This window comes from Mycolicibacterium mageritense, assembly GCF_010727475.1.
Lineage (GTDB): Bacteria > Actinomycetota > Actinomycetes > Mycobacteriales > Mycobacteriaceae > Mycobacterium > Mycobacterium mageritense.
On record NZ_AP022567.1, the window covers coordinates 6,474,020 to 6,702,037 of the forward strand.

General features: G+C 65.6%; 223 protein-coding genes, 4 tRNA genes and 4 pseudogenes (2 of these 231 only partly in view). 114 read left to right on the forward strand and 117 right to left on the reverse strand.

The window, feature by feature from the left end; translation table 11 throughout:
- From G6N67_RS31165 to G6N67_RS31185, 5 genes are all read right to left on the reverse strand, one after another.
- A protein-coding gene (locus tag G6N67_RS31165) for an ABC transporter permease (RefSeq protein WP_036442011.1) crosses the window boundary here: on the reverse strand, positions 1-9 show its beginning. 837 nt of this gene lie to the left of the window's left edge; the window shows 9 of its 846 coding nt (coding positions 1-9); it begins with the start codon at positions 7-9; its stop codon lies off the left edge, out of view.
- Positions 6-881: an ABC transporter permease gene (locus G6N67_RS31170; protein WP_036442014.1), complete on the reverse strand. Its 876-nt coding sequence runs from the start codon at positions 879-881 to the stop codon at positions 6-8. Before G6N67_RS31170 ends, G6N67_RS31165 begins: the two co-directional genes overlap by 4 nt.
- Positions 882-886: 5 nt before the next feature.
- Entirely contained in the window at positions 887-2,083 is a 1,197-nt protein-coding gene (locus tag G6N67_RS31175; RefSeq protein WP_036442016.1) for a polyamine ABC transporter substrate-binding protein, read from the reverse strand.
- Positions 2,084-2,142: 59 nt separating this feature from the next.
- Positions 2,143-3,264, reverse strand: coding sequence for an ABC transporter ATP-binding protein (locus G6N67_RS31180; RefSeq protein ID WP_036442018.1), 1,122 nt, complete (start codon positions 3,262-3,264; stop codon positions 2,143-2,145).
- 345 nt (positions 3,265-3,609) lie between these two features.
- Positions 3,610-5,088, reverse strand: a complete 1,479-nt coding sequence (locus tag G6N67_RS31185) for an MFS transporter (protein ID WP_036442020.1) — start codon at positions 5,086-5,088, stop codon at positions 3,610-3,612.
- Positions 5,089-5,172: 84 nt separating this feature from the next.
- Here G6N67_RS31185 and G6N67_RS31190 point away from each other — a divergent pair, with 84 nt between their 5' ends.
- A complete protein-coding gene (locus G6N67_RS31190) occupies positions 5,173-6,567 on the forward strand; it encodes a purine-cytosine permease family protein (RefSeq protein ID WP_036442022.1) in 1,395 nt (464 codons plus the stop codon).
- A 6-nt stretch (positions 6,568-6,573) separates the two neighbouring features.
- On the opposite strand, the gene G6N67_RS31195 is transcribed toward G6N67_RS31190, so the two are convergent.
- On the reverse strand, positions 6,574-7,419 hold the full coding sequence (locus tag G6N67_RS31195) for an alpha/beta fold hydrolase (protein WP_036442023.1): 846 nt from the start codon (positions 7,417-7,419) through the stop codon (positions 6,574-6,576).
- 213 nt (positions 7,420-7,632) lie between these two features.
- Between G6N67_RS31195 and G6N67_RS31200 the strand changes: the two genes are divergently transcribed.
- Together G6N67_RS31200 and G6N67_RS31205 are read left to right on the forward strand one after the other, a co-directional pair.
- Entirely contained in the window at positions 7,633-8,280 is a 648-nt protein-coding gene (locus tag G6N67_RS31200; protein WP_036442025.1) for a LysM peptidoglycan-binding domain-containing protein, read from the forward strand.
- A 151-nt stretch (positions 8,281-8,431) separates the two neighbouring features.
- Positions 8,432-8,818: a hypothetical protein gene (locus tag G6N67_RS31205; protein ID WP_036442027.1), complete on the forward strand. Its 387-nt coding sequence runs from the start codon at positions 8,432-8,434 to the stop codon at positions 8,816-8,818.
- A 60-nt stretch (positions 8,819-8,878) separates the two neighbouring features.
- Here the strand turns inward: G6N67_RS31205 and G6N67_RS31210 are convergent, their stop codons facing one another.
- Entirely contained in the window at positions 8,879-9,196 is a 318-nt protein-coding gene (locus G6N67_RS31210; protein ID WP_036442338.1) for a hypothetical protein, read from the reverse strand.
- Between the two features lie 280 nt (positions 9,197-9,476).
- On the opposite strand from G6N67_RS31210, the gene G6N67_RS31215 reads away from it, so the two are divergent.
- Positions 9,477-10,622 (forward strand): adenylate/guanylate cyclase domain-containing protein, encoded by a 1,146-nt coding sequence (locus G6N67_RS31215; RefSeq protein WP_081812836.1) that lies wholly within the window; start codon positions 9,477-9,479, stop codon positions 10,620-10,622.
- A 205-nt stretch (positions 10,623-10,827) separates the two neighbouring features.
- Entirely contained in the window at positions 10,828-11,661 is an 834-nt protein-coding gene (locus G6N67_RS31220; protein ID WP_036442029.1) for an ESX-1 system-associated protein, read from the forward strand.
- A gap of 169 nt (positions 11,662-11,830) precedes the next feature.
- On the opposite strand, the gene G6N67_RS31225 is transcribed toward G6N67_RS31220, so the two are convergent.
- From G6N67_RS31225 to G6N67_RS31245, 5 genes are all read right to left on the reverse strand, one after another.
- A complete protein-coding gene (locus tag G6N67_RS31225; protein ID WP_036442031.1) occupies positions 11,831-12,490 on the reverse strand; it encodes a cation efflux transmembrane domain-containing protein in 660 nt (219 codons plus the stop codon).
- Positions 12,490-12,813, reverse strand: a complete 324-nt coding sequence (locus G6N67_RS31230; protein WP_036442033.1) for an ArsR/SmtB family transcription factor — start codon at positions 12,811-12,813, stop codon at positions 12,490-12,492. Before G6N67_RS31230 ends, G6N67_RS31225 begins: the two co-directional genes overlap by 1 nt.
- Positions 12,814-12,915: 102 nt before the next feature.
- Positions 12,916-13,203, reverse strand: coding sequence for a hypothetical protein (locus G6N67_RS31235; protein WP_081812837.1), 288 nt, complete (start codon positions 13,201-13,203; stop codon positions 12,916-12,918).
- Between the two features lie 82 nt (positions 13,204-13,285).
- Positions 13,286-15,526 (reverse strand): catalase/peroxidase HPI, encoded by a 2,241-nt coding sequence (gene katG, locus G6N67_RS31240; RefSeq protein WP_036442035.1) that lies wholly within the window; start codon positions 15,524-15,526, stop codon positions 13,286-13,288.
- A 38-nt stretch (positions 15,527-15,564) separates the two neighbouring features.
- On the reverse strand, positions 15,565-16,002 hold the full coding sequence (locus G6N67_RS31245) for a Fur family transcriptional regulator (protein WP_036442344.1): 438 nt from the start codon (positions 16,000-16,002) through the stop codon (positions 15,565-15,567).
- 176 nt (positions 16,003-16,178) lie between these two features.
- Between G6N67_RS31245 and G6N67_RS31250 the strand changes: the two genes are divergently transcribed.
- Entirely contained in the window at positions 16,179-16,547 is a 369-nt protein-coding gene (locus G6N67_RS31250) for a SpoIIAA family protein (protein WP_036442037.1), read from the forward strand.
- A gap of 3 nt (positions 16,548-16,550) precedes the next feature.
- Here G6N67_RS31250 and G6N67_RS31255 read toward each other — a convergent pair whose 3' ends face one another.
- A complete protein-coding gene (locus tag G6N67_RS31255) occupies positions 16,551-16,892 on the reverse strand; it encodes a cupin domain-containing protein (RefSeq protein WP_036442345.1) in 342 nt (113 codons plus the stop codon).
- A 70-nt stretch (positions 16,893-16,962) separates the two neighbouring features.
- On the opposite strand from G6N67_RS31255, the gene G6N67_RS31260 reads away from it, so the two are divergent.
- The gene (locus tag G6N67_RS31260; RefSeq protein WP_036442039.1) at positions 16,963-17,934 is read left to right on the forward strand and encodes a helix-turn-helix domain-containing protein; all 972 of its coding nucleotides are present in this window, start codon (positions 16,963-16,965) and stop codon (positions 17,932-17,934) included.
- A 100-nt stretch (positions 17,935-18,034) separates the two neighbouring features.
- Positions 18,035-18,727: a GAF and ANTAR domain-containing protein gene (locus tag G6N67_RS31265; protein ID WP_036442041.1), complete on the forward strand. Its 693-nt coding sequence runs from the start codon at positions 18,035-18,037 to the stop codon at positions 18,725-18,727.
- 20 nt (positions 18,728-18,747) lie between these two features.
- On the opposite strand, the gene qcrB is transcribed toward G6N67_RS31265, so the two are convergent.
- Complete coding sequence (gene qcrB, locus G6N67_RS31270) at positions 18,748-20,391, reverse strand: cytochrome bc1 complex cytochrome b subunit (RefSeq protein WP_036442043.1); 1,644 nt, start codon at positions 20,389-20,391, stop codon at positions 18,748-18,750.
- Between the two features lie 86 nt (positions 20,392-20,477).
- Between qcrB and pdxR the strand changes: the two genes are divergently transcribed.
- Together pdxR and G6N67_RS31280 are read left to right on the forward strand one after the other, a co-directional pair.
- The gene (gene pdxR / locus G6N67_RS31275) at positions 20,478-21,881 is read left to right on the forward strand and encodes a MocR-like pyridoxine biosynthesis transcription factor PdxR (RefSeq protein ID WP_036442045.1); all 1,404 of its coding nucleotides are present in this window, start codon (positions 20,478-20,480) and stop codon (positions 21,879-21,881) included.
- Positions 21,882-22,015: 134 nt separating this feature from the next.
- Positions 22,016-22,831, forward strand: a complete 816-nt coding sequence (locus tag G6N67_RS31280) for a carbon-nitrogen hydrolase family protein (RefSeq protein WP_051579275.1) — start codon at positions 22,016-22,018, stop codon at positions 22,829-22,831.
- Between the two features lie 4 nt (positions 22,832-22,835).
- Here G6N67_RS31280 and G6N67_RS31285 read toward each other — a convergent pair whose 3' ends face one another.
- The 3 genes from G6N67_RS31285 to G6N67_RS31295 all read right to left on the reverse strand — a co-directional run bounded on the left by G6N67_RS31285 (position 22,836) and on the right by G6N67_RS31295 (position 26,059).
- On the reverse strand, positions 22,836-23,603 hold the full coding sequence (locus G6N67_RS31285) for an IclR family transcriptional regulator (protein WP_036442047.1): 768 nt from the start codon (positions 23,601-23,603) through the stop codon (positions 22,836-22,838).
- A 107-nt stretch (positions 23,604-23,710) separates the two neighbouring features.
- Positions 23,711-24,430 carry an aspartate/glutamate racemase family protein gene (locus G6N67_RS31290; RefSeq protein ID WP_036442049.1) on the reverse strand — a complete coding sequence of 240 codons (720 nt, stop codon included), beginning with the start codon at positions 24,428-24,430 and terminating at the stop codon, positions 23,711-23,713.
- A gap of 39 nt (positions 24,431-24,469) precedes the next feature.
- Positions 24,470-26,059 (reverse strand): NCS1 family nucleobase:cation symporter-1, encoded by a 1,590-nt coding sequence (locus G6N67_RS31295; RefSeq protein WP_229481542.1) that lies wholly within the window; start codon positions 26,057-26,059, stop codon positions 24,470-24,472.
- A 381-nt stretch (positions 26,060-26,440) separates the two neighbouring features.
- Here G6N67_RS31295 and G6N67_RS31300 point away from each other — a divergent pair, with 381 nt between their 5' ends.
- The 11 genes from G6N67_RS31300 to G6N67_RS31350 are packed head-to-tail and all read left to right on the forward strand — an operon-like array spanning position 26,441 to position 37,352.
- Positions 26,441-26,848 (forward strand): allophanate hydrolase-related protein, encoded by a 408-nt coding sequence (locus G6N67_RS31300; RefSeq protein ID WP_036442051.1) that lies wholly within the window; start codon positions 26,441-26,443, stop codon positions 26,846-26,848.
- A 41-nt stretch (positions 26,849-26,889) separates the two neighbouring features.
- Positions 26,890-27,711: a hydroxypyruvate isomerase family protein gene (locus tag G6N67_RS31305; RefSeq protein ID WP_036442053.1), complete on the forward strand. Its 822-nt coding sequence runs from the start codon at positions 26,890-26,892 to the stop codon at positions 27,709-27,711.
- A gap of 37 nt (positions 27,712-27,748) precedes the next feature.
- Positions 27,749-28,633: a 2-hydroxy-3-oxopropionate reductase gene (locus tag G6N67_RS31310; protein WP_036442055.1), complete on the forward strand. Its 885-nt coding sequence runs from the start codon at positions 27,749-27,751 to the stop codon at positions 28,631-28,633.
- Positions 28,634-28,666: 33 nt separating this feature from the next.
- Positions 28,667-30,472 (forward strand): glyoxylate carboligase, encoded by a 1,806-nt coding sequence (gcl, locus tag G6N67_RS31315; RefSeq protein WP_036442057.1) that lies wholly within the window; start codon positions 28,667-28,669, stop codon positions 30,470-30,472.
- Positions 30,473-30,478: 6 nt separating this feature from the next.
- Positions 30,479-31,627 carry a glycerate kinase gene (locus G6N67_RS31320; RefSeq protein ID WP_036442059.1) on the forward strand — a complete coding sequence of 383 codons (1,149 nt, stop codon included), beginning with the start codon at positions 30,479-30,481 and terminating at the stop codon, positions 31,625-31,627.
- Entirely contained in the window at positions 31,624-32,700 is a 1,077-nt protein-coding gene (gene alc / locus G6N67_RS31325) for an allantoicase (protein WP_036442061.1), read from the forward strand. The genes G6N67_RS31320 and alc overlap by 4 nt, the downstream gene beginning before the upstream one ends.
- Positions 32,693-34,036: an allantoinase AllB gene (gene allB / locus G6N67_RS31330; RefSeq protein WP_081812838.1), complete on the forward strand. Its 1,344-nt coding sequence runs from the start codon at positions 32,693-32,695 to the stop codon at positions 34,034-34,036. Before alc ends, allB begins: the two co-directional genes overlap by 8 nt.
- Positions 34,037-34,042: 6 nt before the next feature.
- On the forward strand, positions 34,043-34,540 hold the full coding sequence (gene uraD / locus G6N67_RS31335; RefSeq protein WP_036442070.1) for a 2-oxo-4-hydroxy-4-carboxy-5-ureidoimidazoline decarboxylase: 498 nt from the start codon (positions 34,043-34,045) through the stop codon (positions 34,538-34,540).
- Positions 34,537-34,866, forward strand: a complete 330-nt coding sequence (gene uraH / locus G6N67_RS31340; RefSeq protein ID WP_036442072.1) for a hydroxyisourate hydrolase — start codon at positions 34,537-34,539, stop codon at positions 34,864-34,866. The genes uraD and uraH overlap by 4 nt, the downstream gene beginning before the upstream one ends.
- A gap of 42 nt (positions 34,867-34,908) precedes the next feature.
- Positions 34,909-35,790 carry a factor-independent urate hydroxylase gene (gene pucL / locus G6N67_RS31345; protein ID WP_036442074.1) on the forward strand — a complete coding sequence of 294 codons (882 nt, stop codon included), beginning with the start codon at positions 34,909-34,911 and terminating at the stop codon, positions 35,788-35,790.
- 11 nt (positions 35,791-35,801) lie between these two features.
- Positions 35,802-37,352 (forward strand): nucleobase:cation symporter-2 family protein, encoded by a 1,551-nt coding sequence (locus G6N67_RS31350; protein ID WP_036442076.1) that lies wholly within the window; start codon positions 35,802-35,804, stop codon positions 37,350-37,352.
- A gap of 110 nt (positions 37,353-37,462) precedes the next feature.
- On the opposite strand, the gene G6N67_RS31355 is transcribed toward G6N67_RS31350, so the two are convergent.
- Positions 37,463-38,209, reverse strand: coding sequence for an alpha/beta fold hydrolase (locus G6N67_RS31355; RefSeq protein WP_036442353.1), 747 nt, complete (start codon positions 38,207-38,209; stop codon positions 37,463-37,465).
- Between the two features lie 214 nt (positions 38,210-38,423).
- Here G6N67_RS31355 and G6N67_RS31360 point away from each other — a divergent pair, with 214 nt between their 5' ends.
- Positions 38,424-39,725, forward strand: coding sequence for a TrpB-like pyridoxal phosphate-dependent enzyme (locus G6N67_RS31360; protein ID WP_036442078.1), 1,302 nt, complete (start codon positions 38,424-38,426; stop codon positions 39,723-39,725).
- Positions 39,726-39,741: 16 nt separating this feature from the next.
- Here G6N67_RS31360 and G6N67_RS31365 read toward each other — a convergent pair whose 3' ends face one another.
- Positions 39,742-41,595: a serine/threonine-protein kinase gene (locus tag G6N67_RS31365; RefSeq protein WP_036442080.1), complete on the reverse strand. Its 1,854-nt coding sequence runs from the start codon at positions 41,593-41,595 to the stop codon at positions 39,742-39,744.
- A gap of 119 nt (positions 41,596-41,714) precedes the next feature.
- Here G6N67_RS31365 and G6N67_RS31370 point away from each other — a divergent pair, with 119 nt between their 5' ends.
- Together G6N67_RS31370 and G6N67_RS31375 are read left to right on the forward strand one after the other, a co-directional pair.
- Positions 41,715-42,104, forward strand: a complete 390-nt coding sequence (locus tag G6N67_RS31370) for a TA system antitoxin ParD family protein (RefSeq protein WP_036442083.1) — start codon at positions 41,715-41,717, stop codon at positions 42,102-42,104.
- A 28-nt stretch (positions 42,105-42,132) separates the two neighbouring features.
- Positions 42,133-42,711 (forward strand): ATPase, encoded by a 579-nt coding sequence (locus G6N67_RS31375; protein WP_036442085.1) that lies wholly within the window; start codon positions 42,133-42,135, stop codon positions 42,709-42,711.
- On the opposite strand, the gene G6N67_RS31380 is transcribed toward G6N67_RS31375, so the two are convergent.
- Entirely contained in the window at positions 42,627-44,108 is a 1,482-nt protein-coding gene (locus tag G6N67_RS31380; RefSeq protein WP_081812839.1) for a purine-cytosine permease family protein, read from the reverse strand. The two genes, G6N67_RS31375 and G6N67_RS31380, sit on opposite strands and share 85 nt — an antisense overlap.
- A gap of 173 nt (positions 44,109-44,281) precedes the next feature.
- On the opposite strand from G6N67_RS31380, the gene G6N67_RS31385 reads away from it, so the two are divergent.
- Entirely contained in the window at positions 44,282-45,952 is a 1,671-nt protein-coding gene (locus G6N67_RS31385; protein WP_230021754.1) for a biotin carboxylase, read from the forward strand.
- A gap of 93 nt (positions 45,953-46,045) precedes the next feature.
- The gene (locus tag G6N67_RS31390; protein ID WP_036442087.1) at positions 46,046-47,554 is read left to right on the forward strand and encodes a PucR family transcriptional regulator; all 1,509 of its coding nucleotides are present in this window, start codon (positions 46,046-46,048) and stop codon (positions 47,552-47,554) included.
- An 85-nt stretch (positions 47,555-47,639) separates the two neighbouring features.
- On the opposite strand, the gene G6N67_RS31395 is transcribed toward G6N67_RS31390, so the two are convergent.
- A complete protein-coding gene (locus tag G6N67_RS31395) occupies positions 47,640-48,032 on the reverse strand; it encodes a DoxX family protein (protein WP_230021756.1) in 393 nt (130 codons plus the stop codon).
- A gap of 167 nt (positions 48,033-48,199) precedes the next feature.
- On the opposite strand from G6N67_RS31395, the gene G6N67_RS31400 reads away from it, so the two are divergent.
- The 3 genes from G6N67_RS31400 (at position 48,200) to G6N67_RS31410 (ending at position 49,522) form a co-directional block, all read left to right on the forward strand.
- Positions 48,200-48,568, forward strand: a complete 369-nt coding sequence (locus G6N67_RS31400) for a heat shock protein transcriptional repressor HspR (protein WP_036442091.1) — start codon at positions 48,200-48,202, stop codon at positions 48,566-48,568.
- Positions 48,569-48,636: 68 nt separating this feature from the next.
- Positions 48,637-49,074, forward strand: a complete 438-nt coding sequence (locus G6N67_RS31405; protein ID WP_131524859.1) for a hypothetical protein — start codon at positions 48,637-48,639, stop codon at positions 49,072-49,074.
- 70 nt (positions 49,075-49,144) lie between these two features.
- Positions 49,145-49,522, forward strand: coding sequence for a nuclear transport factor 2 family protein (locus G6N67_RS31410; RefSeq protein WP_036442359.1), 378 nt, complete (start codon positions 49,145-49,147; stop codon positions 49,520-49,522).
- A 6-nt stretch (positions 49,523-49,528) separates the two neighbouring features.
- Here the strand turns inward: G6N67_RS31410 and G6N67_RS31415 are convergent, their stop codons facing one another.
- The 3 genes from G6N67_RS31415 to G6N67_RS31425 form a co-directional block, all read right to left on the reverse strand.
- Positions 49,529-49,900, reverse strand: coding sequence for a J domain-containing protein (locus G6N67_RS31415; RefSeq protein ID WP_073912021.1), 372 nt, complete (start codon positions 49,898-49,900; stop codon positions 49,529-49,531).
- A 726-nt stretch (positions 49,901-50,626) separates the two neighbouring features.
- Complete coding sequence (locus G6N67_RS31420) at positions 50,627-51,046, reverse strand: Hsp20/alpha crystallin family protein (RefSeq protein ID WP_036442095.1); 420 nt, start codon at positions 51,044-51,046, stop codon at positions 50,627-50,629.
- Between the two features lie 136 nt (positions 51,047-51,182).
- A complete protein-coding gene (locus tag G6N67_RS31425; protein WP_051579276.1) occupies positions 51,183-51,671 on the reverse strand; it encodes a DUF1942 domain-containing protein in 489 nt (162 codons plus the stop codon).
- Positions 51,672-51,800: 129 nt separating this feature from the next.
- On the opposite strand from G6N67_RS31425, the gene G6N67_RS31430 reads away from it, so the two are divergent.
- Together G6N67_RS31430 and G6N67_RS31435 are read left to right on the forward strand one after the other, a co-directional pair.
- Positions 51,801-52,667: an SDR family NAD(P)-dependent oxidoreductase gene (locus G6N67_RS31430; protein WP_036442097.1), complete on the forward strand. Its 867-nt coding sequence runs from the start codon at positions 51,801-51,803 to the stop codon at positions 52,665-52,667.
- A 19-nt stretch (positions 52,668-52,686) separates the two neighbouring features.
- A complete protein-coding gene (locus tag G6N67_RS31435) occupies positions 52,687-53,157 on the forward strand; it encodes a MerR family transcriptional regulator (protein WP_036442100.1) in 471 nt (156 codons plus the stop codon).
- 80 nt (positions 53,158-53,237) lie between these two features.
- Here the strand turns inward: G6N67_RS31435 and G6N67_RS31440 are convergent, their stop codons facing one another.
- The 4 genes from G6N67_RS31440 to G6N67_RS31455 all read right to left on the reverse strand — a co-directional run bounded on the left by G6N67_RS31440 (position 53,238) and on the right by G6N67_RS31455 (position 56,783).
- Positions 53,238-53,912, reverse strand: coding sequence for a cutinase family protein (locus G6N67_RS31440; RefSeq protein ID WP_036442102.1), 675 nt, complete (start codon positions 53,910-53,912; stop codon positions 53,238-53,240).
- Positions 53,913-54,035: 123 nt separating this feature from the next.
- Entirely contained in the window at positions 54,036-54,467 is a 432-nt protein-coding gene (locus tag G6N67_RS31445; RefSeq protein ID WP_163642353.1) for an STAS domain-containing protein, read from the reverse strand.
- 295 nt (positions 54,468-54,762) lie between these two features.
- A complete protein-coding gene (locus G6N67_RS31450; protein ID WP_036442104.1) occupies positions 54,763-56,241 on the reverse strand; it encodes an FAD-dependent monooxygenase in 1,479 nt (492 codons plus the stop codon).
- Positions 56,238-56,783 carry an ester cyclase gene (locus G6N67_RS31455; RefSeq protein WP_036442106.1) on the reverse strand — a complete coding sequence of 182 codons (546 nt, stop codon included), beginning with the start codon at positions 56,781-56,783 and terminating at the stop codon, positions 56,238-56,240. The genes G6N67_RS31450 and G6N67_RS31455 overlap by 4 nt, the downstream gene beginning before the upstream one ends.
- Before the next feature lie 93 nt (positions 56,784-56,876).
- Here G6N67_RS31455 and G6N67_RS31460 point away from each other — a divergent pair, with 93 nt between their 5' ends.
- The gene (locus G6N67_RS31460; RefSeq protein WP_036442366.1) at positions 56,877-57,515 is read left to right on the forward strand and encodes a TetR/AcrR family transcriptional regulator; all 639 of its coding nucleotides are present in this window, start codon (positions 56,877-56,879) and stop codon (positions 57,513-57,515) included.
- Positions 57,516-58,410: 895 nt separating this feature from the next.
- Here the strand turns inward: G6N67_RS31460 and G6N67_RS31465 are convergent.
- Entirely contained in the window at positions 58,411-58,785 is a 375-nt protein-coding gene (locus G6N67_RS31465; protein ID WP_036442108.1) for a hypothetical protein, read from the reverse strand.
- Positions 58,786-59,049: 264 nt separating this feature from the next.
- Here G6N67_RS31465 and G6N67_RS31470 point away from each other — a divergent pair, with 264 nt between their 5' ends.
- The 3 genes and pseudogenes from G6N67_RS31470 (at position 59,050) to G6N67_RS31480 (ending at position 62,062) form a co-directional block, all read left to right on the forward strand.
- Positions 59,050-59,634 (forward strand): helix-turn-helix domain-containing protein, encoded by a 585-nt coding sequence (locus tag G6N67_RS31470; RefSeq protein ID WP_163642355.1) that lies wholly within the window; start codon positions 59,050-59,052, stop codon positions 59,632-59,634.
- A 123-nt stretch (positions 59,635-59,757) separates the two neighbouring features.
- Positions 59,758-61,250, forward strand: a pseudogene (locus G6N67_RS31475) (DDE-type integrase/transposase/recombinase).
- Complete coding sequence (locus G6N67_RS31480) at positions 61,247-62,062, forward strand: ExeA family protein (protein WP_016343888.1); 816 nt, start codon at positions 61,247-61,249, stop codon at positions 62,060-62,062. The pseudogene G6N67_RS31475 and the gene G6N67_RS31480 overlap by 4 nt, the downstream one beginning before the upstream one ends.
- 32 nt (positions 62,063-62,094) lie before the next feature.
- Here the strand turns inward: G6N67_RS31480 and G6N67_RS31485 are convergent, their stop codons facing one another.
- On the reverse strand, positions 62,095-62,856 hold the full coding sequence (locus tag G6N67_RS31485; protein ID WP_163642357.1) for a hypothetical protein: 762 nt from the start codon (positions 62,854-62,856) through the stop codon (positions 62,095-62,097).
- 166 nt (positions 62,857-63,022) lie between these two features.
- Here G6N67_RS31485 and G6N67_RS31490 point away from each other — a divergent pair, with 166 nt between their 5' ends.
- Positions 63,023-63,196, forward strand: coding sequence for a hypothetical protein (locus G6N67_RS31490; protein ID WP_163642359.1), 174 nt, complete (start codon positions 63,023-63,025; stop codon positions 63,194-63,196).
- Between the two features lie 122 nt (positions 63,197-63,318).
- Here the strand turns inward: G6N67_RS31490 and G6N67_RS31495 are convergent, their stop codons facing one another.
- The 4 genes from G6N67_RS31495 to G6N67_RS31510 form a co-directional block, all read right to left on the reverse strand.
- Positions 63,319-63,747 (reverse strand): GNAT family N-acetyltransferase, encoded by a 429-nt coding sequence (locus G6N67_RS31495; RefSeq protein WP_036442112.1) that lies wholly within the window; start codon positions 63,745-63,747, stop codon positions 63,319-63,321.
- Positions 63,748-63,962: 215 nt separating this feature from the next.
- On the reverse strand, positions 63,963-64,874 hold the full coding sequence (locus tag G6N67_RS31500) for a phosphotransferase family protein (RefSeq protein WP_081812843.1): 912 nt from the start codon (positions 64,872-64,874) through the stop codon (positions 63,963-63,965).
- A complete protein-coding gene (locus G6N67_RS31505) occupies positions 64,864-65,688 on the reverse strand; it encodes a TauD/TfdA family dioxygenase (RefSeq protein ID WP_036442116.1) in 825 nt (274 codons plus the stop codon). Before G6N67_RS31505 ends, G6N67_RS31500 begins: the two co-directional genes overlap by 11 nt.
- A complete protein-coding gene (locus tag G6N67_RS31510) occupies positions 65,685-67,538 on the reverse strand; it encodes a RiPP maturation radical SAM C-methyltransferase (RefSeq protein ID WP_081812845.1) in 1,854 nt (617 codons plus the stop codon). The genes G6N67_RS31505 and G6N67_RS31510 overlap by 4 nt, the downstream gene beginning before the upstream one ends.
- Positions 67,539-67,908: 370 nt before the next feature.
- On the opposite strand from G6N67_RS31510, the gene G6N67_RS31515 reads away from it, so the two are divergent.
- A protein-coding gene (locus G6N67_RS31515; protein ID WP_110798722.1) for an IS3 family transposase occupies positions 67,909-69,026 on the forward strand; the annotation gives its coding sequence in 2 pieces (ribosomal slippage) (positions 67,909-68,176 and positions 68,176-69,026; 1,119 coding nt in all).
- Positions 69,027-69,213: 187 nt separating this feature from the next.
- Here G6N67_RS31515 and G6N67_RS31520 read toward each other — a convergent pair.
- From G6N67_RS31520 to G6N67_RS31530, 3 genes are all read right to left on the reverse strand, one after another.
- Complete coding sequence (locus tag G6N67_RS31520) at positions 69,214-72,396, reverse strand: DEAD/DEAH box helicase (protein WP_036442122.1); 3,183 nt, start codon at positions 72,394-72,396, stop codon at positions 69,214-69,216.
- 183 nt (positions 72,397-72,579) lie between these two features.
- A complete protein-coding gene (locus tag G6N67_RS31525) occupies positions 72,580-73,635 on the reverse strand; it encodes a DUF3800 domain-containing protein (RefSeq protein WP_131524861.1) in 1,056 nt (351 codons plus the stop codon).
- 18 nt (positions 73,636-73,653) lie between these two features.
- Complete coding sequence (locus G6N67_RS31530) at positions 73,654-74,793, reverse strand: type II toxin-antitoxin system HicA family toxin (protein ID WP_036442126.1); 1,140 nt, start codon at positions 74,791-74,793, stop codon at positions 73,654-73,656.
- Positions 74,794-74,959: 166 nt separating this feature from the next.
- On the opposite strand from G6N67_RS31530, the gene drmD reads away from it, so the two are divergent.
- The 6 genes from drmD (at position 74,960) to G6N67_RS31560 (ending at position 90,466) form a co-directional block, all read left to right on the forward strand.
- A complete protein-coding gene (gene drmD / locus G6N67_RS31535; RefSeq protein WP_235684076.1) occupies positions 74,960-78,439 on the forward strand; it encodes a DISARM system SNF2-like helicase DrmD in 3,480 nt (1,159 codons plus the stop codon).
- On the forward strand, positions 78,439-82,512 hold the full coding sequence (locus tag G6N67_RS31540) for an Eco57I restriction-modification methylase domain-containing protein (protein ID WP_036442128.1): 4,074 nt from the start codon (positions 78,439-78,441) through the stop codon (positions 82,510-82,512). Before drmD ends, G6N67_RS31540 begins: the two co-directional genes overlap by 1 nt.
- On the forward strand, positions 82,512-86,225 hold the full coding sequence (gene drmA, locus G6N67_RS31545) for a DISARM system helicase DrmA (RefSeq protein ID WP_036442130.1): 3,714 nt from the start codon (positions 82,512-82,514) through the stop codon (positions 86,223-86,225). The genes G6N67_RS31540 and drmA overlap by 1 nt, the downstream gene beginning before the upstream one ends.
- The gene (gene drmB, locus G6N67_RS31550) at positions 86,225-88,276 is read left to right on the forward strand and encodes an MrfA Zn-binding domain-containing protein (RefSeq protein ID WP_036442132.1); all 2,052 of its coding nucleotides are present in this window, start codon (positions 86,225-86,227) and stop codon (positions 88,274-88,276) included. Before drmA ends, drmB begins: the two co-directional genes overlap by 1 nt.
- Positions 88,266-88,970, forward strand: coding sequence for a DISARM system phospholipase D-like protein DrmC (gene drmC / locus G6N67_RS31555; RefSeq protein ID WP_036442134.1), 705 nt, complete (start codon positions 88,266-88,268; stop codon positions 88,968-88,970). Before drmB ends, drmC begins: the two co-directional genes overlap by 11 nt.
- A gap of 260 nt (positions 88,971-89,230) precedes the next feature.
- A complete protein-coding gene (locus G6N67_RS31560) occupies positions 89,231-90,466 on the forward strand; it encodes an AbiH family protein (RefSeq protein ID WP_131524863.1) in 1,236 nt (411 codons plus the stop codon).
- Between the two features lie 92 nt (positions 90,467-90,558).
- On the opposite strand, the gene G6N67_RS31565 is transcribed toward G6N67_RS31560, so the two are convergent.
- The 6 genes from G6N67_RS31565 to G6N67_RS31590 form a co-directional block, all read right to left on the reverse strand.
- Positions 90,559-90,729 (reverse strand): type II toxin-antitoxin system Phd/YefM family antitoxin, encoded by a 171-nt coding sequence (locus G6N67_RS31565; RefSeq protein ID WP_163642365.1) that lies wholly within the window; start codon positions 90,727-90,729, stop codon positions 90,559-90,561.
- On the reverse strand, positions 90,726-91,001 hold the full coding sequence (locus G6N67_RS31570; protein ID WP_036442139.1) for a hypothetical protein: 276 nt from the start codon (positions 90,999-91,001) through the stop codon (positions 90,726-90,728). Before G6N67_RS31570 ends, G6N67_RS31565 begins: the two co-directional genes overlap by 4 nt.
- A 43-nt stretch (positions 91,002-91,044) precedes the next feature.
- A complete protein-coding gene (locus G6N67_RS31575) occupies positions 91,045-91,317 on the reverse strand; it encodes a hypothetical protein (RefSeq protein ID WP_131524867.1) in 273 nt (90 codons plus the stop codon).
- 707 nt (positions 91,318-92,024) lie between these two features.
- Positions 92,025-93,023: a TniB family NTP-binding protein gene (locus tag G6N67_RS31580; RefSeq protein ID WP_036442141.1), complete on the reverse strand. Its 999-nt coding sequence runs from the start codon at positions 93,021-93,023 to the stop codon at positions 92,025-92,027.
- 3 nt (positions 93,024-93,026) lie between these two features.
- On the reverse strand, positions 93,027-95,090 hold the full coding sequence (locus G6N67_RS31585; RefSeq protein ID WP_081812847.1) for a Mu transposase C-terminal domain-containing protein: 2,064 nt from the start codon (positions 95,088-95,090) through the stop codon (positions 93,027-93,029).
- The gene (locus G6N67_RS31590) at positions 95,087-95,869 is read right to left on the reverse strand and encodes a TnsA-like heteromeric transposase endonuclease subunit (RefSeq protein WP_081812848.1); all 783 of its coding nucleotides are present in this window, start codon (positions 95,867-95,869) and stop codon (positions 95,087-95,089) included. The genes G6N67_RS31585 and G6N67_RS31590 overlap by 4 nt, the downstream gene beginning before the upstream one ends.
- Before the next feature lie 808 nt (positions 95,870-96,677).
- Between G6N67_RS31590 and G6N67_RS31595 the strand changes: the two genes are divergently transcribed.
- From G6N67_RS31595 to G6N67_RS31615, 5 genes and pseudogenes are all read left to right on the forward strand, one after another.
- On the forward strand, positions 96,678-96,980 hold the full coding sequence (locus G6N67_RS31595) for an amidohydrolase family protein (RefSeq protein WP_051579281.1): 303 nt from the start codon (positions 96,678-96,680) through the stop codon (positions 96,978-96,980).
- 176 nt (positions 96,981-97,156) lie between these two features.
- A pseudogene (locus G6N67_RS31600) lies at positions 97,157-97,745 on the forward strand (helix-turn-helix domain-containing protein).
- Between the two features lie 123 nt (positions 97,746-97,868).
- A pseudogene (locus tag G6N67_RS31605) lies at positions 97,869-99,358 on the forward strand (DDE-type integrase/transposase/recombinase).
- A pseudogene (locus G6N67_RS31610) lies at positions 99,355-100,168 on the forward strand (ExeA family protein). Before G6N67_RS31605 ends, G6N67_RS31610 begins: the two co-directional pseudogenes overlap by 4 nt.
- A gap of 249 nt (positions 100,169-100,417) precedes the next feature.
- Positions 100,418-101,116 carry a hypothetical protein gene (locus G6N67_RS31615; protein WP_131524841.1) on the forward strand — a complete coding sequence of 233 codons (699 nt, stop codon included), beginning with the start codon at positions 100,418-100,420 and terminating at the stop codon, positions 101,114-101,116.
- A 31-nt stretch (positions 101,117-101,147) separates the two neighbouring features.
- Here the strand turns inward: G6N67_RS31615 and G6N67_RS31620 are convergent, their stop codons facing one another.
- Both G6N67_RS31620 and G6N67_RS31625 read right to left on the reverse strand, forming a co-directional pair.
- On the reverse strand, positions 101,148-101,447 hold the full coding sequence (locus G6N67_RS31620) for a hypothetical protein (RefSeq protein ID WP_036440877.1): 300 nt from the start codon (positions 101,445-101,447) through the stop codon (positions 101,148-101,150).
- 57 nt (positions 101,448-101,504) lie between these two features.
- Positions 101,505-102,635, reverse strand: a complete 1,131-nt coding sequence (locus G6N67_RS31625) for a tyrosine-type recombinase/integrase (RefSeq protein ID WP_081812799.1) — start codon at positions 102,633-102,635, stop codon at positions 101,505-101,507.
- Between the two features lie 691 nt (positions 102,636-103,326).
- Here G6N67_RS31625 and G6N67_RS31630 point away from each other — a divergent pair.
- Complete coding sequence (locus G6N67_RS31630; RefSeq protein ID WP_131524839.1) at positions 103,327-103,728, forward strand: hypothetical protein; 402 nt, start codon at positions 103,327-103,329, stop codon at positions 103,726-103,728.
- 170 nt (positions 103,729-103,898) lie between these two features.
- On the opposite strand, the gene G6N67_RS31635 is transcribed toward G6N67_RS31630, so the two are convergent.
- Entirely contained in the window at positions 103,899-104,474 is a 576-nt protein-coding gene (locus G6N67_RS31635) for a hypothetical protein (protein ID WP_036440873.1), read from the reverse strand.
- 652 nt (positions 104,475-105,126) lie between these two features.
- Between G6N67_RS31635 and G6N67_RS31640 the strand changes: the two genes are divergently transcribed.
- Together G6N67_RS31640 and G6N67_RS39340 are read left to right on the forward strand one after the other, a co-directional pair.
- Positions 105,127-105,678, forward strand: a complete 552-nt coding sequence (locus tag G6N67_RS31640; RefSeq protein WP_036440372.1) for a YaeQ family protein — start codon at positions 105,127-105,129, stop codon at positions 105,676-105,678.
- A 471-nt stretch (positions 105,679-106,149) separates the two neighbouring features.
- Entirely contained in the window at positions 106,150-106,908 is a 759-nt protein-coding gene (locus tag G6N67_RS39340; protein ID WP_230022354.1) for an SRPBCC family protein, read from the forward strand.
- A gap of 122 nt (positions 106,909-107,030) precedes the next feature.
- On the opposite strand, the gene G6N67_RS31650 is transcribed toward G6N67_RS39340, so the two are convergent.
- The 5 genes from G6N67_RS31650 to G6N67_RS31670 all read right to left on the reverse strand — a co-directional run bounded on the left by G6N67_RS31650 (position 107,031) and on the right by G6N67_RS31670 (position 112,217).
- Positions 107,031-107,864, reverse strand: coding sequence for a DUF1932 domain-containing protein (locus tag G6N67_RS31650; RefSeq protein WP_036440369.1), 834 nt, complete (start codon positions 107,862-107,864; stop codon positions 107,031-107,033).
- A gap of 78 nt (positions 107,865-107,942) precedes the next feature.
- Positions 107,943-108,884 carry a S66 peptidase family protein gene (locus tag G6N67_RS31655; RefSeq protein ID WP_051579202.1) on the reverse strand — a complete coding sequence of 314 codons (942 nt, stop codon included), beginning with the start codon at positions 108,882-108,884 and terminating at the stop codon, positions 107,943-107,945.
- Between the two features lie 61 nt (positions 108,885-108,945).
- The gene (locus tag G6N67_RS31660; protein WP_036440366.1) at positions 108,946-109,524 is read right to left on the reverse strand and encodes a hypothetical protein; all 579 of its coding nucleotides are present in this window, start codon (positions 109,522-109,524) and stop codon (positions 108,946-108,948) included.
- The gene (locus tag G6N67_RS31665) at positions 109,521-111,524 is read right to left on the reverse strand and encodes a hypothetical protein (protein WP_131524838.1); all 2,004 of its coding nucleotides are present in this window, start codon (positions 111,522-111,524) and stop codon (positions 109,521-109,523) included. The genes G6N67_RS31660 and G6N67_RS31665 overlap by 4 nt, the downstream gene beginning before the upstream one ends.
- A 471-nt stretch (positions 111,525-111,995) precedes the next feature.
- Complete coding sequence (locus G6N67_RS31670; RefSeq protein WP_036440359.1) at positions 111,996-112,217, reverse strand: hypothetical protein; 222 nt, start codon at positions 112,215-112,217, stop codon at positions 111,996-111,998.
- Positions 112,218-112,468: 251 nt separating this feature from the next.
- Here G6N67_RS31670 and G6N67_RS31675 point away from each other — a divergent pair, with 251 nt between their 5' ends.
- Positions 112,469-113,302: an LLM class flavin-dependent oxidoreductase gene (locus tag G6N67_RS31675; RefSeq protein WP_163642367.1), complete on the forward strand. Its 834-nt coding sequence runs from the start codon at positions 112,469-112,471 to the stop codon at positions 113,300-113,302.
- Here G6N67_RS31675 and G6N67_RS31680 read toward each other — a convergent pair.
- From G6N67_RS31680 to G6N67_RS31690, 3 genes are all read right to left on the reverse strand, one after another.
- A complete protein-coding gene (locus G6N67_RS31680) occupies positions 113,289-113,840 on the reverse strand; it encodes a TetR/AcrR family transcriptional regulator (protein ID WP_036440354.1) in 552 nt (183 codons plus the stop codon). The two genes, G6N67_RS31675 and G6N67_RS31680, sit on opposite strands and share 14 nt — an antisense overlap.
- Before the next feature lie 122 nt (positions 113,841-113,962).
- On the reverse strand, positions 113,963-114,802 hold the full coding sequence (locus tag G6N67_RS31685; RefSeq protein WP_036440351.1) for an alpha/beta fold hydrolase: 840 nt from the start codon (positions 114,800-114,802) through the stop codon (positions 113,963-113,965).
- Positions 114,803-115,157: 355 nt separating this feature from the next.
- Positions 115,158-116,306 carry an SGNH/GDSL hydrolase family protein gene (locus G6N67_RS31690; protein WP_036440865.1) on the reverse strand — a complete coding sequence of 383 codons (1,149 nt, stop codon included), beginning with the start codon at positions 116,304-116,306 and terminating at the stop codon, positions 115,158-115,160.
- Between the two features lie 158 nt (positions 116,307-116,464).
- Between G6N67_RS31690 and G6N67_RS31695 the strand changes: the two genes are divergently transcribed.
- Entirely contained in the window at positions 116,465-117,274 is an 810-nt protein-coding gene (locus G6N67_RS31695) for an LLM class F420-dependent oxidoreductase (protein ID WP_036440347.1), read from the forward strand.
- Between the two features lie 343 nt (positions 117,275-117,617).
- On the opposite strand, the gene G6N67_RS31700 is transcribed toward G6N67_RS31695, so the two are convergent.
- Entirely contained in the window at positions 117,618-118,190 is a 573-nt protein-coding gene (locus G6N67_RS31700; RefSeq protein ID WP_036440344.1) for a TetR/AcrR family transcriptional regulator, read from the reverse strand.
- 74 nt (positions 118,191-118,264) lie between these two features.
- Between G6N67_RS31700 and G6N67_RS31705 the strand changes: the two genes are divergently transcribed.
- The 3 genes from G6N67_RS31705 to G6N67_RS31710 all read left to right on the forward strand — a co-directional run bounded on the left by G6N67_RS31705 (position 118,265) and on the right by G6N67_RS31710 (position 120,100).
- Positions 118,265-119,230: an NADP-dependent oxidoreductase gene (locus G6N67_RS31705; protein ID WP_051579230.1), complete on the forward strand. Its 966-nt coding sequence runs from the start codon at positions 118,265-118,267 to the stop codon at positions 119,228-119,230.
- A 228-nt stretch (positions 119,231-119,458) separates the two neighbouring features.
- The gene (locus tag G6N67_RS39750; protein WP_341271405.1) at positions 119,459-119,608 is read left to right on the forward strand and encodes an aromatic-ring hydroxylase C-terminal domain-containing protein; all 150 of its coding nucleotides are present in this window, start codon (positions 119,459-119,461) and stop codon (positions 119,606-119,608) included.
- Positions 119,609-119,653: 45 nt separating this feature from the next.
- Positions 119,654-120,100, forward strand: coding sequence for a nuclear transport factor 2 family protein (locus G6N67_RS31710; RefSeq protein WP_051579201.1), 447 nt, complete (start codon positions 119,654-119,656; stop codon positions 120,098-120,100).
- A gap of 23 nt (positions 120,101-120,123) precedes the next feature.
- On the opposite strand, the gene G6N67_RS31715 is transcribed toward G6N67_RS31710, so the two are convergent.
- A complete protein-coding gene (locus G6N67_RS31715; RefSeq protein WP_051579200.1) occupies positions 120,124-121,233 on the reverse strand; it encodes an oxygenase MpaB family protein in 1,110 nt (369 codons plus the stop codon).
- 472 nt (positions 121,234-121,705) lie between these two features.
- Positions 121,706-122,272, reverse strand: coding sequence for a TetR/AcrR family transcriptional regulator (locus G6N67_RS31720; RefSeq protein ID WP_036440338.1), 567 nt, complete (start codon positions 122,270-122,272; stop codon positions 121,706-121,708).
- A 95-nt stretch (positions 122,273-122,367) separates the two neighbouring features.
- Here G6N67_RS31720 and G6N67_RS31725 point away from each other — a divergent pair, with 95 nt between their 5' ends.
- The 5 genes from G6N67_RS31725 (at position 122,368) to G6N67_RS31740 (ending at position 127,425) form a co-directional block, all read left to right on the forward strand.
- Positions 122,368-123,222 carry an alpha/beta hydrolase gene (locus tag G6N67_RS31725; RefSeq protein WP_036440336.1) on the forward strand — a complete coding sequence of 285 codons (855 nt, stop codon included), beginning with the start codon at positions 122,368-122,370 and terminating at the stop codon, positions 123,220-123,222.
- A gap of 56 nt (positions 123,223-123,278) precedes the next feature.
- Positions 123,279-123,437 carry a hypothetical protein gene (locus G6N67_RS38860; RefSeq protein ID WP_110798664.1) on the forward strand — a complete coding sequence of 53 codons (159 nt, stop codon included), beginning with the start codon at positions 123,279-123,281 and terminating at the stop codon, positions 123,435-123,437.
- Between the two features lie 153 nt (positions 123,438-123,590).
- A complete protein-coding gene (locus tag G6N67_RS31730; RefSeq protein WP_036440333.1) occupies positions 123,591-125,276 on the forward strand; it encodes a GMC family oxidoreductase in 1,686 nt (561 codons plus the stop codon).
- A 204-nt stretch (positions 125,277-125,480) separates the two neighbouring features.
- Positions 125,481-126,641 carry an NAD(P)/FAD-dependent oxidoreductase gene (locus G6N67_RS31735; protein ID WP_163642369.1) on the forward strand — a complete coding sequence of 387 codons (1,161 nt, stop codon included), beginning with the start codon at positions 125,481-125,483 and terminating at the stop codon, positions 126,639-126,641.
- Between the two features lie 358 nt (positions 126,642-126,999).
- Entirely contained in the window at positions 127,000-127,425 is a 426-nt protein-coding gene (locus G6N67_RS31740) for a pyridoxamine 5'-phosphate oxidase family protein (protein WP_036440326.1), read from the forward strand.
- A 42-nt stretch (positions 127,426-127,467) separates the two neighbouring features.
- On the opposite strand, the gene G6N67_RS31745 is transcribed toward G6N67_RS31740, so the two are convergent.
- From G6N67_RS31745 to G6N67_RS31755, 3 genes are all read right to left on the reverse strand, one after another.
- Positions 127,468-128,073, reverse strand: coding sequence for an LGFP repeat-containing protein (locus G6N67_RS31745; protein ID WP_036440324.1), 606 nt, complete (start codon positions 128,071-128,073; stop codon positions 127,468-127,470).
- Positions 128,074-128,200: 127 nt separating this feature from the next.
- Complete coding sequence (locus G6N67_RS31750; protein WP_036440321.1) at positions 128,201-128,629, reverse strand: cellulose-binding domain-containing protein; 429 nt, start codon at positions 128,627-128,629, stop codon at positions 128,201-128,203.
- Between the two features lie 177 nt (positions 128,630-128,806).
- On the reverse strand, positions 128,807-129,706 hold the full coding sequence (locus tag G6N67_RS31755; RefSeq protein WP_036440318.1) for a LysR family transcriptional regulator: 900 nt from the start codon (positions 129,704-129,706) through the stop codon (positions 128,807-128,809).
- 101 nt (positions 129,707-129,807) lie between these two features.
- Here G6N67_RS31755 and G6N67_RS31760 point away from each other — a divergent pair, with 101 nt between their 5' ends.
- Positions 129,808-130,170, forward strand: a complete 363-nt coding sequence (locus G6N67_RS31760) for a YybH family protein (protein WP_197747941.1) — start codon at positions 129,808-129,810, stop codon at positions 130,168-130,170.
- Between the two features lie 324 nt (positions 130,171-130,494).
- Complete coding sequence (locus tag G6N67_RS31765; RefSeq protein WP_036440853.1) at positions 130,495-131,334, forward strand: alpha/beta fold hydrolase; 840 nt, start codon at positions 130,495-130,497, stop codon at positions 131,332-131,334.
- Between the two features lie 359 nt (positions 131,335-131,693).
- On the opposite strand, the gene G6N67_RS31770 is transcribed toward G6N67_RS31765, so the two are convergent.
- Positions 131,694-132,965, reverse strand: coding sequence for an MFS transporter (locus G6N67_RS31770; protein ID WP_308289842.1), 1,272 nt, complete (start codon positions 132,963-132,965; stop codon positions 131,694-131,696).
- Between G6N67_RS31770 and G6N67_RS31775 the strand changes: the two genes are divergently transcribed.
- Positions 132,870-134,042: an ArsR/SmtB family transcription factor gene (locus tag G6N67_RS31775; RefSeq protein ID WP_197747943.1), complete on the forward strand. Its 1,173-nt coding sequence runs from the start codon at positions 132,870-132,872 to the stop codon at positions 134,040-134,042. The genes G6N67_RS31770 and G6N67_RS31775 overlap by 96 nt on opposite strands.
- Here G6N67_RS31775 and G6N67_RS31780 read toward each other — a convergent pair.
- A complete protein-coding gene (locus tag G6N67_RS31780) occupies positions 133,954-135,150 on the reverse strand; it encodes a DUF480 domain-containing protein (RefSeq protein WP_036440311.1) in 1,197 nt (398 codons plus the stop codon). The two genes, G6N67_RS31775 and G6N67_RS31780, sit on opposite strands and share 89 nt — an antisense overlap.
- An 89-nt stretch (positions 135,151-135,239) precedes the next feature.
- Here G6N67_RS31780 and G6N67_RS31785 point away from each other — a divergent pair, with 89 nt between their 5' ends.
- Complete coding sequence (locus G6N67_RS31785; RefSeq protein ID WP_036440309.1) at positions 135,240-135,641, forward strand: type II toxin-antitoxin system VapC family toxin; 402 nt, start codon at positions 135,240-135,242, stop codon at positions 135,639-135,641.
- A gap of 135 nt (positions 135,642-135,776) precedes the next feature.
- The gene (locus G6N67_RS31790) at positions 135,777-136,061 is read left to right on the forward strand and encodes a DUF1905 domain-containing protein (protein WP_036440848.1); all 285 of its coding nucleotides are present in this window, start codon (positions 135,777-135,779) and stop codon (positions 136,059-136,061) included.
- Positions 136,062-136,082: 21 nt separating this feature from the next.
- Here the strand turns inward: G6N67_RS31790 and G6N67_RS31795 are convergent, their stop codons facing one another.
- Entirely contained in the window at positions 136,083-136,727 is a 645-nt protein-coding gene (locus tag G6N67_RS31795) for a TetR/AcrR family transcriptional regulator (protein ID WP_036440845.1), read from the reverse strand.
- Between the two features lie 85 nt (positions 136,728-136,812).
- On the opposite strand from G6N67_RS31795, the gene G6N67_RS31800 reads away from it, so the two are divergent.
- Together G6N67_RS31800 and G6N67_RS31805 are read left to right on the forward strand one after the other, a co-directional pair.
- Complete coding sequence (locus tag G6N67_RS31800) at positions 136,813-137,781, forward strand: zinc-binding dehydrogenase (RefSeq protein ID WP_036440306.1); 969 nt, start codon at positions 136,813-136,815, stop codon at positions 137,779-137,781.
- Between the two features lie 88 nt (positions 137,782-137,869).
- A complete protein-coding gene (locus tag G6N67_RS31805) occupies positions 137,870-138,736 on the forward strand; it encodes an efflux RND transporter periplasmic adaptor subunit (protein WP_036440303.1) in 867 nt (288 codons plus the stop codon).
- A gap of 19 nt (positions 138,737-138,755) precedes the next feature.
- On the opposite strand, the gene G6N67_RS31810 is transcribed toward G6N67_RS31805, so the two are convergent.
- The 3 genes from G6N67_RS31810 to G6N67_RS31820 all read right to left on the reverse strand — a co-directional run bounded on the left by G6N67_RS31810 (position 138,756) and on the right by G6N67_RS31820 (position 141,380).
- Positions 138,756-139,337 carry a TetR/AcrR family transcriptional regulator gene (locus G6N67_RS31810; protein ID WP_036440300.1) on the reverse strand — a complete coding sequence of 194 codons (582 nt, stop codon included), beginning with the start codon at positions 139,335-139,337 and terminating at the stop codon, positions 138,756-138,758.
- A 9-nt stretch (positions 139,338-139,346) separates the two neighbouring features.
- On the reverse strand, positions 139,347-140,408 hold the full coding sequence (locus G6N67_RS31815; RefSeq protein ID WP_036440842.1) for an alcohol dehydrogenase catalytic domain-containing protein: 1,062 nt from the start codon (positions 140,406-140,408) through the stop codon (positions 139,347-139,349).
- Positions 140,409-140,486: 78 nt separating this feature from the next.
- Positions 140,487-141,380, reverse strand: a complete 894-nt coding sequence (locus G6N67_RS31820; RefSeq protein WP_036440297.1) for a phenylalanine 4-monooxygenase — start codon at positions 141,378-141,380, stop codon at positions 140,487-140,489.
- A 226-nt stretch (positions 141,381-141,606) separates the two neighbouring features.
- On the opposite strand from G6N67_RS31820, the gene G6N67_RS31825 reads away from it, so the two are divergent.
- From G6N67_RS31825 to G6N67_RS31835, 3 genes are all read left to right on the forward strand, one after another.
- Positions 141,607-141,948 (forward strand): ArsR/SmtB family transcription factor, encoded by a 342-nt coding sequence (locus tag G6N67_RS31825; RefSeq protein ID WP_036440294.1) that lies wholly within the window; start codon positions 141,607-141,609, stop codon positions 141,946-141,948.
- Positions 141,945-142,415, forward strand: a complete 471-nt coding sequence (locus G6N67_RS31830) for an SRPBCC domain-containing protein (RefSeq protein ID WP_036440291.1) — start codon at positions 141,945-141,947, stop codon at positions 142,413-142,415. Before G6N67_RS31825 ends, G6N67_RS31830 begins: the two co-directional genes overlap by 4 nt.
- Before the next feature lie 355 nt (positions 142,416-142,770).
- Positions 142,771-143,838: an acyltransferase family protein gene (locus tag G6N67_RS31835; RefSeq protein ID WP_051579197.1), complete on the forward strand. Its 1,068-nt coding sequence runs from the start codon at positions 142,771-142,773 to the stop codon at positions 143,836-143,838.
- A 61-nt stretch (positions 143,839-143,899) separates the two neighbouring features.
- Here G6N67_RS31835 and G6N67_RS31840 read toward each other — a convergent pair whose 3' ends face one another.
- Positions 143,900-144,637: a dienelactone hydrolase family protein gene (locus tag G6N67_RS31840; RefSeq protein ID WP_036440288.1), complete on the reverse strand. Its 738-nt coding sequence runs from the start codon at positions 144,635-144,637 to the stop codon at positions 143,900-143,902.
- Positions 144,638-145,041: 404 nt separating this feature from the next.
- Here G6N67_RS31840 and G6N67_RS31845 point away from each other — a divergent pair, with 404 nt between their 5' ends.
- Positions 145,042-145,539 carry a DinB family protein gene (locus tag G6N67_RS31845; protein WP_036440286.1) on the forward strand — a complete coding sequence of 166 codons (498 nt, stop codon included), beginning with the start codon at positions 145,042-145,044 and terminating at the stop codon, positions 145,537-145,539.
- Here the strand turns inward: G6N67_RS31845 and G6N67_RS31850 are convergent, their stop codons facing one another.
- Positions 145,540-146,040 (reverse strand): GNAT family N-acetyltransferase, encoded by a 501-nt coding sequence (locus tag G6N67_RS31850; protein WP_163642372.1) that lies wholly within the window; start codon positions 146,038-146,040, stop codon positions 145,540-145,542.
- Positions 146,041-146,183: 143 nt separating this feature from the next.
- Here G6N67_RS31850 and G6N67_RS31855 point away from each other — a divergent pair, with 143 nt between their 5' ends.
- Positions 146,184-147,389, forward strand: a complete 1,206-nt coding sequence (locus G6N67_RS31855; RefSeq protein WP_036440283.1) for an NAD(P)/FAD-dependent oxidoreductase — start codon at positions 146,184-146,186, stop codon at positions 147,387-147,389.
- 77 nt (positions 147,390-147,466) lie between these two features.
- Positions 147,467-148,381, forward strand: coding sequence for an MBL fold metallo-hydrolase (locus G6N67_RS31860; protein WP_036440280.1), 915 nt, complete (start codon positions 147,467-147,469; stop codon positions 148,379-148,381).
- Between the two features lie 148 nt (positions 148,382-148,529).
- Here the strand turns inward: G6N67_RS31860 and G6N67_RS31865 are convergent, their stop codons facing one another.
- The gene (locus G6N67_RS31865; RefSeq protein ID WP_036440277.1) at positions 148,530-149,381 is read right to left on the reverse strand and encodes a phosphotransferase; all 852 of its coding nucleotides are present in this window, start codon (positions 149,379-149,381) and stop codon (positions 148,530-148,532) included.
- 477 nt (positions 149,382-149,858) lie between these two features.
- On the opposite strand from G6N67_RS31865, the gene G6N67_RS31870 reads away from it, so the two are divergent.
- Positions 149,859-150,203, forward strand: coding sequence for a hypothetical protein (locus tag G6N67_RS31870; protein WP_036440274.1), 345 nt, complete (start codon positions 149,859-149,861; stop codon positions 150,201-150,203).
- A 26-nt stretch (positions 150,204-150,229) separates the two neighbouring features.
- Here G6N67_RS31870 and G6N67_RS39345 read toward each other — a convergent pair whose 3' ends face one another.
- From G6N67_RS39345 to G6N67_RS31890, 4 genes are all read right to left on the reverse strand, one after another.
- Positions 150,230-150,694: a cupin domain-containing protein gene (locus tag G6N67_RS39345; protein WP_036440271.1), complete on the reverse strand. Its 465-nt coding sequence runs from the start codon at positions 150,692-150,694 to the stop codon at positions 150,230-150,232.
- Positions 150,691-151,620, reverse strand: coding sequence for an NADP-dependent oxidoreductase (locus tag G6N67_RS31880; RefSeq protein WP_036440269.1), 930 nt, complete (start codon positions 151,618-151,620; stop codon positions 150,691-150,693). The genes G6N67_RS39345 and G6N67_RS31880 overlap by 4 nt, the downstream gene beginning before the upstream one ends.
- Before the next feature lie 102 nt (positions 151,621-151,722).
- Positions 151,723-152,589, reverse strand: coding sequence for an RNA polymerase sigma factor SigJ (gene sigJ, locus G6N67_RS31885; protein ID WP_036440266.1), 867 nt, complete (start codon positions 152,587-152,589; stop codon positions 151,723-151,725).
- A gap of 90 nt (positions 152,590-152,679) precedes the next feature.
- Positions 152,680-153,930 (reverse strand): S1C family serine protease, encoded by a 1,251-nt coding sequence (locus tag G6N67_RS31890; RefSeq protein WP_407663379.1) that lies wholly within the window; start codon positions 153,928-153,930, stop codon positions 152,680-152,682.
- A 464-nt stretch (positions 153,931-154,394) separates the two neighbouring features.
- Between G6N67_RS31890 and arr the strand changes: the two genes are divergently transcribed.
- Complete coding sequence (gene arr / locus G6N67_RS31895; protein WP_036440263.1) at positions 154,395-154,814, forward strand: NAD(+)--rifampin ADP-ribosyltransferase; 420 nt, start codon at positions 154,395-154,397, stop codon at positions 154,812-154,814.
- An 8-nt stretch (positions 154,815-154,822) separates the two neighbouring features.
- Here the strand turns inward: arr and G6N67_RS31900 are convergent, their stop codons facing one another.
- Both G6N67_RS31900 and G6N67_RS31905 read right to left on the reverse strand, forming a co-directional pair.
- A complete protein-coding gene (locus G6N67_RS31900) occupies positions 154,823-155,659 on the reverse strand; it encodes a DMT family transporter (protein WP_110798661.1) in 837 nt (278 codons plus the stop codon).
- 2 nt (positions 155,660-155,661) lie between these two features.
- On the reverse strand, positions 155,662-156,171 hold the full coding sequence (locus G6N67_RS31905) for a MarR family winged helix-turn-helix transcriptional regulator (protein WP_197747944.1): 510 nt from the start codon (positions 156,169-156,171) through the stop codon (positions 155,662-155,664).
- 94 nt (positions 156,172-156,265) lie between these two features.
- Between G6N67_RS31905 and G6N67_RS31910 the strand changes: the two genes are divergently transcribed.
- Both G6N67_RS31910 and G6N67_RS31915 read left to right on the forward strand, forming a co-directional pair.
- Positions 156,266-156,904 carry an FKBP-type peptidyl-prolyl cis-trans isomerase gene (locus G6N67_RS31910; protein WP_179976768.1) on the forward strand — a complete coding sequence of 213 codons (639 nt, stop codon included), beginning with the start codon at positions 156,266-156,268 and terminating at the stop codon, positions 156,902-156,904.
- A gap of 30 nt (positions 156,905-156,934) precedes the next feature.
- Positions 156,935-157,540, forward strand: a complete 606-nt coding sequence (locus G6N67_RS31915) for a class I SAM-dependent methyltransferase (protein WP_036440254.1) — start codon at positions 156,935-156,937, stop codon at positions 157,538-157,540.
- A gap of 33 nt (positions 157,541-157,573) precedes the next feature.
- Here G6N67_RS31915 and G6N67_RS31920 read toward each other — a convergent pair whose 3' ends face one another.
- Both G6N67_RS31920 and G6N67_RS31925 read right to left on the reverse strand, forming a co-directional pair.
- A complete protein-coding gene (locus G6N67_RS31920) occupies positions 157,574-157,984 on the reverse strand; it encodes a transglycosylase family protein (RefSeq protein WP_036440828.1) in 411 nt (136 codons plus the stop codon).
- Between the two features lie 371 nt (positions 157,985-158,355).
- Positions 158,356-159,585 (reverse strand): transposase, encoded by a 1,230-nt coding sequence (locus tag G6N67_RS31925; protein WP_036434004.1) that lies wholly within the window; start codon positions 159,583-159,585, stop codon positions 158,356-158,358.
- 103 nt (positions 159,586-159,688) lie between these two features.
- Here G6N67_RS31925 and G6N67_RS31930 point away from each other — a divergent pair, with 103 nt between their 5' ends.
- Entirely contained in the window at positions 159,689-159,859 is a 171-nt protein-coding gene (locus G6N67_RS31930; RefSeq protein ID WP_163642374.1) for a hypothetical protein, read from the forward strand.
- An 87-nt stretch (positions 159,860-159,946) separates the two neighbouring features.
- Here G6N67_RS31930 and G6N67_RS31935 read toward each other — a convergent pair whose 3' ends face one another.
- Together G6N67_RS31935 and G6N67_RS31940 are read right to left on the reverse strand one after the other, a co-directional pair.
- Positions 159,947-160,429, reverse strand: coding sequence for a DinB family protein (locus tag G6N67_RS31935; protein ID WP_051579195.1), 483 nt, complete (start codon positions 160,427-160,429; stop codon positions 159,947-159,949).
- A gap of 80 nt (positions 160,430-160,509) precedes the next feature.
- On the reverse strand, positions 160,510-161,787 hold the full coding sequence (locus tag G6N67_RS31940) for an MFS transporter (protein WP_051579194.1): 1,278 nt from the start codon (positions 161,785-161,787) through the stop codon (positions 160,510-160,512).
- A 123-nt stretch (positions 161,788-161,910) separates the two neighbouring features.
- On the opposite strand from G6N67_RS31940, the gene G6N67_RS31945 reads away from it, so the two are divergent.
- From G6N67_RS31945 to G6N67_RS31955, 3 genes are all read left to right on the forward strand, one after another.
- Positions 161,911-162,303, forward strand: a complete 393-nt coding sequence (locus tag G6N67_RS31945) for a winged helix-turn-helix transcriptional regulator (RefSeq protein ID WP_081812796.1) — start codon at positions 161,911-161,913, stop codon at positions 162,301-162,303.
- The gene (locus G6N67_RS31950; RefSeq protein WP_165572188.1) at positions 162,303-162,785 is read left to right on the forward strand and encodes a GNAT family N-acetyltransferase; all 483 of its coding nucleotides are present in this window, start codon (positions 162,303-162,305) and stop codon (positions 162,783-162,785) included. Before G6N67_RS31945 ends, G6N67_RS31950 begins: the two co-directional genes overlap by 1 nt.
- A 148-nt stretch (positions 162,786-162,933) precedes the next feature.
- Positions 162,934-163,719 carry a bestrophin-like domain gene (locus G6N67_RS31955; protein ID WP_036440242.1) on the forward strand — a complete coding sequence of 262 codons (786 nt, stop codon included), beginning with the start codon at positions 162,934-162,936 and terminating at the stop codon, positions 163,717-163,719.
- Positions 163,720-163,725: 6 nt separating this feature from the next.
- Here G6N67_RS31955 and G6N67_RS31960 read toward each other — a convergent pair whose 3' ends face one another.
- Positions 163,726-164,328 carry a hypothetical protein gene (locus tag G6N67_RS31960; protein ID WP_036440239.1) on the reverse strand — a complete coding sequence of 201 codons (603 nt, stop codon included), beginning with the start codon at positions 164,326-164,328 and terminating at the stop codon, positions 163,726-163,728.
- A 175-nt stretch (positions 164,329-164,503) separates the two neighbouring features.
- On the opposite strand from G6N67_RS31960, the gene G6N67_RS31965 reads away from it, so the two are divergent.
- Positions 164,504-164,731, forward strand: coding sequence for a hypothetical protein (locus G6N67_RS31965; RefSeq protein ID WP_036440235.1), 228 nt, complete (start codon positions 164,504-164,506; stop codon positions 164,729-164,731).
- Between the two features lie 36 nt (positions 164,732-164,767).
- Here G6N67_RS31965 and G6N67_RS31970 read toward each other — a convergent pair.
- The 6 genes from G6N67_RS31970 to G6N67_RS31995 form a co-directional block, all read right to left on the reverse strand.
- A tRNA-Ile gene (locus tag G6N67_RS31970) sits at positions 164,768-164,841 on the reverse strand.
- A 33-nt stretch (positions 164,842-164,874) separates the two neighbouring features.
- Positions 164,875-164,950, reverse strand: a tRNA-Arg gene (locus G6N67_RS31975).
- 58 nt (positions 164,951-165,008) lie between these two features.
- A tRNA-Asn gene (locus G6N67_RS31980) sits at positions 165,009-165,080 on the reverse strand.
- A 44-nt stretch (positions 165,081-165,124) separates the two neighbouring features.
- The gene (locus tag G6N67_RS31985) at positions 165,125-165,604 is read right to left on the reverse strand and encodes an HNH endonuclease (RefSeq protein ID WP_036440232.1); all 480 of its coding nucleotides are present in this window, start codon (positions 165,602-165,604) and stop codon (positions 165,125-165,127) included.
- Positions 165,605-165,655: 51 nt separating this feature from the next.
- Positions 165,656-165,731, reverse strand: a tRNA-Lys gene (locus G6N67_RS31990).
- Between the two features lie 413 nt (positions 165,732-166,144).
- Entirely contained in the window at positions 166,145-167,071 is a 927-nt protein-coding gene (locus G6N67_RS31995) for an extracellular catalytic domain type 1 short-chain-length polyhydroxyalkanoate depolymerase (RefSeq protein WP_051579193.1), read from the reverse strand.
- Between the two features lie 127 nt (positions 167,072-167,198).
- On the opposite strand from G6N67_RS31995, the gene G6N67_RS32000 reads away from it, so the two are divergent.
- On the forward strand, positions 167,199-167,576 hold the full coding sequence (locus tag G6N67_RS32000) for an Hsp15 family ribosome-associated heat shock protein (RefSeq protein ID WP_036440230.1): 378 nt from the start codon (positions 167,199-167,201) through the stop codon (positions 167,574-167,576).
- A gap of 18 nt (positions 167,577-167,594) precedes the next feature.
- Here G6N67_RS32000 and G6N67_RS32005 read toward each other — a convergent pair whose 3' ends face one another.
- The 3 genes from G6N67_RS32005 to G6N67_RS32015 form a co-directional block, all read right to left on the reverse strand.
- Entirely contained in the window at positions 167,595-169,172 is a 1,578-nt protein-coding gene (locus G6N67_RS32005) for a threonine/serine exporter family protein (protein ID WP_036440227.1), read from the reverse strand.
- Positions 169,173-169,251: 79 nt separating this feature from the next.
- Positions 169,252-169,776 (reverse strand): putative immunity protein, encoded by a 525-nt coding sequence (locus G6N67_RS32010; RefSeq protein WP_036440224.1) that lies wholly within the window; start codon positions 169,774-169,776, stop codon positions 169,252-169,254.
- Positions 169,777-169,785: 9 nt separating this feature from the next.
- Positions 169,786-170,430, reverse strand: a complete 645-nt coding sequence (locus tag G6N67_RS32015) for a dihydrofolate reductase family protein (RefSeq protein ID WP_036440222.1) — start codon at positions 170,428-170,430, stop codon at positions 169,786-169,788.
- Positions 170,431-170,584: 154 nt separating this feature from the next.
- Between G6N67_RS32015 and G6N67_RS32020 the strand changes: the two genes are divergently transcribed.
- Positions 170,585-172,099, forward strand: a complete 1,515-nt coding sequence (locus tag G6N67_RS32020) for a PLL family lectin (protein WP_036440219.1) — start codon at positions 170,585-170,587, stop codon at positions 172,097-172,099.
- A 30-nt stretch (positions 172,100-172,129) separates the two neighbouring features.
- Here G6N67_RS32020 and G6N67_RS32025 read toward each other — a convergent pair whose 3' ends face one another.
- The 3 genes from G6N67_RS32025 to G6N67_RS32035 form a co-directional block, all read right to left on the reverse strand.
- A complete protein-coding gene (locus tag G6N67_RS32025; protein ID WP_036440216.1) occupies positions 172,130-173,947 on the reverse strand; it encodes a fatty acyl-AMP ligase in 1,818 nt (605 codons plus the stop codon).
- A gap of 169 nt (positions 173,948-174,116) precedes the next feature.
- Positions 174,117-174,554 (reverse strand): SRPBCC family protein, encoded by a 438-nt coding sequence (locus G6N67_RS32030; RefSeq protein WP_036440213.1) that lies wholly within the window; start codon positions 174,552-174,554, stop codon positions 174,117-174,119.
- Positions 174,551-174,883: an ArsR/SmtB family transcription factor gene (locus tag G6N67_RS32035; protein WP_036440210.1), complete on the reverse strand. Its 333-nt coding sequence runs from the start codon at positions 174,881-174,883 to the stop codon at positions 174,551-174,553. Before G6N67_RS32035 ends, G6N67_RS32030 begins: the two co-directional genes overlap by 4 nt.
- Before the next feature lie 99 nt (positions 174,884-174,982).
- Here G6N67_RS32035 and G6N67_RS32040 point away from each other — a divergent pair, with 99 nt between their 5' ends.
- The 5 genes from G6N67_RS32040 (at position 174,983) to G6N67_RS32060 (ending at position 179,805) form a co-directional block, all read left to right on the forward strand.
- Positions 174,983-175,750, forward strand: a complete 768-nt coding sequence (locus G6N67_RS32040) for a DUF899 domain-containing protein (protein WP_036440818.1) — start codon at positions 174,983-174,985, stop codon at positions 175,748-175,750.
- A gap of 135 nt (positions 175,751-175,885) precedes the next feature.
- Positions 175,886-177,169, forward strand: a complete 1,284-nt coding sequence (locus G6N67_RS32045) for a GTP cyclohydrolase II (protein ID WP_036440816.1) — start codon at positions 175,886-175,888, stop codon at positions 177,167-177,169.
- Positions 177,166-178,389 (forward strand): URC4/urg3 family protein, encoded by a 1,224-nt coding sequence (locus G6N67_RS32050; protein ID WP_036440207.1) that lies wholly within the window; start codon positions 177,166-177,168, stop codon positions 178,387-178,389. The genes G6N67_RS32045 and G6N67_RS32050 overlap by 4 nt, the downstream gene beginning before the upstream one ends.
- A gap of 11 nt (positions 178,390-178,400) precedes the next feature.
- Complete coding sequence (upp, locus tag G6N67_RS32055) at positions 178,401-179,042, forward strand: uracil phosphoribosyltransferase (protein ID WP_036440204.1); 642 nt, start codon at positions 178,401-178,403, stop codon at positions 179,040-179,042.
- Between the two features lie 34 nt (positions 179,043-179,076).
- Entirely contained in the window at positions 179,077-179,805 is a 729-nt protein-coding gene (locus G6N67_RS32060; RefSeq protein WP_036440200.1) for a CPBP family intramembrane glutamic endopeptidase, read from the forward strand.
- 5 nt (positions 179,806-179,810) lie between these two features.
- Here the strand turns inward: G6N67_RS32060 and G6N67_RS32065 are convergent, their stop codons facing one another.
- The 3 genes from G6N67_RS32065 to ripD all read right to left on the reverse strand — a co-directional run bounded on the left by G6N67_RS32065 (position 179,811) and on the right by ripD (position 182,402).
- The gene (locus G6N67_RS32065) at positions 179,811-180,593 is read right to left on the reverse strand and encodes a hypothetical protein (protein ID WP_036440814.1); all 783 of its coding nucleotides are present in this window, start codon (positions 180,591-180,593) and stop codon (positions 179,811-179,813) included.
- Positions 180,594-180,650: 57 nt separating this feature from the next.
- Positions 180,651-181,709 carry a M48 family metallopeptidase gene (locus tag G6N67_RS32070; protein ID WP_036440197.1) on the reverse strand — a complete coding sequence of 353 codons (1,059 nt, stop codon included), beginning with the start codon at positions 181,707-181,709 and terminating at the stop codon, positions 180,651-180,653.
- A gap of 69 nt (positions 181,710-181,778) precedes the next feature.
- On the reverse strand, positions 181,779-182,402 hold the full coding sequence (gene ripD / locus G6N67_RS32075; RefSeq protein WP_163642376.1) for an NlpC/P60 family peptidoglycan-binding protein RipD: 624 nt from the start codon (positions 182,400-182,402) through the stop codon (positions 181,779-181,781).
- A gap of 243 nt (positions 182,403-182,645) precedes the next feature.
- Between ripD and tenA the strand changes: the two genes are divergently transcribed.
- Positions 182,646-183,329 (forward strand): thiaminase II, encoded by a 684-nt coding sequence (gene tenA / locus G6N67_RS32080; RefSeq protein ID WP_036440194.1) that lies wholly within the window; start codon positions 182,646-182,648, stop codon positions 183,327-183,329.
- Between the two features lie 75 nt (positions 183,330-183,404).
- Here the strand turns inward: tenA and tpx are convergent, their stop codons facing one another.
- Entirely contained in the window at positions 183,405-183,899 is a 495-nt protein-coding gene (gene tpx / locus G6N67_RS32085) for a thiol peroxidase (RefSeq protein ID WP_036440192.1), read from the reverse strand.
- Positions 183,900-183,965: 66 nt separating this feature from the next.
- On the reverse strand, positions 183,966-184,928 hold the full coding sequence (locus G6N67_RS32090; protein WP_036440189.1) for an enolase C-terminal domain-like protein: 963 nt from the start codon (positions 184,926-184,928) through the stop codon (positions 183,966-183,968).
- 100 nt (positions 184,929-185,028) lie between these two features.
- Here G6N67_RS32090 and G6N67_RS32095 point away from each other — a divergent pair, with 100 nt between their 5' ends.
- Positions 185,029-185,277: a hypothetical protein gene (locus tag G6N67_RS32095; protein ID WP_036440186.1), complete on the forward strand. Its 249-nt coding sequence runs from the start codon at positions 185,029-185,031 to the stop codon at positions 185,275-185,277.
- Positions 185,278-185,325: 48 nt separating this feature from the next.
- Entirely contained in the window at positions 185,326-185,991 is a 666-nt protein-coding gene (locus G6N67_RS32100) for an MOSC domain-containing protein (RefSeq protein WP_036440183.1), read from the forward strand.
- Positions 185,992-185,997: 6 nt separating this feature from the next.
- On the opposite strand, the gene G6N67_RS32105 is transcribed toward G6N67_RS32100, so the two are convergent.
- Positions 185,998-186,528, reverse strand: coding sequence for a cupin domain-containing protein (locus tag G6N67_RS32105; protein WP_036440180.1), 531 nt, complete (start codon positions 186,526-186,528; stop codon positions 185,998-186,000).
- A 118-nt stretch (positions 186,529-186,646) separates the two neighbouring features.
- Between G6N67_RS32105 and G6N67_RS32110 the strand changes: the two genes are divergently transcribed.
- On the forward strand, positions 186,647-187,627 hold the full coding sequence (locus G6N67_RS32110; protein WP_036440177.1) for a GlxA family transcriptional regulator: 981 nt from the start codon (positions 186,647-186,649) through the stop codon (positions 187,625-187,627).
- Here the strand turns inward: G6N67_RS32110 and G6N67_RS32115 are convergent.
- On the reverse strand, positions 187,603-188,310 hold the full coding sequence (locus tag G6N67_RS32115) for an Rv0518 family GDSL lipase (protein WP_036440174.1): 708 nt from the start codon (positions 188,308-188,310) through the stop codon (positions 187,603-187,605). The genes G6N67_RS32110 and G6N67_RS32115 overlap by 25 nt on opposite strands.
- Before the next feature lie 164 nt (positions 188,311-188,474).
- Positions 188,475-189,686 carry an acyltransferase family protein gene (locus tag G6N67_RS32120; protein ID WP_036440171.1) on the reverse strand — a complete coding sequence of 404 codons (1,212 nt, stop codon included), beginning with the start codon at positions 189,684-189,686 and terminating at the stop codon, positions 188,475-188,477.
- A gap of 379 nt (positions 189,687-190,065) precedes the next feature.
- Between G6N67_RS32120 and G6N67_RS32125 the strand changes: the two genes are divergently transcribed.
- Entirely contained in the window at positions 190,066-190,383 is a 318-nt protein-coding gene (locus tag G6N67_RS32125; RefSeq protein WP_036440168.1) for a hypothetical protein, read from the forward strand.
- A gap of 4 nt (positions 190,384-190,387) precedes the next feature.
- On the opposite strand, the gene G6N67_RS32130 is transcribed toward G6N67_RS32125, so the two are convergent.
- Entirely contained in the window at positions 190,388-190,966 is a 579-nt protein-coding gene (locus tag G6N67_RS32130) for an Rv1352/Rv1906c domain-containing protein (RefSeq protein ID WP_036440165.1), read from the reverse strand.
- Positions 190,967-191,031: 65 nt separating this feature from the next.
- On the opposite strand from G6N67_RS32130, the gene G6N67_RS32135 reads away from it, so the two are divergent.
- The 5 genes from G6N67_RS32135 (at position 191,032) to G6N67_RS32155 (ending at position 196,875) form a co-directional block, all read left to right on the forward strand.
- A complete protein-coding gene (locus G6N67_RS32135; RefSeq protein WP_036440812.1) occupies positions 191,032-192,162 on the forward strand; it encodes an alkaline phosphatase family protein in 1,131 nt (376 codons plus the stop codon).
- A gap of 48 nt (positions 192,163-192,210) precedes the next feature.
- Entirely contained in the window at positions 192,211-192,549 is a 339-nt protein-coding gene (locus G6N67_RS32140; RefSeq protein ID WP_036440162.1) for a DUF732 domain-containing protein, read from the forward strand.
- Positions 192,550-192,595: 46 nt separating this feature from the next.
- Positions 192,596-193,057 (forward strand): DUF5078 domain-containing protein, encoded by a 462-nt coding sequence (locus G6N67_RS32145; protein ID WP_179976769.1) that lies wholly within the window; start codon positions 192,596-192,598, stop codon positions 193,055-193,057.
- A 441-nt stretch (positions 193,058-193,498) separates the two neighbouring features.
- On the forward strand, positions 193,499-193,972 hold the full coding sequence (locus G6N67_RS32150; protein ID WP_051579192.1) for an MmpS family transport accessory protein: 474 nt from the start codon (positions 193,499-193,501) through the stop codon (positions 193,970-193,972).
- Positions 193,969-196,875 (forward strand): MMPL/RND family transporter, encoded by a 2,907-nt coding sequence (locus G6N67_RS32155; protein ID WP_036440154.1) that lies wholly within the window; start codon positions 193,969-193,971, stop codon positions 196,873-196,875. The genes G6N67_RS32150 and G6N67_RS32155 overlap by 4 nt, the downstream gene beginning before the upstream one ends.
- A gap of 18 nt (positions 196,876-196,893) precedes the next feature.
- Here the strand turns inward: G6N67_RS32155 and G6N67_RS32160 are convergent, their stop codons facing one another.
- Positions 196,894-197,658, reverse strand: coding sequence for an ArsR/SmtB family transcription factor (locus G6N67_RS32160; protein ID WP_036440152.1), 765 nt, complete (start codon positions 197,656-197,658; stop codon positions 196,894-196,896).
- A 538-nt stretch (positions 197,659-198,196) separates the two neighbouring features.
- Here G6N67_RS32160 and G6N67_RS32165 point away from each other — a divergent pair.
- Both G6N67_RS32165 and yaaA read left to right on the forward strand, forming a co-directional pair.
- Positions 198,197-198,841: a C40 family peptidase gene (locus G6N67_RS32165; RefSeq protein ID WP_163642378.1), complete on the forward strand. Its 645-nt coding sequence runs from the start codon at positions 198,197-198,199 to the stop codon at positions 198,839-198,841.
- A 62-nt stretch (positions 198,842-198,903) separates the two neighbouring features.
- Positions 198,904-199,650 (forward strand): peroxide stress protein YaaA, encoded by a 747-nt coding sequence (gene yaaA / locus G6N67_RS32170; protein WP_036440149.1) that lies wholly within the window; start codon positions 198,904-198,906, stop codon positions 199,648-199,650.
- Positions 199,651-199,653: 3 nt separating this feature from the next.
- Here yaaA and G6N67_RS32175 read toward each other — a convergent pair whose 3' ends face one another.
- The 5 genes from G6N67_RS32175 to G6N67_RS32195 are packed head-to-tail and all read right to left on the reverse strand — an operon-like array spanning position 199,654 to position 204,210.
- Positions 199,654-200,571, reverse strand: a complete 918-nt coding sequence (locus tag G6N67_RS32175; protein WP_036440146.1) for a TauD/TfdA dioxygenase family protein — start codon at positions 200,569-200,571, stop codon at positions 199,654-199,656.
- A 15-nt stretch (positions 200,572-200,586) separates the two neighbouring features.
- Complete coding sequence (locus G6N67_RS32180) at positions 200,587-201,660, reverse strand: PhnD/SsuA/transferrin family substrate-binding protein (RefSeq protein ID WP_230021414.1); 1,074 nt, start codon at positions 201,658-201,660, stop codon at positions 200,587-200,589.
- A 38-nt stretch (positions 201,661-201,698) separates the two neighbouring features.
- Positions 201,699-202,409: an ABC transporter ATP-binding protein gene (locus G6N67_RS32185; protein ID WP_197747996.1), complete on the reverse strand. Its 711-nt coding sequence runs from the start codon at positions 202,407-202,409 to the stop codon at positions 201,699-201,701.
- Entirely contained in the window at positions 202,402-203,265 is an 864-nt protein-coding gene (locus tag G6N67_RS32190; protein ID WP_051579191.1) for an ABC transporter permease, read from the reverse strand. Before G6N67_RS32190 ends, G6N67_RS32185 begins: the two co-directional genes overlap by 8 nt.
- Before the next feature lie 3 nt (positions 203,266-203,268).
- Positions 203,269-204,210, reverse strand: coding sequence for a TauD/TfdA dioxygenase family protein (locus G6N67_RS32195; RefSeq protein WP_036440139.1), 942 nt, complete (start codon positions 204,208-204,210; stop codon positions 203,269-203,271).
- A 521-nt stretch (positions 204,211-204,731) separates the two neighbouring features.
- Between G6N67_RS32195 and G6N67_RS32200 the strand changes: the two genes are divergently transcribed.
- Positions 204,732-205,277 (forward strand): hypothetical protein, encoded by a 546-nt coding sequence (locus tag G6N67_RS32200; protein WP_229478739.1) that lies wholly within the window; start codon positions 204,732-204,734, stop codon positions 205,275-205,277.
- Positions 205,278-205,283: 6 nt separating this feature from the next.
- Here the strand turns inward: G6N67_RS32200 and G6N67_RS32205 are convergent, their stop codons facing one another.
- Positions 205,284-205,814 (reverse strand): LGFP repeat-containing protein, encoded by a 531-nt coding sequence (locus G6N67_RS32205; RefSeq protein ID WP_230021417.1) that lies wholly within the window; start codon positions 205,812-205,814, stop codon positions 205,284-205,286.
- A 427-nt stretch (positions 205,815-206,241) separates the two neighbouring features.
- On the opposite strand from G6N67_RS32205, the gene G6N67_RS32210 reads away from it, so the two are divergent.
- The 4 genes from G6N67_RS32210 (at position 206,242) to G6N67_RS32225 (ending at position 210,240) form a co-directional block, all read left to right on the forward strand.
- On the forward strand, positions 206,242-207,633 hold the full coding sequence (locus G6N67_RS32210) for a pyridoxal phosphate-dependent decarboxylase family protein (protein ID WP_036440133.1): 1,392 nt from the start codon (positions 206,242-206,244) through the stop codon (positions 207,631-207,633).
- Positions 207,634-207,728: 95 nt separating this feature from the next.
- The gene (locus tag G6N67_RS32215; RefSeq protein ID WP_036440130.1) at positions 207,729-208,622 is read left to right on the forward strand and encodes a fructose bisphosphate aldolase; all 894 of its coding nucleotides are present in this window, start codon (positions 207,729-207,731) and stop codon (positions 208,620-208,622) included.
- Positions 208,623-208,632: 10 nt separating this feature from the next.
- A complete protein-coding gene (locus tag G6N67_RS32220; RefSeq protein ID WP_036440127.1) occupies positions 208,633-209,547 on the forward strand; it encodes an alpha/beta fold hydrolase in 915 nt (304 codons plus the stop codon).
- Between the two features lie 45 nt (positions 209,548-209,592).
- Positions 209,593-210,240 (forward strand): MBL fold metallo-hydrolase, encoded by a 648-nt coding sequence (locus tag G6N67_RS32225; RefSeq protein ID WP_036440124.1) that lies wholly within the window; start codon positions 209,593-209,595, stop codon positions 210,238-210,240.
- Between the two features lie 15 nt (positions 210,241-210,255).
- On the opposite strand, the gene G6N67_RS32230 is transcribed toward G6N67_RS32225, so the two are convergent.
- The 6 genes from G6N67_RS32230 to G6N67_RS32255 form a co-directional block, all read right to left on the reverse strand.
- On the reverse strand, positions 210,256-211,599 hold the full coding sequence (locus G6N67_RS32230) for a pyridoxal phosphate-dependent decarboxylase family protein (protein WP_036440794.1): 1,344 nt from the start codon (positions 211,597-211,599) through the stop codon (positions 210,256-210,258).
- A gap of 127 nt (positions 211,600-211,726) precedes the next feature.
- Entirely contained in the window at positions 211,727-212,992 is a 1,266-nt protein-coding gene (locus G6N67_RS32235) for a competence/damage-inducible protein A (RefSeq protein WP_036440121.1), read from the reverse strand.
- Positions 212,993-213,025: 33 nt separating this feature from the next.
- Positions 213,026-214,234, reverse strand: coding sequence for an enhanced intracellular survival protein Eis (locus tag G6N67_RS32240; protein WP_036440791.1), 1,209 nt, complete (start codon positions 214,232-214,234; stop codon positions 213,026-213,028).
- 66 nt (positions 214,235-214,300) lie between these two features.
- Entirely contained in the window at positions 214,301-214,525 is a 225-nt protein-coding gene (locus G6N67_RS32245) for a hypothetical protein (RefSeq protein ID WP_036440119.1), read from the reverse strand.
- Positions 214,526-214,534: 9 nt separating this feature from the next.
- On the reverse strand, positions 214,535-217,270 hold the full coding sequence (locus G6N67_RS32250; protein ID WP_179976770.1) for a glycoside hydrolase family 2 protein: 2,736 nt from the start codon (positions 217,268-217,270) through the stop codon (positions 214,535-214,537).
- A 169-nt stretch (positions 217,271-217,439) separates the two neighbouring features.
- Positions 217,440-218,177, reverse strand: a complete 738-nt coding sequence (locus G6N67_RS32255) for a glucose 1-dehydrogenase (RefSeq protein WP_036440117.1) — start codon at positions 218,175-218,177, stop codon at positions 217,440-217,442.
- A 78-nt stretch (positions 218,178-218,255) separates the two neighbouring features.
- Here G6N67_RS32255 and G6N67_RS32260 point away from each other — a divergent pair, with 78 nt between their 5' ends.
- On the forward strand, positions 218,256-219,329 hold the full coding sequence (locus G6N67_RS32260; protein ID WP_036440114.1) for an NAD(P)H-dependent amine dehydrogenase family protein: 1,074 nt from the start codon (positions 218,256-218,258) through the stop codon (positions 219,327-219,329).
- Here the strand turns inward: G6N67_RS32260 and G6N67_RS32265 are convergent.
- Positions 219,326-220,669 (reverse strand): LLM class flavin-dependent oxidoreductase, encoded by a 1,344-nt coding sequence (locus G6N67_RS32265; protein ID WP_163642381.1) that lies wholly within the window; start codon positions 220,667-220,669, stop codon positions 219,326-219,328. The genes G6N67_RS32260 and G6N67_RS32265 overlap by 4 nt on opposite strands.
- Positions 220,670-220,717: 48 nt before the next feature.
- Positions 220,718-221,467 (reverse strand): HAD family hydrolase, encoded by a 750-nt coding sequence (locus G6N67_RS32270; RefSeq protein WP_036440109.1) that lies wholly within the window; start codon positions 221,465-221,467, stop codon positions 220,718-220,720.
- 56 nt (positions 221,468-221,523) lie between these two features.
- Here G6N67_RS32270 and G6N67_RS32275 point away from each other — a divergent pair, with 56 nt between their 5' ends.
- The 5 genes from G6N67_RS32275 (at position 221,524) to G6N67_RS32295 (ending at position 227,098) form a co-directional block, all read left to right on the forward strand.
- Positions 221,524-221,889: a VOC family protein gene (locus G6N67_RS32275; protein WP_036440107.1), complete on the forward strand. Its 366-nt coding sequence runs from the start codon at positions 221,524-221,526 to the stop codon at positions 221,887-221,889.
- A 103-nt stretch (positions 221,890-221,992) separates the two neighbouring features.
- Positions 221,993-223,123 (forward strand): nitronate monooxygenase, encoded by a 1,131-nt coding sequence (locus G6N67_RS32280; RefSeq protein WP_036440104.1) that lies wholly within the window; start codon positions 221,993-221,995, stop codon positions 223,121-223,123.
- Positions 223,124-223,221: 98 nt separating this feature from the next.
- Entirely contained in the window at positions 223,222-224,157 is a 936-nt protein-coding gene (locus G6N67_RS32285; RefSeq protein ID WP_036440101.1) for a type IV toxin-antitoxin system AbiEi family antitoxin domain-containing protein, read from the forward strand.
- A gap of 125 nt (positions 224,158-224,282) precedes the next feature.
- Complete coding sequence (locus tag G6N67_RS32290; protein ID WP_036440784.1) at positions 224,283-224,852, forward strand: TetR/AcrR family transcriptional regulator; 570 nt, start codon at positions 224,283-224,285, stop codon at positions 224,850-224,852.
- On the forward strand, positions 224,849-227,098 hold the full coding sequence (locus G6N67_RS32295; RefSeq protein ID WP_036440097.1) for a molybdopterin oxidoreductase family protein: 2,250 nt from the start codon (positions 224,849-224,851) through the stop codon (positions 227,096-227,098). The genes G6N67_RS32290 and G6N67_RS32295 overlap by 4 nt, the downstream gene beginning before the upstream one ends.
- Positions 227,099-227,102: 4 nt before the next feature.
- On the opposite strand, the gene G6N67_RS32300 is transcribed toward G6N67_RS32295, so the two are convergent.
- On the reverse strand, positions 227,103-227,699 hold the full coding sequence (locus tag G6N67_RS32300; protein WP_306666483.1) for a hypothetical protein: 597 nt from the start codon (positions 227,697-227,699) through the stop codon (positions 227,103-227,105).
- A gap of 204 nt (positions 227,700-227,903) precedes the next feature.
- Here G6N67_RS32300 and G6N67_RS32305 point away from each other — a divergent pair, with 204 nt between their 5' ends.
- Positions 227,904-228,018 carry the beginning of a cytochrome P450 gene (locus tag G6N67_RS32305; protein ID WP_051579190.1) on the forward strand. Its footprint extends 1,166 nt past the window's final position, so 115 of the gene's 1,281 nt are visible here — the first part of the coding sequence; it begins with the start codon at positions 227,904-227,906; its stop codon lies beyond the right edge, outside the window.

The window sequence follows — 228,018 nt, forward strand, 5'->3', positions numbered from 1 at the left end:
CGCCGTCATACCAAGTCCTCTGTGCCGAGCGCCCGGGTGTAGAGCAGCACCCCGACCAGGATGATCGCCATCAGCACCATGCTGAGTGCGGCCGCCGCTGGATAATCCTTGACCACCAGGAACTGCTTCTGGATCACGTTGCCGATCATCGTGGTCTGCGTGCTCCCGAGATAGTCGGCGTTGATGAAGTCACCCGCGGCGGGGATGAACACCAGCATGCTGCCCGCCAGCACACCCGGCATCGACAGCGGCAGAATCACTTTCGTGAAGCTGCGGGTGTTCGACGAGTACAGATCCTTGGACGCCTCGATCAGCCGCGGGTCGATCTTCTCCAGGCTCACGTACAGCGGCAGGATCATGAAGATGATCCAGTTGTAGGTGAGGCCGCCGATCACGGCCCAACTCGTCGAGAGCAGCCGCCCTTCGCTCGGCAGCACACCGATCGACCCGAGCAGGCTGACCACCACACCGTCGTCGGCGAGAATCGTCTTCCAGGCGATCGTGCGGATCAGAAAGGTGACGAAGAACGGCAGGATCACCAGGCCCAGAATCAGATTCTTGAACCGGCCCGCCTTGAACGCGATGACGTAGGCCAACGGGAAGGCGAGCAGCGCGCACAGCACCGTCGCCACGAGTGCGTATCCGAACGTGCGCAGGATCTGATCCTGGTACTCGCTGAACGCATGCACGTAATTGCCGAAGTTCCAGTCGAATTCCAGCGTCGGCAGATACACCGAGCCGCCGGACGTCGACAGCGAAGTACGCGCCAACGAGATGAACGGCACCACGAAGAAGATCCCGAGGTACACCAACGCCGGCAGGATCATCAGGTACGGCGCGATCTTGCTCCGTTGCCGGCTGCTGGTGGCTACACCCGCCATCGGCGTCAGCCTCCGGTCACAGCGGCGTAGAGGCTGTTGAACTCTTGCGTCTGCTCATCGGTGAGCGCGGCCCACGACTTGAGCTTGGCGGCCATGTCGGCGGGCGGGTTGATCAGCGGGTTGCTGGCCAGCTTCGGGTCGATCTTGGCGAGCTCGTCGGTCATGTCCGACAACACCGGGACGAACTGGGTGAAGGCGATGAGCTTGGCGTAGTTCGCGCGGTCGTAGACGTAGTCGATCCAGGCCTCGGCAGCCTTCTGGTTCTGCGTGGTGTACGGGATCACCATGGTGTCGATGAACCAGTCACCGCCGGACTCGGGCACGATGAACTTCAGGTCAGGGTTGTCGGCCTGCAGCTGCACCACGTCACCCGAATATGCCTGGGCGACAGCGATGTTGCCGGCCGCGAGATCGTCGGCATAGTCGTTGCCGGTGAACCGGCGGATCTGGCCCTTGTCCTTCTGCTCCCGAACGAAGTCGACGGCCTTCTTGACGGAGTCGGTGGTCGGATCCTCGACGGAATTGCCCTGCCACTGCATGATCATGCCGAGCCCGTCCTGCACATCGGACAACAGGCTGACCCGCCCCTTGAATGCCGGATCCCACAGATCGTCGATCTTGGTGATGTCGCGTCCGGTGGCCGCCCGGTTGTAGGCAAGCCCCACCATGCCGGTCATGTACGGCGCGGTGAACTTGCGGCCCGGGTCGGCCTTCGAGTTGAGCAGATCCTCGCGCAGGTTCTTCTTGTTGGGGACGCGAGACTCACTGATCTCGTTGAGCCACTTGAGTCCGGCGAGGCGGACCGCCATGAACTCGGTGGGCACGACGAGGTCCGCTCCGATGTCCTGCTTGCGCGAGAGCGGTTCCTTGACCTTCGCGAACCACTGCTCGTTGTCGTTGAAATCCTCTTTGTAGTCCACCGTGAGACCCGTCGCGGTCTGGAACGCCGCGACGAACCCGTCGGCCATGTAGAGCGGCCAGTTGGACACGCGCAGTGTGCCGGTGGCGGGCGACCCGTCGTCGGGCGCGGCCGACGACGTCGCTGTCGAGCCGCCCTCGCCACCCGAACCACACGCGGCGAGGATGGACGGCCCCAGGGCCAGCGCGGCGGCGGCTGCGGCGCCGCCACCGAGGAATCGGCGCCGCGACGTGCGGTTCGCGGTGAGCCGGGCGAAGAGGTCGAGATCAGACTGGGCGGGCATGGGCGACAGGCCTTTCGTCGATGAAGGGGGGAGTGGCGAGGGTGGCTGTTGCCGATGTTCTAGGAGTCGTCGAGCATCTCTTCGAGGTCTTCGGTGGTCGGGATGTCGGCGGCGGGCAGTACCCGCGACGCATCTGGCGACCAGCTCACGTGGACCTGATCACCCGGCCGCAGCAGCGGCAGATCCTGCTCCGGGCCGACGTGGGCGATGACGGTCGAATCATCAGGCGCGGCAAGTGACAGCCGGAGCACCGGACCTTGGAAGGTCAGATCTTTCACGGTCGCGGGCACGGTGGCCACGTCGCCGGTGGGAGCTTCCATGCTGACCCGGACCCGCTCGGGCCGGACCATCAGGGTGGCATGCCCACCGGACTCGATCGTGGTGTCGCCGGGCTTGGCCTTGAGCGTGGCGCCCAGCACTTCGACCTCGACGTAGTCCCGATTCGTGCGGCCGGTCTGACGTCCGGGCCAGAGGTTGGCCTGCCCGATGAAGCTGGCCACGAAAACCGTCGCGGGACGGTCGTAGATCTCGGTCGGACTGCCGATCTGTTCGACGTTGCCTGCGTTCATCACCGCGATCCGGTCGCTCATCGTGAGCGCCTCTTCCTGATCGTGGGTGACGTAGATGAACGTGATCCCGACCTCGCGCTGGATGCGCTTGAGTTCGAACTGCATCGCGTGGCGCAGTTTGAGGTCTAGCGCGCCGAGGGGTTCGTCGAGCAGCAGGGCGCTGGGGTAGTTGACCAGCGCGCGGGCGAGCGCCACCCGCTGCTGCTGACCACCGGACAGCTGACCGGGCTTGCGTTTCGCGAAGTCGGTCAGTCGCACGATCTCCAGCAACTCGTCGACGCTGCGCTTGATCTCCGCCTTGTCCTTCTTCGCGCTGCGTGGACCGTAGGCGACGTTGTCCCACACCGTCATGTGCGGAAACAGTGCGTAGTGCTGGAAGACCGTGTTGACGTTGCGCTTGTGGGGCGGAACGCGGGAGACGTCGACGCCCTCGAGGCGGATCGCGCCTTCGGTCGGGCTCTCGAAGCCGGCGATCATGCGCAGCGTGGTGGTCTTGCCGCAGCCTGACGGTCCGAGCATCGAGAAAAATTCCCCCGACGCGATGGAGAAGTCTGCGTCGGCGACGGCCACGTAGTCGGCGAACCGCTTCGTGACGTGGTCGATTTCAATCACCGGGCTGCCACTTGGGCGTGGCGTCCCGTCCTGTCCCGTCACTTGGTCGACGGCGGTGGTATCTGAACCGGTCAGCGGGGTTCCTCCTCGGGTACAGCCGTGTGCGCTGTGGGTAAAACAATCGCTGATCCAGCCGCCCTTCGCAAGCGATTCCGCAACGATTTAACATTTCTACAATGGATTCCTTCGTCGAAACGGCCTACAAGCACGCGATTCCGCTGCGAAGGCCTCCATCGGCCACGCCATGCGGCTCCGGCCCGGCGGCGTGGTTCCGGGCGGTCCGCTGCTCGAATTTTCCCAGCCCGCCGCCGGTCACGGCAGGGGAATGACCGACTCGCTCAGCCGTCAGCCCCACTCATGGTTCATCTCGAGCGCACCCGAACGCGCCTCGGCTGTGTCGCGGTGCCGATCCGGTGCGCGTGACACCGCGATCAGCGCCATCGCGAGCGCGGCCGTCCCCGCTCCCGCGAGGAAGATCGTCACGAAGCTGCTTTCCGCGGGGATCACAGCGTGCCCGAGCAGCAGCGCCACCAGTGCCGCGGCAACCGAACTCCCGATGGTCCGCGCGATCGCGTTCATGCTGGTGGCGACGCCCGTCTGACCCGCGTCCACCTCGCTGACCACGAGCGCGGGCAGCGCACCGTAGCCCAGGCTGATGTACGCGTTCGCCAGCACCGACGCGACGATCACCTGCCAAACCCGGTCGTGCGCGACGGCCAGCATCACGAAGCCGACGATTCCCGCCATGGACGCCACCGCAAGCACGCGCCTTGCCCCGAAGCGGTCGATGAACCGGCCGCTGACCAAGGCCACGACGAAACCGGCCAACGCACCGGGAAGCAGGAAGTACACGCTGGCCTGCAGCACGGTGGCGCCGAAGCCGTATCCCGCGTGTTCCCGTGACATCTGGACAAACTGCGTCAGACCGAGGAACGCGAAGTACAGCCCCATGCCGACGAAGACGGTCGCGAGGTTGGTCAGCAGGACCGGTCGCCTGGCGAGCATCTCGGTCGAGACGAGCGGATGGTCGACGCGGCGTTCCCAGCACCACCACCCGACCAGAATCGCCGCGCCGCCGCCGAGACAACCGAGCGTCGCCGGCGCGGTCCAGCCCCACGAAGTGCCCTGGGTGACCGCCAGCAGCACCGCCGAGAGCCCTCCGGCCAGGCCCAGTGCGCCAAGCCAGTCGATCGCGCCGGTGGTGGCGGGCCGGCGGTCCGGAACCACCAGTGCCGCAACGACAATGACGACGACGGTGAACGCGGTGGTGAGCCAGAAAACCCGGTGATATCCGGCATCGCCCGACATAAGCACGCCGGTGACCACCAGGCCGGTGCCACCGCCGAAGCCCAGGGTGCCGGACAACACCGCCATCGCACCGACCATCCGGTCCTCGGGCAGCTCGTCACGCAGGATCGCGATGCTGATCGGGTAGAGCGCATACGAGGCGCCCTGTAGGACGCGCGCGACGATGAGCAACGCGACCGACGCCGTGGTGGCGGCCAACACCGATCCGGCGAGGACCACCGCGAGGACGCCGAGCAACACCCACTTCTTGCTGTACAGGTCGGCGAGCCTGCCGATCAGCGGCGTGGCCGCCGCGGCCGCCAGCAGGTTCGCGGTCACGGCCCAGCTCACCGCGACCAACGACGTGTGCAGTTGCGCGGCAATGACTCCCAGGACCGGGACGACCGCGGTCTGCAGCACCGCGACGGTGAGCACCACCAGGCTCAGGCCCGCGATGACTACGGCGGGACGACGCGTCGAAGCGGCTGCGGCCACCGACCGAGGCTCTTCGGTCCTGGCCACATCCCCTCCGATCATTAGCTCGTCTTCGCGATTTTTCGATTATGGACCCATCGGCCTCGCGCCGAAGCTCTGGGTTCAGTCGCGTGATCGAATGAGCCCATGCCTTCCGGATCACGTGCGCTCACCGCACCGGCCTTCAGCGGACGACGACCGAGCGGCGCGGGCGACCTGTCCGTGGAAACGCACGGCATCGCGCCGATCGGCACCGATCAGCGTTACGGCCGGCCGGCGCGGTTGTTCACGGTGTGGTTCGCGCCTCAGGTCAACATGACCGGAGTCTTCACCGGAACCCTGGCGATCACGTTGGGCCTCGGGTTCTGGCTCGGACTGCTGGCCATGCTGATCGGCACCGTGCTCGGGTCGCTGGTCGTGGCCTATCTCTCGACGTGGGGACCGCGCACCGGCGCCGGGCAGCTGCCCAATTCGCGGATGGCCTTCGGCGATTTCGTGGTCGTGCCCGGAGTGCTGCAGTGGGTGTCGTCGATCGCGTGGGACGCCCTGGTCGGCCTGTTCGGCGGCGAAGCGCTGGCCGTGCTCCTCGACATCCCGTTCTGGGTTGCCGTGCTGATCGTGCTCGCGATCCAAGGAGCGGTCGGGTTCTTCGGTTACGAGGTGATCCATCGCTTGCAGGCCGTGCTCACGGTGATCCTGCTGCTGACATTCGTGGTGTTCGCCGTCAAGCTCGTGAGCGGCCACGACGTGGTCACCCCTGCCACCGTATCCGGCGGCGACCTGCTCGGAGCCTTCGTCTTCGAGGTCACGATCGCGCTGAGCCTGGCGGTGTCGTGGGCGAGCTACGCGGCTGACTTCAGCAGGTATCTGCCGTCGGACTCGTCGCGGACCCAGGTCTTCGGCTACACCTTGGCCGGCATCGTGCTGGCGTACGCGTTCGTTCAGGGCATCGGGATCGCCGCGGCGGCCACCATCGGTGAGCACACCGCACAAGGCGTGCACGCCGTGATGGGCGGCGGAGTACTCGGCGGGGTGGCGATGTTGGTGATCGCGCTCGCGGCCATCGGCTCCGGCGTGATGAACGACTACAGCGGTTCCCTCGCGCTGCAGACCATAGGCGTGCGGGTCCGCCGGCCGGTGTCGGCGGTCATCGTCACGGTGCTGGCGTTCGCGCTGATCCTGTGGCTGCATGCCGCGGACACCGCGAGCCGCTTCACCGATGTCCTGTTACTGGTCAGCTACTGGATTCCGGCCTTCGCAGCCGTGGTGATCATCGACTGGGCGCTGCGCATCGGTGGCCGCGCCACCCTCGACCCGGCCGCCGAGCCCACGAAGCGCTCCGACGCCCTGGCCGCAGTGGTCGTCTTCATGATCGCCTACGGCGTCGCCGTGCCGTTCATGAACACCACGCTGATCCAGGGCTGGGTGGCCACCGCGTGGCACGGCGCCGACATCGCGTACTTCGTGAATTTCGTTGTGGCACTGGTGCTTTACGGCGGGTACAGGCTTCTGGCCAGGACAGGAAGCCGAGGATCTTCGTGACGGACCTCAGATCGGGTGGGCCGCAAACCACTCCAGAATGAGATCGGCGACGACGTCAGGCTTCTCCTCCGGCAGCCAATGCGACACCCCGTGCAACGTCTCGAACCGGTACGGCCCTGTCACATACCGGGCGGTGTCGAGCGCGGGCTTCTCGGTCACCGCGACATCGCGGTCACTCCACACATACAGCGTGGGCACCGTGATCTTCTCTCCGGCCGCGCGCAGATCCGACAGCGGCATGGCGCGATACCAGTTGAGGGCCGCCGTCAGGGCGCCAGGTTGTGTCATCGCCCGGGTGTCGCGCTCGGCGATCTCGGCGGACTGGCCACTGCGGACGAGCGTTTCGATCATCGAAGCGCCACTGCCGTCGCGCCCCAGCATCAGGCGTTCCGGAAGCCAGGGGAGTTGATTGACGGCCATGTACCACGAAGCGCGTCCCTGCCTGCTCGTCGGGATCGCCCGCAGGAACGCCCCCGGGTGTGGCACCGACAGCGGAACCACTGAGGCGAGCCGACCGGGATACCGTGCGGCGACGGCCCACGCGACCGCGGCGCCCCAATCGTGTCCGACCAGGTGGACCCGGTCCGCTCCGCTGGCGTCGATGAGCGCCACGGCGTCGTCCGCGAGGTCGGTCAAGCGGTAGTCACGGCGCCGACGCGGCCGCGCACCGGGCGAATAGCCCCGCTGGTTGGGCGCCAGGCAGCGGAAACCCGCTGCGGTCAGGCGCTCGATGATCGGATCCCAACTGTGGTTCTGCTGCGGAAAGCCGTGCAGCAGAACCACGACCGGACCATCCGCGGGGCCTTCGTCGAGGACGTCGAAAACCAGGTCACCGTGACGGTACTGCTCCATTGGCACCTCGCTCGGGAGATCTCGCGTTCGAGACCCGCACGCGTCACCGCGGGCCGTCCGGTTCAGCATTGCCGCAATACGGTCGCCGAGCAACACACCCCGGTCTAGCCGGCCCGCAATTTCAGGTAGTTCGCTACGCGCGACGCCTGGCCCCTCGCGATTCGACACTGGACTGTCACTCGGCCCCGAGTTGTCAGGAAGGAACTCACAGGAATGAAGAACTACACCGTTGCGCAGGGGGACACGCTGTTCGGCATTGCCCGACGCGAGTACGGCGACGGCGGTCTCTTCCCCGTGATTGCACGGCAGAACCACATCAGCAATCCCGACCTGATCGGGGCGGGCGAGCAGCTGCAGATCCCGTACGTCACGTACCGGCATCTGGTCACCGCGGACGACACGACCGCCACACGCCGTCAGCTGACACAGCAGTACTACGGGACCGACGATCCGGTGATCCAACTGATCTGGGAAGTCGCCAGCGGGGTCGCGCAACGCGAGATCCACCGCGGCACATGGTTGCTGATTCCCGATCTGGCCGACGTGGACCACCACACCGTGGTCGCGGGGGAGAGCTTCGCGAGTCTGGCCGCCCGCTGGTACGGGGACGACCGCCTGGCACGGGTGATCGCCAATGCCAACCAGCTGGATCCGGCGACCGATCCTGCACCCGGCCAGGTCTTGATCGTGCCGCGCATGAACCGGCGGAGCACGGTCGCCGGTGACACCCTCGAATCGCTGTGTCGGGACGAGTACGGCGACACGGACATCGACACCCGCATGAGTGTCACGGCCGCGGCAAACTACATCGCTCAACCGCACACGCTGTGCGCCAACCAGGTGGTGTACTTCCCGTCATAGCCGGCCGGATCTCCCCGCCGCGGCCGGACCCGCTTGGCGGCAAGCACAGTCGGCGGTGTTGCCGACACGTTTGCGGAGGGGCTGCCGGCGCCGGCGACGCGTGCCGTCGATATAGCTGACAGCGTGGCCGCGGTGCGGCACAGTTACCGGTATGAGCAGCCAAAAGCTTCCCAAACCCAGCGACCTCAAATCGGCCGCTCAGGCCGCGGTGGAGACGGCCCAGTCCGCGGTGGAAACCGCACAGGCAGTGGCGAGCGGCGCGATGCGGATCCCGCCGGCCTCGGCTCAACTCGCCGCCCAGTTGCCCGATCTGTTGGAGAACCTCGCTGTCGCAACCGAACGGCTCAACACCACGATCGACCGGACCGAACGGTATATGGCCATGGCCGACCCGATGTTTCGGACCTTGGACCGGCTCCTGCCGCAGCTGGAATCGTTGATCAACACCGGCAACGATGTGTTCCGGATGCTCACCAGCCTCCCGGGCATCTCGACGCTGAACCGGCTCGCGGGCCGGGGCCAGGAACCCCGCGACTGACGGTCGGCCCGCTGCGGGGCAGGCCACGGTCCGGCGACCCGCCCCGCACTGAGGTGCGGTTTACAGCGGGATCCAGGTTCCGAGGAACCAGAAGCCCCAGCCGCGCCCGTCGGCCGCGGGCATCGGAGTCACCTGCTGGCCGTTCCAGTTGAACGGTCGATGGTCCTGGCGGCCCTGGTCAACGCCGCGATTCTGCCAATCGGCCGGGCCCGCGGGGCCGCGGTTGTCGTCTCGGTGGTCACCACACTGCGGGGTGCCGGGTCGATCGCATCCCGGTCCGGGATCGGCTGCCGCGGTACCGAGTCCGATTCCGAGCAGCCCGGACACCCCGATTCCGGCAGCCATGATCGACACGCCTACGGTTCGTTTGAAAGACATTGCCTCACTCCATTTCTCGTCCATGCGGCGACCGGCGCCACACGAGAAGAAGCTAACGACGAGCGATGTGTCGGCCCTATGTCACCGATGGGCGCCAGCTGTGTATGCAGTAACGGTCCGAAAACCGGTCAATCTCAGCATGATTGCGTCCGCACTTTCCCGGCGAGCAGTCGCGGAGGTACCGCAAATCACGCGTTTTGGGGTACCGCGGCGTCTGTTCGCGGGAGTCGGCGACGCCGTTCCGCGCCGCGCGCGACGTCGGCCGAATAGGGTTGACAGCATGGCAGCAAACGGCGATGAGCCGTGTGCCCGACGAGCAGACGACGTCGAATTCGAGACGTACGGTCTGCTCGACGGCCTCGACAGCGCGGCGCGCCGAGAACGTGCCGAGCTGATCGCATGGCTGATCGAGGAAGGCTTCAGCCTTGAGCACATCCGGGCCTCTGTCGCGGCACCGCTCATGCTGCCGGCGTACCGGGTGCTCGGCGACGACGGGCAGCTGGTCTCCGCGCGGGATATCTGCGAGTTGACCGGCATGAACCTCGAAGTGGTGCAACACCTGCATCGCGCTGTCGGCTTGCCGAGGATCGACGATCCGGACGCCAGAGTGCTGCCACGTGCCGACGCCGAGTCGATACGGCACGCCAAATTGTTCCTCGACCTGGGGTACGCGCCGCAGGACGCGGTCGCCGTCCTACGTGTGCTCGTGGAGAGCCTCGGGCACGCCGCTGCGATGATGCGCGAAGCGGCCCTCAAAACGCTGCTGCACCCAGGGGCTTCCGAGATCGAACTGGCCCAAGCCTCGGAACGGCTTGCCGTGCGCGCGGCACCCATGATCGGTCCGATGATGGACGATCTCCTCCGGCTGGAACTGCGCCATTCGTTCGAGATCGAAGCGGTCACCGCCGCTGAGCGCGCCGCGGGAACCCTGCCCGGGGCGCGCCCGGTCAGCGTCGCGTTCGCCGACCTGGCGGGGTTCACCCAACTCGGCGAGGCGCTGCCGGCAGAAGATCTGGAACGGCTGGCCAGCCGGCTCGCCGAACTCGCACACGATGTCGCGAGCGCACCCGTCCGGTTCGTGAAGTCGATCGGCGATGCCGTGATGTTCGTATCCGCAGAGGCGGCGCCACTGCTGACCGCGGTGCTCGATCTCACTGCCGCCGTGACCGCAAATGACTTGCCGCCCTTGCGGATCGGTGTGGCTTCGGGCTTCGCTGTCACTCGCGCGGGGGACTGGTTCGGCAGCCCGGTCAATCTGGCCAGCCGGGTGACCGGCGCCGCGTCTCCCGGAACCGTTCTGGTCGACGAATCGACACGGGACGCCGTCACCAACCCTGGCGATTTCACCTGGCATCCGATGGGGGCGCGCAAGCTCAAGGGAGTGCGCGCCGAGGTCAAGCTTTTCCGCGTCGAACACCTCGGCTGACCATCCGCCGGCACTCGGCGGCACGCTCTAGTGGCGGACGTGCAGCGAAAGTTGTTCTTTGCCAGTCGGTCACGAGGCAAGTATATGGCGCCGGTGCGCGGCTAACACCTGGGTCTGGCTTGCATGTTGGCTACCGCGACAGTGGGGTTGCAGTGCCTTGACCGATGTTGTACCAATTTTCAGGGCACTTGGGGGAAGGACCACGATGAGCAGCTCCACACCCGACACCGCGGGCGGCCACTGGTTGACCGCGAGCGAGGTCGCACGTGCATCACAGTTGCGCGAAGATCTCGTAGAGCGTTTTCTCCCGGCCGCCGAGCCCCCGGAAGCCCTCTACAGCGGCGATCTCGTTGCCGTCGCGCGCTTCGTCAAACAGCTCACCGACCTCGGAACCCCCGCGCCTGCGATCGAAGTCGCGGTCGCGGAACTGAGATCCCGTCCCGACGCCGCATTCAAGGTCGCCCTCGGAACAGGCAGGCACCGAGCACCTTTCGACATGAAGCGGCGCAAGGTGTGGCTGTCGGTCGGGGCAAGCGTGGTCGCCGCGCTCGTGGTGGCAGGTATCACGAGCACGGTCTTCACCGGGGACGATCAGAAAGCCGAGACGGCAGCCCCGGCGCCGAGGCCCGAACCCGTTCCGGCAGACGTGATCGCACCCGCGGTCATGAACATCGCCACGATCCCGACCAGACCAGATCCGGTTTGTGCACAATGGGAGCGTGCTTCGGCCTCCTACGGGGCCAAGCTGCAAGCCTGGGTCAAGACCGATCCGCGCATCCCAGCATCCAGGTGGTCTCCGAAACAGCGGGCCGTGACCCTCGCTGTCATTCCGGTGATGCGCGACGAAGCCACGGGCCTGCGCAAACTGGCAGACAAAGCAGAGTACCCCTTGCTCGCCGAATTGCTGCGCGGGCAGGCCAAATACGAGGATGCGTACGCCGACCGGTTGCCCAACTTCAAACCGGGCGACCAAGCGCTGTGGAAGGCCGCGAGCTCGTTGAGCGGCACCGTGAAAGCGATTTGCTCAGCCGCAAAGTGAGCAAAAGCGCCATCGCGAAGCCCATCACCCACACTGACGGATGGCCCCGTTGCTCGGTGAGCTGGAACCCAGGCGCCTGGGCGCGCGAGGTGGCACTACCCGACGACACGAACCTCACGTTGCATCGTGGTAGGAACCGCGAACACGGCGTGCACCAATAACCTGGGCGTCATCGGCATGGTGATGTGTCCTTGCTTGCGGCGCAGCAGGTTTGGCCACGCCAGGCCTCACGTCCCTCGTTGACTGCGACTGCGGCCAGCAGCAGGGCGGCGATCGGGTCCGCCCATGCCCAGCCGAAGAGGGTGTTGAGCACCAACCCGGCCAGCACGACCGCCGAAAGGTACGTGCACAGCAGGGTCTGCTTCGAGTCGGCGACCACTGACCGAGAGCCGAGCTCGCGTCCGGCGCGGCGCTGTGCGACCGAGAGCATCGGCATGATCGCGAGACTCGCTGCGGTCAAGGCAATGCCGACCGGGGAGTGTCGCACCTCGCCGGCCCCTGCCAGCGAGCGGATCGATTCGACCGTGACGTAGGCGGCCAGTGCGAAGAACGAGAACGCGATGATGCGCAGCGCGGTTCGCTCGCGGGCCTCGGGATCGGATCCGGAGAACTGCCAGGCGACTGCGGCCGCTGACGAGACCTCGATCGCCGAATCCAGGCCGAAGCCGATCAGCGCAGTCGACGAAACTCGCGCGCCTTCGCCGATCGCAACGATCGCCTCGACCACGTTGTATGTGATGGTGGCGGCAACCAGCCAGCGAATCCGCCGCTGCAGCACGGTACGCCGGTGCAGCGTCAGGACAACCGATGGACCGGCCGGGGAGACCATCAGCAGCAGCCATCGTCGACGGGACAGAGCTTGTCCTCCGCTGCCAGCACCACCAGGAGCAGATCATCGAGCGCATGCGCGAGGTTCGAGTCGGCGAGCTCATATCGGGTGCGCCGGCCTTCGGGCACCGACACGACCAAGCCGCAACCACGAAGGCAGGAAAGATGATTCGACATGCTCTGACGGGAAACCCCGACCGACTCGGCCAATTCCGCCGGATAGCGGGGAGCATCCTTGAGCGCCAACAGGATTTTCGACCTGGTCTGATCCGACAGGGCGTGACCGAACCGGGCCAACACCGCGCCATGCGTCAGCGTTTCCATGAGCGTGACTGTACATCGATTTGTGTATTCAGAAAAGGATGAACCATGCGCATAGACAACGTCCGCCACCGCGAACGGTGACGGACGTCGGGTCCAAAAGCGTCAGTACGTCGGGATGAACACTCCGTTCTTCCAGACGCCCCAGTGCTGCCAGCCGTCATCCCATACCTGCGGGTTGCCCATCGCCCACGCCGGCGGCGGGGGAGCCGGCGGCGCCCATGCCGGTGGCTGGCCGGGATTCGGCCCAGGAGGCGGCATGGGCGGTGCCGGCTGGCTGGGTGCGGGAATTGGCGGCGGGGCGGCGCTTGCGGTGACGGCACTCAACCCCACTGCGCCTGCCGCAATGGCACCGGCGGCGGCAGCGCTTGCCAGGATCTTGGTCAGTTTCATGCTCTCCAACTCCAATCTGAGTTCGAATTGCACCGACCCATTGGCTAACCCGCATCGCCGAGCCGTAAACCCGTCGGTTCCGTCACTTGAGATCGAACCGGTCGTTGTTCATGACCTTGTCCCACGCGCGCACGAAGTCTCTGACGAACCGATCCTCGGCATCCGATTGCGCGTATACCTCGGCGAGCGCGCGTAGTACCGAATGAGAGCCGAACACAAGGTCGTTCGCGGTGGCCGTCCATTTCGGCGTCCCTGAGGCCCGGTCGTGACCCTCGTAGACGTTCTCCGTGGTTTCCGACGCCTTCCACTCGATGCCCATGTCGACCACGGTGCGGAAGAAATCGGTGGTCAACGTGCCGGGCCGGTCGGTGAACACCCCGTGCTTGCTGCCGCCGTGATTGGCGCCGATGGCTCGCAGACCCCCGATCAGGACCGTCAACTCAGGCGCCGTCACCCCAAGGAAGTAGGCGCGCTCCAGCAACAGCTTCTCCAGCGGCGTCTTCTCTCCCGGGCGGACATAGTTGCGGAAGCCGTCGGCCCGCGGTTCGAGCACCGCGAAGGACTCGACGTCGGTGTTCTCCTGCGTGGCGTCGGTGCGGCCCGGCGTGAACGGCACCTTGACGTCATGTCCGGCGTCGCCCGCGGCCTTCTCGACCGCGGCCGCACCGGCCAGCACGATCAGATCGGCCAGCGAGATCTTCTTTCCACCCGAGGCGGATGCGTTGAAGTCCTGCTGGATCTGCTCCAGCGCGGGCAGCGCCTTCGCCAGCTCCGCAGGTTCGTTGACTTCCCAGTTCTTCTGTGGCTCAAGGCGAATCCGGGCGCCGTTGGCGCCACCACGCTTGTCCGTGTTGCGGTAACTTGCCGCTGCCGCCCAGGCCGTCTTGACCAGTTGCGGCACCGACAGACCCGACTCGAGAACCTGGCGCTTGAGGGCCGCTATGTCACGGTCATCGACCAAGTCGTGATCGACCGGCGGTACCGGATCCTGCCAGAGCTGCGGCTCGGCCACCCAGGGCCCGAGGTAGCGCGAGATCGGCCCCATGTCGCGGTGCAGCAGCTTGTACCACGCCTTCGCGAACGCATCGGCGAGCTCGTCGGGGTGGTCGAGCCAGCGCCTCGTGATGGGTCCGTAGATGGGATCCACGCGCATCGAGATATCGGTGACCAGCATCGTCGGGGCCCGACCGGGCCCGTCGAACGGATCCGGGATGGTGCCCGCTCCGGCGCCGTCCTTGGCGGTGAACTGCCATGCGCCTGCTGGACTCTTGGTGAGTTCCCACTCGTAGCCGTACAAGGTTTCCAAGAAGCTGTTGTCCCACGCGGTCGGGGTCGGCGTCCAGACCACCTCCAGCCCGCTGGTGATGGCGTCCTTGCCTTTGCCGGTGCCATAGGAACTCTTCCAGCCGAGACCCTGCTGCTCGATCGGCGCCGCCTCCGGCTCAGGCCCGACGAGGTCGGCGTCGCCTGCCCCATGCGTCTTCCCGAATGTGTGGCCGCCGACGATCAACGCAGCTGTCTCCTCGTCGTTCATCGCCATTCGACCGAACGTCTCGCGGATGTCGTGTGCCGCCGCGACGGGATCCGGCTGCCCCTCTGGCCCTTCGGGATTGACGTAGATCAGCCCCATCGTGGTGGCGCCGTACGGTTGCGCGAGCTCGCGCCGGCCCGCGTAGCGTTTGTCGGTGCCCAGCCAGGTGTCCTCTTCGCCGAACAGGATCTCCTCGGGCTCCCACACGTCGGGTCTGCCGAACCCGAATCCGAAGGTCTTGAACCCCATCGACTCGAGAGCCACATTGCCTGCGAACACCAGCAGGTCGGCCCACGAGATCTTGTTCCCGTACTTCTGTTTGACAGGCCAGAGCAGCCGACGGGCCTTGTCCAGATTGGCGTTGTCCGGCCAGCTGTTGAGCGGCGCGAAGCGTTGCATGCCCTGCCCACCGCCACCGCGGCCGTCGAAGATGCGATAGGTGCCTGCCGCATGCCAACTCATTCGGATGAACAGGCCGCCATAGTGTCCGTAGTCGGCCGGCCACCAATCCTGTGACTGCGTCATCAGGGCCAGCAGGTCTGCCTTGAGCGCATCGACGTCCAGCTTGGCGAACTCTGCGGCATAGTCGAAGTCGGCACCCAGCGGGTTGGCCTGTTCCGAGTGCGGATGCAGTCGTGACACGTCGATCTGATCCGGCCACCAATCCTGGTTTGTCAGGGGCGCATGGGCTTTGGGAGTGGGCGAGGCGATCGCAGGGTTTTCGCTCTCACTGCGGCTGGCTGTCGCTTCGTTCGGGTAGGGCGGGCGGCTGTCGGACGTATCGGATGACATGGCAATCCTTCCGGTTGTGATGGACGATCGGGCTGAGATCAGGGACTGGCCGCAACACAATCGGCGCAGAAACCCCAATAGATGACTTCGGCCTCATCGAGTACAAAGCCGTCGAGGGCCGCGTCGTCGGACGGAGTCAGACAAGGCGCGGCGCCGACGGCGCAGTCGACATCGGCTATGGCCCCGCAACCGCGGCATACGACGTGATGGTGGTTGTCTCCCACCCGGGACTCGTAGCGCGCCGACGAGCCGGAGGGTTGGATGCGCCGGATCAGGTGCGCCGTGGTGAGGGCATGAAGAACGTCGTAGATGGCTTGGCGGGAAACATTGGGCAGGGTGTCGCGTACCGCCGAGAAAATCGTTTCGGTGTCGGCGTGCGGATGCGCCACCAATGCCTCCAGAACCGCCACGCGGGGCTGCGTCACCCGCAGATCGGCATCGCGCAGCTGCTCCCTGAAGTGTGCCGAATGCGGCACAGCACCACCTTCACGGTGGGAATTGGACTCGGTCAAGATTCGCGAACGCGCGCGCATGGCGAGCGGGTACCCGGCCTGCCCGATCTCAACCATCGAATCGATACCACGTCTCGCCGCGGTGTCGGTCGCGGCTGTGGCACATTGGACTCAGATCGCCATGCCACCGAGGAGACCACATGATCGAGGTTCTGCCCGACGTGCCACCGGGGGTCGCAGGCATCCGCGTATCGGGCCGCGTCGGCGGCGACGATCTGCGGGCCTTCAAGCCGCGGATGGACGAGCTCCTCGAGTCCGGAGAGATCAGACTCGTCGAGGTCATCGCAGACGATTACGAGGGCTTCGGCCCTGGTGGCATGGCCGAGGATCTGAAGCTCGGTCTCGGCGCCCTGGCGAAGCATCACTCGGCGTTCAAACGCATCGCGGTGGTGTCGGACAAATCGTGGGTCGCCCATGCGCTGCATGCGTTCGCCTGGATGGTGCCCGGTGAGCTGGCCGTGTTCGGACTCGATGAACTCGACCGGGCCAAGCAGTGGGCGGCCGGCTGACGGTCAGCCCTCGGGGTAGAAGACGAAGAGCACGCATCCGGTGCGGCTCTGCGGAACGTGCCACGACCCTGCAGGCGCGTGGATGAACGTGCCCGCCGGATAGTCGCGGGCGCCGTCGTTGAACGTACCCGAGACGACATAGACCTCTTCCGGACCGGGTTCGTGCACATCGATGCCTTCCCAGCATGCGCCCGGATCGATCTCGACCACCTGCGCGGACGCTCCGTTGTCACCAACCCACAACGGACGCAGGCGAATCCCGGGAAAGAGCGCACGGCTCGGCGCCGTCGCCAACTCCGACCAGGTGTAACCGGGCGTTTCGGGCCCCTCGAGTGTCTCGGACATGCCTCCATGTTCGGCACCGGCGGTCGGGGCGACCAGTGTCAGGAATGACACTAATCGGTACAATTTAGCCATGGTTCCCGGCTCGGCGCCACACCGCGTGGTGGCGCTCGTCCTGCCACCTCAGGGGCTGTTCGAGTTGGGTTGTGTCGTCGAAGTTTTCGGCGTCCGACGGCCTTCCCTTCCAGCCCGTTACGACCTGACCATCTGTGCCGAAGAGCCCGGGGAAGTGGCGACCAGCGCGGGCATCGGTTTGACGGCCGCTGCCGGCCTGTCGGCCATCGATACTGCCGACACCGTCATCGTCCCCGGCTGGCGTAGTCCGGATGCGCCCCCGCAGGCGGTCAGCGACGCCCTGCGGCGCGCGCACAGCCGTGGCTGTCGGCTCGTCACGCTCTGCGCCGGCGCGTTCGTGCTGGCACACGCCGGATTGCTGGACAGCAGAAGGGCAACGACGCACTGGGCCAGGACAGCCGAGCTGCAATCCCGGTTCCCCGAGGTGCTTGTCGAACCCGATGTGCTGTACGTCGACAACGGCGACATTGCGACGAGCGCCGGCGCGGGCGCCGCGATCGACCTGTGTCTGCATCTGGTGCGTACGGACGCGGGCGCGGCCTACGCGGCTCGCGTGGCCCGTCACATGGTGATGCCGCCGCACCGGGAGGGCGGTCAGGCGCAGTACGCACTGCCGGCCGCATCCCCGGCGCCCCAACCGTCCCTCGCGGCACTGCTCGACTGGATCAGCACGCGACTCGACGAACCGATCACCTTGGAACTCATGGCAAGCCAACTGCATGTGTCGCCGCGAACACTGGCACGTCGGTTCGCCGAGCAACTGGGCACGAGTCCGGGCCAATGGCTTCTGATGCAACGGATCAACGCTGCGCGGACACTACTCGAGGAGACCGACCTGTCCGTGGCTGCCATTGCATCGCGAGTGGGCCTGGCGTCCGATACCAACCTCCGCCGCAGATTTCAGTCGGCTGTGCACACCACACCTGCGGCGTACCGCCGGGCGTTTCGGCAGGGCAGGGCGGCGAGTTGACCAACGGTCGCCCGGCGCTTACCGAACGAACATTTGGGTAACCCACGGTGGAAGCGCGATCATCCCGAGGCCGCTGAGCACACCCGAGGGAGGTGCATTCATGAGCGAGAAAACCGACCAAGATCTGGCCGGACGTATGGCGGAGCTCGCACGTGAAGTGGCTACGCCGACGAGCATCGATGTGGTTCTCAAACGGGTCACCGCCACGGCAGTCGAGCTCATCGACGGAGCGGATGTGGCGGGGGTCTTGTTGATCAGGGGCCGAAACTTCGAATCCCACGCCATCACCTCCGAGTTGGCGGAGCAACTCGATCGACTGCAGGAGGAACTGCAAGAGGGTCCGTGTTACGAAGCGGCAGTCGATGAACTCGTCGTACGCACCGATGACTTTCGGACGGAAACCCGGTGGCCGGCCTACAGCAGGATGGTCGTGGACATCGGAGTGCTCAGCGGGCTGTCGTTCAAGCTCTACACCAGTTCACGTACCGCAGGAGCACTGAACCTTTTCGCCTTTCGCCCCAACGCTTTCAGCCCCGACGACGAAGCGATCGGCTCGGTGTTGGCCGCGCACGCGGCCGTGGCGATCCTCGCGAGCCGCCACGACGAGAATCTGCAGTCCGCGATCGCATCCCGCGATGTCATCGGCCAGGCCAAGGGCATCCTCATGGAGCGTTTTCACGTGGACGCCGTGCAGGCCTTCGAACTCCTGCGGGAACTTTCGCAGACCAGCAACGTTCGGTTGGCCGATATCGCACGCCGGGTGGTGGACTCGAGCCGGCAGGAGCGTCAGTAGCCCGGTACGCGAGCGGCGCGTCAGTGGTGGCCGTTGGTGTCCCCGTCGGTGTCGTGGATACGGTCCTGGTGTTCTTTGAGGGCCGTGAGGGCGCGGTGCTCGGAGGCGTGGGCGGCCTCGGTGAGGGCGTCGTGTTCGACGGTGGGGTCGGCGAACAGGAAGCTGCCGGTGCCGGGGGCGCCGCCGGAGCCGAGCTTGTTCATGCGCTTGGGCAGTGGTGCGCCCTGGTATTCCAGGGGGATGGGGTGGCCGTGGTCGTCGACCGGTCCCAGCGGTTGGTGCAGCTCGACGTAGGCACCGTGGGGCAGGCGTTTGATGATGCCGGTTTCGATGCCGTGTTCGAGTACGGCGCGGTCGCTGCGTTGCAGGGAGATGGCCCAGCGGTAGGCGATGTAGTAGACGATGCCGGGTAGGACGACCATGCCGATGCGGCCGATCCAGGTGGTCGCGTTGAGCGAGATGTGGAATTTCAGGGCGATGATGTCGTTCATCGCGGCCAGGGTGAGCACCATGTAGAAGGCGATGGCCATGGCGCCGATCGCGGTGCGTACCGGCACATCCCGCGGCCGCTGCAGCAGGTTGTGGTGCGCATCGTCACCGGTCACCTTGCGTTCGATGAAGGGATAGAGGATGAGCAAGATGAACACCAATCCCATGATGAGCGCGACCCACACCGCAGCCGGAACAGTGTGGCCCAGCGGGTAGAACTCCCAGGCGGGCCAGATACGTGCCAGGCCTTCGGTCCACATCATGTAGAAGTCGGGCTGGCTGCCCGCGGACACCTGGGAAGGCTTGTAGGGGCCCAGGTTCCAGATCGGGTTGATGGTCAGCAGACCACCCATCAAGCCGAGCACGCCGGTGATGAGGGCGAAGAACGCACCCGACTTCACCGCGAACACCGGCATGACGCGCACGCCCACCACGTTGGTCTCAGTACGGCCCGGGCCGGGGAACTGCGTGTGCTTGCCGAACCACAGCAAGGTGAGATGGATGGCCACCAACGCCAGGATGACCGCGGGAATCAACAACACGTGCAACGCGTACAAGCGGGGGATGAGAGCCTCGCCGGGGAAGTCCCCGCCGAAAAGCGCCCAGTGCAACCAGGTTCCGATGACCGGCAGCCCGAGGGTGATCGAGGACAACGCGGCGCGCAGGCCGATACCCGACAGCAGGTCGTCGGGCAGCGAGTAGCCGAAGTAGCCCTCGAACATCGCCAAGATCAACAACATTGCGCCGGTGATCCAGCTCGCCTCCCGTGGGCGGCGGAACGCGCCCGTGAAGAACACCCGCGCGAGGTGCACCATGATCGCCGCCGCGAACATCAGCGCCGCCCAGTGGTGGATCTGCCGGACGAACAGGCCGCCGCGGACCTCGAAGCTGATGTCGAGCGCGGACTCGTAGGCCCGCGACATCTGCACACCCCGAAGCGGTTGGTACACACCGTCATAGGTGACGTGCGCCATCGACGGATCGAAGAACAACGTCAGGTATACCCCGGTGATCAGCAGCACGACGAAGCTGTACATCGCGATCTCGCCCAGCAGGAAGGACCAGTGCATGGGGAACACCTTGTTCAGCTGCCGGCGCACCGCCGCCGACGGGTGATACCGCGCGTCGACAGCATCTCCCTGTGCCGCAACATTTTCCGTCACCGAGCTAGCCACGCGTCGCCCCTCGCCGGAATGACGGATCGACCCATTCCATACCGACACGTTAACTCCGCACTGGCGCGCGATTAAGCTCCAATTCCATGACGGTTTCGGGTACCACTTCGGGGCCGGAGCTGCTCGTCGAACTCGATCGAGCGCGCCGTGAGCCATTACACCGCCAGCTGACGGACGGACTGCGCGAGGCGATCCGCTCGGGGCGTCTCGCGGCGGGGGTGCGGTTGCCGTCCAGCCGCGTCCTGGCTTCCGACCTGGGTGTGTCGCGGCGGATGGTGGTCGACGCGTACGCCCAACTGGTGGCCGAAGGATTCCTGGTGAGCCAGACCGGCGCGGGCACCTACGTCGCCACGGTGGAAGTCGCAACCACGGCGGCACCCGAGGACGCCAGCCCGGTGGCCGACTACACAGTCGACTTCAGCCCCGGCATGCCGGACGTGCACAGCTTTCCGCGCGCCGAGTGGCTGCGCGCACTGCGTCAAGGTCTGGCCGACCTGCCGTCGAAGTCCTTCGGCTACACCGAACCGCAGGGGCTCACGATCACTCGGCAGGCGCTGGCCGACTATCTGCGCCGCACCCGTGCGGTGGACGCCGACCCCGCACGTATCGTGCTGTGCTCGGGGGCCACCCAAGCCGTCGGCCTCGTCGCCAGGGTTCTGCGGGATACCGGCGACGCATCGGCAGCGGTCGAGGATCCAGGGTTCTGGCTGCACCGACACGTCTTACGCCATCACGGGATTGACCCCGTGCCGGTACCGGTCGACGAATGCGGTCTGGTTGTCGACGCGCTCGCGGCAGGTTCGGTGTCGACGGTGCTCACCACGCCTGCGCATCAGTCACCGACGGGCGTGGTCATGACTGCGGGCAGGCGTGCGGAACTCCTCGACTGGGCGCGAGCAGGGAACCTGGTCATCGAAGACGACTACGACGCCGAATACCGCTATGAACGCCGGCCGGTGGGCGCCCTGCAGAGCCTCGCACCCGACCGCGTGATCTACGTCGGATCGGTCAGCAAGACTCTGGCGCCCGGTCTGCGGCTCGGCTGGATGGTGGTCCCCGACGACCTCGCGAAGGCCGTGAGGCGGGCAAAAGGTCTCGCCGATGTCGGCAACTCGGTCATGGACCAGGTGGCGTTCGCCCAGCTACTGCAGTCCGGTGGCTACGACCGGCACCTGCGGCAGATGCGCCGACGGTATGTGGCCCGACGAAATACCTTGCTGGCGGCCCTGGCCCGATACCTACCTCAGGTGACTGTGCTCGGCGCGGCGGCAGGGGTGCAGCTCATGGCTCAGTTTCCCGACGGATGTGACGTCGACGCCGTTGTGCGGGCCGCCGCCACCCTGGGTGTGCGGGTCGAGTCCGCGAGACCGTGTTACGTAGATCGGGAATCGGCGCCACCGACGCTGTTCCTGGGCTACGCCAACCTCACCGAAACGCAGATCGTCACCGGCATCCGGTTGCTGGCCCGGTGTTGCGGCGAGCCGAGTTGACCGCCGGTCATCTGTGAACCGTTCCACCGCATCGATATTCGTTTCTTGACGGGACATTCGGCCGCGACGGATAGTCGCTGGTGACCCCTTGGCCTGCACATTGCGGCGAGGGCCATCGACCAGGGGAGACGTTGATGTCGGGCACGTGGACTGTGGGAATCGCCCAGTGGCTGCCGCAGTGCGACGAACCGGAAAAGAACCTGCGCGACGCCCTGAGGTTCGTCGACGAGCTCGCGGGCCGTGGTTGCGAACTCGTCGTCCTGCCAGAACTGTGGCCGTGCGGATACGATCCGGCCACCTTGGCGCGAGACGCCGGGGCAGCCGCCGAACGGCTGGACGGGCCGCGAGGCCGGGCATTGTCGGCCGCCGCGCAGGCCGCAGGCGTCTGGCTGTTCGCGGGAACGGTGCCCGAGCGCGACGGCGCCTCGCTGTACAACACTGCCGTGGTGTACGGACCCGATGGGGCACTCACTGCGGCCCACCGGAAGGTCCACCTGTACACGCCCCTCGGCGAGGACGCAGTATTCGGCGCAGGAGACGAACCCACGGTCGTGGAGATCGACGGTGTCGGTGCCGTGGGGCTGAGCGTCTGCTTCGACGGCGATCATCCTGCGTACGCGCGCAGATTGCGCGACCTCGGGGCACGCATCGTGATCGAACCAGCCGCCTACGAGACTCCTGCCGAAACGTGGTGGGATGTGCTGTATCCGGCCAACGCACTGGTCAACGGGCAGTGGTGGGTGATGGCCAACCAATGCGGCGGCGAGCTGCTCGGCAAGAGCAAGGTGATTGCGCCGGACGCCACCACGGTCGCCCAGGCAGGCCGGGTAGGGCAGACCTCGGAACCGGAGCTTCTTGTCGTCACGGTCGACTTCGAACGTGGCATCAGGGACGCGGATCGCACGGCGTCCGCGCTGTGGGCGGACCAGTCGACGCCCACGCACATCTGACGGCCTACTGGGGTGGATCCCCGAACTGCGCGCCGAGATCCTTCGCGACCCGCAGCAGGAACGGCACGATGTGGTCTGCCGAGTCGATGGTGACCCGCGCGGCCGGACCCGAGACCGAAATCGCCGTCGGGATCGGTGCGTCGGGAACCGGAACCGCAAAGCAGCGCACGCCGATCTCCTGCTCGCCTTCGTCGAGCGCGTATCCACGATGTCTGCTGAGTTCGAGATCGGCGATCAAGGCGTCCGGATCGGTCAACGTGAAGGCGGTCTGCGCCGGCATGCCCGCACGCGCGACGATCTGTCGGACAGCCTCGTCCGGCAACTGCATGAGCAGCGCCTTGCCGACACCGGTGCAGTGCGTGTAGACGCGCCGACCCACCTCGGTGAACATGCGCATCGAGTGCTCAGATGGCACCTGGTACACGTACACGGCCATGGTGTCGTCGAGCAACGCCATGTTCGCCGTCTCGCCGGTGGTCTTGACCACTTCGGTCAGGTGCGGGCGCGACCAGGCACCGAGCAGTCGCGTGGCGCTCTCGCCGAGCCGAATCATCCTGGGCCCCAAGGAATACTGCCGCGACGGCAGCTGCCGCACGTACCCGCGGTTGACGAGCGTGCGCACCAACCGGTAGATGGTCGGAACCGGAAGGCCCGACGCCTCGGACAATTGACTGAGGCCGATCGAACCCCCGGCCGAGGCCATGACCTCCAGCAGGTCGAACGCGCGCTCGACCGACTGCACGCCTCCGGATGCCGCTCCTTCCCGTGCCATCGATGCCCACTCCTTCGATTCGTTCGACCCCGCACCGCCATTCTATTCCACAAAGCGGAATCAGCTGTTCGTATACCGAAGTTCAGTGGTTACGGTTGTGCAAAACCTCAGCGCGGCGGCCAGTCCTTGAAGATCTTGGGCCGCGGTGCCGCATAGGTCCGGACCTTCGACGTGCTGAGCCCGAGCCGGACCAGGGATTCCGCGATGGTCACCGCGGCGGCGACGCCATCGACCACGGGGACACCGGTCCGCTTGCGGATCTCCGTGTCGAGCCCTGCCATGCCGCCGCAGCCCAGCACGATGACCTCCGCCTTGTCCTGCGTGACGGCGTGTTCGGCCTGTTCGACGATCGCCTCGACAGCACGGTCGGGATCCTCCTCGAGTTCCAGCACCGCGAGCCCACTCGCCCGCACCGATGCGCACCGAGCGTCGAGGCCGGCCAGTTTCAGCCGGTCCTCGATCATCGGGACAGCCCGGTCCAACGTCGTCACCACGGAGTACTTGTGGCCGAGGAACATCGCGGTGCTCGCGGCCGCCTCGGTGATGTCGACCACGGGAACCTCAAGGAGTTCCTGGAGTCCTTCGCGGCCGTGTTCACCGTAACCCGCCTGCACCACTGCGTCGAAGGGTTCGGAGTAGGACCGGACGGTCTCCATGACGGCGATCGCGGCAAGGTAACTCTCGTAGTTGCCCTCCACCGAATCCGCGCCGAACAGCGGTGTCAGCGGGACGATTTCGGTGCCGGGGGAGGCCGCGGCCGCCGCCTGACGCCCGATGGACTCTGTCATCGATTCGGTGGTGTTGACGTTCACGACAAGGATGCGCATGTGCTGGCCCTTCTGAAGAGGGTTACGGCGGGGACGTGCTCAGTGCACGCTGGGAACGGCGATCGGCTCACCTGAGACATCCTCGAACGTTTGGGTCCGATCCGCCACGAGGAGATACATGACCGCGCCGATGCCTGCGCCGAAGAACCATGAGAACGGGGCGACGGCATGCAGGGCGGGGGTGAACGCGATCACCAGCGAGATCACGGCCGCGGGGACGAACGCGGCGATCGCACGTGGGTTGAATCCGTTGCGGTAGAAGTAGATTCCGTCGGGATCCTCGGTGTAGAGCGCCGGCACGTTGACCTTGGTGCGGCGCAGCAGCCAGTAGTCGGCGATGATGACGCCGAACAACGGGCCGAGCAACGCACCGAGACCGCCGAGGAAGTAGACGATCACGGCGGGGCTGTTGTAGAGATTCCAGGGCAGGATGACCAGCCCGATGACCGCACTGACCACGCCGGCGCGGGCGAAGTTCAGCTTGCGGGGGAACAGGTTGGTCAGCGCGTAGATCGGTGCCACGAAGTTTGCCATCAGGTTCACCGCGATCGTGAGCACCAGCAGGGCCAGCGATGCGGCGATCAGGAGGAACGTGTTGGGGATCGCGTGGACGATGTCGGCCGGGCTTTCGATGACGACGCCGTCGATCTTGAACTGCGCGCCTGCCATCACGATGACGAACACCCCGAAGAACAGCATGTTGATGGGAATTCCCCAGAAGTTGCCCGCGACAATCGATTTGCGGGTCTTGGAGGCCCGCGTGAAGTCGCAGAAGTTCAGCACGAACGTGGCGTAGATGGACACCCACAGCGCGCCGCCGGCGAAGATCTCCCGCCACATGGCACCACCGGTGAGCGGCGCGTCGTTCGACCAGGCGATCGCGCCGCCGGCCTTGATGAAGATCCATACCGCCAGCAGCGCCATGGTGGCCAGGATGATCGGTCCCGCGACGGCCTCATACTTCCGGATCATGTCCAGCCCGTGCTGGACGATGTAGGTCTGGACGATCCACAGCACGCCGAACGTCACCCAACCGAGCGTTGACAGACCCAGGATCGAATTGTGGTCCCACCGGTCCAGTCCAGGAACCAGGGCGATCAGCAACACGCGTAGCACCAGCGACGCCAGGTAGGTCTGGATCCCGAACCAGACGATGGCGACCCCGCCGCGAATCGCTCCCGGGATCTGAGCGCCTCGGACGCCGAACGAGATCCGGCACATCACGGGGAACGGGACGCCCGTCTTGTGGCCCATGAAACCGGAGAACGTCAGCAGCCCGAACAGCAGGACCGCACCGACTCCGAGCGCCAGCAGGATCTGCCAGCCTCCGAGCCCCAGCGCGAACAAACCGAGCGCAAACCCGTAATTGCCCAAGCTGTGTACGTCGTTGGCCCACAACGTGAAGATGTTGTAGCCGCTCCAGCGCCGTCCGGCCGCCTTGGTCGGTGCGAGATCCTGGTTGTACAGGCGCTCACTGATGTCGGGCAGGCCCGGCGTGTCGAGGGCCGACGCAGGCGGGTGATGCAGGATCGGGTCGTGATGCTCACGATGCCCGTGGTGTCCGGTACGCGGCGAAACCGCGCCGTCGCCGGCAGCAGGGTCTGCATCTAATTGGTCTGGCATCGGCATCGTGCGCTCCTCGTCGCTGGGTGAAGCCGGATCTTGCGTCAACGGAGGGGCAGGCCTCACGTTGGATCAGATTTCGCATTGTGAAATTCAGATATCGATAGACGAAAGTGTGCCGTGTGGCACCCGTCACGTCAAGACCCAGCTCGGGGTCGACGCGCTTGACGCACTCTGGTAGACCATAGACCAAGCCGATGGCTGGCCGCATCAATGCCGTCCCTACCTGCGGAGATATTCCGCCGCGAGCTCCCGCAATCGGGGCGTTCATCGGCCACCAAGGCGAATGCGGCCTTGACAGCGGGCAACCGGGCGCGCTTCACTGAGTCCACACAACGAAATGAATATTTCGCAATACGAAATCCATGACGGCAAGGAGGGCGAGACGTGGCCGAGTTGTTCTGCAACGGGGGAGCGATGCGAGGGGGCAACCTGCACCACAACGTGTCAGCACACCGGTTCCTCGGTGCTGTCCGCACCGCCCCGATTTACCGGTTCTTCTCGGTGCGCGACGAGTTCCCAGCCCTGCTGCTGACCGAGGTCGGCGGCGCGTCGGTCGAAGGCGAGCTGTACGACGTCCCGCTCGAACGAATCCGAACGGACTTCCTGCCGGAAGAACCCCCGGAGCTGGAACTGACCGTGGTCGCACTCGACGACGGCCGGTCGGTCCTCGCGGTCGGGCTGCGTCCCGGTCTGCTCGAAAGCAACGCTGACGAATTCACCGAGATCACCGAGCATGGCGGGTGGCGGCAATATCGCGGTCTGCCCGATCCCGACCGGGCCCCCGCGTCCTGAACTGTCCATGACGAACTGAACCGAGAACCGAGAGAACACAGATGGAAACCTCTGCCTACACCGTCAACTGCTCGATCCTGCTGACCGACCTGCCGCTGCTGGAGCGGCCTCAGGCGGCCCGCGACGCCGGGTTCGACGCCGTCGAATTCTGGTGGCCTTTCGACACTTCCACGCCTCGCGACACCGACGTCGACGCGTTCGCCTCGTCGATCGAGAACGCAGGCGTACAGCTGACCGGGCTCAATTTCGCCGCAGGAGACATGCCGGCAGGCGATCGCGGCCTGCTGTCCGACCCGCGCCAGGTCTCCGCGTTCCGCGACAGCGTCGACGTGGCCATCGGTATCGCAGAACGGTTGGGCACCAAGGCGTTCAACGCCCTCTACGGCAATCGGATCGACGGCATCGATCCGCAGGCCCAGGATGACGTCGCGGCAGAGAACCTCGCGCACGCAGGCAAGGCCGCCGGCCGAATCGGCGCCGTGGTGCTCGTCGAGCCGGTCAGCGGAGCACCGTTGTACCCACTCAAACTCGCGGCCGACGCCGTCGCGGTGATCGACCGGATTCACGCCGATCACGGTGTCGATTCGCTGCGGCTGCTCGCCGACCTGTACCACCTCGCGGTCAACGGCGACGATGTCGGAGCTGCCATCGACGCCTACGCGCCACGCATCGGACACGTGCAGATCGCGGACGCCCCGGGTCGGGGCGAACCCGGCACGGGAACGCTCGACATCGCCGGATACCTCCGGCAACTCGCCGGGCACGGCTATCGGGGGTACGTCGGGCTCGAATACAAGTCCACGCGCCCGGACACCTTCGACTGGCTGCCCCGCCCGCAGCGTGCGTCGCGCGCAGGCATCTGACCACACACCCATCCCTCACACGGAATCGAGCACACTCATGAGCACCATCGCATTCATCGGACTCGGAATCATGGGCAGCCCCATGGCCGTTCACCTCGCCAAGGCAGGCCACCACGTGGTCGGCTACAACCGTTCCCCGGAGAAGGCCGCCGCCCTGGTGGAAGCGGGCGGCACCGCCGCGGACTCCATCGCCAAAGCCGTTGCAGGCGCTGACGTCGTCGCGGTGATGGTGCCCGATTCGCCGGACGTGCAGGACGTGCTCGCCGGTGAGAACGGCGTATTCGAGCACGCCCCGGCCGGCGCGCTGATCATCGACTTCTCCAGCATCCGCCCGGACGTCACCGCCGAACTCGCGGCCCAGGCTGCCGAGCGGGGATTCCGCTTGATCGACGCCCCGGTCTCCGGAGGCGAGGCCGGCGCCATCAATGCGGCGCTGTCGATCATGGTCGGCGGCTCCGCGGAGGACTTCGCGGCGGCCAAACCGATTCTGGACGTCGTCGGGAAGACCGTCGTCCATGTCGGCCCGAGTGGCTCAGGGCAGACCGTGAAGGCCGCCAATCAGCTCATCGTCGCGGGAAACATTGAGCTGCTCGCCGAGGCGATCATCTTCCTCGAGGCTTACGGCGTGGACACCAAAGCGGCCGTGGAGGTGCTCGGCGGCGGCCTCGCCGGATCGGCCGTGCTCAACCAGAAGGCACAGAAAATGCTGGATCGGTCCTTCGATCCCGGCTTCCGAATCGAACTGCACCACAAGGATCTCGGCATCGTGACCGCGGCAGCCCGCGAGGCGGGCGTCGTGACCCCGCTGGGTGCCGTCGTCGCCCAGCTCATGGCCTCGGCTCGCGCGAACGGCGATGGCGGACTGGACCATTCGGCCCTGTTCCGCGGCGTCGAGCGACTGTCCGGCCGCAAACCAGAGTGAACGTCAACCATATTTCATCGAGAGAGAACTGACATGCCCCGTATGCGTGCCGTGGATGCGGCAGTGAAGATCCTGGAGCTCGAAGGTGCCACGCAGGCCTTCGGCCTCCCCGGAGCGGCGATCAACCCGTTCTACTCCGCGATGCGTGCCCACGGCGGCATCAGGCACGTGCTGGCCCGCCACGTCGAGGGCGCCTCGCACATGGCCGAGGGCTACACCCGGGCCAAGGCCGGCAACATCGGCGTGTGCATCGGCACCTCCGGACCGGCGGGCACCGACATGATCACCGGACTGTATTCGGCGATGGCGGACTCGATCCCGATCCTGGCGATCACCGGTCAAGCGCCCGTCGCGCGGCTGCACAAGGAAGATTTCCAGGCCGTCGACATCGCGGCCATCGCGGCTCCGGTCACCAAGATGGCGATGACGGTTCTCGAACCCGCGCAGGTTCCCGGCGCGTTCGCCAAGGCGTTCCACCTCATGCGGTCGGGCCGGCCCGGGCCGGTGCTGATCGACCTGCCCATCGACGTCCAGTTGGCCGAGATCGATTTCGATCCTGACACCTATGAGCCGCTCCCGGTGCACAAGCCCGCCGCGACGCGGGCACAAGCCGAGAAGGCCCTCGACATGCTCGCCGCGGCGCAGCGCCCGCTCATCGTCGCGGGCGGCGGCATCATCAACGCCGACGCCGCGGATCTCCTGGTCGAACTGGCCGAGCTGCTCGATGTGCCGGTGGTGCCGACCCTGATGGGCTGGGGTGTGATTCCCGACGATCACCCGCTGGCTGCCGGCATGGTGGGGCTGCAGACCGCACACCGATACGGCAACGCGACGATGCTCGCCTCGGACTTCGTCCTCGGCATCGGGAACCGGTGGGCCAACCGCCACACCGGCGGGCTCGACACCTACTGCAAGGGCCGCAAATTCGTGCACGTCGACATCGAGCCTACGCAGATCGGCCGAGTGTTCGCGCCCGACTACGGCATCGTGTCGGATGCCAAGGCCGCTCTGGAACAGTTCGTCGCGATCGCGCGGGAGCGCAAGGCCCGCGGCGCACTCCCGGACCGCTCGGCGTGGGTCGGAGACTGCCAGAACCGCAAGCGCACCATGCAGCGCAAGACCCACTTCGACGAGACTCCGGTGAAGCCGCAGCGCGTCTACGAGGAGATGAACCGCGTCTTCGGGCGGGACACCCGCTACGTCAGCACGATCGGCCTGTCCCAGATAGCCGGCGGCCAGTTCCTGCACGTGTACAAGCCGCGAAACTGGATCAACTGCGGCCAGGCCGGGCCCTTGGGCTGGACCATTCCGGCGACGCTCGGGGTGGTCACCGCAGACCCCGAGGCGACTGTGGTGGCACTGTCGGGCGACTACGACTTCCAGTTCATGATCGAGGAACTCGCCGTCGGCGCTCAGTTCAACCTGCCCTACATCCACGTCGTGGTGAACAACTCCTACCTGGGCCTGATCCGGCAGGCGCAGCGCGCATTCGACATGGACTACTGCGTGCAGCTCGGTTTCGACAACATCAACTCGGAGGAGACCAGTCAGCACGACACGCTGCCCGCGATGCCGAAAGGCTACGGCGTCGACCACGTCAAGGTCGCCGAGGGCCTGGGCTGCAAGGCAATCCGGGTGACCGAGCCAGGTGAGATCGCCGGTGCGCTCGAGCGGGCCGAGATCCTCGCCGGCGAGCACAAGGTGCCGGTGGTCGTCGAGGTCTTCCTGGAGCGGGTCACCAACATCGCGATGGGCACCGAGATCGACAACGTCGCGGAATTCGAGGAACTCGCCGAGACCGCCGAACACGCTCCCACGGCCCTGCTGTTGCTGGACTAGGTCATCGTGGCACGAGTACTCGTCGCGCCCGACAAATTCAAGGGCTCGTTGACGGCCGCGGAGGTCACCGACGCGCTCGCGTACGGAATCACGGCGGAAAACCCGGCCTGGCGTGTCACCGCGGCTCCGGTGGCCGACGGGGGAGACGGGACGGTCGAGGCCGCGGTCGCCGCCGGATGGGAACCGGTCACCGTCCCCACCACCGGGCCGACAGGCCGCCCATGCTCTGCCCGGTATGCCGTGCGGGGCCCGCTCGCGGTGGTCGAACTGGCCGCCGCCGTAGGCCTGACATCACTGCCACCCGGTGAGCTGGACCCGCTGGGCGCCAGCACATTCGGCCTCGGAACCGTCATGAGGCATGCGCTCGACCAAGGCGCGCGGGAGATCATCGTCGGCGTCGGCGGGAGCGCATCGACCGACGGCGGCGCCGGGATGCTGCAGGCACTCGGAGTGCGTATCGTCGACGCCGACGGCAACGAGATCGGGCCCGGCGGTGCGGAGCTGCGCCGCGCCGCCCGCGTGGACGTCAGCGGGCTGCACCCGGCGGCTCACGGTACGCGTTTCCAGCTGGCGTGCGACGTCGACAACCCGCTGCTCGGCCCGCGCGGCGCAACCGCGGTGTACGCACCGCAAAAGGGCGCGACGGCAGGGCATCTGGTGGTGCTGGAGGACGCGATGAGCCGCTGGGCACACCTGGTGCACACCGCCACCGGCAGCGACCACAGGGACACGCCCGGCGCCGGAGCGGCCGGAGGAACCGGATTCGCGGCGCTGGCCGTCCTCGGAGCCACGACCCGACCGGGGATCGAAACCGTACTGGACCTCATCGACTTCCGGCGCAAGCTCGCCGAGACCGATATCGTCATCACGGGTGAGGGATCACTGGACGCCCAGAGCCTGCACGGCAAGGCTCCCATCGGAGTGGCTGCCGCGGCCACCGCGGCCGGCCTGCCCGTTGTCGCGGTCGCCGGACGCAGCTCGCTGCACGCCGCACAACTGCGCCGCGCCGGAATTTCCCGGGCATACACGCTCGCCGAGCTCGAGCCCGACCCACACGCATCCATGGTGAATGCCGCAGAGCTGTTGCGCCGGATCGGACGCGCGATCGCAGCGTCGGCCGGCCTCGTCACCACCAGCCCACAAGGAGAACAATGAGCACCGATTTCACCTCGCTACCCGACCTCGCGTCGCGGGCCTTGGGTGGGAGTGTGTCCGCTGCGAACGACGAGCTGTTCGCGCAGCGGGAAAACCTGATCAAGCCCGAGGCACCGTTCTTCGACCCGCACGAGTTCGGCCACAAGGGCAAGGTGTACGACGGGTGGGAAACCCGCCGCCGGCGCGACGAAGGCCACGACTACGCCATCGTCCGGCTCGGCACCGCGGGGATCATCCACGGAATCATCGTCGACACGGCGTATTTCAAGGGAAACTACCCGCCGTTCGTGTCGATCGAGGCGGCGTCCATCGAGGGCTACCCGTCCATCGAGGAGGTCATGAAGGCGGACTGGCACACGATCGTCGCGAAGTCTCCGGCGCAGGGGGACACACCCAACGCCTACGAGGTGACCGACCGCCACCGGTGGACGCACGTACGCCTCTCGATCTACCCCGACGGCGGTGTCGCACGGCTTCGCGTCCACGGCGAGGTGGTACCGGATCCGCGGTTCCTCGACGGCACCGTGGATCTGCTCGCAGCGGAAAACGGTGGCCGCCTGGTGGATTGCTCGGACGCGTTCTACGCCTCGCCGGCAAACATCATCCTGCCGGGCCGCGCCAGAAACATGGGCGAGGGCTGGGAGAACTCCCGGCGGCGCGGCGGCGGCAACGACTTCGCGGTTTTCGTTCTCGCGGCGGCCGGGCACCCACGTCACGTCGAGATCGACACCAGCTACTACGTCGGCAACGCACCCGGCTGGGTGCGCCTGAGCGGAATCGACACCCGCTCGGCCGATCTCGACGACACCGGCGCCTGGGCCGAGTTGCTGGCGCGCACTGCCGTGCAGCCCGACACCCGGCACCGGTTCGTACTGGACGGCGCAGACGCAGTCACCCACCTGCGACTCGACGTCTACCCGGACGGTGGCTTGTCGAGGCTGCGACTGTTCGGCGAACTCGACGCACAGGCGCGTTCCGATGCCCGCCGAAAGTGGTGGGACGGGCTACCGGCGAGTCATCAGGCCCTGATCGCCGATCAGGCACCGAGCGTGAAGGAAGCATCCGATGTCTGACAAGTTGGACTTGGTTTTTCGTGCGCCCCGCGTGATCACCGCGGCGGGTGAGGTGGCGCGGTGCGTCGGGGTACGGGATGGCCGGATCGTCACCATCGAACCTATCGACGCCCAACTCGATGCCGAGCAGTACGTGGATCTGGGTGACGACGAAGTCCTGCTCCCCGGGCTGGTCGACACGCACGTGCACGTCAACGAACCGGGACGCACCGAATGGGAAGGGTTCGCCAGCGCGACCCGCGCGGCTGCGGCCGGAGGTGTCACCACGATCATCGACATGCCGCTCAACAGCATCCCGCCGACCGTCAACGTCGAAGCGTTGGAGGTGAAGCGGCGGGTGGCGGCCAACCAGGCCTATGTCGACGTCGGCTTCTGGGGCGGCGCGGTGCCCGGCAACGTGCCGGACCTGCGCGGCCTGCACGATGCGGGCGTGTTCGGCTTCAAGTGTTTCCTGCTGCACTCGGGCGTGGACGAGTTTCCGCCGCTCGATCCGGACGGACTCGAACTCGCGCTCAAGGAGATTGCGTCGTTCGGCGCGATGATGATCGTGCATGCCGAAGACGCGCACGCCATCGACCGCGCGGCTTCACCACGGGGCGACAACTACGCCGATTTCCTGTCGTCGCGCCCCCGCGGGGCCGAGAACCTGGCGATCGCCGAGGTGATCGAACTGTCGCGGTGGACGGGTTGCCGCGTGCACATCCTGCATCTGTCGAGTTCTGATGCGTTGCCGATGATCGCCTCGGCTCGCCGCGACGGTGTCAAACTCACCGCCGAGACCTGCCCGCACTATCTCTCGTTCGTCTCCGAAGAGATCCCCGCGGGCGCAACGCAGTTCAAGTGCTGCCCGCCCATCCGGGAAGCGGCGAACCGGGAGCTGTTGTGGCAAGGCCTGGTTGACGGCGTGATCGACTGTGTCGTGACCGACCATTCGCCGTGCACCGCCGACCTCAAGCGGTTCGACATCGGCGACTTCGGGGTCGCGTGGGGTGGCATCGCCTCGTTGCAGGTCTCGCTTTCGGCGGTCTGGTCGGAGGCCAAACGCCGCGGTCACAGCCTGGGCGACGTGGTCCGATGGATGTCGGAGAACCCGGCCCGCCAGGTCGGGCTGAACACCAAGGGCCACATCGCGCTCGGATATGCGGCCGACTTCGCGGTGTTCGCTCCCGAGGACGCGTTCATAGTCGACGTCAAGAAACTGCAACACAAGAACCCCGTCTCCGCCTATGACCGGCGCCCGCTCGCCGGGGTGGTGCGCAGTACCTGGCTGGCAGGCAAGCGGATCGATCTCGATGAGGAGCCGCGCGGACGCCTGCTCAGCAGGGGAATGGCGTAGGCGGCCATGGGAACGTCACTGCGTCGCTTCAACGAAGCGGACCCCGCAGACGCCGCCGCAGCCGTCCGGCCGTGCCTCGACGTGGATCGCTGGGTGCAGGCCGTCGTCGACGGACGACCGTACCGTGACGTCGAGGCGGCGGTCGCGGTCGCGCAATCAGCGGCCGACCCGTTCACCGATGACGAGTTGACCACCGCGCTGAGCCACCATCCCCGGATCGGGGAGCGGGCGTCGGGCTCGAGCGCAGAAGCCGGGTTCTCGCGGGCCGAGCAATCCGGGGTGTCCACCGACGCCGACGTACAGAGTCGGCTGGTCGACGGCAACCGGGCGTACGAAAAGCGGTTCGGCCACGTGTTTTTGATCCGTGCGGCAGGCCGCAGCAGTGAGGAGATCCTCGCGGCGCTGGAAGAGCGCCTGACCAACGACCCCGAGACGGAGAAGGCGGTCATGGCCGATCAGCTCCGCCAGATCGCGGTGCTGCGCCTGCAAGGAGTGTTGACATGAGCTATATCACCACCCATGTGCTCGACGCGACCGCGGGCCGGCCCGCGTCCGGCATCGCCGTCACGCTGTCGGCCGTCGCGACCGGCGAGCAGATCGCCACCGGGGTCACCGACGCCGACGGGAGGATCGCGGATCTCGGCCCCGATCGCCTCGAATCGGGCCACTACCGGGTCGATTTCAACACAGGGGACTATTTCGCCGCCCGCGGTCAGGACACGTTCTATCCGCAGGTCTCGATCACGTTCAGCGTCAGCGCAGACCAGGCGCACTACCACGTGCCGCTGCTGCTCAGCCCGTTCGCCTACTCGACCTACCGCGGCAGCTGACCGCAAACCGTCCAACCCTCACACCCTTAAGGAGCCACCGACATGAGCGACATCGTCCTCACCGCCAATCAATTCGGCAAAGCCGAGAACCGGGTCGTCCGGATCACCCGGGACACCGCGCGACACGAGATCGAGGATCTCAACGTCACGTCCCAACTGCGTGGTGATTTCGAGGCCGCACACACCGAGGGCGACAATTCCCACGTCGTGCCGACCGACACGCAGAAGAACACGATCTTCGCGTTCGCGAAGGACGGGGTCGGCTCGCCCGAGGCCTTCCTGCTGCGCCTCGGTGAGCATTTCACCGGTGAGTTCGACTGGGTGACCGGCGGGCGCTGGGCCGCCGAGCAGTACCGCTGGACCCGCATCAACGACCACGATCACGCCTTCTACCGCAGCGGCCCGGAAACCCGCACCGCAGTGCTGGTCCGCGACGGCGACACCGAAACCATGATCAGCGGCTTCTACGGCCTGACCGTGCTGAAGTCCACCGAATCAGGCTTCGTCGGCTACCCCAAGGACAAGTACACGACGCTGGCCGAGACCACCGACCGCATCCTCGCCACCGACATCGCCACCCGCTGGCGGTACAACACCACCGACCTCGACTTCAATGCGGTGTACGACGACGTCCGCTCCATCATTCTCGCCAAATTCACCGAGGGGTACTCAAAAGCACTGCAGCACACGCTGTATCAGATGGGCGAAGCCGTGATCGGGGCACACCCCGAGATCGACGAGATCAAGTTCTCGTGCCCCAACAAGCACCACTTCGTCGCCGATCTGTCCTTCGTCGGCCTGGAAAACCCCAACGAGGTGTTCTTCGCGGCCGACCGTCCCTACGGCCTCATCGAGGCCACCATCGCCCGCGCCGGAGCTCCGTCCGCCGAGGCCGCCTGGGTAGGAATCGCCGGATTCTGCTGAGGAATGTGACCATGAAACTGCACCGCAACCGCGCGGCCGACACCGGCGCCGCCGAAGTCCGGCCCGAAAACGTCCGCCCGGAGGACGAGCGCCTCGGCATCGGACGCTCGTTCGCCTACGGCGCCCAGCATGTGCTCACGATGTACGGCGGCATCATCGCGCCGCCCCTGATCGTCGGTGGGGCCGCGGGAGTGCCGGCCGCCCAGCTCGGCGTGCTCGTTGCGAGCTGCCTGTTCATCGGTGGCCTTGCGACGATTCTGCAGTCGGTCGGCATCCCGTGGTTCGGGTCGCAGCTTCCCCTGGTCCAAGGCACGTCGTTCGCCAGCGTCGCGACCTTGGTGGCGATCGTGACGCAGGGCGGCGGGCTGCCCGCCGCGTTCGGTTCGGTCATGGCCTCCGCGGCGATCGGCCTGGCGATCACGCCCTTCTTCTCCCGGATCATCCGCTTCTTCCCTCCGGTGGTGACCGGCACGGTGATCACCACGATCGGGCTCAGCCTGATGCCGGTGGCGGCCAACTGGGCGATGGGCAACAACGCCAAGTTGCCGACATACGGATCGATGGAGAACATCGCGCTGGCGGGATTCACCCTGCTCGTGGTGATCGTCCTCAGCCGGTCCAATGTGCCTGCCATTTCCCGGCTTTCGATCCTGTTCGCGATAATCGTCGGTACCTTGGTCGCCACCGCGATCGGCAAGGCCGACTTCTCGAAGGTGGCCGACGGCCCGATCGTCGCCGTCCCGGAGCCGTTCTTCTTCGGCGGGCCCGTGTTCACGCTCGCCGGCGTGGTGTCGATGACCATCGTCGTGCTCGTCATCCTCACCGAGACCACCGCCGACATCCTGGCCGTCGGTGAAATCGTCAACACCCGGGTCGACCGGCGCCGCATCGGCAACGGGCTCAGGGCCGACATGGGCGCCTCACTGATATCGCCGATCTTCAACGGATTCACCCAGAGCGCGTTCGCCCAGAACGTCGGACTGGTCGCGATCACCGGGGTCAAGAGCCGGTTCGTGGTCACCGCGGGCGGCGTCATCCTCGTGGTGCTCGGACTGCTGCCGGTCCTCGGCCGCGTCGTGGCAGCCGTGCCCTACCCGGTGCTCGGAGGGGCGGGCCTGGTGCTGTTCGGCACCGTGGCGGCCTCCGGCATCCGAACCCTGGCCCGGGTCAACTACCAGGGCAACATGAACCTCGTCATAGTCGCGACATCGGTCGGCATGGGCATGATTCCCATTGCCGCGCCGGAGTTCTGGGAGCACTTCCCGTCTTGGTTCCAGACCATCTTCCACTCGGGCATCAGCTCCGCGGCGATCACGGCCGTGCTGCTCAACCTGTTCTTCAACCACATCAGGTTCGCTCGGCAGAAGCCCGGATCCTCGGTGTTCGCCGCAGCAGACCGCTTCATCTCCTTCGATGAGGTTCAGGCGTACAGCAAGCTGCGGGAAGGCGACCACATCGAGGGCGGCCGGATCGTCGATGCGGACGGCAAGCCGCTGCCGGTCAAGCAAAGCGACGGCAAGCTGGTCGATGTCCCGATCTGCTCGGGGTCGGCCGAGCACTGAACCAGGGCCGGGCTCGGGCGCGGGCGCGCGTTGACCCTGCGCTCACGGTGCAAAAGTGCGAGTGACCACCGCCGTCACCGCAGCCCCAACGCCGGCCGGGCCTGCGCCGGCTAACCGACCTGTTCCCAGAAGCGGCTCAGAGCCTCGGCGCCGCGCGACGGATCCTGCACCATCCACCAATGCCCGAGTCCGGCGAGCACCTCGGTGCCGGCTCCAGCCCGCTCCGCCGCGCGATACCGGATCTCGTCGGAACCGATGTAGGGATCGTCGGTGGCGAGCAACGAAAGCCCTGGCCGGGCCCGCGCCTTCTCCAGCTCCCGCCCGGCGTTCGCCATCGCGGGTTGACGAGCCGAGCGGTACAGCGAGAGGATCGCCCGTCCCATCTCGGGGCCTTGTTCGGCAGCGATCGATGTCGCAATGTCAATCGGTATGCCCAGCGCGGCCATCTGCGCAGCCCGGTCCTCGACGGTGCCACCCAACATGGTGTCGACGAGTTGCTCACCTTCGTCGGGTGTCTGCCATATCTGAGCCATGTCGTGCCACACGTAATCAGGGTCGAGCACTCCGATCACGTCGGTGGCCCAGCTGCGAACGAGCTCAGGGCGGTGCATGACGACGGTCATCACATGGCCACCGCCCCAATCGTGTCCGACGAGATCGACCGGCTGATCGATCTTCTCCAACTCACCTTCCAGCCAGTCGCGATAGGCGAGGAAGGTCGCCGGGAAACCGTCGGGCAGTGGGGCGCCGAAGCCCGGCGGCGACAAGCGCACCACGTCGTCGCGCCCGAGCGCGTCGACCAGCGGACCCCAGATCGCGTCGGTCTCCGGATTGCCATGCACGAGAACCACGGTCATGACTGCCATCCTGACACCCGCTGGGCCGGAAGGTGACGGTTCGGTTCAGGCCAGCGACGACATCGTGCGGTGACGGCGCGTACGATCCGGCTGCCCGCCTCTGTGATCGCGCTTCCGGAAATGCAAATGTTTGATGCGACAACGATCGTGGCCTGCGCATGGTTGGGCGGTCCGCCGTGGCCCGGCGCGCAACGGGGCTGATTACAGTGTCGGTATGACGCTGCACGCCGACGCTGCCCATCCGGATCTGGTGACCGTCGGGGTGCCGAGCCACTGGTACAACCTGGCCGCCGAACTTGATCAGCCGATCCCGCCGCACCTGCATCCGGGCACCAAGGAACCGGTCGGGCCCGACGACCTCGTGGCGCTCTTCCCGAGCGGTCTGATCGCACAGGAGGTGTCCACGGAGGCCTACATCGCGATCCCGGAGGTGGTGCGGGACATCTACTCGATGTGGCGGCCCTCGCCGTTGATCCGGACCCGACGGTTCGAGCAGGCGCTCAACACCGGCGCCCGCATCTACGTCAAGTACGAGGGCGTCAGCCCCGTCGGCAGCCACAAGACCAATTCAGCTGTGGCACAAGCTTATTACAACAGCATCGACGGGGTCCGGAAGCTGACCACCGAGACCGGAGCCGGCCAGTGGGGCAGCGCGCTGGCGTTCGCGGGAGCACAGTTCGGCCTCGAGATCGAGGTGTGGCAGGTCCGTGCGTCCTACGATTCGAAGCCGTACCGCGGACACCTGATCCGGACCTACGGCGGCACGGTGCACCCGAGCCCGTCGAACCTCACCGAGTCGGGCCGCGCGATCCTCGCCAAGAACCCGAACACCACCGGCAGTCTCGGGATGGCGGTGAGCGAGGCCGTCGAGGTGGCCGCCGCAGATCCCGACACCCGGTATGCGCTGGGCAGCGTGCTGAACCACGTGGTGCTGCACCAGAGCGTCATCGGCCAGGAGGCCGTCGCCCAACTCGGGGCCGTCGAACCGAACGGTGCCGACGTCGTATTCGGCTGTGCCGGTGGTGGTTCCAACCTGGCCGGGCTGGCGTTTCCGTTCCTGCGCGAGAAGATTCACGGCCGGTCGAACCCGCGGGTGGTGGCCGCCGAGCCGGCTGCCTGCCCGTCGATCACCCAGGGCGAGTACCGCTACGACCACGGCGATGTGGCAGGTCTGACGCCGCTGCTCAAGATGCACACACTCGGGATGGACTTCGTGCCCGACCCGATCCACGCCGGTGGGCTGCGCTATCACGGCATGGCGCCTGCGCTCAGCCACACCGTCGAACTCGGGCTGGTCGAGGGCGTCGCCATCTCGCAGCATGACGCGTTCACCGCCGGTGTGCAGTTCGCCCGGAGCCAGGGCATCGTGCCCGCACCCGAGTCGACCCACGCGATCGCCGCCGCGGCCGCGCACGTCGCCGACGATCCGGCCGAGCAGGTCGTGGTGATCGGCCTGTCGGGCCACGGCCAACTCGACCTGCCGGCGTACGCGGAGTTTCTCGACGGGAAGTTCTGAGGCCGACGGCCCGACCTCAGCCCGCGGCCCGGAGTTCGATATCGGAGACGGTTGTGCGGCTTTGCCCGTCGAGCGTGCCCAACTTCGAGATCCACACCAACACGTTCGAGGTCTTCGTCTGGTTCTCGACCTCGATGGTGTTCTCCCCGGGCCGCAGCGGCACGTTCGGGGTCAGCTCGGTCGTATCGGACAGGCTGCTCGGATCAGCACTGTCGGACGCCCGGATCTGCACCTCTGTTCCCGTACTGGGTACGTCGACCGTGACCTCGCTCAACGCGGTCGGCTCAGGCAACTGCAGCATCAGACCGACGCCTTCCTTGAAGGCGGGGAACGGCGTGGCGTCCTGGTAGATGTCGGTGGGCCACGCCGTGGCCGGGTTTCCGTCGATGGCCAGCCCCGCCTGATCCGGGTGGTCGGGTGATCCGCCGGGGGAGAACACCGTCGCACGCTCCGGCGTCACGATCGGCCCCGGACCGGCGGGCGACGAAGAGGGGCCGACACCTCCGGTGATGAAGAAGACAGACGTCGCGACGACCACGGCGATCACGGCCAGCAACAGGATGATGCGAGCCGAGCGCGACTTCCACACGGACCTCTTGCCGGGCTGTACCTCGAATGTGTCGCGACGGCGGCGACCACGTGAACTCGCCGAGTGGTTGACCACCGCGTCGGCGAACAGCGTTCGGTCGTCCCAGAAGCCGTTGACCTCCACGACATCCCCGTCGGAGAGTTCGCCCGTGATGGAATTGCCGCGCAGCTCGACCGGGACGACGGTGTGCGCCTCGCCCGTCGAGTCATAACGCTCGACGCGGAAGAGCCACACCTCCTCGTCACGGTCGGGTCCGGCTGGAAGCTTCTGCACGGCGCGGGCCGTTCCGAGCACCGTAAGCACGGCCAATCGCCTGGTATGCGGTGAGCTGGCGGGCTCGGAATCGTCGCGGTGCGGTATTTCCAGCGGGGCGGTGTGCGGACCCGGATGGGGCGCGGTCGACTCGGGTTCCGGCTCCGCAACGGGCTCGGGCGCGGTCGGCTGATCCAGGCGCCCGCTCAAGGCTCGCGCGAAGTCCATGCACCGCGGGTAGCGCTTGTCGGGCTGTTTGGCCAACGCCTTCGCCATGGCGGCGTCGAGGTGGGCGAGGTCGGGACGACGCTGAGACAGCGGGGGCGGCGGTGTGTTGAGGTGGTGTCCGGCCAGCACGATGCGGTTGGCGTCGTCGAAAAGGGGTGCGCCGGTCAGCAGCTGATAGGCCGTGGCGGCAAGGGCGTACTGGTCGGCCCGGCCGTCGAGCGTCCTGCCGACGAGCTGCTCGGGCGCAACGTATGCGACGGTGCCGACGGCCATGTCGGTCTGCGTGATGCCGCTGACGTCGTCGGCTTCCCGGGCGATGCCGAAATCGGTCAGCAGAACGCGGCGCCGCGAGCTCGCCGTCGGCTCGGTGACCAGGATGTTCGCCGGTTTGACGTCTCGGTGCAGCAGGCGCCGTTCGTGCGCGAAATCGAGGGCTTCGGCGACGGCTGTCACGATCTCCAGAACATCCTGGTACGGCATGCCTGCCGGATGCTGCTCGACCAGGTGCTTGGCATCGGTGCCCTCCACGTAGTCCATCGAGATCCACAACCGGCCGTCGAACTCGCCACGGTCGTGCACGCCGACGATGTGTGGATGCCACAACGTCGCGGCCAACTCGGCCTCGCGGGTGAACCTGGCACGGAACTCGTCATCCCGCGTTGCATTGGTCGACAGGATCTTGAGCGCATTCAGTCGCGGCAGTCGCGGATGCTGGGCAAGGTAGACCTCTCCCATCCCACCGGCACCGAGCAGCCGCTGAATGGTGAAGCCGGCGAAGACGTCACCGGAATTGAACGGCATAGGTTGGAGCCTACAAACGAGGGCGGGAATGGCGTTATTTTTGCAGGCCACGGCATCAAATGCCGTACCCGTGTAGCAGACTGCTACACTTGTTTCAGACTGCTACAACGGAGGCCGTCATGACTGACACCGCAGACCGCGTGACTCGGTTCGCCGCTGATCTGATGGACAGCGCTGCCGCGGAAGGCGCGCGCCAGAGCCGCTCGGCCAAGCAGCAGCTCGACCACTGGGCGCGTGTCGGACGGGCCGTGTCAAGCCGGCAGAGCGCCGCACGCCGCAAGGTCGAGGCGGCCTTGGCGGGCGACACCCCGTTGCGTGATCTGACCATCGAGGAGGGCGTCGTGTTCAACGCCGAGATCTCCGCGGCCATCGAGGAGAACCTGGCGCGCGCCGATTACGGCACGACACTGGCCGCCCGTGGGGTCACCACCGTCGCGCTCGACGACAACGGCGAGATCGTGCAGTACCGCCCTGATGGCAGCACCACGGTGTTGGTGCCTCAGCGGTGATCTCTGACCCGATGCGCACTGTCGCGCGGTGAAGCGGCTCGACCTCGTCGTCGGATCCAACGGCGCGGGCAAGTCGACGTTCGTCGAACTCACGCTCGGGCCCCTGTTGCCCAACAGTCCTTTCGTCAACGCCGACGAGATCGCCAAGCGCCGCTGGCCCGAGGATCCCGCCACCCACTCTTATGAGGCCGCACGTATCGCGGCGCAAACCCGGGCCAGGCTCATCGAGCGGGGCGATTCGTTCATCGCCGAAACCGTGTTCTCCCACCCGTCCAAACTGGACCTGATCGACACCGCGAACGCGGCCGGCTACAGCGTCATCCTGCACGTCGTGATGATCCCGGAGGATCTCGCGGTGCTGCGCGTGCGACACCGCGTCGAGGCAGGTGGTCACGATGTGCCCGAAGCGAAGATTCGTGAACGCTACCAACGGCTCTGGCCGCTCGTCGCCGCCGCGGCGGCGCGCTCGGAATCGGCGGCGTTCTACGACAACAGCACCACTAAGGGCCCCCGCATCGTGGCTCAGGTCACGGGCGGTTTCGTTGTGGGGTCACCGGCCTGGCCGAATTGGACACCGGCCGCGCTGGTGTCGACGTGGCCAGGGTAGATCATCGCCGTGGGCACGTTGGTGCGTCCCCGGGACACCGCGTAATAGGCGACCGCTGTGACGGCGAGTCCCACGATCCACGAAATATCCGCTCCGCCCAGGATTTTCGTGACCGGCCCCGTGTAGAGCTTCTGCGCCAAGAACGGAATCTGCGCAACAATGCCCAGGATGTAGCAGCCGAGTGCCGGCAGGTTCCACGTGCCGTACCGGCCGGCGGGGTCGTAGAGGGCCGGGATGTCGACGTTCTCTCGGGAGATCAGGTAGTAGTCGGTGAGGTTGATGGCGCTCCACGGCGTGAAGACCATCAGCAGTACGAGGACGAAGTTCTTGAAGTTGTCCAGGAAATCGGCGCTCGCCGCCACCCCGATCAGCACCGACACCGCTGTGAAGCCGACGATGTAGGCGGCGCGTACGGCAGGCGCGATGCGGGTCTGACCGTTGAAGGCGCTGATGGTGGTCAGAATCGCCATGAAACCGCCATAGGCGTTGAGGCAGTTGACCGTAAGCTTGCCGACCACGATCACCAGATAGATCAGCACTGACAGGGCCGCAGGGCCCGCAAGCCGGCCGACGAATCCGACTTGGTCGTCCAGGAAGGCGTCACCGGCGACCGCGGCAACCAGAGCCCCGAACGTCATCGACCACTGCGATCCGATCACCGAGCCCGCGAACGTGGACCAGAAGGTGGCGCGACCGCTGGTGCTGCGCGGCAGGTAGCGCGAGTAATCCGCGACGTACGGACCGAAGGTGAGCTGCCACCCGGCGCCCAGGGCGATCGCCAGCAGGAAGGTGACCGGGCTGAACGGTTTGACGCCGACAACCGCGGCCACGTCGTATTGCGTGAACAACCGGATGGCCAGGTAGCTGAACCCGACGATGGCGATCACGGTTGCCACCCGCCCGACGACGTGGATCAACCGGTATCCGGTGACCGCGACGATGACGGTCAGCAGACCGAAGATGATGATGCCCAACGACGATTGGCCCAGATCGAGCATCGAGTTCACGGCCTGCCCAGCCAGCACGCTGCCAGTCGCCGCGAAGCCCAGGTACATGAGCACCACCATGATCAGTGGCAGCGCGGCCCCGTAGACACCGAATTGCGCTCGGCTGGAGATCATCTGGGGCAGGCCGAGACGCGGGCCTTGCGCAGAGTGCAGCGCCATCACGATGCCACCCAGGATGTTGCCGATCAGCAGACCGACGATCGCCCACAGGGCGTCCGCACCGAACACGACTGCGAGCGCGCCGTCGACGATCGCGGTGATCTGCATGTTCGCGCCGAACCACAGGGTGAATTGGCTGCGTGAGTTGCCGTGGCGCTCTGCGTCCGGGATGACATCGATGGTGCGGCGTTCGATGGCGCGCAGGGATGCGGGTGCATGGTCGTCTGTCATTGAACGCCCTCCGTCCAGCCCGGGAAGTGCAGTGATGCCCGTCACAGCTTACTGTCGATGCCGTTTTGTACACGGTTCCGGCGATCCGAGCGCCATTTCGGTAGCTGTGGGGCGAGGTGCCGGCTGCGACCATCGGGGTGCACGCAGATCGACACCGCACAGGAGACCCGTCTATGACCGAGCCCCGTCGCCGCACCGCAACCCCGCGCAAGCGGCCCGCCAAGACCGCAGCGAAGACGAAGGCCGCCGATGCCCCGACGGTCGAGAACATCACGGCTGCGCAGGCTGTGACCCCGGCACCGGCCGCCGACGACATGCGTGAAGTGAGTGTCGGCACCGACGCGGCGTTCGCGTCCTCCCCGTCGTCTGCGTCGAAACGTCGTCCACTGCGCAACATTTCGGAGATCCGGCACTTCTTCCGCACCAACGATGTCCCGGTCTACTTCATCGGCGCGACACCGTTCAACCTGCTCGGCCTGGACCGCTGGGTACGGAGGTTCTCCTACATCACCTATTACGACGCCTGGGACGGCGCCCACCCACGTGTGTTCACGCCGATCCACAAGCCCTACCAAGAGTTCGCCAGTGGCGAGGAGATCAACAACTGGCTGCTGCGCAACCCCGAGGTGCGTGCGCACATGAGCCGCGGTGTGCAGCCGGGGGTTCGACCCAAGGTGGCGATGGTGTTCTTCGACGCCGAGACCGAATCGATCTGCGCCGAGTTGGGCTACGATCTGATCCTGCCGCCGGCCGCGCTGCGGGAACACCTGGACTCCAAGATCGTGACCACCAAGCTCGGCAATGAGGCAGGCGCCCCGAGCGTGCCCAACGTGCTCACCAAGGTCAACAGCTACGAGGAACTCACCGCGGCCGCCGAAAAGGCAGGTCTCGGTGACGAACTCGTGGTGCAGACACCGTATGGTGATTCCGGCAAGACGACGTTCTTCATCTCGTCGGAGGCCGACTGGCGCAAGAACAGGGATTACGTCGTCGGCGAGGACATCAAGGTCATGCGCCGCATCAACAACCGACCGGTGGCGGTCGAGGCCGTGCTGACCCGGTGCGGCACGGTCGTCGGGCCGTTCATGACCGAGCTGACCGGCTACCCCGAACTGACGCCGTATCGCGGCGGCTGGTGCGGCAACGAGATGTACCCGGACGTGCTGTCACCCGAACGTCGCGCCAAGGCAACCGAACTCGTCCGCCGCTTGGGAGACCGGCTCAGCCAGGAAGGTTACCGCGGCTTCTTCGAGGTGGACGTGCTCGTCGACGTCGACACCGACGAGGTCTACCTCGGCGAGCTCAACCCGAGGATCAGCGGAGCATCGGCGATCACCAACGCGACCGCCGGTGCCTACGCCGACGTACCGCTGTTCCTGTTCCATCTGCTGGAGTACATGGGTGTGGAGTTCGAGCTCGACGTGGACGAGATCAACGAGCGCTGGGAGGAACTGGCGGCCGCCGACGTGTGGAGCCAGATGATCATCAAGGAGACTTCGGACATCGTCGAACTGCTCGAAGCGACGCCGCCGACCGGTCAGTACTACCTCGACTCCACCGGTGCATTGGTGTTCCGCCGGGCAGCGCTGGACTGGCACCAGCTACAGGACGAGTCCGAGGCGTTCTTCCTGCGCATCTACGGGCCCGGCGACTATCGCTGGAAGGGCGCCGACCTCGGCGTGCTGGTCACCAAGGGCCGGTTGCAGCGCGAATTGGCCCAGGGCGGTTCGGCACTCACCATTCGCGCCGGGCACCTGATCGACTCGATGCGAGCCTCCTACCGCGGCACTCCGCTTCCCGAGCCGGCCACGATCGAACCGGCGGCCGGCCTCAAGCCGCTCTGAGATACGCCATCCGCAGGAGAGCGCAGTGCCGTAGCGCCGCCGACGTTTTGTCGAAACCGTCGATACCCGATCGACGATCAGTACACTGCTGCGATGGGCGTGCCAGTGGCCTGGGTGCTCGCGCAGTCCGATCTGTCGCTGCGTCTCCTCGGCGGCAGTGCCGGTGTGCTGCGTGAGGTCACCCTGGCGCTGACCACCGAGCTGTCCGAGCCGTTCCGTTGGCTCTCCGGCGGCGAATTGGTACTCACCACCGGGATCGGGTTGCCGACTACGCGTGCCAAGCGCGCCGCCTACCTGCGCGGCCTCGACGAATGTGGGGTATCTGCACTGGGTTTCGCGACCGGACTGAGCCACGAGAAGGTGCCGGCGGATCTCATTGCCGTCGCGGACGACATCGGCATGCCGCTGCTGGAGGTGCCGTTGGCGACCCCGTTTGCGGCAGTGGTCAAGCGGATGAGCGAACGGCTTGCCGACCAACACTATGAAGCGGTCTTACGCGCATCGCGCGCCCAACCCCGGATCACCCGGGCCGCGGTGAGTGGCGGCGCATCGGCAGTGGTCGCCGAGCTCGGGCGGGCATTGTCCGCGAAAGTGCTCGTCCTTGCCCCGTCCGGCGATGTCATCGAATCCCATCCGCGATCGCTGGATCCGCGGCTTGTCGACGACGTGCGAGCCGCGGTGGCATCCGGGGGCGCAGGCGCTGTCGTCGCCGGCACCGTGATCACCTACCAGTGCATCAAGGTGACTCGCAAGACGTACGGCGTGCTTGCAGTCGTGACTGCCGCGCCGTTGTCGTCGGTGGACCAGATCCTGCTCGGCCACGCGAATTCACTTCTGGCACTGGACTTCGAGAAGCCGGCCCGTCTGCTGGAGGCCCATCGTGAACTCAATTCCAGTGTGCTAGGGCTCCTTCTGAGCGGCGAGCACGATATGGGTCCGGCACGGGCACAGCTCGCCGAGGCCGCCGATTCGCACGGACGCATCCGGGCCCTGGTGATCGACGGCGGCACGGCACCGGCGATCGAGCACGCCCGGACCGCATTGATCCCCGCCGTGGAGCGCACGGGATCGGTGCTCTTCGCGCGCGTTCACGGTTGCCAATTGGTTGCCGTGGTCCCGGGTCACCACGACGTGTCGTTCGTCCGCCGCTTCGCGGGCGATATCGACGGCTCTTCCCGAAAACTCATCAGGATCGGACTCAGCGAGGCGCTGTCGGTCGATCGGCTGGAAGAGGCCGTCGACCATGCCAAGCTGGCCGCGGCAGCCGCCGAATGCGGCGGTGTCCCACTGGAATTCGCCGCACTCGCCGGTCGTGCGTTGCTGTCGATCGATTCGACGCGCCAGGTGCTCAACGCCGTCGCCGACACCCTGCTTACACCTCTGTGCGCGTACGACCGCGACCACGGCAGCGACCTGCTGGTCTCGCTGCGTGCCTTCCTGGAAGCCAACGGTCATTGGGAAACCGCCGCGTCGGCCATCGGCGTGCACCGGCACACCCTGCGCAAGCGGATGACGTTTGTGCAGGAGCTGACCGACTGCAACCTCGACGTCGCACGCGTGCGGGCAGAACTGCTGTTGGCACTGCTGGCCTACCAATCGTGAGTTTCGGAAGGGATCTTCGCCGACCCTCCGGCCGCATGATCACCGCACAGGGACAGCCGTGGCCCCTTCGAACGCGGCTGGCCTTTCAGCCGAGGCGGTAGGCGAGCGTCACGGCCAAAGTCGCGGAGGTCAACATGAGAAAGGCCGCAGCCGGACCGAGCGCGTAGTCGCGAACGCGCAGGTGCGCGATGATGGCGCCGACGAAATACAGCACCAGGCCGGTCGATGCCGCAATCCCTCGGACGGGGATGAAGATGCCGGCGAGCAGCCCGAGCGCACCCACGCCCAGCACAGTGCCCAGCGGTGTCGTCCAGGACTGGGGTACCTGGACCGCCTTCGCAGCTGCGACGGGGATCGGATGGCGGACATAGTTCATCCAGCAGCCCACACCGGCTCCTACCGCGGTGAACAGGGTGAGGATGACGTACGACGCGTACATTGGACGACCTTCCTTGGTGTTGTACACACGTGACGACACGGCGCGATGCAATGTGACATCCCGATGGCAGATCTGACGGAGACCGCATCACATTTCGCGGTTCGCAGCGTGGCAAAATCTCTGTCTGTAGGCATAGGCTCGCCCGTAGCGGGGGTGGCAGACTTGCCGGAGGCGATTCCAGAGGCGGTCGAGGACGGAGCAACGGTGTGACCGAGAAGCAGGAGGCGGCGCGGTCGGCACGCGGCGTCTACGGCATCTCGGTGGCCGCAGAGCTATCGGGCATCGGGCCGCAGACGCTGCGTCTGTATGAGCGCTGGGGTCTGGTGAATCCATCGCGTACCGCCGGTGGAACCCGCCGCTACAGTGACGACGACATCGAGCAATTGCGCCGGATCACCGAACTGGTCGAGCAGGGCATCAACCTCGCCGGCATCGTGCAGATCCTGGATCTGCAAGACAAGAACAGCCGGCTCGAGTCGGACAATGCCGAGCTCGAACTACGCAACGCCGCGCTCGAGGCAGAGCAGCCGCGGCAGGGTGGGCCATCCCGCCCGCGGCGATCGTCACGCGCGTGAAAGTTCCGCCCAGATCGGGACTTCTCATCGGCATCGAAAAGTGGGACGGTATCTGTTGAGCCGGTTTCGTGCTTTTGCCGGAGACCTCATCGGTGTCACCGCCGCCGATGCTCAACATCACCAGGCACACGGGAGAAGCGATGAACGCGATCCTGACAGATTCTGACCGGTATTCCCTCACGACCCAGGTCGACGACGACCACAACGCATACCACCTCAGCATCGACGCCGGCCCGCGCCACATCGCGTACGCCGACGTTCGGCCCGGGTGTTCGACGGTAGAGCTCAGTATCGACGTCGCCCTCGGGGATCCCTCCCCGCGGCTACGTCGCCGCCTCATCGACGCGGTGTTCGACCTCGACGTCATGCACACACACCGAACCCTGTTGGCCACACTGCCGCTCGGCGATGTCGACCTGCTCGACTGCGTCGCCCGGCATTGCACCGACGTTCACACGAGGTCGGCTGGATGCAGCTGCCTCGTCGACGGGCTGCTGACGGACTGAACACGGTCGGCAGCGGCCCAGCCGTCGCACAGTTGTGTCGCAGGAGCCGGAAAGTGGGTACTCGTGCCGCGTGACCGGCAACTCAGTCTTTGATGCGCTAATCGACCTGGAACGGGCGGGATGGGATTCGTTGTGTGCCGGGAAGGGCTCGGACTTCTACGGCGCGACGATGCTTCCCGACGCGGTGATGGTGCTCGCCAACGGCATGGTGATGGACCGCGACACGGTGACTGCGGCATTGGCCGAGTCTCCGCCGTGGCGCACATATGACATCTACGACGCACGGCTGGTGCAGTTCGACGACGCCAACGCAGGTCTCGTCTACACCGCGAAGGCACACCGCGATGGCACGGATACGGCGTTCGTCGGTGTGATGTCGAGCATCTATCACCTCACCGGCGACGGCTGGAAGTTGGCTCTCTATCAGCAGACCCAGATCGTGGCCTGATCGCCATCATTGGCTTCGCCGGCTTGGACGCGTCACCGTGGCCGGCCCGGCCCGTAGGGACGGATCCCGAGGGCCGTATGGGCTGTCGGCAGTACCGCCGTATCGGATCGGGATGTGTACTGGCGAGGCGGCACTCGGTGTCGGCCGCCGTTCGGGGGCAGGTGTTCGGATCTCGCACCCCGCACGGTCGGTTCGACCGCGTAGCGCCGCATACGCCGCGACAACCGCGGCCAGTCGCGTCACGTCGGCAGGATCATCAGTGCCGGTATCGGGGTGCAGTGCACGCAACAGCGTGCGATAGGCATGGGCGATCTGGCCGCTGGTGGCCGTGGGCGGCACACCCAGCACCCGATACGGATCACTGTTTTCCGACGCCATCGGACACCTCCGGTAGACGAATTGAGCGGTGGCTTCCAGACAGGACAGATCCGGAAGCCACCGCGGGCCGGACGGCCCCCACCCCACGATCTGTCAGGGCCGTCCTGGCATATCGGCGGGGCGTGGCAGCCAACCACCAAACCCCACGCCCCGCCGATGCGAGTGAGAGGGGGTCGAGTAGCGGACGTGCACGCCGACCCCCAGCCGCGGGCAACAGGACACGTCATCCACAGTCGATGCCGCCTGTGGCGGCGGTATGCGCCGACCGACACGTCGTCGGCCGTAGCCACATCAGTTCATGCACTAACGTGGATGCTGCCATCCGTCGCCCGTAGGTTGGCTGCTCGTGCATCACCTCCCATGTGTCACACCGTGTTTCACTACCGCTCTCGGCGACCTCTGCCGCACCGGGGGAGAGCGCTGAGTGGGCCACACCCGTGTGGCGCGCCGACGAGCCGGCGGACACCGCCGGCTCTCGACCGCCCTTCCCGGTCGCTGCATGCGCCATTCTCTGGTGAGCACGCGCAAACTCAGCGGCACTCTCCGTGCGGCGGGTAGGTCGGCAGCAGCCGGACCGCACGAGCCGTCGTCGCCGATGAGGCGCATCCACTCGGCCTCCACAATCGCCGCCGCCTCGTCAATCACAGCAATTGGCTCGACAAGGCCGGCTGCCGTTTCACGCATGTCACACCCCCTTCCTGCTCGGAATGCCGATGTCACAACCGGTTACGGACGGATCGCTTTCTTGTCGCCATTGGTGGAGATCTCGATACGGCGCGGCTTGGCCGCTTGAGCGACCGGAATGGTCAGCCGCAGCACGCCGCCCTGGTACGCGGCCTCGATCCGTTCGGTGTCGAGGTTCTCGCCGAGGAACAGCTGCCGGCTGAACACGCCGCGCGGCCGCTCGGCCGAAACCATCTCGCGGTCAGGATCAACCTCGGGACGCTTGGCATGCACCGTCAGCACATTGCGCTCGACATCGAGAGCCAGGGAGTCCTCGTCGACGCCGGGCAGGTCGAACTCGACGATGAACTTCTCGCCCTCGCGCCAGGCATCCATGGGCATGACCGCCGGGCGTGCCGTGGTTCCCAGAACCTGCTGAGTAAGTCGATCGAGCTCGCGAAACGGGTCTGTACGCATCAACATCAGCTCAACCTCCTAACCCTTCACCCTCCTAGGGATCTATGTCAGTTGACACATATTTGTTGTAGCACTGCTATGAAGTCAGTGCAACCAAAAATTGCCGTGTCGCCTGGCCGAATGTGCGCAACGGCGCAAGCGGCTACTGCTCGGCACTCCACGTCAAGCGGTCCTGCGCGCCGTCGGTGTACACCACCGCAGTGGGAGGAGGCCCCGTGACGTCGAAGTAGATGTTGCCTGCGGTGCGCTGGCCTTCGTCCATCGGGGAGACGCCGAGGTCAGGGGCGAGCGTCTGGTCCAGCATCCGGTAATTCCGGCCGTCTGGGGTACGAGCGTTGAACGATTGCATCTCGGGGATGACCGAGCCACGGACGGCGGTGACCGCGATCGGCGCGTACCACAGCTGGCCCGTCACCGGGACATTGCCTGTCAGCGGCACACTCAGCACGTTGCTGCCACTGGGCTTCAGGTCCATGACGTTGTAGCCGGCCACAGACGCATCTGTGTCGACGAACTGCTGCTCATTGCCGAACCGTGCGCCGACAGGGCTGGCCGAAGCCGTCACATCGCCGCCGAACCCGAGTGCGACCACGAGGGCGACCGCGCCCGGCAGTGCCGCAGCTGTTTTCATCCCCTTCGCAGCCCTAGGTGTGTTCATAACCGTGGAATTCCCGGCTTGGCCTTCCTGAAACGGTCAACGGCGCGCGTGCCGAGTTTGCCTGTTGCCTTCGAGCGCGCTCGAACGTCTAGCGTCGCGGTCATGGCAACAGAGAACAGAACGTGGATCATCACCGGTGCGAGTGCGGGCCTGGGACTGGCGCTGGCGGAGGCCGCGCTGCGGGCAGGGGAGCGGGTGGTCGGAACCGCTCGGCGAATTGAGCGGTTTGCCGGGCTGACGGCTCGCCACGGGGACCGGTTCCTGGCCGTTGCCCATGACGTGCGGGACACGGCATCCGCAGTCTCCGTGGTGCAGCGCGCCGTCGATGCATTCGGACAGATCGACGTGCTGGTCAACAACGCCGGCGCCGGTCAGGTCGGCGCTGCCGAAGAGGTCACCGACGGCGAGCTGCGGGACATGCTCGACCAACATCTGTTCGGACCGGCTGCCTATGTGCGCGCTGTGCTGCCGCACATGCGCGCGAACGGCACGGGTGCGATCGTGCAGATGAGCAGCCAGGGCGGACGAATGTCGTTTCCTGCGGTCGGCAGCTATTCGGCGGGCAAGTTCGCGCTGGAAGGCTGGTCCGAGGCCCTCGCCGGCGAGGTGGCACCGTTCGGAATTCGCGTGTTGATCGTCGAGCCCAGCCGCTTCCGCACCGAGTTCAACGCGTCCGACGTTCTGAAAACCGCGAAACAGGACTCGCGTTACGACGAGGTGATCGGTGGCGTGCGGGCAAACATGGCCGACGCCGACGGAATCCAGGAAGGCGACCCGGACCGCGCCGCCAACGTTATTCGCGACATGATCGACACCGCCGACGCACCGTTGCGGTTGCCGCTGGGCGCCGAGGCGGTCCGCAACCTCACGCGGGTTTACCAGCGCGCGCTCGACGACGTAAAGACGTGGGCGGTGGTGAGCGAGTCGGCCGACTTCCCGGGCATGGCTCCGGCTGTGCGTGCGTTCTGACCGGCCTACTCTTGCCACCATGGCAACCGACGCGCTGATCGAACGGATCCTCGCCGACGGCGAGCCGACCGCGTCGGTGATCGACGCCCTCCACGAGTTGCTCGACGACACCACGATCGACGCCTCGGCGGCGCCGAAGAGCGTCGCCGAGGCTGCCGATGCGGTCGGGTTGTCCACGCATACACTGCGCTACTACGAACAGCAGGGCCTGGTGCGGCCGGCCCGCAATGCGTCCGGGTACCGCGAGTACACCGCGTTCGACCTACGGCGCCTGGTCTTTCTCACCCGAATGCGGTTGTCCGGCATGACGATGCAGGATCTCAAACGGTACATCGCGCTCGTGGAGCAAGGGCCGCGCACGATCCCGGAACGCCGGCGAATCATGCTCGACCAACGTGACCGGATCAAACGACAGATCCGGGAACTCACCCTCGCGCTCGAGACCACCGAATACAAGATCCGCGTATACGACGGTCATCCTGAGGGCTGACACCGGGCAGCGTCGCGAGTAACAGCCTCACTGCCGAAACATCACTCTGGCACAACACGATTGCCGGAACGGTCGTCCGGTCACGGTGTCGAGGGTTGGCGGTCCCATTGGCCCGGCGACGCGTTGGCTGGGGCCGGCAGGCCGAGGTGGTTGGCAGCAAAGTCGACGCCCTGGGTGATAAGCCCGTCGTAGGCATAGGTGTTGTGGACGGCGAAGTTCAGCCCGTCTGAGCAGACCGCGTCCTCAGGGGCACACACCTTGAGTGTCTTTGCCTCATATTCCGGGCCGATCACGATTGGGGGCTCGCCGAGGAAGTTCATCGCGCGGACGTTCGGCGGTGCGTATAGCACGACCGCTGCGACATGCTCGGCGACGTCCGGTGCCAGCGGCTTGGGCACGGTGGCGGGATCAACTCCGTCCGGCACCGCGGCCGAAGTGGTGAAACCCATGACCGCCGCACCCTGCGAGTAGCCCCCGAGCACCATCTTGGTGTCGGGGCAGGTAGCGGCCATGGACGTGACATGGGCGCCCGCGTCACGAATACCGTCGACCCCGGTCGTCCACTGATCGGTCGCCGGATAGTTGACGGGATACACGCCCAGAGACCTGTCGCCGACGCGCTGGCGCAGCGCGTCGACGAATGCCTGGCCCGTCGGACCGACGCCCGGTGGTTCGCCGGTGCCGCGCGCGAAAACCACCTCGACGTCGGGACACGGCTGCGCCGCCACTGGTGCGGCGCCGACGGCCCACCACATCGGTATCGCAACGAACGCGGCCGCAGTCAAAGCTCCTACATGCACGTTTCATCCTCTGCTGATTCGGAGTGATAGTCGTCCGGCCGGTCCTCATTGACGTTCGGCCACATGGTGCTTGCTTATTCATTGCCGGCTGGGATGCCCCTGCACTGATACCAGCGCCTCGGTGAGCGACGCGCTGATCGGCACCACAGTGTGCAGACCGCAATGCCGCACCGCGTGTTGGACCACATCGCCTGCCACCAATGCCCAGCGCACACCGATGCGTTCGCATCGGATGTTGATCGCATCCAGTGCCGAAATGCCTGAATTGTCAATAGATTCCAGGGCTGTGACGTCCACGACCAGCCAGTCACCGCACGCGGCACAATGGACGCGGCTGATGAAGCGGTCGGCGTTGGCAGCGTTGATTCGACCAGCGACACTGACCAGAACCCCCGTCCGGCCCCAGTGCATGGTCGCCCTGACGTCGGCGTCGCAGCGTCGTTCTCCACCCGTGCAGGGGGCTCCCGTGGCCGCGGGGACAGATCGCGGCGGAGTGGTCAAGATGGGCATCACTGACCCCAAACGACGATTCGTGCAACTGGGCACACACAGGGAATCCGGAGCACGCCCATGAGATTTTGTGGCGACGGCTGTGGACTCAACCTTGGTGATCAAGCTACTCCGACACCGCGACGGGGGCAACCAGTCACGATCGAGATCCCGTCGCGCTTCCGCCGCCTGATCACAATGCGCTTCCCGCCACCGAGGTGGACGATTGTCGGCCATCCGTGGTCACGGCACGAGAGAGATTGTGCTGCAGCATATTCTGTCACAGCGACAAAGCGCAGTGGGCCCTGGTTGAACTTCACCTCGGGACAACTACAGCAAAGGGGGAGGCGGAACCGCCGGACGCGACGGCGCTAAAGCCAGGGGAGATGGTCGACCATTGCCCCACCGGGACGCCGTCCGGGCGCACCAGCATCGCGCCCGCGCCGCGGATGCCGATTGTCCGCGCGGTCATCGCGTCGAGGGTTTGCACCGTGACCGGCGCGCTGCGCACGCCGATCTCCTGGGCGACCCGGGCCCACGGTCCGACTCGGGGTCCGGTCATCAGCGTCCATCCGGTGCCGACGAGGTCGAGGGTTGAACGGTTTGTCGGGGATCCGGGGGTATCACCCGGCAGCCATGCGTGGGTAAGCCGCCCTCCCAGGTCGGCCTGCAGTTCCGGAAGTGTCGGCCGCCGACTGCCCTTCGAGTCGGCTGACCGCGTCACATCGTGCAGCGCCGCCATCCGCTGTTCGGTGTCGTAAGTGTCGAGGAATTCGCTTGGGGCCCAGCCTCGCAGCACCCACGCGACTTTCCAGGCTGCGTGCATGCCGCCCTGTATTGCGAGGTTCAGCCCCCTGCCGCCGCGGGGTGTCACCCGGTGCGCGGCATCGCCGATGAGGACCACGCGGCCCGACCTGAATCGGTGCGCAATCTGGGCTTGTGCATTGAAAGTGCCGACGCGCTCGACGGTGACCGGAATGTCGCGGACGCCGATACCCCCGCGGATCGCCTCCAGGAGTCTGTGCTGGTTCTCACCCGGATGGTCCGCGTGGTCGAGGGGCAGCCCTGGTCCGTACACCCAGCGGTCGGGACGTCCGGCGGGCAGAAAGAGCCCTGGTATAGGTGCAGCCGTCGTGGAGTAGAGCCCGTACCGTGCGTCGCCGAGGATCGCCTGCAACGGCGCCCGTAGGACGACTTGCACCCCGCTGTAAGCGTTGGACTGCACGTCGGCGCCGATGCCGACGCGGTGCCGGGCATCGCCGTGGGCGCCGTCGGCCGCGAAAACGTACTGGGTTGATACCGAACGGATTTCACCGCCGGGGTCACACAGGCTCACCAGCAGGTCGTGCTGTCGATCAGCGAAATCGATGACCTCGGCGCCGAGGGTGAGGTCGACAGTCGGCGCAGCGCGGATATGCTGCCGGAGCACCTGCTCGACCTGGTCTTGCGCGACGACCAACGGCGCGACCGGGCTGATCATCGCGGACTGTTCCCGGGTCGGGTAACCCACTGCATGCGCGGTGCCGACGGATGCCTCGGCCAGAGTCGGGCACTCCCACAGCAGAACCTCGGCGTCATGGGATGCGACGGCGACCGCGTCGGCCAGACCCCAGCTGCGGATCAGCTCGACACTCCGCGTACTGAGCACCGTGGCGCGCGGGAGTGCCGGAGGTCCGGACCGCTTCTCCACGACCAATGTTTGGATCCCGTGCCGGGCGAGCTCGGCCGCCGCCGCGAGTCCTGCTCCGCCACCGCCGATGACGAGCACTTCGACCCGGTCCGTCGTAGCCGTCATTGCAGTGCCACGGCTGCGCGGTGCGATCGACGGGCCCGTCGCGTCGCGATCGCCATCCGGATCAGGTACGCAGGCGACGGTGGAAGCCAGCCGAGTTGGTGGGCCTGGCCAAGGTCGTCACGGTTGGCCCAATGCTCAACGATCAGACCGTCGGTAAAGCGGAACCAGTGGGTCTGGGTGACCGAGAAGCGCCGACCCGTAGACGGAAACGCCTGTGCCGGTCTGCCCTCGGAGTCGTAGGTGATGAAGGGACCGGTGTGGCGGCCGGACATCGACGTGTGGAGGACGACGAGGTCTTCGCTCGCGGCGGAGTCGTGCACCATCCAGGCCAGCTCACTGTAGGCCGAGCGCAGCCACACCGCAGTCGACAAGAACGCCAGGGGGCCGCGGCCTCGGCAGGCCAGGGGTTCGTCCGCTGCCTGCCGATTCTGCGCCTGCGGGTGCACAACGGCAACGAAGTCACCCAGGTCGCCGTCTGCCATCGCCTCTATCGATCGGATGGCGACCGCGGTCAGGTTGGGCGAATCGTCCAGGGAATCCATCGTTCCTTATTTTCAAGCGACAGGATGTCGTGTGAAACTACTATGAGGTTTGGCACTACAGCCTGTCAACCCAAATGAGTGATGATGGAACCCGTGGCAACCCGAAAGTATGAGCAGCGCCTGCGCGCCGAAACCGCCGACGAAACGCGCCGACGCGTCCTCGCGGCCGTGCATGACCACCTGACCGAGGATCCCACCCGGCAGCTGAGCTTGGACAAGGTGGCCCGGAACGCCGGCGTCGCGCGGTCCACGATCTACGGATCATTCGGCTCCAAGGCAGGGCTGCTTGACGCCTTCGCAGAGGATCTGTGGGCGCGCAGCGGCCTGGCCGCGCTGACCGAAGCGGTGGCACATTCCGACGTACGCGAACACGTCCGCGGCGGGATCGTGGCCGCAACTCGCATGTTCGCGGCCGAACGGGACGTGTATCGCGCCCTGTTCTCCATGGCGAAACTCGATCCAGGCTCAGTCGGCGCGGCGGTTGACCGGATGCAGCGCGACCGGCGCGGCGGCACGGCGCACCTGGCACAGCGTCTCGCCGACGCGGATCTACTGCGAGACGGCATATCCGTCGAAGAAGCCGCCCACATCTTGTGGATCCTCACCAGCTTCGAGAGCTTCGACACGCTAGCCACCGACCGCGGGCTCGCTCCCGATGAGATTGCCGCACTACTGAATCGCACCGTTGAATGGGCGCTGTACAACACGTCCACAGTCGAGCGTCAGAGCTAACCCGAAGGCCTACCCTATGGATAGGCGGTTGCCAACAGCCTAGGGGAGCGCACAGGAAAGGTGGGGCGGCGAAATCAAAGCTCAACTGCCGCACTACAATACGTCACAGTGACAAATGTGTTCAACGCAATGCCGCAGCAGTACGGGTGCGGATCGGCCGAATCGCATCAACGAAACATGGGGGATGACTGTCGGGCGACTCAACCCGTGACACAAGCGAGTCCGGCCCTGGGTAGCCCGAGTATCGAGCTCGGCAGATGGAAGTGACGTGACCGGGTCAGAATCATCGCGCCGTCGAACCACCAAAGACCCTGCAACGCAGGGATATTCCCGCACTCACTGCCCTCCACCAAATCGTCACTGTGACGTATATGGAGCCGCCGGCGGGTCGAGCGAGCACCGCTAGCCGAGCGCACGGCTCGCAGCAACAGGCCAGCAGTCAGAGTTATACGGCCGACCCACGGACATTCGACCGATGCTTGCGGCGGCATCAAAGCCGTTTCTGCGTCGCAGGGGCCGGTGCCCGAGTACCGGGTCAATCGACTGGAGGGGTGACAAACGGTTCGCAGCAGCGATTGACGCGACTTTGCCTGCGGGCAGGCGGGATTAAATGTCCGATCCGGAAATATCTGAGAGTGCGGGGGAACGCTGACCGGCGCACTCTCAACAGGTTGTGGACGGCATCAGGCCAGGAAATCCACGACAACGTGAGAGTGCCGGATGAAATCCAGGAAAACTTGAGAGTGCCAGGGCGGCGGTTCGTCCGGTCGATCCAGTACGGGCACGGGTTGATCTTCCGGTTCTGCGGTGCCTCTTGTATCGGGCCAGTCTGCGGCCGGAAGGCTTCCTAAAGCCGGTGTGGTGCGAACGGCTGCACTCACGGTCTCTTTCCGGTTCAGTCGCTCATGCGTGGTGGGAGCGGTGAGTCGGCGAGGCATGTGGTGACGACCTCGAATGCGCTGTCGTGATAGTCCAATTCCGCTTTGATTGGATAGATCAGGCGAAGGGTTCGCCTATCGGATGTGCTTGTTGGGTCGCTGGGGATCGTGACGCCGAGGCGGTTGTTCGGGTCGTGCACGTCGATCAGCCCGAACTCCTTGAGTTCGTGCACCGAGGTGTAGGCCTCGGGCCGTATTCCGTAGTGGCCCCATTTCGTCTTGTCGGCAATGCCGATTCCAATTCCGTCGTCGGGAGGCCGAGGGATGTCGCCGAATCTCTTGGTGGCGTCGATGATGATCAGGAGGGTCGCCAGCTCCTCGGCGGTGAGCACGAGGTGCCAGCCCGCGCGGAAGAAGCCCGCGGGGATGCTGATGACGTCGGCGGCGCCTTCCCCGGGTGTTGACCGTCTCTCAGCATGACGACCACGGGGTAGTTATTCGTCATTGAGGTTGCTGATGTGAGGCGCCGGATTCTCGTGCGGTTGCTGGTGTTGGTGTGCACCGTCAGGGTGAGGACGTACTGATGGGTCGCGCGGCACCCCGCTGAAGTCTTGGCGGGCTCGCAGGGTGCCGCGCTGTAGTGCACGGAGGCACTCGTGGTGACGGTAGAGGCTGATCTGGTTTCCGTCGAGTCCCGGCTGGCTGCCGGCGAGATCGGGTGCCCGTCCTGCGCCGACGGTGTGCTGGGCGGCTGGGGATTTGCCCGGCCCCGCCGCATCCGCGGCGTAGCTGGCGCGGTGCGTCCGCGACGGGGGCGTTGCCGGTCGTGTCTGGTGACGCATGTGCTGCTGCCGGTGATGATGTTTGCGCGTAGAGGGTATGGCGCACAGACGATTTGGAATGCGTTGGTGCAGCGAGCCGACGGCTTTGGGCATCGCCGAATCGCGGAGAATCTGAGGGTGCCAGCGACCACGGTGCGCGGATGGCTGCGCCGGGTGGCCGGGCGTGTGGAGTCAGTGCGGGCGTGGTTCATCCAGGTCGCGATGCGCACCGGAATAGACGTGCCGGTCCCGCAGGTCGGCTGCGGCTGGCGTGATCTGGTGGCCGCGATAATCACCGCCGCTGCGGCGATCGGTCAGAGGTTCGGCCCGGCGGGGGTGCTGGGCGTGGTGACGCCGCACCTGGTGATGGTGGCGGTCAGCGGCGGGCGGCTGCTGGCGCCGGACTGGTCACCGGCATGACGCGGGGTGCACGCAACACCAGTTGCCCCTGACGCGACGCGCCGTGATCGGTGATCCTCGCCAAGGAACCTGCCCGGCAACGGTTTCGGGCAGGGCCGCCGAGCATGCGAGGAGGACACTGCGGTGTCATTGGAAGAGCACAAGCGTCGGGAGCGGGCCCACGCGATCGGGTTGTTCCGCTATCAGTTGATCTGCCCTGCACTGGAGGCGGGGTTGTCGACCAAGCAGCGCGGCAGACTGGTCCGCGAGATCGCCGAGCGCCGCCATATCGACCCGTTCGGCAGTCAGGTGCAGGTGGCGCGGGCGACCTTGGATCGCTGGATCCGCCGTTACCGGGCTGGCGGCTTCGAGGCACTGGTCCCTGAGCCGCGGCGGTTGGCCACCCGCACCGATGAGCAGGTGTTGGAGCTGGCCGCCTCGCTGAAACGGGAGAACCCGGCCCGCACCGCCGCCCAGGTGGCCCGGATCCTGCGCACCGCGACCGGGTGGGCACCCTCGGAATCGACCCTGCTGCGCCACTTCCACCGCAGCGAACTGATGGGCCCGGCCACCGGCGCGGCAGGTGAGGTGTTCGGCCGGTTCGAAGCCCCCGACCCGAATGAACTGTGGGTCGGCGATGCCCTGCACGGCCCGCGGGTCGGGGACCGCAAAACCTACCTGTTCGCGTTCCTCGACGACCACTCTCGGCTGGTGGTCGGGCACCGCTTCGGGTTCGCCGAAGACACCGTGCGCCTGGCGGCGGCGTTGAAACCGGCGTTGGCCGCCCGCGGAGTTCCCGCCTCGATCTATGTCGACAACGGGTCCGCGTTCGTGGATGCGTGGTTGCTGCGGGCGTGCGCGAAACTCGGTATCCGGCTGGTGCATTCCGCGCCCGGTCGCCCGCAGGGCCGCGGCAAGATCGAACGGTTCTTCCGCACCGTGCGTGAACAGTTCCTCGTCGAGGTCACCGACACCAGCAGCGAGGACCTCGCCGCGGCCGGGTGGATCACCGCGGGGCGTTGTTGGAGCTCAACCGGCTGTTCATGGCCTGGGTCGAGACCGAATACCACCGCCGCACCCACTCCGAGACCGAAGCGCCGCCGCTGGCTCGGTGGGAGGACGGCTGGGATCGGCTCGGCGGGCTGCCGGCGTTGCCGACTGCTGCGGATTTGACTGAGGCGTTCTTGTGGTCGGAGTTCCGCACGGTGACCAAAACCGCCACGGTCTCGCTGCACTCCAACACCTACCGGGTCGACCCGGCCCTGGCCGGGCGCCGGGTGGAGTTGGTGTTCTCCCCGTTCGATCTGGAAACGATCGAGGTCCGCTACCGGGATCAGAGTTTCGGCGCCGCGATCGCTCACACCATCACCCGCCATGCCCATCCGAAAGCCCGGCCCGAGACCGTTGACTCAGGACCTGCGCCGGCGGTGACGGGGATCGACTATCTGGCGTTGACTGCCGCTGCCCATCATGAGCAGCTGCGCCAGGATGAACGTATCGGCTATCACGCCCTCTACGGCCCTCGCACTGACCGCACTATCGACGCCCCTGGCGACCATGCTCAGATTCCTGGCCAGCTCTCCATCACCGACCTCGACCCCGGCAACGCTGCTCATGAAGATGGGGTGTCGGCATGAGTATTGAACGGCTGCAATCGCATTGGGGTTTCTCCCGGATGCCGTTCGGGCGGAATCTAGCTCCGTCGATGCTGCACCGCCACCCCGGCCACAGCGAAGCGATCGCCCGCATCGGCTGGTGTGTCAATCAGTGCGCGATCGGGGTCATCACCGGTGAAGTCGGCGCCGGCAAAACCGTGGCCATCCGCGCCGCCGCGACCGCCCTGGACCCCGCCCGGCACGTCATCATCTACCTGGCCAACCCCACCATCGGAGTCCGCGGCATGCTCACCCACATCGTGGCCGCCCTCGGACACACCCCGGTCTTTCACACCGCCCGCCTCGCACCCCAGGCCGCGGACGCCCTGGCCGCTGAACACGCCGAACGCGGCCGCAACCCCGTGCTCGTCGTCGATGAAGCCCATCTGCTCGACAACCATCAGCTCGAAGCGATCCGATTGTTGACCAATCACGACATGGACTCCGGGTCACCGTTCGCCGTCGTGCTGGTCGGCCAACCCACCCTGCGGCACCGGCTACGCCTCGGTGTCCTTGCCGCGTTGGATCAGCGCATCGCCGTGCGCTACACCCTGCCCGGCATGAGTCCAGCTGACACCGCCGACTACATCAGCCATCACACCAAGATCGCCGGCCGCTCCGACACCCTGTTCGCCGAGGATGCCGTCACCCTGATTCACAACGCCTCACGCGGACACCCACGAGCGGTCAACAACCTCGCCTTGCACGCGCTGACTGCCGCGTTCGCTGCCGGTCATTCCATCGTCGGGGAGAAAGCTGCCCGCATCGCCATCAGCGAAACAGCCTCAGACTGAACCAGACTCCCACCACCGAGACCACCACTGCATCACCGCGGCGACGATCCCGTCACCGAGACCACCACAGCCCCGCTCAAAACACCGAGCGGGGCTGTTCTCATCGATCCGTCATCATCACCACCGATGACGACAACATCGTCACGCTCAATGACGGGCAACACCCCGGGCACTCGGTACCGCTTCCCCGATGCGCCTTCGTCGTTGAGCGTGAAGGCGTCGTAACGTCCGGCAGCGCCGGCCTGTCCGACGCTCACCAGGCGGTGGGCGTGGAGTGTGCGCAGGGCGCGCACCACCCGCAGGTTGAGTTCGCGGGTGTCGACGCCGCTTCCGCCGAGAGCGTTCAGCATGGCCCACGAGTCCGCGAGTGGACGGTCGAACACATTGTGGTGTCGATTGTCGACGTGCGCGCCGGGCTCGAACTCGAGATGTGCGGCGTAGATCGCGCCGAGGTAGAGCTGTTGAGCGTTGCCGGGACGGTGGATCAGCTTGGTGTTGGGAGGGCGGGTGTCCACGTCGCCTTGGCGCGTAGCCAGGACGCTTCCAGCGGTACGCGGCCCTCGGGGTGTGTCAAGCCAGATGAAGTTGGTGCGCAAACGGATTATCGGCTGCTGCCCCTGATCCAGGCTGCGGTACCGCTTCAGCGCTGCACCGATGGCGTCCGAACGCTCGATGAGCAATTTACGCCGTCGACGCCGGGCGGCCTGGGCCTTTTCCCGTCGGGACCGATGCCAGCGGTCGTTCTTCATGGCTTGCTCGACCGCTTCCTGGACCGGGCCGAGGCCGGTTCTCATCCTCTGCCCTGACCAAGCGGGTAGTTCGGCGCAGGGTATCTACTAGCGGTCATTACACAAGTATAAATGTATTTGTATACATGCCGCCAGCAGATGCCCGTCGACCCGCTAGTAGATACCCTCGGCCGGGGCGACCGTTGGCCCTGATTTCGACACTATGGGCCCCATGAAGTGCGAACACACTCCGCGCCGCCTGGAGCGCATCGTCGATCGCGGCTGGAATTACACGTTGCGGTACGTGCTGCTGTACATGGCTGTGAGTGGGAAGCACCGGCTGTTGGGCACGTGCATCGGGGCTGTAGGCATCGGGGCGGGCACGTGGATCGGCTACCGCCCCTGAATCCAGCAGTGACACCGTGGTCAGGGTTCGAGGCCGGTGTCGCGGTCGTGGGTTGGTGCGGTGCTGCAGTAGCGGAGGCGGTGACTGAGTAACTGGGTGGAGGTGCACGCACGGCCCTCGTATCAACGGGTGCCCGGCGTGCTGCGACAGTAGAGGGTGGCTTCGGAGAGTTCGCTGAACCCGAGGTGTTGATAGAAGGCGTGAGCGGGCGTGTGCGCGGTGACGGCCAACTGTGGCCGGTACGTCGGGTTCGACGCTGCGGCGACGAGGAGCTTGCCCAGTCCGCGGTGTTGCATGGTGGGTGAGACCAGTAGCCATGCGATCCAACGCTCGTCGGGCCGGGGGCGGGTGGTGATAATGGCGGCGACGAGTTCGGCTATGTCGCTGCGAATGCCGCCGCTGGCCGCTCTGTCTACTGAGCCAACAAGCTCGCCGGCCTTCAGGTGTGCGAGGTGTTCCTCGAAGGGACGCTCGGGCAGGTCGTAGAATCGCCGTTCGACCGTGTCGGGGGCGAAGCAGCGACGAAACAGTGTGGGGACGTCGTGGATCACTGCGTCAAGTGGCTGCAGTGCGGCCTGCCTGCCGGCGGTGATGGGTACGTTTGGGCCCTGAAGGATTTTGCGATGCCGGACAACGACATTGGGTATTTGCAGACAGGCCGTCTCCGGCGGGCCGGGCCGGTCGTAGATGCGTCCGGCGTTGGCCTCGTCACACAGACAAGCTACGAACTCCGATAGCGGTGACGGTGAGTCTCGGCGCATGGGGGTCATCGGCGCCTGGGGGCAGGGCTATCGGCTAGCCGCTGCAGGAATGTGCGCAGTCCGGGCAGTTCGAGTTCAGCGGCGGCAGTCGCTGCGCTGCGGCAACGGTCACGTAGCCGCACTGCTCGGTCGGCGACGATGCGAGGGGTTGGTTGGTTGGTTCGTTCCAGGTCGAGAAGTTCGCCGGTAGTGATCAGGGCCCATTGGAGTTGTGCCGCAGCCAGGGTCGGAGAGTTCAGTGCAGCGCCGGTGGTGTTGCTCCAGCGTTCGATCATGCTTTGGGCGAGGTTGGACTCGACACCCACACTCGTTCGGCATGTCGGAAAGCTCGACAGGGTCACGGCGGCCAGATCCATCATGGTGGGGCCGATATAGGCGAATTCCCAGTCCAGTAGAACCGTCTGAGCGTCACCGACGATGACGTTGTCGGGGCACAGATCGCCGATCTGCAACGACTGAATACTGGATTGCAGGATTGCGTCGACGGCATCGACCTCGGCGTCCAATGCCATCCGCTCCAGGGGTGCGGCCAGCGCCATCGTGGCCTGATGTCCGGCGCGGTAACCGCTGGGCATTTGCTTGAGGAGTGCCGATAGGGGGGCCATCTGGGCCGAGGACATTGTGGCCTCGGCGATCCGGCCCAGCTGGTCAGCCAATCGCAGCATGGCGGCTGCGCGATGTGGAATGGGTAGTTCGTGCAGCGCGTGGCCGCGAGTCTCCGCGGTGACGAGGGTCATCGTTGCGTCGTCGTGCGCGATGAGTTCCGGTACGGCCTGGGGGGCAACGACGCGCAACCATTGGAGAGCGCTGCGTTCACGGCGGTAGTGCTCGCCCGCGGCGAAGATCTTCACGTATCGGCAACCCGCCTGGTCCATTTGGCGGTGCACTACAGCTCGAGGCCGCGGTCTAGCCGACATGATCGGCGATGATGTCCAACCGCCAGCGCAACAAATATCGCGAGGTGTCGCGAAACGCAGTGCGTCCGTGGAGGCACCGCGTGTTGTCCAGTAGCAACATTTGTCCCCGATGTAGCTGCAAGGTCGCCATCGCCGCTCGTGGACTCGCGAGTATGTGCTGCAGTCGGGCTAGAGCTCGGGCCAGGGTGGGCTCCGGGGGCTCTAATCCGGTGCCCGCGCGCAACATCTCGTGTCGGTAGCGGATACGCCTCGCATTTTCAAAGAACACGGGCTGCCGGCATACGGTGTGGGTGTAGGTTCCGTCGGCGGCGAAGACGTCGGTGGCGAAGGGCGCGGGAACGCCGGCCAACGTTGCGATGTCATCGTCGCCGAGGTTCGCCGTGATGCCGTCGACGGGCATCACGAGACTCTGACCGCCTCCTAGCGCACAGGGCCGGATGCAGTACATGGCGATGTAGCGGTCGGGATCATCGGCGGCGGGCACATCCGTGTGCAGAGAGGCGGGCCCCGCTTGTCCGGCGATGTTGTTGCGCGGCGATGCCCATCCAGGTTGGCGATTGACGCCGATCGGCCACGCAACCCGCGATTGCCCCGCAATTCCGTGAGCGAGCAACCGGTACGTGGCAGCCAGCGCTTCGGTGATCTTCGCCTCCGCGACCCCGTCGTCGTCTTGGGTCAGCGCCGGCATCGAGACGACGGCTGCGTAGGGATACTCGGTGATAGCCGTGTGGGCCTCGCTGAGGCCGGAGATGATGTCATCGGTGACGATCCTGAAGTGCGGCAGCGAAATTGCGGGGTGCAAGGCGGCGCTCATTGCGGTGTGAGTCTGCGATGTTGCACGCTCAGGGCAAGCCAGGTGGTGCCGTCGTCGGCGCACAGCCCTGCCTCCCGCCATTGGTGCAGGGTCGATCGAAGGCGCTGTTCGGGCATCCTCGGCGTCATAACCTTCACGAGGGCACGGTATTGGCGGACTCGGTCGAGGTGGTTATAGAGCTCTGCCTCCGGGCCCTCCAACACCCACCGTTGACTGCCTTCGGGGTTGGTGCGTGTGACAACGGTGAAACCTGGGCCGCGCCGGTGGGTTAGTTGGTGGGTGGCGTAGTTGTGTTGCCACTGGTCGATCGCCTTGGCCAATTTCTCGCGGGCGGTGTCGAGTTCGGGAGTCTGGGTGCTGGCGTGGCGACCCTCGAACACGTAGGCGAATTGTTGTAGGTCGACCGTGCAGTCAGTGGGCAGAATCCACTGATAGATCGGTGAGGGAACTGGCTTGGGAAAATCGTAGCCTTCCCAGTCATTGAAATACGGTGCATACCTGTCGATCTCGATGGCGAAGGCGCCAGACGGGGGATTCAGATGGTTGATGGCTTCGGCGAGGCGGGTGGAGGAGTCGTAGTCGGCAACCGTTTCGAACGGTATGTGCGTCAGGATGTTGTAGAAGACTCCGATGCCGCATTCGGTAAGCCATTTGAGCGCCTGCACGTGTTGTAGGGCGGTGTTTCCCTTGCGCATCTGGTGCAACAAGTTCGTCGACAGGCTCTCAACACCAAGTTGCACGGTGGACACCCCCGCGCGGGCCAGTGCCAGGACGTCGTCGCGTCGCAAATTGTTCTTGAGGTCGACGAGAATCTCCACGTCGACCTCGCGGCGCATTGTCTCCAACCGGGGCAGCAAGTCGTGGATGTGCGCCGTGCTCATGATGGTGTCCGAGAGCACGACCGTCAACGAGCGCGTTTCCTGAACGACACGGCTGATCTCCTCAAGGGTCGCCTCAACCGATTTCGCCCTGAACTTGATACCCGAAGTGTGGATTCCGCAGAACGTGCAATGGCTGACTTCGCCCCACCAGCAACCCCGGCTACCTTCGACATAGAACATCGGTTCATCACCGAGGAGGGGTTGCGCCTCGCTGAATTGCCGGGCGAAGTCGGAGTAATTGGGAGCTCGCTCGCAGGGCGCATCCAGTTCCGATTTCGCCGCAACGACGACGGCGTCGCGGCTGCGGTAGGCGATGTTTTCGATTCCGGCCAGATCCGAATCGGTCAGAAGCGCCGAGAATAGAGGCACGATCGTGGTATCGGCTTCTCCACGGACGACAACGTCGACACACGCAGTGCCCGTCAGCAGCGCGATTCCCATGGGGTCCTCGCACTGGCTGCCGCCGAACACGACCGTGATCTGCGGCAGCGCCTCCTTGAGCAGGGTTGCCCACAGGATCGACGCGCCAGTCTGGGCGATGGTGAGGGTGAATCCAGCCACCTTGGGAGGCGCATCCAGAAGGCTGGCTACATCAGCGCGAGCCTGAGCGAGCAATTCCTCCGCCAGGATGGCGAATACCGTCCGCGGAAACGAGTGCGTGTCCAGGTGTCGCGCCAAGTCCTCGGGGAGTTCGGACTGCGGGTCCTGATGCAGGCGAAGCGCCCACCCCGCGGCCATTTCACCGATTGTGCCGTGCGTCGCGACGACGGCTGCGTCGGCGCGGCCGAGCCTACTGGCCATCCGCACGCCGAAGTCAACGTGCTGATGCCGTAGTTCATGTGGTAGCTCAGCATCGATCAGCAGGGCAGAGACCAGACACAAACCGACGGGGGCCTGACGCGGCTCCAGTGCTGGCAAGCTCCAAAGAACAATGGGAGCAGCGACCCGCTCGGGCAAATGCGCGCTCAACCGCTAGCGCTGCGGCAAGGGCTTCTGTAGCTCACGACGGATGGTCGCGGTTACGGCTCCGACCTGGCATCCTGAGTCTAGCTTCGGTACCACGGGGGTGGCCCCCACCTGGCAACCAGAATCGACGTTGGGCTCAAGGTGCGCTGCCATGTGTATTCCCCCCGGAAACTAGTTGACATTCTCGCGATCAGGATAAGTCCAAACGACAGCTTCTGCAGGCAAGTCGTGATTATTAAGCTGACGGCGATTGATCGGCTCCATGTTCGACTGGCTCCGCAGCGGTAACGTCCTGGCCTGACCCCGATCGGTTGATCCATGGCTTATGAGAGTCTTGCGGCCCACGTTGTGGGCAGGAAGGCTCGACAAGATCATGGCGACGAGGAAACGGCACAGTCCGGAGCAGATTGTGCGCAAGCTGATGGCTGCTGACCGGCTGTTGGCCGAGGGCAAGGACACCGCGGCGGTCTGCCGCGAACTGGGTGTGTCCGAGGCCACCTATCACCGGTGGCGCAACCAGTTCGGCGGCCTGAAGGCCGAGGACGCCAAACGGCTCAAGGACCTCGAACGCGAGAACGCCGCCCTCAAACGGCTGTTGGCCGACGCGGAGCTGGAGAAGGACGCGCTGCGGGAGATCGCCAAGGGAAACTTCTAGGCCCGGAACGCCGGCGGGCTGCCGTTCGTCACCTTCAGCGCGTGCTGGGGGTCAGCGAGCGGTTCGCTTGCCGCGTCACCGGGCAACACCGCGCCACCCAACGCCACGAACCCACGTCGGCGACACCAGAGGATCCCGACGCCGCCTTACGGGACTGGCTGCGCAGCTACGCCAAGAAACACCCCCGGCGGGGATTCCGGCCGGCCTACCACGACGCCCGCGGTGAAGGCTGGGTGATCAATCACAAAAAGATCCAACGGCTTTGGCGCGAGGAAGGGCTAAGGGTTCCGCAGCGGCGCAAACGAAAGCGGCACGGCACATCCACCGCCGCACCGGAGGTCGTCGCCGATGCACCCGATCGGGTGTGGGCAGTGGACTTCCAGTTCGACGTGACCACCGACGGGCGGCCGATCAAGATCGTGTCGATCATCGACGAGCACACCCGCGAATGCCTCGGCGACATGGTCGAGCGCAGCATCACTGGCGATCACCTCATCGACGAGCTCGACCGCGTGGCGGCCGAACGCGGGACCTATCCCGCGGTGCTTCGGTGCGATAACGGGCCCGAATTAGCTTGTGGTGCAATGGCCGACTGGGCCGATGGACAAGTCGGGTTGCACTTCATCCCACCCGGCGAACCCTGGCGAAACGGTTACGTCGAATCGTTCAACTCCCGCATCCGCGACGAATGCCTCAACATCAACAGCTTCTGGTCGCTGGCCCAGGCCCGCGTGGTCATCGGCGACTGGAAGCGCGACTACAACCACCACCGCCGACACTCATCGCTGGGCTACCTACCCCCAGCCCGCTATGCTGCCGCCTGTACCCACCGATGAACGACTCTCGTTCGCCGTGGACCAGTTCACGGGGTCCGGTCAGTCCCAGTGTCGAATTAGGTTCGGGGTGAAACGCGATGCCCAGCCGGGAGTCAGGTAGTTATGGACCGTCACCCGTCCGGTCCGGCCATGAGAGTGCCGGACGAAATCCAGCAAGACTTGAAAGCGCCAGATCTGTCCAGATCGGTCAGGTGGAGCAGTAGACGCCAAAAGTACCTTTGGTCACCGCTCTGACGTAGGACTCGGCGCCCGCGAGTAGTCGCATCTGCTCGTCTGTGCTCGCCGCGATGCTTAGGCCTGGTTGGGCGATGATGGTCGCGAATCTGATGAACAGCAGCGGTGCACGTTCCTGAATACGCAGCAGCGCTTCTCGATCACCGACTTCGTAGGCGGTTTGTCCTGTTCGCACCAGGTAGTTTCGCGCGCGCCGATCGATGTGGTTGATCAGTGGCATCGCGCCATGGTCTCGCCACCGAGCACCACGGGTGGCTTGACCGCATACTTCGTAGAGGTCGGCGAGACGGCCGCCAGGGTTGGATTGGGATGAGTACTTGCAGTGCACCAGTGTGACAACCAGATACCCTCCGTCGATCCGAAGGCCCACCAGATCAGCTGCCTCACCTGCGCGGTCGTCGTCGATGAGAACATCGAATGCCTGATGGTCCTGCAGGTATCGAGACATGTAGGCCTGCACGGAGTCTTGGCGACGGTTGACACCTTGGGACTCCACCGTGATATCGACTCCATCGGCAACCCACGGCAGCGGCGATAAATTGTCGCGATTGTAGGGCGGCAGCTCAGTGCGCGGTTCGAGCAGCCGATCGTCGCCGGTGATAAGTCGGTCGCCGCTGAGGAACAGCGTCGGCTTGTGGTTGTTGAACCATGTCGACAGCGGGATTGCCGATCCGCGGCTCTCGACCTCGACCTCTGCGCCGACGGCCCGGTAGTGCAGACCCGTGTCACCCACCACGGCGGTATACGGAACATCCCACAGCGGCGTTACTACCGAAAATTGGAACGGCCCAGCGGTCGAGTAATCGTCGATACGGAAGTCGACATCGGTGATTAAGAATCTCTTGCTGTCGTAGACCGCGTGCTGTGCGGTGCCGGTTCCGAGATACAGGTTCCATGGCCACTCCACAGCCAGCAACGGGTGCTGGGGACGCTCGGTCACTGCCATCGGGATGATCATCTCGCGAAATAAGGAGCGCAAATCGACTGATGCGTCGAGCAATTTGGTGCCTTGGTGCCGACACCAGTCCCGCCATTGGGAAAGTCCCGGTGCGGTACGCATCGACCAGAAGCGGCCCGACAGCGCGGCGGCGATCGTCACCCGTTCGCCGTTCTCGAACGCTTTCGCGGCGATGTGCGTGTTGGTCTTGTGGTTGCGTTCAGCCTCATTCAGTGCGGTCTCCACATCGCTGCCGACATGCATGGAGAAACGCTTGTCGCGGTCGCGTGAATCGAGCAACCCGACGTTGGTGGGTATCAGGCGATCGAGCTGCGCAAAGATGCGGAAGGTATCCATTCCACGGATCATCGTCGGCTCTTCGCCAAGTACCGCTTCGGCCAGCTGGTCATACTTGCGGTCAGTATCGGAGCCGTGGATGAACAGCAAACCGAGACTGTTGTCGAAATACATGGCAACCAAGTCGTATGAAACGGTCTGCAATCCAGGCACCTCGCCCCATCTGAGGTCGCTGACCGCTTCGATCACGAACCATGCGACGTTGTCGACCGAGCTCACGCTGATGACGCCTTCTAGGACGGTTTCGCCGTATACGTCCAGCGCTGCATCAGGATTCCATTCGGTCGCATAGGTTCGGTAAGCCACTGCGCTCATTTTCGGCTCCACCAAACCGACGGGCACCTCCGAAGGTGTCGTTGAAAAGGATTGATCGAACTCGCTAACCTCTTCAGCTCTTGCGATCGCGCGGTCGGTGACGTCGCTGAGCACCTTGTCCCAGTCGGGATCTTCCCTCAGCAGCTTCCGCAGCGGCGAGAATTGAGTCGCGGGGTCTCGGGAGACGAATACGCTGGCCGGGCCGATCGGTGTCGTAGATTGAGTTCTCGCCAGCCGGCCGACGAGCTGTATGACTGGTCCGAGGGACCTGCGGTTGTCGTGGAAGGCAGCAATTTTCAGGTTAGGCAGGTCGAATCCCTCGCCGAGCATGTCGACGCAGACGATCAGATGGCATCGACGATCGGAGAGCGCAGTGAGCGCTTCTGCCTTTCGGCGTGAGCTGAGGCCGTCATGCAATAACTGTGGTTCAGCTTCGGGCGCCATCGATTGGTACATGGCGAAGATCTCTTCGGCGCGCACTCTTGTCGCGGCGCGCGCAAGCAAGATGTGATCGAGACCTGCCTCGCGGTCCCTCGTCAGTCGGGCGATCGCTGCAGCGGCGAGGTCGCGGTCGGGGTCCCCGATGGCGACAATGGAGGCGAACTCTATGCGACTGAAGTAGCCGTCGTTCTGGGCCTCACGCAGCGGGAATCGCGAAATGACGCGCCCGGGTAGTGAGCGTCCGTCCGAGCGGAACGGTGTCGCGGTGAACAGTAAGACTGGGCGTGTATCGAACTGGCGGATGATGGCTGTCCACGTCGTCGCGGGCGCATGGTGAGCTTCGTCGACCACAAGGTGGGTGAACCCGGCGAGCAGCGCGGCACGCGCATCAGGATGGCCCGCATGTAGGGCATTGGGCGTTGCCACCACGACGTTGCATCGATCGATGAAGGTTGAAGCCTCACCAGGGTCGGCGAATCCGTGCTCGAGTCGGCCGACGCAGGGCCGCTGTGCCGTTGGCGATACGATGCCTTCACGCTGCAAAATCCCTAGCGATTCGAACTTGCCTGCGATCTGATTACGCAAAGCAGTGGAGGGTACGATCACCAACAGCTTGGGCGGGCGAGTAGCCACCATCCACGCCAGCATCGTCTCGGTTTTCCCAGTGCCGGTGGGCATTACGACGATGGCGGGCTCGCTCAAACCTGAGGACTGGTATCCGACGATTGAATGCAGTGCAGCGATCTGTGGACGCCGCAAGCTGCCAGGCTCATCGTGCGGGGTGAATCCGATTGCTTGCCTATATGTCTCAAGCACCAAATCGGGATTCAGCTGCTCGCGATTGCCGCTCCAGCTGATGCGAAACGTTGATCGATTGATGGTAGGAAGGACCGCGACGAGATGCTCTACAGGCCCGCCGATAGCGCCACGATTCGCCGGCCATCGACCGTAGCAACCATGGACACTGAGGTCGCCAGCGTCGTCAGAGACGGTTAGCTCTTCGCATTCAGGGACGAGCAGTTGACGAATTATGTTGCCGCCGATATTGATTTGCTCGGCCCAGACATTGGCTGTGCTAATTGTCATTGAGTCCACCTGGAGACGGATCGGCACTACCGCGTCTATACGCCGTCAGATTGGCGGTTCGGCCTCGGATAGTCGCTGCCGTTCTTCTGTCTTCTCGGATCCGCAGGCGTTGTGCGTACGCTCGGACAGCTTTTCGTGGCCGATGCGCTTTCCACCGGGCCGCTGTTGGGTCGAGGTCAAGTATCACCTCAACGTCCGCCCGTACAACTGGATCCAACTTGGAACGTCCGCCCACATTGAATCGGCCAGTAAGTATGGACGGATGAGCTCGGCGTCCTGATCCGAAAGTGTTCGGTCAAGAGCGCTTCGAGCTGCCCAGGCACCCACTCCTGCCACAAGATCAGCCACTTGCACGCGCGCATCGGTGTTCGAATCCAATTGCTGCAGTGAGGTGATTGGAGGCGAAATACCCATGTTCGGCCATCTGGCGGTGGATATCGCCAGTATGTCCTTGACCGCGAGAGGAATCAGCGCAGCGTATCGATCGTGAACGATCTCAATCGGGACGTGGTGCACTTGATGCCAGGCTTTGGCCGTGCTGACGATCGCGGGAACGATCGGTTCCAGCGTGCCCATGCTGGCGATCGGGCCGTCCGGCCTGTAGTCAGCGAGGTGATGCCTACCCTGCCACAGGCTTTGCATGATGGCGGTTACATTGCGACGCGAATTCCGAAGTCGAAGATCATCGATCACCTGAAGAAGCTCAGCTTCGGTCGTTTTCAGTCCCACCCGCTGTTTGCGACGAACAAACGACACGAACGCACCGAGCAGCTGTTGCCAACGGCTTTCGCCGAACGCGCGGGGCCCTTCCTGCATCAGGGTCTGCGCCATTCTGTAGGCCGCGCCAGTCGAGTAGATGTCAATGCCGTTCGCGTAGGCGTCTTCCTCGATGACCAGGTCAATGACCTTGGCTGCCGCCATGTACCACTTGTCGATTACCAGAAACTTCGCCCTGCCTGACAGCGGTCCACCGGGGCTGAACATGCTCAGGAGCGCGGAACGTCGCCGCGCATCTTGCAGCAGTTTTGTTGATTTGAGTTCGGGGCCCTGGTATTTGACAGTTTCTCGAAGATCATTGATGAACTGCGACGCGACTACCGAATCAAGATCTGTGCTTCCATGAGCGAAGACTCTTGAGGATCCCTCAATGAGATTCTCTCCGTCAGAGCCGGATTCGTCACAGGCGATCTGGATGGCTCGTTGAGTATCGGCACCGACGGATGCGATCTGTCTGTCCATTGCTCAGCCTTGCACTGCCTAGAATTCGAGATCCATCAGGCGCACACCCAACGCATGCGCGATCGATTTCAGTACGGGTGGAGAGAGTGACTCGCGGTTCGCAGGGATGGTAAGTGCTTGCTTCTCGGCATGCTTAAGTCGTATATGTGAGCCCTTTCCTCTGCCAGGATCGACTTTCCATCCTTGATTCTCAAGTCGCTGTATGGCTCTTCTGCTGCTTACGGAGGGGAGCGCACGCGTATGGCCGATCCACGGCAAGATCGGTTCCTTGCCTCTCGGCACGAGCACATGGGTGATGCGCTGGCAGTCGAACAGGCCACGGCAGAGGTGCGGGGCCAGACTCCACTCATCGGCCGCGCGCCTGGGGTCCGCAGATGCTTCATGCAGTTGGCTCATCAGCTCGCGTTGCGCCCGGTCGAACTTTCGATCGCTGAAGTACCGGGCCGCTTCGCGGTAGCTTGGCGGAAGGGTCTGAAACCACTCGGGAAGCATCGCTAGCGTCGCTTCACGCACCAGCTTGGGAACGCCTCGGCGGTACAGACTCTCCGTCTTGAACCGGCGATACATCTCGGCGCACGCAAGGGCCTCTTCGAGCACGTCGTCAGATCCTTGCTGAATGAGTGGGATGTACACCTCCTTCGAGTAGGGGAGGTAGCGCCGGGTGCGCTCGACCATTTCGAATCGGATCGCCAGCGATTCGATCTTGTGGTGGTACGCCTCGTGGAGGTAGAGCACCGACATTGCTGCACGAGACGCACCGGCGAGATTCTCGCGCACCTCGCGTTCGGGCTCGGGCAGTCGATTGACGATTGCGGCGGCAACGTCGAAGACGGCCGTCTCTCGGATGTAGATCGCGGAGCCAAGGCCGAAATAGTGGATCGGTGTATACCAGGCGAGGGCATCCAGCACATCGGGCGGTGGCACCAGGAAGCCGCTGCTCGCCCGCTGTTGGATTTCGTCGTAGGCGTTTGGTCGCCCTGGCGCCCGGTCAAGTGACGCACCCAGGTCCGAGTCTTTTGGGTGAATCTGAGTCCAGTCCGGCTCGTACGCGTCGGCGTCGTCTGGGTCGCCAGGCCACGGGCCGTCGCTGTCGAGGTCCACGAGGTCCATCTCGACGAGCGTGTCGACTACCTCATGCAGTGAGAGCGGGTCAGCCACGAGGGAATATTGCCATACTCGTTAAAAATTGCTGGCGCGCCACGGCGGCCGAAGAAATCCGACCAATGTCCGAGATCCCCGGCTACCGTGGTGATGCGTGGGGGAGACACCGCGGGAAGAAGCTGACCATCTGTCGCCTGGTCAACGCGCAACAATCCGTCGAGCGGTGCAACAAGCGGTCGATGAACACGGCATCGAATGGGCAATGCGCAACACCTGCGCCCAGCTCGAAGCTAAGTACGGCATCTCTTACGACACCATCGAGTACCTGCTCCATGACGAGTTGCCGGCGGCGTTGCCCGAGGAGCTGCTGACTTCGGGTCAGCGGAACAAGATCCGACGGGATTTCATTGCTGCGACCTCCAATACCGACCCCACCCGCAGAGACACCGCCGCAGCCGAGGTGATCAAGCGGTCCGCCGAGCACTTCGGAGTGTCCGAAGACACCATCCGCGCCGTTGTCGGTATCGACGGCGATACTGTTCGGCCAACGCCACCACCCGGAGGACCACCTGTGCCTGTAGCTGCCCCGTCCCTGCCCGAGCCCGGTCAGGTTGTTGAGGTGCGCGGTTCGACGTGGGCGGTCGCCAACGTTCAAGCCCAGGGTCTACCCCTCAGCCCAGCTGACGACGCAGCCGCGAAACTAGATCACGTCGTCGACCTGCAGTCACTCGACGAGGATCGCCTCGGTGAACAGCTGTCGGTGATCTGGGAGCTGGAGGTCGGCAAGACCGTCACCCCGCCGCAGGGCTTGCCCGAGCACATCAACCCAGAGGGCTTCGACGATCCTGTCACCTTGGCCGGCTTCATCGACGCGATGCGCTGGGGCGCGGTCACTTCAGCAGATCCGAACCGCTACCAGGCGCCGTTCTGGTCGGGGGTCACGGTGGAGGCATACCAGCTCGAACCACTGCGTCGGGCGTTGACCAGCCCGCGGACCAACCTGCTTCTGGCCGATGACGTCGGATTGGGCAAGACCATTGAGGCCGGCCTGGTCGTGCAGGAACTGTTCCTGCGGCATCGTGCCCGCACGGCAGTGATCGTGTGCCCGCCAAGCTTGGCGTTGAAGTGGCAGGACGAGATGCGGGACAAGTTCGGCCTGCAGTTCGTCATCGTCAACAGTGAACTGATGGCCGAGGTGCGCCGTACCCACGGCCTGCACGCCAACCCCTTCCAGCTGTATCCACGGGTGATCGTGTCAATGGCGTGGCTGCCGCAGGTGCGCTGCCAGCGCTTGCTGCGCGACGTCTACGCCCAGGCCAAGAACCCCAAGCTGGGCAAGCGGTTCACCTTCGACGTACTTATCGTCGATGAGGCCCACCACGTCGCTCCGTCGAGCCCCTCGGCCATCCACGGCGGACGCGGCTATTCGGTGGACACCCAACGAACCATTGCGGTGCGCCAGCTCGCCGACACGTGCGAGCACCGCCTGTTCTTGAGCGCCACGCCGCACAACGGCTACCCGGAGTCGTTTACCGCGCTCATGGAGATGATCGACCCCCGCCGGTTCTCCCGCGGCGCGCTCCTGGATTCCACCGCGCTCAAGGACGTGACGGTACGCCGCCTCAAGCGTGACCTCACGGGGAAAGGGTTCAAGGACCGCGAGGTCAAGATTCTCGACTTCACGCCCGAGGACAGCGAACAGGAGATGTTCTCGCTTCTCGATGACATCGTCACCCGCAGCGCCAAGCAGAACGGCACCAAACCTGGCGGTGACATCGTCACGATGCTGCTCAAGAAGCGGTTCCTGTCCAGCCCGTTCGCCTTCGGGATGACGATCAACCACTACCGCGACGCGCGCGCCGGACGGGGGTTACGCGCAGACGAGTACGACGACATCTTCGGAGAAGGCCAGGCCGACGAGGAAGAAGGTCTCTGGGAGCACGACGAGGCCGAGCGACTGCGCGAGTCCAAGGCCTCCGATCCACTCAGCGCCGCCGAACCCGGTCAGCTGGAGAAACTCGCCGACTGGGGCTTGAGTTACGAAAGTCGGCCCGACTCGCGCGTAGACCGACTGCTCACCTTTCTCGACGCGGTTTGCCGGCCCGACGGCACCCACTGGACCAATGAGCGGGTCGTGGTGTTCACCGAATACGCCCACACGCTCGGCTGGCTGCAACGAGTACTCACTCAGCGCGGCTACGCCGACCGGCTGGCCGTCATCGAGGGTGCAACCCCTACCGAGGACCGCGAGTACATCCGGTCGCAGTTCACTGCCGACCCGACCGAGGAACCAGTGCGGGTGCTGCTGGCCACCGATGCCGCTGGCGAGGGCATCGATCTGCAGAACCACTGCCACCGGTTGGTGAACTTCGACATCCCCTTCAACCCGTCGAGACTCGAACAGCGAATTGGCCGCATAGACCGTTACGGGCAGACCGAAACACCCGAGGTGTTTCACTTCGTACCCGACGACAACTCCTCCACCTACGCCGCCGACGCGAATTTCATGGCCCGCATCGCTCGCAAGATTGCCCAGGTCGAGGTGGACCTGGGATCTGCCAACCAGGTGATCGGTGACGAGATCCAGGAGCATTTTGCCCGCCGAAAACCCGCCAAACGCAAAGCCAAGGGCCTCGACGGCAATCAGGTGATCCAGGAAGCCTTGGCCGGCGGCATCGAACTCAACACCCGCCTCACCGAGCTGGAACGTGGCTACGACGCCTCACGTGCAGATCTGCACCTGGAACCGCAGAACCTGCGCCGCGTGGTCGACACCGCGCTTCGGATCAACCACCAGCTTCCGCTGGAACCGGTCGGCGACACCGACACCGACGCCGAGGTGTTCGCGATGCCACCGTTGAGCCCCGCCTGGCAGGACACCCTCAGAGGCTTAGCTACCCGGCTGAAACCTGATGTGCTGCGCCCGATTACATTCGATCCGACCGCGGCTGAAGGACGCGCCGACCTGGTGTACGTCCACCTGGGACATCCGATCGTGCAGAAAGCGCAACGTCTACTGCGCCGTTCGCTGTGGAGTGTGGATTCCACCCTGAACAGAGCTACCGCGGTGGTGATCGACGATATGGCTGAATCGTTCGTCGCGGCAGTGACCCGCATGGTGCTCGTCGGTCGCGGTGGAGTGCGGCTGCACGAGGAGGTCTTTCTTGTTGGCGTTCGCCTACGAGGCCGCCGTGCGATGGCCGAGGCGAAGGCCGAACACGCCCTTGATCATGCCCTGGACGGGGAGCGTCTGACGCTGGCCAGCCGCCGGGTCCGCGACGAGCTTTGTGAGATCTGGAATGCGGCGGACGCGCCGCTGCGCGCTCGGCTGGACGAGTCTATGCACGCTCGCGCCGACCGACGACACGCCCAGGTGCTGGAGCAGCTGGACAAACGCCGGGCCGCCGACATCCAGCGGGCGCGTGACATCTTCTCGGCATTCCGGACCAACCTGCGGGAATCACTAACTCTGTTGCGTAGCAAGGAATCCGAAGCTGAGACGATGTTGTGGGCCGACGAGCAGCAGAAGCAATGGCGCCGCGACATCGACTCGATGGAGCGTCGTCTCGACGAACTCGACGACGAGGAGGCCCGCGAGATCGCGGCTATCGCCGACCGCTACGCCGACGTCAAACCCCACACCACCGCTGCCGCTGTGGTGTTCGCCCTCACTCCTGAGGATGCGAAAGGAGGGTTGCGCTGATGGCGCCCCGCACACCCCGGCAACGTTCAACACCGAGTGCTTCAGAACTGCACCGCGCGTGGCTCGAACTCGTCGACACCGATGGCCCATTCCTGGCCATCGCCCCGCTCAAGCGGGTTTGGCCTCAGGGCATGCCAGCTTTGGATAACACTTGCAAAGAGGCACTGCTCAACGCCCGCAAGGACTTCGAAGCCGCATGGGAGACGGCAGACCGAGTTATCGGCGACGCCGGCACGACCGATGACGCGTACCGCATCGCCCGCGACAAATGGGTCGAAACCGTATTGCGCGATGTCGTCGGCTGGGCTGAATCCCTGTCCTGGGGACCCGTCGCCGGCGTCACCGCTCAGTCACCCAACCGTGCCGTCACCGTCGGCGTCGAGGCAGCCCTGCTGAACCCCGACGGCGATATCGGCGCCCTGGTGTCGGTGATCGACCCTGTCGACTCGTTGCGTCAGGTCCCCAGTGACCTGTGGGCGGCCACTCCGGTGGACCGAATGGAAGCGCTTTTGCGCAACAACGACATTCCGATCGGCATCGTCACCGACGGACGCTGGTGGGCGCTGGTGTGCGCACGCACGGGCGCCATGACCGCCTCCGGAATCGTCGACGCGCTCACCTGGGTGGAGGAACCGCGCACCCGCGACGCGTTCCTGACACTGACCTCGCGTCAGCACATCATCGGCGGCAAGGAAGACGAGCGGCTACCGATGCTGTTCGAAGAATCCGTGGCTGCCGCCGAAGAAATCACCGAAGCCCTCGGCGCGCAGGTGCGACGCGCGGTCGAGCTGCTCATCCAGTCGTTCTCCGAATCGGCACGCGACGCTCAACAACGCGGCGAGCCCGATCCGCTACCCGCCGACACCCACCAAAGCTATGAAGCTGCGGTGACGATCATGATGAGGATCGTGTTCCTACTGTTCGCCGAAGAACGCGGACTGCTGCCGTCGGGGGAGTTGTTCGAGCAAGGGTACGGCATTTCGCGCGAACTGGACCGGCTGCAAGCACGCGAGGCTGAGGAAAGCGAGGAGGCCCTCGATGCCACCTCGCTGACGTGGCATCGATTGCTCGCTACGAGTCAGGCGCTCTACGGTGGTGCGTCCTTCGAGAACATGCGGGTACCCGCCTACGGTGGTTCTCTCTTTGACCCCGACCGATTCCCGTTCCTGACCGCACTCACCGCGCACGGAACCTTGGCCATCTCAGTATCCGACCGAGTGATGCTGCACGCACTGCGGTCGGTCCAGCAGGCAGTCCTCAAAGGTAGCGAGGTACGCCGGATTTCTTTCCGCGACATCGACGTCGAGCAGATCGGGTACATCTACGAAGGCCTGCTGGGCTACACCGCCGTCACAGTCGGTGAGACCTATCTCGGCCTGCAAGGTACCCGCGGCGAAGAACCGGAGATCTCGCTGCCTGAGCTGGAACGGCTTGCAGCGGCTAACACTGCGCCGAAAAAGTTGGCCGAGGCAGTCCGCGCACACATCGAACGCGATCAACCCTCGGCCAAACCCAAGTCGGCTGCCGCAATCGCCAAGGACATTGGCGCCCAGACAGAACCGAGTGTGATCAGCGCCTTGGCTCAGGCGGTCGGCGACGACACCGATTTACGTGAACGCGTGTTGCCGTGGCTGGGCATCATGCGGCAGGACCTCCGAGGCCGACCATTCGTGGTACTCAATGGCGGGCTGATGGTCAAGGAAACGCCGTCCCGCAAGAACGCCGGCGCGCACTATACCCCCAAGTCGCTCGCCCGAGAGGTAGTCCTGCACGCGCTGCAGCCGCTGTGTTACTCACCCGGTCCATATCAGACTGCTGACGAATCTCAGTGGCGGCTCAAGTCTTCCGATGACTTGCTAGGTTTGAAGGTCGCTGACATCGCCTGCGGCTCAGGTGCGTTCCTTGTTTCAGCGGCTAGCTATCTGGCCGACCGGGTGGTGGAAGCGTGGACCGCTGAGGATCCCGCCAACGCCCACCGCAGTGATCTGCACCGCCGCGCAATCCGCGAGGTCGTCGCGAACTGTCTCTACGGCGCCGACATCAATGACATGGCCGTCGAGATGTGTAAGCTCTCGCTCTGGCTCGTATCGCTGGACCGCGACCTACCCTTCTCCTTCGTCGACGACAAGATCTTCCTCGGCAACTCACTGCTCGGCATCACCAGCCTGGACCAGCTCCGCAAGCTGCATATTGATCCCTCGCGCGTCCCGGCAGGGGAGATGTTCGACATCTTCGATGTTGATATCGACGCAATCATCCACAAGGCGGCGGAACTTCGACGAAAGCTTGCGTCCGAGATCGACGAGAACGATCCAGCCCGCAACAGTGCGGCAAAACGCCGCCAACTGACCCAATTGCGCGACGTGACAGCTGAATTGCGCAAGGTCGCCGACGGAATCGTCGCAGCCGGGTTGCCGCTCGGCGGGAAACCGGGCCGGATCCGCGACGAGGCATACGAAAATCTGCGCATCGCTGTTAAAGCTGCCCACCCCGAATCAGGTGAGGCTGATTCCACCATGCTCGACTCGATCATCGACGTTGGTCTCACTCCGACCGTTGCGACCGACTACCGACGTTGGCAGCCAAATCACTGGATCATCGAAGCGCCCGATGTGATGGTGGCGCGCGGCGGCTTCGACGCCATCATCGGCAACCCACCCTTCCTTGGTGGGAAGAAGATTTCTGGCGCAATGGGCTCAGATGTTCGTGAATGGCTCGTAAACGTGGTTGCTAACGGAGCCACTGGCAATGCCGACCAGGTCGCGTACTTCTTTCTGCGTGCACAATCGTTGCTCGCCCTTTGCGGGACTGTTGGGCTTATTGCCACGAACACAATCGCGCAGGGCGACACTCGGGGGGTCGGGCTCGACCAGATGGTGGCATGTGGGTTCACCATCACCCGTGCAGTCCAGAGCCAGCCATGGCCAGTAGCAAGCGCCGCCCTTGAGTACGCCGGGGTGTGGGGTTCCATCGGGCGGGTCAGAGACGAGGTGCCGCGTATCAGTGACGGCGCACCGGTTAAACGGATATCCGCTCTTCTCGAGCCCAGTGGCCGGGTCGAAGGCAACCCTGTTCGGCTTGATGCAAATGTCAATCTGGCGTTTCAAGGCTGCGTTGTTGTCGGACTGGGCTTCGTCGTTGAACCTGGGGAAGCGCAGGAATGGATTGACATGGATCTGTGTAACGCAGAAGTGCTCTTCCCCTACCTAAACGGTGAGGATCTTAACTCCCGTCCTGATTGCTCTGCGTCCCGTTGGGTGATCGACTTCAACGACGCATCACTGGCGGTGGCGTCACAATGGAAGATTCCGTTCCAACGCGTTGAGTCCCTCGTCTATCCTGAGCGCCAGAAGGTGAATAGGAAGGCCCACCGAGAACGGTGGTGGCAGTACGGCGATAAGCGGCCCGCGTTGCGAAAGGCGATTGCTGACCTCGACGAGGTACTCGCGATCGCGCGGATCAGCAAAACGGCAATGCCGGTGCGCGTTCCGACACACCAAGTCTTCAACGAAAAGGTCGTGGTGTTTGCGACCGATTCATATGCACTGCAGGCCGTGCTCTCATCGTCGCTTCACCAAACATGGTCTATCAAGTACGGGACCACGCTGCGAACGGACCTCCAGTACACGCCTTCGGATGTGTTCGAAACGTATCCACGGCCAGTGCCGACTGGTCGGCTCAAACAGATCGGTGGCGCGCTTGACGGAGAGCGCCGTCAGATCATGCTTCGCCGCGATCTCGGCTTGACCAAGCTCTACAACCTCATCAACGATCCAAGTATCACCGACAGTTCTGACCCGAATGTCGCGCGAATGCGCGCTATTCACGTCGAGCTCGACGAAGCGGTGATGGACGCGTATGACTGGTCCGACATTCAGCTCGGCCACGGCTTCCATACCTATCGGCAGATGCAGCGCTGGACGGTTAGCCCCGCGGCACGGGTGGAGATTCTCGATCGGTTGTTGGAAGAAAACCACCGCCGGGCCGCCGAGGAAGCAAAGCTGACACCGCAAACGAAAAGCAAAGGCCGTCGCGGCAAGAGCGCACCAGATGAGCAAGGGACACTGCTGTAATGACCAGCGCGACTGAGAAAGCGAAGGAACCGCCCTCGTCCTACGAGCTGACCTTCGAGCCCGACGGCTCGTCGTTCACGGTTCGACAGAACTTGGTCGACATCCTGGAGCGCGAGCTGCTCGGCCCGATCCATGGCCCCGATGAGTTGTTGCCCTTCAGCCCACGCTCCCAATACTTGGTCGGATACATTGCGCCAGTGCGGCTCACCGGCGCCACCGCCGGTAACGGTGACGCAGCCGAAGGCGCCGAGCGTGGCGATCTGGCCGAGGCTCGCGCTGACGCGAATGCCGCAGCTGAGGGACGGGGTATACCTGCTTTTGCCGCTGACGATGGTGAGGCCGATGCTGCCGATGATGATGCAGAGGACCGGGCTCCCAAGCAGGGGTTGATGATTCCTTCGTCGATGGGTCTGCGGTTTCAAGTACCGCCAGATTTGGAGGCGTTCACGGTCACGGCGTCGTGGGGAACCTACGAGTCGGTGCAGACCGACAAAGTCACCAAGGCAGGCCGTCCGATCCGCCACTTCCAACGGATTCCGGTCGAAGAGCCCCGCACCATTCGCCTAGCCGATCTCGCCGCTGGGCAGACGACGACGATCCCGTTGCGCGACACCATCTGTCTTCGGGTCGACCGCTACGACGATGCGACGTACGGACGGGTGCTCATCGAAATCGCGTTGTGCAACGACCGCGAGACGCCGATGCCGATCCCGATCGGCATGTGGATGTTCCAAACCAAGCTCCACATCGACGCCAGGGGAGCGGCGGTGTTCCTCCCGGTGTGCGATGTGCTCGAACAGGATCTGCCGGAGCACGATCCCGAGGTTCAGCGCCTGAACCTGCAATACCGCAACCGGCTTGAGTATGCGATCGGTCGGACCTGCTCGGTGGACTGGACGGTAAAAAGGGGCTCGCGCAGTGCCACCGCGGTGTGGACCACATGGCTGCCAGTCGCCGAAACCCCGCAGACCCAGGCGCGCGACGTCGAGAACGCGCTGCTGTCTATGGATGCGCTGGCGACGTCGACCGCAGAACAGGTCCGTGCCGGGCTCCAGCCACTGGTCACCGGCTACGGGGACTGGCTCGAAACCCAGGAAACAGCGACCACGCAGCTTCCGCTGCATCTGCGTGATACTGCCGACCTGGCAATGGTGGAAGCCCGCCGAGCCCACAAGCGACTGCAAGCGGGCTTGGAACACGTCGTGGCTGATCCTGAAGCGCTGCGTTGCTTTCAGTTCATGAACGCCGTGATGCGCGATCAACGCATCGCCTCCCAGGTGGCCGCGCTGCGAGCATCGGATCCTGCACTGTCCATCGCCGGTGCACAACAGAAGGTGGCGGAGGCGGGTGCGAAGGCGGCATCCTGGCGCCCCTTCCAGCTGGCGTTCATTCTGATGCAACTCGGCTCCCTAACGGACCCGACATCGCCGCTGCGCAGCGCCGCGCACTTAGCACAAGTCGAGTTGTTGTTCTTCCCGACCGGTGGCGGCAAAACCGAGGCCTATCTCGGACTGGCCGCCTACACCTTCGCGATCCGCCGTCGCCAAGGCCTCGTCGATTCCACCGACGGCCCGCTGGACGGCAGCGACGGCGTCGCCGTGCTGATGCGCTACACGCTACGGCTGCTGACGGCCCAGCAGTTCCAGCGAGCCACCGCACTGGTGTGCGCGGCCGAGCTCGCGCGTCAAGCTGACGAAACCACCTGGGGCAGTGAACCGTTCCGTATCGGGCTATGGGTCGGTACCGACGTAAGCCCTAAACGCTTCGAAGAAGCCGACGAACAGCTGACCAAGGCCAACGAATACGGGTCGCATCGGCTGACCGTGCTCCAGGTCCAGCGCTGCCCTTGGTGTGGTACCCCGATCACCGCGGCACAGGTCAAGGCTGACGCCACAGCCCGGCGGGTGTTCGTCTACTGCGGTGATGACCTCGCGCGCTGCCCGTTCTCAAAGGGCGGACAGGTCAGCGAGGGGTTGCCGATTCTGACCGTGGACGAGGAGATCTACCGGCTGACACCGGCATTCGTCATCGCCACCGTCGACAAGTTCGCCCGCCTGGCCCGTGAAGGCGAAGCCGCAGCATTATTTGGCTACGTCGGACGGCGCTGCGGTCGCCACGGCTACGTCCACCCCGACTATGCGGCGTGCAACATCTCCACCGCGCACCCGGCCGTGGCCGGATATCCCGCAGCCACCGTGCACCCGGTGAACCGGCTACGCCCCCCGGATCTGATCATCCAAGACGAACTGCACCTGATTACCGGGGCGCTGGGCACCTCCGTTGGCCTGTTCGAGGTTGCGGTGGAGACCCTGGCCTCTTGGGAACAGCCCGACGGCAAGCCAGTGCGGCCACTGATTGTCGCGTCCACGGCCACCGTCCGCAACGCGCAGGAGCAGGTGCGTGGCCTGTACGGGCGACGCCTGGAGATCTTTCCCCCCCAAGTGCTCGACGTCGCCGACACTTACTTCTCCCGTGAAATTCCGATTGCCAAGACAACGCCCGGTCGCCGCTACATCGGAGTAAGCGCGCAAGGAGTCCGGCTAGCCAGCGCCGAGATTCGCGTCTCGGAGGTATTGCTCTCCGCCGGGCAACTGCTCTTGGACCGCAGCGGCATCGCCGCGGACCCCTACCTGACGGTCGTTGGATACTTTAATGCCACCCGCGAGCTGGCGGGCATGACACGCTACATGGGCGACGACGTGCAGAATCGAATCAAGCGCCCCCGTAAAGACTCCGGATTCCCACCCCGACACGGGGCCGCGTTCGGACTTCTGAACACCGGTGAACTCACCGCCCGGATCGCGTCGTCAGAGATCGGCCGCACCCTGGACCGGTTGGGCTTGGAGTTCGACCCTGACTATGACACCACCGACGCCTTCCAGGCTCGAATGGCAGCACAGCGCGAAGGCAAGAAGGTGCTTACCCGCAAGGAGGCGCCGTTCGACGTGGTGCTGGCCACCTCGATGCTGCAGGTCGGTGTCGACGTGCAGCGGCTCGGGCTGATGCTCGTCGTCGGCCAGCCCAAGAACACCGCCGAGTACATTCAGGCGTCCTCTCGCGTCGGCCGCGACGCTTCCCGTCCTGGTTTGGTTGTGACGCTGGGCAATTGGGCTCGCCCCCGCGATCTGGCGCATTACGAACAGTTCCGCCACTACCACGAGACGTTCTACTCCCAGGTCGAAGCGTTGTCGGTGACGCCCTACTCGCCGACGTCGCTGGATCGAGGCTTGGACGGGTTGTTGGTCAGTGTGGCGCGAGTCGTGCAGGCGCCTCTCGATGACGGCCTCTCCCAAGAGCGCGGAGCCTGGCGGATCAAGGAACATCGGGACGTGGTCGAGCGCGTCGCCGAACGACTCAAAGCCCGCATCTCGGCTGCGGCGCAGGATGACGCCAGAGTGAAGTATGCCAGCGACCGGTTAATCAACCGCATCGATCGATGGGCCGATCGCGCCAACCGCGCGAGCGACATGCACCGGACGCTGGTGTACGAGCGCACTGGGGAGGGGGACAAGTACCTGCCGTTGCTGATGAGCCCCGAGAACGCCAAAGCCGGTGTCGGGTCATCGAATCAGGCGCCCTTCGTCGTCGCGAACTCGATGCGGGAAGTGCAACCGGAGATCAACATCCTAGTCAGCCCGATCCCAGAGCGGCTGTTCGCGCACGTACCCGACGGAGCACCACGATGGACCCTGCCAGTGGGGGATGAGTCCTGATGACCGACACCACGCCCGAAGAAGTGATGCTGCACGATCCAGGGGAGGCGCTCGACCCGTTGGCCGACGCAGAAGACGCAGTGGTCAAAAACCGCGCCAAGGTTGGCTCGTCACGGCCGTCGTCGCTGCTATACACCTACGGGCCGGGCGCGATCATGGATCTGCCCGGTTTCTCGGTGATGCCCGCAGGGTTGGACGACTGGGAGCCCATCTGGAAACGGCGCGAGAAGATTCCGGCGATCATCGAGCCTCGGCTCCTCAACGTGATTCGGATGCACCTTGGTCCGCAGCTCGAGGCGCTACGCCCCTATCCGTGGCAGCCGAAACAGAACTCGTTCGCCAAAGAGGGCGCCGACTTAGGCATCCCCGCACGAGTATTCCCGCAATGGCTGCGATGCACGGGCTGCGATTACCTCGGCCCGCTGACGCGGTTCAGTTACATCAACACCCATCCCTTCCGCCCAGACCTCGCGCAATTCACACATAAGGGATGCCCGGGCCGCGGCGCGCAACGCGGTGGTACGAAGACTGGGAAGCGGGAGAGCCCCGCGGTACCCGCACAGCATCTGTTGACATGCACCAACGGACACGTCGACGAGTTTCCGTACGAACTGTGGGTGCATCGCGGCCGGCGATGCCCCAAGGCGGAGCGACCGGACCTGAAGATGCGTGATGCCAACGTCGGCAAGAGCGTTGGATCGATGATCGCGTGCACGCAATGCGGGGCAACCCGCGGCATGGCAGAGGCACAGGGCTCGGTGGGCCGCGACAAGCTGCCGCAAACCTGCCGGGGACGACATCCGCACTTGAATGCTTTCGATAAAGAGTGCAACGCGCGGCCGACGCTGATCATGATGGGTGCCTCGAACCTGTGGTTCGCCTCGACGCAATCGATCATCGTCATGCCACGCACCGACGCCGAAAAGGCCGAAGCCCTCGGCGACCTCCTTCGGCTGGAACTCGGCATCGAAACCATCAAGCAGTTCGCTGGACAAGTCGACGTTGTGCGCGCGATGGCAGGTATGAAAGATATTGACCTGAGCGGTGTTTCGAATGAGAGCCTCGCGACCGCGGTTGCCGACGCGCTGACGCCGCCGGAGTCCGACGAGGAGCGCAAGAAGAAGCGCGACGACTGGGATCCCGTAGAACTCCTGATCCCCGAATGGCAATACCTGCAGAAGCCGGCGCTGTTCCCCTCTCAGAAGAACACCACGGGGCTGATGGTGACCGACATGGCCCGCAGCCCCGAGCTTCCCACACAGATCAGCCGCGTCGTCGCGGTCAACCAGATGAAGAAGGTCAATGCCTTCATCGGTTTCACCCGTCTCGATGAGATGGATCGAGTCAACGACCTGCCTGGTCGACTGGTCAAGCTCACCCGCAACGGCAAGCCGACATGGGTGCCCGCGACAGAGGACCGCGGCGAAGGAATATTCCTGCAACTCAGCCTCGATGCCATCGAAGACTGGGAGAACATCGTCTACACCACGCCGCTGTGGGCGGCGCATCAGACGGCTAACCGACGTAACTTCGCCCGACGCTTCTCTGAGACCGCCAAAGCTGTGGACCCCGACACCCGGCTACCTGCACCGCGATACTGGTTGCTGCACACCCTGTCTCACGTTCTGATCCGCGAGATGGCGATGTCGTGTGGCTACGGTGCGGCCAGCTTGACCGAGCGGATCTACGGGTGGCCGGCCTCCGCGCACCGCGAGGGTGCTGCCGGATTGTTGATCTGTACCACGGCCTCAGATAGCGAAGGCACCCTCGGCGGACTCGTCGCGCTCTCAGAGCCCTCTCGACTGCAGGGGCTGGTGATCTCGGCGCTTCGCCGGGCTGCTCGGTGCTCGTCGGACCCTGTGTGCGCCATGCGCACTCCGAGTGACCCGGAGGACTTTCTGCACGGGGCGGCTTGCCACTGCTGCACGTTCGCATCGGAGACATCGTGCGAAAGGGCGAATCGATTCCTCGACCGCCGGTTTCTGCTCACATTGCCCAGCGCGCACGGCAAGCCGGTGCCGGGGTTCTTCGGGAGCCCTGATGTCCGATGACCCGCTGAAACAACTGGGGGAGTACCTGACCGCAACCGAAGCGGAAAGCTTGGCAGTGCTCATCGACGCGGGCGAGCACACCGCACACGCACTCGCATCAGTAAGCCACGCCCGGCGCGACCGAGCCGCAAATCTGTTGAATTCAGCGGGAATTGGACACACTGAGCCTGCCATCTCGGTGGCGGTGCTCCGCGGGATCGCAGGTGCAAAGTCTGCGCACCGCGACCTCACTCCGGTCTGGACGATGCCCGGAAACGAAGCCACGACCGGACATCTGACCAATCAGTTTCACGATGTCGTCGCCGCGGCTCGTATTTCGGTGACGTGTGCGACCTATAACTTCTCATCGACATCGAGCATGTGGGACGCACTCCAGAAAGCATCCGAGGAGCCCGAGGTGGTTGTGTGTGTCTACGTCGACGCAGGCAAGGGCGACCCTGGCGGCGTCAAGGCACGGCTCCCGCGGGCAACCGTGTACCGCTCAGCCAACTTGCCGAATGGACAGCCGATCGTCAGCCATACCAAGTTCATTGTCGTCGACCATGAGATCGTTCTGCTGACAAGTGCAAACTTCTCGTACAACGCTGAGAATCGAAACATCGAGTTCGGTCTGCTGATTCACGACAGCGGCCTGGCAGCGTCGATCGAGTCAACTATGGCCAGCAAGCGGGGGAGCTTGTACGAGTTGGTGTAACGCGCCGTTCAATAGATCGGTAGCAATCGGGAACGCAATCATATTGGAAGCCAGACCTTTGCCGAGGTGGTGCACTCCGCGGGCAAGGTGTCCAACCGCCTAGCTGTGAATCGACGCGATACCGAGGGCTTTCAGCGGTCCGGGCAGCCTCGAAGCCGTCGCATCGCGCACCGAAGCTCTGCTCGCTGAAGCTCCTCGCCTGCGAGCAGCAGACCCATCTGGCAGTGTCAATATCTGGCCGCGCGGGCCCTAGAATTCCCGTGAGGAAGCCTGCGAGCACAGAACGCGGACGGCTCGAACGTGAAAGATGGGCGGGGCCAGGAGTGGGGTATCGCGAGTTTACGTCTGATGAGTACTCGAACCTGAGGCACCAGCACAACATCATGGTGCTGGTGGGCAATGGCTTCGATATACAAGTCACACGGCGCTACGAATCCCGGTTCTCTCCCCGCTATCCGGCCTTCTATCACTACCTCGCCGCTCGCGACTTCGACTCCTCAAATCTGGTGGTCCAGCAGATGGCCGCCGCCAAGGCGAAAGGTGAGGAAAACTGGAGCGACATCGAAGCGGCCATCGGGCAACTCATCGGCATTTACGGCAGCTACCAGCGGGTCCAAAACGTCTACGCGTCAACACTTGCCATCCAGGGAGCATTCTCAGAATACCTGGAACTCGTCGCACCACCTGACCTACTCGCCCGGGTCGGGAAGGACTCCGCAGAGGGCTCTTTGGCCGTGGAATCCATGGCGAAATTCGTCAGAGACGTCGCCACGATGTCCGCGAACTTCGAGTCTTTTGCCTTCCCCGGAGAGACGCAACACTACGACCTTTTCAACTTCCTATTCGTGAACTTCAACTACACGCCTCTACTCGATGACTACGCCTTTCGTGACGCTCAGCAGTTCCAGCCGCAAGCGCACACGTATGCGGACCGGAATTTCTGGTTCTGGCCCAACCCAACAGGCCATCCGAGTGGAGGCTGGAACGACAACACCAGTTGGTCCAGTTACGTCCGCAGCGAGGTCATCCATCCTCACGGACAGCAGGCAATCCCGCGGTCGCTTCTGTTCGGGATCGACGCGCCCGACAGCTTCAACCAGGGCACAGACCCCCGACGGAAACTTATGAAGCCGTACTGGGCGATGAACCGTATAGAGTACGGCCACCTATTTCCCGATACTCGACTGTTCATCATCTTTGGGTGCTCTCTTGGCGAATCGGATGGCTGGTGGTGGCGCCACGTCTGCAAGGCGCTCAGTCGCGAGCCCGTCGACGGGAAGCCACTGAGCGAGCTCATCATTTACTGGTGGAGCCCAGCTGCGAAGCCTGCCACTCGGGAAGACGTCCTCGACACCTTCTTCACTGGTATCACAGGAGATCCGAACAGCCCTGAGCGAACGAGCGTGCAGGAGCGGATCCAGATCGTGCTGTACACAGACGAGACCCAGCCCGTTTTCCTCGCCACGCCTGACATCGACGCTCAGCAAGTCAGGTGAGCCTATCGCTGGGTAGCGCGTTCCGAAGAGTCTGAAGAAATGCAGCGGATTTCCACGGTCCATCATTGATCCTCTACCGAACGGCCCATCGCTTACGCGAGGGGATCTTCGTCGGCGAATCGCCGGGCCGGAGCCAGCACGGCAACGTCGCGCCCCCGGCGAGTGATCACGAAAGTCCACCCTTGTTCGGCTTCGCTGATGAACCGGCTGAAATGTCGACGTAGTTCGGTGATGCTGATGCGCGGCAGCGAAGGATCGATCAACGTTCGGCACCAGGATCGGCGACGGCACCGAACATCTCGATCCAACTTTCGAGCTGATCGGCGGACTCGGTGAGGACGAGCGCGAGAGCCCGCGCGTTCCCAACGGTGAGTCCAGAATCAGGGTGGAACTCGAGGTAGATGTGGGGAACGTCGGCAGCAGTCTCAAAGCTGCCGTCTTCGACCTGAATCGCGCTGATGCGGACTCCAGCCGTACATCCGGCGGGGAACCGGTCGGGTGTGTAGACGACGCGGGATGCGATGCCTTCGTCCAACTCCCATTCAGTGCAGAGCGATCCGATTGGGGTAGCGGGCTCCTCATGACTTCGGCTTGACATTGCCACCACCGTCCTTCCTGTACCAATGAGACTCGCGTGAATGGTTGCTCGGCGCGACTTCGACTTCATCTGGGGGAGCGTGCAGTTCACCCAACATTGCCTGCCGGAAGGGATCCGACGCGCCACTCGGCGATAGGCCGGGAACGATGTTCTGAAGTCGAACGAGGCCCTCTGCAATGACAGTCGCGGCCGAGGAATGCCGTCCCTCCGACGCTTCGTGCCGCAGCGAGATGATGACGTCGGTCAGCGCCACCGCATTGGGGTACCAGGCCGCGGCTTGTCGTGGAAGCATGGGCGGTGCTTCCGCGGGTACACCGAGCCGTCGCCTGCGTTGCTGGGTATCAGGCGCACGAGAGACCGCCGGCCAGGCTGACCAAAGGGAGAAGCAGGTCACAGCAGCCATGAAGCCGGAGTATGTGGGGCCGCGCCCCCAGCGTCGAATGAGACTACGGTGCTGGCGGTGTGCGCGTTCGATGTCAGGACAGAGTCGGACTGAAAATTGTTGCTGGGCATCGCATTTAAGTGCAGAACTTCCTGTCCATTGCTGGTGTATGGCGCAGAGCACCTGTTCATGGCCGGCAAAGACAGTCACTGCGTGACTTCGACTTTGAGTTTGCGCGGCAGCGCAGTGTCTGCATGCAGATCGGATCCCCGCCCGCTTCGAGACGTGGCCGACCAGGTGCGGCCATCGCTTGATTGCATGCGGAGTTCGGAGTTCCGGAAGCGCCGCTACCAACCCGCGCTCCGTCAAGCCGGTCAGCTCAACGAGGTCCGCAACGAAGTGGGGCTGTCGGGAGAGCTGGGGCAGCCAGCTGGGTCGCAAGAGGTTCTGATCCGTCACGCGGCGGAGGTAGCTGTTCAGCGTCTCCGAACACATCGGAGAGACTGGCACGGGAAGTCGTTGACGGCCATGGCGGACACCCTCCGGGACTGTCGATGACTGTTCGGCACGAAGCGGCATCAGCGGGCCACTCCAGGATCTACGTCGTCGATCGCAATCGAGTCGAGCAGGTCTAACGTGATGGCTTCGGTACCGAAGTCGATGGCGTCGGTGGCTGCATCGATAATTAGATCGCTCAAGGATGCGATTGAGCCGCCGGTGCGGTGGTAGAGGTAGTCCGCATGGCGTTCGAGCATTCCTCTCTCATGCAGGGGGAGAGGAAGAATACGTTCGAAGGATGCGACGAGCTGCACCCACTCCTTATGGTCGGCGTCGTTCGAGAGTGAGTAGTTGCTCAGGTTGATGGGCCGAGTCCGTTTGCGCCACTGCTCTCCGTTCTCGCCGCTGAACAGGGGAGCGGTCTCCAACGAAATTCCTGCGAAGAGCATCGTTGCATCGAGGTTTTCGGCGAAAGTCTTGATGTTGTCGGCGACTTCGGCTCCTGCGGCACGGTCGGTGTTGAGGCGTTGGACGTCATCGAGGATGACGAACTTGGTGCCGAGGCTCTTCAGCAGTCGCGCCAGGTCCACGAGTCGCTCGTCGGCATTGCTACCGCGCAGCTCACGCGCACCGACGAAGTCGGCAAGGCGCACCCAAAGTTTGTTCGTCGTTGTAGCCGTAGCGATCGTGGTGTAGACGACGGGCAGGAAGGACAAGTCGTTTTCCCTGCCGCAGGTTCGTCGTATTTCTGCGTCAAGTCGCTTGCCGGCAGCCATCACATCGGTGGTTTTGCCGGTCCTGGGTTCCCCGGATACTCGGATACCGGGTCTGGCCACGAACTTCTTGGCTCGTGATCGGCGAAGCAGTCGTCGTGCGTGGTTGAGGATGCGGGTGAGGTCCCGGGTGGGAAACACGCGTTCCTCGTTCAGGTAGTCGATGCGGCGTTCGTTATACGCCGATCGTTCGACGGTGCCGAGAGCCTTGATCTCGTCCGCACTCAAAGAGGGTCGCTGCGAGTCCGGGGTGGGCTCGTAGGTGCAGTATTCGCGCCACTCTTCGCGGGTCGTCGGTGATGCCAAGGTTCACCACCCTTCCGACAGACGCATCGGACGCATGGGCTCAACTGGTCCGACCGGAGACTGAACAACCGGCGCCCCCGGAGTGTCGTCGCTTCGTCCGGGCGCAACGACCTCAGCGGGAGGACCGCCGCTGAGCTCTTGTCGCGCGAGGTTGGCGCGCCCGGCCGACGCTTCGGCGCGGGAAAGCGGTCGAGGTTTCGATTCCGATGGGCCGCCCAGCAATTGACGATGAATCTGCTCCGCGCGCGTGAGCACTTCTTTGTCGGTTGGCTTCTTACTCATGTCCCGACGAATCGCTTTCACCATGTCGATCCCGAATGGAATGGTCGCATAGTCGGCCAGAATCCAGCGGCACTCGATCCAGCCATTGTCTTCGACTTTTCGCTGGCCCTGTGAGTCGAAGACCAGGGATTCGTCTCGCACCCAGATCTGCATCAGGTTGGTGGGGTCGTAGCGCACCTCCCACTTGCCATTCTGTTTGGAATTCAACGATTTCGTTCGTCGCATCTGGTGAAAGCGTGGCAATTCGGAGTTGTACACGAGGTTCTTCAAGTTGACGCCGTAGCGGTTGATACGACGAAACGCGTGTGGTTTCAGGGAGATCCAATCGTCGCGTGTCATCGTCCGTACTGGAGTTGGTGCCATCTCCGACATCGCTCGGTACATGGCATTGGGAGAGAGCTGCATCCGAGGGGCCGCCGTCAGGTGAAGCCCCGAGTGGGGACGGTTCTGATATACGGTGATGACCCATTCGTCGAGCAGCGCCTGAAGTACAAACAGCGGCCACACAGTGTCCTTCTCGGGTTTTCGGCCCCGGTGGCTGACCGAGCGTCCCTTGTATCCCGGGATCCATCGGACAAAGTCGTCGCCGATGGTCTTGAGCAAGCGTTCGATATGAGGCTTGGCGGTGGGCTGGTGCGGAGCAGCGATCCGAGGGTGCACGCCCCGAAGTTCGGTTGCTCGTTCGAAGACTGGCGTGACGAAGATCTTGCCACGGTCAACTACGACACCCCGCACATCGATGATGGGCTTGTTCTCGAGTGCCCTGTCGAGATCGATCTGGGGGGATAGCCTGTCCGACAAGTAGCTTCGTGCGACGGTCATATTCTCAATCCAGCCTGGCAACATCTGTTGCGGGATACAGGAATTGGCCCAGAGTTCAATAGCATCAACGGTTTTGCAGGCGTTCGGGCGAAGAATTGCCGCGGTGATGCTCAATGTCGCGACGTCGATGCCGGCAGCCAGATCGATTCGGCATGGTTGACCATCGGGCAGCAAGGCCATTGCGTCAAGTGGTGTTGAGTCGAGCTGTACTTCTTCGCCTGGATACAAGGCGACGATTTTCGAGAACGCTCGGTCGGGGCTGTTCGCGTGACTGCGGCGCGACGTCGCATCGCCGGTGGTGTGCTCACCGCGGTCAAGTGCAGCCAGTAAGGCGTACATCGACGACCTGCACGGCACCGGCACGTTGTCGTCGCGAAGGCGACGCTCCGCGATTTCGAGGATCTGCTTCTTGGTAGGCGTCGACTTGTCTACGTAGTGCGCCTTTACCATCTCCAGGACGACGATCACACGCTCGTGCACCCCGGACAGACGGACGTGACCCGGCATGCCGCGCTGATCGATACATCCGAGCAGGCCCGCAGTGTTGAAGCGTTGCCACTTACGCCACATAGTGGTCATGGAGACCGGCCGCCCTAAAGTTCGTAGCTCGGATCTTTTATCCGAAAGTCGTTCGCGTACAGTCGCGATCGGGGTACCCGAAGAGGCCCGTCCTTGAGCCGGCTGTTCCATGGCGTGTTTGATGCCGGAGAGGTGCTCATACCAGAACTCGGCATCTCGTCGCTGTTCGTCGGTGGCGAGGTCGAGCAGTCTCTGATCGGCGATACTTGGTCCAGAGGCGTCGGGACCGACGAAGGAATCGTCGCAGAGCAACATCGCTACCGGCAAGGTCAGGTCGCTGCCGTCATCGAGACATTTGAGTCGAAGGGCCAGTCCGTCGCTGTCGCGGATATGCCAGCTCTGGCCGCGGAGTTCGATGATGTCGCCGATATGCAGTTCGATCACGAGGTGATCACCGTGGTCCAGGTCAGCGGGCGGGTCAGGTCGACGTGAATCTCTCTGTTCCAGATCATGTGGTACGTGCTGCAGATGAGATGGCTTTCGTCGAGCTCAGCTCCGTCCGAGGCGTTGACGATCAGCTCGCCGAATTGCACGCCGTTTCGCCCCGATCGATTCACGCAGATCGTGATAGCGGATCGCGCTTCTGCTGACGGCGCGAACCGCGGATGGTGGTAGGCGCATAGCAGCCGTAGGTTGCGTTCTGCAGTCTTGTCTATCGTTGTGAATTCCTCGTACTCCCAGTTCAACTCGCGACATACATCGCGGGTGCGTTGATGCTGGAGCCGATCCTTCTCGCAGAGACGATCTGCCGGCTTGACGTCGACAACGAGAGCCGATCCGTCGCGTCGTCGGATGAAAAAGTCCGGGGCGTGCCGGTGGTGCGTCTGGCCCTTCGGCCACAGCAGCCAGAACGGGTTGGAGCTGACCGCGATTGCGTCGCCGCGAAAGTCGACCGTCATCAGGGCAGTCATCTCGAACCGAGACTCAAAGCTGACATGGCCTTGTGAACGCGAGAACCAGTACTTGCCTTGATGGGAACGGCGACCCCGGTAAGCCGGGAAACTCCGAACAGGCCTGCATAGCTCAAATGACACACGCGAAACCTCAGGTGTGAGACGGGTTCGCACCCGCTGCCCGGTCTTCGGATCTTGATAAAGCACCATCGTGTAGGGCGCGTCATTGACGGGCAGTGCACCTTCCGTCGGGACCGGCGACGGGGTCATCCCCGCTCGTATCCGGCATCGGGACCCGCAGCCCGCGATGGGGTCGGAGGCCAGGATGCACAGCAGGGGTTGACATCGTGCCGGAAGCGCGCTGAAATAAGCATGTCTCCCTCTCAAGGGTGAAGTAAGCAATTAGCGGCCAAGTGCCGCACCGAAGAAGCCGGGATTCCAGCCCGGCTTTTTCAGCGTCTGGGGAATCTTGATGCCCCGTCAGCGGATCAACCTAGATTTTCTGGGCGGGTGTCACCTCCTGGTAGGCCTGGCCATTCCACTACCTCCGATGAACGCGCACGTCGGGGACGGTGCGTTGGAGCAGGCTGAAGTGCCCGCCCCATGATCGGAATGGCAACGTAAGTTGAGCACAAACTGACAGATCCGCACAAGGGTTGCAGCAACCATGGCTACCGATGACTTTGCCGGGAAAGGCTTCGTCCATCGTTCGCCTTCGAGTGAGCCGAGTTTCAATGCCAAAGCCAACCGACTGATGGCCGTTGGTGAGCGCGATGCGGATGTAATTCCACTGCTAGACACTGCATTCGCACATAACTAGAGGTCACACCCTAATGGCGCACCCACAAACGCACTGATGCAAGTAGCCGATCAGAACCCGGGGTGTTGCCTATAGTTAACACCTACGCGATGTCTCTAGCCAGCAAATTCGATGCGCGCAGAACTCGATACCATCGCTTCGCATTGGGACTAGCCAGCTGCCGCAGTTTGCTGGCAAATGTGTCCAATGCCAGCATCGCGTTCCATCGAGATCTAATTTCGTCCGAGGCCTGTCGGTGCGCCGCGCTATCTTGATCCGATGCGCTGGTTTGCCCGCCCTGATAATCACTCGCTGGAGCTGAGGGTCGCCCCGCGGCTCGCCTCGTGGAACAAGGCTGACGATCCAGATCAGATCCGATTGCAGGAGTACCTCGACGATACGGAGGCTTTGATCGCTGGCGCACGGATCAGGGGCCCGCGGGCGCTGCGCCTCGACGTCGGTTTGCCGAGTTCACGAGACCTGCTCGATGCCAGCGACCTGGATAACTACGCGTATCCGCTCGCATCGCGCCTGCGCGATGTCGACTTGGTGTCGGTGTGTGTTGACCGTCTCTCAGCATGACGACCACGGGGTAGTTATTCGTCATTGAGGTTGCTGATGTGAGGCGCCGGATTCTCGTGCGGTTGCTGGTGTTGGTGTGCACCGTCAGGGTGAGGACGTACTGATGGGTCGCGCGGCACCCCGCTGAAGTCTTGGCGGGCTCGCAGGGTGCCGCGCTGTAGTGCACGGAGGCACTCGTGGTGACGGTAGAGGCTGATCTGGTTTCCGTCGAGTCCCGGCTGGCTGCCGGCGAGATCGGGTGCCCGTCCTGCGCCGACGGTGTGCTGGGCGGCTGGGGATTTGCCCGGCCCCGCCGCATCCGCGGCGTAGCTGGCGCGGTGCGTCCGCGACGGGGGCGTTGCCGGTCGTGTCTGGTGACGCATGTGCTGCTGCCGGTGATGATGTTTGCGCGTAGAGGGTATGGCGCACAGACGATTTGGAATGCGTTGGTGCAGCGAGCCGACGGCTTTGGGCATCGCCGAATCGCGGAGAATCTGAGGGTGCCAGCGACCACGGTGCGCGGATGGCTGCGCCGGGTGGCCGGGCGTGTGGAGTCAGTGCGGGCGTGGTTCATCCAGGTCGCGATGCGCACCGGAATAGACGTGCCGGTCCCGCAGGGGTTCGGCTGCGGCTGGCGTGATCTGGTGGCCGCGATAATCACCGCCGCTGCGGCGATCGGTCAGAGGTTCGGCCCGGCGGGGGGTGCTGGGCGTGGTGACGCCGCACCTGGTGATGGTGGCGGTCAGCGGCGGGCGGCTGCTGGCGCCGGACTGGTCACCGGCATGACGCGGGGTGCACGCAACACCAGTTGCCCCTGACGCGACGCGCCGTGATCGGTGATCCTCGCCAAGGAACCTGCCCGGCAACGGTTTCGGGCAGGGCCGCCGAGCATGCGAGGAGGACACTGCGGTGTCATTGGAAGAGCACAAGCGTCGGGAGCGGGCCCACGCGATCGGGTTGTTCCGCTATCAGTTGATCTGCCCTGCACTGGAGGCGGGGTTGTCGACCAAGCAGCGCGGCAGACTGGTCCGCGAGATCGCCGAGCGCCGCCATATCGACCCGTTCGGCAGTCAGGTGCAGGTGGCGCGGGCGACCTTGGATCGCTGGATCCGCCGTTACCGGGCTGGCGGCTTCGAGGCACTGGTCCCTGAGCCGCGGCGGTTGGCCACCCGCACCGATGAGCAGGTGTTGGAGCTGGCCGCCTCGCTGAAACGGGAGAACCCGGCCCGCACCGCCGCCCAGGTGGCCCGGATCCTGCGCACCGCGACCGGGTGGGCACCCTCGGAATCGACCCTGCTGCGCCACTTCCACCGCAGCGAACTGATGGGCCCGGCCACCGGCGCGGCAGGTGAGGTGTTCGGCCGGTTCGAAGCCCCCGACCCGAATGAACTGTGGGTCGGCGATGCCCTGCACGGCCCGCGGGTCGGGGACCGCAAAACCTACCTGTTCGCGTTCCTCGACGACCACTCTCGGCTGGTGGTCGGGCACCGCTTCGGGTTCGCCGAAGACACCGTGCGCCTGGCGGCGGCGTTGAAGCCGGCGTTGGCCGCCCGCGGAGTTCCCGCCTCGATCTATGTCGACAACGGGTCCGCGTTCGTGGATGCGTGGTTGCTGCGGGCGTGCGCGAAACTCGGTATCCGGCTGGTGCATTCCGCGCCCGGTCGCCCGCAGGGCCGCGGCAAGATCGAACGGTTCTTCCGCACCGTGCGTGAACAGTTCCTCGTCGAGGTCACCGACACCAGCAGCGAGGACCTCGCCGCGGCCGGGGTGGATCACCGCGGGGCGTTGTTGGAGCTCAACCGGCTGTTCATGGCCTGGGTCGAGACCGAATACCACCGCCGCACCCACTCCGAGACCGAAGCGCCGCCGCTGGCTCGGTGGGAGGACGGCTGGGATCGGCTCGGCGGGCTGCCGGCGTTGCCGACTGCTGCGGATTTGACTGAGGCGTTCTTGTGGTCGGAGTTCCGCACGGTGACCAAAACCGCCACGGTCTCGCTGCACTCCAACACCTACCGGGTCGACCCGGCCCTGGCCGGGCGCCGGGTGGAGTTGGTGTTCTCCCCGTTCGATCTGGAAACGATCGAGGTCCGCTACCGGGATCAGAGTTTCGGCGCCGCGATCGCTCACACCATCACCCGCCATGCCCATCCGAAAGCCCGGCCCGAGACCGTTGACTCGGTGCGCCGGCGGTGACGGGGATCGACTATCTGGCGTTGACTGCCGCTGCCCATCATGAGCAGCTGCGCCAGGATGAACGTATCGGCTATCACGCCCTCTACGGCCCTCGCACTGACCGCACTATCGACGCCCCTGGCGACCATGCTCAGATTCCTGGCCAGCTCTCCATCACCGACCTCGACCCCGGCAACGCTGCTCATGAAGATGGGGTGTCGGCATGAGTATTGAACGGCTGCAATCGCATTGGGGTTTCTCCCGGATGCCGTTCGGGCGGAATCTAGCTCCGTCGATGCTGCACCGCCACCCCGGCCACAGCGAAGCGATCGCCCGCATCGGCTGGTGTGTCAATCAGTGCGCGATCGGGGTCATCACCGGTGAAGTCGGCGCCGGCAAAACCGTGGCCATCCGCGCCGCCGCGACCGCCCTGGACCCCGCCCGGCACGTCATCATCTACCTGGCCAACCCCACCATCGGAGTCCGCGGCATGCTCACCCACATCGTGGCCGCCCTCGGACACACCCCGGTCTTTCACCGCCCGCCTCGCACCCCAGGCCGCGGACGCCCTGGCCGCTGAACACGCCGAACGCGGCCGCAACCCCGTGCTCGTCGTCGATGAAGCCCATCTGCTCGACAACCATCAGCTCGAAGCGATCCGATTGTTGACCAATCACGACATGGACTCCGGGTCACCGTTCGCCGTCGTGCTGGTCGGCCAACCCACCCTGCGGCACCGGCTACGCCTCGGTGTCCTTGCCGCGTTGGATCAGCGCATCGCCGTGCGCTACACCCTGCCCGGCATGAGTCCAGCTGACACCGCCGACTACATCAGCCATCACACCAAGATCGCCGGCCGCTCCGACACCCTGTTCGCCGAGGATGCCGTCACCCTGATTCACAACGCCTCACGCGGACACCCACGAGCGGTCAACAACCTCGCCTTGCACGCGCTGACTGCCGCGTTCGCTGCCGGTCATTCCATCGTCGGGGAGAAAGCTGCCCGCATCGCCATCAGCGAAACAGCCTCAGACTGAACCAGACTCCCACCACCGAGACCACCACTGCATCACCGCGGCGACGATCCCGTCACCGAGACCACCACAGCCCCGCTCAAAACACCGAGCGGGGCTGTTCTCATCGATCCGTCATCATCACCACCGATGACGACAACATCGTCACGCTCAATGACGGGCAACACGGTGTGGTGCACGAAGCGCCATGGCGAACAGTCGTCTGTGCGGATCTGTGCCGCCCGAGAAGTTCCTGCACCCACAGCCGCCGGTGTGATCGTCGCGACCACTGCAGCTTCTTCCTCGAGCGTCGCCTACAAGGAGGCTATCCACGCCGCCGTCTCTGGCGCTGCCGTGCTACCGGATGGACCAGTTCGGCTCGAATTGTCCTTCGTGGTCGGTCCACGTCGCAATTGGCTCAACCTCTGGAAGCAGACGATCGACGCGCTCGACCCCCTGCTGGGTCGTACCCGGCCAGATCGGGCATGGCATCCCCGCGACGGCCGAATCACCGAGCTCGGCCTGCACTGCACCGTGGACCAGTACGCCGGCAACAAGGTCGCGGTGGGCATCTACGCATCGGCCGAATCCGCGAGTGTTAACGAGGACAGTTCGCTCGACGTCCCACAAAGTCCGGTTGGCGAGTTCGTCGACGTCGTGCCAGCCGATGCACTCGCCGGAGTGGATCACCGCACCCGCGCACACGAGTTCCGGGACGACGACGCTGGCTATCTGGCTTGGCTCGCCGCCAACCCGGAAGGCTTCGTCGTGAACATCGCCCGTAACTACAGCGTGTCTACCGCGCGGGTGCATCGCGCCGCGTGCCGCACTATCAGCGGTCAGAATCCGCACAACGGGCCGTGGACTGGTGCCTACGTCAAGGTGTGCGCCATTCAGTCGGCGGACGCCGAAGAGTGGGCCGCAAACGCCGTGAGAAAGCCCATCACGCCGTGCGGGACTTGCCGGCCCTGATACGTGTGACCGCCGCGGAGCGCAAGCGGGCTCACCTGAGCTCGTCGGTCTGGGGCGCAGAACGACCCCGTGCGGCCAGTCGCTCGATTCTTGTTGATGCGCTATTGAACTCGGACGCAAGCTGGGCGTAGCCAGCATCCAGGATTTGTTCGTGCATAGCCTCGGCGCCCACCCGAAGCAGAATTCGCAGTACGGCGGCATCCGAGCTGATGTCGCCCGAGCCATAGTCACTGTGGTCTACCCACTGTCGCAGGACCTCGAAAGCTGGCGATCCCCGATGGAGGAAGGGAGCGATCATCGCCTCGTCTGCGTCGCGGAGAATCAGGCTCACTCGCTTACTCATTGGGGGGGCCTTCCATAGTCGTTGGGGCGAGTCGATCGCTTCGTTTCAGCTCGTCCCATCGTCCTCCCGTTGTTCGGGCAGTAGTGAGTAGAGCTGATTTTGCGCTGCCGCACTTCGTGTTTCAATCCCCGCCGCCGTAACGTAACGCTGCGATGTCGTCATCGACTCATGTCCGAGGAGTTTCATCAGCGTGTAGACGCTGACATTCGAGGTCGCGAGCTCAGTTGCGTAGGTGTGGCGAAGGCCGTGCACCAGGGCGCCGGGTACGGGGCGCGCGTCCGGCCCTGCGCGTTTGAACGCGCGCTTGATACGTGACTGTAGAGTGCCACGCGTCATCCGCTCACCGTCCCGACCGACGAATAGCGGGGCGGAATGTGGCCAGCCCGACAATGGCGTGTTCTTCGGCGACGATGTGCGCTTCTTGCCCTGAGGAAACCGTCCGGCACGAGTATCCATGTACGTACCGATCACTTCCAGCAGGGCTGCCTCGATGGGGACGTTGCGTTCCTTGCCGCCTTTGCCTTTCACATTGATCACCGCGGAGCCATCGTCGAGCGTCCGTATGTCACCGACGTCGACCAGGCGGAGTTCTTCGGCCCGCAGTCCCGCGAGGAGTGCAGTGAGAATGACTGCGAGATCCCTTTCTTTCCAATCTGTTCGGCGAGCATCGGACTCCTGCGTGACAGCAGAGACCAGGGCTTCCACTGCAGTTCGGGGGAGCGCCTTCGGTAGCGGCTTCTTCAGTTTCGGGCGTCCAACAAGCTGCATGGGGTTGGCCGTCAACAATTCGTTCGTATAGAGGAAGGTGCACAATACATTCCACGTGGACCAGCAGCGTCGGATGGATGCCGCCTCGTGGTCGGCTGCAAACGCCGCGAACGCTGTACGCATCGAATCGCGAGTTATGTCAGCTGGACTGAGGCGGACCGGCTCACCACCGGTAAGCAGATTGGCAACGGCGACGAAGTCGCGCCGATAGGCCTTCATCGTATGCGCCGAGGGTTTACTTGCCTGCCGGTGATCCAAGAACTGCTGGAACCACTCGGGGATCTCCGCGACGGCCGGCGCGACGGCAGCAGCTTCAACAACGCCTTCGGTGACGGAGTAGCCGGGATCGGTCTCGTGCGGCACACGGTCAGCCTCGCAGATAAAAGATGGATAATCAACGTTATCCATATTATTGGGTGTTGCGGGGCTCCAGCCTGTGCGGACAGAGGGCGCTGCACCACCTGCATAACGTCACAGTGACGAATTGGACCGTTCACGCTGGACCTCGAAGGCGCGGAGTGTCCGCCGCTGTCAGGTAGTTCTGGACTGTCGATCGTGCGGTCCGGCGCTGTCAGATAGTCGTGGATACAGAGTCAACGCCATGGTTACACCGGTCGAAGATCCGCAGGTGCATGGGCAGGGACCTGGGCGGGTGTCGCTGTCAGATAGTTCTGGAACGGAGGGCGGGAAATCGGACAGCTACCAGGTATTCCCGGATTACTCCCAACTAGTTCCGGATCGGACATTAAAGCATTCACCACACGCCAGCCTCGCGTCTCACCGGCTACCGGTTACGCCGATAAGCTACATTATGTCAAGTTATGGCTGTGTCCTCCTCTCCAATAGGGTTCTTCAAGTAGCGGACTACTCGTGTCCGCGGCATGGCCCGATGCGATAGTCAAACCATTCTCGTCATGCCAACGAAGCGGAGCCTAGGATGTCGGGTCACATCAGCATCGGCACATCTATCCTCAAGCGATCCGCCGCCGTTGTCGCAGCCACCTCACTGTGCGGCGCGTCGGCGATGCTCCTCGCTCCCACTGCGAACACAGATCCGATTCCGCTAGTTCCGCTGAGCAACGGGCTCGTAATCGGGTGCATGCCATGGGACCACGGCACGCGCGTGCACTGCGTGGCATTTCCTTGGGGCTGCCCTCGGGTGCACGGCGATTACGTCGTCGACGCCCTGCACACGATGATCAGGAGCCACCAAGACGAATACCCCTTCCACTGCGTTAACGATGGTCAGGCTGCCACCTGGAACATCGACACTGACCCGAACTCGACGTTCACGTTCGGGGTCCAGGCCTGCCGCAAGAAGGACTTCGAAGGTGACTGGTGCACGCGGTATGCGGACGTCACCTACACGCCACCACAGCCAATCACGTGCCCGGCCGGCTCGCCGACTCCTACCGTTTCGGCTGGAGAAACCTGCGCTCCGAAGCCTGCCACGATCCTGACACCAATCGAGGGCCCGACGCTCGATCTGCCGCCGCGTTGACCTAGCGCTCTGCATTCGACGAGTGCTAAGCATGACGCACTCTGCGCCGCTTCACCATCCGGGGCGGCACGATAGCCGGCGCGCAACACCCGCACGCCTTCCCGCACGATCCGCACCAACGTTCGACGCGGATGAGGCGGACCCGGGGCTATCGGCGACACGGGCATCTATCACTGCATCTGGTCAAGCATGTCGGAGAACGCCGCCTTCAGGCGCAGCGCTTTTTTGATCTCATCGGAGGTCACGTAAGGGTATTCGCCGTACTCGACGAAGCTCGGCACGTGATGGGCGCGCACGAACTCGACGAATTTCTCGGGGCGCTCCCGCCAATCCAGCGGGAAGTCTTCCAGGTTCTCGAAGGTGGTGGTGATCCCGGACTGACTGAACAGCATCACCGCGTCCTCGGTGTACTTGTCGAAATCAGTGTCGAAGATGCCTTGATACTGGAAGTACAGATCCTCCCCGACCGGGATGAGTTGCCATTTCAGGTAGTGCAGCTTCAACGGGGCCAGCACCGTCGGATCGGCCGCTACCGCGGCCTCCAGCGTCCGGCCATGCTCACGGATCGCCTCCTCGCGACCTGGTATGACTTTGGCGAAGATCGTAAACCCATAGCACGCAGGGGTTCTGGGGAAGACCGGGCCATATCTGCCACGCTCCTCCTCGAAATAGCCCTCCTTAGGAATGGCCATCATCGCGGGCTTGGTCCAGTCTTGATCATTTGACACCGCTGCGGCTCCTTGCATGTTGTCGTAGCCCGATGCGCCGCCACGGTAGCACCAGGTTTCCCGGTCCACACCGTGATCGGGGTGGAAACTCCGCGCCGCGTGCGTAGCCGAACGTTAGCGGCGGCACGGGCTGCTTCGCGTCGTCGATAACGGGTCGACGGAAGGGCCGAAGCTGCTCGGTTCCTTGAGAATTCAACGATCCGGGGCCGTGGATGGTCCGTGTCGTTCTGTGGCATGCCCTGCTGTCGTGAAACGGCATCAACGGGCCCGGCTCGGTGAGTACAGTACAGCCGCGAAAGCAGGATCGGCCCTCAGAGAATCGAGGTCAGCGACATGATGGCTGTACTGCAGGACGCCATCCCGGTCGCTCTCATGCGAGTGCCTCGTGCTGTCGCACGATTCAATCGCCGCTTCACTATTGGGGAGTCCGCGGGTAATCAGCAAGACCGAGGCCTTACCCCTCGCCACACCGGCACCCCGACTGATCTATCGATTGTTCCCCTACAACGAAGCAGCGTTGGTACTGACGAAAACCCCTTGAGGCGCGGGCTAGCGGATGCAGCCGCCGAGCGGTATCACTGTCGTCGAGTGAATCAGTCGAAGCCCACTCTCCGGCGTCCCGGCTAGCGGCTCGCAGCAGCGCTTTGACCACCAGGGTGGACACTAGGGCGTGGCCCTTTCAGCAACAGTATTCAAAGTCGAACTTGGCGTTTCCGATGTCGATCACGGTTACTACTCCGATCACACGCTGACCGTCGCCCGTCATCCCAGTGAGACTGATGAGCGGATGGTGGTGCGGTTGTTGGCTTTTGGGTTGCGCGCACACCGGCTCAGCGACGTCGACGGTGAGTTGGCGTTCGGGCCGGGATTGTCCACCGCTGGCGTACCGGACTTGCGGCTCGCGGACTACACGGGCCGGATGTTGGAATGGATCAACGTCGGCCAGCCCGATGAACGCGTGTTGGGCAAGGCGGCCAGCCAGGCCGACCAGGTGCTGCTGTTTCCGTTCGCCGCCGGCGTGGCCACTTGGTGGCGCACAGTCGGCCCTAAAGTGGCTGGGCTGCCGAACCTTTCGGTGGTGCAGATACCGCACGCACCGGTGCAGCAACTGGCCCAGACTGTCGATCGACGGGTCTCGGCTCAGGTGATGGTGATCGAAGGCCAGGTGACGATGACCGTGGGCGGAGTCGACGTCACCTTCACGCCCGATCCGTTGAAGTGAGTGTTTGAGCCCACCAGCCGCCCCACTTCCTGCGTTGCGGCTAGTGACCCGCATGTCATGGATAACAGCAGTTATCCATGAGCCAACACGGGGTCGCCAGGGCGGACGGCAACCGCCGCGACGGAAGTGACAGGTTCACTGAGACGGATCAGACGAGAATTGTCACAGTCAAGTTGGCATCTTTGAAGCTCGCGGATGACAAATTGATTGAGACCCGACACGGACTACTCGTGGCCGCGGCATGGCCCGATGCGATAGTCAAACCCGGCACTCGCTGCCCGACGGCCTGCGACTGCGCGCAGTGCAAGACGTGCTGGACGAGGTGGCCGCTGCGCGCCGAACGATGAGCTCAGCATCCCTGCCCTCCAGCGACCGCATACACGATCGAGTTGCGGCGTCAGTACGACGCGCCAGTCGTCGACGTGTGGAACGCCATCACCACCCCGAGAGACAGGCCGCTGGTTGAAGCCTGTGACCGGGAATCTGCGACTCAGTGGATCGTTCGAGCTGGACGGTGGTGAGCACGGCGAGATCCTGGTCTGCCACGCGCCGCGGCGGCTGCAGGTGTCCTGGCTTTGCGGGCCGAAGGTCGATGAGTCGCCGGAGACGAGCGCGGTCGAGGTTCGTTTGTTCCCGGGCCTGCCGGGAGGCGAAGCCGACCTGGCAGCCTCAGGCGATCGGGATCACGTTACGGTGGCAGCCACCACTGCGTTCTCGGGATCCTGGAGGAAACGAGTGATGAAATACACCCTCTCGATCGAGATCGCCCTGCCCCGCCAGAAGGTGGTCGATCTGATCTCCGACCCGGCGCAGATGCCGAAGTGGCTGCGTGGCCTGGTACTGCACGAGCCGGTCAACGGGGTGCACGGACAGCTCGGCACCACCTCGCGAGTCGTGTTCCAGACGGGGAAGCGCAGGATGGAGGCGACCGAATCCATCACACGCCTGGAACCCGCAGATCTGCATGCGATCCCCAGGTCGGTCGTCGTGCGTTACGAACGCGAGATTGTCGGCAAGGGCATGTGGCAGGCCCAACGAGACCGAATCATCGACGCTGGTCCGGAATCGACGCTGTGGGAGAGCGAAAGCGAGTTCCGGTTCGACGGGTTGCTGATGCGGCTGGCGGGACGTCTCATGTCCCGCACCTTTCGCAAGCAGTCGTGGCAGCACATGCAGGACTTCAAGGCGTTCGCCGAGCGTGGGACGGACATCTCCCAAGGGACGAACTGACCTGCCACTGAGTTGGATCCGAGCAGCGATCCCTATGCGGGCAGGTGAGGTGGTGGATTCGGGCGATATCGGTCCGGCAATTCGGCGTCGACCCGCGATTATCAGGTGTTTCGCGGGGGCACTTACGCGGGCGCTTCGGGTGGTGCCACGGCGAGCATCGCGAGCACTTCTGCCACGGAAGTGTCGGTACGATCACGCACCGCAACCCACCGATCCAATGCTCGCGCTGCACCGGCTGCCATGTCGGCGGGCAGACCGGCGGCCATCAATGTGGTGGCAATCTCGAGCATTTCGGGTGCCCACCGCCACGCACGCGCCGCTGCGCCGGTGAACGCCTCAGGTTCAGCTAGCGGCCGGCCTTCCAATAGTTCTGCTTCGCGGGCCAGATGCGCACCGACTCCGTGTTGGTTGGCCAACGCATGAGCAGTCGCGGCCAACACACGCGACGCCTTCTGGTAGGAGGCGTATGCCATCTTCAGGGCTGAGGCCTGTCCCAGCCGATCGGAAATCACAACGACCTCCAGCGCGGTACCGTCAAACAGGGTCGCGACGGCCTCAGTATCACCAGAGAGGTACAACCGCGTCGTTGCCGGCCATTTCGGTGGCGGACCGATGATTCCGCCGTCGACCACCGTGGCATCAGGCAGCAACTCTGCGATCCGGTGAACACGCTCAGGTGCGATCGCGTTGGCATCGACATAGATCCCGCGGTAACCGGCGGCTTGACGCGCGATGTCTTCGGCATGCGCCGGTGGGCAAATCGACAGCACGACATCACAATCCTGTAAGGCGTCATGCAGGTCCGTGCACTCCTGCAGACCGGCGTCGGCCGCTCGCCGCCGAGTCGCCTCGCTGCGCCCCGACGATACCCACCGCACCGTCGCGCCGCCCTGCACTCCAAGACGGGCAACCTCCGCGCCCATCGCCCCAGGGTGCAACACGGTGACGACGGTCATGGCGAAATGATAGTGGCATCGAGCGGTCGGCCCGTCTGCTCAACATCCGCGCCGGGTTCCAGATACGACCGTTGGCAGTCACTCGATTGTCAGTGTGCCGGCCTTCGCGTCTAGAACTGCTGCAGCTCCTAGCGGCACGGTCGCGGGGTGGTCTCCGTGGCCCAGAGGGAGCCCTCCCAGAATCGGTACCCCGAGCCGCGAGAGGTGATCGCGGAGCAGTCCGATGATCGTTATGCCCTTGCTTGGATTGAATTTGGTGAACTGACCGACCGCGATGCCCGCAATGCCATCAAGGTGACCGCCGTTGCGCAGCATGGTGAGTTGGCGGTCCACTTGTCCGAGGTAGAGATCGACGGCTTCGATGAACAGGATGGCACCGTGGAGGTCTGGAAGTGCCCAGCCCGCCGCAGTGGCGATCATGTCAAGGTTGCCTCCGAGAACCGGACCCCGTGCCGTCCCGTTCGTGGTGAGCTGGGAAGTCGATTCCGCCTCGCGCGAGGTGATGACTGTCGGTCCGTCAGACATCAGCGCCGCGCGCAGGAACTCGCTGCTTAGACGCGGGATGTCGCCGGTCGTTTCGTCGACGCAGAGGGCCCCGTGCAGGCCGACAACCCTGCTGTGCTTCCACAAGCTCATGTGCAGGATGGTGATGTCACTGAAGCCGACGAGGAACTTCGGATCCTCGCGGGCTGCGGCAAAGTCCAGTCGATCGGCGATGCGGTAGGAGCCCTTGCCTCCCCGTGTCGCGACGATCGCCCGGACCGACGGGTCGCGCAGCGCCTTGTTCATATCGCCCAGGCGCTCATCGTCTGTTCCGGCGAGGTACCCGTACTTGTTAAAGACATTGTCGCCCAAGCTCACTTGGAGACCCCAACCTTCGAGTATCCGTTGAGTGTGAAGCACGTCCTCGGGTTTGGGCGGGCTGCCTGGTGATACCAGCCGGACCTCTTCGCCAACCTGCAACCTGGCTGGGTGTAGCACCGGCATGCGGGCGGATTCCTCAGCGGCGTTCGGTGACATCACAGCGAAGATTCTCGCGGATAGGTCGTGAACCTGAGGCGCCCGCAGATGGTGCGCAAGCCTAATCCAATGCTGTGTGCGTCCAGTCCAACTGGCCGTCGGCGCCGACACTCACGGTCCACTCGTCGTGGTGCTTCGTCGAGCTGTCGTCGGAGTGCTCCCACGTGTAGGTGATTACTGACACGCGCGTCCCGGCCCGGCCGTCCGACACGGTATGCGGCGCGGCGACCGGTGCACCTGCTGCAGTGCGGCCAGGCGTGTGGACCACGAACCTCGCCCGATCGTTGGGATCGGCGTGTTCGGCGACGAGCAGCGCCACGTCCACAGGGTCGAGTGGTGGCTGGACGGCGGCGACGTAGTCGCGCAGTCCGCGCGCCTCGTACAGCGGCAGGATACGGCCGTCCGGCAAGACGCCGAAGCAACGGACCGGACCGGCGGCGTCGACCACCGCAGTGACTCCCGCCACGATCATCAGGTCGTCGCGCGGCGCTTCTGTCGGTGCCACCGTCCACGCGCCGTGTGTCGTGCGGATCCTTACGGCGGATTGACCTACCTCGAGGTCGAGGATGGACTCCCCTTCGTCTGCAAGGTGTTCGGCGACAATGGCGGCGCCGATGCGGCCGAGGTCGACGGTGGTCACTTCCCTCCCCTAATCGCCGTGAGGATCCACTTGCCCACGTCGTCGTAGTTCGCGAACATGCCCGCCACGCCGAGTTGGGTCATCTTGTAGTTCTCGCGGACGTACGCCCTGATCGCCGCCTGATCGGCAGTCATCAGCCACTGGTAGTTCCTGGGGATGCGGTGAGCCGGCAGGTTCAGGTTCCGGAGAAACTGCTGTTGTGCGTAGAACGCCTGGTACTCCATCTGTTGAGTGGACAGAGCCTGCAAACCTCCGAGCAGGTTCTTCTCCTGCTTCCGGTGAGCCAATTCGTGCGCAAGCGTCGACGCCACCGCGACCCGCGACCGCTCTGCCTTGACGATGATGGTGTCGGTCGCGGGGTCGTAGATGCCGTTGGTGCCCGCCTTCTCGATTTCAGCGGAGAGCCGTTTTGCTTCAGCCTCGACGTTGGCGCCCTTCTTCGCGTGCTTGCGGACGAGTTCGAGGACGGCAGCCTGACGTTCCTCCGCGGTGCCCGCGTACATCAACACCTTCTCCTCCTTGAAGGCCTCGTCGGCCGCCCTGGTGTAGGCCTTCGCCAATTCGACGTCCTCGGCGAACTTCTCGCCACGGGCGAAGACCCTGCGGATGTCATCGAGGTTGGCTGCCACCTTCGCCGTCGTGTCCGCACCGTCCACGCCGCCCTTGGCCGCGGCGACGAGCTTCGTCTGAGTCTCCTCGGGAACCCCGTACTTGCGGGCGGTTTCGAGTAGCTCCTCGGTTTTCTCGGCGGTCTTGGCCGCCTTGGCCTCGGCGAGCACGCCCTTCAACGCCTTGAAGGCGGTGGCGGCCTGCTGGACGTCGGCGATCGCGGTGACGATGTCCACGGCCAGCCAGAAGATGTCGGGCGGCTCGCCCTGTGAGATCGCCTTGGCCTTGTCGAAGCTCGTCGACTGCGCGGCCGCGGTCAGGCTGTAGTCCTGATAGTGCTCGTAGGCACCGTATATTGACAGCACCATGCTTCCGGCTGCCGCGGCTGTGACGGCCGCCGCGGCCGCGACGCTGGCACCGCCCGTCGGGATGGCCGCGACAAGGCCCAGCCCGATGGCCACCGCCGCGATCAACATCTGGGTGTCACGTTCGGCGGCGGCGACGGCGGCGACCTTTTCGTCGATCACCCGGGCCTGCCAGTCCTTGACCCCGGTCTGCCGCTTTGTGATGTCCCGGAGTCGCGGCTCCTTCCAGACCGAGAAGCGTCCGCCGAGTTCCTCCCGAACCGTCGCGATGTTCTTCAGCCTGTCCTGGGCGATGTACGCAAGCTGGCCGGCCAGGCTGTCGGGTTTGCGTCCCGCCAGATCGATCAATTGGTTCAGCGCATCGGGCCCCGGCGTCACCGTGGCGAGAATCGGATAAGTCTTCTGCTTCTCGGCCGCCATGGCGTCGTACGCGCGGGCGGTGCGCAGGCCCTCTGCCTCCGAGGTCTCGAGCCGCTTCGCCAGCTCCGGAGTCAGTGTAATCTCCGGGATGGCGGCCGCAAGTGACGGGGCGGCCGTCTTGTTGAAGGCGGCGTTGGCCTCGTCTCGCGCGGCGAAATAGACCTTGGCAGCCTTGTCTGCGACCATGCGCGAGCTGATGAGATCCTGTATGGCCGTCCGCATTCCGGCTGCAGCCGCCTTGTCCATAGAGTAGCCACCGGTGCCGATGCCCAGGAACGTGTTCTCTTTGATGCCCAGGGTTTTGAGTTGCTCGTTGATCTCCTTCTCCGAGGCCGTGAGGATCTCGCGGGCTGTCGTCTTCGAGTCGTTCTCGAACGTCGTCACCAGCGACCCGGCATCGGTTTCGAGCGCGGACACCTGCGCCTTGAGCGTGGTTCTCACGCGTTGCAGCTCGTCACCGGTGACGTTCTGGTTCAGTTGGATGTTGAGGTCTTGCGAGATGTCGATGTTGATGAGCCGAAACGCCCAGTCTCTGCCCTTCGTCCAGCCGCGCGTCGTCACTTGGTCCTCGAGCGCCTTGCGTACCTGCGCGCTGTCGGTGCTCACCGGCACGCCCTCGTGTGTGACGACTACCGGACCCGTCCGCGGCGCCGCCGGGGCGGCGACAGACGCCGGGGCGGTTGCCACTTTTGTTGGCTGACGTTGCAGCGCAGCCGGGCTCGACGTTGCGGCGGATGCGAGAGTGTCGACGACGGCGTGGTTGCCAGCGCTGCGTTGCAGCTCGGCCAGCATCGCGACAGTCGGGCCGGGCGGAAGTTGGCCGGGAGCCTTCGGCGCCGGTGGCTTACGAACGGCCGGCGTCCTTGGCCATTTCGCACCACCAGCAGGATCGATCTTGTGCATGAACCCCCAACCCCGGAACGGTTCCGACGGGTCGACGGTACCGGGACGCGCTCGTCGGTGCACCTGCGCGCGGTCACCATGAAGGGCGAGCAACCTTGCCCCATTGGGCAATACGGCCATCCTAGGCCAGCCGTTCCGATACATTCCTCTGTTTACCTTGCAGCACACAAGCTTTCAGTTCGGGTCAAGCACCGCTCGCTCCCGCAGCGTCCACGCCCAACGACCAACAGCCATGCAGATGTTTCGGTCGAAGATCGACCAACGGTCTTGATGGCCGAAGCAGTTGTGCAACGTCGTGACGTATTCCGTCAGCGTGTCGATATCGTTGATTGCGGCTAGATATCGACAGGTCTTGTCGTATTCGATCAGCAAGTTGTTGTCGACTGCGTACGTCATAGAGGGTTCCCGCTCGAAGCTGGTGCCGGATACCTCGAAGCCGCGCGCCCGCAGGAAGGGTCCGCCACACCTTTGACCTCCTCGGGGGCCGGTGCGTATGGTCGGAACGGTAAGTGGGGTGACACCCCATTTCAGCGAATCGCTTGAGGAGCGCCCACATGCTCACCCCGGAACGCCTCACCGCCGTCCGTCGCACGCTGCGACCGATCGGATTCGCGATGCCGAGCATCGGACTATCAGCAGTGCCTCCTGTGCAACAACAGATCGAGGCGGCGCGTCGCCTGGAAGCGGCGGGTTACCGCAACGGCTGGGCCAACGAGGGCGTAGGCGGCAAGGACGTTTTCGTGCAGATCGCCATCCTGCTGGGCGCGACCGATCAGCTGACTTTTGGGACGTCGGTGACCCCGATGTGGGCCCGTCCCCCAATGGTCACTCACGCCGCGGCACATCAGTTGGTAGAAGCCTTCCCGGGCCGGTTCCTGCTGGGACTCGGATCAGGCTATGACTTCATGGCGCCGCTGGCGGGCCTCGTGTATCGCAAGCCATTGGCCCAGTTGCGGGAGTACGTGACGCGCATGCCGGAACCTGTTCCGCTGCTGGACGTCCCCGCGGTCGACTACCCCACCGTTGTGGGCGCCAATGGCCGGCGGTCAGTACGGCAAGCCGGCGAGATCGCCGACGGCGCATTCCCGTCGCTGGTTCCGCCACGCTATGTCGAGGAGATCCGATCGGTGCTCGGAGACGACAAGCTGATCATCGTAGGGTTGATGACATCCGTCGACGACGATGAAGAGAAGGCCAAAGGTGATGCATCGCAGAGCATTTCGCAGATCTTTGCCATGAAAGGCGTTCCGTATGGACGGGTGCTCGACAGTTTCGGCTATACCGCACAGGATCGCACCGAAGGCAGCGACCGCCTGACCGCCGACCTCACCGCCGCGGGCTCGGGAGCTACCATCGCCGCGGCGGCCAGACGATATATCGAAGCCGGCGCCGATCACGTGGTCCTGATGCCGGTGGAGGCGGACTTCAACTCCGGCGTGGACAAGCTCGAGTCGATCGCCGCCGACGTCACTGCGGTCTGATGCCCTCCAGCGCCAGGACGCGCAACCTGTGGCCGCCAGACGGATTGTGTTCGGTCGCGAGGGCCACCCCACCCACCAACGAAAGCAATTCCTCGATGGTGACGTCTTGGCGCACTGCGCCCGATGCGATAGCCCGCGCCAGGAGCGGGCCGCCATTTTGCACTAGTAACCGGTGGCACGCCTCGCACGACGTGTTCCCACGGTGGTGCAGCACGGCGGCCGCCAGTCCGCGCACTTCGGAGAAGTACTCCCCCACATCGTGTAACCAAGATGTCAAAGCTGCCGCAGGATCCCTGGCCGCGCTGTCAGCGGCGGCCCGTACACACAACGCCCGGACCGTATCGGCAAAGACCGCATCAAGCAGTTCCCATCGTGACGGGAAATGCCGATGCAGTGTCGCCGATCCGACGCCGGCCTGACGGGCAATCTCCTCCAGCGAACCGTCTACGCCGTCGCGCAGGAACACTTCCGTCGCAGCGCTGATCACACGATCACGGCTGCGCTGAGCATCGGCACGGAGGCGGCGAGGCACTGTCACAGAGGACAGCTTCGGCAAGCAGGTCCGGCACTCTCTAGATGAGCACCAGCCATCGCTTGCCCGTATGCGTGGAGTCCCATGCTGGACACGATAGATATCAAGGTCTTCGTCGGCCTCACCTTCTACATTGTCTGATGCCGGCCCGTCGACGCACGATCAAGCCATGACGCCACCTCATACATCAGTTGTTCGGGAGCATCGAACTGGATCAGGTGATTACTGCCGGGCACCTTGCGCACCGTCGAATCGGGAATCAAAGTGTGCAATCGATCCGCCCGCTCGACTGGAATCCACGCGTCCTGATCGCCCCAGACGATATGAACCGGCACAGTCATGTTCGCCAACAGCTCTTCGTTCTCACGCAGGTAGCGCTCGTCGTAGTCGACGATCTGCCGATAGAAGGCAGTCTGGCCCTCGTCGCCGCACCACGGCTGTATCAACTCGTCAAGATCACCGTCGCGCAGCCCGACATTGGTTGCATTGCCGATGTAGGCCCGAACAATTGCGCGGTGAACGTACCCCGGGAGCTGGTCGAGCAGGCCGGGATTGTCCTGCACGAACTTGAAGAACGGCGACCCGCTCGGTGGGATTGCGACGACATCGATGAGCATGAGCGAGGCATAGTCAGCACCGCCGACCAAGTGCGCACGAAGCGATACCGCACCCCCGAAATCGTGGGCGATCACGTGCGGACGGGCAATGTCCCAATGCCGCAACAACGCAGTCAATGCGTCCGCTTGAACTCCGAAGTCGACGGGCGCGCCGGGTTGCTTTGATGACTGGCCGTATCCCGGCATGTCCCACAGATAGACGGTGTATCTATCGGTCAGGGCACTCGCGATCGGTCGCCACAGCACCGAAGACCACGGCGTGCCATGGCAAAACACCACTGCCGGACCGTCTCCGGCGCTGGTCCACGCAATCTGACGCCCTTGCCACTCGTAACGCTCTGTCAGATCCATCTCTCCCTTGGTACCACTCGGCGACCGCCAGGCACAGGGCGGTGCGCTCATCTTGCGGCAGCGAATAATCGTCCCAATGTCGGCTGAGTCAACCCAGCCGACAATCAGAGTCTGTTTCCTGCCGCATCTCGGCTGATCCCGCATTCGGGATGCCAGCTTAGGGAGAATTCGGCAGAAGCGAATTTGGCGGCTACCAGTCGAATACACCGCTTTCATCCGGTGGGTCACGTCGCAGCCGGAGTGCCCTTCGGCTGCCTCGCCGGGTCGATCTGGGCGGAAGGTTCTGCCCGCCGTTTGCGTCGCTGCTCGGCTGGGGATATGGACCAGCCCCACAGCGACATTCCCGAGGACACCGCTACCCCAACGCCAATGCGACGAATCGTTCTGCGATGAGGCGATGGGTGGCGGCGTCGGGGTGCAGATTGTCGGGCAGCGGATATGCCGCCTCGTCACCAGGTCCGTACAGGTCGAGACCGTCGACGTAGGACAGGGATGGATCGTCGGTCTGACGCCGTGCCATGATCTCAGTGAGCTGTGCGCGGATGCCCTTGAGCGTGAGCCGCCGTAACCCCGCGTTCGGAACCTCCGCGTCGGCAGGGTCGCCCAGCGCGATGAAACGAATCGTGCCCGCCGCTAGCGCTTCCCCATCGAAACTTCCCGGCCCTGGCGTGGTTTCGTGAATCGGACAGTGCAGTGGGCCGATGACCACGATCGGCGTCGTCGGATGCCCGTCGCGGATGGTGTCGAGGAACCCGTGCACAGCGGGTCCGAACGCGCGTTGGCGCATCAGATCCGAGTTCACCAGGTTGATACCGATCTTCACGCTGATCAGGTCGGCGGGGTGGTCACGAATCGCCCTGGCGACGAACGGATCCAGCATGGCACTACCCGAAAAGCCCAGGTTCACCAGGTCGAGGTTCGCATGGGCGGCCGCCAACGCGGGCCACGTGGTGCTGGGGGTGGCCGCGTTCGAGCCTTGGCTGATCGAGCTGCCCTGGTGCACCCAGATGGGTCGTTCCGACGCAGCGGCTGCGATGGGTGCATCCGTGCGCAATGCCATCAGCTCGACTCGCTCGTAATGCGGGAGCCAGAGTTCGACCGTCTTGTCCTGCGGCGCAAGCCCGTCGAAGCGAAGGGTCGCCACCTCGCCTTGCTCCATCTCTGTTGCACCCGTTGCCGGGTTGATGCGCACCAGATCGCCGCCGTACACCGTCGCATGCTGAACCCGCCGACCGTCGACCAGTAGGTCCACGGCACCGTCAGCACGCGGCGGCACGCCGGTCAACACAACCCGTGTCCGCAACAGATCGAGCTCGATCGCGGTCGCGGCCGTGCGCACCGCTACGCGCACACCCGAGGGCTGCGCTTCAGCGCTCAACAGTTGCGGGTCGTCGCATTGCGCACGTGCGGTACGCGGTAGGCGGTGCGGAAGTTGGCCGCGGCCAGTGTCTTCGAGCTCTGCGAGTCCGCGGAACAGCTCGATGGTGATGGGGTGCGAGATTATGGCGAGGCTCCTCGAGGTCGTGCCCCACGCTACCCGAGTCAGGCCCGCTCGTCGGATTGACGGCGGTCTCCCCACATCGGACCCGCCACCCCGGAATAAATCCCGCACCGGGTGCACTTGGCTCGAGAGTTGGCTCTTTCCCCGACCTAGGAGCATCCATGACCCGTCCCGTCCGCGTCGCCGTGCAGGTCCAGCCCGGCGGTGCGCCCGACTACCGCACGTGGCGTGACGCGGTACTGGCCGCCGACGACCTCGGCGTCGACGTAATCTTCGGCTACGACCACTTCCACCGCCCGGCGATGGAGGCCATCATCGACGGCAAGCCCGTCCTGTCAGACGAGCAGCCCGATGTCGCCAACTTTGAGGGCTGGACCGCGCTTGCGTCGTGGGGCGAGATCACTTCTCACGCCGAGATCGGGCTCCTTGTCACCGGCGTCGGCTACCGCAACGCGGACCTGCTCGCTGACATGGCGCGCACCGTCGACCACATCAGCGGCGGTCGGCTCATCCTGGGCCTCGGTGCGGGGTGGTACGAAAAGGACTACACCACCTACGGTTACGACTTCGGAACCTTCGGCTCCCGATTCGATCTGTTCGACGAAAGCCTGATCCGCATCGAGAACCGGCTTTCGGCATTGATTCCGCCGCCCGTGCGCCAGATCCCGATCCTCATCGGCGGGACGGGGCCCAAGCGCTCGCTGCCCGCCGTTGCCCGGCATGCCGACATCTGGCACGCGTTCCAAGATCTCGACGCGTTCCGCAGGTCCAGTGACCGCGTCGACGAGCTGGCAGCAACGTTCGGCCGCAACGGCGCCGATATCGAACGCTCGACGCTGTGGGAGAACGCCGAAAGCGCCGATGCCTTCCGTGAAGCAGGCGTCACGCTGTTCCAGACCGAACTCACCGCGGACAACGGTTACGACCTCGCGTCGCTCAAGGAGGTGCTCACCTGGCGGGACAACGGGTGAGCCAATTCTGCGCGACGAAAAAGCAGTTGAGTCTGTCGGTGCGCGGACGCGTGCACGGACATCGTCGAGTTCCAGCACACCGGCTGAGAATCCGAGACCCCGTGCCCTCGCTGTGATGACGGCGGCCAGTTCGCTTTGGGTCTCACCGCCTTTGGCGGTTACACTGTGACTCTGGCCGTCGATTACGGCTGAAGTTTCACTCGCAACGGCGACGGATCAGAGTATCTCGAATCCTGAGGATCGAGCACACACATTCAGTCGCAGAAGCGAAGTCATCGACCTGACAGCCGAAATGGTCCGTATCTTGCACCGGCCCGCTTCGACGTCCACCCAGGGCGGCGCTTCAGCGTCTGGCGCGCAGGCCGTCCATCAGGACATTCAGCAGGCGACTTGCCCGTGCATCATGCTCCGGTGGCTTTGCCACAGTGAAAACCCCGATGAGTCCGGCGGCGATGTCCTCGGCGCTGACATCCTCGCGCAGCTCACCTGTTCGCCGACCGGCGTCGAGGATGTCGTCGATCGCCGCGAGCAACTCGGAACGCGTCTGGGCGTGAGCGATCTCGCCGGATTCGACCATCGCGACCAAGGTGTCGAGCATGCCGTTCTTGGTCGCAATCCAGTCACCGAACATATCCATCCAGCGGCGTAGCGCCGCTGCCGGCGGAAGCTGGTCAAGCAGCTCGCGAGCACCCGTGGTCAGTCGCGTGACTTGATCGCGGTACACCGCATCGACCAAGGACTCGCGGTTCGGAAAGTGCCGGTAGAGGGTGGCGATCCCCACCCCGGCTTCACGCGCGATGGCGCGCATCGACGGCTCGGTGTCGGCGGAGGCAAACACCCGCGTCGCCACTTCGAGGAGTTGCTCGCGGTTGCGCGAAGCGTCCGCCCGTGGCCGACGATCGCTCGAGTCATCCAAAGCGGATCACGCTCCGTTTGTGGTACGGTGACTGACGAAACGGAGCATAGTCCATTTCTGTGAAGGAAAATCAGTTGAGTACCGAGGAACAGCGCGTGGACATTTCCGCGACTACCGGCCGAGCAGTGGTCCTCGAGTCATTCGGCGGGCCGGAAGTCCTGGATGTCACCCGAATACCTCCGCCGCAGGCCCGTACGGGACAGATTCGTGTGCGGGTCAGGGCCGCCGGACTGAACCCGATGGACTGGTTCATGACCTCCGACGCGGACACCGCCGCCCGATTCGGCTTGAGCCTCCCGTGCGGGTTCGGCACCGACTACGCCGGGATCGTCGACCAGGTCGGTGACGGTGCGACCAAATTTGCGGTGGGCGACCGGGTGTTCGGCGGCGCCCTGAGCCGCGCGGTGGCCGACTACATAGTCATCGACACTGCGGGAACCATCGCCGCGGGCGGCGCCGCCCACCACACCCCCGACGGCGTCGATGACCGTACTGCCGCCACTCTCGCCATCGCCGGGTCCACGGCCGCCGCGGCGCTCGCCGCGGTCGACCCCGGTCCGGGCGACACGCTGCTCATCGGCGGCGCGGGAGGAGGAGTCGGTGTTTTTGCCGTCCAGCTCGCTCGCATCGCGGGCGCACGGGTAATCGGGACCGGGTCACCCTCGTCAGGCGACGCCCTTCGGTCCCTCGGGGCCGAGCCGGTCGCGTACGGCGACGGGTTGGTCGAGCGGGTCCGCACTCTGGCTCCCACCGGCGTCACCGCCGCGATCGACCTGTACGGGACGGAAACAGTCCAGGCCGCACGAGAACTCGGCGTGTCGGACGAGCGGATCACCACCATCGCAGCCCAGGTCGATGGCGTTATCCCGGCCAACGGCGCGAACGCTGCGCCTGGAGCTATCGAACAGATCGCCGGTCTCGTCGCCGCAGGCAGACTTCGAGTACCGATTGCGGCGAGTTTTCCGATGGAGCAGATCCGCGCCGCGGTCGAGCTTCAAGCCAGCCGGCATGTGCACGGCAAGGTCGTCATCGACATCTAGGTGTCACTGGCCGCGGCCACGATCCGCGATTTGTCGATCGTCACAACACAAAAGTGCTCGATCAGTTCAGCGCGGGCCCTCCCGCACCGATTCGGTATGAAGGTTCTTGATGATCGACGTTCTGATCGCAGGGGCGGGCCCTAACGACCTCATGCTCGCCTGCGAACTCGCCCTTGCCGGGAGCTCACCGAAAGCCTGACCCTCGTCGTCGGCCACCCGATCGAGCCGGTGGCGGCTGATCGGATACTCGTCCGGCCGGACGGTTACGTCGCATGGGCGGACACGACCGAGCGACCCGATGATCAGGACGGCTTGGAACACGCCATGAGGCACTGGTTCGGCGTTGACTTCACACTGCCGTGCCGACGAGCCAACTGACCGTGCCGGCCCGAAACCCCAACAGCACCAAGCAATCACAGATGGATGGAGAAGATGAAGAGTGTAGAACGACAGATCGAAGAGATCCTCGCACGCTACGTTCGCGCCAGCGACAGCCGCGACGGTACCGCACAAGCCGCACTATTCGCACCGGGAGCAGTGATCCAGATGTGGAGCAGGACGGAAGACGGCGGATATATCGAAGCCGCACCAGAGTTCCACACCGAGGACATCGAGTATGCCGTCGCGACCATAATCAAACCCCATCCGCCCGGCGGGTTCAGCCACCACGTGACCACGGATCACATCGTGACTGTCGACGGGGAAATGGCGCACATCAGTGCCCAATTCATCGTCTACGAAGTACGAACCCTCCCTGAGCCGCCGGTCCGGCCCGTCGAGTCCGGATATTTCGAGTTAGACCTTGAACTGCGCGACACCGCTTGGAGAATCGTCCGTAGCGACGTCAAGATGGACCTACCACTATCCTGAAAAGCTCTCTCGGCCTGACCCTTTCAGCCGGAAGCCGGCACCTCGTTCGCCTCATCTGTTGGCGCACTCTCGCGCGCAGCGCGGCGGGCACGACTTTCCCGGAGTGCTTGCTGTGCGGACTCCAGGGTGATTTTGCGTGGGTCGACCCCCTCCCGCTCAAATCCGCTCACCGCGATCGGCAGGTATAAAAACCTCAGCGGGAGCAGACGCTCGACGATCGCATAGAACCGCCGATACATGTGCATAAAGCGACGAGAAATCTCCTCGTCCTCGGGAGTCCACTCCAAACCGAACAGCTCCCGCACGTGGGGCGGATAGCTATTGACGACGACTTGCCGCCGCGCTGCCCACCATGGCCATACCAGCTTCTTCATGACTGTGGGCCACCACCGCGGCGCCAGCCGGGGCTCCATAAATTGTTCCAGCATGACCTGCGTTACCTGAGATTTCACCAAACGATTACGTTCGATGTTGTCCAGATACCGCTCGAAATCCTCGTACGTATCGGGCTGCGAGCGATCGTCCACGCCCAGTAGGCTGTACCACTCCTTGGACTCCTCGAATATCTGCTGCTTCACCGCCCTTGGCATGGATCCCTCGAAGTACAACTGCTCGATGATCACTATCAGCAGATAATGGAAGAACGTCACATGCGCAAAATAGAAAGTTTCCGCATTCAAAGCATTATACGTACCGTCATGCAGAGCGCCTTTGACAGGCTTGTGCATATTCCGAATCTTCAGTCCGTATTTCTTCGCCTCTTCCGGCGCGTCGTAGACCGCGCCATAAATGTACTCTCGGGATCTCCGCGTCCGCTCCTTATATATTTTGGCGCGGGCGCCGAAGGAACTGTCACCGGTGAAAAGGACAGAACCTGAGGTCGCTTGACCCATCTGTGGCCACGCCCCCGCAATGGGGCCCATGACCGGGCTACCGAAAAATGCAACGTCGAGACGCCCCCAATACTTCCATATCAGGGAGCCAGGAGGAATCGGATGCTGACAAAGATCTTTCCTGGCCAAACTGTCATCGCCGGTCAGTTCTGTCACCTTCACTTCATCCGGAATCACCAGCTTCGGATCAAATGTTGTCTGCATGATTTTCTTGAGCGCCTTGAGCCCCCGGGCCGCCATGTCAAACTCCTTGCGTTGCCGAAACCCGTTAGTCGGTAACCTCAGTACCCGGCCGTTCACACTTCCCGTCGCCGGTTAGCTGATCGACTGTGCTCTAAGCATAAGCACCGCCATGTCGGACTGCCTCCCATTTCACCTCGGAAATGATGGCGCCGCGACGAACTACAAAGGCCTTGGTGCGCACGGCATCGCAGACCCCACAGGCACGGCTCACGCACTCACTTGTACGAAATTTTGCCAGTAACAATTACGCTTTCATGAGATGAGTAGACGTCCACCTGCGTCGGACACCAATACTGTTTGCCGGTCCTCCTAATCCATCTGTCGGGTGGCCGGACAACGGTCGCATTCTCGTTCTGTGTGGCGGTCGGCGACACCCGGAAAGCCTTTGCTGAAAATGCTGATTCGGAATGGTTTCGGGGGGCTCGAGTGGCGACAGACCGCGCCAACGCCCCAAAGCCCCGAATGTGCGTCAGCGCTTGCTCATGCGCAGGATCAGGTCGACTGCGTCCTGCGATTGCACCGCTGGGGTCAGAAGTTTTTGCAAGAGCAGGCCGCGAATCGCCGCGACCGCGACGGTGGCCATGCTCAGCGCTTCATCGGTGTCGTGCCCTTCGCGTTGCGCGAGCGATGCCAGCATCGCGGTCAGGTCATCCAGCGAGTCGATGAACTCACGAAACTCCCCCGGGCTGTATGCAGCGAGTCCGACGACGTGAAAGAAGCCGCGAACACGCGACAGCTGCTCCGGGCGGGTGTAGACGCGCCAGATCGCCACGACGAGATCGTCAAAGGTTCCCTGCTGGGCGGTCTTCAAAAGCGCCTCGTTGTCCCGAGACCGCTGCACCGTGAGCATGGCCGCCAAGACGCCTGAGAGCGACCCGAAGTGGTACCGCAGCAGGGCATGGCTGGTCTCGGCCCGGGTGGCGACCTCCCGCAGCGACATCTCCGGTGAGGGAAGGGAGCCCTCGAAGGCATCGACAAGGCGAGCCAGGAGACGGCCGCGTGCGTCGCCTCTGCGTTCCGCGGTTGACAAGACCACGTCTACAGTTTATCCATTGGATAAGAATTATCCAATGGATAAACTCTGCTGAGGGCGCCGCACCGCGAGCCCGGCCGAGTTGTGAAAGGCCCTTGATGAGCCCCATGTGGCAAGGTTGTCTCGCCGACACCGACTATTTCGAAATGCGTTCCAGCGGCGGGCATGACTACGGTCTCTGGGTTACCACACCACCGGGCTACGACCGCACCACGACGCAGGCGCCTGTCGTGTATGTGCTGGACGGGAACTGGGCTGTGGGCATGACGGCTCCCCTCATCGTCACCCAGATGGATCCCATGCAACGGATCCAGCCCTACATCCAAGTCAGCGTTGGTTACGCGGGTGAGGATGCGCAACACTGGGACCGATTGCGCAACAGAGACTTCGTGCCGCCCGGCGAGCCCATCGCCAAGGAGCTCATCGATGCCGTGGAGCTCGGATTGCAAGCCGGCGTCAGGACACGCGAGGAAGCCGATGCGTACCTTGCCGAATTACGCGACACCCACGCCGACCTCTTCCTGAAGTTCCTCACCACCGAACTGCACCCGCGGATCGAGCGCGAATATGGCACCGCCACAGGCGGTCACGGCCTTTTCGGCTACTCCTACGGCGGACTTTTCAGTCTCTATGCCTGGCTGAACGGCACCAGCCTCTTCGAGAGCGTCGGAGCGGGAAGCCCCGGCGTCGTCGCTACAGACAGCCAGGTCTTCGCCCAGCTCCAGGCGATGGGCGATAGCCAGCCTGCCACCAAGCTGCACGTGACCTTCAACGACCGAGAGCTTCTCGGAGACCTCGCCATCTACCGAAACCTCGCGATGAATACGGCGACCATTCTTCATCGCCTCACCTCCCGCAGCCGAGCCGTCACCAGCGAAATCCTGCACGAGACACACGTGACGGGCCTACAGGCATCGTTCCTGAGCTACCTCAGAACCTGCCGAGCCCTGTAGGGACGTCCTGTCACGAATCCGCCCGAACACGCCGGTCGCAGGCGGACAATTGCGGTATGTCCACAGCGCTCTGGATCCTCGTTGCGGTGCTCGCCGTCGGCACCATCGCCGGCGGGCTGTTACGGATACGAGCCTGGTTGCAGCGTCCCGTCCCGCCCGAGGTGATCGAAGCCGCGCGCCGTCGCGAGGAAGAACGCGACGAAGATCAAGACTGACTACACCGCATCCACCGCGTATTACCTTGCCGCCCAACGATCGCCTGCCACTGGTCGCGCAATACCCGCGCGCTCGGCCCCGCACTCGTGAGGCGCTGATACGGTCACCGCACACGAGGACACATCCCATGCGACGGAGGAACAGTGCCGGACATGAGCACCGTCGTCGAATTCGACTTCATCATCGTGGGAGCCGGCAGTGCGGGCTGCCTGCTGGCCAATCGGCTCAGCGCCAACCCCGACCACCGGGTGCTCTTGATCGAAGCCGGCGGCAAGGACAACTGGTTCTGGATCAAGGTGCCGGTGGGCTACCTGTACACCATTGCCAACCCCCGTACCGACTGGTGTTTCACGACCGAGCCGGACCCGGGGCTGATGGGCCGCAGCATCATCTACGCGCGGGGCCGCGTGATCGGCGGCTGCTCGTCGATCAATGCCATGATTCACATGCGCGGGCAGGCAAGCGATTACGCCTTGTGGGCGCAGGCCACGGGTGACGAACGCTGGCTGTGGGGTGGCCCGGACCGTCCAGGCGAGACGCTGGCGATCTACAAACAGTTGGAGCACTACTTCGGCGGAGCCGACGACTGGCACGGCTCGGGTGGTGAGATCCGCGTCGAGCGGCCGAGGGTGCGCTGGAAGATCTTGGACGCCTGGCAGGCCGCCGCTGCCCAGGTGGGCATCGCCCCGATCGACGAGTTCAACCGGGGAGACAACGCCGGCAGCGCCTACTTTCACGTCAACCAACGGCGTGGCCGTCGCTGGTCGATGGCCGACTCGTTCCTGCATCCCGTCGCCCATCGACCCAATCTCACCGTCTACACCCACGCCCAGGCCCTGCAGGTGCTGATGGACGACCAGGTCCACGACCACCAGCGTCGCGGTGCCTGGACCACAGCGCAGCGCCGCGCCACGGGCGTTCGGCTGCTCAAAGATGGTCAGATAGTCGACGTCCGAGCCCGTCGGGAGGTGATCCTGAGCGCCGGAGCGATCGGCTCGCCACATCTGATGCAGGTCTCGGGGCTCGGTCCGGCCGAACTGCTTGCTCAACACCACATACCGGTGGCCGTCGATCTGCCAGGAGTAGGTGAAAACCTCCAGGACCATCTGCAGCTTCGAACGGTCTACCGGATCAAGGGTGCTCCGACCGTGAACACGCTGTACCGGAACTGGATTACCCGTGGGGGCATGGGACTTCAGTATCTGCTGTTGCGTTCCGGGCCCATGACCATGCCGCCCTCCACGCTGGGTGCATTTGCCAAGAGCGATCCGGAACTGACGAGTCCCGATTTGGAATGGCACGTGCAGCCATTGTCGTTGCCCAAATTCGGCGAACCTCTGCACCGCTTCGGAGCGATCACTCCCTCGGTCTGCAATCTGCGACCCAGTTCGCGTGGCCATGTACGCATCGCCGACCCAGATCCGCTGACCAACCCGAAGATTCTCTGCAACTATCTGTCGACCGACGCCGATCGTCGGGCCGCTGTGACCGGCCTCCGGATGACCCGGCAGATCATGGCAGCGCCGGCTCTGGCCCGCTACCACCCGCAAGAAGTGCTTCCCGGCCCCGAACTGGAGAGTGACGAAGATCTGCAGCAGGCCGCCGGCGAACTGGGTACGACGATCTTCCACCCCGTGGGCACCTGTGCGATGGGATCCTTTGATGCACACGGCATCCCGAATTCAGCCGGCACCGTCCTCGACACCGACTGTCGCGTGTATCGCGTCGCGGGCCTTCGCGTGGTTGATGCTTCCGCGATGCCGACGATCACGTCCGGGAACACCAACGCACCGGTCATGCTGATCGCTGAGCGCGCGGCGCGGGCGATCCTGGAATGAAAAGGTAGAGCTACCTCTTCACGCCACACGAGATTGCCGGAGAAGGCAGCATCTACTGATACGGAGCAGGAGCGGTAAGGCTCGCCCACCGCATGGGAAGGTCGTCATCGACTTCTGAGCCGCCAAAGTATGCAGTACCAGCGGTACCGTTTTTCCGTCAAAAGCCGTAGGCTCGTTGCCCTAGGTGTCAGGGAAGGAACCGGGGTGACAGTGTTCGACGTGGTGATTGTGGGTGCGCGGTGTGCCGGCGCCCCGCTCGCGGTGATGCTCGCGCAGAGGGGGCTGTCAGTCTGTGTCGTCGACAAGGCGCAATTTCCCAGCGAGACACCGTCGACCAGCGCGTTCCAGTCCAACGGGATCGATGTGCTTCGCCGCATAGGCGTGCTCGACAATGTGCTGGCCGCCGGCCCGTACACCATCGAGAACGCGACTATCACCAGCACGAACTGCGTTTTCCGGGTAGCCCTCGACCCGGCCGAATACGGTCAGTCACTGGGCATGCGCCGACTGACGATGGACAAGATCCTCATCGACAGTGCTGTCGACGCCGGCGCCGACGTGCGCACCGGATGCCTGGTCGAGCACGTGATCACCGAGAACGGCCGGGCGGTCGGCGTCGCCACCCGCGACGGGGAGATTCGGGCCCGCCTGGTCGTCGGCGCCGACGGGAGAAATTCGACGGTGGCCACATCGGTCGGCGCCGCCGAATACTGCACTCATCCCGCCGGCCGCCTACCCACATGGGCCTTCTACGAAGGCGTTGACCCCGCTGTCGGCTTCTACTTCGGGACGGTGAATCAGGGTCCGGGCCTCGGAAGTTCCGCGTACCTTGGCTTGCCTCTCGACGGCTGCTTCCTGGCATCGGTCAACGTGCCCATGGATCAGCGCTCGGAGTTTCTCGCCGACCGCTACACGAATTTCGAGACCGAACTGGCCCGGTTCCCAGCCCTCGCCGAGGCCGTAAGAGGTGCCACGCGGGTCGGCCCCATACGTGTAATGCAGAAGTGGCACAACTACTTTCGGACCTCTGCAGGGCCTGGCTGGGTGCTTGTCGGGGACGCCGGAAACTTCAAGGACTATTCACTGGGTCAAGGTCAGTCCGACGCCTTCCGGCAAGCCGAACGGCTCTCCGACCATATCGAACGCGGGCTCGCACAGGGGACGTTGGATACCGAAACCCGTCGTGGTGGCGGTGGCGGGACCAGGACGCCTGGCAGATGTATCTGGCCAACTGCTTCCTCGGCGAACCGTACCTACCGACTGCACTCGCTGACACCCTGTTCGGCATCGGCGCACGCGATGCGAACGCCGCCCAGCGGTTCGCGCTGGTCTTTAACAAAGGCGTTGCGCCCCTGCGCATCTTGACCGCGCGCCAATTTGCGAGAGTCGCACCCACAATCGTCGCCAAAGTCGTCGCCGAGTCCCGGCACGACAACATGCGCAGCCTTCGAGCTCTGCTCGGCATGGCACGCTTCGCCGCAATGCTCGCCACGCAACACCCGAAGTCACCGTGGGGAGCCCGACGCTACCGCCCTGTCGCCGGCCGGAACGTGTGGATGCGACGCCAGCGGGAGCTGGCGGTGTCTGGCCGCGATTGCGCCTAGGTTCCGACACTTCGCGGCGTGACTGGTCCGAGCGGCACCGCCGTACGCTGTCGTTCCGAAAGAGATCTGTTCATCTGGTTCGCGGAATAGCTTGGCGGTGCCGGCTTGTTGGGCCGAGCGTGACACCATTCAGCGAAACGGAACGACAGAAATTCCTCGCAGACAAACACATCGGCGTGCTCTCGGTCGACGCGGAGGACGGGCGCCCGCCCGCGAGTGTGCCGATCTGGTACGGCTACGTCCCCGGTGGCGACATCCTGATCAACACGGGAGCCGCCTCCCGGAAGGCACGGCTGATCCAGCAAGCCGGCAAGGTGACACTCGTCGTTCAGCGCGAGGAACCGCCCTATCAGTACGTCGTCGTGGAGGGCACCGTCGTTGACGTCACCAACCCCGCGCCGCTGGAGATCAAGCATGACATCGCCATCCGATACCTGGGCGAAGAAGGCGGCCGCGCGTTTGTCGCGAGCATGAGCGACGTTGCCAGCGTGTTGTTCACGGTACGACCTGACCGTTGGATCACCGCGGACTACTCAGACGCATAGCGCCCTGTCGATCAGTGCGCTCGGTCGGCCAACCGGCAGCGCCTACAACCCGGACGGCACGACCTTGCCGTTGACAGTCACTTCGACCTGACCGGACTTCGTGTTGTACGAGATCTGGCCGTGTTCGAACGTCTCCACGAGCAGATCGCCATCGGCGGTCTCGTCGCTGGTGGGTGCGCCGAGCGGACCCACTGAGCCGTTTTCGCCGGAGACCGCAGGCGTGCCGTCCGGATCCCGTGGGATGTTCCACGCCTCCCGGATCTTGCCCCAGGTGATGTATGCAGGCGTGCCCGCCTCGCCGTTCTTGGCGGTGATCACGCCGCCCTGGAACTGCTGAAACAACAGGCCGCTCTCCCGTGCCCCCGCGTTGCGGTCACCGGTCAGTGGCTTGCCGAGAGCGTTCCGTTGTTTCTCGGTTGCCGACGAGTACTTGGCAGCGATCGGGCCGGTCAGCGTCACCTCGACGTCCCTCTCCCCGATCAGCTTCACTTCGGCGGGCGCCGGGCTTTCGGTCGTGGAGGTGGCGATCAACTCGACCTGAGGCGGCGCTGACGCGTCGACACTCGTGCCGTTGCTGCAGCCCACGGTGATGAGCGCGACGGCGGCCAGGCCGACGACTGCCGTGTGGCGGTATGTGGTCGTCCTCATGGGTTTCGTCTCGCGCCTTCCTGTGGTGTCGGTCAGTTGCGGCTGAATCCCTCGTCCGGCCGGACTATAACCGAATTACAGAATTGGCGCGGGCTGTCGCACCGACCCCGCGTTGACCCGCACACCTTCAGGTGCAGCGATACAGCCCGTTGAGCACGCAATTCGACGGTGGCGAGTAGGTGCCGCTCAGCACGCCCCTCAAACCGCCTGTGGCGGTACCCCCCGGCGCGATGATGCGATTCCAATTCGCCGGAGTGAGCACATAGTGCGTGCCGTACTGCGCAAAGTTGCTGCTCCACGTGTGCGAAATGGATTCACCCGCAGGCAAGTCGAATTCGAGCCGCCAATCCGTCATCGGCACCGTGCTTGCGTTGACGATGGTGAAGTGGGCGATGAACCCCGTTTGCCACGTCGATGACACCGACAACCTCGCCGCGGCCGCAGCCGCCTGAGCTACCGGGGCGATCCCGAGGCAGGACATGGCAATCGCCAAGGCCACCACTGTTACCCGAAGCGTAGCGTTCCAGCGCTTCACACCTGCTTCCAGTCCGGCCACAGCAGACCACACTAAGACCAGCCAGGCGATGCCGGCTCCCCGCAGCACACAAGCTGCGGTACCTTTGCTGAACTGAAACCGTCGCGAGATTTTGCTCTCTGCCCTGACCCCGGTTGGTTGATCCAGGATGTATGAGAGTCCTGCAGGCCACGTTGTGGGCAGGAAGGCTCCACGGAATCATGGCGACGATGAAGCTGCACCACGCTCGAATGCCTCGCGCACTTGGGGTATGAACACCCGCAGCGCGGGGCTCGGCGACGGCGACCACACCACAGCCAACAACGCTGGCAACGCTATCCCGGTCAGTGGTACGGCGGACAAGTGGTCTCGGTGGGCAGCGGTCATCGACGCGCTGAGCACTCCGATCCCGAGCCCGCGTTCGACGAGGTCCGCCACGGTATCTGCCGCAGTCGCCTCGACCGTGATATGAGGGATGAATCCCGCAGCGGCGCAACCAATGTCCAAGGTGGCACGGATCCCGGTGCCGGCCGGCATTGACACGATCGGCTCGCCGTCTAGCTGATCGATCGCGATCCGCCGCCTCTTGGCCAGCCGATGCCCCAACGGCACCAGGGCAACCAAGTTCTCGCTGGCAATAGTCATTGCGCCGAGCCAGTCGGGCGGCTCGCCGGCCGCACCAACTAGGGCCATGTCAAGATCACCTGAACCGACTGCGTCGATCATTTGCTCCGAATTGCCCTCTTGGACAGATATTTCCACGCCTGGATGATCGCTGTGGAACTTCTCGATGGCGATGAACAACGGTGTGATGGTGCAGCCGACCACCATGCCGATGCGGAGTCGCCCGCGCAATAGACCCACGACGTCGTCCACCGCCTCCTGCACGCTTGCCGCTGCCGCTAGCGCGGCACGGGCAGGTGTGAGTGCTGCCGCTCCGGCCGCCGTCAACTTCGCGGTCCGCGTCGATCGGTCGAACAGTGGATGACCGAGTTCGTGTTCGAGCTGTCGGATCTGCGCGCTGATGCCCGATTGGCTGATGTGGACGCGCTGCGCCGCCCGGGTGAAGTTGGCCTCCTCGGCCACCGCTACGAAGTACTCCAACTGACGCAATTCCATAACCAGTGATTCTAGTTATCAGAAGAACAATCTGTTGGACTTCTATATCTGTCCGGTGCAGGGTGGATTCATCAAACAGAATTGGAGGCGAAAGGACTATGGTGACCACCCGCGAGAAGGCACTGCGCCCCGAGGATCTGACCCGCCTGTTCGTCGAGCGCGCCAATGCTGGCGACGCCGAAGGAATCGCGCTGCTCTACGAGAAAGACGCGGTGATCGCCTACCCACCGGGTCGCCAGACCGTCGGCAGAGCGGCGATTCAAGCCCTATGGCAGAAGGTACTTGGCAACCGGCCACACTTCGAACCGGAAGAGCCTCTGCCGACGCTGATCTCCGGTGACCTCGCACTGACCTCGACCCCACCCAAGGATCAAGTCGGCGCCCGCGCCCAGGTGGTTCGCCGCCAGCCCGACGGCAGCTGGCTACGGGTACTCGATCAACCCGAGTTCACAACAGGCCGTTGACCTTCCGACCTTCTCGTGTGCTGCCGAGTCGGCCACCCCAGCGCCTAGAGGACCGCGTTCATCTCCCAGGCGCTTCCGCCGAGGAGGGCATGCGCCTGAGTGATTCTCATCGCGTGACGACAAACCTGGAACCCCATCGACGAAGGGTCCGACTGGCGATCATTCGGTCTGTCGCCGGTCCGCACGCGGACTACCGCGGGTAAGCCCACCTATGACACCGCGGGGTGGTTGACCAATCGATGAACTACGAAGTCTCCAACGATGCGACCCCAATCGGTTTCGCAACATGTGAACAAGCCCGACAAATATCGCGGAGGAAAGCCGATGGCCGACAAGAAGTACGCCAGCCTGGCCGTGCCCGGTGCCCAGTTGCACTACGAAGTTCGCGGCGCTGGCCCCGTGCTGCTGATGCTCACCGGCGGACATGGCGACGCCCACACCATGGACGCGCTGGCCAACCACCTTGCCGACCAGTACACAGTTGTCACCTACGACCGACGGGGACTGTCACGGAGCAAGATTGACGTTCCACCGACGACACTTCGCGTGGAGACACACAGTGAGGACGCCAGCCGCCTTCTCACCGCACTGACGACCGAACCTGCATTCGTGTTCGGCAACAGCATCGGAGCGCTGATCGGGCTCGACCTGACCGCCTCCCACCCCGCCCAGGTTCATACCCTGGTCGCCCACGAACCGCCGCACCCGCCACTGCTGGCACCCCTCGACAGAACCCACGCCGAAGCGACGCTACAAGAGATGGAGATAACCAATCGCACCACGGGGCCGATTGCCGCCCTCGGGCTCCTCGTGGCAGATATCGGCGCGACCTACGACGACTTGGAACCAGGGGTCGAACCACCACAGCGGACCGGACCGGCTGCTGCCAACCTGAACTTCTTCCTCACACACGATCTCCCCGCAGTGACTCACTACAAGCTGAACTCAGCGAAGCTACAAGCAGCATCCACCGGAATCATCCCAGCCGGTGGCCGCGGCTCACGAGGAACCTGGCCCAACCGGTGCGCGGTCGCATTGGCCAATCGCCTTCGCACAAACATGGTGGAGTTGCCCAGTGACCACGTCGGCTATATGACTCACCCGAGGGCCTACGCCAGCGCGCTTGCACGCATCTTTAGCGGACTGACCGCCTCGCCACACTGAGCGGAGAGCACGTCGCAGAACGACCTCAGGCTCAACATCAGGACGCCAGACTGTTGCAGATCGGCGGCGTCTGCCTACTCATCTCGGTAATGGCCAGCCTGGATGCTTCCATCGTGGCAGTCGCTCAGCGCACGTTCGTCATCGAGTTCCACTCCACTCAAGCCGTTGTCGGCTCGACAACGACCTGATACGTCCTCGGGCTGGTGACCGTCACCCCGATGGCGGAGTGGGGAGCCGACCGATTATTCCGGCGGCTTTCCTCCCGAGGAAGCAGGCAACGATCGCTTCCGGTGCACTGATTTCAATGCGTATTCGGTCCGCGTCTGGCTCGTCCCGGGATGGCACGCGCAACTCGAGTTTCACCCCGTGGGTTGCAGGGCGAGTTCACGGACCGAGCGACTGCCGAGCGGCGTGAGTGCTGCGGCCACAAATCCGATTCCCGCGTACAGAGCGACGGTGGCCGGCCCCAACCATGCCGCGGTCGGTCCGACGAGTAACTGTCCGACGGGGACACAGGTGTAGGACAGCAGATCGTTGTATGCCGAGATGCGGGAGAGCTCCTGTCGGGGGACGTGCTGATGAACACAGCTGTCCCAGGCGATCGAAGGAGCAGCGAATCCCAGCCCGGAGACGAACGCGCAGAGCAGAAACCAGGGCGCCGAAAGACCGCCACCCAAGCCAAGAAGCCCGAACGCGCCCAAGGCGGCCAGAATCTGGCCGGCACACAGAAACCGTTGTGGGGCAATGCGGTACAGCAGCACACCCATCAACAGGGCGCCGATGGCGCGCACACTCAACGCCATGCCCCACACCGGCGCGGTGGCCAGCTCTGGGCCCAGGATTTGCCATGTTCCCGTGCCCACCAGGTTGATGACCGCGAATGACGCAGTGGTCGCCCACAGCCAACGTGTCGATCGGAATGTGCGCCATCCCTCGCATATCTCAATGAGCATGCCGCTCCTGCGGGGGCTGGCCGGCGGCGTCGGGGCCAGTCGAAGTCTCGCGAAGATCGCCGCGGCAGCCAGGAAGCTGATGGCGTCGACGGCGACGGCGATGCCACCACCGCCTGCCGCGACGAGCACACCGGAAACGGCCGGCCCGAGAACCTTCGTGAGGTTCTTTACAGTTGCCAGTGCTGCGTTGGCGCGTGGCAGTCGGGCGGACTCCACCAGATCAGGCACGATGCCGCGCAGCGCAGGTGAAGCCAACGCCTCCAATGCACCGTTGACGAATTGCAGGCCGGCCACGAGTGCGAGTTGGTAGTGGCCGGTGAGCAAGACGGCGGCGACGGCGCCTTGGGTCAGTCCGGCCCCAAGATTCGTCCCGATCAAGAGGGCACGCCGCGACCAGCGATCGCCCAGCACCCCGCCCACCAGCAACAAACCCAGATGCGCCGTGACCTGAGCGGCCAACACCACTCCGAGGTCGCCGAGTCGATGCGACGCCTGCAGCACCGCCAGGCTCAGTGCGACAGGCGTCATCGCGCTCCCCGCGAGCGAGACCGCCCTGCCCAAGACGAAGCAGCCGAACGGCGTGTGGACCGCGCTTCGCAGCGCCGACAGTCGCATAGCCGGACAGCATGGCGAGCGCAACGGTACAGTTGCCATCCTTACGACAAAAGGCGCAAGCATATGACGCTTCTCAAGCTCAGTCCCAATGCGCTGGCCCACTGCCGTTTCGCCATCTCACCGCTGGCCGAAACTGTGGGCGTCATGATCACGTTGCAACGCCGATGCACTGATCCCGCCGTGGCCCGCTGGCACGCTGAACATCAGCCTGCCTACCGTCGCTGGCTAGGCGCCAACCCGATCGCGGCCGCACTGTTGCCGCTGATCGCCAGTACCAAACGATTCCCCGACATGATCGCTCTGCCGCCGGAGCACGGCATGAACACCCGCTTGAGCGACGAACTCGCGACGATGACAACGTTCAGCGATGAGCAAATCCGCGCCGGGGTCCGTGCGGCCGCGGCGGCGAGCTGGAAAACCCACCGCCTCGACTGGCTCGACACGCCCAACCTTGCGGCTCGCACCGCGGAGCTGTTCCAGCAGGGCTGGCAGCAGTTCGTCGAACCGGACTGGCCGCGACGACGCGGCGTTCTCGAGCGCGACATCATGTACCGGGCCGGGCTTCTCGCGGCTTACGGCTGGAGGCACACCGTCGAGACGATGAAACAACGCTCAGTCTGGGTGGGCGACAACGCCATTCGATTCAGCAATCTGCACTGGCCCGACCGCCTCATCGATGACGGGCTCATCTTTGTTCCCCGCACGACAACCGGCGGTTGGTGGACGTGTGAACAACCGCCGCGTTACGCCCTCGTCTATTCCGCCTACGGTCCCCACGCCGCGCCGACCGCCGGCGCCGACGGCGGCACCGACGCCCTGTCCACCCTGCTCGGGCCGGGCCGCGCCCGCATCGCACGCCAACTTCAAATCCCCGCCACCAGCACCCAATTGGCACACATTCTCGGCCAGTCCCTGGGCACCGTGAGCAAGCATCTCGCCGTATTGCGCGATGCGGGAACAGTCGCCGGAACGAGAGTCGGACGCAGCGTCACCTACCGCCTGACCGAACAGGGGCACCAACTGGTGCAACTCCTCGACGAGAGGCCGGCAATCAGTCCCGACGGGCCAGGACATACAGCCGCTGCGTGGTCTCGTCGCGCCACTCGTGCGGCCCGCGGAGATACCACTCGACGGCGGTGAGCCCAGCGGCTTGTACCGCCGCAACGACGACCGCCACGTCATGCAGCACGACATCCAGCGGCGGCACCTCAAGCTCGAACCAACTGGTCACTCGGCGCACGTCGTCCCCCGCGTGCAGAGCAAGGACCAGTAGACCGCCGGATGCGAGTGGCCGAGCCAGGGCTGCAATGGCACTGGGCAGTTCGGACGCCGCCAAGTGGATGAGCGAATACCACCCGAGCACAGCGCCCCAGCCGACAGCAGCCGCCGGCCGCATCAACCGACGCAGATCACCCACCTGGTAGCTGACGTCGGGATAGCGCTGCTGCGCCTCGACAATCATCTCCGGACTGAGGTCGAGTCCCTGCGCGGCAGCGCCGGCGGCGGCCAGGTACGCGGTCACGTGGCCCGGACCGCAGCCCGCATCCATCACCGGAAGCTCGCCGGCAGTCTCCGCCACGCGGTCGAGCAGCCAGCGCTCAAACGGCAGTCCATCGAGTTCGTCGGTCAACTCACGCGCATAGGTGGGCGCCACGGCGGCGTATGTTGCCCGTACCCGGTCATCGCGGGCCTCGGGCGAGTCCTCGATGGGTGCCTCGCGGTCGACCGCGGGTCGCGCGGGCATCTCCCCCGTCTCGACCGGACCCAGCCGGTGCACCCATCGGTGGTCCTGCTGGCCTGGCCGTCGTTCGAGCCGCCGCACCAGCGGTTGGTCTCGCGCGGCCATCCGTTCCAGGCACGCCTCCACCGCGGCGCGGTCGGTGAACGGGAAGAGCCGCTCGGTCCGGGTGCGCAGCTCCCCCGGCGCCTGCGCCCCGCGCAGCAGCAGCACGGTGAGAACCGCGCGCTCGTCATCTGCCAGATCGAGGCTCTCCGAAAGTGTCTGGTGATACTTCAGGGTGCGCCGTCCGGTGTCGGCCCACACGATGCGTAACAACCCACGGTCCTTGAGCGCGCGGGCCGTCGATTCCACGGTCCGCTCGTCGAGTTCCATCACCGGCTCGCGGCTGCTGGTCTGATTGCAGGCGGTGCGGAGACTGGAGAGAGTCAGCGGGTATGACGCGGGAACGGTGACCTGCTTCTCCAGGAGGCTGCCCAGGATCCGCTGCTCGACCGGCTCGAGGTCCATGCAGCAGACCTTACTTCCACCCGCCCCGAGCGGTCGTGCGCTTCATCCTCGTTGTCCAGATCCAGACCGGACCATGCGAAGGTTCTGGCATGACAACATTTGTCGTCGATGCACAGGTGGCCATCAATCTCGCGGTCAGCGGGACAACCCTTCCGCCACAGCACAGTCTGGCGGCGCCGACGCTGCTGCGCTCGCAGGCGCTCGCCCTGGTGTATGAATCTGTGCACCGCGGCGAGATCGATGAACGCACCGGTCGGAAAATTCTCGACGATATTCGTGGGCTACGGATCCGGCTTCTCGGGGACCGGTCAATGCAGGACCACGCATGGCGAATTGCCGCCAAGCTCAACTGGCCCGACACCTACCGGGCCGAGTACATCGCGCTGACCCAGCTACAAGCCGACGCGCTGGCCACCGCGGACAGCCAACTCGCGGCCGCGGCCCGTGCATTCGTCGAGACGGTGTCGCCCGCCGAGATCACGCGACCGTGAAAATCACGACGTACACCCGTGGCCCGTGGATCGAAGGCGATGAGTTTCTGTCTGCAGCGCAGTCCAATTGAGCAGGATGATCACGGTGAGAGCGCTGATCAGACCGCCCCCGCGACAGCAAGGAGCACCACGATCATGGCAACCCCACAGGCCCTGGACATCACGTTCACCGCTCGTCTCGGCAAGGCGCGTCCAGGAGACACCTGGACTTGCGTCCAACTGCCCGACTCGGCACAGATCTTCGGCACGCGCGGTCTGGTCAAGGTCGCGGGCACTGTCGACGGTCAGCCGTTCACCGGGGCGTTCATGGCCCTGGGCGACGGCACCCACAAGCTCCCAGTTGCTGCTGCCATCCGCAAGGCCATCGGCAAGAACGACGGTGACGACGTCGAAGTGCACCTCACCGAGCGGCTGAACTGAGCCTTTGGGCTCCACCGAAACTCAGCGGTCCGCGACGCGACCGGGCACTCCGAACGGCAACGATCCCGGGGAGCGTGGCAATCTGCTGTTCGCACCGGACTGCCGAAACGCATCGATGGCAAGGGCAGCGAACCGGCGGGCTGCCGCCTCTCGGACCGAAGGCGGCGTCGAGGACAGTCCGCGTCCGGCCAACAGGACGAGCACGAGATCGTCGATGACGAAGTCGTGACGCAGCTCGCCGGCCGCCTTGGCCCGATCGGCGAGCTGTGCCAGCGACCGCAGCAGCGATGCGCGGTGGACGGCCAACGCATGCAGCTGAGGATTCGCGGACATGAACGCGTCCACGAAGCCCTGGTTGCGGCTGTTGAGGACACTGATCCGGTCGATCACCGAACAGAACCCTCGCCACGGGTCGGGATCCGCGCAACCGTCGTCCACGATGCGGTGACACTCGCGCATTTCGTCCGCGAAAGCGGCATCGACCAACATCTGCTTCGTCGGGAATCGTCGGTACAGGGTTGCGGCGCCTACGTTCGCGTGGCGCGCGACCTCGCGCATGGTGACGTTCATTCCCCGTTCTGAGAAGAGCTCTCGCGCGACCTTGAGAAGACGGTCGCGGTTGTCCCGCGCGTCGGAGCGGAGCATGTGAGGCAGTTGATCGCTCATGGTTCTCACTTCACGGAAGTGGACGCAGGCGTCCATTACCGTCGCAACGGTACCGCAGCGAACGGCGAGCTCGACGGAGGCGACAGTGCGCGCAGTGATCATCCAGGAATTCGGCGACCCGAGCGGCATGGCCGTGATCGACACAGCGTCTCCAACTCCCGCGCCGGGGCAGGTGCTCATCGAGACAGAAGCGATCGGAGTGGGCGGGGTGGATGCCGTGATTCGCCGAGGCGCTGTCCCGGGCTTGGGTTTTTCCGAGGGACTGATCCCGGGCAGCGAGATCGCAGGCACTGTGACCGCGGTCGGCGCAGGTGAAGACCAATCGTGGGTGGGTCGGCGGGTATGGGCGTTCACCGGAACCGGAGGCGGCTACGCCGAGCAGGCGGTCGCGCAGATCGACAAGGTCACCGAGCTGCCGGCCGGTTTGTCGGCGAATGACGCAGTGACGCTGGGCGGTTCGGCTACCGTCGCGCATTTCGCACTGGCCCATGCTCACTTCTCCCCTGGTGAGTCGCTGCTCGTGCGCGGTGCGGCGGGCAGCATCGGCATCGCGACTGTGCAGCTTGCGGTTCGTGGAGGGGCGAGCGCAGTCGCGGTGACGACGTCGTCGCCGGAGCGCGGAAGTCGACTCCGCGCTCTCGGAGCGACACATGTACTAGACCGCGCCGGAGGCGGCGACGCCGCTGCGCCGACGTCATTCGACGTGATCATCGACATCGCGGGTGGGCCGGCGCTGCCGGAGTTCCTCGACCGACTCGCTCCGAACGGGCGGCTGGTCCTTGCCGGCATTGTGGCCGGCATGCCGCCGGCGGATTTCGGCATGCGGCTGGTGGACGTGAGTGCGTTCCAACGGTCCCGCTCATTCGCGACGTTCAGCCTCGACGCAATCCCGGCCGCTCTCACCGCTTCGATTCGTACGAAGCAATTTCGTGCGGCGATACACGGCGACCTGCGTGCCGTCGTGCACCAAGTCCTGCCTCTCGAGAAAGCCGCTGAAGCCCACCGCCAGATGGACATCGGCGAGGTATTTGGGCGGATCGTCCTTACGCCCTGACGAAGACGCGCAAACCAACGCTGCCCTCGCCGCACGCGGACATCTGCGAACATCAGAAGGTGGCTTCCCGTGCTCGCAGGTCGCGCCCATGACCGTCGAAGACGACCTCGACTCGCTCTACGGCATGCAGCCTGACGAGTTCACCTCGCGCCGCAATGAACTCGCGGCGGCTGCACGCAAGCGCGGCGACGCCGAGGCGGCCAAGGTGATCGCCGGAGCTCGGCGACCGACGACGGCGGCATGGGTCGTGAACCGGCTGGCCCTGACCGACTCGACAGTGCGCCCGCGGTTGGCGGAGCTGCACGACGCCCTGAGTACCGCACACGCAACCATGGACGGGCAACGGATCCGTGAGCTGTCCGTGGTCCAGCGGCGGCTGGTGCAGGAACTGGCCCGCGCAGGGTTCGCGGCCGCGGGATTGGCGGATCCGACGGCGGCCGTGCGCGACGACGTCACAGGCACACTGCAGGCGGCCATCGCAGACCCCGAGGTCGCCGCACGCTTGGGCCGGCTGTCGAAACCCGAGGAGTGGTCAGGTTTCGGCGATTTCGGAGCGTCGTCCGCGGTGGTGACGCATAGCCGGTCCGATACCGGGTCGGCGTCGCGGCGTTCCCCGTCGTCGCCGAAAGGCAAACAGCCACCACCGGACGTCGCCGCGATCGAGGAGGCCCGACGCAACCGCGACGCCGCCGCATCCCACGTGGCTGCCGCACGCACCGCGCACGACGACGCGCGCGCGACAGTGACCGAATGCCGGGGCAAGGTGACGACCGCACGACGGCGCTACGAGAAACTGCTCGAGACGCTCGCCGCCGCCGAGCGCGACGTCGAGGCTGCCGCGACTGAGCTCGACGCCGCGCAGCGATCGGAAAAAGCAGCGAAGAGCACGTTGGAGAATGCTGAAACCACTCTGGCGCAGGCTGATTCGCGGCTGGAGCAACTCACCGGCGGTTGACAGTGCGCAGTTCAACCCGCTACGCCAGGAGTGTCATCGCAGGCTCGATCAGTGCCAGTAAACGCTCACGGGGAACACCGTCTCGCGCCTGAACCGATATGCCGTGCAGCATGACGGCATAAGTGTCGCCCAGGGCCTGCGCATCGGTCCCCTCGCGAAGTTCGCCCGCCGCGACCGCGATGCGGAGACGTTCGACCAGTGAGTCGGTGCGCTTGCGCCGGTGCTCGGCAAGCCATTGTCGGACCGCGTCGTTGGCCGGTGAGCAATTGGTGGCGGAGCTGACCACCATGCAGCCGCGGGCACCGCGTTGCGTGTACACGTCGACCGCTTCGCGCAGTATTCGTTCGATCGCGCGGCGAGCCGTCGGTTCTTCGGCGAGCGCGCGGTCAGCGAATCCTCCCTCTTGCTGTTCGTACCGCTCGATCGCCTCCCGGAACAACGCCTCCTTCGAGCCGTAGGCCGCGTACAGCCGGGCAGAGGCCAGCCCGGTCGCCGACACCAGATCGCTCATGGAGGTGCTCTCGTACCCGTGCTCCCAGAACACCTGCTGGATCTTTTCGAGCACTTCACCTCGGTCGAATTCCCTTGGCCTGCCGGTCATCAACTCACCTTAGAATCGGTCGATCACCACGACACCGGCGGTGCCGAACGACTCCATCGAACCGAGCACCGAGCTGACCTCATCGAGGCCGACGGTATGGGAGACGACCTCGTCCGGGTTGAGCCGGCCGGCTTCGATCATCGCGAGCATCGGGCCGAATTGGTGCCCCGCCATGCCGAATGCACTCAGGAACTCCAATTCCTTGATCAGCATGAGATCGATCGGAACCGCGATCTGACCGCCGTCCGCTGCAACGGTGTGGCCCAGCTGCAGGTGACGACCGCGGGTCCGCAACGAGCGCACCGACGCTTGGCAGGTATGAGCCAGTCCGATCGCATCCACCGACACGTGGGCGCCGCCACCGGTGAGCTCGACGATCTCGGCGGCGGCTTCGGGCGCCGCTGCCGTGGTGGTGTGAACGGCTCCGAGCCGGCGTGCCGCGGCAAGTTTGTCATCGGAAATGTCCACTGCGATCACGTTGGCGCCGGCGGCTGCCGCGACCTGGACTGCGGACAAGCCCATGCCTCCCCCGGCGCCGTAGACCGCAACCCATTCACCGGGACGTACCCGCGCCTGGTCGACAATGCCGTGAAACGCCGCGATGTAGCGGCACCCGAGACTGGCCGCCGCGACAAAGCCCAACGACTCGGGCAATGCCACCATGTTCGCGTCCGCGAAGCGGACAACCACGTATTCGGCGAAGGCGCCCCAGTAGGAAACGCCCGGCACCAACGTGGCGCCGTGTTCGCATACGTGCTGATGCCCCGCGCGGCACGTCGCACAGTCGCCATCCCCTGGATTCATCGGAAACGTCACCCTGTCGCCCGCATGCCACCACCGGACCTCAGAGCCGACTTCTTCGACGACACCGGCGAATTCGTGCCCCAGAACGAACGGCGTTGTGACGCGCGGGCCGCCTGCCCAGAAATTTCCCGACCACAGCGCCCAGTCCGTACGGCAGATGCCGTTGGCCATCACGCGCACAATCGCCCCGTCGGCGGGGCAACTCGGGTCGGGCACATCTCGAACGACCAATGGCCGAGCGAGCTCTTCGATCACCGCAGCGCGCATGACCGCCTCCATTCTTTGTCAATCGACAAAGAATAGCGTATCGGCTCACCTTTCGGTCACCAGCAGCGACCGCCGCGGTCAGGTGGGCGCGGAGGCGTCGTGCAACAGACGCTCCACCATGTGGTCGTCGACTTCGGCGAAGAACGCGCCGATCACGTCTTCGACCTCGTCGAACCCGTCGGCACAGAAGAGCACCGGCTGGTAGTGCGTGATGTCGTACGTCTGCACGCCCATCCGTCCGACATCGAGTGGGCGCAGGTCGGCGGCTTCGATCTGCTGGATCTCCCCGTACGACGAAAGCAATCCCGCGCCGTACGTGCGCACTTCGCCGTGTTCACGTACGACACCGAATTCCAGGGAGAACCAGAACACCTTCGACACAAACTCCAGCGCCTCGAGGGTTTGCACTCGTCGGGCCGCCTGCCCGGCCAGCCGGTACAGCGTCGCGAAACGATCGTGGGCCAGGCAGTTGCCGTGGCCGACCACCTCGTGGATCAAGTCGGGTTCTGGCGTGTAGAGCGGCACCGAGTGGTGCCGGATGTACTGGGTCGAATGGAACACTCCGTCCGCGAGCGATCCGTAGAACTCCCGCAGGGGCACCAACCCAGCCGCGGGCACGTACTGAAACCCGGTGAGCGGCCCGAGCATCTCGTTGACCTCGACCAGCTGCGGGATGTGGTCCTCTGGAAGCCGAAGTCGCTCTCGGCCCTCCAGGTACGTGGCGCAGGCTCGGCGTTGGTGGAGGTTGTGGAGCTCAGCGCAGGCGATGCGCCACACTTCCTGCTCCGCGTCGGTATAGGTCGCAATCGGCGGTGGCGTGCCAGGCCGCCAGTCCATGGCGAGCGCGGCCAGCGCGTTGCGGCGAGCACGGTATGCCGGATCCACCGCGCCCGGGTGGTCAGCCGCCAGATGAACGGTGACGTCGTCTCCCGTGCGCGTCACCGGCGCGTAGAGCTGTCCTTCTTCGAACATCGCTGCCTCCCGGGTGTCCGGGCGTCGCACAGTGCGGCGTCGTTCGTCACCGGCGGCCGCTTCGGATACGCCGCAGCCGCCGTTGGGCCGGTTTCGTGGCCTATCAACCAGGATATGCGTGGCCTCGTCACGGTGCCGGATGGTGCCGTTGCGTGTCCCCGACGTCGCACCAAACCACAATACTTAGCTCTTGCGCTAAGCATTGCAATGGTAGACACTTAGCCTCATGGCTCAGTATTCAGCCACGCTCGATGGGGTCTTTCTTGCTCTGGCAGACCCCACCAGGCGGGCCGTGATTCACCAGCTCGGTCGAGGACCGGCGAGTGTCGGCGACCTGGCCCGCGAGGCCACGATGACACTGCCCTCGTTCATGAAGCACGTGCGGATGCTGGAATCCACTGGGCTGATCCGCACGGCGAAAGTCGGCCGTGTACGCACCTGCAATCTCAACCCGGACCGGCTCGCCGTCGTCGACGACTGGCTCACGCAGCAGCGGCGCGTCTGGGAGGGCCGCACCGACCGGTTGGAACATTTCGTCACCAATCCCAAGGAGGGCACCGCGCCATGAACCCTGATCTCGACCTCAGCATCGAACGGATCATCCGCGCACCCCGCAAGTCCGTATGGGATGCCTGGACCGACCCCGCGAGCCTGGCGCAGTGGTGGATACCGGCGCCCACGGTGTGTCGCGTCGAGCGTTTGGAGGTCCGTGCGGGAGGTGCATTCGTGACCCGGATGAGCGACGACGGCGTCGCGTTCGTCCCTCATCTCGATGCGTGCTTCCTGCTGGTGGAGGAGTTCGAACGGTTGGTGTTCACCAACGCCGTGGACAGCGCGTGGCGTCCGGCCGACCCCGCTCCCATTTCGATGACGGCCGAGGTCACGATGCGTGATCACCCGGAGGGCACCGCATACCGGATCATCGCGCGCCACGGCGATCCCGCCGCCCGCGACCGGCACGCCGAGATGGGCTTCGCCGACGGCTGGGGCACGGTGGCCGCCCAGCTTGCCCGGTATGCGGAGACCGCGCGCTGACGACGGGATGCCCCCTCGTCAGCGATTTGGCTCACCACGATCTCAGACCTGGATCTTTCGCTGCTCTGGTGCATACGGGTTCGTCGACGTCGGCGGACCCGCACCCCAACGCGCATCGCCGAGGGGTTGCGGGCAACAAGCCTGATTTGCGGCAAGACTAGGCTTCGTCGTCGGCTCGACAGCACAGAGAATTTGCGACACTTCCGGCATACGGGCATGCACGCCAACGCCTTTCACGTGCCGACACACCGTGCGCCTGCTGGTATCGCGCGCAGGCAACTGAGCACGGGACAGGCAACGGCCGGGGCGGTGCCCTATGTTCTTAAGCAGAGCACCTGATCTGCCCGGGGGGATTATGAAGCTTGGCCACGTATTCGACCGTCACTACAATGCTCTCACCCTGTGGCGACTCGTTCTCGCGACCGGGGTGGTCTTCTGGCATTCCTGGCCGCTGACGGGCCACGAGATCCGCTACGCGCCGGTTGCCCGGTTGCTCAGCGACATGTTCGCCGACGGATTCTTCGTCATTTCAGGATTTCTCATCACCGCCGCATGGATCCGCCGTCCACACCTCAAGGAGTACTGGGCATCTCGACTCTTGCGGATCTTCCCAGGTCTGTGGGTATGCCTGCTGGCAATTGCGTTCATCATCGCACCGATCGCCGCGAAAATTCAGCACACCTCGGTCACGCTGGCCGCAGAGCTCGGGTATTTCGCCAACAATGCCCTGCTCAACGTCGCCTACATCGGGATCGACGGAACGCCCACGGGTGTGCCGTATCCCGGCGTCTGGAACGGATCGATCTGGACTCTTTTCTTCGTGCTGTTGTGCGATGTCATGGTTTCGGTGCTGGGGATCGTCGGCTTGTTGAAGCGGCGCTGGACAATTCCGACCCTGTTCGTCCTGGCCATCTGCTGGTGCGCCTACGTCTCGTACACGCCGCCACTGCACAGCTGGCCGCAGATGCTGGCCCGGTTCAGCGTCGTGTTCCTCGCCGGTGCAATGTTTTACCAGTATCAGGACAAGATTCCGGCACGGTGGTCGCTGGTCGCGCTCTGCGCCGCCATAGTCGCGGCGTCCGGATTCACCCAGAACTACCGAGCCATCGGGGCATTGCCGCTGGCTTACGTCATCATCGTCTCGGGTGCGCTCATCCGCAAAGCGCGGCTGCGCAACGATTTTTCCTACGGTGTCTACATTTACGCATTCCCGATCCAACAGTTGCTGGCAACCTGTGGTCTCGCACCGTTGAATCCTTTCGCGTTCTTTGCCATTGCCACCACAGCTGTCATGCCTGTGGCCGCCTTGAGTTGGTTCGCCGTCGAAAAGCGAGCCGCGGCACTGAAGAACCGGATTTTTCGAAGGTCCACCACGCCCTCGGCCGGCCAAGACCTCACGTTGCAACGCCAGACCGCCCAATAGGTCGACGCGGTATCGGCGACCGGCCGGCGCCGGTCGCCGATACCCGTTCACTCGTGCCGGCCTACCCGAGATTCCTTGGGAAGAAGCGAGTGTCGATCCGTCCATCTGTCGGCACCTGACGATGCCCGCCGGGGAAGGCCAGCAGCACCTTGTGCCGCGAAGCGAAGGTTTCGAACAACTCGAAACCGAATTCGCGCGGTATTTCCTTGTCGTCCAATGGAAGCAGGAACTCGATCGGGATGGTTACCCGTTTCGCCGCCTCGCGCAGCGCGTCGTGTGCGGACACCCACCCGAAGACCGCGGCGGTGATCCGAGGTTCGACCGCAGCGAGCGGTATCCCGATCGCACTGGCCAGCGACATACCGGAGTAGCCGATCGGGGCATGACGGCCTATCTCGGGAAGGCCTTGCAGGGCGTCGATGGTCGCCCGCCATTCGGGAACAGCGCGTTCGGCCACCGACTGGCAGTAGTCGGCGAGGATTCGGCCGAACGCCGGACTCCCCTCGTCCCGGGCCCGACGAAACTCGGCGATGAGGCGGTCGTCGTGCGCGCTTCGTGGTCGACCGCCGTGTCCTGGCGCGTCGATGGAGGCGACGTGGAAACCGTCAGTGGTCACCGAGGAACGGGCCCGGGCCACGTGTGCGGGGGCTTTCTTGTCCAGACCGCCGGGGTGGCCGGCCAGGATCAGGGGCGCGCCATCTGGACCGGAGTCCGGCGACCAGAGCACACCGGTGATGTCACCGAGGGTGAAGGTACGTTCTACGACGCCGTGTGATGATCTCTCTGAGGTGAATTGCATGGTGCTGCCTTTCGGGATTGCCGTTGCTCAGGCGCTCCCGGCGACACCTACGTCAACCACCGAACCGTGAACACGAGTGGGAGCACCCACCTGGTTACTGCGTTCATGGGTCTCACCTCCTCACGTGCTGTCACGGTTGTGGGCACGCTACCAATGCGGACAGAACACCGTCCAACTGTTTTCTCCGCGCACGGCGCCATCGACGTATGGCCTGCAATCACCATCTTCGGCATACTGATCCTGGGTAGCCCACGCTCGATCTGCGATTCGCGCGGGCACATCTCCCATCCCGGTTGTTCTCTGACACCGGACGCTCTCCAGGTTTGATCGACGTCGCGGCGTGGCATGCTCGCGCGATGCGGCCGACACGGACCCAGCCACACCCCAGAATGGAGTGAAAGATCTTGAGTACCACACGAATTACCAACGGAACCGAACGCGAGATCGTCGAGAACATGCTCGATCGGAACCGTGCAGCGCTGATCCAGACCGTACGCGGCTTGTCCGACTTGGATGCCCGCCGACGGCTCGTCGCTTCGCTCACGACACCGATCTCGTTGATCAAGCATGCCGCTGCCGCGGAACGGATTTGGTTCCAGCGGTTCTGGGCAGGACTCGACGAGTCCGAATGTGACGGGTACTCGCGCCGCGACGAGGGTACCTTCGCCGTGGGTGACGACGAGTCGCTCGCAGGCGTCATCGCCGAGTTCGAGCGCGCCAGTGGGCGATCGCGCGAGATTGCCTCCCGATTCGACCTCGATGACACCAAGGAGAATCCGCGCGAGGGCACGGTCAGCATGCGATGGACCCTGCTCTCGATGATCGAAGAGTTCGCCAGGCACGCGGGCCACGGCGATATTCTCCGCGAGCAGATCGACAACGGCCAGAGTAATGAGCGATAACTATTCGCGATTCAGTGTCAGCTGCAAAAACACGATTCCCTTCATCCCGCTGGTCGCAGTCTCTGAGTCGGCGAACTGCGGAGCGTCGCGGAATCCGGCGGAACGATAAAGGCGCAGCGCCGCGGTCATGAATGAGGCTGTTTCCAGCCTCACGACGTCAAATCGTTCGAACCGCGCGACGTCAAGCAAGCGATCGAGGAGGGCACGACCGATGCCGAGGCCACGAGCGCTGGGCGCTACGTACATGCGTTTGATTTCGCCGGTCCGGGGTCCGGCCCGTTTAATGCCTGCGACTCCGACCGGTTCGCCACCGGCGTAGGCGGCCAAGAGCCGCCCCGGCGGAACCAGGAACCGCACCGACTCCTCCCGAAACAATCGGTTGTGATGAAGCACCGCCTGCTCCGGGTCACCGAAATCGACACCGTTGTCTGCCGCCATGCGCTCCACGACCATCCGCACGTATCGGTCGAGCAGGGGCTCGAGCTGCGCGAGGCTCGACACGGACCGGATCTGAAAGCCACTCACAACTCGAGGTCACGAACCGCCGCGCGTCACGGTTCACTGCGCACGACGCATCGACGCTCCGTCACAGTGATCTGCGGCACGTGCTGTCACATCTGGGCGACCGGCGGTGTCTTGGGGGCATGACTGCTCACAACGCAACACAGCACACAACCAAGGTCGTCGTCATCGGCGGTGGCTACTCCGGAACGCTTGCGGCCAACCACCTGCGCATGCGGGGCGACATCGACATCACGCTGGTCAACCCGCGGCCGAGGTTCGTCGAGCGGATCCGGCTGCACCAGCTCGTCGCCGGTACCCACGAGGCCACCGCAGATTACGGTCCGCTCCTGGGTGAGGACATCAAACTCGTCGTCGACACCGCAACCCGCATCGACGTCACCAATCGCACCGTCGAACTCGCGAATCGGCCGGCGCTCGAGTACGACTACGTCATCTACGCGGTCGGCAGCACCGGCCAGGTACCCGCGTCGGTACCGGGCGCAGCCGAACACGCCTATCCGCTGGCCGAATTCGAGCAGGCTCAACGCCTGCGCGGCGTGATCGAGGATCTGCATCCGGATGCGCCGCTCACCGTCGTCGGCGCCGGGTTGACCGGCATCGAGGCCGCCACCGAGCTTGCCGAGCAGGGCCACAACGTCACTCTGGTGTGCGGCGGCCGGCTTGGGCCGTACCTGTCCGAACCCGGACGACGTTCGGTCGCCAAGGCGCTGCGCAAACTGGGCGTCACGGTGCTCGAGACCGACGTCGTCTCGGAGGTGCGGCCGCATGCGGTGGTGTTCGCGGACGGCGCGGTACGGCCCAGTGCCGCGACCATCTGGACCGCCGGGTTCGGCGTGCCCGACCTTGCGACCGCGAGCGGACTGCACACCGACGAGATCGGGCGGCTGCTCACCGATGAGACCCTGACGAGTGTGGACGATCCTCGCATCGTCGCGGCCGGTGACTGCGCGTCACCGTCGGGCGTACCGCTGCGCATGAGCTGCCAATCCGCCTCTCCGCTGGGCGCGCAGGCGGCCAACACCATCCTGAGCCGGGTGGCCGGCACCACGCCTGCGGTCATCGACCAGGCGTTCAGCGGAGCGTGCATCAGCCTGGGCCGGAAATCGGGCATCCTGCAGTTCGCCCGCAAGGACGACACGGCGGTGAATGTCCAGTTCCGCGGCCGCGTGGTCGCCTCGGTCAAGGAAGCGGTGTGCAAGGGCACGCTCTGGGCGTTGCGCCGAGAGGCCGCAAAGCCGGGCTCCGCGGTGTGGCTGAAAGGCGGCCCACGGCCCGAGCAAGCGGTCGGTACCCAAGGCGACAGCATGAACCGGGTCGCTGGATAACTCCCGGCGCGGCAGGGCGTTCCAACCAAGCGACAGGTCGTTTCCACCATGTCTTCACGCCCTCAGGAGGAAAACACATGAGCTTGGACAGCATTTCGCACCTTGGCAGCCAGGCTGTCGACGAGTTGGTTCCGTCGCGCTACGCGGTCCAGGTCGGTGACATCGACGTGCTGGTGATCAGCGACGGCGTGTTACCGATCACCGCGTCGACGTTGGCCACCAACGTCGACTCGTCGAAACTGGCCGGCTGGCTGGACGACAACTTCCTGCCGCCCGAGGTGGTGGACTGGCCGCTGAACGTCGTGGTGGTGCGCAGCGGCGACCGGACCATCCTGGTCGATGCGGGACTCGGCCTGGAGTTCCCTGACTTTCCGCGAGCCGGACAAACGGTCCAGCGATTGGAGGCCGCGGGGGTCGATCTCGCATCGGTGACCGACGTGGTGCTCACCCACATGCACATGGACCATGTGGGTGGGCTGCTCACCGAGGGACTCAAGGAGCGGTTACGGCCTGATCTGCGGGTCCACGCCGCGACCGCGGAGGCCGAGTTCTGGGCGTCGCCCGATTTCTCCCGCACCGTCATGCCGCAACCGATACCGGACGTACTCCGCCGCGTCGCCACGCAGTTCCTGGACGAATACCGCGGCCAATTGCGGACGTTCGAGAACGAGTACGAGGTGGCGCCGGGCGTGCTGCTGTCGCGCACCGGCGGTCACACGCCCGGGCACAGCGTGGTCCGTCTGGAGTCCCGCGGCGACAAGTTGACGTTCGCGGGAGACGCCGTCTTCGCGCCAGGGTTCGACAACCCTGACTGGCAGAACGGATTCGAACACGACCCCGAGGAGGCGGCCCGCGTTCGCGTCGGTCTCTTGAGAGAGCTGGCGGCGCGCGGCGAGTCTCTTGTGGCCACCCACCTGCCGTTCCCGTCGGTGTGCCGGGTAGCCGTTGCCGGCAACGCTTTCCGGTGTGTACCGGCCGTGTGGGACTACTGAGCGCACGAACGCGACTTCGGACGCATTCGGCCACCGGCCCGAATCGGTGAACATGCGCGCCGCATCCAGTCCGCTGGATTCGGCGGCCTGTTCACCGACCCGGGCCTCCCCGCGTCTCTCGACGCGACGGTTGCCGCCAGACCTTCGATCAGAACAGCGTCAACGCCTCGGCGATCATGCGGTGCCCTTGATCCTCGAACTGCTCGTCGCCGACCTGGTAGGCCCAGACAGCAGTACCGATCGCTTCGTGCAGCGCGAACATGCGCCACTGTTGCGGCGTCCGCGGATCGCCGCCGTATCCGGCGAAGAACGCCTCTTCCAGGCGGGGATCCTGTCGCCATTGCTGCGCGGCGAGCCGGCAGAAATCGCTGACCGCGGGCCGCCACGCGAAGCGGCCGAAATCGATGACCTTGAGCGTGCCGTCGTCGATGAGCCAGTTCCTGGGTTGCCAGTCACCGTGCGTGGGCACCACCACCACCGGCCTCGCTCGATGCGCAGCCAGGATGGTGCGCAGCCGGGCAACGGTTTGCCGCTCGATCCGGTGTGGCTTGTCCAGCCAGCTCTGTGATTTCGCGACGGCAGCGGCATCCCACTCGGGGTCGATTCGGTGGGCTTGATCGTGAAACACCCGAGCAAGCTGGCCCGCCTGTCGATAGGTGTCAGGAGCGGACTCTGCATCGCCGCTCATGACCAACGATCCGTCCAGATACCGGGTCACGAGCAGATTCGCGGTCACGTCGTGGTGAAGCAGCTGCGGGGCGTGCCCCGTGTGTGCCAGACAGTCGGTAAAACCCTGATACGCATGAATCTCTCGGGCGATGTGGTGATTGCCCGGACCCGCGGCCTTGACCACCACCCTGCCGTGGGCGGAGTCAACGTCGAGGACCGCCGTGTCGACGAGATTCCAACTCATGTCTCGGCGCAGACGAGCGTCGGGAAGCCAGCGGGCAACGTGGGCGGCTTGTTCGTCACTGAGCCGCTCTGCATGCCATGACTGCACACCGCAACGCTATCTTGCGGCGCCGGACGCCACGCAATGTCCCGCCGTCGCGCCAGCGCGGCGTTGCCGGCGTGCGCAGGGGGCCGCACGGCACCGACCTAACGCCCACATACCAAAGGGCACAACACCTTCGGCGCGCCTACCTCGGCAGGGACGCAGGCAAACACTACCCCGGCTCATGATCGTGGCGTGGGACATTTCCGACAGCTGAATCGACTTTGTCCGCGGATTGAGGTGCGACAGCATGGTTCTCAGCGCCGCCACCGATGCGCCACGATTCGCATCGACAGCCGCCCCGCCGCCCCGTGCGCTGAACTTTCTCCACACCGTTTTTGTCGCTGACGTCAACATTGCGTCTCCGTCAGCGAAGTTCCGGTTTCTGCCCGTATCGGCCGGCGACCTGCGACCATGTTGGGTACCCGATCGACGATGGCAAATGCCACATGACTCGTGCGGCCCCGCTGGAAGGAGCGATGGATGAGCTGGGTGATGGGTTCCGAAGTGCGCGGCGCGCTGACCAGAACAGCTGTGGCCGCAGCGATTGCCGGGTCAGCAGTGGTGGGCGTGACCGTACCGGCGTCCGTGACGCTCGTAGGCGCCGGGCTGCCAGGCATCCCGATGCCTCTCGATCCACTCAGCCCCGACGATCCGGCGTGCGCGACGGAGGGGTGGAATCCGGCCTGCTTCGGCGGCATCTACGACACGCCGGCAGACGACGGGATACCGGGAGACAACGCGGCAGAAGGCGGGATCCCGGCCCCGGCGATGGTGCCGAACGTCGACGGTTCCCTGAGCCCGCCCGGCACGCCCGGGGCAATCTGAGTGAGCCATCCGCGACCCCGGCCGATTCACGGGTGCGGATCGTCCACTTTCAGGTTGTCGCCGGTGTTGGCGATGAAAACCACCAGGAGCCTGGCAGGTTCGGTCTGACTGACGTTCTCGGTCAGAACGTGGTGGGCGCCCGGCTGCTCTACCCAGTTCTCGCCTTGGCGGTAGATACGGTCCGGCGCGTCGTCGACCTTGCTGCGCATGTCGCCCTCTAGCACGAAGGCGTACACGAACGCATCACCGTGTCGGTGTGGCACGGCGCGTGCGCCGGGCGGGAAATCGACGATCGTCGAAGTGAACGTCTTCCCTGGCACATTCGGCAGCGCCTGCTCGATCAGCGGGGTCAGGGTTTCGGCTGGTGCCTGCGATGCCGTGGTGGCCACCGGCGTCGGGGTGGGAGCGGGTTGCTGTGGCGCGGCGCAGGCCGGGAGCACCGCGACCGCGGCGACGGCGAGGATGCCACCCGCAATCCGTGGGCCGGTCACGAGCGGCCTCCTTCGGCCACGACGACGATCGTCTTGCCGGGGACACGCTTGCCGGGGGCAAATGCGGCAGGCGCTTCCGCGAGCGGCACTACCGCGCCGATGATCGGCTTGATGCGCCCGTCGCGCAGTCGCGACGCCAGGTCGGCGAGGCGTGTGCGGTCCGGTTCGACGACGAAGAACACCGCGCGCCCCTCCTCGGGCCGGACTCGGGGTGGTTCGGCGATGGTGACGAGCGTGCCGCCGCTGCGCACGAGGCCCGCCGAACGGGCCAGGATGTCTCCTCCGATCACGTCGAACACCACGTCGACTTCCCCGGCGTCCTCGAGCTTCTCGGACTCGAGGTCGAGGAAGGTGTGGACGCCGAGTTCCAGCGCCCGCTGCCGATCGGCCGCGCGACCGGTGCCGATGATGCACGCGCCGGCTTCACGGGCAAGCTGTACGGCGATCGACCCGACGCCACCCGCGACGCCGTGGATCAGCACCGTCTGGCCCGTGCTGAGCTGACCGTGATCGAACAGGCCTTGCCAGGCAGTCAATCCCGAGATCGGTACCGCGGCGGCCACCGTGTGATCGACATCGGCAGGCAGCGGTGCGAGGTTGCGCGCTTCGACAGCGGTGTACTCGGCGAGTGTGCCGTCACGCGTCCAGTCGGCAAGGCCGAACACCCGCTGGCCGACGGTCAGCCCGGTGGTGCCGTACCCCAGTCCCACGACAACGCCCGAGAACTCGTGGCCGGGCACGCTCGGCGTCCGGTCTCGCCCGGCGCGATCGGTCCACGTACCCGGCCAGTCCAACTCTCCCGGGGTGAAGCTCGCCGCGTGCACCCGTACGACGACGTCGTTCTCGGCCGCGTGCGGGTAGGGCACCTCGGTGAGCGACAGCCCCGCTACGCCGGCGTCCCGGTCACGAACAGTGATGGCTTGCACAGCAAATCCTCTCCCTTTGAGGGTGTGTCGATCGCAACGCGTGGTCGGGCCACCGCGTGTTTCTCATCAGGGAGACGAGCCAGCACCCGCGGGTGTGACAACTCAGACGTGAGAAAGTTTGTCCGGGTTGATGACCCTGCGATACGCACTGATCAGCCCGTCGGTGATCTGCACCGTGTCGACCGAGTAGACGCCACCCTCCCGGTGGAAAACGAGCGCCAACTCGCCGCCGACCTCGACGAAATCGATCCGGTCCGCGCGCCACTGGCGGCCGACGCGCACCATCACCTCGGCGACCCGCTCGCCGCCGTGGATGAGTTTGCGTGCGGCGAACACCTCGCCACCCCCGTCGGTCACGTACACGGCGCCCGGATGCAGAAGTGCGACCAAACCGGCCATGTCCCCGGACTCGTACGCCGCGCGGAACGCCACCAGCACCCGCTCGCGCTCGGCCTTCGAGGCCCGGGGCGCGGATTCCTTTGCCTTGGCAACACGCCGGCGCGCCCGCGAGGCAAGCTGCCTCGCGGCCGGTGCGGACACGTCCAGCACGTCGGCGATCCGGCCGAACTCGATCCCGAACACGTCGTGAAGGACGAATGCCACCCGCTCCGGCGGGCTCAGCTCCTCCATGACGAGCAGCATCGCGGTGCTCACGGACTCGTCGACGAGGACCGGCTCGGACGCGTCCGGTCCTGTCAGCAACGGCTCCGGCAGCCATGGCCCGACGTAGCTCTCGCGGCGCAGGCGCGCACTCTTGAGGATGTCGTAGGACCGTCGCGCTGCCACCGTGACCAGCCAGGCCCGCAGATCCTCGATCTGCTCCAGGTCTGCCGCGGCGGCCCGCAGCCATACGTCCTGGGCCACGTCCTCGGCATCGGCGACCGTGCCCAGCAGCCGGTAGGCCACCCCGAAGACCGCCGGACGATGACTCTCCCACTCGGCGCCGAGCGTGTCCTGCTGATCGGGCATGCACGTCACCCTTGCAGATGGTGATGGGCCAAGAGCCACGAACCCGGTCGGGTTCGTGGCTCTTGCGTGGGTGGCGGGGTGCCGGCGCTGTCAGGACTGCAGCTGCCCCAGCGTCACCTGCACGGTGCGCGATGCCCCGGACGGGTCGTCGTAGGTCAGCGTGACGTTGTCCCCAGGCGCCTTGGACCGCACCTGTGCGACCAGGGCCTCGGGTCCGTCGATCGGCTTGCCGTCGAGCTTGGTGATCACCGCGCCCTCGGGCAGACCTGCCGCCGCAGCCGGGCCGCCGTTGACGACACCCGCCACCGGCGCCCCGTGCGCATCTGTGCCGGTGCCGAGCTGCACGCCCAGCGATGCGTGCTGGACGGTCCCGGTCGAGACCAGTTCGTCGGCAATGCGTTTGGCTTGATCCACCGGGATCGCGAAGCCCAGGCCGATCGAACCGCTCTGACCGCCGCCCTGCGAACCCTGTCCGCCGCCCAGCGACGCGATCGCCGAGTTGACCCCGATGAGGTCGCCGTTCATGTCCACCAGTGCGCCACCGGAGTTGCCCGGGTTGATCGCGGCGTCGGTCTGGATGGCGTTCATCACGGATTGCCCGCCGCCCTGCTCGTCACCGGTCGCCACCGGGCGATCCAGCGCGCTGATGATGCCGGTGGTCACCGTCCCCTGCAGGCCCAACGGTGAACCGATCGCGACGACGTTCTGGCCCACCCTCAGATCCTTCGACGAACCGATGGTGATGGGGGTCAGGCCGGACACATTTTCGGCGCGCACCACGGCCAGGTCGTCGTCGGGATCGGTGCCGACAACGGTGAACGGAACGGTGCGGCCGTCGGAGAAGGTCACGGTCGCGGCCGCGTCGCCGTTGGTCTGGCGAGATGACCGGGCGGTCGGCCCGTCAGACGGAGCCTGCCGGCCCTCGCCCGGCCATTGACCGCCGGGGAACAAGCCAGGCGGGAGGCCCGGGAACTGCTCACCGGGCGCGGAGTCGGCACCCAACGGCGCCTGCGCCTGCCCGTTGTCGGCGGCCTCGGCCACAACATGGTTGTTGGTGAGGATCAGCCCGTCGGCGCTCAGCACGATGCCGGAGCCCTCGGCGCGACCTTGCCCGGTCTCGATCTGCAGTTTCACCACGCTGGGCAACACCTTGGCCGACACCTGCTCGACCGACCCGGTCGGCGCCGCATTCCGCGGCGGTGTGGAATCCGTTGCCGGCGTGGGTTTTCCAATATGCTGTGATGCCTGCGGATCAAGTGCGGGTTTGCCACTGTGATCGATCACCGCCACCGCCGATGCGGCACCGGCAACCATCGCCACCGCGGCGGTTCCGACGAGCACGCCCACGCGGGATCGCTTGCGCGGCGGCGGTAGTTGCTGCCCGAGCGGCGCCTGGAAGGGCGTCGTCGCATCTGGGTGCGCGAAGTACGGCGGGTGATACCCGCCTGCGGCCTGGGGTGATTCGTGGTGCCGCTGATACCCGGCGCGGCTCCACGGACTCGGGTTCTGGTTGTCTGCAGCCTGTTTCGGTGGCCACTCGTCGCCGGTCCGCTCCGACGAGCTCCTTGACCAATAGCTCATTGCGATGGTTTCTACTTCCTCGAGACGCCGATAGTCGTGCGCCGTACCGGCGCCTGGAAGTAGGTTGCCTGCGTCGACTGAGGCTTTGCTGAGAATGAGTTCGGCGCTGTCGAAGACTTTCACCGCCGTTGTCCCACTCTCACCATAAGCCAGCAAGGGGGCCTTGCCGCAAGCCCCCCGACCTGCTGCACAATCGTCCGGCCAACGAGAACCAGGGGGTTGTAGTGACGAAGCCTTTCGAAGTACACGAGTCCGGTGCGCTCCTGCACGGCACCAAGGCCGACCTGTCGGTCGGTGACCTTCTGGTGCCCGGGCAGCAGTCGAACTACGAGGCAGGACGCATCTCGAACCACGTCTATGTGACGCACACATTGGATGCCGCGGTGTGGGGCGCGGAACTGGCCAAAGGCGATGGGCGCGGCCGGATCTACATCGTGGAACCGCTGGGCGCGCTCGAAGACGACCCGAACGTGACCGACAAGAAGTTCCCGGGCAATCCGACGCGTTCCTACCGCACCCGAGAGCCGGTCCGAATCGTCGGCGAGATCACGGATTGGGTGGGCCATACGCCCGAGCAACTTCAAGCGATGCGCGACGGCTTGGCTGACCTCGCGCGCCGCGGCCTCGCCGTGATCTACGACTGAATCACCGGTCAACGGGCGACCAGCATGGCGATCGATGCTCCGGCACCGGCCAAGCCGAGCGTTTGACGTCTCGACGGCCGCTCGTGCAGCACCACGATTCCCAGTGCCACGGGCACGACCGGGTACAACGACGACAAGACCACAGCCACCACGTCGAGGTCGAGCTGCGCGGCGACCTGGTACGCGATGAGCGCGAGCACCGCCATGACGATCGTCGCGCCCGCGCCGGCGGCGATCCGCGGCGGCAGGCTCAATGAGACGGACGCGGGCCGGAAGAAGACCAGCGGGAGCAGGGCCACCACCGCGGCGGCTCGGCCCGCCGCCACCGGCCAGATTCCGGATTCCGCGTCCGCCTGCGCCAGCGCCGCGTATTGCAGCGCGATGCCCACGCCCGCCGCGAGGCCGTCCAGAGCGGCCGTCGGACGCCGACCGGACCCGTCGGACGCGCCTGCGACGAGCCACAGTGCAGGCAGCGCGACGGCTACCCCGACCCAGGCGAGGACCGACGGCCGTTCACCGCCCACGAGAACCCCGACCAGCACCGGGATACCCATGCCGCACACCGCCGAGATGGGCACCACGACGGCCATGGCGCCGTGTGACAGGCCGCGGAACAAGAACAGCGTCCCGATCCCGGAACCGACTCCCGACAATGCGCCCCAGGCGAGGTCGTCGAGGTCTGCGGTGCGCGAGACGACGACGGCAGCGGCGACGGCGAACGCGAGACCACACAGATAACCCCAGACCGTGATCGCCAAGTAGCCGGCCCTGCGGGACAGCAAGCCGCCGACGAAGTCCGAAATGCCGTACAGGGCAGCGGATCCCAGTGCCAGCAGGGTTCCCACGATCAGACCGCAGCTTCGCGCTCGGCCCGGCCGACCGGGCAATAGGACTGGTCGACGCAGGCAGCACGATCACACAGCCGGCACAGCAACTCCGAGTTGGGCTGCTCGGAATAGATTGCGGTGAGCAGCTTTTCGAGGATATGCGTCAGGTGCACGGCCTCGCTGTCGTCGAGGGCGGCGACCAGGCTGTGCAGCCATCCCTGGCGGGCCTGCACCGCGCCGAGCGCCACGTCACGGCCACTGGCGCTGATCCTGACGATGCAGTCACGTCCGCACCGGGTCGACCGGCTGGCATGACCGGCCGCTTCCAGCGAGTCGACCATCCGAGCCGCCGCCGATTGCGAGAGACCGACCCGCCGCCCGAGATCGGTCACTGTCACACCGTCGCTGTTGCTCAGCACCACCAGCGCGGCAGTGGCACTCAGGCTCAGACCGGTGTGCGTCACGACATCGGCGATCACCCTGCCGTTGATGGCCAGGGCGGCCGCGCCGAGCAGATTTGCCGTCCTCATATGCATGAGTCATGCATTCCCGGCCTCGCGTGGGTCAAACATGCCAGTCGGCGCTGCTGACCGCCCGCACCCGCGGGCTGTAGCGTGGACCGCCGTGAACTCCCCTCGCGTGTCTTCATCTGTTGTGCTCATGGCCTGCGCCGCATCGTTGGCCGTGACGCTCGCCGCGTGCGGGTCCGACACAAAGTCGGACTCCTCGTCGGCCGGCCCGTCCTCGTCCTCGATGGCCGAGGTGTTCGTGCCTTCCCTCACCGAGACGGCGACCGAGACCAGCACGTGCCCCACGGCCGCGCCGCAGAACGCCGGCGCACCCGAGTGGACGTTGTCCGGAACCACGGGCAGTGTGGCCGTCACCGGATCCACCGACACCGCGAGCCCAGTCGTCACCGTCGACGGACCGTTCAACGTGGCCGAGACCCAGGTGCAGACGCTCAAACCGGGCGACGGGCCCGTCGTCGCCGACACCGCCAAAGTCTCGGTCTGCTACATGGGCGTCAACGGACGTGACGGCACGGTATTCGACAGCAGCTATGAACGGGGCGCCCCGGCAGACTTCCCGCTCGACGGCGTCGTACCAGGCTTCCAGAAAGCCATCGCGGGCCAGAAGGTCGGCTCAACCGTGGCAGTCGCCATGACATCGGCCGACGGGTACCCGCAAGGCCAGCCGGCCGCCGGGATCCAGCCCGGCGACACCCTCGTCTTCGCGATCAAGATCCTCGACGCCTCGAGCTGAGCACCGCCGCCCGGTTGAGACAATGTCCGTATGGTCGAGCAGAGCAACTGGATGCGGAAGGTCGCGGCCGACCCTAGGCATTCGCACTGGTACATCGAACGCTTTCGTTCCATGGCACGTGCCGGTGCGGACCTGGCGGGCGAAGCCAGGCTTGTCGACGCCATGGCGCCCCGTAATGCGCACATCCTCGACGCGGGCTGCGGCCCCGGCCGGTTGGGCGGCTACCTGGCCGCCGCGGGCCACCGCGTCGTGGGGGTCGACGTGGACCCGACGCTGATCGCAGCTGCCGAGCACGACCACCCCGGGCCGCGCTGGCTCGTCGGCGATCTCGCGGAGCTCGACCTGCCCGCGCGCGGCATCACCGAACCATTCGACGTGATCATGTCGGCCGGCAACGTCATGACGTTTCTCGCCGCGAGCACCCGCGTGCAGGTTTTGACCCGCCTTCGCGCCCACCTGGCGGGCGACGGCCGGGCGGTGATCGGATTCGGCGCTGGTCGCGACTACGCGTTCACCGAGTTCCTCGACGACGCCGCCACAGCCGGGCTGACCCCAGACGTATTGCTGTCCTCCTGGGATCTGCGCCCGTTCACGCACGACTCCGATTTTCTCGTCGCGGTTCTGCGGCCGGAATGATCGAAAATCTACCGCTCCAAGGGTTTTCAGGCCTCAAGTCAACGGTCTGAGCACCTCGGTGCACAGCCGCGGCAGATTGCCGAGCGGAATCCACGCCAATAACGAGCGGCACGTGCTTGCCGCCGTCGCCACCGGCCCACCGCAGACGGGCCACGCTCCGATTCCCTGAGTCTGCAGCACATTACGGGCCACCCGGATCTGCTCCTCCCTGCTCGCCTCGGCAGGCGATCCGCGACCGCCGTTCGCGGCCCAGGTGGCCGGGGTGAACTGGAGGCCGCCGTAGAAGCCGTTGCCGGTGTTGGCCGCCCAGTTCCCGCCGGACTCGCATTGGGCCATTGCATCCCAGTTGGGCTCCGCTCCGGCAGCAGGAACCTGCAGGGCTGTCTGGGTCACGGCGATCGTGCCGATGATCGCGACCACCGCGACGACCTTGCGCACGCGCATGTCGATCCCTTCGTCGCGTCGTGCGCCCAGGCGCACGACCGTAAAGGCATAGGCGAAAAACGAATTCCCGCCCCTATCGCGTTACAGAGTTTACCCATGAGGCATGAGTTAAATACCCGTGCTAGAGAGTCTAATTATCTTCTATGAGTTTATTTAATAGTTATGTGCCTCATGAGGTGATTGAGGCCATCGGCGACGCCGTAACCCCAGGTCAATGGCTTCGACGGCGCACACGGCGCTGGCGCACAGCCAGGCCGCAGAGTTGCGCAATTCGCCTATTGCCTCATGTCAATATGTCCGCGGGGGGATTCGTTGCCTCATTTGGAAAGTGCCCGGCTGGGTTCGTTGCCTCAGATGAGGGTGTCCGGGTTTTAGGCGCTGGGGGTGGAAATATTCGTTGCCTCACCTGTCGGTGTCCGGCCGAGGCGGGCGATCAGCCGCGGACCGGCTTTGCTGGTGGTCAGGGTGAGTAACTCGCCGCACAGGGCCTGAATGTGGCGTTGCAGGGCGGCGGGGTTGAGCTCGGCGTAGATCTCGGCGAGGTGTTTGACTTCCTCGGCGGTGACTGTCGCATCCCGCTGGGCACGCCGGTACGGGGTGGTGGCCTCGTCGTATTTCTTGGTCACCTTCGACCCCCTGCGGACCTTGGACTCGAGTTTCTGTTGCGGGTAGAAGTAGTTGGCCAGCGAGGACTGCAGCACCCAGATCTTGTTGAGCAGCACCAGTTCTGCGGCGGTGTCGTAGCGGTGATAACCCACCATTTTGCGCACCGCTGACCAGTTCTTCTGCTCCACGTGACAGCCATCGTTCTTGTGGCCCACCCGCGACCGAGTGAACGTGATGTGACGCTTACGGCACCACTCCAACAGGTGGAAGTTGATGAATTCCGAGCCGTTGTCCGAATCGACCCCGCGGATCGGAAACGGCATCACCGCCGCGATCTCATTGAGCGCCGCCATCACCCGCTTTTCGCCTTTGCCCAACACGGTGCGATTCTCGGTCCACCCGGTGGCGATATCGGTGACCGTCAATGTCCAGCCATGCACCCCGGCGGGATTACCGCCGTCATTGCTGACCAGGTCGATCTCGACGAACCCCGGCACCGCATCATCCCAGGCCGCCCACGTGCGCACCGAGATCTGACTTTTCAGCAGGGTGCCCGGCTTGGTGCCAGAACGGCCCTTGAGCTGGTGTTTCTTGCGCTCGGCGGCCAATCGACGATCGATGGTGGCCGCCGACATCCCCACCAGCATCCCCGCCGTCGCGTCGTCGATGACCAGTTCTCCGCAGCGGCGCAGCACCACCACCAACTCGCCCAACATCGGCGCCACCCGCTTACCCGCCGCCATCCCCAACACTTCCCAGCAAAACACCAGTGCCTCAAGAACATCCGGCCCATACGTGGGTGGCCGCGACCGGCGAGCCCGCACCGCACGCGGACGCAGGGCCCCGCGCAACGCCCGGCGGGCATGATCACGATGCCACCCCGTCGTCGCACACAACTCATCAAGAATCCGAGACTTCTCAACCCGACCGGCCTGCACATACCGCACCGCGATCGCCCTGGTCACCGCCCTGCGCTCCGTCAACGTCAACCCCATCCCTCGGCGCTAACCCAATCCCTAACCCCACACCCCACCGACACGCCGGGCTCACCCGGGCATTTTCAAATGAGGCAACGAATCAGCGAAACGGACATATTTGATGAGTCAACGCGATTCGCGACAATATGTGGCAGATGTTCTGAATGGTGCAATCGCTGCCAAAGGGGCAGCAGTGATGGAAATTAATATTGTGACGTATGTGGTTGATGATATCGATGTGGTTATTGTGCATCAGATTTGTTCACGCATTGACGGGCCGGCACCGCGCTGACGGGTCGGACTTCGTCGAGACCGACACCAGGGACAAATCGCGCCACACCTTTGTTCCTGGTGTCAGTCTCGGTGCGCGCTGCCCGGCTCAGACGCCGGTCGTCCCGTCGATCCGCTCGCGGATCAAGTCGGCGTGGCCGCAATGCCGTGCGTACTCGGCGATCATGTGCGTATAAATCCAACGCAGGCTGACCACACCGTCCATGAACGGACTGGTGTCCTCCAGCTCCCGAGCCGCACAATTGGCACGCGCGCACCGGATTTCTTCGCGCCAGACGTCTGCCGCAGCCCGGTACGAACCGTGCTGCGACAGCTCGAAGCCACCGTCGTGGCCCTCAGCGTGATTTCCCGGGCCATAGATCGGCGGGGCCGATTCGCCTGCCAGGACGCGCCGAAACCAGTTGCGTTCGACCTCGGCGACATGCTGAACCAACCCCAGCAGCGTCATCGTCGACGGTGGCACCGCGGCAGTGCGCAACTGTTGGTCGTCGAGCCCCTCGCATTTCAATGCCAAAGTCGCCCGGTAGAAATCCAGCCAGCTCTCCAGCGTGGTGCGCTCATCTGCATTCATCGGTGGTGTGAGACGCCCTGTCGATGTCACAGGCACCGATGATGCCAGCGCAGGCAGACACGCGCGTCAGCGTCCGCGCTTCATCGACGCGTACGGGTCGGCAATGCGGCGACCGCCAACGTGGCCACGCCGGAGATCGTGAGCGCCCGCACGAATCCGCCGGCTCCGGCGAAGCCGGCGATCACGTCGAAAACCGCGATGCCGAGGCCGCTGCCGACGGCGAACGCGATCTCCTGGAGTGCACCCGCATGCGAAAGCAACGCTGTGGGCGTCGCGTTGAACAACGCCACGACGGCAAGCGTGCCGACGATGCCGAAGCCGAACCCGACGAGCGCAAGACCGGGCGCATAGCCGCCGCCCTGGGCAATCCACAACAACCCGGCCGACTGGAGCGTGAGTGCCAATGCCACCACGACCGGCCGTGACATCACCCGGACCAGCAGCGGCCCGCAGATGCCACCGACCGCCGTCGCCGCGGCCTGCGGGATCAACACCAGTCCCGCCTGAGTGGGGCTCCAGCCCAACGCATCCTGAACGTGGATGCTGATCAGATAGACAGACGCCGCAGCGGTCGCCGACGACACGAGGACTTGCGCGAACGAGCCCGCGAAGCCACGCTCGCGAAACAGCTCGACCGCGATGAACGGCGCACTCAGGCGACGTTGTCGCCGGACGAAAGCGGCGAACACCGCGATGGCGACGGCGGCGATCGTCACACCGACGACCGGGTTCGCGACCACATGCTGTACGCCGAAGACGATGCCGCCGAGGGCGACTGCCGAGGCCAGCACACTGGGGACGTCCCAACTGACCACCGCTTGCGACCGCGTGTCCGGAACCAGCCAGATCGTCAGGAGGATCCCCGAGGCCGCGATCGGGACGCACGCGAGAAACACCGATCGCCAACCGAAGTGATCGGTGAGTGCTCCGCCGAGTATCGGCCCGACGGCGTTGGCGGCACCGAACGTCGCGACCCACAGCCCGTTGGCCACCGTGCGCGCGTGACCGCGATAGAGCGCCGCGATCGTGGAGACCACGTTGGCCACCACGAGGGCACCGGCCACGCCGAGCAGCACCCTCGCGCCGATGAGCACCCCTGGTCCAGGGGCCATCCCGGCGACGGCGTTCATGACCGTGAAACCCGTCATCCCGGTGAGCAGCAACGCTTTTCGACCGAACCGATCCCCCAGCCTGGCCGCCATCACGATGCTCGCCGCCATGGCGAGCGGGTACACGTCGACGATCCACGCCCGGTGCGTCGGCCGAGCGCCGAGGTCCGCCACGATGCTGGGAAGCGCCGTGTTGACCATGCTCACGGCCAAGCTGCCGGTGAGGATGCCGACGAGCAGGGGCACCATGGCCACACCGGGGCGTCGCTCCTCCTGGTCGCGCAGATCCTGGCAGCTCGATATCACATTTACGATGGTTGGCCATATGGAGCGCTCAAGCAAGTACTGACCAATCAGTGAGATACTCACCAAATGGGTAGCAATGGAGCTCAGCCCGGTTCGAGGCACAGAACCGCAAAGGTGGTGGAGGCGTGGTCGCGGCCGTGCGCGGCAGAGATTGCCGTCGCGGTACTCGGGGGCGCGTGGAAACCGACGATCTTGCAGAAACTCGATCGCCACGGGGTTGTCCGCTTCGGCGAGCTGACGCGGATGCTCGGTGACCCGACGCCTCGGGTACTGACCAAACAACTCCGCGAACTCGAACAAGATGGACTGGTGCGCCGGACCGTCTACGCCGAAGTCCCGCCCCGCGTCGAGTACTCGCTCACCGACATCGGGCGATCGGCCCAGGATCTTCTCGGCGCGATGACCACGTGGGGTGCGGAATACTCACGGTGGCATCGGAATCGGGCGGAGAGCCGATGATGACCGACTGCAGCCGGATCCGCAAAGCCGTCGTCGACGATGCTGTGCCGATCACCCGCATCGTGACCGACGCCTACACGCCGTACGTCGACCGGATCGGCCGCAGTCCCGCACCGATGGGCGTCGACTACCACGCACTCGTGACACAGACCGATCACGTACGTGTCTTGGCGGACGTCGACGGCGTGGCGGGCGTGATCGTGCTGGTGCCCGAGGCCGACCATTTGCTGATCGAGAATGTCGCAGTGGCCCCGCGAGCACAGGGCCGCGGATACGGACGCAGCCTGCTCCGGTATGCCGAGCAGCAAGCCCGATTGGCCGGATACGGCGAGGCACGGCTCTACACCAACGTTGCGATGGTCGAAAACCTGGCCCTCTATTCGCGTTTGGGCTATGTCGAGGTCGACCGGCGCCACGAGGACGGTTTCGACCGCGTCTATCTCGCGAAGAGCGTCCCGGCACCAGAGCCCGGCAACGAGTAGGTGGCCCGCGCCCGAGAATTGACGCACGCGCTATCTGGCAGCGCCGCGGCTGTCCGGCACCGCTATTTGCCGTACCGCCCAGAACGCCTGGGATATTCCGGGCAATCCGGCGCCATGACGGTGAAGATGTTGGCATCCTTCTTCACTTATGGGCGACTTTGGCGTGATCGGCGCGTGGCTCCTGCTGGCCATCGTCTTGGTGGGCGGGGTGGCGCTCGCGGTGGGCAGCGTTCTGCTGGCCGGCCGCCTGATCGCCCGCGATGCGCGCCCCGAGCACAATTCGATACTGTCGCCGTTTCTCACCGTGGTCGGCCTCGTCTACGGTGCGCTGCTGGGATTCACGGTCGTCGTCGGATGGCAGCAATTTCTGTCGGCCGAGACCAATGTGTCCAATGAGGCCGCGACGTTGTCGACGTTGTATCGGCAGACCGTCGCCATGCCGCAGCCCGAGCAGGCGCAGGTGCGCGAACAGCTTCGGATCTATGCGAATGCGCTGCAGGGGCCCGAGTGGGGCAAGCAGGAGTTCGGCGGCATCAGTAACCACGGGCGCGCGGCCCTCACGCAGCTGTACCGCATCGTCGGCGCGAAGAAACCCGAAGCCGAGGCGAGCCCGATCGATCAGCAGTTCCTCAGCCAGCTCTCGGTCCTCGCATCGGACCGCAGCGCGCGCATCCTCAACGCCAAACCGCGAATACCCACGCTGTTGTGGTGTGCGTTGATCTTCGGCGGGTTCGTGTTGATCATGATCACGAGCTTCATGCGGCTTGCGAACAGCCGCGCTCACATGATCCTGGTGAGTGCCGTCACCGTCCTGCTTGCCTTGTTGCTGTTCCTGATCTTTGCGCTGGATCACCCATACGGGCCGAACGGCGTCACCCCGCGGCCCATCTCCCACGCCGTCGAGGTGTTCGATCTCGTCGACGCAGGAAACTAGCCGGGGCTACGGCGTCGGTGCGCCCGGCGCCGGTGGTGCCGCGGGAGCAGCCCCGTTGATCGGCTGGAATTCGTATCCGGGTGGCGGCGGTCCGTTCAACGGGTAGTAACCGGGCGGCAGCGCCGGCCCGGCGGGCGCCGACCCGGGCTCGGGCGCGGTGACGGGAGTTTCGGATCCCGGCGCGTTCATCGACACATACCCGGGCGGCAGCGGAGGCGGCGGACCGGCGCCTGGCGGCGGCGCGGCCAGAGCGCCGTCGGTCGGGCCTTGCAGTTCGTACGGGTTCTGGGCCTGATGCCACAGATCCCTGAGGGTTCCGAGCGGACCCGAGCCGTACTTTCCCGAGCCGTAGACCGGATTGGCGATCTCAGGCACGGTCGGCGCTCCGATCGGTGGCGGCGCAGGGGCCGCCTGGGCGTCGGCCGGGAGCACAACGGGTTGGCCGGGCGGCGCGGCTGCCGGATCAGTTGGTGCGGGCGGCGGGTTTGGAACCGGATCCGCATGGGCGGTGCCTGCTGCTGCACTCAGGAGACCGCCGACGACGGCGAACCCCGCAATCGCATACTTCGCCGAACGGACGGATGGCGCGGTGCGGTGCCCTTCGGTCATGGATCCGGAGGTTCCTCTCTGTAACGCCTACTCGAAACGTACTGGGCATCGTCGCACAGATGGGCCGATGCCACCATGCAGGTTCAGGATCCAGGCGGTGCCTCGGTGCCGACAGCTTTGTTTAGCTAAGCTTCAAGTGTCCGATTGCAGTCCCCAGACACCGAGGTGGGCATTCATGATCTTGACCAAGGCGGCGTTGACGGCCGTCGCGGCCGCGGCCGCGATCTCCGGAGCAGCCATCGGCCTGGGCGCGGGCGCGGCGAATGCCGACCCGGAACCGCCACCGTGGGCGCCCAAGAAACCGGCCGAGTCGTGGCAGGGCCACCCGATGGTGTGGGCGCAGTTGCCGGCCGGTGGGCACTGGGGCGTGTGGGTCAACGGAGACTTCCTGCCGTTCACCTGAGCCGCCGGCCCTCGCAGGATGACGTCGGGCAGTGTGTGCGCCGAGCGGGGCTCGAACCCGCGACCGTCACGTTATAAGCGTGCCGCACTGACCAACCGTGCTACCGGCGCCTGACCTGTCATCGGGCAACAGGATCGGGTGTGTGGCGCCCTCGGCAGGGCTCGAACCTGCAACCTCCGGCCTCGGAAACCGGTGCACTATCCGTTGTGCAACAAGGGCTTTGGTGCGCGCGAAGGGACGTGATCCCCAAACCGCTTCGCGCGCATGACATCTGCGGCTCCCCGGGCAGGACTCGAACCTGCAGTCACGGATCAACAATCCGCCGGTTTGCCGATTAACCGACCGGGGAAGGGGCCGTGGCCGCGGCGAGCAGGCGCGCTACTCGCCGCGGCGTCAACCTGGTGTGCACCGGAACCGGTCCCGCTGTTTGGGTTCGAAAGGCTCACGGCTCATCACCATCCCGGCTTCCTGCGGAGTGCGGTCACCCTTCTTGCCGTTGCAGGGCTGACACGCCGCCACCAGGTTGAACCATCCGTCCCCACCGCCGCGGCAGCGCGGCAGCACGTGGTCGACGGTGTCGGCGCGCGCACCGCAGTACACGCAGACGAACCCGTCACGCCGTAGCACCCCCTCACGGGTGGCCCGATCGTTCGGCCGGTACGGGATGTGTGCGTATTCGCGCAGCGCAACCGATATAGGTAGTTCGATGACCAGCGACGGGCCGTGCACGTGCACAGCGGGAGTGTGCAGATCGATGACATACACGACATCCCGCAGGATCAGCCGGACCGCCTCCTGCCAGGGGATCCGGGACAGCACACGGTAGTCGGCGTTGTAGACCTCGACGGTCAGGTTCGGAACAAGAGCTGTCATGGCCGCATGCCTCCTTTCGGTGTCGGATGTGTGGCGCGGAAAGTTGCCCGCTGGTGGGTCGCCCGGGACTCGAACCCGGAATTCATGGGTAAAAGCCAAGAGTGATGCGCGATTTCACCAACGACCCAAGCGTTGCCCAAGCCGCTGTGCCGCATTCGATGTTGCTACGGCGAACGGCGATTTGCAAACAGCAAACTTACGACGAAAGTTGGTGTCTCACAGCTCAATTGGGCGCAGAGAACTGGGGATACGTCAGCCGACGTTCCCAGCAGGGCAAACAACGATATTGAGAGATATATGAGATTTCCCGTGCACCCGACGCTTCTCGACCAGGCCTGCGCCCTGCGTGCGGGTTTCCGCGCACGACAAAGCGGCCGTGGATGCGCCCCGCATCCCGGCCCGCCGATAGTGAATGCGCGTCATGGTCACGGGACGACGGTAGCACCCCGGCCCCAGGTGTCCACGGATTATTCGGGAGCGGTGCTCAAAGCCTGTGAAAGGCACCGTTTCTCGCGGGTCAGCAGGCTGCGCCGCCGACGGCTACCGCGCGTGAGAATTGAAGAACCGCCATGACGCGTCGGAAGCGTCGAAGGCGCGTGAGGTCGAGCCGGCCTCAAGGAGCACCGTGGGAGCCCCGGGCCAGGTGTGGCCGCCGCCGTCGATCCGCATGAAGACGACCTCGGTTCCCGCTGCGCAACTGGCCGACACCAGTCGATGCGTCTGAGTTCCGTCGCCGGCATCGGCCAGCACATCCTCGGCCGGGCCTGCGGGGCAACCGTCGACCTGCCGCCAGCGGTCGGCCATCGCCGGGGCCGAAACGATGTCGCTGACGCCGCCACGACCCGTCATCGGGCCACCGTCGAAGGGCACGACCGGATCCGCGGTGCCGTGTACCGCCAGCACCGAAACCGGCCGCGACGGATTGCACGCGACGTTGGTCCCGAGGGTTCCGGCCACCGGCGCGGCCGCGGCGAACAGGTCGGCACGTTCGCATGCCAGCCGGTTCGCCATGAACGCTCCCGCCGACAGTCCGGTGACGAAGACACGTCCCGGATCGACGTTGTATTCGGCGACCAACCTGCTGACCAGTTCGGACAGGAAGCCGACGTCGTTGACGCCCTGCCGATCCGGTATGGAGGCACCGCGGCCGTCGGCCCAGCTGAAGTCGATGCCGTCGGGATAGGCCACGACGAATCCGTGCGCGTCGGCGACCGCGTCATAGTGGGTCAGGTTGGCCTGGTCCCGGCCCGTCGCGCCGGCCGCGTGCAGGTTGATGACGAGGCCCGATGGATGTTCGACCCCCGCGGGCGCGTGCACGCTGTACGTGCGCGCCAGCCCACCGAAGTCGATCTGCGCGGTCGGATAGGGACTCGCCGCCGCGGGCACCGAGACTCCCGCCGCAACGCAGTCCAGGACACCCAACACCGCTGCTGACGCCCGCTGACGAAGTCTCACTGCGCAGAACATCCCGGGGATGCTAAGGAGTGCGAACCAACCGAGGGCGAACAAGGAGTGTCCACGAGGGGTTACGTTACGGCGGTCGCGCGCGGCTCGGGCCGCTTTCCCGAGCTGACCGATGGTCCACTATGGAGGGATGGAGTCGACGCGTGTGGACCGCTGGTTGTGGGCGGTCCGGCTGACGAAGACCCGGCCCGACGCCGCCGCGGCATGCCGGGGCGGCCACGTCCACGTCAACGACCGGCCTGCCAAGCCTGCGACGACGGTCGCCCCCGGTGACAAGATTCGCGCCCGCGTGGGCGACACCACGCGGATCGTCGAGGTGGTCCGGGTGATCCAGAAACGTGTCGGTGCCTCCGATGCGGTGACGTGCTACCTGGATCGAACGCCCGCGCCGCCGCCGACACCGTACGTTCCGGTGGCGGTTCGGGATCGCGGGGCCGGGCGGCCGACCAAACGGGAACGTCGCGTGCTGGACAAGTGGCGCGCGGAACAGCGGTCGGCGGGGTTCTGAGAACACCGCCGATCAGGCTCACTGCGGCTCGCCGCCGCCTTCGAATCCGGGCAGGTCGATCGCGGCGGGCTCCTCGTCGGTCGGTGCGGGCTCGAGCGGAACACTCTGCGAGCGCTGACCGTTGACCGCGGCCGACTGGGCCGTCGGCTGCAGGTGCACCACTCGGCCGACGGCGCGACGCAGCCCGGGTGGGCCTTCGATCCGGAAGAAGTCGCCGAGCCGGCCCGCGCGGTACCGCAGCGGAGAGCCGAGCAACTCCCCCATCACGACTCCGCTGCCGAGGGCGAGTGCGGTCGCCGCGGCCGACAGCAACTGCGCCAGACCTTCGCCGAAGCTCTCGTCGACCGCGAACGCGAACACCGCCCAGAACACCGCGAGGCCCGGGAGCATCGGCATGATGCCGGCCGTCGCCGTCACCAACGCCGGGGACTGCCGCCTGATCGAGATCAACGTGGCGAGGAAGCCGACCACGATCGCCGCGATGCCCGTCGCGACCCACTGTCCGAATCCCGCCGTGCCGAGGCCGATCAACATCAATTCGGCGACGCCGGACGCAATACCCGCCGTGATCACCGACCGCAGTGGCGCGTAGGACGCGACGGTCAGGCACAGCCCGGCCAGCGCGGCCCCGGCCACCGCGAGGAAAATCGGCAGCGGCCCGCTCGGCGTGACGAACGTGCCGGCGGTGTCGACGTGCAGTTCGAGCCTGATGCCCGCCATCGCGGCGATCTGCAGGGCACCGACGATTCCGACGACGATCCCCGCGGTGAGGAATACCGCTTCACCAATGCGGGCAACCGCGGTCAGCATGTAGCCGGTCAGCGCATCCTGCACGGCACCGACGATGGTCAGGCCGGAGAGCAGCACCACGATCCCGGTGGCGACGAGCGCACTGAGTCCTTGACCGGTGTACTCGTAGGCCGCCACCGCGACCAATGTCGCGATGGCGGCTCCGACGGCGTGCTGAAAGAAGAACGGTGTCCCTATCCGGTTCAGCAACCGGCCGACGCGATCGATGGTTCCTGCGGTGACGGCAGCCAGCAGGCACGTCAACCAGTTGCCACCGAGCAGCATCGCGATGCCGAGGGCGAAGCCTGTCCACCCGGCAGTGGCCAACCATCGGGGGTAGGGATGCGGCTGCTCGGTCAGTTCGTCCATCGCGCCGTGCGCCTCGTCGACCGGGTAGCCGCCGGTGGTGATCCGCTGCACAAGCCGGTCGAGTTGGGCCAGCCTGGTGTAGTCGGTCGAACGCGCCCGGACCGATCGCATGATGGTGACCGGTGGGCTGTCCGTCGTCGGCAGTGCCGACACGATGATCGTGGCGACCGTGATGTCGACGACACAGTCGGTGAGCTGGTACGCCTGCGCGACGTCCTGCGCCGTTGCGACGACGTCCGCGGTACCCGAACCCGACGACAACATCACCTCGGCGAGCCGGATGGTGAGATCGAGAACCTTGCGGGTGTGCACGTCACCCATGCCCGCCGAGGTGCGGCTGCGCCGACCCGCGACCGGCGCGGGGTCACGCCGACCACGCAACGCTATCCGCAGCCCTCCGCGGAAACGGGCTCTGCCACTGAACCGGTCGTGTGCCATCTATCTGCAGGGTACTTGCGCTCGTGCAGCGACTCGACCAGCCCCTCGAAAACCCTGGTGCGACAGTTCAACTCCCCGTTCACCGAAGCGATACGTCCAACTCGCGCATCAGTTCGCCGACGCGCCCGCCACCTTGCGGTGCTGCCGGGTAGCGCCGGAGCACGTCGACCACTGTGGAGTTTGCCAGCTCGTGTGCCCGCGCGATGTGGCCGCTGCCGACGGCGGGATCGTCGCCAGCGCAGATCTCGAATGCCCGTGCGGCATGAGCGGCAGCGCCGAGAATGTGGTTGACCTGCGTGGCTTTCGCCAACGGGTGCAGGTACGCCGCGCCCGCCGCGGCGACGGCCGCACGGGCCGCCTCACTCGCCGCGAATTGTCCAGCGTCGCGGGCGTCCTGCGCCGCGCGGTGGGCAGCCCACGCGCGGTCGCGGATCTCCTTGGACCGCCTGGCACCGTCGGCGAACGCTCGCGCGGCGTCGATCGCGGCTCGCGCTCGTGCGTCGTCAGGCGTGTCGCGTTCGAAGATCGCCAAAGCCGGCCTGGCGCAGGCGACGGCATAGTCTGCGACGGCACGCAGTTCAGGCATGCTGAGGTCGATCGCCATCTGCTCGTTTCAGCGCCGCCAGAAGAAGTGATGAACCACCCCGCTGGGGCTCGGGATCTGCTCCAGATGGAACCGGTCGATGAATTCCTCGGGGCCTTCCCACAACCGTTCCCCGCGTCCCAGTTCCACGGGCGCGACGGCGACGTGCATGGTGTCGATCAGGTCGGCGTCGAGGAACTGGCGCACCGTTGCGACACCACCGCCGATGCGCACATCCTTGCCGTCGGCCGCGTCGAACGCGCGTTCCAGCGCTTCCTGAGGCGACGCGTCGAGGAAGTGAAATGTTGTGTCCGCCAGGGTGAATGATGGTCTGACGTGGTGGGTGAGCACGAACACGGGCGTACGGAACGGCGGTTCGTCGCCCCACCAGCCCTGCCAGTCATAGTTCTCCCACGGGCCGCGTTGAGGACCGAACTTGTTGCGCCCCATGATCTCAGCGCCGATGTTGTTGGCGTAATCGCGAGTGATGTAGTCGTCGAGCCCGTATGTTCCGCCCGGGTCGGTCCGATTCACCCAGTGCGCGGTGGCACCCGCCCAGGACAGGAAATCCGCGGGATCGGCGTGTCCGAACGGCCGTTCGGCGCTCTGCCCCTCGCCCGCGCCGTAACCGTCGCGGGAGATGCTGAAGTTCTGGACGCGCACCAGCTGTGACATGACATCCTCTCGGTTGCAGATGCAATCAATTGAAATGTACCTGCGAACCGGACTGCGGCCGCCGGGGATTCGAGTAGGACGCTACGCATGCCCCGTGCCCGATGCACTCCTACATTTGCTGCATACTCCCACGGTCGGGGCTCACGGAGGCGATATGGAATTCATCGAGCTGGCGGTGCGCATCCATCTCGACCATTTCGACGCGCCCCGCGGAGCGGACCCGGACGCCTGGTTCGTCATAGCGAAGGCCGATGGGACCGCGTGCGCCCCTTCCCCACAGCCCACCGCCACCGTCGCGGTCCACGCCGCCGTGACGGCGCGGCCCGGTTACGCGAAGCCCTCGGTAGGCATCTTCGCCACAACCCTTCGAGGCCCCACCGGGCCGGTGCTGGCCCACACGCGGTTCGCGACTCTAGTGTTCGCGGTCGCCGCCTTGGATCACGGGGCGAACGCGCGACGAGACATCGACGTTGTGCGTAGCCGCGTGATCGCGGAGTCCAAGCGCCGGCTGGGCAACGAGCTGCGTGACATTGCCCAGGAGGTGCTCGGCGGCAGCATCCCGAGCCTCGCCGAGGTGCGTAAACGACTCGATTCGCAGTTCGACGCCGACGAGTTCACCAGTGTCGTCGACGAGGTGGGCAGGGGCCTGGTCAGTCGCAACGTCGACACCGTGCTGACGTTTCCGGATCTGCTCGCGCACGCGATCGACGGCGTGCCCATCGACGTTCCGCTGCGCCGGGTCGACGGGAAAGTCCGCTCCCGCCTCACCGGCGTTGTCGAGCGCACCGACATTCGCGAACCACCGACCATCGGGCTGGCGTGCCTCGGCGACGGCCGGCTCCGGATCTACGGCCGCAGCGCGGGCAAGCGCGCGTTCACGCATGAACGATCGGCCACCGGGGTGTGGGGATCGGCGTCCGCACTCGGCGACACCGCGCTGTCGTCGGGAGTCACCGTGGCCACCGGCACGGACGGGGCCCGCACGTATGCCGTGGCCCGCGGCCTCGATCGCACGATCCGGATCAAGCTTCCGGACTCCGGTGACAGCTGGGACCGGTTGCCCGGGGGGAAATTCGCGACCGGTGCGGGCGTCGCGTGCTCGGCCGACGGAAGCCGGGTCTACGTGGCGGCGACCGCCAAGGACGGAAACGTCCACGCCACCATCGGCTTTGACGGCGGGGCCCGATGGACGGACTGGATGCCGACCGGCGTACGCAGCATCGCCTCCCCCGCGCTGGCATGCTCGGCCGACGGTGCGACGTTGTTCCTGGCCACGCTCGGCGAGGACCGCAGGCTCTACGAGAGCGTTGTCGACACCCGGCAGTCCGATCTCAGGCCGACCGCAGGCACCCGCATCGGCAGCCTGAGGTTCAGGTCGGCGCCGGGCTGTGCCTGCTCGGGCGACGGCGCCCGTCGCTGGATCGGCGCTGTCGGTGACGACGGCCAACTCCGGGTCGGTGGCCCCGGCCGCGCCGGGTGGAGCGAACTGGGGGAAGTCATTTCGGCGCCGGCGCTTGCCTGTTCGACGGACGGCAAGCGGCTGCACGTCGCGGCCATCGACAAGGCTCTGCGGCTACGGCACCGTAGTTCGACGGACGGCGGTGCAGGGTGGCCCAAGCCTCATGGGGTGAGCTGGGAAGTGTTGCGGGAGAACGCAGCCTGGTTCTGACGACGGCAGCGGCGGTGCGGCTGGCACCGGTCAGTGCACACCCAACGTGCCCGCCAGGTACTGGCCGCGGCAGGCCAGACGCGCCAACTTGCCACTGGTGGTACGCGGGATGCCGCCTGCGGGCAGGAAGCGCACGTCCGCCACCTCGATGCCGTGTTGGCGGTGCACTGCGTCGCGGATCGCCACGATGGCCTCTCGTGGATCGCTACGCGCGGTGCCTGACGCACGTTCGGAGATGATCACCAGTCGCTGCGCGGCTTCCGTGTCGACCGGCGGCACGGTGAACACTGCGACATAGCCCTTGCGGACCAACGGTGCCGCGTCTGCGACGGTGGCCTCGATGTCCTGTGGGTAGTGGTTGCGGCCGTCGATCGTGATCAGGTCAGCGGTACGCCCGGTGACATAGAGTTCGCCGTCGAGGTAGAAGCCCAGATCGCCGGTGCGAAGCCACGGGCCGTCGATCTCGGAGCCCGCGGCGTGGCTGCCCGAGTCTCGGATCGACCGCAGCCTGGCACCGAACGTCACCCGGGTCTCGTCTGGCATGCCCCAGTAACCACGGCCGACATTGCCGCCCTGTAGCCAGATCTCACCGACACGCCCGTCCGGCTGTTCGTGGCCCGCGTCGACGATGACCGCCCGCAGGCTGCGCGCAATCTGGCCGCACGCCACCTGGGCGACGCCACCGGGGGCGTCCGCGTCGACGGGCACGGCCTGCCCGGCCGCCAACTGTTCGCGGTCGAAGTACGCCACGGTGGCAGCGGCCGAAGGCGCGATGGTTGCGACGAAGAGCGTGGCCTCGGCGATCCCGTACGAGGGTTTGAAAGCGGTCGACGGCAAGCCGAAGGGCGCGAACACCTTGTTAAAGGTGTTGATCGCATCGATGCTCACCGGTTCGGACCCGATGATCATCACGACGTTGCTCAGATCGATGCCGGAATCCGCGGCAGGCACGCCGCGCTGGGCGGCCCACTCGTATGCGAAGTTCGGCGCCGCGGTGACGACGCGGCCCTCCCGAGAGCCGGCCGACAGGGCCTGGATCCAGCGTTGCGGCCTGCGGATGAACGCCGTCGGCGACAGCAGCGTGGAATGACCGCCGTACACCGCTGGAAACCCGATCATCGACAGCCCCATGTCGTGATACAGCGGCAGCCAGCTGACGCCGTGGGTGTTGCGATCGAGCAGGTCGATGGACAGGATCATCTGGATCAGGTTGGTGCCGACGGCCTTGTGGGTGATCTCGACGCCCACCGGCGGCCGTGTCGAGCCCGATGTGTACTGCAGATGCGAGACGTCGTCGACGTCGAGCTCGACCGGGACGAACTCGGCTCCCACCGCGTCGGGAATCTGGTCGATCACGACGATCTCCGGCAGCTCGAACCCGATCAGCGTGGCCAGGAACTCGCGAACCAGCTCGACGGCGGCCGATGTGGTCAACACGACGGACGGCCGGGCGTCGCGCAACGCGGTCTCAAGACGCTCGGCGTGGCCCGGCAGTTCGGGCGCGAACAGCGGCACCGCGATGTCACCCGCCTTTATCGCGCCGAAGAACCCCACGATGTAGTCGAGGCCCTGCGGTGCCAGCACGGCCACCCGGTCACCGCGCGACGTCAGCTGCTGCAACCGCGCCGCGACGGCCCGCAACCGGACCCCGAGCTGCGTCCACGTCAGTTCGAGGGCCTGACCATCGGCGGCGTGGGTGTAATCGAGGTAGCGGTATGCCACCGTGTCCCCGACGTTGGCGATGTTGCGGTCGATCAGCGATATCAGGGTGGCACCGGGCGGCAGCTCGATCTCGCCTGCGGCGTTGAGGCACTCCTCGATCTGGATCAAACCGGTCCTGCCCACCATGCGGTCAGTCTAGGCGGGATCCACGGCAGCACGGCTGCGACGTTGTTCACTCGCCGCGAACCCTGAACATGTCAGCCGGGCGGTCAAATCTGTTTCGGCACTGTGTGATTGGCATCTCATCGACAGTCCGGCCACAAGGTGTCGCTCCGGAAAGCTTTGCGGGCACCCGTCATCGACAGGCGAGCACCGTCGCGAGTTGCTCGGCGGTGAGAATCCACCCGTTGTGGAAGTTGTCGAACTCTTCCGGCGGCAACAGGGAATGCTCGATGGACATCAACGTGTCGTCGTCACCGGAGGGCTCGAAGGTCACGGTCACCACACTGGACACCGTCGGGTCGGCCCAGTCCGAGTTGCTCCAGCTGAAGCGCAGGAGGCGTGGGCGTTCCACGGCCAGGAACTGCCCGGTGATCAGCACACTGGATCCCTCGTGGTCGACGTCGAGGCGCATGCGGCCCCCGACGTGCGGTTCGACCGTGACCGAAACGCAGTGTGTCGGCCTCGGGCACATCCATTCGAGCAACGACTCCGGATCCAGCCATTCGTCGAACACGATCTCCGGCGCGGCGGGCATGACCCGCTGCACCCGCACGGTCGCCGACGCGGTCACGACACGCCCCGCTTGCGGCGGAGTCGCGCTTCCAATGCATCGGTGCGCGTCGTCCAGAAATCGGTCTGCTCGTTCATCCACCGCTGGGCCGGCGTCAGGCCGTCCGGCCGCAGTGACAGCCAGTGTTCGCGGCCGCGCTTCTCGCGTTGCACCAGCCCTGCCGATTCCAGCACCCCGATGTGCCGGGACACCCCGGCGAAGGTCATCGGTAGCGGTGCGGCCAGATCTGTGATGCGCGCATCCCCCTGCCGAAGGGTCTCCAGCAGCCACCGGCGGGTCGGGTCGGCGAGCGCCGCGTACGCCCGGTCCAACACCTGATCTTCAACCACATTGTTGACTATAGCGGCATCGCGTGGTGCACTGAACAAAGATATTCAACAAAATAGTTGAATATTTGGCGTATTGCGATGAATCCCGAAGGAGCGCAGATGAACACCCCTCCGATCGTCTCGGCACAGGAATGGGAGGCTGCCTACCAGGCGATGCTGGTCAAGGAGAAGGAGATGACCCGGGCGCGCGACGCCCTCGCGGCGATGCGGCGCCGGATGCCGTGGACACCGGTGCGCTCGGACTACGCCTTCGACGGCCCGGCAGGCAGGACAAACCTGCTCGACCTCTTCGACGGGCGCAGACAGCTGATCGTCTACCGCGCGTTTGTCGAACCGGGTGTGCACGGCTGGCCCGACCACGGCTGCGTCGGATGCTCGTTGATGGCCGACCACATCGGCAATCTGGCGCATCTCAACGCGCGCGACACCACGCTGGTCTATGTGTCCCGCGCGGCCCAGGCCGACCTCCAACGCATCAAGGCCCGGATGGGTTGGGAGATCCCGTGGTACACGATCCTCGACACGTTCGACACCGACTTCGGCGTACAGGACTGGCACGGCACCAACGCGTTCATCCGCACGCCAGAAGACGAGGTGTTCCGCACGTACTTCATCAACAATCGCGGCGACGAGGCGTTCGTCAACACCTGGAGCTTCCTCGACATGACGGCGCTCGGACGCCAGGAGACATGGGAGGACTCCCCTGAGGGATACCCGCAGACCCCGCCGTACGAATGGTGGGACTGGCACGACGAATACGGCAATCACGCGCCCTCGCGGTGGTTCGGTGACCCCGATCCCGATGATCCACACGATCCGCGCCCGCAACGCGATCCCGACGGCTGCAGTGCATGTGACACCCGCTGAGCGCCGAACTCCCAGCACAGCGCCGGTCACCTGAGGCATTGAGAAGCAGGTGCCGTGTCGCCGCTGCGCGGCGGGCCGATTCAGGGTTGACTGGAAGCGGTCGTCCGGTCGCGGGCGCTGAAAGGAGCGGTGGTCATGGTCGCCGAATCGGATCCTGCTCCGCCAGTGGCCGTGTCCCACGGCCCCTCCCGGCACATCCGGCTGACGTCGCACAGCGGGGCCGTCGGAACGCCGGTGATCCGGTGGGGTGCCGCCACGGCCGCCGAACGCGGGCCGGTCATCGGCACCACCATCACGCGCGCCCACCGCAACGTGATCGGCACCCACAGCGGCTCATACAGCGTCTACCGGGCATTGGCCGTCGCAGCAGGCGCGTTGTCGAGAGACCACCGCGCCGATCTGACCAACACCGCGCCCACCGACGTGATCGGCCCCTACGAGCAATGGAGCCGGCCCGGCGCGATCGTGAGTCTCGATCCGTGGGGCGCGATGGTGGCCGAGGCGTTCGCCACCGAACTGGCGGGCGGCTACGACATCCGGCCCACCATCGCGGTCACCAAGGCGCACGTGATCCTGCCGGAGATCGCGGAGGCCATCGTGAAGGGCCGCCTGCACCCGGACGGCCGGATCCTGCTGCCCAGTGGCGCTGCACTGGTCACCAAGGCCGCCGTCGAGCCGGTGTGGTATCTGCCCGGAGTCGCGGCCCGCTTCGGCTGCAGCGAAACCGAGTTGCGCCGCGTACTTTTCGAGGAAACCGGCGGAATGTACCCGGAATTGGTGACGCGCGGTGACCTCGAAGTGTTCCTGCCACCGATCGGCGGACAGACGGTCTACATCTTCGGCGCCCCGCGCGACTTGGCCGATCCCACAGTCGAATTGACCGCCCGCGTGCACGACGAATGCAATGGTTCCGACGTCTTCGGCTCCGACATCTGCACCTGTCGGCCGTATCTCACCCACGCGATCGAGGAGTGCATTCTGGGCGCGCAACGCGGCGGGGTCGGGGTGGTCGCCTACTCGCGCAAGGAGGGCCGCGCGCTCGGCGAGGTGACCAAGTTCCTGGTCTACAACGCCCGCAAGCGCCAAGACGGCGGCGACACCGCCGAACAGTACTTCGCACGCACGGAATGCGTTGCGGGAGTGCAGGACATGCGATTCCAGGAACTCATGCCCGATGTGCTGCACTGGCTGGGGATACGCAAGATCCACCGCCTGGTGTCGATGAGCAACATGAAGTACGACGCGATCACCGGCGCGGGCATCGAAGTCGGCGAGCGCGTGAACATCCCCGATGAACTCATCCCGCCGGATGCCCGCGTGGAGATCGACGCCAAGATGGCGGCCGGGTACTTCACTCCCGGCCCGGTACCCGACGCCGACGAGTTGAGGATCGCCAAGGGCCGCGGGCTCGCGCAGTGACCGTCACCGACAGCGATACCGCGGCAGCGGTCGAAACCTTGCGCACCACCGGGGCGATCCGCCGGCGTGCGGCGTACCTGCTGGGGCGGGCGCGCGCCGGCGACTCTCCCTGGTTCGAGCTGGACCCGGATGCGATGGAGCGGGCCGCGGCGGAAGTCGCGGCCGTCACCCGCACGCGCTACCCCGACCTCGACATCCCGTACCACAGCCGCTGGCGCCATTTCGAAGTCGGCGGTGTCCCACGCAAGGCCCAGTTCGACGACTGGTTCGACGATGACGCCGCCCGGGCCCGGGCCATGGTCGACCTGACGGTGGTCAGCGTGTTGTTGGATGCCGGGGCGGGACCGGACTGGCGCTACCGCGAGCCCGGTACGTCCCACAGCTACACCCGCTCCGAGGGGCTCGCGGTGGCGAGCTGGCATGCCTTCTGCGCCGGCGTGTTCTCCAGCGACCCGGAAAGCCCGCGTCAGGTCGACGCAGACGGGCTGCGCGGCCTCGACACCCCGACGTTGGCCCGGGCGTTCCAGGCCGGGCCGGACAACGCCCTGATCGGCCTCGACGGCCGGGTCCGGTTGCTGCACCGGCTCGGCGACGCACTCGGCGCGCAGCCGGTGTTCTTCGGGACCGACGGGCGCCCCGGCGGCCTGTTCGACGCGTTGTCGGGAACCCGGACGATCGCCGCACATGACATCCTGACCCAGCTGCTGACCTCGCTGTCGGCGATCTGGCTTGCGGGCAACTCGATCGACGGCCATCCCCTGGGCGACTGCTGGCGCCACCCGGCCGTCCCCGGCGCGGGGGCGTCACAGGGCTGGATGCCGTTTCACAAACTGTCCCAGTGGTTGACCTACTCGCTGCTCGAGCCGTTCGAGTGGGCAGGCATGACCGTGACCGGCCTCGATGCGCTCACCGGCCTGCCGGAGTACCGCAACGGTGGGCTGTTGCTCGACACGGGCGTGCTGCGGTTACGTGAGCCCGCACATGCGGCCCGAACCTGGGCTGTCGGAGACGAATTGGTGGTCGAATGGCGTGCGCTGACCGTCGCGTTGCTCGACGAACTCGCACCGCTGGTCCGTAAGCGTCTCGGCGCGGACGCCGCGGTCCTGCCGCTCGCGTGCGTGCTCGAAGGCGGCACCTGGGCGGCGGGCCGCCGCCTGGCGCAACAGCTCCGCGACGGACGGCCACCGCTGTCGATCCGCAGCGACGGCACGGTGTTCTGAAGAGAGGCAGCATGGGTCACAGCCATCCCGCGGTTCATCTGGTCGACCATCCGCTGGTGCAGCACAAACTCACCGTGATGCGCCAGAAGGAGGTGTCCACCAAGGGTTTTCGCCAGTTGCTCAACGAGATTTCGATGCTGATGACCTACGAGGTGCTGCGCGACATCCCCATGCACGAGATCCCGATCGAGACACCGTTCGAATCCACCACGGGCATGGTGGTCGACGGCAAGAAGCTGGTCTTCGTCTCGATCCTGCGCGCCGGCAGCGGCATCCTGGACGGCATGCTGAGCGTGGTGCCCAATGCCCGGGTCGGCCACATCGGCTTGTATCGCGACCCGAAAACCCTTGTCGCCGTCGAGTATTACTTCAAGATTCCCGGTGACCTGCACGAGCGTGACGTCGTGGTGGTCGATCCGATGCTGGCGACGGGAAACTCGGCCGTGGCCGCAGTAGACCGGCTCAAGGAATATCACCCGCGTTCCGTCAAGTTCGTGTGCCTGCTCACGTGCCCCGAAGGCGTAGCGGCCATGACGTCGGCGCACCCGGACGTTCCGATCTACACCGCGGCACTGGACCGTGAGCTCAACGCGGACGGCTACATAGTCCCGGGGCTCGGCGACGCGGGCGATCGCATCTTCGGGACCAAATAACCGGCGTCCCCGCCGTTCGGTTAGCGTCGCCGCCATGGAAACCGATCCGGGCACCGCCGACGCGGTACCGAAACCGCGGGCCCATCGCTGGGGCCTCGGCGCATTCGTCATCGTCGAGTTGGCGTATCTCGGGGTGTCGGCATCACTCGGGATCGCCGTGGCGCGCAACGGCCCGGCACCCGCGTGGATGCTCGCCCTTGCGGTGGCCGTACCCACGGTGACCGCTGCCGCGCTCGCCGTGGTGATCGCGAGAATTCGCGGAAACGGCGCGCGAGCCGACTTTCGGCTGCGCTGGTCATGGCGCGCGGTCGGACTCGGTCTCGCGTTCGGCACCGGCGGGCTGTTCGTCACCATGCCCGCCGCGGTGCTCTATCAGTCGATCGTCGGCCAGGACGCGAATTCAGCCGTCGGCGAGGTGTTCAGCGGAGTGCACGCCACGTGGCCTGCCGCGCTGCTGGTCTTCGTCATCGTCGTGTTCCTCGCTCCGATCTGCGAGGAGATCGTCTACCGCGGTCTGCTGTGGGGCGCGCTCGAACAACGTTGGGGCCGCTGGATCGCGCTGTCGGTGTCCACCGTGGTGTTCGCGCTGGCGCACCTCGAACCGGCCCGAGCCCCGCTGCTGCTCATCGTGGCGATCCCCATCGCGCTGGCCCGGCTGTTCTCCGAGAGTCTGGTGGCCAGCACGGTGGCCCACCAGGTCACCAATCTGCTGCCCGGAGTGGTGATCCTGCTCGGCCTGATGGGGATGATGCCTGCGGGCTGACGCCCTCAGCGCTTGCGATCACGCACCTTGTACGTCGACGGCCACGACATCCGGGTCTCGTCTCCGAGCAGCGGGGTGCCCGCACCGCCGACGCGCACATCGTAGGCCTCCTGCCCGGCGCCGACCTCACGGTTGGCATGTTCTTGGGCCAGGTAGTAGAGCTGGTCGATCTCTGCCTCGGCGAACGCGACGAACGTTGTCTTGCGGACGATGTCGTTCATCCCCGCGGTCATGCGGTCGGGCAGCACCCGCGAGGCGAGCGCCGCCAGGCCCAGCAGGACGAACGGGATGACCCAGTAGCAGACGAACGACAGCGGGGTCTTGGTGTCCAGGATGGTCGCGTCGCCCTGCACGATCGGCGGGATCGCCGAGGAGATGGTCATCCCGGCGAACGCCCCGACCCAGATCCACGTCAGGATCGTGACAATCCGCTTGAACAGGTCGCTTTCGACCACGCCCGGGGGCTGACCCGCGGCCGCGAACTCGCGCACGAACGGCTTGCCGATCACCACCCCGACGAGCGCGACCAGGAAGATCCCGGCGTTGCTCAACGGCTGCATCCACCGTTCCATGACGTCCTGGTCGAGTACGAAGGTCAGGATCGTCAGCACGACAAACGTTGCCAGTGCACCGATCTCGAGCGTCCGCCCCGCGCTGCCGCTGATCCGGCTGATGACGAACGTGGCGATGGCCGTCGCGAGCGCGACCAGGACAGCGGTGAGAAACGGCACGTTGCCGACCAGAACCCAGTAGATGATCCACGGCGCAAGACCAAACAGAATGCCCACGGCCACCAAGTCTAGGGGCTTACCGTTGCGTCGACGGCAAGTACGTCGGACGCCCCGTTACTCGTCGTCGGAGCGGGTGTTGCGGCGCCACTCGGCGATCTTGCGGCCCATCGAGTCGGCCGCGCTGGTCGCGGCCTGACCGACCCCGTCCACGATGCCGCCGAGGCCGTCGCGGATCCCTCGGATCAGCGGGTCGTCGGACTGGTCGAAGCCGTCCTTGTAGTGCCGGGCCGCGGCACTGACGTCGTCGTTCCACCGGGCCGCATCGTCGTCGGACCGGCGCGGGTAGTCACCGGCCATGATGGCGCCGTAGCCGCCGGTGTCGACCCATTTCGTCAACGCAGCGGCCCGCAGCACCGAGAACGGATGGGTGCGCAACTCGAGATTGAGCAACTTGAGCAGCCCGTCGCGCATGTCGCCCGCCGATTCGTAATCGCGCGCCTGGGCCAGGAACGCCTGCGAATCGAGCTTGTCGAGCCGGCCGCCTCCCGCCAGCTTCAGTTCGACACGGATGGCCATGTCGAAGTCCTGCCCACACAGCAGCCCGGCGCGATCACCCGAAAGTTCGGATTTGCGTTGCCATTCCAGCAACGCGGCGACTATCGCCCGCAGCGCCCAGCCGCCGAGCGGGATGAAACCGAACGACGCGGCCAGCCGCATCAGGTGGTTGAGCATCGTGCGGTAGACGGCGTGACCGCTCAGCGCGTGCCCGAGTTCATGGCCGATGACGAAGCGCATCTCGTCGGGTGTCATCAGGTCGTACATCGCGGAGGTGATCACGATGAACGGTTCGTCCATGCCGATGCAGTACGCGTTGACCTCCGGCGACTGGATGACGAACATCTCCGGGCGCGTCGGAGCGTCCAGCACCTGCACGCAATCGCCGAGCAGCGCGTCGAGATCGGCGAACTGGCGCGGGCCCACGCGCGCCGCACTGGCCAGGTACAGCAACCGGTGCTTACGTTCGCTCAGCATCGCCGACAGCACCTTGAGGATCTGGTCGAAACCCTTGAGCCGGCGCAGCGCGGTCAGCGCCGTCCGATCCGCGGGATGCTCCCAAGCCCGAGAACTGATGTCGGGAAACACGGTCCGCGTGGTGGCGGGTGACTGATCCATCGGTGCGCGCCCTTCGATTGTCTGCAGCTCAACCCTACTGAGCGCAACAGGGGCGCGGTGACGCCAATCTCAGGCGATGATGCGGACGAGATAGGGCGTCATACCCTCGGCGCGGACCGGCGACACCGTGACCGCAGGTTCGGTGCCCTGGATCATCTGGTTGTTGCCCAGGTACAACGCGACGCTCTGCGTGCCTTCGGGCCCGTAGAAGATCAGGTCGCCCGGCATGGCCGCCTGCGGCAGCACCTTCTGGCCCACCTTGTACTGCTCGCCCGACGACCGGGGCAGCTTCACGCCGACGCCCGCGAACGAGTAGACGATGAGGCCCGACGCGTCGAAGCCGACGACGTTGGCGGAGGGGTCGACGTAACCAGGGGTGGTCGTCGGCACGAGCGCCAGCCCCGGCGAGGCCGGGGTGGCCGGCATGGCCGGCGCGAGCAGCGGCGCGGAGGCACCGGGCACGGCCGGGCTCACCGCGGGGGGCGGGGCCGTGCGGACCACGCCGCGGGTGGGGCCCGCCGAATCGCCACCGCCGTACTTGAACGGCACGCCGCGCTGCGACAGCGCGCGGGCGATGACCTGCTCGATGAACTTCTGGTTGCCCGCGGGTCGTTGGTACGGGTCGGCACTGGCGATCCCGGGCGTTGCCACGAGCAGCGCAAGGCTGATGACAAGGGCGTATGTGCTTCTCATCCCCACTTCAACTCTCCGACTTCAGCGCCGGACGTCGGGTTGACCGCCGGTCGACATCTGCCACCGGAACTATTTGTACCGACAGATCGCCGAAATTCCCAATTTCTTTGCCGCGCAACGCTAATGAGATGCCATACCGTGACCGAACAGTGACTTCCGGCCGGGTATCGAACCATAGCCCACCCGGCTGGGACGAAAGCGTGTGCACCCCAATCCGATTCGATCGCATGCAAGGATGGCGCCATGCACAGCGCACCCGAACAGCAGACGTGGTCGGCCCGGTTGTGGCACGACGTCGAATCCACCTTTGCGGCCATTCTGGCCCACCCGTTCGTGACCGGTCTCACCGACGGCACGCTCGATGATCAGGTGTTCGCCCACTACGTGGCCCAGGATGTGCACTATCTGCGGGATTACGCCCGCGCGTTGGCGATCGTGGGCGCCAAGGCCCCTACTCTGGCCGACACCGCGATGTTCAGTCGCCATGCCGCCGAGGTCTTCGACGTCGAACTGCAACTGCACGACGAACTGCTGCCGCAGCTCGGCCTGGATCCGGCCACCCTGGACGCGGCCCCGGTGGCCCCCACGACGCGCGCCTACACCAGCTACCTGATCGCCACCGCGTACAGCGGCAGTTTCGCCGACGGGCTCGCGGCGGTTCTGCCGTGTTACTGGATCTATGCCAAGGTCGGCGCGCAGCTGCTCGAGCACGGCTCACCTGACCGTCGCTATCAGAGCTGGATCGACAGCTACGGCGGCGAAGAGTTCGCCACGACGGTCGCAGAGGTGCTCGCGGTGACCGACCGGACCGGGCCGACGCTGACCGCGGCGGACGAGGCGGTAGCTCGGGCGCACTTCACCGTCACCGCGCGGTACGAGTGGATGTTCTTCGATGCGGCATACCGCCGCGAGCAGTGGCCGGTGTGAAAGCGAGACGGCCCCGCCTGCACTGCCGGACGGGCAGGACAGGCGGGGCCGGTCAGGGCTCGGTCGGTGGTGCGGTCAGCCCAGCGCGGCGAGCGCGGCGTCGTAGTTGGGCTCGTCGGCGACCTCGGACACCAGCTCGGTGTAGGCGACGTTGCCGTCGGCACCGATGACCACGACCGCACGCCCGAGCAGGCCGGCCATCGGACCGTCGGCGATGGTGATGCCGTAGTCCTCACCGAAACCGTCGCGGAACGCCGACGCGGTGGTCACGTTCTCGATGCCCTCGGCACCGCAGAAGCGCTTCTGCGCGAACGGCAGATCCTTGGACACGCACAGCACGGTCGCGCCGGTGGCCGCGGCCCGCTCGTTGAACGTGCGCACGCTCGTGGCGCACGTCGGGGTGTCGACGGACGGGAAGATGTTGAGCAGCACGGCCTTGTCGCGGAACTGCTCGTTGGTGACCGGGCCGAGATCGGTGCCGGTGAGCGCGAAGCTCGGCGCCGGCGATCCGACGGCGGGCAGCTCGCCCACGGTGTTGACGGGATTTCCACGCAGGGTTATCTGTGCCATGCGCACAGTCTGTCAAAACCGGGCGTCACCCGGGCAGCCCGGGGTGCACCGGCCGGATGGAACCCGTCACAGCGAGGCGGCCACGGTCCGGATTCGGTCACGCCACCACGCCACCCGGCCCGGGTCCGCAACCGCATAGCGTGCAACGAGGTCGGGTTGCGGGGCCGGCGGCATCGGCGCGACCGGCAGCCGGCCCTCGACGGGGCGCAGCGATCGCGAGTCCGCGACAACGTCTCCGACCAGCAGCTCCGTCGTCGCGAGCTCGCACGCGAACGGCAGCTCCGGCAGCGCGCCCGCGAGTGCCAGTCCGGCCGCGGCCCCGATGGTCGTTTGCGGGGCCGAGGTGACCACGCACGGCAAGCCCGAGCGCTCCGCCACGCGCAACGCGCGCCGGGCCCCGCCGAGCGGACCGCAGGACAAAACCAGGACATCGGCCGCTTCGCCGAGCGGCAACTCCCCCTCCGCGGCGGCGTCAGCCGCGACGCGAACGCCGACCCTGCGCCGCACCCCGGCAGTCTCCTCGATGGTCCGGCACGGCCGCGCGACGAACTCGAGCCCACCGGCGGCGCGGTCCAGCGCGACTGTCGCGGCGACAGCAGCGTCCGAGTGCCATCGGCCGCGCGCGTCGCAGCGGATCACCCCGCCGGGACCGAGTGCGTCACGCACGGCCTCCACCCGGGCTATGTCGGCTTCGAGCGTGTCCGCAGCGCCACCCACTTCCACCGCCGCAGTGCGGCATTTCGAGGCCGTCACGATCTCGTGCGCGCGATCGGCGTCGACAGCAGCCACGGTGACGGCAACGGGGATGCGACCGCGCACCGGATCAGGCCAGCCGACAGTGCCGGCCTCGGTGGCCGCGGTAAGCCACCGCACGAGGGTCGCGGCGTCGTCGTCGGGGGCGGGGCTGAACTCGCCCCAGCCCTGCGGCCCTTCGATGAGCATGCCCTCGTGCACCGCGCCGGAGTGCGCCCGGTCGCGGAGCGGTATCGCGAAGACCGGCGCGGTATCGAAATCGATCAGCGTCTGCACAAGGAGATCACGCTAGTTGACGCTGCCCGCGGGCCGAACCCGCCCAGAACGCGTCACCGCGGAACATACACTTGGGCACCAACCGATCCGAGGAGCAACCATGTCCCATCCGGTACGACGGGTTCTCGTCACCGTGTTATCGGCGACGGCACTGGCGGCAGCACCCATGGGCGTGGTCACCGTCGTCACTCCCGCGGTGAGTTCGGCATGCCTGCCCGGCGAAACCGGTGTGACCAACGGATGTTCACCGTTCTGCCTACCCGGGCGGCAACTGGATACCGCGACCGGCCTGTGCCTGCCCGCGCCCCCACCCGCATCGCCGAACGATGTGGTGATCCCCCCGCGCTAGTGGTCTCCCGTCCGGCCGGCGTCCCGGGAGCCAATTAGGCTGCATGCCATGCCGAACGTGCTGACGGTCAACCTTGCCCACCCGCGGCCCAACCCGGACGACGAGCGCTCGATGACCGGCATCGACAAGCGCCCGACGGACACCGCGGTCGGTGTCCGCGCACCCGGCCCGATGCACGGCGGGCTGGGCAGCGGCCTGGTCGGCGACACCATCGGCAATCAGCAGTTCCACGGCGGGGACGACCAGGCGGTGTACGCGTATGCCCGCGAGGATCTCGACGCGTGGGAGGCCGAACTCGACCGGGAGATCGCCAACGGCGTCTTCGGCGAGAACCTCACGACCGCGGGCGTCGACGTGACCAATGCGCGCATCGGGGAACGCTGGCGGATCGGTTCCGACGGCCTGGAACTCGAGGTCTCCCGGCCCCGCATCCCGTGCCGGACGTTCGCCGCGTGGCTGCAGATCAACGGCTGGATCAAGACTTTCACCACGACCGCGGTACCGGGCGCCTACCTGCGCCTGGTCACCCCCGGCACGGTGCGCGCGGGCGACGAGATCGTGGTGACCCACCGGCCCGATCACGACGTGACCGTGGGGATGGTGTTCCGCGCGCTCACCCTCGAATCGAATCTGCTGCCCGACATCCTGCGCGCCGACGCGCTGCCGGACGTTCTCAAGGAACTCGCGCAGCGCCGGGCACCGCAACCCGGGTGAGCACGTTCAGTGCGACGGGGGCGTCAGCCCGTACCGGGTGACGACGTCGTCCATCCAGTCCGGTGTGCCGTACGTCAGGCCGTACTTGCGCGCCAGCGCGTCGAACTCGGGCGTCGCGTGCAGAGCCGGGCCTGCCACGGCCGAGCTGAGCAGCTCGCTCAATTCCCGGAAGTAGTTCTCGAATCCGCCGCCGGGAGTGATGACCTCGATGATGCGGCCGGGCTCCGTGCCGGCATTCCACATCGCATGCATCTGGCCCCGGGGTTTGGTGATGTAGCCACCCGGTCCGAGCACGACTTCGTCGTCGTCCGAACGGAATCCGATTTCGCCGGCCAGCACGATGGAGTGCTCGTCCTCGCGCGAGTGCCGGTGCGCCGCCGTGATCACGCCGACCGCGAACGGATGCTCGACGATCGCGACGTGCCCACCCGTGGTCCGGCTGGTGAGCTTGAACGTCGCGCCGAAACCTGGCAACGACACCTGGTCGCCCGCACCCGGTTGGACCACCGTCACCACCGCGTCTTGCGTGTATGTCATGCCGGCACTCCTGTCACTGCCGTCGTGTTGTCTCCCGCAAGCCAGTGTGCCCGCGCCGGCGCTCGCCCAGCTGTGCCGGATGCGCCAGAAATCCCACAGGAAGCGACACAATGAGTTGATGTCGCCCGAATCCCGGACTGTCGTCATCGTCGTGTTCGACGGGGTGAAGTTGTTGGACGCGGTCGGACCCGCCGAGGTGTTCGCCGAGGCCAACCGGTTCGGAGCCGACTACCGGCTCATGTTCGCCTCGGTGGACGGGCACGAAGTCGTCACCTCGATAGGTACCAAACTCGCTGTCACCCAATGCATTTCGGACATCAGTGGCGTCGACACCGTGCTGGTTGCTGGCGGGGACCACCTCGTCGGCCGGCCGATCGACCCAGACCTCGTGGACGCCGTCCGCGACCTTCCGGCCCGATCCCGGCGGTTGGCGTCGATCTGCACGGGTTCCTTCATCCTGGCCCGGGCCGGGCTGCTCACCGGTCGCCGGGCCACCACTCACTGGCGGCACGCGCAACTGCTCGGACGTGCCTACCCGGACATCACTGTCGAGCCCGACGCGATCTTCGTGAGAGACGGCAACGTGTACACCTCGGCAGGCGTGTCGGCGGGTATCGACCTGGCGCTGGCCCTGGCGGAACTGGACCATGGCATGGATCTGGTGCGCGACGTCGCGCGTTCCCTGGTCGTGTATCTCAAGCGCGCGGGCGGTCAGTCGCAGTTCTCGGCCCTGGTGGAGACCGACCTGCCCGCGCGGTCCGCGCTGCGGCCCGCCATCGAGGCGATCGCCGCCGATCCGACCGCGGACCACAGTGTGAAAAGCCTTGCCGCGTCGGCATCTTTGAGCACCCGCCAGCTGACCCGGCTGTTCCAGGCCGAACTGGGCACCACTCCCGCGCGCCATGTCGAGCGCGTCCGTATCGACGTCGCGCGAAGCGCCCTGGATGCCGGCCGTACGGTGGCCGACGCGGCGCGCCTCGCGGGTTTCGGCAGCGCCGAGACGCTACGGCGCGTTTTCGTCAATCACCTGGGGGTGTCCCCCAAGGCCTACCGCGACCGGTTCCGCACCACCGGTCAGACCCAGCGGGGCAGCTCCTGACCGATCAGCGGCGCGATCTTGTCCGCCATGTAGGCATGCCCCGCATCGGTGGGATGGATCTTGTCGCCGCCGATCAGGTCGGGACGGTCGAAGAACCAGCCCGCCTCCAGGGGGTCGAAGAACTCCGCGCCGGCGTCACGCGCGGAATCGCGGAGGATGTCGCGGATCCGGTACATGTTCGGCGGCACGTCGGCGTTGATCCACGGCGGCCCGATGACCAGCAATTTGGCCGACGGCGCGAGCTGGCGGGCCAGACCGAGCGCGTCGCGCGTCATGAAGGCCATGGCCAGCGGGTCGGCATCCTTGTCGTTGCGCGAGCCGAAGAACACCACCAGGGAGTCGTCGGGTTTCACGGCTCGCGCGGTCAGATCGCGGAAGATGCCGCCACGGTTGCCGCGCACGACGTAGCCGGCGCCGCCCTCGGCCGCCACGTCGGCGTTGACCTTCACACCGCGACCCGACAGGTTCTGCCAGGCGAGCGTGGTCCAGCCCTTCGGGCCGAGCCCGCCCTCATTGCTGCCCGTGGTGTAGGAGTCGCCGATTACCGCGATGTGGTTGAGGCGGGGGTCCAACCCGGACGGCGTGTACGGCTGGTCGGGCTGACCGACGGACGGCGCTGCCGCATACGTGAACGTCCCGACCAAAAGGCCGAGCGAGATGACGAATGTGGCCAGACGGCTCACTGCTACCTCCACTGCCGGTGAGACGTACTGTCCCGCATCCTGTCCCGACTGAAATCCTCGCACAGCCTATTGCGTGTGCATGGTAGTTACCTATGCGAACGGTGACACCCCGATAACAAGCCCATAACAAGGTGCGCCACACCACTATTCGGGCTACATCGCGGTCATCCCGCACGCGCCGAAACGGATGGCGCGCGTACTTGCTCGCCTTCTATGCGGTGTAGTCGGCCGCTGCCAGGGTCGGCCGGCTTGATGTCCACCATGCGGCGCATCCACCGGCGGGCAGGCTCCTCCACCACGTGGTAGAGCACGACCCCGCCCACCACGGCGATCCCGAGCAGGCCGAGCAGGGTCAGCTTGCCCCATATGTCCGATGACAGCGTCAGGTCGAACTGTTTGACGGTCCAGATCCACGCGGTGTGTACCAGCTCGTGCACCATGTACAGCCCGAAGGAGATCTGGCCGCCGTAGACCAACACCCTGGTCGACAGCAGCGCGGGCAGGCTGCCCACCCCCACGGCCAGCGCCACGACCAACGGGACGAACAGGATGTCGACGATGCCGCCCGCGTCGCCGACGGTGTTCATCGGATGCGCGTCGAAGAAGTACAGCAGGCCGACGATGGCGGCGATCAGTCCCAACGACAGCCAGCCGGCTCCGGTCCTGGCGCGGTCGGTCAGGTCCAGCTTCCGGACTGCTGCACAGGCCAGTGCGCCCGCGGTGAACTGCATGACGATCCGCGGCAGCCAGCTCCACGGCGTGTAGAAGTGGCCGGTGGCCATCAACAGCACGATGGGCGGCAGGGTCGCGGCGACCGCAAGCAGCACCAGGCCGCGGGCCCGCGTCGCGCGGGCCACCCGGAAGATCACCACGATCAGCACGCCGAACAGCAGGTACGCCAGCCACTCCGCACTGATCGACCAGGCCGGCCCGTCCCAGCTCGAACCGTCGAAATAGGGCTGGAACCACAACTGCATCAGGAAGAGCTGACGGAAATAGCTCGTCGCCGTGTACTGGCTGGTGTCCTCGGGCGGCACATGTCCGACGTTGAGCGTGAAGATCAGCCAGAGCGCCGCCAGGTGCAATGTCACCAGGTACACAGGCCACACCCGGGCCAGCCGCAGCCACAGGAAGTGCAGCGTGGCACGTGTCGACCACCCCGGCCCCATGCGGTCGATGTAGTTCCAGGTCAGCACGAAGCCGCTGAGGATGAAGAACAGGTCGACGCCTTGCGCACCGCAATTGAGCACCGGCGCGAGCGCCTCGGTGAAATCCGGTGCGGCTTGGTAGAGCAGCGGGCGAAAGTGGAACAGCACGACCCAGGCAGCTGCGACGATGCGTAACCCGGTCAGGGCTCTTATCTCTCCGCCGCGCACTGGCTGTTTCCGTCTTTCCGTACCAACTCGAGCTGTACTGTCACGCCACCATCGCGGCAGGCCGGGCATATCGCTGTCCCCTCGAAAGGCAACCGGCAGCATTCGCAGAGTAGCAGCGTGGCACCGGCACTTGCGCCTCGCCGAACCTGTGCAACCGCTGTACGCAGCGGTGTTCGGAGCGCGACCGGCCTCCGATCACATTGGGTGGCAAAGAAATTCCGAGGCCAGGAAATCCGAGGCACCATTTTCGCCTGCGATGATTCGGCGTGTCGGGCAGATCCGGGCAATGTGCGGTGCACAGCGAGCACCGCGCGAACCCCGGTTGGGACGACCGGTCCGAGCTATGGTCACGGTGCGTGGTCTCACGGGGAGGTGCGAGATGAAGAGTCCGGCGACTCGGGTGGTTCGCCGACTGGCCGCAGGGATCGGCGTCACGCTGGCGCCACTGGCCTTTGTGACGATCGTCAATCCGGCCGTCGGTTCGGCCGACTGCGATGCCGGTTCGTGGTGGGATCCGGTGGCGAATGTGTGCCGGCCACCGGTGGTGCCGATGCTGTGCGAGAACGGATCGTGGTGGGATCCGGTGGCCAACACGTGCCGGCCGCCCGTGGTGCCACCGCCACCCATGTGCGACAACGGCTGGTGGTGGGATCCGGTGGGCAACGCGTGCCGACCGCCGGTGATCCCGCCGCCCTGACGCGTCAGCCCACGGGCACCTGCGAACCGTCGAACTGGCGCGCGTTGGTGTTCATCTGCTCAAGCCAGGCCCTGAGCTGCGCCTGCGCGGTCAATGCCGGGATGACACCGGTCGCCGGGGTCTGACCTGCCACGGCGTCGGTCTTCAACCACGGCTGACAGCCGCTGGTCTTGAACGCCTTGTCGGTGGCGTCGATCGTGACCGCCTGCGGTTTCTTGGTGAACGCGTTGTCGATGATGTCGCCGCCGTGCAGGTCGGCCATCCGCTTCCAGTAGCACGTGCCGTTCTCGACCGGACCCGCCGACGCGTACGTGCCCGGTTCGATGTCGGTGCCGACGACGAAAACCCCGTCGTGGTCCATGGCCGTCGCGGGAGCCCCCGGTGCGGCGGGTGCCGGCGGGGCCTCGGCCGCGGGCTGCTGCGCATCGGGCGCGGGGCCGGGCAACGGTCCGGGGGCGGCCGGGCCGGGTGCAGGCGCAGGAGGTGCCGGCGTGGTCGGATCCGCACCGGCGATGCCGCTGAACAATCCTCCTGCGCTGACCACCACCGCGGCGGCGAGGATGGTTGTCTTGATCGGCCTCATAGCACGTCAGCGTACCGCGTACGCGGGTGTGGTCCAGGTCGCGCGCGCTGTGGCAGGCTCGCGATGTGGATGTGCCACGGCCCGATTCCGAACTCCCCCACCTTGCCGACGTGGTGCCCGCGGTCCTCACCGCGATGGGTGCAACAGGTTTCTCGTCGCCGATCGAGCTGCCCGGCCCGGTTCGGGGCGCCTGCGTCCTGATGATCGACGGGCTTGGGGCCGAACTGCTGGCCGACCACCCCGATGACGCTCCCGTGCTCGCGGGGATGCGCGGACAGACCTTGCAGGTCGGGTTCCCGTCGACGACGGCCGCAGGCATCGCGGCGATCGGCACCGGCTGCCGGTCGGGCGAACACGGCCTGGTGGGCTACTCGTTTCGGGTGCCCGACGCAGGCGTGATCAACGCATTGCGGTGGCGCCCGCATCCATGGGGCGAGGATCTGCGCGACCGGGTCCGCCCCGAAGACGTGCAACCGCTGCCGACGACATTCGAGCGGGCTGCGCAGGCCGGCGTCGCGGTAGAGGTCGTCTCCGGCGCCCAGTTCGCCCACTCGGGACTGACTCGGGCCGCGCTGCGGGGCGCGCGGTATGTCGGCGTGCACGCGATCGGTGAGCTGGCCGCGAGTGTGTCCGACGCCGTGTCCCGGGGTGGATTCTGCTACGGCTATCACGGCGATCTCGACTTGGTCGGGCACCTGCACGGCCCGGGTTCGCCGGCCTGGCGCATGCAGTTGCGCCAGGTGGACCGGCTGGTCGAATCGGTCGTCGAGGCACTTCCGCCGGGAGCGATGCTCGCGGTGGTTGCCGACCACGGCATGGTCGGGGTGGACACGGTCGTCGACATCGACGATCACGAGCCTCTCCTGCGGAACGTGCAGGCGGTCGGCGGCGAAGCCCGCGCGCGCCACATCTACACCGACTCGGGGGCGACCGACGACGTGCTGGCCGTGTGGCGCGAGACCCTGGCCGACACCGCCTGGGTGCTGTCGCGGGACGAGGCGATAGCCGCGGGCTGGTTCGGCGAGCGCATCCGCGACGACGCTCGAGCCCGGATCGGCGACGTGGTCGCCGCGGCCCGAGATCGCGCTGCCCTGGTCCGGCGAAACGCCGAACCCATGGAATCCGCATTGATCGGCCAACACGGTTCGTTGACGAATGCAGAGCAACGGGTTCCGTTGTTGCTGGCATTCGGTTGAGAGGCAACGACTATCCAGATCAGAATTAGATGTACTAAGATTCGCCGCATGAAGCTTGTTGGGCTGGCAGCCGTCGGCGCCGCGGCCGCAATCGCGTTCGCGGCTCCGGCACACGCCGAGATCGATACCGACTTCGCCAACGAACTGCACACGTACGGCATCTACGGTCCGCGGGATTACAACGCCTGGATCGGCAAGCTCACGTGCAAGCGGTTACACAACGGCGTCGATCACGGCGCGCAGGAGTCGGTCAACTTCGTCTCCAAGCAGCTCGACAAGGACAGCACCACCGCGCAGGCCTGGCAGTTCCTCGGCACGGCCATCAACTACTACTGCCCCGACCAGCGATTCGTCATGGAGCAGGCCGCGGCAGCCTCTGCCGGATAGCTTGCCGCCGCCCTCCCGAGAGCCTTGGAGCGATATGTTGAACCGCATGCGTCCCACCCACCTGATCCGCGCCGGCATCGCCGCCTGCGCCGTGGCCGGAACACTGGTCGCCGCACCCGGCTTCGCGTCTGCCGACGCCACCGATGACTACCCGATCCCCAACCGCATCCTGAAAACGCAGTGCGACGCCGAGCAGATCATGGCCGCCGCCCGCGACGTCGAGCCGATCTACTACGAGCGCTACATGATCGACTACAACAACAAGCCCGTCGCCGACCAGGAAGGCGCCCGCGACCGCATCCACTGGTTCTTCTCGCTGGACTACGCCGGCCGCCGCCAATACTCGGAGAACACCGCCACCAACGCGTTCTACGAACAGATGGCCTGGCGCTGGCCCAACTGGGCCAAGCTCTTCTTCAACAACAAGGGCGTGGCCGCCAACACCACCGACATCTGCATGAACTACCCACGCGGCGACATGTCCCTGTGGAACTGGGCAGCCGACTGACGGTCCAGATCTCGTCTGACGTACAACGCTGACGCCCCCGCGATTTTCGCGGGGGCGTCAGCGTTGTCAACCGGCCCCGTCGGGCGCCACGCCGTTAGCCACATCACGCTCGTCACCCCGCAGGACCGGCCTCACCCACCCGCGCTCACCCGTGGAGCGGGCGTGACCGCCTGTTATGGATCGCGGGCACGTATCGTCGGTGCGAGCACGCCCGACGACCTGCTCCGGCACGCGGGCAGATCTACGTTTTGCAACTCTGTTAAATCGGCTAATATCTCCCTACTTAGTCAACCGGCTAACCGGGGTCTAGACGGAGAGACAGATCGGGGTGCGTATGGCGCAGGGCAGCTACGACAACCGGGGTCGTGACGACGGTCCGGCGGGATCGCCTGCCGGCGTCGTGATCTCCGCACGATTTCGCCGGTCCGGTGCTGTCCTGTGATGGCCAAGTCCACCAAGAGCCCACGCGCCAAGCAGTTCTCGTTCACCAACCTGGCCAGGCGGTTCTGGATTCCGCTGTTGATCCTGGCGGTGGTGGTCGTTGCGACGTTCACCGTCATGCGGGTACGGACCTTCTTCGGGGCCGGCGACGGTTCGGGTATCGCCAGCGCCAAGGTCGATGACACCAAACCGTTCGACCCGAAAGTCGTGGTCTACGAAATCTACGGCGAACCCGGCGCCTACGCCGACGTGAACTACCTCGACCTCGACGCCCAACCTCAGCGCCTCGACGGCGTCACGCTGCCCTGGACCCTGCGCCTGGAATCCACTGCGCCCTCGGTGTTCCCCAACATCGTCGCGCAGGGCAACGGCGACTCCATCACCTGCCGCATCACCGTCGATGACGAACTCAAGGACGAACGCACCTCCACCGGCGTCAACGCCCAGACCTTCTGCTTGGTGAAATCTGCATGAGCACCCCCAGCCACAACGCCCCGACCGACGCGTTCGGCGTGAGCCCGCCACCGCGGCACGCCGAACGCCGAGGCATCGCCAAGTGGATCCGCCGCCTGGCCCTGCCGATCATCATCGGCTGGATCGCCGTGATCGGCGTCTTCAACACCATCGTTCCCCAGCTGGAAAAGGTCGGGGAAATGCGGGCCGTGTCGATGAGCCCCGACGACGCCCCGTCGATGATCGCGATGAAGCGCGTCGGCGAGGTGTTCCAGGAGTTCAAGTCGAACAGCTCGGTCATGGTCGTCCTGGAAGGCGACGAGCCGCTCGGCGACGACGCACACAAGTACTACGACCAGATCGTCGACAAGCTCGAAGCCGACAAGAAGCACGTCGAGCACGTGCAGGACTTCTGGGGCGACCCGCTGACCGCCTCGGGCGCACAGAGTTCCGACGGCAAGGCGTCCTACGTGCAGGTGTACACCGCGGGCAACCAGGGCGAGGCGCTGGCCAACGAATCGGTCGAGGCCGTCCAGGACATCGTGAACTCCGTCCAGGCGCCCGCAGGGGTCAAGGCGTACGTGACCGGTCCGGCCGCGCTGTCGGCCGATCAGCACATCGCCGGTGACCGCAGCATGCGGATGATCGAGGCGCTGACGTTCACCGTCATCATCATCATGCTGCTGCTGGTCTACCGCTCGATCATCACGGTGATCCTCACCCTCGTGATGGTGGTGCTCAGCCTGTCCGCGGCCCGCGGCATCATCTCGTTCCTCGGCTACTACGAGATCATCGGCCTGTCCACGTTCGCCACCAACCTCTTGGTGACGTTGGCCATCGCCGCCGCCACCGACTACGCGATCTTCCTGATCGGCCGATACCAAGAGGCCCGCAGTGTCGGTGAGGACCGGGAACAGGCCTACTACACGATGTTTCACGGCACCGCCCACGTGGTGCTGGGCTCGGGCATGACCATCGCAGGCGCGACCCTCTGTCTGCACTTCACCCGGCTGCCGTACTTCCAGTCGCTCGGTATCCCACTGGCCATCGGCATGACCGTCGTGGTCTTCACCGCACTGACCCTCGGGCCGGCGATCATCACCGTCGCCACCAAGTTCGGCAAGACCCTGGAGCCCAAGCGCGCCATGCGGACCCGCGGCTGGCGCAAAGTCGGTGCGGCCGTGGTGCGGTGGCCCGGCCCGATCCTCATCGCGACGATCGCGCTGTCCTTGATCGGTCTGCTGACCCTGCCCGGCTACCGGACCAACTACAACGACCGCAACTACCTGCCCCAGGATCTGCCGGCCAACACCGGGTACGCCGCGGCCGACCGGCACTTCTCGCAGGCCCGCATGAACCCCGAGCTGCTGCTCATCGAAAGCGACCACGACCTGCGCAACTCGGCGGACTTCCTGGTCGTGGACCGGATCGCGAAGCGAATCTTCCAGGTGCCGGGCATTTCCCGGGTGCAGGCCATCACGCGTCCGCAGGGCACACCGATCGAGCACACCTCGATCCCGTTCCAGATCAGCATGCAGGGCACGACCCAGATGATGAACATGAAGTACATGCAGGACCGCATGGCTGACATGTTGACGATGGCCGACGACATGCAGACGAGCATCAACACCATGGAGGCCACCCTCAAGCTGACCAAGGAGATGGCCGACACCACCCACAGCATGGTCGGCAAGATGCACGGCATGGTGGTCGACGTGGCCGAATTGCGGGACCACATTGCCGATTTCGACGACTTCTTCCGGCCCATCCGCAATTACCTGTACTGGGAACCGCACTGCTTCGACATCCCGATGTGCTGGTCGATCCGGTCCATCTTCGACACGCTCGACGGCATCGACACCATGACCGACGACATCCAGAAGTTGATGCCGGACATGGATCGTCTCGATCAACTCATGCCGCAGATGCTCACGATCATGCCGCCCATGATCGACACGATGAAGCGGATGAAGACCATGATGCTGACCATGCAGGCCACCATGGGCGGGCTGCAGGATCAGATGGAAGCGATGATGGAGAACCAGACGGCCATGGGCCAGGCGTTCGACGCTTCCAAGAACGACGACTCGTTCTATCTGCCGCCGGAGACGTTCGACAACCCGGACTTCAAACGCGGCATGAAGATGTTCCTGTCCCCCGACGGGCACGCCGTACGCTTCATCATCAGCCACGAAGGCGATCCGATGAGCCCCGAAGGCATCTCCCACATCGACGCCATCAAGCAGGCCGCCAAGGAGGCCGTCAAGGGCACGCCCCTGGAAGGCTCGAAGATCTACCTCGGCGGCACCGCGGCGACGTTCAAGGACATGCAGGAAGGCGCCAACTACGACCTGCTGATCGCCGGAATCGCCTCGCTCTGCCTGATTTTCATCATCATGCTGATCATCACCCGCAGCGTGGTCGCCGCTGCGGTCATCGTCGGGACGGTGGTGCTGTCACTGGGCGCGTCGTTCGGTCTGTCGGTGCTCATCTGGCAGCACCTGCTCGGCCTGGAGCTGCACTGGATGGTGCTCGCGATGTCGGTCATCATCCTGCTGGCGGTCGGTGCCGACTACAACCTGCTGCTGGTGTCCCGGTTCAAAGAAGAGATCCATGCCGGGCTCAACACCGGCATCATCCGGGCCATGGGCGGCACCGGATCGGTGGTCACCTCGGCAGGTCTGGTGTTCGCGTTCACCATGATGTCCATGGCCGTGAGCGAACTGGCCGTGATCGGCCAGGTCGGCACCACCATCGGCCTGGGCCTGCTGTTCGACACCCTGGTCATCCGGTCGTTCATGACGCCGTCGATCGCGGCCCTGCTCGGCAAGTGGTTCTGGTGGCCACAGCGGGTGCGGCAGCGGCCGTTGCCGGAGCCGTGGCCTGCACCGATCCAGCGTGATCCGAAGGAGAGCCTGGTCTGAGGTTCCCGCCGCGAAAGGTCACCGCGGCGGGGCCACGCGCTCCAGCTCCGACTTGAGGCATGACAGCTTCAGCGGCCAGCCGTGCGAAATCACTTGGTAGACGGCGCTTCCCGGACGGACGCCGTGGTGCGTCACGGTGAGTTTGACCTGACTGTCGAGCGGCTCGATGTCGAATGCGACCCATGACCGCGGTTCCGCCTCGCCCGCGACGCCGGAATCGGGCGCCGACTCATGGCTACCCGGCCAGACGCTGGGCGTGACCGCGGGAAAGACGAAGGCCAGGTGCTGATACGGGTCCGACACCTGGATGAGCTGTTCGGGATGCTCGGTGCGCACATCGCCCGCCACCCAGACATAGGTTGAACCCTTCAACCAGTCCGACTCCATGGCGTGACCGAGACTGCCCTGCGAGATGGCCGGCGTGGTGATCGCATGCCACAACCGTTCCGGCGTCGTCCGGATATACGTCGGATAGACGAACTCGTCCGCCGCGGGCGGGCTCTCCAACGCCGACTCGGGGCGGGCCCGGTGATAACGGTCGATCCAGCCATCTACGAGTGCGGCGACCGGCTCGGCGTTGAGGTGGTGCAGCTTCTCCCGCCCGCGCCGCTGCGTGGTCACCAGGTTGGCGGCCTCGAGCACCGCGAGGTGCTTACTGACCGACTGCCGTGCCATGGACAGACCCGCGCACAACTCCCCCAGGCTCTGCCCGTCCTGATCGTTGAGGCTGTCGAGCAAAAGCCGTCTGCTGGGGTCGGCAAGCGCCCTGAAAACGTCGTCCACGGTTCACCGTCTTCCCTGTCGGGCAGCCGGCCGGCTGCGCGACTACATAATGCAGCCATTCGGCTGCATATCCCAACCGACCCCTACCCCGATTGGCGCACCGAACCCTCGCCCGGCACATGGTGGCCACGGTCGAAGTTCGCCAGAATCGCAATCCCACGCATCCGTTGCTCGTCGCATCGTTCACCACCGCGGGCATCGACCGGTCACACTCCCAGCCCCGAAACCACCGGGCCTCAGCGCACCGCGGTTGCCTCTGAAAGTCTTTGCCCCGCACTATATTCCGAATACATATCGCGAACGGCGCGGGTCGGCCGACTGTGACGTAACGAAGACAGACACAGTGCGGCAAGGAGATTGAGCGAAATTGTCACGGTTGCGAGGAACGCTGTCCTGGCCCGCTCACGGCACGTGAATTGCAGCCGCAGACAACGACACTGAACGCAAAGACGCGTGAACCAGCCAATAGCCGATCTTGATTGTGAAGGGAGTCACATATTTTGGCGGCCCAGTTTTCCTGCTGTTAACGTCCGGCCGCATGTTTGCTATTGCGACCGCATCGCTGATGGCGCTCGTCCAGTCCGTTTCGGGCACGCCGTACATCTCCGGTGGAGACACGCCTGCCGGCACCGACTGCTCCGGTCTGGCCTCCTGGGTCAGCAACGTGGCCACCGGAAGGCCCGCCTTCGGGGACCGGTTCAACACCGGCAATCAGGAACGTGCCCTGCTGGCCCGCGGCTTCAAGTACGGCACCCAGCCGGGCGCCCTGGTGATCGGGTGGAACAGCGGCCACACCGCCGTCACGCTGCCCGACGGCACGCCCGTGTCGTCCGGTGAGGGCGGCCGTGGCGTCAAGGTGGGTGGCGGCGGCGCCTACCAGCCCCAGTTCAGCCACCACATGTACCTGCCGGTCGCGGCCGACGATCCGGCCGCGGCCCCGCCGGAGGCCCCGATGCCGTTCGGTGCGCCCCCGCCGCCGGAAGCCCCGTTGCCGCCCGGCCCGCCGCCCGCGGACCCGTTCGCACCGCCGCCGCCTCCGCCGGCTGACCCGTTCGCGCCACCGCCCCCGCCCGCGGACCCCTTCGCGCCTGCCCCGATCGTCCTCGACGTCCCGGCTCCGGAAGCACCGCCGGCTCCCGAGGCACCGCCCGCGCCGGACGCGCCCGTCGGCATGCCGGTCTGAGCAGGCCAGGATCACACCTGTCGGTGCGCAGGACGCCACGATCACTCCGCTAACGTCTCGGTGTGATCGTGCTCCTGCCTCCGTCGGAGACCAAGCAAGCCGGCGGTGACGGCCCACCCCTGCAACTGGACCGCCTCAGTTCGCCCGAGCTGACCCCGCTGCGCACCCAACTGGTCGACGAGCTGGTCGCCCTCGCGGCCGACCCAGCCGGCAGTCGCAAGGCGCTCGGCCTGTCGGCCAAGCAGGACGACGAGATCGGCAGAAACGCCGAACTTCGGAATGCGCCGACGCTGCCAGCGATCACCCGCTACACCGGCGTGCTCTACGACGCGCTGGACATCGGCTCGCTGCGTGGCACCGCCGCCGCCCGGGCTCGCGGCAGGCTTGCCGTGGGCTCGGCGCTGTTCGGGCTGCTGCGGGCAGACGACCGGGTACCGGCTTACCGCCTGTCGGCGACGTCGAAACTGCCGGGCCGGCCGGGCCTGAGCACCCGCTGGCGGCCGCTGCTCGAGCCGCTGCTGGCCGAGCACGCCCGAAACGAACTGATCGTCGACCTCCGCTCGGGGTCGTACGCGGCGTTGGGTCGGATACCCGACGCGGTGCGGGTCCAGGTGCTCGCCGAGCACCCCGACGGGCACCGCACCGTCGTCAGTCACTTCAACAAGGCACACAAAGGCCGGCTCGCGCGCGTGCTGAGCAGCTCACGCGCGGAACCCGACGATGCGGCGGCAGTCGCAACCGTCGCCCGGCGCGCCGGGATGCACGTCGAACGCGACGGGTCCGAACTCACTGTCGTGGTGGCGGCCTAGGTCTCAGGCCGCCTCGAACGGTTCACCGTCCAGCGCGACCGACGGCCGCCCGTCCGGCCCCTGCGGTACATCGCCGACCAGCGTGACCCGGTACAGCCTGCGGTCATGGTCCAGCGTGAGGTCGGACGGTGCCAAGTGCACCGTCGCGCGGTTGTCCCAGAACGCGATGCTGCCTGGCTCCCACTTGAAGCGCACGGTGTACTCAGGCCGGGTGAGCTCGTCGTAGAAGAGGCCGAGCAGCCGCCTGCTCTCGTGCGGCGACACGTCGACGATGTGACTCGTGAACCCGGGGTTCACGTAGAGCGCCTTCTCCCCCGTCTCGGGATGCACACGCACCACGGGGTGCTCGCTCAACAACGGCCTGCGCTCAACCCGCTGCCGATAGTCGTCGGTCGCGGTGGTTCCGTCAGGTGGCGAGAAGCGGTGCACGGCCCGCAGCCGATCGGCCAGCCGCTGCAAGGGAGCCGACAAACCGGCATATGCCGCAACGGTATTCGACCATTGCGTGTCGCCGCCGTAGGGCGGGATCTCCTCGGCCCGCAGGATAGATGCGGCCGGCGGATTGACGGCCGCCGTGACGTCGGCATGCCAGTTGGGTTTGTCGAAGCCGCGGCTGGCGCCGTAGCGCGCCTTGAACCGGTCCCGGAAGATCGGGTAGATCGTGGGATAGTGCGGGTCCGGGATCGCGTCGAACAGCGGATGCGCCGGAGTCGGTGCGCCGAACGCGCGGGCAAAACGCAGGTGGTCATCGTGGCCGATGGTCTGGTCGCGGAAGAACACCACCTTCCACTTCAGCAGTGCGGCACGGATTTCGGCGATCTGTTCGTCGGACAACGGTGCTGTGAGATCAACGCCGTGGATCTCGGCGCCCGTCCAACCCGACTGCGGACGGATACTCAGTGCTGACGCCGGGTGGGTCATCTGTTCTTCCCCTCTCTAGGACTTGAGCGGCTTGGGCGTGACGCCGTCGAGTTGGTTCTGCGCATTGACGATGTCGTTGTAGCGGCCGTCGACGTAAGGCTTCAGATCGACCAGCGTCTTGGTGGTCCCGGTCTCGTGCAGCCCGTCCGCGACGGTCTGGAACAGTGCCGTGGAGTTGGCGTCGATCGGGTAGTACGACGCGATCCCGTCTTCGTCGTAGAGCTTCTTGCCCTGATCGAACGTGATGCCCTGCTGCTTGACGTAGTACTCGTTGATCCACTCGTCGGCGTGGGTGTCCTTCCAGTTGGTGGCCGCCACTGCTCGGCCCACGTAGTCACCGATGGCGGCAGCCTTGGCCGGATCGTTGAGCACGTCTTTGCGGACTATGAGGCTCTGGATACCGGTGTTGATGCCCTTGCCGTCCCCGAGGATGGGCGGTTCACCCAATTGGTAGTACTGATTGCCCAGCACGATCGCCGCATCGACCGCACCTGCCGCGAACGTCGGAACCACCTCCGCGCCGGCCAGTTCCACGGGTTGCACGTCGTGCCTGAGATCCAGACCGTGCTGCTTGAGCAGTGCCGCGGTGATCATGTGGCGGCCCGAACCCGGCGGATAGGCGACGCGCTTGCCGCGCAGATCCTCGATCCTGGTGACCCCGCTGTTCGGCCGGGCCACCAGGAAGTAGCCGCCGCTCGTGCCGGGGTTGGCCTGTAGTCCAATGGTCACCAGATCGGTGACGCCGTTGTCCACCGCGATGGGAACGGGGGCCTCGCCGATCGACCCGACGTCGGCGGCACCGGATCGCAACGCTTCGATGACCGCCGCACCGCCGCTGAAATCGGCGAACTCGACCTCGTACGGTGCATCGCGTCCGGCGTCGGCCAGGTTCCACGGCAATGACTGCGTGGCGTTCTGTTCGGCGACGACGATCTTGGTGCCGGCCGGAACGTCGGTTTTGGCCGCGATCCGCACCGAATCGATGGCGCCACCCGCGTCGTCATCTGACAGCCCGCACGCACTGGCGATGATCGGGATCGCCAGCAGCGCAGCAATTTTCCATCGAGATCGGTCCTTGTGCACAGTCACTACTCATCTTCGATCGGGTGCCCGGGCGGGCACAGGGTTCAGGCCTGGTCTTCGGATACGCCGAGTTCGGCGAGCAGACGTCTTCTGAGCGCGACGAATTCGTGGCCGTCTCGCGCCCGCGGTTTGGCCAGGGCCACTTCGACGTCGAGCGAGATCACACCGTCGGTCAGGACTATCACCCGGTCGGCCAATGCGATGGCCTCGTCGACGTCGTGGGTCACCAGCAGCACCGCAGGAACATGTCGGCGATACAGGTCGAGCAGCAACCCGTGCATCTTGAGCCGGGTCAGCGCATCGAGCGCGCCAAAGGGTTCGTCGAGCAGGAGCAGTTGAGGTTCGCGCACCAGCGCCCGCGCCAGGGCCACGCGTTGGGCCTCGCCGCCGGACAGGGTGCGCGGCCAGACCTTGGCCTTGTCCGCCAGGTTGACCTCGGCGAGCGCGGCCAGCGCACCCTGCTGCACGGCCCGGGTCGCGGGCAGCCCGATCGTGACGTTCGCCAGCACCCGCTGCCACGGCAGCAACCGTGGATCCTGGAACACGATCGCGCGCCGTTCGGGAACACGGAGGTGACCGTCGACGTCGCCGTCCAGCGCGCCCAGCGCCCGCAGGAACGTGCTCTTGCCCGACCCGCTGCGCCCGAGCAGTGCGACGAACTCGCCCGCGCGGATCTCGAGGTCGAGATCGTCGAGAACAACGTTGGTGCCGAAGCGCTTTCGTACGCCTTTGGCGATCACCACGGCGTCAGTCACCGTCATACGCGCGCCTCCAGGTGAGCAGCCGGCCCTCGAGGAAGCGCACGACGAGGATCGACACCAGGCCCAGGATCGCGTAGACGGCGATCAGCACGAACACGACGTCGATCTGGAAGTACTCCCGGGCATCGGTCATCATCCGGCCCAGACCCCGCTTGGCGTTGATGGTCTCGGCGAAGATCAACGACAGCCAGGACGCGGTGAGCGCCAGTCGCAGACCGACGAGGAAGCCCGGGAGCGAACCGGGAATGATGACCCGGTAGATCATCTCGGCCCGACCGGCGCCGAACGATCGTGCCGCCTCGACCAGACCCGCGTCGACACTGCGGATGGCGCTGAACGTGTTGATGTAGATCGCGACCGCGACCGCGAGGGTAATCAGCAGGATCTTCGGCACCTCACTGATCCCGAACCACACGATCAGCAGCGGTACGAGGGCGAAGTTGGGAACTGCGCGCAGTACTTCCATGTTCGCGTCGACGAAATTCTCGCCGACCCTCGACAAACCCGACACCAGGGCCAGCACGAGGCCAAGCGCGATACCGAACGCCAGACCATAACCCACCCGTAACAGGCTCGCGGTCAGGTGCTGCTGGAACGATCCGTCCACGACCAGTGCCCACGCCGCGCGGACCACCCGGGTCGGCGGCGGTACCGTGCGTTCGTCGAAGACCCCGGTGATCGACAGCACCTGCCACAACCCGACGAGCAGCACCGGACCGAGCAGTCGCTGTACCGCGCGAGGCACCAACGGCTTGCGCTGAGATCTGCGCACGGCGGCACGCGGATCGACCAACGCGACGACCGCGCCGGCACCGACGGTCTGGTCCTGCCCGGCGAGCAGCGTGGCCATGATCTAGGCCGCCCCGAAGTAGTCGCCCGAAATCGATTCCGACGCAACGCCGTCCGGGCCGACCGGCACGTCTCCGACCAGCGTGATGCGGTGCAGCACGCGGTCCCCTTCAACGTGCTCGAAGTCCCGGGGCGCCAGGTGCAGGGCGGCCCGGTTGTCCCAGAACGCGACGCTGCCGGGCTCCCATTTGAACCGAACCGAGTACTCGGGCCGGGCGATCTCTTCGAACAACAGTTCCAGGACGTGCCGGCTTTCCCGCGGTGCCAGATTCACGATCTCGCGGGTGAAGGAGGGGTTGACGTACACCACCTTCTCACCGGTTTCCGGATGCACCCGTACCACCGGGTGAATCGACGCGAGCGGATTCGACCGGACCAGATCGCCGATCTTCTCGGCGCTGCGTTCCGCTGAGACTGTCGCACCGAACCGGTGCTCGGCCCGCAGCTCGTCGATGAACTCGCGAACGGTTTCGGACAACCCGGCGTATACCGCTGCCACATTGGTGAATTGGGTGTCACCGCCGTAGGCGGGCACCTGCTCGGCCCGCAGAATGGAATGCGAGGGTGGATTGATCAGGGGCGTGACGTCGGCATGCCAACCGGGACCGTTGGGGCTCAGACGCTTTCGATACTTGGTGCCGTAGCGATGGTCGTAAGCGGCCGGCGATACCGTGTGGATCTGCGGGAATCCCGCTGGGGCGGAGTCGCCCTCGTACGGATGCCCGGGTGTGACATCGCCGAACTGCGCGCCGAACGCGATCTGGGCTGCGTGGTCGAGCGACTGATCGCGGAAGAACAGCACTTTCCACTGGTGCAGGGCCGCGCGGATGCCGTCGATCTGCTCGACCGCCAGCGGGGCCGACAGGTCAGCCCCCTCGATGAGCGCACCGGTCCATCCGGACAGTGGCGTGATCTTCAGGCGGGTCTCGGTGTGCGTCGCGGTCATGTCCAGACTTCCCTCGAAAGTGGCTGCAGGTATCGGCCATTGGACGCTAACCAGGATCGAGGTGCGGGTTACCCGTTTGAATCGGCGTGACCGGAAGGGGCGGCGGCGCTGTCGGACCGACCAGCGACTCCCTCCCGGTCACAGTGATGTACGTCTTCGGACGTTGCCGGCGACCGACATCCGCCGGCGGCGAACCCGCCCGGGCCTGCACGGACTTCTGGGCCGCACTCCGGTACCGGGCGCCCGGCGCTGTTGCCGAACGCCACGGCGCGACGCGCCCAATCATCCACGGCAGCAACGTCTCCGACGAGGGGCCAGCTGTTTTGCTGGCGGGCCGCCAACGCGTACACACGCGTGTCGCGCAAGATCGGCCGCACCGCGTGGTGCAGAATGTGAGCCATATGAGCTCGCACAGGAGCGGTGTCGGATCCGCGACTCCGGTCGCCTTGCCACGGTCTTCGTCATCTCGACCGCGTACCGGTGGTCGGCATCGCAAACCGCCACAACGACGTTGGCGTCCGTTGGGCTTGGGGCTGCTGGCCGCCGGCGCGGTCGGCGCAATGGTGGCCACCGTCGTCGCGTTCTCGTCCTCACTTGCGGCAAAGCTCTCCGCCCGGCACTCGGCAGAAGCGGTGGGCGCCCGTAACCTGACCACCGCACCCACGCCCGCCGTGCGGCCGCAGCACCGCGCTCAGCCGGCGAGCGCGCCCGTGGCGGTGTCGCCGTACGCCGTCGACGAGGCAGGCTTCGTCGGCTCACCGGCCCGGTGCACCGACACGCAGACCATCAGGGCGATCGGCCGCACCCGACTGTCGCTCGTGGTGATCTGCCTGGACCGCAGTGGCCGCTTCGAGTACCACGGTGTCCGATTGAGCGACAGGGCCGCCCTGACCGCGGGGGCACAGACCGTGCAGGGGCGACAGTTTCTCGCGCGGAACGCCAACGTGAGTTATGCGGTGTCTCCGCGTGAGCTGCTGGTCACCGCGGGGAGCACCATCATCAAGCAGGAACCCATGGTCGAGTTCCGGGAGATGCTGTCGACCCCGGTGGTCGTCGCACCCCGCTGAGCGTCATCAGCGCGTCTCGATGCGGGTCTGCCCTTTCGTGTGCGCGATGATGCCGTGCTGGAACGTCGACTCCCAGCCGTCGGGAATGCTGCGCTCGTCGGTCGTCGGGTAGCCGAGCGGACCGTCGGGGCCACCGGACCGCTCCCAGCCCTCCCGGATGCGGCCCCACACCACGTGCGCTCCGGTGCGATGCGTCCAATAGATGGCTCCGCCCGTGAACGTGCTGTACCGGCCCGAGCCGCCACGAGCCGACAACTCGTCGGACGTGGGCAGCCCGAGCGCGCTGGAGACACCACCGAACGCGAGGTACTTCTGCAGGATTTCGCCTTGCACCACGAACGGTCCCCCGGGCGTCGGAATCGTGGTGCTGTGCATGCTCACCGCGTCATCGAGGTTGGGCACGGTTACGCCTGCGTCGGCGACGACAGGAGCGTCAACACTCTGCCCGGGATTTGCCGGGCGCGCGCAACCCGTTACGCCCGACACCGTCACAGCTAATACCGCGACCAGCGTGACCGCGCTTCCGGTGGCCTGCACGGTGGTGTCTCCCCTCCATCGACAACCCCGACCCGCCGCATCCGAACGTTCCGATTCCGACACTGTCGGGGCGATCAGACCCCGCGTACTGATCGCCCCGACTCCCCCAAAATACTTCGACACGCAACGCCGGACTGTCAAGAGCAAACAGAATAATATGAGGTAAAGCCACCAGCACTGGACAATCGGCAACACCCGCCCCGCACTGTTCACACGGCCGGGAAACCGGGGATCCGTCGGCCCCGCAGCTCTGCTGCCGGATCCAACGATGGCGCTCACGACCGCCGTCCGGTGCCGACCACCCGTCGCATCGACTGGAAAGACCGAATTTCGTGGCTAATACAGGACGTCGCCGCTGCCGGATGAATCTGGAATTGCTGGCAAGAAATGCAAAATCCACTGGGCAGCACCCGCGTAGGTTTTCGGCATGCCCGCCTCACGTGTTGACCGAGCCGCAGCGCTGCATACCGCGCTGAACCACGCCACGACCTTCCTCGGCAGTCTCGACGAACGACCGGTCGCAGCGCGGGTCGACGCCCCGTCGGTTCGCCAGCGTCTCGGCGAGTTCCTGCCCGAGCACGGCGACGACCCCGCCACGGTCATAGATGCGTTGGCAACTGGCGCCGAACCGGGCCTGGTCGCCAGCGCAGGCCCGCGGCACTTCGGTTTCGTCATCGGGGGTGCGCTGCCTGCCGCCCTGGCGGCGGACTGGTTGGTCTCGGCGTGGGATCAGTGCGCGGCCTTCCATTCGCTCTCGCCCGCGGCCGCCGCGATCGAGGACATCACGGCGGAGTGGATTCTCGACCTGTTGTCCTTGCCGTCCGATGCGTCCGTCGGCTTCGTCACCGGCGCGCAGGCGGCGAACACCACGGGTCTTGCTGCGGCTCGCCACGCGGTGCTGGCCCGCGCGGGCTGGGACGTCGGCCGCGACGGGCTCATCGGAGCTCCCCGCATCCGAGTGTTGTGCGGCGAACAGGCCCACGTCACGATCCACACCGCGTTGCGTCTGCTGGGGCTGGGTGAGTCCACGGCCGTGCGCGTCGCCGCGGACGCGCAGGGCCGCATGAAGCCGCAGGCTCTGGCCGCCGAATTGGCGAGCGACGACTGCCCGACGATCGTCTGCGCGCAAGCGGGCAATGTGGCCACCGGTGCGTTCGACGACCTCGACGCGATCGCCGACGTGTGCGCCGCGCACAGCGCGTGGCTGCACATCGACGGCGCGTTCGGCCTGTGGGCCGCCGCCGCTCCAGACCTCGCCTACCTCACCGCGGGCGCGGCGCGGGCCGACTCCTGGGCCGTCGACGCGCACAAGTGGCTCAATGTGCCCTACGACGGCGCGATGGCAATCGTCGCCGACCGGGACGCGCACCTGGCCGCGACCGGGCTGGCGGGACCGTACCTGGTGGCCGATCCCGGACAGCGCGACAACACCAACTACGTGCCGGAGAGTTCGCGGCGCGCGAGGGCCGTCCCGATCTATGCCGCGCTGCGCTCGCTGGGCCGCACCGGCGTCGCCGACCTGGTGCGACGCAACTGCGGCCAGGCCCGGCGCATGGCACAGCTGCTCGCGGCCATCCCGGGCGCCCGAGTGCTGAACGACGTCGTGCTCAACCAGGTGCTGGTACGACTGCCCGGCGACGACGACGCCAACCGGACGGCGATCGCCGCGGTGCAGGCCGACGGCACCTGCTGGCTCGGCGGAACCACCTGGAACGGGCAGCACGTGCTGCGGGTGTCCTTCTCAAACTGGGCCACCACCGACGACGACGTGGACCGCGCGGCCGCGGCCGTTGCGGCGGCCGTAAGCACGCCGTCATGAGGTGGCGGCCTGGCTCGTCGAGCCGCCGAATATCCTCGTAGCGGATTGGCTCACGGAGCACACGACACATGTCTTCAAAGGAGTGGACAAACCCCATGGTGAACCAGCAGCAGGCCGACAAGATGACCGCGGGCAAGGGCTTCATCGCCGCGCTCGACCAGAGCGGCGGCTCGACCCCCAAGGCGCTGCGGCTCTACGGGGTCGAGGAGAGCGCCTACTCCTCCGAAGACGAGATGTTCGACCTGATTCATCAGATGCGCTCGCGCATCATCACCTCGCCCGCGTTCGGCGGCGACCGCGTGCTGGCCGCGATCCTGTTCGAGCAGACCATGGACCGCTCCATCGAAGGCAAGCCGTCTGCCACCTTCCTGTGGGAGGACAAGGGCGTGGTGCCATTGCTCAAGATCGACAAGGGCCTGGCAGAGGAGGCCGACGGCGTTCAGCTGATGAAGCCCATGCCGACGCTCGACGAGCTCTTGGCCCGCGGAGTGAAGAACGGGATCTTCGGCACCAAGGAGCGTTCGGTGATCGGTGCCGCCAACCCCACCGGCATCGCTGCCGTGGTGGCGCAGCAGTTCGAGGTCGGCAAGCAGGTGCTGTCGCACGGGCTGATCCCGATCATCGAGCCCGAGGTCACGATCTCGATCACCGACAAGGCCGAAGCCGAGGATCTGTTGCGTGACGAGCTCACCAAGAATCTCGACGCGCTGCCCGATGGCCAGCAGGTCATGCTCAAGCTCACCCTGCCGACCGTGGCCAACCACTACCGGTCGCTGGTCGATCACCCCAAGGTGATGCGCGTGGTCGCGCTGTCCGGTGGCTACTCGCGCGACGAGGCCAATGCGCTGCTGGCGCAGAACAGCGGCGTGATCGCCAGCTTCAGCCGCGCGCTGACAGAAGGCCTTTCGGCCCAGCAGTCCGACGAGGAGTTCAACGCCACGCTGGACAAGTCGATCCAGTCGATCTTCGACGCCTCAGTCGCCGGCTGACCGACAGCGCATGGTTATCGCGATCGCCCGTCCCAAATTGGAGGGCAACATCGCCGTAGGCGATGACCGTCAGATCGGATTCGCCGAATTCGGCGATCCGCAGGGACGGGCAATCTTCTGGCTGCACGGCACCCCGGGTGCCCGCCGCCAGATCCCGACCGAGGCCCGGCTCTACGCCGAACAGAACCACATCCGGCTGATCGGCGTGGACCGGCCCGGTATCGGCTCATCGACACCGCACCAGTACGAGTCGGTGCTGGCCTTCGCCGATGACCTGCGCACGATTGCCGACACCCTCGGCATCGACAAGATGGCCGTGATCGGTTTGTCGGGTGGCGGCCCTTACACGTTGGCGTGCGCGGCGGGCATGTCCGACCGCGTGGTGGCGGTCGGCGTGCTCGGCGGTGTCGCGCCGATGGTCGGCCCCGACGGCATCAGCAGCCCGCTCATGCAACTCGGCGCGGCAGTGGCACCGGTGCTGCAGGTGGCGGGCGCGCCGATCAGGCTGGCGGCCTCGAGCCTGATCCGCCTCATCCGGCCGGTGGCATCACCTGCGTTGGAGATCTATGCGCGGCTCTCCCCCGAAGGGGACCGGCGGATGCTCAGCAGGCCCGAGTTCAAGGCCATGTTCCTCGACGACCTGCTCAACGGCAGCCGCAAGCAACTGGCCGCACCCTTCTACGACATCGTGGTGTTCGAGCGGGACTGGGGTTTCCGGCTCGACGAGGTCAAGGTGCCCGTCCGGTGGTGGCACGGCGACCACGACCACATCGTGCCGTTCGCGCACGGACAGCACGTGGTGTCGCGGCTGCCCGATGCGCAGCTCACCGAGCTGCCGTACGAGAGCCACCTCGGCGGGCTGGGCTGTGCGCAGGAGATCATGGGCACGATGATCGAGATCTGGGACAGCACCGAGAAATCCTGAACCGGTGCTTGACCTCAACCATTGTTGAGGGTCCAGGCTGCAATCATGACAGCCGAAATGACCCAGCTCCGCAGTGATCTCTGGCAAACCCGCACCGACACACCGTTTCCAGGGCTGACCACCCACGCCTACCTCTGGCAGGCCGACGGGCACAACAGCTTGTTCTACTGTCCGGCGAGCGACGCCGACTTCGACACCATCGCATCGCTCGGCGGGGTGCACGACCAATACCTGTCCCATCAGGACGAGGCGGGCCCGATGCTCGCCCGGATCGCCGAACGGTTCGGCAGCCGGTTACACGCCCCGGCCGCCGAGCAGGCCACCATCGGGGCACACGCCCGCATCGATGTACCGCTCGCGGACCGCCACCGTGACGTCAACGGCATCGAGGTGATCCCGACGCCGGGACACACGCCGGGCAGTACCAGCTACCTGGTCGACGGCGCCGACGGCAGGTACCTGTTCACGGGCGACACCATGTTCGTCGATCACGACGGGCATTGGTCGACATTCGTCATACCCGGTGTCGGCGACGCCGCGGCGATCACCGAAAGTCTGCACCTGTTGGCGACTTTCGATCCCGATCTGGTGATCTCCAGCGCGTTCGGCAAGTCCGCCGTCACCGAACTTGGCGACCGCCCGTGGCGGGACTGTGTCGCCGAGGCGCTCCGGACGGTTCCGGTTTCGCGGTGAGAGCGCCCGCTCGGCCTATTCTGTCCGGGCCAACACTTCGCGCACCAGCTCCAGGCTGGTATCGGGATGCAGGAATGCGAAGCGCCCCACGGTTTCCCCTTCCCACTTGGTGGGTGGGATGAACGCGATCTCCTCGTTGTGGAGAGCCTGCGCCCACGCGTCGTAGTCTTCGGGCTTCCAGCCCACCCGCCGGAACAGCACAACGCCGAGGTCGGGTTCCCGGATCAACTCGAGGTGTGGTTGCTTGTTGATCAGGGTCGCGGTCTGGCGGGCCAGCTCGGCCGCCACCTCGATGGCTTGCCGGTAGGCGTCGATACCGTTGACCGCCAAGGAAAACCAGAGCGGCAGCCCGCGCGCCCGGCGGGTCAGGTGATAGGCGTAATCCGTCGGATTCCATTCCCCGTCGGAGGTGTGGATGACGTCGAGGTACGAAGCGTCCTGGGTATGGGTGGCCCGCGCCAGCTGCGGCTCGCGATACAGCAGTGCGCAGCAGTCGAACGGCGTGAAAAGCCACTTGTGCGGATCGAGGATGAACGAGTCGGCCTGCTCGATGCCGTTGTACTTGGGGCGCAACGACGGCGCGAAGATGCCGGAACCGCCGTAGGCGCCGTCCACGTGAAACCACCAGCCGCGCTCGCGGGCCAGCGCGCCCACGCCCGCGAGGTCGTCGATGATGCCCGCATTGGTGGTGCCCGAAGTACACACCACCGCAGCGATGTTCGCGGTGTCCTCGGGAACTGCGGCGCGGACGGTGTCCGCGGTCAGGCGGTGGTCCGGGGTGTCGACCACCAGCGCGTCCATCTCGAGCAGGTTCAGCGTGTTCACGATCGAGGAGTGCGCGTCGGTTCCGACGACCACCCGAAGCCGGCCCGCGGCCCCGCGCTTCTTGGCGGTCTCCCGCGCGGTCGCCAGCGCCGAGAGGTTGCCCGCCGAACCACCGGACACGAAACACCCACCGGCGGACGGGGGTAGGCCCGCTTCGTCCGCGATCAACCTCAGCACGGTGTTCTCGGCGGCGATTGCTCCCGAAGCCTCAAGCCACGAGATGCCCTGGATGGAGGCGCACGACACCAGCATGTCGAACAGCAGGCTCGCCTTGGTGGGAGCGGCCGGGATGAAGCCGAGGAAGCGTGGGCTGTCCGCCGAGATCACGCTCGGCGCGATGACCGAGGTGTACACACCGAGCACCTCGTCGGGTGAGCGCGGCGTGTCTCGGATGAGGCCGTCCAGGCGCCCGTAGAGCTCGTCAACCGAGAGCACACCCTTGTCGAGGGGAACCGGGTTCATGCGTAATCGGTTCTCCGCGTAGGCCAGAACGCTGCGGACCATCTGCTCGGTGATGTCATCGACCTCGTGCATGGCCACGGTGCCTCCTCAAGAGCCTGCCGGCTGTGGGGACGACGGGGCCCACAGCGAACCCATGGAGGAGTCTGTCAGTCCGGGCGCGTCCGCGGTGCGCTTTCGACGGGTACGTCCCGCCGGGCCGTCACGCCTCCAGCGCGCGCCGCAGCATGTGCATCGCGACGGTGGTCGAACGCTCGCGGATGTCGTTGCGGTCCCCCGGCAACCGCATGGTCCGGGTGATCGGCTCGGCACCGGCCAGCAGCACCGAGAAGCACACTGTGCCTACCGGCTTGTCGGTGCTGCCACCGCCCGGACCGGCGATGCCCGTGATCGCCACAGCGGTGTCGGCGCCGAACCGGTGCACTGCTCCGGCGGCCATGGCCTCGGCGACCGGCTCGGACACCGCGCCATGCGTGGCGATCAGCGCGGCATCCACGTCGAGCAGCGCGGTCTTGGCGTCGTTGGCGTACGCGACGACGCCACCCGCGACGTAGTCGGACGAACCAGCGAGTTCGGTCAGTCGAGCGGCGAGCAGTCCCGCGGTGCACGATTCGGCGGTCGCGATGCGGCGCCCGGCGAGCAGGCCCTGCACTTGCATGTCGACGGTTGAGCCGTCGTCGGAAAACACCGCGTCGCCGTGCTTGTCGCGCAACAGTGCGAGCAGTTCGGCGTAGGTCGCCGCGGCGGACGGCTCGTAGCGGGTGACGATCTCCAGTTCACCGCGGCGCAGGCACGTGGTGATCTCCATGCTGTCGAAGCCCGCGATGCGTTGCTCGGCTTCCCGCAGGGTCTCGGCCAGACCCGATTCGGCGAGCCCGAACATCCGCACCATGTCCTGCCGGTACACCGTGCGCCCGGCGATGGCCTGCTGCGCGGCCTCCGTGGCGATGGCCCGGGCCCACATGGGCTGCAGTTCGCGCGGCGGCCCGGGCAGCACGATGACCGTCGGGCTGCCGGGAACCACGACTCCCGGCGCGGTGCCGACCGGTTCGAGTACGTGTGCGCCGACCGGAACCAGGGCCTGCTTGCGGTTGGCGGCCCGCACCGCGTCGAAGTCCACGTCGCCGAGCCTGTTGCTCATCAGTTTGCGGAGGATCGCGGCGATCCGTTCTTCCATCTCGACGTCGAGAACCAGTTCCCTGCCGCAGAATTCGGCCACGGTGGCCACCGTGAGGTCGTCGGCGGTGGGACCGAGGCCACCGCTGGTGACGATCAGGTCCACGCCTTCGGCGGCAAGGAAGCGCAACTGTGCGGCGATATCGGCCGGGCGATCACCACATATCGTGATGTGCGCCAGCTCCACGCCGAGCTCGAGGAGCCGGTCGGCGATCCACGGCCCGTTGCGATCCTGGACCCGCCCCGTGAGAACTTCGGTTCCGGTGACGACGATGCCTGCGCGTGCGCTCACCCGGTGAACATTACGCACCGGCACGTTGCCGGCTCAGAAGCCGTACCCCAACTGGGCCGGTACCTCGCTGGCGAAAGCCGCGCCGAGCCTGCGCACCGCAGCTGGATCGTTGCTGCGCAACCGGTTTGCCACCGCAAATCCGTCCGGGCGATACCCGCCGAGGTACAGGCTGCCGAGCACGTCGAGGCCGAGTTCGACATCGGCCGGGTTCTCGGTGGGCGTACACCGCGCCCGGCCGTCGCGGATCTCCAGCGCGAATCGCCCGCCGTCACTGCGGAACCCGTCGGACACCTCGAGCACGAGGTCGAGGTCGGCCTGGTAGCGACGGGCTTCGAGGGTGCACGGGATGTCCATGATGCGCAGCCACAGATCGTCGGCGCTCGACGTCACCCGGACCAGCCGCGGATTTGTCAGCAACTGCGGCAGGATCTCGTCGGGATAGGTCCAGACGTCGACCTTCTCCATGAGATCCATGCCGAGCAGCGCGCGCCACAGCGCCACGTCGGCGTCCGTCGTCGCGGCGACGAACTCCGCGACCCGCATGTTCATGGGATCGTCGCCGTGCACGCGGTACAGCACATAGCCGTCGGGATGCAGGAACGCGAACAGCTCGGAGCCCCCTCCGCGGGTGTTCTCCCGGTCGGCCAGCAGGTCGTCCCACAGTGCGGTCGGCCGCACCAGACCACCCGGGGTGCCGCGCCGCCAGCGCTCATAGATCTCGGCGAAGGTGTCGCGGTGCTCGGCGGGTTTGACAAGTCGCACCCCGCCCGGATCCGGTACGGACGCGTGGAACTCGGCAAATCGCCGGTCGATGGACACCAGCTGCTCGATGGTCGCCGGACCGTAGCCGAACCGGCCGTAGATTCCGCCTTCGCTCGCGGTCAGTGCGGCGATCGGGTACCCCCTGTCCGCGATGCGCTGATGCAACTCGGTGTACATCATCCGCAGGATGCCGCGCCTGCGGTGGGTCGGTGCCACCGCGACGAAACTGATTCCGGCAGTGGGCAACACAGCGCCACCGGGCACCGTCAGCGACAGCTCGAGGAAGAAGCACTGGCCGACCACGTCGGCGCCGTCGCGCACCACGACCGCCGCGTCGTCGGCGGGCACCATGGTGCGCCAGGCCGCGATGGAATCGGGGTGCCCGATCTCGCCGAATGCGGTGCCGCCGAGCAGCGTCATCGCTGTCCAGTCGGCTTCGGTGGCAGTGTCCAGGGTCAGTTCAGTTGCAGGGGCGATCACAGAATTCGACAGTGCCACATGTCGAGGTGGCGGCGCGATCGATTTTCCGGCGTCGGTCGCCTCGCGTCAGCGCTTGAACCAGTTGTGCACGGTTGCCAGGTCACGCGTGTAGGTGGTCATGATGTCGTCCTGGTACAGCGTCGCACCGCTGATCGCTTCGGAACCCTGCCAGACCACCCGGATGCGGCTGGTGCCGCGCTGGAAGACGTCGACGCGGTCGAGATCCCGGTGCTGCCAGCTGCCGACCTCGGCCAACTGGCCCAGTTCGTGACGTTTGTCGGTTGTGGTCATCCGCCGATCCTAACGGCGGACCCGCTGGTCGATCGGGGCGACCACGGGAGCGGTGTTGTAACCCCCGACCCGGACCCAGTTTGGCATGGGCTCGGTTCCGGTGACCTTGCCCGTGAGTTCGACCGTCTCGCCCGGATAGACCGTGACGTAGTTGTCGGAATACTCGATCGGCAGGATCTCGTCACCATCGGGGGTCGCCATGACCTCGGCGCGCTCGAAGAAGCCGATCTGGCGCGTCGGATTGTGCAGCCGGATGACCACCGTGGTGCCGGCCGGGCCGGCCGACCGCTCGGCGGTCACCCGCAGCGGCGTCTTCGCCATGGTGTTGAGTGGGGTCATGTCGGCCCAACTGGACTGGACGAGGTCGAATGCCTGGTCGTTGGCGGGGTTCCCGACGTCGTCGCGCTGCTGCGACTGCCAGTAGGTGTTCTCGCCGATCACCGCACCTGCCGCGTCGAGCAGTTCACACCGCACGAAGAAGACCCGCGAATCGGGCGCCACGCGGGGCAGCGTCAGGGCCCGCAGTGCGCCACCGGACGGAACGCTCACGGCATCGGACGTGCGGTCGTCGCGGACCCGGCCCGCCAGATCATAGGTCCGCACCCGCACGCGCACATCCCGCTGGTCGTCGGGCGACTGGTTGACCACGGTCACGTTGGCCTGACTGTGATCGCCCGTGGCGTAGGAGTCGAACACCGCCGACAGCGGACGCAAACCCTTCTTGGCGCCGTAGTAGGCCCCACCCGGGCGCAGGTAGTAGTCGAAGAGGTGCCCGAAGAACGACGGCCAGTGGTTGTTGAGCATCCAGTAGATCGTCATCTTGTGGTTGGCCCAGCCCAGTGCCGCGAACGCCTCGAACTGTGCCCGCGTGGACTCGTAGTGCGCCAGCTGCGCTTTGCCGGCGAATTCCTCGGCGTTCCTTGAAGATCCGTAACGCTGCATGACCGCGGTGCGGATGCTCTCCAACACCGCGTTGCTGGGGTTTGCCCCGGCGTGGAAATACCACGCTTCGTTGATCGGCCAGAGCTTGTCCGGCGGGAGGAACCTCTTCAGGCTCGCGAACGGCGGGATGTGCTCGTTGTCGCCCTGCTCGGCGTTGGATCCGCGGGTGGCCTGGTAGCGTCCGCTGAACCAGTAGCTCGGCGGCCGCCACGTGTATGGCCCCGCCATGTGGATGCCGTCCCAGTCCGGTTCACCGTCGTCGGTGCGGGCCAGCGACGACACGGTGTCGACGACGGCGTTGGGCCAGCGCAGGTCCGCGAGGATGGCGTGATATCCGTCCAGCACTCCTTCTGGCGGCTTGCCGTCGCTGCCGTTGGCCCACAGGAACGCCGACGGATGGCCCCGCAACGCGAGAATCTGCGAGCGCAGGCTCGCGTCGGCGACGCGACGGTCCTCGTCGTCCCATTGCCACCATTTCTCCCATTGGTTGCAGCACATCCACCCGTACATGAGCGGGATGCCGAGTTCGTCGGCACGCTCGATGATGTTCTCGCCGGGGAACTTTCCCTCCAGCCGCAGCATGTTGAGCCCGAGATCGCGGACGTAGCCGAGGATGGCGTCCTCGCGCTGCGGGTCGTAGCGGAACAGCAGATCCGGTGTGTAGGCCGCGCCGCGCACCAGGAAATCCCTGCCGTTGACCGTGAGGTAGAAGCTCCCGCCCCGGCCCAGATCCGGGTACTGCTCGTCGTCGTCGCGGTGTTGCTGCACGGTGCGGATGCCGAACCGGGTGCTGTGTGTGTCGGTGGCCTGTCCGTACTGCCGGAATTCCAGCTGCAGGTCGTAGAGGTTCGGATCCCCCATGGTGTAGGGCCACCACAGGTCGGGGTTCTCGACGTTCAGCGCGCCGAATATGGTTGGATCGAACTGGATTTCGCGTTGCTCACCGGGAGCCAGCCGCACGGGCTGGTCCACCTCGATCGTGGGTTTGCCCGCCCGGCTGATCCTGGCCCGCACCACACCGCGGACGGCGGTATCCGATGTGTTGTGCACGTTCGAGTGGATGGTCAGCTTCGCGCGGTCGGTGGCGGGCAACGGCAATTCGGTGGTCACCACCGAATCGCGGACGACCACGGGCCCGGAGAAGCTCAGGTACACCGGCTGGAAGATCCCGGCGTTGCGGTCCGCGACGAAGGAGTTGCCGCGCAACGGGTTCTTCTCCGGGCCTTGGTAACCGATGCGGTTCCAGTTGATCCAGTCCCACCAGCTGTCTGCCAGCTCGACGCCGTCGATGTCCTGCAGCGCCTGCTCGGGGGTCACCCGGACCGCGAGGGTGTTCTCGCCGCCGGCGTTGACGAAGCGGGACACGTCGAGCTCGTGGTTGGTGTGCATGCCCACCACTTCGGCATTGCCGGCCACCATCCGGCCGTTGAGCCAGACCTCGGCGCGGTAGTTGACGCCGGGCAGCTCGAGCCGGTAGCTCGTGCTGCCCGCCGGGGCCGCGAATGTGGTGCGGTACCACCAGTCCTGCCGGTACAGATCATCGGGAACATCGGTCAGGTTCTCGTCGAAATACAGATCCGGATACGTGCCGTCGTCCTGAAGGGCCTGCAACACCGTCGCGGGCATGTGCGTGACGGTGTGCCAGCCACCCTCCGGTGTCCCCGGTGAGGAGAGCGCGATACCGTCGGCCTGCACGGTGCGCGCCGACGCCAGCTGCCAGCCCTGCGACAACTCGATGCGCCCGGACGGCGGCTCGGGGCGCGCGAACGACGGCAGGTCGGCCACGCAGAGCGCGAGCAGCACGGCTGTGACGACGGCTGCGACGGTCAGGCGGGTACGTCGCGTCCGGGTGGAAATAGGTAGCTCCTCGAAACCGGTGCGACCATTTCTCACTGGATGCGGGCGGCCGCCCGGATCATTCTGCCGTGAGCGCTCGCCCGTCGCCGGGCGGGTGGGCGCTCACGGCCGGTTCTCAGAGCTTGTGCGGTACGTCGTTGACCAGTCCGCCGTCCATGACGAACTCGGCTCCGGTGGCGTACCGGGATTCGTCGCTGGCCAGGAACACCACGAAGCTGGAGACCTCGTCGGGTTGGCCCGGCCGGCCCAGCGGGATGGTGAGCATGTCCTCGGGGAAATGCTCGGTCATCGGGGTGCGGATGAAGCCGGGGTGGATCGAGTTGACCCGGATCTGCTTGGGCCCCAGTTCGAGCGCCGCGGATTTGGTGAGGCCGCGCACCGCCCACTTGGACGCCACATACGGGTGCACCATGGCAGCACCGCGCAGCCCCTCGATGGACGACACGTTGACGATCGACCCGCCGCCCGCGGCCTTCATGGCCTTGACGCACGCCTGCATGCCCAGGAACGTCCCGGTCAGGTTGACGTCGATGACCTTCTGCCACTGGGCCATGTCGAACTTGCCGATCTGACCGAGCGCGACGATGCCCGCGTTGTTGACCAGCACGTTGAGCAGCCCGAACTCGTCGGTCGCGGTCGCGACGGCCGCGGCCCACTGCTCGGCGTCCGTGACATCGAGATGGACGTAGCGCGCCGAGTCGCCCAGCTCGGTCGCCAGCGTCTTGCCCTCGTCGTCGAGGATGTCGCCGATCACCACCTTGGCGCCCTCGGCGACGAGCGCGCGGGCATGTTCGGCACCCATGCCGCGGGCGCCGCCACTGATCAATGCAACTTTTCCGTCAACCCGTCCCATGACGCGTGAGGCTACCGCCTGAACGGCCAAATTAGAACCTGTTCCAATTTGTCTGTCGACTGGGCATACTTCGTTCCCATGCCCATCCGCGTCGCACACATCGGGACTGGAAATGTCGGTCGGCTGGCACTGACGGGACTGTTGACCAATCCGCGCTACGAACTCACCACGTTGTGCGTCTCGACCGAATCGAAGGTCGGTAAGGATGCGGGTGAGCTTGCCGGCCTCGATGTTTCGACGGGCGTGGCCGCGGTCGGCGACCTCGACGCCGTGATCGCCGCCGAACCGGACTGCGCGGTGTACTGCGCGATGGGCGACACGCGCGGTCCGGAAGCCATCGGCGACGTCGTGCGGCTGCTGTCGGCAGGCATCAACGTCGTCGGCTCGGCACCCGTGCTGCTGCAGTACCCGTGGCATCTCATGCCGGGCAAGTACATCGACGGCATCGAGGCGGCCGCCAAGGCCGGTAACGCCAGCCTGTTCATCACGGGCGTCGACCCCGGCTTCGCCAACGACCTGATCCCGTTCGCCCTGGCGGGCACATGCCAGAGCATCCAACAGGTCCGCTGCATGGAGATCGCCGACTACGCCACCTATGACGGCGTCACCGTCATGTTCGACGTCATGGGTTTCGGCAAGCCGCTCGACGAGACGCCGCTGCTGTTTCAGCCCGGCGTGCTGAGCATCGCGTGGGGCACCTCGATCCGGCAGCTGGCCGCGGGCCTCGGCATCGAGATCGACGACATCACCGAACTGTGCGAGAAGGAACCGGCGCCCGAAGAGTTCGACATCGCCGCGGGCCACATCGCGAAGGGCACGGTGGCCGCCATGCGGTTCGAGATCCGGGGCATGGTCGACGGCCAGCCGGTGATCGTCATCGAGCACGTCACGCGGTTGCGGGGTGACCTGCGTCCGGACTGGGCCCAACCGGCGCAGCCCGGCGGGTCGTACCGCGTCGAGATCGTCGGCGAGCCGTCGTACGCGGTCGACATCTGCCCCACGAGCCGCAAAGGCGACCACAACCACGCCGCGATCGTGGCCGCGGCGGGCCGCATCGTCAACGCCATCCCCGACGTGGTCGCCGCGGCGCCCGGCATCCGGACCACGCTCGACATGCCGCTTGTCACGGGCAAGGGTCTCTACAACCTCTAGACCGCGACGGCCCGGTGGTCGGGCACGCGCGGCAGGCCGAGATGGCCGCGCAGGGTGGTGTGTGCGTACTCGCGGCGAAACAGGCCGCGGGCGCGCAGGATCGGCACGACGTGGTCGACGAACAGCTCCAGACCGGACGGGAACGCGTCGGGCATCAGGTTGAAACCGTCGACCGCGCCTGCGGCGAACCATTCCTCGATCGCGTCGGCCAGCTGCTCGGGTGAACCCACCACCAGCCGGTGCCACGTGATCACCCGGTCCAGGATCTGCCGGACGGTCAGGTTGTCCCGGCGGGCGATGTTGACGACGATGTCGCGCGCGCCCTGGGAACCGCCGACGGCCTCGGCGCCGTCGAGCAGCCAGCGCGGTAACGGCTTGTCCCACTGCAACTCTGCCGGATCGACGCTGAGCTGACCGGCCAGGTGGCTCAACCGCCGGTCCCCCGCGAGTTCGTTGAGCTCGTCGTTGCGGGCTCGTGCCTCAGCCTCCGTGCTGCCCAGCACGAACGACAATCCGGGCATGATCCGGATCGATTGCGGATCCCGGCCGAATGCGTGTGCCCGCGAACGAAGTTCACGAGCGTTGCGCAGCGCGTCGCCGAGCGTCGCCTGCGCCGCGAACACCCCGTCGGCATACCGGGCCGCGAGGTCGAGCCCGCCTGCCGATCCGCCGGCCTGGAACAGCACCGGATGCCCTTGCGGCGGCCGGGGCATCGTGAGCGGCCCGTCCACGCTGAAATACGTGCCTCGATGGTCGATCGTTCTGACGGCGCCGATCCGGCTGAACGCCCCGGTCGCCTTGTCGGCCAACACCGCATCGTCGTCCCACGAATCCCACAGGGCCCGTACGACGTCCACGAATTCGGCGGCGCGCCGGTACCGCTCGTCGCGACCGGGCGGTGCAACCGGGCCCTGGCCGTGACCGAAGTTGTTCCAGGCGTAGGGATCGCTGCCGGTGACGACGTTCCAGGCGACCCGCCCGCGGCTGAGATGATCCAGCGATGCGAACCGGCGCGCGACGTTGAACGGCTCCTCGAACGACGTCGACACCGTCGCGATCAAACCGAGGTGGGTTGTGGCCGACGCCAGCGCGGACAGCAGCACGATCGGGTCGAGCGCGAGCGGCGGCGTGGTCAGCGGTTTGCGCGGGTCGGCGAACAACGACGGGCTGTCGGCGAGAAACAGCGCGTCGAGCGTGCCGCGCTCGGCCAGCCGCGCGACCCGGATCCAGTAGTCCGGGTCGACGAAGGCCGCGGGGTCGACGTCGGGGTGCTGCCATGCGGCGGGGTGCATGCCGTCGGCGAGAACATTGACGCCGAGGTGAAGTTCACGTGCGCTCATCGTGGTGCGCAGTCTGCATCCGATGCCGCTGCACACAAAGGGTTTCGGTCAGCGTGGAGCGAAAGGACCGCTACCGCGCAGCCGGTCGAGGGACAGCACAGGCCAGCCGTGGCTCTGCGCGGCAGCCGCCAATCCGGGATGCGGGTTGACTGGCCGCGGATGGCCGACCAACCGCATCAGCGCACTGTCCTCGACCCCGTCGGCATAGAAGTAACTGCGTTGCAGGTCAACGTGATTGCGTTCGCAGAAGCCCTCGACCGCAGCGGCCTTGCGGGCACCCCACACGATGGGCTTGACGATTCCGCCGGTCAGCCGCCCGTCGTCGTCGGTTTCGAAGTGATTGCACAGCACGTGGTCGATGCCGAGATGTCTCGCGACAGGTTCGGCGTGGATGGTCAACGCCGACGAGCTGAGCACGACCGTGTGGCCACGGTCCTGATGCCTGCGCACGACGTCGCGCATGTGCGGATAGACCCGGTGCGCGATGCGCCGCACGAACAGGTGCTCCCCCAGCTCGTCGAGTTCGTGCAGCGATTCGCCCCGCAGATACCCGGCCGCGCGCACCAGCAGCCGTTCGAACGGCATCCGCCCGAGCCGGTACCGCACCGACGCCTCGATGATCCCGAGGATTTCGCCGGGCGCCGCCTGGCGCTGCCGGATGCGGTGTCCGGCGTGGGCGGTCGCGGTGAACCCGTCGACCAGGGTGCCGTCGAGATCGAAGAACGCGCCGATCTGGGCACCGCCCGGTCCGGTACCGATCTCGGCCAGCGATTCAGGTGGCGACAGCGTGCGTCCCATCGCGCAAGTACACCAAGAGGCTGGGCAAACGCGCGAATCCTGGTTAGAAATGCAACATGGCCGACACTTCCCCCGCGGTTGCGCTCAACGACATCGCCGCCGCGGTCGCCACCGACCGATTCGACGAATCCCTGGCCTGGTACACGCGGCTGTTCGGCCGCGAACCCGATCTGCGCCCCGTCGAGGGCGTCGCCGAGTGGCAGGTGACCGCGACCGCGTGGTTACAGCTCGTCACCGACGCAGACCGGGCCGGGCGGTCAGCCGTGCGGTTCGGGGTCGACGACCTTGCCCAGGCCACGCGAGCCCTGGCCGGCCTCGGCGTCGACGTACCGGAACCGCAGGTCATCGCCGATCTCGTCGCGGTGGTCGATGTGTCCGATCCGGATGGCAACGAAGTGTCGTTCGTGCAGGAACTGTCGTAGTTCGTCGGGGGTCTGGCCCCGTTTCAGGGCTGCGGCGTACTAAACTAGAACACGTTTCATTTACGAATCCCGTGACGCCGACCGCCCCATAAGGAGCTGGAGAATGCACACCGCACTGTGCGACGAACTTGGAATCGAATTCCCGATATTCGCCTTCACCCACTGTCGCGACGTGGTGGTCGCCGTCAGCAAGGCCGGCGGCTTCGGCGTGCTCGGCGCGGTCGGGTTCACCCCCGAACAGCTCGAGATCGAACTCAACTGGATCGACGAGCACATCGGTGACCATCCGTACGGCGTCGACATCGTGATCCCGAACAAGTACGAGGGCATGGATGCCAACATGTCCGCCGACGAGCTCAAGAAGACGCTCAACGCGCTGGTCCCGCAAGAGCACCTCGACTTCGCGAAGAAGATCCTCGCCGACCACGGCGTGCCGACCGACGACAGCGACGACAATGCCCTCCAGCTGTTGGGCTGGACCGAGGCGACCGCGACCCCGCAGGTGGAGATCGCGCTCAAGCACCCAAAGATGACGTTGATCGCCAACGCGCTGGGTACCCCGCCCGCCGACATGATCGCCCACATCCACGCCGAGGGGCGCAAGGTCGCCGCACTGTGCGGATCGCCGTCGCAGGCCCGCAAACATGCCGATGCCGGCGTCGACATCATCATCGCCCAGGGCGGCGAGGCCGGCGGACACAGCGGCGAGATCGGCTCGATCGTGTTGTGGCCCCAGGTGGTCAAGGAGGTCGCGCCGGTTCCGGTGCTGGCCGCCGGCGGTATCGGCAGCGGCCAGCAGATCGCCGCGGCACTCGCGCTCGGCGCACAGGGCGCATGGACCGGCTCGCAGTGGGTCATGGTCGAAGAGTCCGAGAACACCGAGGTGCAACACGCGGCCTACGCGAAGGCCACCAGCCGCGACACCGTGCGCAGCCGGTCGTTCACCGGCAAGCCGGCGCGCATGCTGCGCAACGACTGGACCGAGGCCTGGGAGAACCCCGACAACCCGAAGCCGCTCGGAATGCCGTTGCAGTACATGGTTTCCGGCATGGCCGTGGCCGCGACGCACAAGTATCCCAACGAGACGGTCGATGTGGCATTCAACCCGATCGGCCAGGTTGTCGGACAGTTCACCAAGGTTGAGAAGACCTCGGCGGTGATCGAACGCTGGGTGCAGGAGTACTTGGAGGCCACCAACACGCTCAACGAGCTCAACGAAGCCGCCTCGGTCTGATCGAGGCGGCGGGCGCGCGATCCGCCGCAATCAGTGGTTATCCACAGATCGCCGAAGGGCTCTGGTGACAATCGCGCCGGTCGACGAGCATCGACTCTGTGGAAGTCGGTGAGGTTCTTCGGCAGCAGGACGGGGTGATCTCGCGTCGGCAAGCGTTGGATGCGGGGCTGGCTGAGCATGAGATCCGGCGATTGCTCAGGCGCAATGAGTGGGCGCGGGTGCACGCCGGCGTTTATGTCGAACACACCGGCCCGCTGATCTGGATGCAACGGGCTTGGGCCGCAGTGCTTTACGCGGCACCGGCCGCCCTGTGCCTCGAATCGGCGTTGGGGGCGCAATCGTTGCCGATCCATGTCGCCGTCGAGCGGCAACGGTCGACATTGGTCGAGCCGGTCGGCGTCCGCATTCACCGGGTCGCCCACGTTCACGATCGCGTGCTGTGGAACGTCAGCCCGCCACGGATGCGTTACGACGAAGCCGCGCTCGACGTCGCGTGCCGCGCGGCGTCCGAACTCGATGCCATCGCGGTCCTGGCCGACGCCTGCCGATCGCGGCGCACCACCGCGCGGCGGCTGCTGCGAACTCTCGATTCTCGCGGTCGGCTGCCGCGACGCAGGTGGTTGCGCGCGGTGCTGCTCGACCTCGCCGACGGTACGTGTTCGGTGCTCGAGCACGGTTATCTCGTGCGTGTCGAGCGCCCGCACGGTCTCCCCAAGGCGACACGGCAGAAGCGGTCCACGTCATCGCTCGGCGTGTGCTACCGCGACACCGAGTACGGCCAACGGCTCATCGTCGAGCTCGACGGGCGGGTGTACCACGATTCAGCGACCCGGCGGGATGCAGACTTCGAGCGAGATCTCGACGCCGCGGTCGACGGCCGGTCGACTGTCAGGCTTTCCTATGGGCAGGTCTTCAACCGGCCGTGTCAGACCGCGACCAAGATCGCCCAGGTGCTCCGGCGGCACGGGATCACCGTGGCCGGCCACCCATGTGGGCCGGCGTGTGCGTTCACTCGCCTCGACCGCGCCGCATAGCCGTCTCAGCGGCGGATTGCGGTCAATATCAAGCAGCGATCCGCCGCACAAGCCCGCACATCGGGGTAGACCGCTGCCCGTTGATTATGTATGTTCACATACATAATCAACGAAGGGTGTCCCGCGTGACCAGTCCCCGAGAGCGCATGGTGGTCTCCGCCGCACTGCTGATCCGGGAGCGTGGCGCACACCCGACCGCGATTGCCGACGTGCTCGCCCACAGCGGCGCACCCCGCGGGTCGGCCTATCACTACTTCCCCGGCGGGCGAACCCAACTGCTCTGTGAAGCCATCGATTACGCGAGCGATCAGGTCGCGGCGCGCATCGACAAGGCCGACAGCGCCGTCGCGCTGCTCGACGCCATGATTGCCGGCTTCCGGAAACAGTTGACAGTAAGCGACTTCCGGGCCGGATGCCCGATCGTCGCGGTCGCCGTCGAGGCAGGTGAGCCCGGCGCGGCCGAATCCGCCACGCTCGACCGCGCCGGGGCCGCCTTCACCCGCTGGACCGGGCAGATCACCCGCCGCCTACAGGACGACGGGGTAGCCGCCGAGCGTGCCGAGGAACTCGCGACGCTCATCATGACCGCGATCGAAGGTGCGGTGGTGATGGCGCGGGCGACTCGCGACGTCGAACCGCTCGAGAAGATCCACCGTCAACTACGCGCACTCCTGCCGGAAGGAACCCCGTCATGACCGTTGACCAATGGCAGCCCACGGCCTGCATACTGTGCGAATGCAACTGCGGCATCGTGGTGCAGACCGAAGGCCGCTCCATCACCAAGATCCGTGGTGACAAAGATCATCCGGCGTCGCAGGGCTACACCTGCAACAAGGCGCTGCGGCTCGACCACTACCAGAGCAGCACCAATCGCCTGACCTCGCCACTGCGCCGCAACGCCGACGGCAGCTATGAGGAGATCGACTGGGACACCGCGATTTCCGAGATCGCTGCCAAGTTCCTGGCCATCAGGGACAGCCACGGCGGCGACAAGATCTTCTATTACGGCGGCGGTGGCCAGGGCAATCACCTGGGCGGCGCCTACAGCGGGGCGTTTCTCAAGGCGATCGGCTCGCGCTATCGGTCAAATGCCTTGGCGCAGGAGAAGACCGGCGAAGCGTGGGTGGACGCCCACCTCTACGGCGGCCATACCCGGGGTGAGTTCGAACATGCCGAGGTCGCGGTGTTCGTCGGCAAGAACCCGTGGATGTCGCAGAGCTTCCCGCGGGCCCGGGTGGTGCTCAACGAGATCGCCAAGGATCCTGACCGCGCGATGATCGTCATCGACCCGGTGATCACCGACACGGCCAAGCTCGCCGACTTCCACCTGCGGGTGCGGCCGGGAACCGACGCCTGGTGCCTGGCGGCCATGGCCGCGGTGCTGGTGCAGGAAGAGCTGTGCGACGAGGACTTCCTGGCCAAGCACGTCAACGGCGTCGAACCCGTTCGCGATGTGCTGCGGCAGGTGCCGGTCAGCGACTACGCGCAGCGATGCGGAGTCGACGAATCACTGCTGCGCCAAGCGGTGCGCCGGATCGCCGCGGCCGGCAGCGTGGCGGTGTTCGAGGATCTCGGCATCCAGCAGGCACCCAACAGCACGCTGTGCTCCTACCTCAACAAGATGTTGTGGATCCTCACCGGAAACTTCGCCAAACGCGGTGGGCAGCACCTGCATTCGTCGTTCGCCCCACTGTTCGGCTCGGGCGGGGTCGGCCGCAGCCCCGTCACCGGTGCTCCCGTGATCGCCGGCCTGGTGCCGTCGAACGTGGTGCCGCAAGAGATCACGACCGACCATCCCGACCGGTTCCGCGCGATGATCGTCGAGAGCAGCAACCCGGCCCACTCGGTCGCGGATTCGGCGGCGGTGCGAACCGCACTCGAATCGCTCGAGCTGCTCGTCGTCATCGACGTCGCGATGACCGAGACGGCACGCCTGGCCCACTACGTGCTGCCCGCGGCCAACCAGTTCGAGAAGGCCGAGGCGACGTTCTTCAACCTGGAGTTCCCGCACAACAACTTTCACCTGCGCCACCCGCTGTTCGACCCGCTGCCCGGAACCCTGCCGGAACCGGAGATCTGGGCCCGTCTGGTCCGCGCCATCGGTGCGGTCGACGACGCCGAACTGGATCCGCTGCGCCGCGCGGCGCGCGAGGGCCTTGACGCCTACGCCGCGGCGTTCCTCGCCGCGGTGGGCGCCAACCCGGCGTTGGGCCGGGTGCTGCCCTACGTGCTCTACGAGACGCTTGGACCGGTTCTCCCGGACGGTTTGGCAGGTGCCGCCGCGCTGTGGGGCCTGGCCCAGAAGACCGCGATGACGTATCCGGACGCGGTGCGCCGCGCCGGTCACGCCGACGGCAACGCCCTGTTCGAGGCCATCCTGGCCGGGCGGTCCGGGCTGACGTTCACCGTGCACGAGTACCCGGACGATTTCGCGCTGATCAGCCATCCGGATCACAAGATCGCGCTCGACATGCCCGAGATGCTCGACGCGGCGCGGGCCCTGCCGACGATGCCGTCAGCGCTGACCACCGCCGAGTTCCCGATGGTGCTCTCGGCCGGTGAACGGCGGGCCTACACCGCCAACGACATCTTCCGCGATCCGGGCTGGCGCAAGCGCGACACCGAGGGCGCCTTGCGGATCAGTGTCGACGACGCCGAGGCCCTCGGCCTGCTCGACGGCGACCGCGCCAGGATCACGACCGCGACGGGCAGCGCTGAGGCCACCGTGGAGATCAGCGACACCATGCTGCCTGGGCACATCTCACTGCCCAACGGTTTCGGCCTCGACTACACCGGCAGCGACGGCCGGGCCGTGATCCCAGGCGTCGCACCCAACGAGCTCACCTCGTCACAGTGGCGCGACGAGTACGCCGGCACACCATGGCACAAGCACGTGCCCGCACGCGTCGAACGGCTTCAGGTGGCCGCGACCGCCCTCTGACGGGTCAGGGCAGCGGCGCGGGCGGAACCGGACCGTTCGGGACGACCGGCGCGGCGGGCGCTGCCGCAGGCGCCAGCGGCGCACCCGGCGGCATGGGCGTGTTCGGCGCCAACGGGTTCGGCCCGGGCACGCCACCCGGCGCGGGCGCACCAGGAGCGACCGGGACGTTCGGGCCCGGCGCCTGCTCCGGGATCGGGGTGTTCATGTTGCGTTGGGCGATGCCCAGCAGGAACGCCTCTTTGCCGCTGATCTCCTGGTTCTGCACGGCGTGCCACAGATCCTTGAGGTAGCTGAGGTTGGGGCTCTCGGTGCCCTGTCCGGCGGGATCCATGGTCGCTCCCGGCGGCAGCGCATCGGGACTCGCCAGGTGCGGGGTCTCCGCCGGGGGCTGGGCTGCCAGCTGCCCGGCGGGATCCGCAGGCGCGGCCTGGACGGCGGGCCCGGCGGGCGCGGGGCCGGGTGCCGGCGCAGGTGCCGGCGGCGGCACCACCGGGGTGCCCGGATCCGCAGTTGCCGCGCCGGCGACCAACAGCGCAATGACAGGGCCCGACGCGCAGCACGCAAACACGGACGCGAACTTTCGGATGTCGACACTAATCACGGGTGACCTCTCGCTGTTACTCCAGGGACAGATGGTAACCCTCAATGCATCGTTGGCGCCCACCATCCGTTACAGCGCCGGAATCGGAACACGTTCCAATATCGACGCTACCGGAGTTTCCGAAACCCACTCCAAGGGGCCCCACCTGTGGTGTAGCAATGGGCTTACGCACTACACAACGTCGTCGCGAGGAGTGCCACCGCCATGCCGACTCTGAACCTTCCGCCCGGATTCGATTTCACCGATCCCGATATCTACGCCGAACGCCTGCCCGTCGCGGAACTGGCCGAGATGCGCAAGCTGGCCCCGATCTGGTGGA

Coding starts and splice junctions, on each gene's coding strand:
- G6N67_RS31170 (WP_036442014.1), bottom strand. CDS start 881: ATGGCGGGTGTAGCCACCAGCAGCCGGCAACGGAGCAAGATCGCGCCG.
- G6N67_RS31175 (WP_036442016.1), bottom strand. CDS start 2,083: ATGCCCGCCCAGTCTGATCTCGACCTCTTCGCCCGGCTCACCGCGAAC.
- G6N67_RS31185 (WP_036442020.1), bottom strand. CDS start 5,088: ATGATCGGAGGGGATGTGGCCAGGACCGAAGAGCCTCGGTCGGTGGCC.
- G6N67_RS31190 (WP_036442022.1), top strand. CDS start 5,173: ATGCCTTCCGGATCACGTGCGCTCACCGCACCGGCCTTCAGCGGACGA.
- G6N67_RS31195 (WP_036442023.1), bottom strand. CDS start 7,419: ATGGAGCAGTACCGTCACGGTGACCTGGTTTTCGACGTCCTCGACGAA.
- G6N67_RS31200 (WP_036442025.1), top strand. CDS start 7,633: ATGAAGAACTACACCGTTGCGCAGGGGGACACGCTGTTCGGCATTGCC.
- G6N67_RS31205 (WP_036442027.1), top strand. CDS start 8,432: ATGAGCAGCCAAAAGCTTCCCAAACCCAGCGACCTCAAATCGGCCGCT.
- G6N67_RS31210 (WP_036442338.1), bottom strand. CDS start 9,196: ATGTCTTTCAAACGAACCGTAGGCGTGTCGATCATGGCTGCCGGAATC.
- G6N67_RS31215 (WP_081812836.1), top strand. CDS start 9,477: ATGGCAGCAAACGGCGATGAGCCGTGTGCCCGACGAGCAGACGACGTC.
- G6N67_RS31220 (WP_036442029.1), top strand. CDS start 10,828: ATGAGCAGCTCCACACCCGACACCGCGGGCGGCCACTGGTTGACCGCG.
- G6N67_RS31225 (WP_036442031.1), bottom strand. CDS start 12,490: ATGGTCTCCCCGGCCGGTCCATCGGTTGTCCTGACGCTGCACCGGCGT.
- G6N67_RS31230 (WP_036442033.1), bottom strand. CDS start 12,813: ATGGAAACGCTGACGCATGGCGCGGTGTTGGCCCGGTTCGGTCACGCC.
- G6N67_RS31235 (WP_081812837.1), bottom strand. CDS start 13,203: ATGAAACTGACCAAGATCCTGGCAAGCGCTGCCGCCGCCGGTGCCATT.
- katG (WP_036442035.1), bottom strand. CDS start 15,526: ATGTCATCCGATACGTCCGACAGCCGCCCGCCCTACCCGAACGAAGCG.
- G6N67_RS31250 (WP_036442037.1), top strand. CDS start 16,179: ATGATCGAGGTTCTGCCCGACGTGCCACCGGGGGTCGCAGGCATCCGC.
- G6N67_RS31255 (WP_036442345.1), bottom strand. CDS start 16,892: ATGTCCGAGACACTCGAGGGGCCCGAAACGCCCGGTTACACCTGGTCG.
- G6N67_RS31260 (WP_036442039.1), top strand. CDS start 16,963: ATGGTTCCCGGCTCGGCGCCACACCGCGTGGTGGCGCTCGTCCTGCCA.
- G6N67_RS31265 (WP_036442041.1), top strand. CDS start 18,035: ATGAGCGAGAAAACCGACCAAGATCTGGCCGGACGTATGGCGGAGCTC.
- pdxR (WP_036442045.1), top strand. CDS start 20,478: ATGACGGTTTCGGGTACCACTTCGGGGCCGGAGCTGCTCGTCGAACTC.
- G6N67_RS31280 (WP_051579275.1), top strand. CDS start 22,016: ATGTCGGGCACGTGGACTGTGGGAATCGCCCAGTGGCTGCCGCAGTGC.
- G6N67_RS31285 (WP_036442047.1), bottom strand. CDS start 23,603: ATGGCACGGGAAGGAGCGGCATCCGGAGGCGTGCAGTCGGTCGAGCGC.
- G6N67_RS31290 (WP_036442049.1), bottom strand. CDS start 24,430: ATGCGCATCCTTGTCGTGAACGTCAACACCACCGAATCGATGACAGAG.
- G6N67_RS31295 (WP_229481542.1), bottom strand. CDS start 26,059: ATGCCGATGCCAGACCAATTAGATGCAGACCCTGCTGCCGGCGACGGC.
- G6N67_RS31305 (WP_036442053.1), top strand. CDS start 26,890: ATGGAAACCTCTGCCTACACCGTCAACTGCTCGATCCTGCTGACCGAC.
- G6N67_RS31310 (WP_036442055.1), top strand. CDS start 27,749: ATGAGCACCATCGCATTCATCGGACTCGGAATCATGGGCAGCCCCATG.
- gcl (WP_036442057.1), top strand. CDS start 28,667: ATGCCCCGTATGCGTGCCGTGGATGCGGCAGTGAAGATCCTGGAGCTC.
- alc (WP_036442061.1), top strand. CDS start 31,624: ATGAGCACCGATTTCACCTCGCTACCCGACCTCGCGTCGCGGGCCTTG.
- allB (WP_081812838.1), top strand. CDS start 32,693: ATGTCTGACAAGTTGGACTTGGTTTTTCGTGCGCCCCGCGTGATCACC.
- uraD (WP_036442070.1), top strand. CDS start 34,043: ATGGGAACGTCACTGCGTCGCTTCAACGAAGCGGACCCCGCAGACGCC.
- uraH (WP_036442072.1), top strand. CDS start 34,537: ATGAGCTATATCACCACCCATGTGCTCGACGCGACCGCGGGCCGGCCC.
- pucL (WP_036442074.1), top strand. CDS start 34,909: ATGAGCGACATCGTCCTCACCGCCAATCAATTCGGCAAAGCCGAGAAC.
- G6N67_RS31350 (WP_036442076.1), top strand. CDS start 35,802: ATGAAACTGCACCGCAACCGCGCGGCCGACACCGGCGCCGCCGAAGTC.
- G6N67_RS31355 (WP_036442353.1), bottom strand. CDS start 38,209: ATGACCGTGGTTCTCGTGCATGGCAATCCGGAGACCGACGCGATCTGG.
- G6N67_RS31360 (WP_036442078.1), top strand. CDS start 38,424: ATGACGCTGCACGCCGACGCTGCCCATCCGGATCTGGTGACCGTCGGG.
- G6N67_RS31365 (WP_036442080.1), bottom strand. CDS start 41,595: ATGCCGTTCAATTCCGGTGACGTCTTCGCCGGCTTCACCATTCAGCGG.
- G6N67_RS31370 (WP_036442083.1), top strand. CDS start 41,715: ATGACTGACACCGCAGACCGCGTGACTCGGTTCGCCGCTGATCTGATG.
- G6N67_RS31380 (WP_081812839.1), bottom strand. CDS start 44,108: ATGACAGACGACCATGCACCCGCATCCCTGCGCGCCATCGAACGCCGC.
- G6N67_RS31385 (WP_230021754.1), top strand. CDS start 44,282: ATGACCGAGCCCCGTCGCCGCACCGCAACCCCGCGCAAGCGGCCCGCC.
- G6N67_RS31390 (WP_036442087.1), top strand. CDS start 46,046: ATGGGCGTGCCAGTGGCCTGGGTGCTCGCGCAGTCCGATCTGTCGCTG.
- G6N67_RS31415 (WP_073912021.1), bottom strand. CDS start 49,900: ATGGCGTCGGAAAACAGTGATCCGTATCGGGTGCTGGGTGTGCCGCCC.
- G6N67_RS31420 (WP_036442095.1), bottom strand. CDS start 51,046: ATGTTGATGCGTACAGACCCGTTTCGCGAGCTCGATCGACTTACTCAG.
- G6N67_RS31425 (WP_051579276.1), bottom strand. CDS start 51,671: ATGAAAACAGCTGCGGCACTGCCGGGCGCGGTCGCCCTCGTGGTCGCA.
- G6N67_RS31430 (WP_036442097.1), top strand. CDS start 51,801: ATGGCAACAGAGAACAGAACGTGGATCATCACCGGTGCGAGTGCGGGC.
- G6N67_RS31435 (WP_036442100.1), top strand. CDS start 52,687: ATGGCAACCGACGCGCTGATCGAACGGATCCTCGCCGACGGCGAGCCG.
- G6N67_RS31440 (WP_036442102.1), bottom strand. CDS start 53,912: ATGTGGTGGGCCGTCGGCGCCGCACCAGTGGCGGCGCAGCCGTGTCCC.
- G6N67_RS31445 (WP_163642353.1), bottom strand. CDS start 54,467: ATGCCCATCTTGACCACTCCGCCGCGATCTGTCCCCGCGGCCACGGGA.
- G6N67_RS31450 (WP_036442104.1), bottom strand. CDS start 56,241: ATGACGGCTACGACGGACCGGGTCGAAGTGCTCGTCATCGGCGGTGGC.
- G6N67_RS31455 (WP_036442106.1), bottom strand. CDS start 56,783: ATGGATTCCCTGGACGATTCGCCCAACCTGACCGCGGTCGCCATCCGA.
- G6N67_RS31480 (WP_016343888.1), top strand. CDS start 61,247: ATGAGTATTGAACGGCTGCAATCGCATTGGGGTTTCTCCCGGATGCCG.
- G6N67_RS31485 (WP_163642357.1), bottom strand. CDS start 62,856: ATGAGAACCGGCCTCGGCCCGGTCCAGGAAGCGGTCGAGCAAGCCATG.
- G6N67_RS31490 (WP_163642359.1), top strand. CDS start 63,023: ATGAAGTGCGAACACACTCCGCGCCGCCTGGAGCGCATCGTCGATCGC.
- G6N67_RS31500 (WP_081812843.1), bottom strand. CDS start 64,874: ATGTCGGCTAGACCGCGGCCTCGAGCTGTAGTGCACCGCCAAATGGAC.
- G6N67_RS31505 (WP_036442116.1), bottom strand. CDS start 65,688: ATGAGCGCCGCCTTGCACCCCGCAATTTCGCTGCCGCACTTCAGGATC.
- G6N67_RS31520 (WP_036442122.1), bottom strand. CDS start 72,396: ATGACAATTAGCACAGCCAATGTCTGGGCCGAGCAAATCAATATCGGC.
- G6N67_RS31525 (WP_131524861.1), bottom strand. CDS start 73,635: ATGGACAGACAGATCGCATCCGTCGGTGCCGATACTCAACGAGCCATC.
- G6N67_RS31540 (WP_036442128.1), top strand. CDS start 78,439: ATGGCGCCCCGCACACCCCGGCAACGTTCAACACCGAGTGCTTCAGAA.
- drmA (WP_036442130.1), top strand. CDS start 82,512: ATGACCAGCGCGACTGAGAAAGCGAAGGAACCGCCCTCGTCCTACGAG.
- drmB (WP_036442132.1), top strand. CDS start 86,225: ATGACCGACACCACGCCCGAAGAAGTGATGCTGCACGATCCAGGGGAG.
- drmC (WP_036442134.1), top strand. CDS start 88,266: ATGTCCGATGACCCGCTGAAACAACTGGGGGAGTACCTGACCGCAACC.
- G6N67_RS31590 (WP_081812848.1), bottom strand. CDS start 95,869: ATGACCCCGTCGCCGGTCCCGACGGAAGGTGCACTGCCCGTCAATGAC.
- G6N67_RS31595 (WP_051579281.1), top strand. CDS start 96,678: ATGCGCTGGTTTGCCCGCCCTGATAATCACTCGCTGGAGCTGAGGGTC.
- G6N67_RS31625 (WP_081812799.1), bottom strand. CDS start 102,635: ATGGATAACGTTGATTATCCATCTTTTATCTGCGAGGCTGACCGTGTG.
- G6N67_RS31630 (WP_131524839.1), top strand. CDS start 103,327: ATGCCATGGGACCACGGCACGCGCGTGCACTGCGTGGCATTTCCTTGG.
- G6N67_RS31635 (WP_036440873.1), bottom strand. CDS start 104,474: ATGCAAGGAGCCGCAGCGGTGTCAAATGATCAAGACTGGACCAAGCCC.
- G6N67_RS31650 (WP_036440369.1), bottom strand. CDS start 107,864: ATGACCGTCGTCACCGTGTTGCACCCTGGGGCGATGGGCGCGGAGGTT.
- G6N67_RS31655 (WP_051579202.1), bottom strand. CDS start 108,884: ATGTCACCGAACGCCGCTGAGGAATCCGCCCGCATGCCGGTGCTACAC.
- G6N67_RS31670 (WP_036440359.1), bottom strand. CDS start 112,217: ATGACGTACGCAGTCGACAACAACTTGCTGATCGAATACGACAAGACC.
- G6N67_RS31685 (WP_036440351.1), bottom strand. CDS start 114,802: ATGGATCTGACAGAGCGTTACGAGTGGCAAGGGCGTCAGATTGCGTGG.
- G6N67_RS31695 (WP_036440347.1), top strand. CDS start 116,465: ATGACCCGTCCCGTCCGCGTCGCCGTGCAGGTCCAGCCCGGCGGTGCG.
- G6N67_RS31710 (WP_051579201.1), top strand. CDS start 119,654: ATGGAGAAGATGAAGAGTGTAGAACGACAGATCGAAGAGATCCTCGCA.
- G6N67_RS31715 (WP_051579200.1), bottom strand. CDS start 121,233: ATGGCGGCCCGGGGGCTCAAGGCGCTCAAGAAAATCATGCAGACAACA.
- G6N67_RS31725 (WP_036440336.1), top strand. CDS start 122,368: ATGAGCCCCATGTGGCAAGGTTGTCTCGCCGACACCGACTATTTCGAA.
- G6N67_RS38860 (WP_110798664.1), top strand. CDS start 123,279: ATGTCCACAGCGCTCTGGATCCTCGTTGCGGTGCTCGCCGTCGGCACC.
- G6N67_RS31730 (WP_036440333.1), top strand. CDS start 123,591: ATGAGCACCGTCGTCGAATTCGACTTCATCATCGTGGGAGCCGGCAGT.
- G6N67_RS31745 (WP_036440324.1), bottom strand. CDS start 128,073: ATGAGGACGACCACATACCGCCACACGGCAGTCGTCGGCCTGGCCGCC.
- G6N67_RS31755 (WP_036440318.1), bottom strand. CDS start 129,706: ATGGAATTGCGTCAGTTGGAGTACTTCGTAGCGGTGGCCGAGGAGGCC.
- G6N67_RS31765 (WP_036440853.1), top strand. CDS start 130,495: ATGGCCGACAAGAAGTACGCCAGCCTGGCCGTGCCCGGTGCCCAGTTG.
- G6N67_RS31770 (WP_308289842.1), bottom strand. CDS start 132,965: ATGCTTGCGCCTTTTGTCGTAAGGATGGCAACTGTACCGTTGCGCTCG.
- G6N67_RS31780 (WP_036440311.1), bottom strand. CDS start 135,150: ATGGACCTCGAGCCGGTCGAGCAGCGGATCCTGGGCAGCCTCCTGGAG.
- G6N67_RS31785 (WP_036440309.1), top strand. CDS start 135,240: ATGACAACATTTGTCGTCGATGCACAGGTGGCCATCAATCTCGCGGTC.
- G6N67_RS31790 (WP_036440848.1), top strand. CDS start 135,777: ATGGCAACCCCACAGGCCCTGGACATCACGTTCACCGCTCGTCTCGGC.
- G6N67_RS31795 (WP_036440845.1), bottom strand. CDS start 136,727: ATGAGCGATCAACTGCCTCACATGCTCCGCTCCGACGCGCGGGACAAC.
- G6N67_RS31805 (WP_036440303.1), top strand. CDS start 137,870: ATGACCGTCGAAGACGACCTCGACTCGCTCTACGGCATGCAGCCTGAC.
- G6N67_RS31810 (WP_036440300.1), bottom strand. CDS start 139,337: ATGACCGGCAGGCCAAGGGAATTCGACCGAGGTGAAGTGCTCGAAAAG.
- G6N67_RS31815 (WP_036440842.1), bottom strand. CDS start 140,408: ATGCGCGCTGCGGTGATCGAAGAGCTCGCTCGGCCATTGGTCGTTCGA.
- G6N67_RS31820 (WP_036440297.1), bottom strand. CDS start 141,380: ATGTTCGAAGAAGGACAGCTCTACGCGCCGGTGACGCGCACGGGAGAC.
- G6N67_RS31825 (WP_036440294.1), top strand. CDS start 141,607: ATGGCTCAGTATTCAGCCACGCTCGATGGGGTCTTTCTTGCTCTGGCA.
- G6N67_RS31830 (WP_036440291.1), top strand. CDS start 141,945: ATGAACCCTGATCTCGACCTCAGCATCGAACGGATCATCCGCGCACCC.
- G6N67_RS31835 (WP_051579197.1), top strand. CDS start 142,771: ATGAAGCTTGGCCACGTATTCGACCGTCACTACAATGCTCTCACCCTG.
- G6N67_RS31840 (WP_036440288.1), bottom strand. CDS start 144,637: ATGCAATTCACCTCAGAGAGATCATCACACGGCGTCGTAGAACGTACC.
- G6N67_RS31855 (WP_036440283.1), top strand. CDS start 146,184: ATGACTGCTCACAACGCAACACAGCACACAACCAAGGTCGTCGTCATC.
- G6N67_RS31860 (WP_036440280.1), top strand. CDS start 147,467: ATGAGCTTGGACAGCATTTCGCACCTTGGCAGCCAGGCTGTCGACGAG.
- G6N67_RS31870 (WP_036440274.1), top strand. CDS start 149,859: ATGAGCTGGGTGATGGGTTCCGAAGTGCGCGGCGCGCTGACCAGAACA.
- sigJ (WP_036440266.1), bottom strand. CDS start 152,589: ATGCCCGATCAGCAGGACACGCTCGGCGCCGAGTGGGAGAGTCATCGT.
- G6N67_RS31905 (WP_197747944.1), bottom strand. CDS start 156,171: ATGAGGACGGCAAATCTGCTCGGCGCGGCCGCCCTGGCCATCAACGGC.
- G6N67_RS31915 (WP_036440254.1), top strand. CDS start 156,935: ATGGTCGAGCAGAGCAACTGGATGCGGAAGGTCGCGGCCGACCCTAGG.
- G6N67_RS31920 (WP_036440828.1), bottom strand. CDS start 157,984: ATGCGCGTGCGCAAGGTCGTCGCGGTGGTCGCGATCATCGGCACGATC.
- G6N67_RS31925 (WP_036434004.1), bottom strand. CDS start 159,585: ATGGGGTTGACGTTGACGGAGCGCAGGGCGGTGACCAGGGCGATCGCG.
- G6N67_RS31930 (WP_163642374.1), top strand. CDS start 159,689: ATGAGTCAACGCGATTCGCGACAATATGTGGCAGATGTTCTGAATGGT.
- G6N67_RS31935 (WP_051579195.1), bottom strand. CDS start 160,429: ATGAATGCAGATGAGCGCACCACGCTGGAGAGCTGGCTGGATTTCTAC.
- G6N67_RS31940 (WP_051579194.1), bottom strand. CDS start 161,787: ATGGTGCCCCTGCTCGTCGGCATCCTCACCGGCAGCTTGGCCGTGAGC.
- G6N67_RS31945 (WP_081812796.1), top strand. CDS start 161,911: ATGGGTAGCAATGGAGCTCAGCCCGGTTCGAGGCACAGAACCGCAAAG.
- G6N67_RS31950 (WP_165572188.1), top strand. CDS start 162,303: ATGACCGACTGCAGCCGGATCCGCAAAGCCGTCGTCGACGATGCTGTG.
- G6N67_RS31955 (WP_036440242.1), top strand. CDS start 162,934: ATGGGCGACTTTGGCGTGATCGGCGCGTGGCTCCTGCTGGCCATCGTC.
- G6N67_RS31960 (WP_036440239.1), bottom strand. CDS start 164,328: ATGACCGAAGGGCACCGCACCGCGCCATCCGTCCGTTCGGCGAAGTAT.
- G6N67_RS31965 (WP_036440235.1), top strand. CDS start 164,504: ATGATCTTGACCAAGGCGGCGTTGACGGCCGTCGCGGCCGCGGCCGCG.
- G6N67_RS31985 (WP_036440232.1), bottom strand. CDS start 165,604: ATGACAGCTCTTGTTCCGAACCTGACCGTCGAGGTCTACAACGCCGAC.
- G6N67_RS31995 (WP_051579193.1), bottom strand. CDS start 167,071: ATGTTCTGCGCAGTGAGACTTCGTCAGCGGGCGTCAGCAGCGGTGTTG.
- G6N67_RS32000 (WP_036440230.1), top strand. CDS start 167,199: ATGGAGTCGACGCGTGTGGACCGCTGGTTGTGGGCGGTCCGGCTGACG.
- G6N67_RS32005 (WP_036440227.1), bottom strand. CDS start 169,172: ATGGCACACGACCGGTTCAGTGGCAGAGCCCGTTTCCGCGGAGGGCTG.
- G6N67_RS32010 (WP_036440224.1), bottom strand. CDS start 169,776: ATGGCGATCGACCTCAGCATGCCTGAACTGCGTGCCGTCGCAGACTAT.
- G6N67_RS32015 (WP_036440222.1), bottom strand. CDS start 170,430: ATGTCACAGCTGGTGCGCGTCCAGAACTTCAGCATCTCCCGCGACGGT.
- G6N67_RS32020 (WP_036440219.1), top strand. CDS start 170,585: ATGGAATTCATCGAGCTGGCGGTGCGCATCCATCTCGACCATTTCGAC.
- G6N67_RS32025 (WP_036440216.1), bottom strand. CDS start 173,947: ATGGTGGGCAGGACCGGTTTGATCCAGATCGAGGAGTGCCTCAACGCC.
- G6N67_RS32040 (WP_036440818.1), top strand. CDS start 174,983: ATGAACACCCCTCCGATCGTCTCGGCACAGGAATGGGAGGCTGCCTAC.
- G6N67_RS32045 (WP_036440816.1), top strand. CDS start 175,886: ATGGTCGCCGAATCGGATCCTGCTCCGCCAGTGGCCGTGTCCCACGGC.
- upp (WP_036440204.1), top strand. CDS start 178,401: ATGGGTCACAGCCATCCCGCGGTTCATCTGGTCGACCATCCGCTGGTG.
- G6N67_RS32060 (WP_036440200.1), top strand. CDS start 179,077: ATGGAAACCGATCCGGGCACCGCCGACGCGGTACCGAAACCGCGGGCC.
- G6N67_RS32070 (WP_036440197.1), bottom strand. CDS start 181,709: ATGGATCAGTCACCCGCCACCACGCGGACCGTGTTTCCCGACATCAGT.
- ripD (WP_163642376.1), bottom strand. CDS start 182,402: ATGAGAAGCACATACGCCCTTGTCATCAGCCTTGCGCTGCTCGTGGCA.
- tenA (WP_036440194.1), top strand. CDS start 182,646: ATGCACAGCGCACCCGAACAGCAGACGTGGTCGGCCCGGTTGTGGCAC.
- tpx (WP_036440192.1), bottom strand. CDS start 183,899: ATGGCACAGATAACCCTGCGTGGAAATCCCGTCAACACCGTGGGCGAG.
- G6N67_RS32095 (WP_036440186.1), top strand. CDS start 185,029: ATGTCCCATCCGGTACGACGGGTTCTCGTCACCGTGTTATCGGCGACG.
- G6N67_RS32100 (WP_036440183.1), top strand. CDS start 185,326: ATGCCGAACGTGCTGACGGTCAACCTTGCCCACCCGCGGCCCAACCCG.
- G6N67_RS32105 (WP_036440180.1), bottom strand. CDS start 186,528: ATGACATACACGCAAGACGCGGTGGTGACGGTGGTCCAACCGGGTGCG.
- G6N67_RS32110 (WP_036440177.1), top strand. CDS start 186,647: ATGTCGCCCGAATCCCGGACTGTCGTCATCGTCGTGTTCGACGGGGTG.
- G6N67_RS32125 (WP_036440168.1), top strand. CDS start 190,066: ATGAAGAGTCCGGCGACTCGGGTGGTTCGCCGACTGGCCGCAGGGATC.
- G6N67_RS32130 (WP_036440165.1), bottom strand. CDS start 190,966: ATGAGGCCGATCAAGACAACCATCCTCGCCGCCGCGGTGGTGGTCAGC.
- G6N67_RS32140 (WP_036440162.1), top strand. CDS start 192,211: ATGAAGCTTGTTGGGCTGGCAGCCGTCGGCGCCGCGGCCGCAATCGCG.
- G6N67_RS32145 (WP_179976769.1), top strand. CDS start 192,596: ATGCGTCCCACCCACCTGATCCGCGCCGGCATCGCCGCCTGCGCCGTG.
- G6N67_RS32150 (WP_051579192.1), top strand. CDS start 193,499: ATGGCCAAGTCCACCAAGAGCCCACGCGCCAAGCAGTTCTCGTTCACC.
- G6N67_RS32155 (WP_036440154.1), top strand. CDS start 193,969: ATGAGCACCCCCAGCCACAACGCCCCGACCGACGCGTTCGGCGTGAGC.
- G6N67_RS32165 (WP_163642378.1), top strand. CDS start 198,197: ATGTTTGCTATTGCGACCGCATCGCTGATGGCGCTCGTCCAGTCCGTT.
- G6N67_RS32175 (WP_036440146.1), bottom strand. CDS start 200,571: ATGACCCACCCGGCGTCAGCACTGAGTATCCGTCCGCAGTCGGGTTGG.
- G6N67_RS32190 (WP_051579191.1), bottom strand. CDS start 203,265: ATGGCCACGCTGCTCGCCGGGCAGGACCAGACCGTCGGTGCCGGCGCG.
- G6N67_RS32195 (WP_036440139.1), bottom strand. CDS start 204,210: ATGACCGCGACGCACACCGAGACCCGCCTGAAGATCACGCCACTGTCC.
- G6N67_RS32210 (WP_036440133.1), top strand. CDS start 206,242: ATGCCCGCCTCACGTGTTGACCGAGCCGCAGCGCTGCATACCGCGCTG.
- G6N67_RS32215 (WP_036440130.1), top strand. CDS start 207,729: ATGGTGAACCAGCAGCAGGCCGACAAGATGACCGCGGGCAAGGGCTTC.
- G6N67_RS32220 (WP_036440127.1), top strand. CDS start 208,633: ATGGTTATCGCGATCGCCCGTCCCAAATTGGAGGGCAACATCGCCGTA.
- G6N67_RS32225 (WP_036440124.1), top strand. CDS start 209,593: ATGACAGCCGAAATGACCCAGCTCCGCAGTGATCTCTGGCAAACCCGC.
- G6N67_RS32230 (WP_036440794.1), bottom strand. CDS start 211,599: ATGCACGAGGTCGATGACATCACCGAGCAGATGGTCCGCAGCGTTCTG.
- G6N67_RS32245 (WP_036440119.1), bottom strand. CDS start 214,525: ATGACCACAACCGACAAACGTCACGAACTGGGCCAGTTGGCCGAGGTC.
- G6N67_RS32255 (WP_036440117.1), bottom strand. CDS start 218,177: ATGGGACGGGTTGACGGAAAAGTTGCATTGATCAGTGGCGGCGCCCGC.
- G6N67_RS32260 (WP_036440114.1), top strand. CDS start 218,256: ATGCCCATCCGCGTCGCACACATCGGGACTGGAAATGTCGGTCGGCTG.
- G6N67_RS32265 (WP_163642381.1), bottom strand. CDS start 220,669: ATGAGCGCACGTGAACTTCACCTCGGCGTCAATGTTCTCGCCGACGGC.
- G6N67_RS32270 (WP_036440109.1), bottom strand. CDS start 221,467: ATGGGACGCACGCTGTCGCCACCTGAATCGCTGGCCGAGATCGGTACC.
- G6N67_RS32275 (WP_036440107.1), top strand. CDS start 221,524: ATGGCCGACACTTCCCCCGCGGTTGCGCTCAACGACATCGCCGCCGCG.
- G6N67_RS32280 (WP_036440104.1), top strand. CDS start 221,993: ATGCACACCGCACTGTGCGACGAACTTGGAATCGAATTCCCGATATTC.
- G6N67_RS32295 (WP_036440097.1), top strand. CDS start 224,849: ATGACCGTTGACCAATGGCAGCCCACGGCCTGCATACTGTGCGAATGC.